This window comes from Staphylococcus agnetis (genome assembly GCF_011466855.1).
GTDB classification, from domain to species: domain Bacteria; phylum Bacillota; class Bacilli; order Staphylococcales; family Staphylococcaceae; genus Staphylococcus; species Staphylococcus agnetis.
The window spans coordinates 1,614,804-1,845,489 of the sequence record NZ_CP045927.1; the positions used below are offsets into that span (position 1 = coordinate 1,614,804).

241 protein-coding genes, 8 tRNA genes, 6 rRNA genes, 1 pseudogene and 2 riboswitches (2 of these 258 only partly in view) are annotated in these 230,686 nt (G+C 36.3%); of the genes and pseudogenes, 45 read left to right on the forward strand and 211 right to left on the reverse strand.

Annotation, left to right across the window (positions count from 1 at the left end):
• The 8 genes in view from ilvB to ilvA are tightly spaced (at most 34 nt apart) and all read left to right on the forward strand, a layout consistent with a single transcriptional unit that may run on beyond the window.
• Positions 1-359: the end of a biosynthetic-type acetolactate synthase large subunit gene (gene ilvB / locus GJE18_RS08225; protein ID WP_370672142.1), read on the forward strand. It extends 1,375 nt beyond the left edge of the window; the window shows 359 of its 1,734 coding nt (coding positions 1,376-1,734); the start codon falls outside the window, past its left edge; the stop codon is at positions 357-359.
• Positions 356-829 carry an acetolactate synthase small subunit gene (gene ilvN, locus GJE18_RS08230; RefSeq protein ID WP_103345970.1) on the forward strand — a complete coding sequence of 158 codons (474 nt, stop codon included), beginning with the start codon at positions 356-358 and terminating at the stop codon, positions 827-829. Before ilvB ends, ilvN begins: the two co-directional genes overlap by 4 nt.
• A gap of 34 nt (positions 830-863) precedes the next feature.
• Positions 864-1,868: a ketol-acid reductoisomerase gene (ilvC, locus tag GJE18_RS08235; RefSeq protein ID WP_060551505.1), complete on the forward strand. Its 1,005-nt coding sequence runs from the start codon at positions 864-866 to the stop codon at positions 1,866-1,868.
• Positions 1,869-1,895: 27 nt separating this feature from the next.
• Positions 1,896-3,431 (forward strand): 2-isopropylmalate synthase, encoded by a 1,536-nt coding sequence (locus tag GJE18_RS08240; RefSeq protein WP_107368933.1) that lies wholly within the window; start codon positions 1,896-1,898, stop codon positions 3,429-3,431.
• Positions 3,424-4,473, forward strand: coding sequence for a 3-isopropylmalate dehydrogenase (gene leuB, locus GJE18_RS08245; protein WP_165886131.1), 1,050 nt, complete (start codon positions 3,424-3,426; stop codon positions 4,471-4,473). Before GJE18_RS08240 ends, leuB begins: the two co-directional genes overlap by 8 nt.
• Positions 4,474-4,475: 2 nt before the next feature.
• Positions 4,476-5,852 carry a 3-isopropylmalate dehydratase large subunit gene (leuC, locus tag GJE18_RS08250; RefSeq protein ID WP_107368931.1) on the forward strand — a complete coding sequence of 459 codons (1,377 nt, stop codon included), beginning with the start codon at positions 4,476-4,478 and terminating at the stop codon, positions 5,850-5,852.
• The gene (leuD, locus tag GJE18_RS08255; RefSeq protein WP_060552499.1) at positions 5,852-6,430 is read left to right on the forward strand and encodes a 3-isopropylmalate dehydratase small subunit; all 579 of its coding nucleotides are present in this window, start codon (positions 5,852-5,854) and stop codon (positions 6,428-6,430) included. The genes leuC and leuD overlap by 1 nt, the downstream gene beginning before the upstream one ends.
• A gap of 5 nt (positions 6,431-6,435) precedes the next feature.
• On the forward strand, positions 6,436-7,704 hold the full coding sequence (gene ilvA / locus GJE18_RS08260; RefSeq protein WP_060551509.1) for a threonine ammonia-lyase IlvA: 1,269 nt from the start codon (positions 6,436-6,438) through the stop codon (positions 7,702-7,704).
• A 47-nt stretch (positions 7,705-7,751) separates the two neighbouring features.
• On the opposite strand, the gene rrf (GJE18_RS08265) is transcribed toward ilvA, so the two are convergent.
• The 21 genes from rrf (GJE18_RS08265) to GJE18_RS08365 all read right to left on the reverse strand — a co-directional run bounded on the left by rrf (GJE18_RS08265) (position 7,752) and on the right by GJE18_RS08365 (position 28,502).
• Positions 7,752-7,866 (reverse strand): 5S ribosomal RNA (gene rrf / locus GJE18_RS08265).
• Positions 7,867-8,018: 152 nt separating this feature from the next.
• Positions 8,019-10,945 (reverse strand): 23S ribosomal RNA (locus GJE18_RS08270).
• A gap of 381 nt (positions 10,946-11,326) precedes the next feature.
• Positions 11,327-12,878: ribosomal RNA gene (locus GJE18_RS08275) — 16S ribosomal RNA — on the reverse strand.
• The 16S, 23S and 5S rRNA genes sit together here with 2 tRNA genes alongside, the layout of an rRNA operon.
• Before the next feature lie 128 nt (positions 12,879-13,006).
• A tRNA-Gly gene (locus tag GJE18_RS08280) sits at positions 13,007-13,080 on the reverse strand.
• A 21-nt stretch (positions 13,081-13,101) separates the two neighbouring features.
• Positions 13,102-13,184 (reverse strand) — tRNA-Leu (locus tag GJE18_RS08285).
• 323 nt (positions 13,185-13,507) lie between these two features.
• Positions 13,508-13,963 (reverse strand): SprT family protein, encoded by a 456-nt coding sequence (locus tag GJE18_RS08290; protein ID WP_165886132.1) that lies wholly within the window; start codon positions 13,961-13,963, stop codon positions 13,508-13,510.
• Positions 13,953-16,106, reverse strand: coding sequence for a Tex family protein (locus GJE18_RS08295; RefSeq protein ID WP_107376519.1), 2,154 nt, complete (start codon positions 16,104-16,106; stop codon positions 13,953-13,955). The genes GJE18_RS08290 and GJE18_RS08295 overlap by 11 nt, the downstream gene beginning before the upstream one ends.
• A gap of 235 nt (positions 16,107-16,341) precedes the next feature.
• The gene (sigB, locus tag GJE18_RS08300) at positions 16,342-17,112 is read right to left on the reverse strand and encodes an RNA polymerase sigma factor SigB (protein ID WP_060551512.1); all 771 of its coding nucleotides are present in this window, start codon (positions 17,110-17,112) and stop codon (positions 16,342-16,344) included.
• Complete coding sequence (gene rsbW / locus GJE18_RS08305; protein WP_037567547.1) at positions 17,087-17,566, reverse strand: anti-sigma B factor RsbW; 480 nt, start codon at positions 17,564-17,566, stop codon at positions 17,087-17,089. The genes sigB and rsbW overlap by 26 nt, the downstream gene beginning before the upstream one ends.
• A 2-nt stretch (positions 17,567-17,568) precedes the next feature.
• Positions 17,569-17,895: an anti-sigma factor antagonist gene (locus tag GJE18_RS08310; protein ID WP_037567545.1), complete on the reverse strand. Its 327-nt coding sequence runs from the start codon at positions 17,893-17,895 to the stop codon at positions 17,569-17,571.
• Between the two features lie 80 nt (positions 17,896-17,975).
• Positions 17,976-18,980 (reverse strand): SpoIIE family protein phosphatase, encoded by a 1,005-nt coding sequence (locus tag GJE18_RS08315; protein WP_060551513.1) that lies wholly within the window; start codon positions 18,978-18,980, stop codon positions 17,976-17,978.
• A 59-nt stretch (positions 18,981-19,039) separates the two neighbouring features.
• Positions 19,040-19,393 carry a type II toxin-antitoxin system PemK/MazF family toxin gene (locus GJE18_RS08320; protein ID WP_037567539.1) on the reverse strand — a complete coding sequence of 118 codons (354 nt, stop codon included), beginning with the start codon at positions 19,391-19,393 and terminating at the stop codon, positions 19,040-19,042.
• Positions 19,394-19,564 (reverse strand): type II toxin-antitoxin system antitoxin MazE, encoded by a 171-nt coding sequence (mazE, locus tag GJE18_RS08325; RefSeq protein WP_060551514.1) that lies wholly within the window; start codon positions 19,562-19,564, stop codon positions 19,394-19,396.
• An 84-nt stretch (positions 19,565-19,648) separates the two neighbouring features.
• Entirely contained in the window at positions 19,649-20,797 is a 1,149-nt protein-coding gene (alr, locus tag GJE18_RS08330) for an alanine racemase (protein ID WP_165886133.1), read from the reverse strand.
• A 105-nt stretch (positions 20,798-20,902) separates the two neighbouring features.
• Positions 20,903-21,253, reverse strand: coding sequence for a holo-ACP synthase (gene acpS, locus GJE18_RS08335; protein ID WP_060551516.1), 351 nt, complete (start codon positions 21,251-21,253; stop codon positions 20,903-20,905).
• A gap of 71 nt (positions 21,254-21,324) precedes the next feature.
• Entirely contained in the window at positions 21,325-21,831 is a 507-nt protein-coding gene (locus tag GJE18_RS08340) for a PH domain-containing protein (protein ID WP_157951749.1), read from the reverse strand.
• Positions 21,815-23,302 (reverse strand): PH domain-containing protein, encoded by a 1,488-nt coding sequence (locus tag GJE18_RS08345; protein WP_060551518.1) that lies wholly within the window; start codon positions 23,300-23,302, stop codon positions 21,815-21,817. Before GJE18_RS08345 ends, GJE18_RS08340 begins: the two co-directional genes overlap by 17 nt.
• Complete coding sequence (locus tag GJE18_RS08350) at positions 23,295-23,771, reverse strand: PH domain-containing protein (RefSeq protein WP_060551519.1); 477 nt, start codon at positions 23,769-23,771, stop codon at positions 23,295-23,297. Before GJE18_RS08350 ends, GJE18_RS08345 begins: the two co-directional genes overlap by 8 nt.
• Before the next feature lie 483 nt (positions 23,772-24,254).
• On the reverse strand, positions 24,255-25,742 hold the full coding sequence (gene cshA, locus GJE18_RS08355; RefSeq protein WP_060551520.1) for a degradosome RNA helicase CshA: 1,488 nt from the start codon (positions 25,740-25,742) through the stop codon (positions 24,255-24,257).
• A gap of 307 nt (positions 25,743-26,049) precedes the next feature.
• Positions 26,050-27,420 (reverse strand): UDP-N-acetylmuramoyl-tripeptide--D-alanyl-D-alanine ligase, encoded by a 1,371-nt coding sequence (locus GJE18_RS08360; RefSeq protein WP_107368557.1) that lies wholly within the window; start codon positions 27,418-27,420, stop codon positions 26,050-26,052.
• Positions 27,421-27,431: 11 nt separating this feature from the next.
• Positions 27,432-28,502: a D-alanine--D-alanine ligase gene (locus tag GJE18_RS08365; RefSeq protein ID WP_060551522.1), complete on the reverse strand. Its 1,071-nt coding sequence runs from the start codon at positions 28,500-28,502 to the stop codon at positions 27,432-27,434.
• A gap of 164 nt (positions 28,503-28,666) precedes the next feature.
• Between GJE18_RS08365 and GJE18_RS08370 the strand changes: the two genes are divergently transcribed.
• Complete coding sequence (locus tag GJE18_RS08370) at positions 28,667-29,866, forward strand: FtsW/RodA/SpoVE family cell cycle protein (RefSeq protein WP_060551523.1); 1,200 nt, start codon at positions 28,667-28,669, stop codon at positions 29,864-29,866.
• Between the two features lie 154 nt (positions 29,867-30,020).
• Here GJE18_RS08370 and GJE18_RS12190 read toward each other — a convergent pair whose 3' ends face one another.
• The 5 genes from GJE18_RS12190 to csoR all read right to left on the reverse strand — a co-directional run bounded on the left by GJE18_RS12190 (position 30,021) and on the right by csoR (position 33,280).
• Complete coding sequence (locus GJE18_RS12190; RefSeq protein ID WP_086375151.1) at positions 30,021-30,161, reverse strand: Lmo0850 family protein; 141 nt, start codon at positions 30,159-30,161, stop codon at positions 30,021-30,023.
• An 84-nt stretch (positions 30,162-30,245) separates the two neighbouring features.
• Positions 30,246-32,426: a heavy metal translocating P-type ATPase gene (locus GJE18_RS08375; RefSeq protein ID WP_168429053.1), complete on the reverse strand. Its 2,181-nt coding sequence runs from the start codon at positions 32,424-32,426 to the stop codon at positions 30,246-30,248.
• Positions 32,427-32,550: 124 nt separating this feature from the next.
• Positions 32,551-32,754: a heavy-metal-associated domain-containing protein gene (locus GJE18_RS08380; protein WP_107368555.1), complete on the reverse strand. Its 204-nt coding sequence runs from the start codon at positions 32,752-32,754 to the stop codon at positions 32,551-32,553.
• A complete protein-coding gene (gene csoZ, locus GJE18_RS08385) occupies positions 32,747-32,980 on the reverse strand; it encodes a putative copper chaperone CsoZ (RefSeq protein WP_060551526.1) in 234 nt (77 codons plus the stop codon). The genes GJE18_RS08380 and csoZ overlap by 8 nt, the downstream gene beginning before the upstream one ends.
• A gap of 12 nt (positions 32,981-32,992) precedes the next feature.
• On the reverse strand, positions 32,993-33,280 hold the full coding sequence (csoR, locus tag GJE18_RS08390) for a copper-sensing transcriptional repressor CsoR (RefSeq protein WP_107368554.1): 288 nt from the start codon (positions 33,278-33,280) through the stop codon (positions 32,993-32,995).
• A gap of 135 nt (positions 33,281-33,415) precedes the next feature.
• On the opposite strand from csoR, the gene cls reads away from it, so the two are divergent.
• Both cls and GJE18_RS08400 read left to right on the forward strand, forming a co-directional pair.
• On the forward strand, positions 33,416-34,906 hold the full coding sequence (gene cls, locus GJE18_RS08395) for a cardiolipin synthase (protein WP_198648141.1): 1,491 nt from the start codon (positions 33,416-33,418) through the stop codon (positions 34,904-34,906).
• Between the two features lie 12 nt (positions 34,907-34,918).
• A complete protein-coding gene (locus GJE18_RS08400) occupies positions 34,919-35,551 on the forward strand; it encodes an HD domain-containing protein (RefSeq protein ID WP_060551528.1) in 633 nt (210 codons plus the stop codon).
• 47 nt (positions 35,552-35,598) lie between these two features.
• Here the strand turns inward: GJE18_RS08400 and yidC are convergent, their stop codons facing one another.
• The 7 genes from yidC to GJE18_RS08435 form a co-directional block, all read right to left on the reverse strand.
• Complete coding sequence (yidC, locus tag GJE18_RS08405) at positions 35,599-36,465, reverse strand: membrane protein insertase YidC (protein ID WP_060551529.1); 867 nt, start codon at positions 36,463-36,465, stop codon at positions 35,599-35,601.
• A gap of 88 nt (positions 36,466-36,553) precedes the next feature.
• The gene (gene thiE, locus GJE18_RS08410; protein WP_060551530.1) at positions 36,554-37,192 is read right to left on the reverse strand and encodes a thiamine phosphate synthase; all 639 of its coding nucleotides are present in this window, start codon (positions 37,190-37,192) and stop codon (positions 36,554-36,556) included.
• A complete protein-coding gene (thiM, locus tag GJE18_RS08415; protein ID WP_060551531.1) occupies positions 37,189-37,986 on the reverse strand; it encodes a hydroxyethylthiazole kinase in 798 nt (265 codons plus the stop codon). The genes thiE and thiM overlap by 4 nt, the downstream gene beginning before the upstream one ends.
• Before the next feature lies 1 nt (position 37,987).
• Positions 37,988-38,794, reverse strand: a complete 807-nt coding sequence (thiD, locus tag GJE18_RS08420) for a bifunctional hydroxymethylpyrimidine kinase/phosphomethylpyrimidine kinase (protein ID WP_107368553.1) — start codon at positions 38,792-38,794, stop codon at positions 37,988-37,990.
• Entirely contained in the window at positions 38,787-39,476 is a 690-nt protein-coding gene (gene tenA, locus GJE18_RS08425) for a thiaminase II (RefSeq protein ID WP_060551533.1), read from the reverse strand. Before tenA ends, thiD begins: the two co-directional genes overlap by 8 nt.
• A 65-nt stretch (positions 39,477-39,541) precedes the next feature.
• Positions 39,542-39,641, reverse strand: a riboswitch (TPP riboswitch).
• A gap of 84 nt (positions 39,642-39,725) precedes the next feature.
• On the reverse strand, positions 39,726-40,469 hold the full coding sequence (locus GJE18_RS08430; protein ID WP_107376517.1) for a LysM peptidoglycan-binding domain-containing protein: 744 nt from the start codon (positions 40,467-40,469) through the stop codon (positions 39,726-39,728).
• 613 nt (positions 40,470-41,082) lie between these two features.
• Positions 41,083-41,469, reverse strand: coding sequence for a single-stranded DNA-binding protein (locus GJE18_RS08435; protein ID WP_060551535.1), 387 nt, complete (start codon positions 41,467-41,469; stop codon positions 41,083-41,085).
• 165 nt (positions 41,470-41,634) lie between these two features.
• On the opposite strand from GJE18_RS08435, the gene GJE18_RS08440 reads away from it, so the two are divergent.
• Complete coding sequence (locus tag GJE18_RS08440; RefSeq protein ID WP_060551536.1) at positions 41,635-42,075, forward strand: YwpF-like family protein; 441 nt, start codon at positions 41,635-41,637, stop codon at positions 42,073-42,075.
• A 231-nt stretch (positions 42,076-42,306) separates the two neighbouring features.
• On the opposite strand, the gene fabZ is transcribed toward GJE18_RS08440, so the two are convergent.
• From fabZ to fdaB, 27 genes are all read right to left on the reverse strand, one after another.
• A complete protein-coding gene (fabZ, locus tag GJE18_RS08445) occupies positions 42,307-42,747 on the reverse strand; it encodes a 3-hydroxyacyl-ACP dehydratase FabZ (protein WP_060551537.1) in 441 nt (146 codons plus the stop codon).
• 189 nt (positions 42,748-42,936) lie between these two features.
• Positions 42,937-44,208: a UDP-N-acetylglucosamine 1-carboxyvinyltransferase gene (gene murA, locus GJE18_RS08455; protein ID WP_165804949.1), complete on the reverse strand. Its 1,272-nt coding sequence runs from the start codon at positions 44,206-44,208 to the stop codon at positions 42,937-42,939.
• 82 nt (positions 44,209-44,290) lie between these two features.
• Entirely contained in the window at positions 44,291-44,524 is a 234-nt protein-coding gene (locus GJE18_RS08460; RefSeq protein ID WP_037567490.1) for a DUF1146 family protein, read from the reverse strand.
• Between the two features lie 250 nt (positions 44,525-44,774).
• Positions 44,775-45,179, reverse strand: a complete 405-nt coding sequence (locus GJE18_RS08465) for a F0F1 ATP synthase subunit epsilon (RefSeq protein ID WP_037567489.1) — start codon at positions 45,177-45,179, stop codon at positions 44,775-44,777.
• A gap of 21 nt (positions 45,180-45,200) precedes the next feature.
• Positions 45,201-46,613, reverse strand: coding sequence for a F0F1 ATP synthase subunit beta (atpD, locus tag GJE18_RS08470; RefSeq protein ID WP_037567485.1), 1,413 nt, complete (start codon positions 46,611-46,613; stop codon positions 45,201-45,203).
• 24 nt (positions 46,614-46,637) lie between these two features.
• A complete protein-coding gene (gene atpG / locus GJE18_RS08475) occupies positions 46,638-47,504 on the reverse strand; it encodes an ATP synthase F1 subunit gamma (protein WP_037567483.1) in 867 nt (288 codons plus the stop codon).
• A 34-nt stretch (positions 47,505-47,538) separates the two neighbouring features.
• Complete coding sequence (atpA, locus tag GJE18_RS08480) at positions 47,539-49,047, reverse strand: F0F1 ATP synthase subunit alpha (protein WP_060551540.1); 1,509 nt, start codon at positions 49,045-49,047, stop codon at positions 47,539-47,541.
• A gap of 27 nt (positions 49,048-49,074) precedes the next feature.
• A complete protein-coding gene (locus GJE18_RS08485) occupies positions 49,075-49,614 on the reverse strand; it encodes a F0F1 ATP synthase subunit delta (RefSeq protein ID WP_107368550.1) in 540 nt (179 codons plus the stop codon).
• Positions 49,614-50,120: a F0F1 ATP synthase subunit B gene (locus GJE18_RS08490; protein ID WP_037567555.1), complete on the reverse strand. Its 507-nt coding sequence runs from the start codon at positions 50,118-50,120 to the stop codon at positions 49,614-49,616. Before GJE18_RS08490 ends, GJE18_RS08485 begins: the two co-directional genes overlap by 1 nt.
• 309 nt (positions 50,121-50,429) lie before the next feature.
• Positions 50,430-50,642: a F0F1 ATP synthase subunit C gene (gene atpE / locus GJE18_RS08495; RefSeq protein ID WP_037567480.1), complete on the reverse strand. Its 213-nt coding sequence runs from the start codon at positions 50,640-50,642 to the stop codon at positions 50,430-50,432.
• 39 nt (positions 50,643-50,681) lie between these two features.
• A complete protein-coding gene (gene atpB / locus GJE18_RS08500) occupies positions 50,682-51,401 on the reverse strand; it encodes a F0F1 ATP synthase subunit A (protein WP_037567478.1) in 720 nt (239 codons plus the stop codon).
• Positions 51,402-51,419: 18 nt separating this feature from the next.
• Positions 51,420-51,833, reverse strand: coding sequence for an ATP synthase subunit I (locus GJE18_RS08505; protein WP_306418269.1), 414 nt, complete (start codon positions 51,831-51,833; stop codon positions 51,420-51,422).
• Positions 51,834-51,943: 110 nt separating this feature from the next.
• A complete protein-coding gene (wecB, locus tag GJE18_RS08510; RefSeq protein ID WP_107368549.1) occupies positions 51,944-53,083 on the reverse strand; it encodes a non-hydrolyzing UDP-N-acetylglucosamine 2-epimerase in 1,140 nt (379 codons plus the stop codon).
• A gap of 26 nt (positions 53,084-53,109) precedes the next feature.
• On the reverse strand, positions 53,110-53,739 hold the full coding sequence (upp, locus tag GJE18_RS08515; protein WP_037567472.1) for a uracil phosphoribosyltransferase: 630 nt from the start codon (positions 53,737-53,739) through the stop codon (positions 53,110-53,112).
• Positions 53,740-53,761: 22 nt separating this feature from the next.
• Entirely contained in the window at positions 53,762-55,003 is a 1,242-nt protein-coding gene (gene glyA / locus GJE18_RS08520) for a serine hydroxymethyltransferase (protein WP_060551543.1), read from the reverse strand.
• A gap of 22 nt (positions 55,004-55,025) precedes the next feature.
• A complete protein-coding gene (locus tag GJE18_RS08525) occupies positions 55,026-55,553 on the reverse strand; it encodes a TIGR01440 family protein (RefSeq protein ID WP_060551544.1) in 528 nt (175 codons plus the stop codon).
• Positions 55,554-55,679: 126 nt separating this feature from the next.
• On the reverse strand, positions 55,680-56,099 hold the full coding sequence (locus tag GJE18_RS08530) for a low molecular weight protein arginine phosphatase (protein ID WP_060551545.1): 420 nt from the start codon (positions 56,097-56,099) through the stop codon (positions 55,680-55,682).
• Positions 56,096-57,148, reverse strand: coding sequence for an L-threonylcarbamoyladenylate synthase (locus tag GJE18_RS08535; protein ID WP_060551546.1), 1,053 nt, complete (start codon positions 57,146-57,148; stop codon positions 56,096-56,098). The genes GJE18_RS08530 and GJE18_RS08535 overlap by 4 nt, the downstream gene beginning before the upstream one ends.
• Before the next feature lie 83 nt (positions 57,149-57,231).
• Positions 57,232-58,074, reverse strand: coding sequence for a peptide chain release factor N(5)-glutamine methyltransferase (gene prmC, locus GJE18_RS08540; RefSeq protein WP_165886134.1), 843 nt, complete (start codon positions 58,072-58,074; stop codon positions 57,232-57,234).
• Positions 58,064-59,140, reverse strand: a complete 1,077-nt coding sequence (gene prfA / locus GJE18_RS08545) for a peptide chain release factor 1 (RefSeq protein WP_037567462.1) — start codon at positions 59,138-59,140, stop codon at positions 58,064-58,066. Before prfA ends, prmC begins: the two co-directional genes overlap by 11 nt.
• Positions 59,140-59,742 carry a thymidine kinase gene (locus GJE18_RS08550; protein WP_037567460.1) on the reverse strand — a complete coding sequence of 201 codons (603 nt, stop codon included), beginning with the start codon at positions 59,740-59,742 and terminating at the stop codon, positions 59,140-59,142. Before GJE18_RS08550 ends, prfA begins: the two co-directional genes overlap by 1 nt.
• Positions 59,743-59,914: 172 nt before the next feature.
• Positions 59,915-60,169 (reverse strand): type B 50S ribosomal protein L31, encoded by a 255-nt coding sequence (locus GJE18_RS08555; protein ID WP_037567459.1) that lies wholly within the window; start codon positions 60,167-60,169, stop codon positions 59,915-59,917.
• A 121-nt stretch (positions 60,170-60,290) separates the two neighbouring features.
• Positions 60,291-61,607, reverse strand: a complete 1,317-nt coding sequence (gene rho, locus GJE18_RS08560) for a transcription termination factor Rho (RefSeq protein WP_037567457.1) — start codon at positions 61,605-61,607, stop codon at positions 60,291-60,293.
• Positions 61,608-61,785: 178 nt separating this feature from the next.
• On the reverse strand, positions 61,786-63,213 hold the full coding sequence (locus GJE18_RS08565) for an aldehyde dehydrogenase family protein (protein ID WP_107368547.1): 1,428 nt from the start codon (positions 63,211-63,213) through the stop codon (positions 61,786-61,788).
• Between the two features lie 183 nt (positions 63,214-63,396).
• Positions 63,397-63,723, reverse strand: coding sequence for a winged helix-turn-helix transcriptional regulator (locus GJE18_RS08570; protein WP_037567454.1), 327 nt, complete (start codon positions 63,721-63,723; stop codon positions 63,397-63,399).
• A gap of 45 nt (positions 63,724-63,768) precedes the next feature.
• Positions 63,769-65,034, reverse strand: coding sequence for a UDP-N-acetylglucosamine 1-carboxyvinyltransferase (locus GJE18_RS08575; protein WP_060551549.1), 1,266 nt, complete (start codon positions 65,032-65,034; stop codon positions 63,769-63,771).
• Positions 65,035-65,359: 325 nt separating this feature from the next.
• Positions 65,360-66,232, reverse strand: coding sequence for a class IIb fructose-bisphosphate aldolase FdaB (gene fdaB / locus GJE18_RS08580; RefSeq protein ID WP_037567452.1), 873 nt, complete (start codon positions 66,230-66,232; stop codon positions 65,360-65,362).
• A 215-nt stretch (positions 66,233-66,447) separates the two neighbouring features.
• Between fdaB and GJE18_RS08585 the strand changes: the two genes are divergently transcribed.
• The gene (locus GJE18_RS08585; protein WP_060551550.1) at positions 66,448-66,969 is read left to right on the forward strand and encodes a DUF2529 family protein; all 522 of its coding nucleotides are present in this window, start codon (positions 66,448-66,450) and stop codon (positions 66,967-66,969) included.
• 188 nt (positions 66,970-67,157) lie between these two features.
• Here GJE18_RS08585 and GJE18_RS08590 read toward each other — a convergent pair whose 3' ends face one another.
• The 3 genes and pseudogenes from GJE18_RS08590 to GJE18_RS08600 form a co-directional block, all read right to left on the reverse strand.
• Positions 67,158-68,765: a CTP synthase gene (locus GJE18_RS08590; protein ID WP_060551551.1), complete on the reverse strand. Its 1,608-nt coding sequence runs from the start codon at positions 68,763-68,765 to the stop codon at positions 67,158-67,160.
• A gap of 348 nt (positions 68,766-69,113) precedes the next feature.
• Positions 69,114-69,644 carry a DNA-directed RNA polymerase subunit delta gene (gene rpoE / locus GJE18_RS08595; protein ID WP_060551552.1) on the reverse strand — a complete coding sequence of 177 codons (531 nt, stop codon included), beginning with the start codon at positions 69,642-69,644 and terminating at the stop codon, positions 69,114-69,116.
• Positions 69,645-69,799: 155 nt separating this feature from the next.
• Positions 69,800-70,659, reverse strand: a pseudogene (locus GJE18_RS08600) (GNAT family N-acetyltransferase).
• A gap of 88 nt (positions 70,660-70,747) precedes the next feature.
• Between GJE18_RS08600 and GJE18_RS08605 the strand changes: the two are divergent.
• Positions 70,748-72,346: a BCCT family transporter gene (locus tag GJE18_RS08605; RefSeq protein WP_060551554.1), complete on the forward strand. Its 1,599-nt coding sequence runs from the start codon at positions 70,748-70,750 to the stop codon at positions 72,344-72,346.
• Between the two features lie 111 nt (positions 72,347-72,457).
• Here the strand turns inward: GJE18_RS08605 and GJE18_RS08610 are convergent, their stop codons facing one another.
• Complete coding sequence (locus GJE18_RS08610) at positions 72,458-72,826, reverse strand: VOC family protein (protein ID WP_060551555.1); 369 nt, start codon at positions 72,824-72,826, stop codon at positions 72,458-72,460.
• Positions 72,827-72,933: 107 nt separating this feature from the next.
• On the opposite strand from GJE18_RS08610, the gene coaW reads away from it, so the two are divergent.
• Positions 72,934-73,731, forward strand: coding sequence for a type II pantothenate kinase (gene coaW, locus GJE18_RS08615; protein WP_037567442.1), 798 nt, complete (start codon positions 72,934-72,936; stop codon positions 73,729-73,731).
• A gap of 81 nt (positions 73,732-73,812) precedes the next feature.
• Here coaW and GJE18_RS08620 read toward each other — a convergent pair whose 3' ends face one another.
• The 3 genes from GJE18_RS08620 to GJE18_RS08630 form a co-directional block, all read right to left on the reverse strand.
• A complete protein-coding gene (locus GJE18_RS08620) occupies positions 73,813-74,484 on the reverse strand; it encodes a DUF2750 domain-containing protein (protein ID WP_107368868.1) in 672 nt (223 codons plus the stop codon).
• Positions 74,485-74,639: 155 nt separating this feature from the next.
• A complete protein-coding gene (ldmS, locus tag GJE18_RS08625) occupies positions 74,640-75,821 on the reverse strand; it encodes an L-aspartate--L-methionine ligase LdmS (protein ID WP_107368867.1) in 1,182 nt (393 codons plus the stop codon).
• Positions 75,822-77,006, reverse strand: a complete 1,185-nt coding sequence (locus GJE18_RS08630; RefSeq protein WP_186434654.1) for a M20 family metallopeptidase — start codon at positions 77,004-77,006, stop codon at positions 75,822-75,824.
• A 91-nt stretch (positions 77,007-77,097) separates the two neighbouring features.
• A riboswitch (SAM riboswitch) is annotated at positions 77,098-77,208 on the reverse strand.
• Positions 77,209-77,437: 229 nt separating this feature from the next.
• Here GJE18_RS08630 and GJE18_RS08635 point away from each other — a divergent pair.
• The gene (locus tag GJE18_RS08635) at positions 77,438-77,908 is read left to right on the forward strand and encodes an S-ribosylhomocysteine lyase (protein ID WP_060551558.1); all 471 of its coding nucleotides are present in this window, start codon (positions 77,438-77,440) and stop codon (positions 77,906-77,908) included.
• A gap of 384 nt (positions 77,909-78,292) precedes the next feature.
• Here the strand turns inward: GJE18_RS08635 and GJE18_RS08640 are convergent, their stop codons facing one another.
• Both GJE18_RS08640 and GJE18_RS08645 read right to left on the reverse strand, forming a co-directional pair.
• Positions 78,293-78,646 carry a DoxX family protein gene (locus GJE18_RS08640; RefSeq protein WP_105989152.1) on the reverse strand — a complete coding sequence of 118 codons (354 nt, stop codon included), beginning with the start codon at positions 78,644-78,646 and terminating at the stop codon, positions 78,293-78,295.
• 9 nt (positions 78,647-78,655) lie between these two features.
• Positions 78,656-79,957 (reverse strand): pyrimidine-nucleoside phosphorylase, encoded by a 1,302-nt coding sequence (locus GJE18_RS08645; protein WP_037568064.1) that lies wholly within the window; start codon positions 79,955-79,957, stop codon positions 78,656-78,658.
• 205 nt (positions 79,958-80,162) lie between these two features.
• Here GJE18_RS08645 and deoD point away from each other — a divergent pair, with 205 nt between their 5' ends.
• Positions 80,163-80,873: a purine-nucleoside phosphorylase gene (gene deoD, locus GJE18_RS08650; RefSeq protein ID WP_107368865.1), complete on the forward strand. Its 711-nt coding sequence runs from the start codon at positions 80,163-80,165 to the stop codon at positions 80,871-80,873.
• A 127-nt stretch (positions 80,874-81,000) separates the two neighbouring features.
• Here deoD and GJE18_RS08655 read toward each other — a convergent pair whose 3' ends face one another.
• The 6 genes from GJE18_RS08655 to GJE18_RS08680 all read right to left on the reverse strand — a co-directional run bounded on the left by GJE18_RS08655 (position 81,001) and on the right by GJE18_RS08680 (position 86,796).
• Positions 81,001-81,426, reverse strand: a complete 426-nt coding sequence (locus GJE18_RS08655; RefSeq protein ID WP_060551560.1) for a thiol-disulfide oxidoreductase DCC family protein — start codon at positions 81,424-81,426, stop codon at positions 81,001-81,003.
• Positions 81,427-81,538: 112 nt separating this feature from the next.
• Positions 81,539-82,966, reverse strand: a complete 1,428-nt coding sequence (nhaC, locus tag GJE18_RS08660) for a Na+/H+ antiporter NhaC (protein WP_103345577.1) — start codon at positions 82,964-82,966, stop codon at positions 81,539-81,541.
• A gap of 355 nt (positions 82,967-83,321) precedes the next feature.
• Positions 83,322-84,692, reverse strand: coding sequence for an EVE domain-containing protein (locus GJE18_RS08665; RefSeq protein ID WP_060551562.1), 1,371 nt, complete (start codon positions 84,690-84,692; stop codon positions 83,322-83,324).
• A 44-nt stretch (positions 84,693-84,736) separates the two neighbouring features.
• Positions 84,737-84,979, reverse strand: a complete 243-nt coding sequence (locus GJE18_RS08670) for a hypothetical protein (RefSeq protein WP_107368864.1) — start codon at positions 84,977-84,979, stop codon at positions 84,737-84,739.
• Positions 84,980-84,994: 15 nt separating this feature from the next.
• Positions 84,995-85,933 (reverse strand): mannose-6-phosphate isomerase, class I, encoded by a 939-nt coding sequence (gene manA / locus GJE18_RS08675; protein ID WP_103345578.1) that lies wholly within the window; start codon positions 85,931-85,933, stop codon positions 84,995-84,997.
• Between the two features lie 164 nt (positions 85,934-86,097).
• Complete coding sequence (locus tag GJE18_RS08680) at positions 86,098-86,796, reverse strand: FadR/GntR family transcriptional regulator (protein ID WP_060551565.1); 699 nt, start codon at positions 86,794-86,796, stop codon at positions 86,098-86,100.
• Positions 86,797-87,013: 217 nt separating this feature from the next.
• On the opposite strand from GJE18_RS08680, the gene GJE18_RS08685 reads away from it, so the two are divergent.
• Positions 87,014-87,901: a hypothetical protein gene (locus GJE18_RS08685; protein WP_060551566.1), complete on the forward strand. Its 888-nt coding sequence runs from the start codon at positions 87,014-87,016 to the stop codon at positions 87,899-87,901.
• Positions 87,902-87,976: 75 nt separating this feature from the next.
• Here GJE18_RS08685 and GJE18_RS08690 read toward each other — a convergent pair whose 3' ends face one another.
• The 23 genes from GJE18_RS08690 to GJE18_RS08800 all read right to left on the reverse strand — a co-directional run bounded on the left by GJE18_RS08690 (position 87,977) and on the right by GJE18_RS08800 (position 110,385).
• Positions 87,977-88,828, reverse strand: a complete 852-nt coding sequence (locus GJE18_RS08690; RefSeq protein ID WP_107368862.1) for a Cof-type HAD-IIB family hydrolase — start codon at positions 88,826-88,828, stop codon at positions 87,977-87,979.
• A 79-nt stretch (positions 88,829-88,907) separates the two neighbouring features.
• Positions 88,908-89,687 carry an ABC transporter ATP-binding protein gene (locus GJE18_RS08695; protein ID WP_107368861.1) on the reverse strand — a complete coding sequence of 260 codons (780 nt, stop codon included), beginning with the start codon at positions 89,685-89,687 and terminating at the stop codon, positions 88,908-88,910.
• 104 nt (positions 89,688-89,791) lie between these two features.
• Entirely contained in the window at positions 89,792-91,594 is a 1,803-nt protein-coding gene (glmS, locus tag GJE18_RS08700) for a glutamine--fructose-6-phosphate transaminase (isomerizing) (protein WP_060551569.1), read from the reverse strand.
• Positions 91,595-92,128: 534 nt separating this feature from the next.
• A complete protein-coding gene (gene glmM / locus GJE18_RS08705) occupies positions 92,129-93,478 on the reverse strand; it encodes a phosphoglucosamine mutase (RefSeq protein WP_060551570.1) in 1,350 nt (449 codons plus the stop codon).
• A 26-nt stretch (positions 93,479-93,504) separates the two neighbouring features.
• Positions 93,505-94,437: a CdaR family protein gene (locus GJE18_RS08710; protein ID WP_037568039.1), complete on the reverse strand. Its 933-nt coding sequence runs from the start codon at positions 94,435-94,437 to the stop codon at positions 93,505-93,507.
• The gene (gene cdaA, locus GJE18_RS08715; protein ID WP_037568037.1) at positions 94,438-95,244 is read right to left on the reverse strand and encodes a diadenylate cyclase CdaA; all 807 of its coding nucleotides are present in this window, start codon (positions 95,242-95,244) and stop codon (positions 94,438-94,440) included. It abuts the gene before it with no gap.
• Between the two features lie 163 nt (positions 95,245-95,407).
• Positions 95,408-96,313: an arginase gene (gene rocF, locus GJE18_RS08720; protein WP_107365881.1), complete on the reverse strand. Its 906-nt coding sequence runs from the start codon at positions 96,311-96,313 to the stop codon at positions 95,408-95,410.
• Positions 96,314-96,709: 396 nt separating this feature from the next.
• Positions 96,710-96,782: transfer RNA gene (locus tag GJE18_RS08725), tRNA-Lys, on the reverse strand.
• 3 nt (positions 96,783-96,785) lie between these two features.
• Positions 96,786-96,860 (reverse strand) — tRNA-Gln (locus tag GJE18_RS08730).
• A 4-nt stretch (positions 96,861-96,864) separates the two neighbouring features.
• A tRNA-Tyr gene (locus GJE18_RS08735) sits at positions 96,865-96,948 on the reverse strand.
• 19 nt (positions 96,949-96,967) lie between these two features.
• A tRNA-Val gene (locus GJE18_RS08740) sits at positions 96,968-97,043 on the reverse strand.
• Between the two features lie 9 nt (positions 97,044-97,052).
• Positions 97,053-97,124: transfer RNA gene (locus tag GJE18_RS08745), tRNA-Glu, on the reverse strand.
• 1 nt (position 97,125) lies between these two features.
• A tRNA-Asn gene (locus tag GJE18_RS08750) sits at positions 97,126-97,200 on the reverse strand.
• Between the two features lie 10 nt (positions 97,201-97,210).
• Positions 97,211-97,325 (reverse strand): 5S ribosomal RNA (gene rrf / locus GJE18_RS08755).
• Between the two features lie 152 nt (positions 97,326-97,477).
• A 23S ribosomal RNA gene (locus tag GJE18_RS08760) occupies positions 97,478-100,404 on the reverse strand.
• A 381-nt stretch (positions 100,405-100,785) separates the two neighbouring features.
• Positions 100,786-102,337 (reverse strand): 16S ribosomal RNA (locus GJE18_RS08765).
• Between the two features lie 524 nt (positions 102,338-102,861).
• Entirely contained in the window at positions 102,862-103,926 is a 1,065-nt protein-coding gene (locus tag GJE18_RS08770; RefSeq protein ID WP_060551572.1) for an Mrp/NBP35 family ATP-binding protein, read from the reverse strand.
• A gap of 102 nt (positions 103,927-104,028) precedes the next feature.
• Positions 104,029-105,459, reverse strand: a complete 1,431-nt coding sequence (locus GJE18_RS08775; protein ID WP_107376439.1) for an MDR family MFS transporter — start codon at positions 105,457-105,459, stop codon at positions 104,029-104,031.
• Positions 105,460-105,802: 343 nt separating this feature from the next.
• Positions 105,803-106,270, reverse strand: a complete 468-nt coding sequence (locus tag GJE18_RS08780) for a SepA family multidrug efflux transporter (protein WP_037567211.1) — start codon at positions 106,268-106,270, stop codon at positions 105,803-105,805.
• 44 nt (positions 106,271-106,314) lie between these two features.
• Complete coding sequence (gene sdrM, locus GJE18_RS08785) at positions 106,315-107,634, reverse strand: multidrug efflux MFS transporter SdrM (protein ID WP_165886135.1); 1,320 nt, start codon at positions 107,632-107,634, stop codon at positions 106,315-106,317.
• A 310-nt stretch (positions 107,635-107,944) separates the two neighbouring features.
• Positions 107,945-108,622 (reverse strand): PAQR family membrane homeostasis protein TrhA, encoded by a 678-nt coding sequence (gene trhA, locus GJE18_RS08790; protein ID WP_060552501.1) that lies wholly within the window; start codon positions 108,620-108,622, stop codon positions 107,945-107,947.
• Between the two features lie 19 nt (positions 108,623-108,641).
• On the reverse strand, positions 108,642-109,832 hold the full coding sequence (locus GJE18_RS08795) for a UTP--glucose-1-phosphate uridylyltransferase (protein ID WP_107368897.1): 1,191 nt from the start codon (positions 109,830-109,832) through the stop codon (positions 108,642-108,644).
• Between the two features lie 49 nt (positions 109,833-109,881).
• Complete coding sequence (locus GJE18_RS08800) at positions 109,882-110,385, reverse strand: metal-dependent hydrolase (RefSeq protein WP_107376438.1); 504 nt, start codon at positions 110,383-110,385, stop codon at positions 109,882-109,884.
• A gap of 187 nt (positions 110,386-110,572) precedes the next feature.
• Here GJE18_RS08800 and GJE18_RS08805 point away from each other — a divergent pair, with 187 nt between their 5' ends.
• Positions 110,573-110,833, forward strand: coding sequence for a SunI/YnzG family protein (locus GJE18_RS08805; protein WP_037567200.1), 261 nt, complete (start codon positions 110,573-110,575; stop codon positions 110,831-110,833).
• 142 nt (positions 110,834-110,975) lie between these two features.
• On the opposite strand, the gene GJE18_RS08810 is transcribed toward GJE18_RS08805, so the two are convergent.
• The 6 genes from GJE18_RS08810 to GJE18_RS08835 all read right to left on the reverse strand — a co-directional run bounded on the left by GJE18_RS08810 (position 110,976) and on the right by GJE18_RS08835 (position 118,076).
• Positions 110,976-111,938, reverse strand: a complete 963-nt coding sequence (locus GJE18_RS08810) for a FecCD family ABC transporter permease (RefSeq protein WP_060551578.1) — start codon at positions 111,936-111,938, stop codon at positions 110,976-110,978.
• Positions 111,935-112,960, reverse strand: coding sequence for a FecCD family ABC transporter permease (locus tag GJE18_RS08815; protein ID WP_107368895.1), 1,026 nt, complete (start codon positions 112,958-112,960; stop codon positions 111,935-111,937). Before GJE18_RS08815 ends, GJE18_RS08810 begins: the two co-directional genes overlap by 4 nt.
• 54 nt (positions 112,961-113,014) lie before the next feature.
• Positions 113,015-114,001 carry an ABC transporter substrate-binding protein gene (locus GJE18_RS08820; RefSeq protein ID WP_037567192.1) on the reverse strand — a complete coding sequence of 329 codons (987 nt, stop codon included), beginning with the start codon at positions 113,999-114,001 and terminating at the stop codon, positions 113,015-113,017.
• Between the two features lie 69 nt (positions 114,002-114,070).
• Complete coding sequence (locus GJE18_RS08825) at positions 114,071-115,141, reverse strand: alanine racemase (protein WP_107368894.1); 1,071 nt, start codon at positions 115,139-115,141, stop codon at positions 114,071-114,073.
• A 3-nt stretch (positions 115,142-115,144) separates the two neighbouring features.
• Positions 115,145-116,908, reverse strand: a complete 1,764-nt coding sequence (locus tag GJE18_RS08830; RefSeq protein ID WP_107376437.1) for an IucA/IucC family protein — start codon at positions 116,906-116,908, stop codon at positions 115,145-115,147.
• Positions 116,895-118,076 carry an MFS transporter gene (locus GJE18_RS08835; protein ID WP_060551581.1) on the reverse strand — a complete coding sequence of 394 codons (1,182 nt, stop codon included), beginning with the start codon at positions 118,074-118,076 and terminating at the stop codon, positions 116,895-116,897. The genes GJE18_RS08830 and GJE18_RS08835 overlap by 14 nt, the downstream gene beginning before the upstream one ends.
• Before the next feature lie 101 nt (positions 118,077-118,177).
• Between GJE18_RS08835 and GJE18_RS08840 the strand changes: the two genes are divergently transcribed.
• The gene (locus tag GJE18_RS08840; protein ID WP_107368892.1) at positions 118,178-120,124 is read left to right on the forward strand and encodes an IucA/IucC family protein; all 1,947 of its coding nucleotides are present in this window, start codon (positions 118,178-118,180) and stop codon (positions 120,122-120,124) included.
• Between the two features lie 237 nt (positions 120,125-120,361).
• On the forward strand, positions 120,362-121,510 hold the full coding sequence (locus GJE18_RS08845) for an MFS transporter (protein ID WP_060551583.1): 1,149 nt from the start codon (positions 120,362-120,364) through the stop codon (positions 121,508-121,510).
• A 168-nt stretch (positions 121,511-121,678) separates the two neighbouring features.
• Here GJE18_RS08845 and GJE18_RS08850 read toward each other — a convergent pair whose 3' ends face one another.
• From GJE18_RS08850 to GJE18_RS08915, 14 genes are all read right to left on the reverse strand, one after another.
• Positions 121,679-123,205, reverse strand: coding sequence for a BCCT family transporter (locus GJE18_RS08850; RefSeq protein ID WP_107370843.1), 1,527 nt, complete (start codon positions 123,203-123,205; stop codon positions 121,679-121,681).
• A 71-nt stretch (positions 123,206-123,276) separates the two neighbouring features.
• Positions 123,277-124,284: a zinc-binding alcohol dehydrogenase family protein gene (locus tag GJE18_RS08855; RefSeq protein ID WP_060551585.1), complete on the reverse strand. Its 1,008-nt coding sequence runs from the start codon at positions 124,282-124,284 to the stop codon at positions 123,277-123,279.
• A gap of 167 nt (positions 124,285-124,451) precedes the next feature.
• Complete coding sequence (lacG, locus tag GJE18_RS08860; protein ID WP_037567175.1) at positions 124,452-125,855, reverse strand: 6-phospho-beta-galactosidase; 1,404 nt, start codon at positions 125,853-125,855, stop codon at positions 124,452-124,454.
• A 15-nt stretch (positions 125,856-125,870) separates the two neighbouring features.
• Entirely contained in the window at positions 125,871-127,598 is a 1,728-nt protein-coding gene (locus GJE18_RS08865; protein ID WP_107368889.1) for a lactose-specific PTS transporter subunit EIIC, read from the reverse strand.
• Positions 127,599-127,603: 5 nt separating this feature from the next.
• Positions 127,604-127,918 carry a PTS lactose/cellobiose transporter subunit IIA gene (locus GJE18_RS08870; RefSeq protein ID WP_037567172.1) on the reverse strand — a complete coding sequence of 105 codons (315 nt, stop codon included), beginning with the start codon at positions 127,916-127,918 and terminating at the stop codon, positions 127,604-127,606.
• 39 nt (positions 127,919-127,957) lie between these two features.
• Positions 127,958-128,923, reverse strand: coding sequence for a tagatose-bisphosphate aldolase (gene lacD / locus GJE18_RS08875; protein WP_107368888.1), 966 nt, complete (start codon positions 128,921-128,923; stop codon positions 127,958-127,960).
• A 106-nt stretch (positions 128,924-129,029) separates the two neighbouring features.
• Entirely contained in the window at positions 129,030-129,545 is a 516-nt protein-coding gene (gene lacB, locus GJE18_RS08880) for a galactose-6-phosphate isomerase subunit LacB (protein WP_037567168.1), read from the reverse strand.
• A 15-nt stretch (positions 129,546-129,560) separates the two neighbouring features.
• The gene (lacA, locus tag GJE18_RS08885) at positions 129,561-129,989 is read right to left on the reverse strand and encodes a galactose-6-phosphate isomerase subunit LacA (protein WP_037567165.1); all 429 of its coding nucleotides are present in this window, start codon (positions 129,987-129,989) and stop codon (positions 129,561-129,563) included.
• 272 nt (positions 129,990-130,261) lie between these two features.
• On the reverse strand, positions 130,262-131,014 hold the full coding sequence (locus tag GJE18_RS08890) for a DeoR/GlpR family DNA-binding transcription regulator (RefSeq protein WP_107368286.1): 753 nt from the start codon (positions 131,012-131,014) through the stop codon (positions 130,262-130,264).
• A gap of 181 nt (positions 131,015-131,195) precedes the next feature.
• Complete coding sequence (locus tag GJE18_RS08895) at positions 131,196-131,774, reverse strand: STM3941 family protein (protein WP_107368285.1); 579 nt, start codon at positions 131,772-131,774, stop codon at positions 131,196-131,198.
• A gap of 164 nt (positions 131,775-131,938) precedes the next feature.
• Positions 131,939-132,742, reverse strand: coding sequence for an HAD-IIB family hydrolase (locus tag GJE18_RS08900; protein WP_107368284.1), 804 nt, complete (start codon positions 132,740-132,742; stop codon positions 131,939-131,941).
• A 107-nt stretch (positions 132,743-132,849) separates the two neighbouring features.
• Positions 132,850-133,476, reverse strand: coding sequence for a lysophospholipid acyltransferase family protein (locus GJE18_RS08905; RefSeq protein WP_060551591.1), 627 nt, complete (start codon positions 133,474-133,476; stop codon positions 132,850-132,852).
• Positions 133,477-133,493: 17 nt separating this feature from the next.
• Positions 133,494-134,432 (reverse strand): phosphatidate cytidylyltransferase, encoded by a 939-nt coding sequence (locus tag GJE18_RS08910; RefSeq protein ID WP_051879734.1) that lies wholly within the window; start codon positions 134,430-134,432, stop codon positions 133,494-133,496.
• Positions 134,419-135,036 carry a CDP-alcohol phosphatidyltransferase family protein gene (locus GJE18_RS08915; protein ID WP_168429082.1) on the reverse strand — a complete coding sequence of 206 codons (618 nt, stop codon included), beginning with the start codon at positions 135,034-135,036 and terminating at the stop codon, positions 134,419-134,421. Before GJE18_RS08915 ends, GJE18_RS08910 begins: the two co-directional genes overlap by 14 nt.
• Before the next feature lie 115 nt (positions 135,037-135,151).
• Between GJE18_RS08915 and GJE18_RS08920 the strand changes: the two genes are divergently transcribed.
• Positions 135,152-135,688 carry a hypothetical protein gene (locus tag GJE18_RS08920; protein WP_107368283.1) on the forward strand — a complete coding sequence of 179 codons (537 nt, stop codon included), beginning with the start codon at positions 135,152-135,154 and terminating at the stop codon, positions 135,686-135,688.
• Between the two features lie 155 nt (positions 135,689-135,843).
• Positions 135,844-136,605 (forward strand): class I SAM-dependent methyltransferase, encoded by a 762-nt coding sequence (locus GJE18_RS08925; RefSeq protein ID WP_060551593.1) that lies wholly within the window; start codon positions 135,844-135,846, stop codon positions 136,603-136,605.
• A 70-nt stretch (positions 136,606-136,675) separates the two neighbouring features.
• On the opposite strand, the gene GJE18_RS08930 is transcribed toward GJE18_RS08925, so the two are convergent.
• The 39 genes from GJE18_RS08930 to GJE18_RS09120 form a co-directional block, all read right to left on the reverse strand.
• Positions 136,676-137,404 carry a MerR family transcriptional regulator gene (locus tag GJE18_RS08930; RefSeq protein ID WP_107368282.1) on the reverse strand — a complete coding sequence of 243 codons (729 nt, stop codon included), beginning with the start codon at positions 137,402-137,404 and terminating at the stop codon, positions 136,676-136,678.
• The gene (locus GJE18_RS08935) at positions 137,383-138,288 is read right to left on the reverse strand and encodes a DUF2268 domain-containing putative Zn-dependent protease (protein ID WP_107368281.1); all 906 of its coding nucleotides are present in this window, start codon (positions 138,286-138,288) and stop codon (positions 137,383-137,385) included. Before GJE18_RS08935 ends, GJE18_RS08930 begins: the two co-directional genes overlap by 22 nt.
• A gap of 157 nt (positions 138,289-138,445) precedes the next feature.
• On the reverse strand, positions 138,446-138,838 hold the full coding sequence (rpsI, locus tag GJE18_RS08940) for a 30S ribosomal protein S9 (RefSeq protein ID WP_037542446.1): 393 nt from the start codon (positions 138,836-138,838) through the stop codon (positions 138,446-138,448).
• Between the two features lie 19 nt (positions 138,839-138,857).
• Positions 138,858-139,295: a 50S ribosomal protein L13 gene (gene rplM, locus GJE18_RS08945; RefSeq protein ID WP_037567156.1), complete on the reverse strand. Its 438-nt coding sequence runs from the start codon at positions 139,293-139,295 to the stop codon at positions 138,858-138,860.
• A 188-nt stretch (positions 139,296-139,483) separates the two neighbouring features.
• Entirely contained in the window at positions 139,484-140,314 is an 831-nt protein-coding gene (gene truA / locus GJE18_RS08950; protein ID WP_060551596.1) for a tRNA pseudouridine(38-40) synthase TruA, read from the reverse strand.
• Between the two features lie 14 nt (positions 140,315-140,328).
• On the reverse strand, positions 140,329-141,132 hold the full coding sequence (locus tag GJE18_RS08955; protein ID WP_107368280.1) for an energy-coupling factor transporter transmembrane component T family protein: 804 nt from the start codon (positions 141,130-141,132) through the stop codon (positions 140,329-140,331).
• Positions 141,122-141,988 (reverse strand): energy-coupling factor transporter ATPase, encoded by an 867-nt coding sequence (locus GJE18_RS08960; protein ID WP_082624737.1) that lies wholly within the window; start codon positions 141,986-141,988, stop codon positions 141,122-141,124. The genes GJE18_RS08955 and GJE18_RS08960 overlap by 11 nt, the downstream gene beginning before the upstream one ends.
• A complete protein-coding gene (locus tag GJE18_RS08965; RefSeq protein ID WP_107368279.1) occupies positions 141,985-142,788 on the reverse strand; it encodes an energy-coupling factor transporter ATPase in 804 nt (267 codons plus the stop codon). The genes GJE18_RS08960 and GJE18_RS08965 overlap by 4 nt, the downstream gene beginning before the upstream one ends.
• Before the next feature lie 392 nt (positions 142,789-143,180).
• On the reverse strand, positions 143,181-143,549 hold the full coding sequence (gene rplQ / locus GJE18_RS08970; RefSeq protein WP_037567144.1) for a 50S ribosomal protein L17: 369 nt from the start codon (positions 143,547-143,549) through the stop codon (positions 143,181-143,183).
• Positions 143,550-143,565: 16 nt separating this feature from the next.
• Positions 143,566-144,510 (reverse strand): DNA-directed RNA polymerase subunit alpha, encoded by a 945-nt coding sequence (locus GJE18_RS08975; protein ID WP_037567143.1) that lies wholly within the window; start codon positions 144,508-144,510, stop codon positions 143,566-143,568.
• Between the two features lie 83 nt (positions 144,511-144,593).
• Complete coding sequence (gene rpsK, locus GJE18_RS08980; protein WP_014613235.1) at positions 144,594-144,983, reverse strand: 30S ribosomal protein S11; 390 nt, start codon at positions 144,981-144,983, stop codon at positions 144,594-144,596.
• A gap of 24 nt (positions 144,984-145,007) precedes the next feature.
• Positions 145,008-145,373 carry a 30S ribosomal protein S13 gene (gene rpsM / locus GJE18_RS08985; protein WP_037567140.1) on the reverse strand — a complete coding sequence of 122 codons (366 nt, stop codon included), beginning with the start codon at positions 145,371-145,373 and terminating at the stop codon, positions 145,008-145,010.
• A 22-nt stretch (positions 145,374-145,395) separates the two neighbouring features.
• A complete protein-coding gene (rpmJ, locus tag GJE18_RS08990) occupies positions 145,396-145,509 on the reverse strand; it encodes a 50S ribosomal protein L36 (RefSeq protein ID WP_002509257.1) in 114 nt (37 codons plus the stop codon).
• 32 nt (positions 145,510-145,541) lie between these two features.
• Positions 145,542-145,760, reverse strand: coding sequence for a translation initiation factor IF-1 (infA, locus tag GJE18_RS08995; RefSeq protein ID WP_001118443.1), 219 nt, complete (start codon positions 145,758-145,760; stop codon positions 145,542-145,544).
• Positions 145,761-145,927: 167 nt separating this feature from the next.
• A complete protein-coding gene (locus tag GJE18_RS09000) occupies positions 145,928-146,578 on the reverse strand; it encodes an adenylate kinase (RefSeq protein WP_060551600.1) in 651 nt (216 codons plus the stop codon).
• A gap of 17 nt (positions 146,579-146,595) precedes the next feature.
• Complete coding sequence (secY, locus tag GJE18_RS09005; RefSeq protein WP_037567132.1) at positions 146,596-147,888, reverse strand: preprotein translocase subunit SecY; 1,293 nt, start codon at positions 147,886-147,888, stop codon at positions 146,596-146,598.
• The gene (gene rplO / locus GJE18_RS09010) at positions 147,888-148,328 is read right to left on the reverse strand and encodes a 50S ribosomal protein L15 (RefSeq protein ID WP_037567130.1); all 441 of its coding nucleotides are present in this window, start codon (positions 148,326-148,328) and stop codon (positions 147,888-147,890) included. Before rplO ends, secY begins: the two co-directional genes overlap by 1 nt.
• Before the next feature lie 16 nt (positions 148,329-148,344).
• Entirely contained in the window at positions 148,345-148,524 is a 180-nt protein-coding gene (rpmD, locus tag GJE18_RS09015; RefSeq protein ID WP_060551601.1) for a 50S ribosomal protein L30, read from the reverse strand.
• Positions 148,525-148,541: 17 nt separating this feature from the next.
• Positions 148,542-149,042: a 30S ribosomal protein S5 gene (gene rpsE / locus GJE18_RS09020; RefSeq protein ID WP_037567127.1), complete on the reverse strand. Its 501-nt coding sequence runs from the start codon at positions 149,040-149,042 to the stop codon at positions 148,542-148,544.
• 21 nt (positions 149,043-149,063) lie between these two features.
• Complete coding sequence (gene rplR / locus GJE18_RS09025; protein ID WP_037567125.1) at positions 149,064-149,423, reverse strand: 50S ribosomal protein L18; 360 nt, start codon at positions 149,421-149,423, stop codon at positions 149,064-149,066.
• 30 nt (positions 149,424-149,453) lie between these two features.
• On the reverse strand, positions 149,454-149,990 hold the full coding sequence (gene rplF, locus GJE18_RS09030; protein ID WP_037567123.1) for a 50S ribosomal protein L6: 537 nt from the start codon (positions 149,988-149,990) through the stop codon (positions 149,454-149,456).
• Between the two features lie 29 nt (positions 149,991-150,019).
• Entirely contained in the window at positions 150,020-150,418 is a 399-nt protein-coding gene (rpsH, locus tag GJE18_RS09035) for a 30S ribosomal protein S8 (RefSeq protein ID WP_014613226.1), read from the reverse strand.
• 31 nt (positions 150,419-150,449) lie between these two features.
• Positions 150,450-150,635, reverse strand: a complete 186-nt coding sequence (locus tag GJE18_RS09040) for a type Z 30S ribosomal protein S14 (RefSeq protein WP_037567121.1) — start codon at positions 150,633-150,635, stop codon at positions 150,450-150,452.
• Positions 150,636-150,656: 21 nt separating this feature from the next.
• Positions 150,657-151,196 carry a 50S ribosomal protein L5 gene (gene rplE, locus GJE18_RS09045; protein ID WP_037567119.1) on the reverse strand — a complete coding sequence of 180 codons (540 nt, stop codon included), beginning with the start codon at positions 151,194-151,196 and terminating at the stop codon, positions 150,657-150,659.
• A 24-nt stretch (positions 151,197-151,220) separates the two neighbouring features.
• On the reverse strand, positions 151,221-151,538 hold the full coding sequence (rplX, locus tag GJE18_RS09050) for a 50S ribosomal protein L24 (RefSeq protein WP_037567116.1): 318 nt from the start codon (positions 151,536-151,538) through the stop codon (positions 151,221-151,223).
• A gap of 38 nt (positions 151,539-151,576) precedes the next feature.
• The gene (rplN, locus tag GJE18_RS09055; protein ID WP_014613222.1) at positions 151,577-151,945 is read right to left on the reverse strand and encodes a 50S ribosomal protein L14; all 369 of its coding nucleotides are present in this window, start codon (positions 151,943-151,945) and stop codon (positions 151,577-151,579) included.
• 30 nt (positions 151,946-151,975) lie between these two features.
• Positions 151,976-152,239, reverse strand: coding sequence for a 30S ribosomal protein S17 (rpsQ, locus tag GJE18_RS09060; protein ID WP_037567114.1), 264 nt, complete (start codon positions 152,237-152,239; stop codon positions 151,976-151,978).
• A 24-nt stretch (positions 152,240-152,263) separates the two neighbouring features.
• Positions 152,264-152,473, reverse strand: coding sequence for a 50S ribosomal protein L29 (rpmC, locus tag GJE18_RS09065; RefSeq protein WP_014613220.1), 210 nt, complete (start codon positions 152,471-152,473; stop codon positions 152,264-152,266).
• Positions 152,463-152,897, reverse strand: coding sequence for a 50S ribosomal protein L16 (gene rplP, locus GJE18_RS09070; RefSeq protein ID WP_037567112.1), 435 nt, complete (start codon positions 152,895-152,897; stop codon positions 152,463-152,465). The genes rpmC and rplP overlap by 11 nt, the downstream gene beginning before the upstream one ends.
• A gap of 2 nt (positions 152,898-152,899) precedes the next feature.
• Positions 152,900-153,553: a 30S ribosomal protein S3 gene (rpsC, locus tag GJE18_RS09075; protein ID WP_037567110.1), complete on the reverse strand. Its 654-nt coding sequence runs from the start codon at positions 153,551-153,553 to the stop codon at positions 152,900-152,902.
• 22 nt (positions 153,554-153,575) lie between these two features.
• Positions 153,576-153,929, reverse strand: a complete 354-nt coding sequence (rplV, locus tag GJE18_RS09080; protein WP_016426354.1) for a 50S ribosomal protein L22 — start codon at positions 153,927-153,929, stop codon at positions 153,576-153,578.
• Between the two features lie 32 nt (positions 153,930-153,961).
• Positions 153,962-154,240 (reverse strand): 30S ribosomal protein S19, encoded by a 279-nt coding sequence (gene rpsS / locus GJE18_RS09085; RefSeq protein WP_014613216.1) that lies wholly within the window; start codon positions 154,238-154,240, stop codon positions 153,962-153,964.
• Between the two features lie 64 nt (positions 154,241-154,304).
• The gene (rplB, locus tag GJE18_RS09090) at positions 154,305-155,138 is read right to left on the reverse strand and encodes a 50S ribosomal protein L2 (protein ID WP_037567105.1); all 834 of its coding nucleotides are present in this window, start codon (positions 155,136-155,138) and stop codon (positions 154,305-154,307) included.
• Between the two features lie 29 nt (positions 155,139-155,167).
• On the reverse strand, positions 155,168-155,443 hold the full coding sequence (gene rplW / locus GJE18_RS09095) for a 50S ribosomal protein L23 (RefSeq protein ID WP_037567103.1): 276 nt from the start codon (positions 155,441-155,443) through the stop codon (positions 155,168-155,170).
• Positions 155,443-156,066: a 50S ribosomal protein L4 gene (gene rplD / locus GJE18_RS09100; RefSeq protein WP_037567101.1), complete on the reverse strand. Its 624-nt coding sequence runs from the start codon at positions 156,064-156,066 to the stop codon at positions 155,443-155,445. Before rplD ends, rplW begins: the two co-directional genes overlap by 1 nt.
• A 26-nt stretch (positions 156,067-156,092) precedes the next feature.
• Positions 156,093-156,752 (reverse strand): 50S ribosomal protein L3, encoded by a 660-nt coding sequence (gene rplC / locus GJE18_RS09105; RefSeq protein ID WP_039644449.1) that lies wholly within the window; start codon positions 156,750-156,752, stop codon positions 156,093-156,095.
• A 27-nt stretch (positions 156,753-156,779) separates the two neighbouring features.
• On the reverse strand, positions 156,780-157,088 hold the full coding sequence (rpsJ, locus tag GJE18_RS09110) for a 30S ribosomal protein S10 (protein WP_001118667.1): 309 nt from the start codon (positions 157,086-157,088) through the stop codon (positions 156,780-156,782).
• A gap of 456 nt (positions 157,089-157,544) precedes the next feature.
• Positions 157,545-158,879 carry an NCS2 family permease gene (locus GJE18_RS09115; RefSeq protein WP_107376436.1) on the reverse strand — a complete coding sequence of 445 codons (1,335 nt, stop codon included), beginning with the start codon at positions 158,877-158,879 and terminating at the stop codon, positions 157,545-157,547.
• Between the two features lie 113 nt (positions 158,880-158,992).
• On the reverse strand, positions 158,993-161,125 hold the full coding sequence (locus GJE18_RS09120; RefSeq protein WP_107368275.1) for a DNA topoisomerase III: 2,133 nt from the start codon (positions 161,123-161,125) through the stop codon (positions 158,993-158,995).
• Positions 161,126-161,246: 121 nt separating this feature from the next.
• Here GJE18_RS09120 and GJE18_RS09125 point away from each other — a divergent pair, with 121 nt between their 5' ends.
• On the forward strand, positions 161,247-162,107 hold the full coding sequence (locus GJE18_RS09125; RefSeq protein ID WP_105995505.1) for a GNAT family N-acetyltransferase: 861 nt from the start codon (positions 161,247-161,249) through the stop codon (positions 162,105-162,107).
• A gap of 114 nt (positions 162,108-162,221) precedes the next feature.
• Here the strand turns inward: GJE18_RS09125 and GJE18_RS09130 are convergent, their stop codons facing one another.
• Positions 162,222-163,139: an AEC family transporter gene (locus GJE18_RS09130; RefSeq protein WP_060551606.1), complete on the reverse strand. Its 918-nt coding sequence runs from the start codon at positions 163,137-163,139 to the stop codon at positions 162,222-162,224.
• Between the two features lie 124 nt (positions 163,140-163,263).
• Between GJE18_RS09130 and GJE18_RS09135 the strand changes: the two genes are divergently transcribed.
• Entirely contained in the window at positions 163,264-163,464 is a 201-nt protein-coding gene (locus GJE18_RS09135; protein ID WP_060551607.1) for an SE1832 family protein, read from the forward strand.
• 19 nt (positions 163,465-163,483) lie between these two features.
• Positions 163,484-163,801 (forward strand): membrane stabilizing protein MspA, encoded by a 318-nt coding sequence (gene mspA / locus GJE18_RS09140; protein ID WP_060551608.1) that lies wholly within the window; start codon positions 163,484-163,486, stop codon positions 163,799-163,801.
• A gap of 112 nt (positions 163,802-163,913) precedes the next feature.
• On the opposite strand, the gene GJE18_RS09145 is transcribed toward mspA, so the two are convergent.
• The 3 genes from GJE18_RS09145 to GJE18_RS09155 all read right to left on the reverse strand — a co-directional run bounded on the left by GJE18_RS09145 (position 163,914) and on the right by GJE18_RS09155 (position 169,827).
• Positions 163,914-165,068 carry an aminotransferase class I/II-fold pyridoxal phosphate-dependent enzyme gene (locus tag GJE18_RS09145; RefSeq protein WP_060551609.1) on the reverse strand — a complete coding sequence of 385 codons (1,155 nt, stop codon included), beginning with the start codon at positions 165,066-165,068 and terminating at the stop codon, positions 163,914-163,916.
• 196 nt (positions 165,069-165,264) lie between these two features.
• Positions 165,265-168,426, reverse strand: coding sequence for an efflux RND transporter permease subunit (locus GJE18_RS09150; RefSeq protein WP_165886136.1), 3,162 nt, complete (start codon positions 168,424-168,426; stop codon positions 165,265-165,267).
• A gap of 150 nt (positions 168,427-168,576) precedes the next feature.
• Complete coding sequence (locus tag GJE18_RS09155; RefSeq protein WP_103345593.1) at positions 168,577-169,827, reverse strand: lipid II:glycine glycyltransferase FemX; 1,251 nt, start codon at positions 169,825-169,827, stop codon at positions 168,577-168,579.
• 117 nt (positions 169,828-169,944) lie between these two features.
• On the opposite strand from GJE18_RS09155, the gene GJE18_RS09160 reads away from it, so the two are divergent.
• Positions 169,945-170,199, forward strand: coding sequence for a hypothetical protein (locus GJE18_RS09160; protein ID WP_060551612.1), 255 nt, complete (start codon positions 169,945-169,947; stop codon positions 170,197-170,199).
• On the opposite strand, the gene GJE18_RS09165 is transcribed toward GJE18_RS09160, so the two are convergent.
• Positions 170,196-170,957 (reverse strand): VOC family protein, encoded by a 762-nt coding sequence (locus tag GJE18_RS09165; protein ID WP_165886137.1) that lies wholly within the window; start codon positions 170,955-170,957, stop codon positions 170,196-170,198. The genes GJE18_RS09160 and GJE18_RS09165 overlap by 4 nt on opposite strands.
• A 170-nt stretch (positions 170,958-171,127) precedes the next feature.
• On the opposite strand from GJE18_RS09165, the gene GJE18_RS09170 reads away from it, so the two are divergent.
• Together GJE18_RS09170 and GJE18_RS09175 are read left to right on the forward strand one after the other, a co-directional pair.
• Positions 171,128-171,577 carry a MarR family winged helix-turn-helix transcriptional regulator gene (locus tag GJE18_RS09170; protein WP_060551614.1) on the forward strand — a complete coding sequence of 150 codons (450 nt, stop codon included), beginning with the start codon at positions 171,128-171,130 and terminating at the stop codon, positions 171,575-171,577.
• 315 nt (positions 171,578-171,892) lie between these two features.
• Positions 171,893-173,734, forward strand: coding sequence for an endonuclease/exonuclease/phosphatase family protein (locus GJE18_RS09175; protein ID WP_107368272.1), 1,842 nt, complete (start codon positions 171,893-171,895; stop codon positions 173,732-173,734).
• A 170-nt stretch (positions 173,735-173,904) separates the two neighbouring features.
• On the opposite strand, the gene moaA is transcribed toward GJE18_RS09175, so the two are convergent.
• The 6 genes from moaA to GJE18_RS09205 are packed head-to-tail and all read right to left on the reverse strand — an operon-like array spanning position 173,905 to position 177,982.
• Complete coding sequence (moaA, locus tag GJE18_RS09180; RefSeq protein WP_060551616.1) at positions 173,905-174,927, reverse strand: GTP 3',8-cyclase MoaA; 1,023 nt, start codon at positions 174,925-174,927, stop codon at positions 173,905-173,907.
• A 20-nt stretch (positions 174,928-174,947) separates the two neighbouring features.
• On the reverse strand, positions 174,948-175,550 hold the full coding sequence (mobA, locus tag GJE18_RS09185; protein ID WP_060551617.1) for a molybdenum cofactor guanylyltransferase MobA: 603 nt from the start codon (positions 175,548-175,550) through the stop codon (positions 174,948-174,950).
• A gap of 9 nt (positions 175,551-175,559) precedes the next feature.
• Positions 175,560-175,793: a molybdopterin converting factor subunit 1 gene (gene moaD, locus GJE18_RS09190; RefSeq protein ID WP_037567072.1), complete on the reverse strand. Its 234-nt coding sequence runs from the start codon at positions 175,791-175,793 to the stop codon at positions 175,560-175,562.
• Positions 175,790-176,245 carry a molybdenum cofactor biosynthesis protein MoaE gene (locus GJE18_RS09195; protein WP_060551618.1) on the reverse strand — a complete coding sequence of 152 codons (456 nt, stop codon included), beginning with the start codon at positions 176,243-176,245 and terminating at the stop codon, positions 175,790-175,792. The genes moaD and GJE18_RS09195 overlap by 4 nt, the downstream gene beginning before the upstream one ends.
• 1 nt (position 176,246) lies before the next feature.
• Positions 176,247-176,726, reverse strand: a complete 480-nt coding sequence (gene mobB, locus GJE18_RS09200; RefSeq protein ID WP_060551619.1) for a molybdopterin-guanine dinucleotide biosynthesis protein B — start codon at positions 176,724-176,726, stop codon at positions 176,247-176,249.
• Positions 176,723-177,982, reverse strand: a complete 1,260-nt coding sequence (locus GJE18_RS09205; protein WP_060551620.1) for a molybdopterin molybdotransferase MoeA — start codon at positions 177,980-177,982, stop codon at positions 176,723-176,725. The genes mobB and GJE18_RS09205 overlap by 4 nt, the downstream gene beginning before the upstream one ends.
• 67 nt (positions 177,983-178,049) lie before the next feature.
• Here GJE18_RS09205 and moaC point away from each other — a divergent pair, with 67 nt between their 5' ends.
• Positions 178,050-178,538, forward strand: a complete 489-nt coding sequence (gene moaC, locus GJE18_RS09210) for a cyclic pyranopterin monophosphate synthase MoaC (RefSeq protein ID WP_107368271.1) — start codon at positions 178,050-178,052, stop codon at positions 178,536-178,538.
• A 91-nt stretch (positions 178,539-178,629) separates the two neighbouring features.
• Here the strand turns inward: moaC and GJE18_RS09215 are convergent, their stop codons facing one another.
• From GJE18_RS09215 to modA, 5 genes are all read right to left on the reverse strand, one after another.
• The gene (locus GJE18_RS09215; protein ID WP_103345601.1) at positions 178,630-179,130 is read right to left on the reverse strand and encodes a MogA/MoaB family molybdenum cofactor biosynthesis protein; all 501 of its coding nucleotides are present in this window, start codon (positions 179,128-179,130) and stop codon (positions 178,630-178,632) included.
• 11 nt (positions 179,131-179,141) lie between these two features.
• Positions 179,142-180,146 (reverse strand): ThiF family adenylyltransferase, encoded by a 1,005-nt coding sequence (locus GJE18_RS09220; RefSeq protein ID WP_060551623.1) that lies wholly within the window; start codon positions 180,144-180,146, stop codon positions 179,142-179,144.
• Between the two features lie 267 nt (positions 180,147-180,413).
• Positions 180,414-181,028, reverse strand: a complete 615-nt coding sequence (locus GJE18_RS09225) for an ATP-binding cassette domain-containing protein (protein WP_060551624.1) — start codon at positions 181,026-181,028, stop codon at positions 180,414-180,416.
• Positions 181,029-181,700: a molybdate ABC transporter permease subunit gene (gene modB, locus GJE18_RS09230; protein WP_060551625.1), complete on the reverse strand. Its 672-nt coding sequence runs from the start codon at positions 181,698-181,700 to the stop codon at positions 181,029-181,031.
• Positions 181,701-181,711: 11 nt separating this feature from the next.
• Entirely contained in the window at positions 181,712-182,464 is a 753-nt protein-coding gene (modA, locus tag GJE18_RS09235; RefSeq protein ID WP_107368270.1) for a molybdate ABC transporter substrate-binding protein, read from the reverse strand.
• A gap of 179 nt (positions 182,465-182,643) precedes the next feature.
• On the opposite strand from modA, the gene fdhD reads away from it, so the two are divergent.
• Positions 182,644-183,441 (forward strand): formate dehydrogenase accessory sulfurtransferase FdhD, encoded by a 798-nt coding sequence (gene fdhD / locus GJE18_RS09240; protein ID WP_060551627.1) that lies wholly within the window; start codon positions 182,644-182,646, stop codon positions 183,439-183,441.
• Between the two features lie 121 nt (positions 183,442-183,562).
• Here fdhD and GJE18_RS09245 read toward each other — a convergent pair whose 3' ends face one another.
• From GJE18_RS09245 to GJE18_RS09260, 4 genes are all read right to left on the reverse strand, one after another.
• Positions 183,563-184,318, reverse strand: a complete 756-nt coding sequence (locus tag GJE18_RS09245; RefSeq protein ID WP_060551628.1) for a GNAT family N-acetyltransferase — start codon at positions 184,316-184,318, stop codon at positions 183,563-183,565.
• A gap of 22 nt (positions 184,319-184,340) precedes the next feature.
• On the reverse strand, positions 184,341-184,904 hold the full coding sequence (locus GJE18_RS09250; protein WP_275087462.1) for a biotin transporter BioY: 564 nt from the start codon (positions 184,902-184,904) through the stop codon (positions 184,341-184,343).
• A 121-nt stretch (positions 184,905-185,025) separates the two neighbouring features.
• A complete protein-coding gene (locus GJE18_RS09255) occupies positions 185,026-185,886 on the reverse strand; it encodes an ROK family protein (protein WP_060551629.1) in 861 nt (286 codons plus the stop codon).
• Positions 185,867-186,532, reverse strand: a complete 666-nt coding sequence (locus tag GJE18_RS09260; RefSeq protein ID WP_060551630.1) for a FadR/GntR family transcriptional regulator — start codon at positions 186,530-186,532, stop codon at positions 185,867-185,869. Before GJE18_RS09260 ends, GJE18_RS09255 begins: the two co-directional genes overlap by 20 nt.
• A gap of 150 nt (positions 186,533-186,682) precedes the next feature.
• On the opposite strand from GJE18_RS09260, the gene GJE18_RS09265 reads away from it, so the two are divergent.
• Positions 186,683-187,564, forward strand: a complete 882-nt coding sequence (locus GJE18_RS09265) for an N-acetylneuraminate lyase (RefSeq protein WP_107368269.1) — start codon at positions 186,683-186,685, stop codon at positions 187,562-187,564.
• A 69-nt stretch (positions 187,565-187,633) separates the two neighbouring features.
• Positions 187,634-189,148: a sodium:solute symporter family protein gene (locus GJE18_RS09270; RefSeq protein WP_085622637.1), complete on the forward strand. Its 1,515-nt coding sequence runs from the start codon at positions 187,634-187,636 to the stop codon at positions 189,146-189,148.
• Between the two features lie 203 nt (positions 189,149-189,351).
• Here the strand turns inward: GJE18_RS09270 and GJE18_RS09275 are convergent, their stop codons facing one another.
• The 14 genes from GJE18_RS09275 to GJE18_RS09335 form a co-directional block, all read right to left on the reverse strand.
• Positions 189,352-190,269 carry an ABC transporter substrate-binding protein gene (locus GJE18_RS09275; protein WP_060551633.1) on the reverse strand — a complete coding sequence of 306 codons (918 nt, stop codon included), beginning with the start codon at positions 190,267-190,269 and terminating at the stop codon, positions 189,352-189,354.
• A gap of 283 nt (positions 190,270-190,552) precedes the next feature.
• Positions 190,553-190,945: a YbaN family protein gene (locus GJE18_RS09280; protein ID WP_107368268.1), complete on the reverse strand. Its 393-nt coding sequence runs from the start codon at positions 190,943-190,945 to the stop codon at positions 190,553-190,555.
• Between the two features lie 484 nt (positions 190,946-191,429).
• Positions 191,430-191,846, reverse strand: a complete 417-nt coding sequence (locus GJE18_RS09285) for a hypothetical protein (RefSeq protein ID WP_107368267.1) — start codon at positions 191,844-191,846, stop codon at positions 191,430-191,432.
• A 195-nt stretch (positions 191,847-192,041) separates the two neighbouring features.
• Complete coding sequence (locus GJE18_RS09290) at positions 192,042-192,389, reverse strand: hypothetical protein (RefSeq protein WP_107376434.1); 348 nt, start codon at positions 192,387-192,389, stop codon at positions 192,042-192,044.
• Between the two features lie 188 nt (positions 192,390-192,577).
• Positions 192,578-193,870, reverse strand: coding sequence for an NCS2 family permease (locus GJE18_RS09295; RefSeq protein WP_240928867.1), 1,293 nt, complete (start codon positions 193,868-193,870; stop codon positions 192,578-192,580).
• The gene (locus GJE18_RS09300; protein ID WP_165805033.1) at positions 193,860-195,050 is read right to left on the reverse strand and encodes a cytochrome P450; all 1,191 of its coding nucleotides are present in this window, start codon (positions 195,048-195,050) and stop codon (positions 193,860-193,862) included. Before GJE18_RS09300 ends, GJE18_RS09295 begins: the two co-directional genes overlap by 11 nt.
• Positions 195,051-195,215: 165 nt before the next feature.
• Positions 195,216-195,812, reverse strand: coding sequence for an HAD hydrolase family protein (locus tag GJE18_RS09305; RefSeq protein ID WP_240928868.1), 597 nt, complete (start codon positions 195,810-195,812; stop codon positions 195,216-195,218).
• Between the two features lie 429 nt (positions 195,813-196,241).
• On the reverse strand, positions 196,242-196,748 hold the full coding sequence (locus GJE18_RS12200) for an SH3 domain-containing protein (protein WP_240928869.1): 507 nt from the start codon (positions 196,746-196,748) through the stop codon (positions 196,242-196,244).
• A 30-nt stretch (positions 196,749-196,778) separates the two neighbouring features.
• Complete coding sequence (locus GJE18_RS12205; protein WP_240928870.1) at positions 196,779-197,255, reverse strand: N-acetylmuramoyl-L-alanine amidase; 477 nt, start codon at positions 197,253-197,255, stop codon at positions 196,779-196,781.
• Positions 197,212-197,586 carry a peptidase G2 autoproteolytic cleavage domain-containing protein gene (locus tag GJE18_RS09315; protein WP_107368264.1) on the reverse strand — a complete coding sequence of 125 codons (375 nt, stop codon included), beginning with the start codon at positions 197,584-197,586 and terminating at the stop codon, positions 197,212-197,214. The genes GJE18_RS12205 and GJE18_RS09315 overlap by 44 nt, the downstream gene beginning before the upstream one ends.
• A gap of 161 nt (positions 197,587-197,747) precedes the next feature.
• Positions 197,748-198,095 (reverse strand): transcriptional regulator, SarA/Rot family, encoded by a 348-nt coding sequence (locus GJE18_RS09320; RefSeq protein WP_107368263.1) that lies wholly within the window; start codon positions 198,093-198,095, stop codon positions 197,748-197,750.
• A 264-nt stretch (positions 198,096-198,359) separates the two neighbouring features.
• Complete coding sequence (locus GJE18_RS09325) at positions 198,360-198,713, reverse strand: DoxX family protein (RefSeq protein ID WP_085622639.1); 354 nt, start codon at positions 198,711-198,713, stop codon at positions 198,360-198,362.
• 24 nt (positions 198,714-198,737) lie between these two features.
• Positions 198,738-199,787 carry an LLM class flavin-dependent oxidoreductase gene (locus GJE18_RS09330; RefSeq protein WP_107368262.1) on the reverse strand — a complete coding sequence of 350 codons (1,050 nt, stop codon included), beginning with the start codon at positions 199,785-199,787 and terminating at the stop codon, positions 198,738-198,740.
• Positions 199,788-200,190: 403 nt separating this feature from the next.
• Entirely contained in the window at positions 200,191-200,514 is a 324-nt protein-coding gene (locus GJE18_RS09335; RefSeq protein ID WP_060551646.1) for a PH domain-containing protein, read from the reverse strand.
• Positions 200,515-200,975: 461 nt separating this feature from the next.
• Here GJE18_RS09335 and GJE18_RS09340 point away from each other — a divergent pair, with 461 nt between their 5' ends.
• Positions 200,976-201,704, forward strand: coding sequence for a CHAP domain-containing protein (locus tag GJE18_RS09340; protein WP_085622641.1), 729 nt, complete (start codon positions 200,976-200,978; stop codon positions 201,702-201,704).
• A 42-nt stretch (positions 201,705-201,746) separates the two neighbouring features.
• On the opposite strand, the gene GJE18_RS09345 is transcribed toward GJE18_RS09340, so the two are convergent.
• The 3 genes from GJE18_RS09345 to GJE18_RS09355 all read right to left on the reverse strand — a co-directional run bounded on the left by GJE18_RS09345 (position 201,747) and on the right by GJE18_RS09355 (position 204,833).
• The gene (locus GJE18_RS09345; RefSeq protein WP_060551648.1) at positions 201,747-202,220 is read right to left on the reverse strand and encodes a hypothetical protein; all 474 of its coding nucleotides are present in this window, start codon (positions 202,218-202,220) and stop codon (positions 201,747-201,749) included.
• 106 nt (positions 202,221-202,326) lie between these two features.
• Positions 202,327-203,736 carry a Na+/H+ antiporter NhaC gene (gene nhaC, locus GJE18_RS09350; protein WP_107368261.1) on the reverse strand — a complete coding sequence of 470 codons (1,410 nt, stop codon included), beginning with the start codon at positions 203,734-203,736 and terminating at the stop codon, positions 202,327-202,329.
• A 20-nt stretch (positions 203,737-203,756) separates the two neighbouring features.
• Complete coding sequence (locus GJE18_RS09355; protein ID WP_085622643.1) at positions 203,757-204,833, reverse strand: NAD/NADP-dependent octopine/nopaline dehydrogenase family protein; 1,077 nt, start codon at positions 204,831-204,833, stop codon at positions 203,757-203,759.
• A 195-nt stretch (positions 204,834-205,028) separates the two neighbouring features.
• Between GJE18_RS09355 and GJE18_RS09360 the strand changes: the two genes are divergently transcribed.
• The 3 genes from GJE18_RS09360 (at position 205,029) to GJE18_RS09370 (ending at position 207,511) form a co-directional block, all read left to right on the forward strand.
• Positions 205,029-205,409: a DUF4870 domain-containing protein gene (locus GJE18_RS09360; RefSeq protein ID WP_037566664.1), complete on the forward strand. Its 381-nt coding sequence runs from the start codon at positions 205,029-205,031 to the stop codon at positions 205,407-205,409.
• A gap of 410 nt (positions 205,410-205,819) precedes the next feature.
• Entirely contained in the window at positions 205,820-206,389 is a 570-nt protein-coding gene (locus GJE18_RS09365) for a CHAP domain-containing protein (RefSeq protein WP_037566663.1), read from the forward strand.
• 165 nt (positions 206,390-206,554) lie between these two features.
• Positions 206,555-207,511 (forward strand): NAD(P)-dependent oxidoreductase, encoded by a 957-nt coding sequence (locus tag GJE18_RS09370; RefSeq protein ID WP_060551651.1) that lies wholly within the window; start codon positions 206,555-206,557, stop codon positions 207,509-207,511.
• 61 nt (positions 207,512-207,572) lie between these two features.
• On the opposite strand, the gene GJE18_RS09375 is transcribed toward GJE18_RS09370, so the two are convergent.
• The 8 genes from GJE18_RS09375 to GJE18_RS09410 form a co-directional block, all read right to left on the reverse strand.
• Complete coding sequence (locus GJE18_RS09375) at positions 207,573-208,697, reverse strand: FAD-dependent monooxygenase (protein WP_060551652.1); 1,125 nt, start codon at positions 208,695-208,697, stop codon at positions 207,573-207,575.
• A gap of 58 nt (positions 208,698-208,755) precedes the next feature.
• The gene (locus tag GJE18_RS09380; RefSeq protein WP_060551653.1) at positions 208,756-209,538 is read right to left on the reverse strand and encodes an N-acetylglucosaminidase; all 783 of its coding nucleotides are present in this window, start codon (positions 209,536-209,538) and stop codon (positions 208,756-208,758) included.
• Between the two features lie 30 nt (positions 209,539-209,568).
• Positions 209,569-209,811: a hypothetical protein gene (locus GJE18_RS09385; protein WP_060551654.1), complete on the reverse strand. Its 243-nt coding sequence runs from the start codon at positions 209,809-209,811 to the stop codon at positions 209,569-209,571.
• A gap of 273 nt (positions 209,812-210,084) precedes the next feature.
• A complete protein-coding gene (locus GJE18_RS09390; protein ID WP_037566657.1) occupies positions 210,085-210,549 on the reverse strand; it encodes a helical membrane plugin domain-containing protein in 465 nt (154 codons plus the stop codon).
• Positions 210,549-213,485 (reverse strand): formate dehydrogenase subunit alpha, encoded by a 2,937-nt coding sequence (fdhF, locus tag GJE18_RS09395; RefSeq protein ID WP_060551655.1) that lies wholly within the window; start codon positions 213,483-213,485, stop codon positions 210,549-210,551. Before fdhF ends, GJE18_RS09390 begins: the two co-directional genes overlap by 1 nt.
• A 176-nt stretch (positions 213,486-213,661) precedes the next feature.
• Positions 213,662-214,303 carry a pyroglutamyl-peptidase I gene (gene pcp / locus GJE18_RS09400; protein ID WP_060551656.1) on the reverse strand — a complete coding sequence of 214 codons (642 nt, stop codon included), beginning with the start codon at positions 214,301-214,303 and terminating at the stop codon, positions 213,662-213,664.
• Positions 214,304-214,395: 92 nt separating this feature from the next.
• Complete coding sequence (locus GJE18_RS09405; RefSeq protein ID WP_060551657.1) at positions 214,396-215,349, reverse strand: LCP family glycopolymer transferase; 954 nt, start codon at positions 215,347-215,349, stop codon at positions 214,396-214,398.
• Between the two features lie 108 nt (positions 215,350-215,457).
• Entirely contained in the window at positions 215,458-216,249 is a 792-nt protein-coding gene (locus GJE18_RS09410) for an inositol monophosphatase family protein (RefSeq protein ID WP_060551658.1), read from the reverse strand.
• A 483-nt stretch (positions 216,250-216,732) separates the two neighbouring features.
• Between GJE18_RS09410 and GJE18_RS09415 the strand changes: the two genes are divergently transcribed.
• Complete coding sequence (locus GJE18_RS09415; protein ID WP_060551659.1) at positions 216,733-217,428, forward strand: helix-turn-helix transcriptional regulator; 696 nt, start codon at positions 216,733-216,735, stop codon at positions 217,426-217,428.
• A gap of 222 nt (positions 217,429-217,650) precedes the next feature.
• On the opposite strand, the gene GJE18_RS09420 is transcribed toward GJE18_RS09415, so the two are convergent.
• Positions 217,651-218,382, reverse strand: a complete 732-nt coding sequence (locus GJE18_RS09420) for a CPBP family intramembrane glutamic endopeptidase (protein WP_060551660.1) — start codon at positions 218,380-218,382, stop codon at positions 217,651-217,653.
• A 513-nt stretch (positions 218,383-218,895) separates the two neighbouring features.
• On the opposite strand from GJE18_RS09420, the gene GJE18_RS09425 reads away from it, so the two are divergent.
• Genes GJE18_RS09425 through GJE18_RS09435 form a run of 3 tightly spaced genes read left to right on the forward strand, consistent with a single transcriptional unit; the run spans position 218,896 to position 222,261 of the window.
• Positions 218,896-219,942 carry a MupG family TIM beta-alpha barrel fold protein gene (locus GJE18_RS09425; protein ID WP_107368259.1) on the forward strand — a complete coding sequence of 349 codons (1,047 nt, stop codon included), beginning with the start codon at positions 218,896-218,898 and terminating at the stop codon, positions 219,940-219,942.
• Positions 219,942-220,838 (forward strand): N-acetylmuramic acid 6-phosphate etherase, encoded by an 897-nt coding sequence (gene murQ / locus GJE18_RS09430; RefSeq protein WP_165886138.1) that lies wholly within the window; start codon positions 219,942-219,944, stop codon positions 220,836-220,838. Before GJE18_RS09425 ends, murQ begins: the two co-directional genes overlap by 1 nt.
• 13 nt (positions 220,839-220,851) lie before the next feature.
• On the forward strand, positions 220,852-222,261 hold the full coding sequence (locus GJE18_RS09435) for a PTS transporter subunit EIIC (RefSeq protein WP_085622649.1): 1,410 nt from the start codon (positions 220,852-220,854) through the stop codon (positions 222,259-222,261).
• Between the two features lie 93 nt (positions 222,262-222,354).
• Here the strand turns inward: GJE18_RS09435 and GJE18_RS09440 are convergent, their stop codons facing one another.
• On the reverse strand, positions 222,355-223,746 hold the full coding sequence (locus tag GJE18_RS09440) for an amino acid permease (RefSeq protein WP_107368258.1): 1,392 nt from the start codon (positions 223,744-223,746) through the stop codon (positions 222,355-222,357).
• A 329-nt stretch (positions 223,747-224,075) separates the two neighbouring features.
• Between GJE18_RS09440 and GJE18_RS09445 the strand changes: the two genes are divergently transcribed.
• The 3 genes from GJE18_RS09445 to GJE18_RS09455 are packed head-to-tail and all read left to right on the forward strand — an operon-like array spanning position 224,076 to position 225,483.
• A complete protein-coding gene (locus tag GJE18_RS09445; protein ID WP_060551665.1) occupies positions 224,076-224,906 on the forward strand; it encodes a formate/nitrite transporter family protein in 831 nt (276 codons plus the stop codon).
• Between the two features lie 53 nt (positions 224,907-224,959).
• The gene (locus GJE18_RS09450; RefSeq protein WP_060551666.1) at positions 224,960-225,298 is read left to right on the forward strand and encodes a hypothetical protein; all 339 of its coding nucleotides are present in this window, start codon (positions 224,960-224,962) and stop codon (positions 225,296-225,298) included.
• A 2-nt stretch (positions 225,299-225,300) separates the two neighbouring features.
• Positions 225,301-225,483, forward strand: coding sequence for a hypothetical protein (locus tag GJE18_RS09455; protein WP_060551667.1), 183 nt, complete (start codon positions 225,301-225,303; stop codon positions 225,481-225,483).
• A gap of 52 nt (positions 225,484-225,535) precedes the next feature.
• Here the strand turns inward: GJE18_RS09455 and GJE18_RS09460 are convergent, their stop codons facing one another.
• The 5 genes from GJE18_RS09460 to GJE18_RS09480 form a co-directional block, all read right to left on the reverse strand.
• The gene (locus tag GJE18_RS09460; RefSeq protein WP_165886139.1) at positions 225,536-225,727 is read right to left on the reverse strand and encodes a hypothetical protein; all 192 of its coding nucleotides are present in this window, start codon (positions 225,725-225,727) and stop codon (positions 225,536-225,538) included.
• Entirely contained in the window at positions 225,724-226,368 is a 645-nt protein-coding gene (locus GJE18_RS09465; RefSeq protein WP_060551669.1) for an HAD-IA family hydrolase, read from the reverse strand. The genes GJE18_RS09460 and GJE18_RS09465 overlap by 4 nt, the downstream gene beginning before the upstream one ends.
• A 65-nt stretch (positions 226,369-226,433) precedes the next feature.
• Entirely contained in the window at positions 226,434-227,261 is an 828-nt protein-coding gene (locus GJE18_RS09470; RefSeq protein ID WP_240928871.1) for a VOC family protein, read from the reverse strand.
• A 62-nt stretch (positions 227,262-227,323) separates the two neighbouring features.
• A complete protein-coding gene (locus GJE18_RS09475; RefSeq protein ID WP_060551671.1) occupies positions 227,324-227,593 on the reverse strand; it encodes a hypothetical protein in 270 nt (89 codons plus the stop codon).
• A 322-nt stretch (positions 227,594-227,915) separates the two neighbouring features.
• Complete coding sequence (locus GJE18_RS09480; RefSeq protein ID WP_060551672.1) at positions 227,916-228,878, reverse strand: bile acid:sodium symporter family protein; 963 nt, start codon at positions 228,876-228,878, stop codon at positions 227,916-227,918.
• Positions 228,879-229,058: 180 nt separating this feature from the next.
• On the opposite strand from GJE18_RS09480, the gene GJE18_RS09485 reads away from it, so the two are divergent.
• Complete coding sequence (locus GJE18_RS09485) at positions 229,059-229,589, forward strand: hypothetical protein (RefSeq protein ID WP_085622651.1); 531 nt, start codon at positions 229,059-229,061, stop codon at positions 229,587-229,589.
• A gap of 157 nt (positions 229,590-229,746) precedes the next feature.
• On the opposite strand, the gene GJE18_RS09490 is transcribed toward GJE18_RS09485, so the two are convergent.
• Together GJE18_RS09490 and GJE18_RS09495 are read right to left on the reverse strand one after the other, a co-directional pair.
• Positions 229,747-230,256, reverse strand: a complete 510-nt coding sequence (locus GJE18_RS09490) for an SRPBCC family protein (RefSeq protein ID WP_060551674.1) — start codon at positions 230,254-230,256, stop codon at positions 229,747-229,749.
• A 258-nt stretch (positions 230,257-230,514) separates the two neighbouring features.
• Positions 230,515-230,686, reverse strand: partial view of a Na+/H+ antiporter NhaC family protein gene (locus GJE18_RS09495; protein WP_060551675.1) — the final stretch only. The gene runs 1,127 nt beyond the window's last position; 172 of the gene's 1,299 nt are visible here — the last part of the coding sequence; the start codon falls outside the window, past its right edge; the stop codon is at positions 230,515-230,517.

Below are 230,686 nucleotides of genomic sequence, written 5' to 3' on the forward strand. Positions count from 1 at the left end.
GCGGTTTTCAAATGACCAATCAAGAACTTGCACTTCTTAAAGCGTATCAATTGAACATTAAAGTTGTACTTATAAATAACGGTACCTTAGGAATGGTGAGACAATGGCAAGATAAATTTTTCAAACAACGTTTTTCACACTCTGTATTTAATGAGCAACCTGATTTTATTAAATTAGTTGAAGCTTATGGTATAAAGACGTTTTTAATCGATGACCCTCTCCAATTAGAGCAAACCCTCGAAGCCGCATTTCGCTATGATGGTCCTGCTTTTATTGAAGTGAGAATCTCACCTGCAGAACCTGTATTACCGATGGTTCCTAGTGGTAAAGCGAATCATGAAATGGAGGGATTGTTATGAGACGCACTTTTAAATTAAAAGTATTCGATAAGGCAGGCACATTAAATCGACTTACAAGTATTTTTGTACGTCGACAATTCAATATCGTCAATATTGCTGCAAGCCCTACGCGTGAAGAAGGATTAACTGAAATAACATTTGTAGCAGAAGTGCCTAATGAACAAGTTACACGGACAATCATTCAACAATTAAAAAAACAAATCAACATTTTAACTGTTGAAGACATCACGGATACCAATACATTTAATCGTGAATTGCTCTTAGTGAAATTGAAAGCACCCTCAAATATCTCAAAAATCAATGCGTTAATAGCCCCTTATGATGCGCTAGTTACTATTTTAAAAGAAGATAACGAGCACATTTATTTACAAGTGGCAGGACCACAATATACGTTAGACCATCTTTTAGAAGATCTATCATCATTAGAAATTAAGCAAGTTTCTCGCTCAGGAACTGCTGGCATTGTATGAAAAAACAACTTATATATTTTTAGGAGGAAAAGTTATGACAAAAGTTTATTATGATCAAGATGTAGAAAACGATGCGTTAAAAGGTAAAAAAATTGCAGTCATTGGGTATGGTTCTCAGGGTCATGCACATGCTCAAAATTTAAAAGATAATGGCTATGAAGTTGTGATTGGTATTCGTCCGGGTCGCTCTTTTGAGCAAGCAAAAGAAGATGGTTTTGATGTTTTAACCGTAAGTGAAGCCTCACAACAAGCTGATGTTGTAATGGTTTTATTACCAGATGAAATTCAAGGTACGGTTTATGATAATGAAATCAAACCAAACTTAGAACCCAATAACGCACTTGCGTTTGCACATGGTTTTAACATTCACTTTAACGTCATTGAACCACCTGAATTCGTTGATGTCTTTTTAGTTGCACCTAAAGGACCTGGCCACCTCGTTAGACGTACCTTTACAGAAGGTTCTGCTGTTCCGGCATTATTTGCAGTACATCAAAATGCCTCTGGAAACGCACGTGATATTGCTTTAAGTTACGCCAAAGGGATTGGTGCTACACGTGCAGGCGTATTAGAAACAACATATAAGGAAGAAACTGAAACGGATCTATTTGGGGAGCAAGCCGTCTTATGCGGAGGTGTAACACGCTTAATTCAAAGTGGATTTGAAGTCTTAACAGAAGCTGGTTACCAACCTGAAATTGCTTATTTTGAAGTCTTACATGAAATGAAACTCATCGTTGATTTACTTTATGAAGGCGGCCTCGAAAATATGCGATATTCTATTTCAAATACAGCAGAATTTGGTGACTATGTTTCAGGTCCACGTGTCATTACTGATGAAACAAAAAATAACATGAAGGCTGTACTAGAAGACATTCAAACAGGTGCCTTCAGCCAACAATTTATTAATGATAATCAAAATGGTTTTGAGCATTTCAAACAAATGCGACAAGCACAAAAGGACCATCCTATTACACAAGTTGGTCAAGATTTACGTAAAATGATGCCCTTCATCAAAGCCAAACAAATTCAAAAGTAATTGATTCATTTAAAGGAGCTGTTCATGATGGCTAGTCATATTCAACTATTTGATACCACACTTAGAGACGGAGAACAAACACCTGGTGTAAGTTTTTCATTCGATGAACGTTTAGCAATCGCAAAACAACTTGAAAACTGGGGTGTTGATGTAATCGAAGCAGGCTTTCCCGCTTCAAGTCAAGGGAGCTTTGATTCAGTTAAAGCAATCGCACAGACTTTAAAAAAGACAACGGTAACGGGCTTAGCACGATGTAAAAAGTCTGATATTGATGCGGTATATGAAGCTACGAAAGATGCTGTAAAACCATCTATTCACGTGTTTATTGCTACAAGTCCAATTCATTTGGAATCAAAACTGAATATGACTGAAAGTGAAGTGCTGGCTTCTATCAAAGCGCATGTGACGTACGCATCATCATTATTTGATGTTGTTCAATTTTCACCAGAAGACGCAACACGTACACCCCTACCCTTCTTAATTCAAAGTGTACAAACAGCTGTAGATGCAGGTGCAACAATTATCAATATACCTGATACAGTTGGCTATAGTTACCCAACGGAATATGGTGCCATATTTAAAACACTACTTCAAACAATTAAATCGGACTCTGAAATCATTTATAGCGCACATTGTCATGATGATCTCGGGCTAGCTGTCGCCAATAGTATGGCTGCGATTGAAAATGGTGCAACCCGAATTGAAGGAACTTTAAATGGTATTGGAGAACGTGCTGGTAATACTGCACTTGAAGAAGTTGCGCTCGGCCTATATGTCCGTCAAGATCACTATGGCATAGAAACTCGTGTTCAGCTTAATCAAACGAAAGCAACATCTGAGTTGATCGCACGTTATGCCGGGATTGCTGTACCTCGAAATAAAGCCATTGTAGGTAAAAATGCTTTCAGTCATGAATCTGGTATACACCAAGATGGCTTTCTTAAAAATCCTGAAACGTATGAAATCATGACACCACAACTCGTGGGTATTCAACAAACTGAATTACCACTTGGCAAATTGTCAGGAAAACATGCTTTCCAAGAGAAGCTTAAACAAATGGGTTATGAAATAGGATCTGAAGAACAAAAAGTACTATTTAAAGCATTTAAAAATATTGCCGATAAGAAAAAGCAAGTGACAGACCGGGATATTCATGCCCTAATTCAAGGTACAACACATGAGTTACATGCTTACTATCAACTAGAAACGTTACAATTACAGTTTGTATCAAATGGATTACAAAGTGCCGTCGTCGTGATTAAAGACAAGGATGGCCATACCTACCAAGACTCCAGTATTGGCACAGGTTCAATAGTTTCAATATATAATGCGGTAGATCGTATATTTAAAATTCAACCTGAGTTATGTGATTACCGTATTGAAGCAGTTACTGAAGGCTCTGATGCCCAAGCTGAAGTACGTGTTTCGATTCGTCTAAATGATACTACTTTTGATGGCGTTGGATTTGATCACGATATTATCTATGCATCCTGTAAAGCCTATGTTGAAGCTTGTTCAAAAGCGATGGCTGCAGTTTCAAGTGAGGTGGATGTGCATGTGTAAGCAAATTGTTGTATTAGCTGGAGATGGTATCGGGCCTGAGATTATGTCAGGCACCTTAGAAGTACTGCAATTACTATCTCATCAATTTCAGTTTGACTATGAATTAGAAGAACATCTTATGGGCGGGTGTGCTATCGATCAATATGGTTCACACCTCCCTGAACATACGCTCTCTGCTTGTAAACGTGCAGATGCGATATTGTTGGGAGCTATAGGTGGACCAAAATGGCAAAACGCGTCAGTTCGACCAGAACAAGGTTTATTGAAATTGCGTCAATCACTCAGATTATATGCAAATATTCGACCTACAAAAGTATTACCTTCCATGGTTAAATTATCACCATTAAAAGAAGAATTTGTTTCCAATACAGATTTTATTATTGTTCGGGAACTCACAGGTGGAATCTATTTTGGAGAGCCTAGAGTACTCAATGCGGAGTCAGCTATCGATACACTTGTATATACAAAATCTGAAATTGAACAAATCGCACATGTTGCCTTTCAACTAGCACAACAACGTCGTCAACGTGTGACGTCAGTCGATAAAGAAAATGTCCTCGCAAGCAGTAAATTATGGCGACAAACATTAATTGAAGTTGCTCGTTTTTATCCTGATGTCACGCTAGAGCACCTACTTGTGGATGCGTGTAGTATGAAACTTATCCAAAATCCGCTACATTTTGATATTATCGTCACTGAAAATTTATTCGGTGATGTCTTAAGCGACGAGGCTTCGATGTTACCAGGTTCTTTAGGGTTATCCCCTTCATCGAGTAAAGGACATAGTGGCATCAATCTATACGAACCCATTCATGGATCTGCTCCAGATATAGCCGGTCAAAATTCAGCAAATCCATTTGGGATGTTATTATCGCTAGCAATGTGTTTACAAGAAACCTTTCAAGCTCCAAAAGCCGCAGCATTAATTGAAAAGAGCATTGCACATTTAATAACTGAGAATATCACAACTGCAGATTTGGGCGGTCATTACAAAACCACCGATATTATTGAAAATATTAAGGCATATATAAAGGAGGCGTAATTATGGGGCAAACATTATTTGATAAAATTTGGCATCAACATGTCATTACAGGTGAAGTTGGTAAACCTCAGTTACTTTATATTGATTTACATCTTATTCATGAAGTAACGTCACCTCAAGCATTTGAAGGTTTACGTATACAAAAGAGACCTTTACGCCGTCCTGATTTAACCTTTGCAACATTAGATCACAATGTACCAACATCAGATATTTTCAACATTAAAGACAGCGTAGCTCTGAATCAGATACAAGCACTGCAACAAAACTGTAAAGATTTCAATGTCACATTGTTTGATATGGGATCAGATGAACAAGGTATTGTACATATGGTCGGCCCTGAACTTGGACTTACACAACCTGGTAAAACGATTGTTTGTGGTGATTCACATACTGCTACACATGGAGCATTTGGTGCAATTGCTTTTGGTATTGGTACAAGTGAAGTAGAACATGTATTTGCAACACAAACGTTATGGCAAATTAAACCTAAAAATTTAAAAATCGAAGTGACAGGTACATTGCCTAAAGGGGTTTATGCGAAAGACATTATACTCTTTTTAATTCAACAACACGGCGTAGATTTTGGAACGGGCTATGCACTAGAGTTTACAGGTGATACTATCTCATCCCTTTCAATGGAAAGTAGAATGACATTATGTAACATGGCAATCGAAGCTGGTGCCAAATATGGCATCATACAACCGGATGCAACAACGTTTGAATATTTAAAAGGACGCCAGTATGTCCAAGACTTTAATCAAAAAGTAATGGATTGGCAATTATTATCGAGTGATACGGATGCAACTTTTGATAAAGTCATTCACTTAGATGTATCACAATTAGAACCTCAAGTCACTTGGGGTACGAACCCAGAAATGGGCGTGAGTGTTTCAGAACCATTTCCCGAAAGTAAATCCGTCAATGATGCGCGTGCGTATCGATACATGGGGCTTAAACCGGGTCAACGTGCTAAAGATATCCCATTAGGTTATGTATTTTTAGGTTCATGTACGAATGCTCGTCTATCTGATTTAATTGAAGCCAGTCGATTTATCAAAGGTCAAAAAGTGCATCCAAACATTAACGCAATTGTCGTTCCAGGGTCACGGCGCGTTAAAAAAGAAGCCGAGTCATTGGGGCTAGATCGTATTTTTATTGAAGCAGGTTTTGAGTGGAGAGAACCAGGTTGCAGCATGTGTTTAGGTATGAATCCTGACCAAGTGCCAGAAGGTGTCCATTGTGCCTCAACAAGTAACCGTAATTTCGAAGGTAGACAAGGTAAAGGTGCACGGACACATCTTGTATCCCCTGCAATGGCCGCTGTAGCAGCCATTCATGGTCATTTCATTGATGTTAGAAAGGTGGCTGAGACATTATGATGGAAATTAAACCCTTCACGACGTATAAAGGTAAAGTTGTGCCATTATTCCATGACAATATTGACACGGATCAAATTATTCCTAAAGTACACCTTAAACGCATATCGAAAAGCGGCTTCGGGCCCTTTCTATTTGATGAATGGCGGTATTTAAAAAATGGCGAAGCCAACCCGGATTTCATTTTAAATCAAGCACCCTACCGTGGTGCAACTATTTTAATTACGGGTGATAATTTTGGTTGTGGTTCTAGTCGTGAACATGCGGCTTGGGCACTAAAAGATTATGGCTTTCAAGTCATTATTGCAAAAAGCTTCAGTGATATTTTCTATATGAACTGTACTAAAAATGCTATACTACCGATACGCCTAGATGACGAAGCCAGACATCAACTCGTAGAAGCAAAAGAAATAGTGATTGACTTGCCTCGTCAACTTATTCAAGCTAATGGCAACACATTTACGTTCGACATTGAAGAAACGTGGAAGCATAAATTTATCAATGGATTAGATGACATTGCTATCACATTATCGTATGAAAGTGAAATAAAAGCCTATGAACGAGCTAAATTAAAGGAGTGAACAGAATGACTGTCACAACACCAACTTTAAATGTAAAAGAGATTGATGAAGCACATTTACGATTACGAGATACCGTAAAAACAACACCCCTTGAATATGACCATTATTTATCATTAAATTATCAATGTCATGTTTATTTAAAACGTGAAGATTTACAATGGGTGCGATCATTTAAATTACGTGGTGCATACAATGCAATTTCAGTATTATCTTCAAAACAAAAGTCACAAGGTATTACATGTGCCAGTGCTGGAAATCACGCTCAAGGTGTGGCATACACTGCACGTCAACTGAATTTAAATGCAGTAATTTTCATGCCAGTGACAACACCGAATCAAAAAATCAATCAAGTTAAATTTTTTGGAGATACCAATGTTGAAATTAAATTAATTGGGGATACCTTCGATGATTGTTTAAAAGAAGCTTTATCCTACACCGAAAAACACCAAATGACGTTTATTGATCCTTTTGACAATATTGACACCATTGCAGGACAAGGTACTGTGGCAAAAGAAATCTTAACACAAGCTACAGACGCAGACATACATTTCGATTACGTGTTTGGTGCAATCGGTGGTGGTGGTTTAATGTCTGGTGTTTCTTCTTATTTTAAAGCACACTCCCCTCATACGTCTTGCATTGGAGTTGAACCCCTTGGTGCAAGTAGTATGTATCAATCTATTTCACAAAATCGTATTGTGAGTTTAGAAAATATCGATAAATTTGTAGATGGTGCTTCTGTAGCTAAAGTTGGGCAATTTACTTTTAACATTTGTAAACATACCATTGATGATTATGTACAAGTAGATGAAGGAGCGGTATGTTCCACTATATTAGATATGTATTCGAAACAAGCCATTGTTGCTGAACCAGCTGGTGCACTGAGTGTCAGCGCATTAGATCATTATCAATCAGAGATTAAAGGGAAAACGGTTGTATGTATCATTAGCGGTGGTAATAATGACATTAATCGCATGAAAGAAATTGAAGAACGTGCATTACTGTACGAAGAAATGAAACACTATTTTATTTTGAATTTCCCACAACGTCCGGGTGCACTAAAACAATTTGTAAATGATGTTTTAGGCCCTGATGATGATATCACGAAATTTGAATATCTTAAAAAGGCATCACAAAATACGGGAACGGTTATAATTGGAATCCAATTAAAATATCACAAAGACTTAAATACACTGAAACAACGTATCCATCAGTTTGATCCAAAAAATATTTATATTAATGAAAATAAAATGCTTTATTCACTGCTGATTTAAATTACATACAAAAAACCCCAAGTACGATTTGTACTTGGGGTTCGTTTGCTTGGCAACGTCCTACTCTCGCGGAACGTAAGTCCGACTACCATCGGCGCTAAAGAGCTTAACTTCTGTGTTCGGCATGGGAACAGGTGTGGCCTCTTTGCTATTGTCACCAAACAATGTTTTACTTCGTGACAAACGTTTTCACTTCGTAAAATACGGTGTGGCAAACGTTCGTATTCGAACATGTCACTTCGTAAAATGAATGATTATACATTCAAAACTAGATAGTAAGTATTGGTTTCACAAGCATCACCTTATGAACTAAATTGATTAAGTCTTCGATCGATTAGTATTCGTCAGCTCCACGTATCGCTACGCTTCCACCTCGAACCTATTAACCTCATCATCTTTGAGGGATCTTATAACCGAAGTTGGGAAATCTCATCTTGAGGGGGGCTTCATGCTTAGATGCTTTCAGCACTTATCCCGTCCATACATAGCTACCCAGCTATGCCGTTGGCACGACAACTGGTACACCAGAGGTATGTCCATCCCGGTCCTCTCGTACTAAGGACAGCTCCTCTCAAATTTCCTACGCCCACGACGGATAGGGACCGAACTGTCTCACGACGTTCTGAACCCAGCTCGCGTACCGCTTTAATGGGCGAACAGCCCAACCCTTGGGACCGACTACAGCCCCAGGATGCGATGAGCCGACATCGAGGTGCCAAACCTCCCCGTCGATGTGAACTCTTGGGGGAGATAAGCCTGTTATCCCCGGGGTAGCTTTTATCCGTTGAGCGATGGCCCTTCCATGCGGAACCACCGGATCACTAAGTCCGTCTTTCGACCCTGCTCGACTTGTAGGTCTCGCAGTCAAGCTCCCTTATGCCTTTACACTCTATGAATGATTTCCAACCATTCTGAGGGAACCTTTGAGCGCCTCCGTTACTCTTTAGGAGGCGACCGCCCCAGTCAAACTGCCCGCCTGACACTGTCTCCCAACTCGATAAGAGTTGCGGGTTAGAAATCCAATACAATTAGGGTAGTATCCCACCAATGCCTCCACGTAAGCTAGCGCTCACGCTTCTAAGGCTCCTACCTATCCTGTACAAACTGTACCGAATTTCAATATCAGGCTACAGTAAAGCTCCACGGGGTCTTTCCGTCCTGTCGCGGGTAACCGGCATCTTCACCGGTACTATGATTTCACCGAGTCTCTCGTTGAGACAGTGCCCAAATCGTTACGCCTTTCGTGCGGGTCGGAACTTACCCGACAAGGAATTTCGCTACCTTAGGACCGTTATAGTTACGGCCGCCGTTTACTGGGGCTTCGATTCGTAGCTTCGCTAATGCTAACCACTCCTCTTAACCTTCCAGCACCGGGCAGGCGTCAGCCCCTATACGTCACCTTACGGTTTAGCAGAGACCTGTGTTTTTGATAAACAGTCGCTTGGGCCTATTCACTGCGGCTCTTCGAAGCGTGAACCTCAAAGAGCACCCCTTCTCCCGAAGTTACGGGGTCATTTTGCCGAGTTCCTTAACGAGAGTTCGCTCGCTCACCTTAGAATTCTCATCTTGACTACCTGTGTCGGTTTGCGGTACGGGCACCAATCTTCTAGCTAGAGGCTTTTCTTGGCAGTGTGAAATCAACGACTCGAAGAAAACATGTTTCTTCTCCCCATCACAGCTTGACCTTAATGAGTGCCGGATTTGCCTAACACTCAGTCTCACTGCTTAGACGTGCACTCCAACAGCACGCTTCGCCTATCCTACTGCGTCCCCCCATCGCTTAAAACGAATCATGGTGGTACAGGAATATCAACCTGTTATCCATCGCCTACGCCTGTCGGCCTCAGCTTAGGACCCGACTAACCCAGAGCGGACGAGCCTTCCTCTGGAAACCTTAGTCAATCGGTGGACGGGATTCTCACCCGTCTTTCGCTACTCACACCGGCATTCTCACTTCTAAGCGCTCCACATGTCCTTGCGATCATGCTTCAACGCCCTTAGAACGCTCTCCTACCATTGTCCTAAAGGACAATCCACAGCTTCGGTAATATGTTTAGCCCCGGTACATTTTCGGCGCAGTGTCACTCGACTAGTGAGCTATTACGCACTCTTTAAATGATGGCTGCTTCTAAGCCAACATCCTAGTTGTCTGGGCAACGCCACATCCTTTTCCACTTAACATATATTTTGGGACCTTAGCTGGTGGTCTGGGCTGTTTCCCTTTCGAACACGGACCTTATCACCCATGTTCTGACTCCCAAGTTAAATTATTTGGCATTCGGAGTTTGTCTGAATTCGGTAACCCGAGAGGGGCCCCTCGTCCAAACAGTGCTCTACCTCCAATAATCATCACTTGAGGCTAGCCCTAAAGCTATTTCGGAGAGAACCAGCTATCTCCAAGTTCGATTGGAATTTCTCCGCTACCCTCAGTTCATCCGCTCACTTTTCAACGTAAGTCGGTTCGGTCCTCCATTCAGTGTTACCTGAACTTCAACCTGACCAAGGGTAGATCACCTGGTTTCGGGTCTACGACCAAATACTCATTCGCCCTATTCAGACTCGCTTTCGCTACGGCTCCACATTTTCTGCTTAACCTTGCATCAGATCGTAACTCGCCGGTTCATTCTACAAAAGGCACGCCATCACCCATTAACGGGCTCTGACTACTTGTAAGCACACGGTTTCAAGTTCTCTTTCACTCCCCTTCCGGGGTACTTTTCACCTTTCCCTCACGGTACTGGTTCACTATCGGTCACTAGAGAGTATTTAGCCTTGGGAGATGGTCCTCCCAGATTCCGACGGAATTTCACGTGCTCCGCCGTACTCAGGATCCACTCAGGAGGGTATACGTTTTCGACTACAGGATTATTACCTTCTATGATTAACCTTTCCAGGTTATTCGTCTAACGTATTCCTTTGTAACTCCGTACAGAGTGTCCTACAACCCCAACAAGCAAGCTTGTTGGTTTGGGCTCTTCCCGTTTCGCTCGCCGCTACTCAGGGAATCGATTTTTCTTTCTCTTCCTCCGGGTACTAAGATGTTTCAGTTCTCCGGGTCTACCTTCTCACATGCTATGTATTCACATGCGGATAACACGACATAACTCGTGCTGGGTTCCCCCATTCGGAAATCTCTGGATCACAGCTTACTTACAGCTCCCCAAAGCATATCGTCGTTAGTAACGTCCTTCATCGGCTTCTAGTGCCAAGGCATCCACCGTGCGCCCTTAATAACTTAATCTAAACGTGTTGATAAGCGTTCGCATTCTGCTTCATCACGGCACAAATCGCTCAGTTACTTACAAAAGTAAGCGCCTTCGCTCTTGTTTGTGATTCATAGACTGACAAACGCTTTCAATTCACGTTTATCGTATCTATAACATATGCACTACTTACCATCCACCAGTTATTAATTATTGTGAGTCGTCTGTCGACGACTAGCGATAATTTTTTGTTTCAAGCTTTTCGCTTGTCACTCGGTTTTGCTTGGTAAAATCTATACTTACTTATCTAGTTTTCAATGTACAATGTTGAATCCTCAAAAATGAGCATTCAAAACTGAATACAATATGTCTCCGTTATTCCTTATCGCCTTAGGCGATATTCCGTATATTATCCTTAGAAAGGAGGTGATCCAGCCGCACCTTCCGATACGGCTACCTTGTTACGACTTCACCCCAATCATTTGTCCCACCTTCGACGGCTAGCTCCAAAATGGTTACTCCACCGGCTTCGGGTGTTACAAACTCTCGTGGTGTGACGGGCGGTGTGTACAAGACCCGGGAACGTATTCACCGTAGCATGCTGATCTACGATTACTAGCGATTCCAGCTTCATGTAGTCGAGTTGCAGACTACAATCCGAACTGAGAACAACTTTATGGGATTTGCTTGACCTCGCGGTTTCGCTGCCCTTTGTATTGTCCATTGTAGCACGTGTGTAGCCCAAATCATAAGGGGCATGATGATTTGACGTCATCCCCACCTTCCTCCGGTTTGTCACCGGCAGTCAACTTAGAGTGCCCAACTTAATGATGGCAACTAAGCTTAAGGGTTGCGCTCGTTGCGGGACTTAACCCAACATCTCACGACACGAGCTGACGACAACCATGCACCACCTGTCATTTTGTCCTCCGAAGAGGAAAACTCTATCTCTAGAGCGGTCAAAAGATGTCAAGATTTGGTAAGGTTCTTCGCGTTGCTTCGAATTAAACCACATGCTCCACCGCTTGTGCGGGTCCCCGTCAATTCCTTTGAGTTTCAGTCTTGCGACCGTACTCCCCAGGCGGAGTGCTTAATGCGTTAGCTGCAGCACTAAGGGGCGGAAACCCCCTAACACTTAGCACTCATCGTTTACGGCGTGGACTACCAGGGTATCTAATCCTGTTTGATCCCCACGCTTTCGCACCTCAGCGTCAGTTACAGACCAGAAAGCCGCCTTCGCCACTGGTGTTCCTCCATATCTCTGCGCATTTCACCGCTACACATGGAATTCCACTTTCCTCTTCTGCACTCAAGTTTTCCAGTTTCCAATGACCCTCCACGGTTGAGCCGTGGGCTTTCACATCAGACTTAAAAAACCGCCTACGCGCGCTTTACGCCCAATAATTCCGGATAACGCTTGCCACCTACGTATTACCGCGGCTGCTGGCACGTAGTTAGCCGTGGCTTTCTGGTTAGGTACCGTCAAGATGTGCACAGTTACTTACACATATGTTCTTCCCTAACAACAGAGCTTTACGATCCGAAGACCTTCATCACTCACGCGGCGTTGCTCCGTCAGGCTTTCGCCCATTGCGGAAGATTCCCTACTGCTGCCTCCCGTAGGAGTCTGGACCGTGTCTCAGTTCCAGTGTGGCCGATCACCCTCTCAGGTCGGCTACGTATCGTCGCCTTGGTAAGCCGTTACCTTACCAACTAGCTAATACGGCGCGGGTCCATCTATAAGTGACAGCAAGACCGTCTTTCACTGTTGAACCATGCGGTTCAACATGTTATCCGGCATTAGCCCCGGTTTCCCGGAGTTATTCCAGTCTTATAGGTAGGTTACCCACGTGTTACTCACCCGTCCGCCGCTAACGTCAAAGGAGCAAGCTCCTCGTCAGTTCGCTCGACTTGCATGTATTAGGCACGCCGCCAGCGTTCATCCTGAGCCAGGATCAAACTCTCCATAAAAGAAGTAAGCTTGATATAGCTCGTTGATTGGTTAAGCCAATCACTCTTGAAAGTACATTACGTACTCAAAATTATTGGAATTAACGTTGACATATTGTCATTCAGTTTTCAATGTTCATAATAATTAATGGAGCGGGTGATGGGAATCGAACCCACAACATCAGCTTGGAAGGCTGAGGTTTTGCCATTAAACTACACCCGCAAGTGTTATATTCGATGTTGATGCGGCCGAGAGGATTTGAACCTCCACGGGAATACTCCCACTAGGCCCTCAACCTAGCGCGTCTGCCGTTCCGCCACGACCGCTCGGTAAAAATCATTGATTTTTTCGACAAGATTTATTGTACTATCCTCATTAACTAAAGTCAACACTTTTTTAACAAAAGATTAATATTTGTAAAACGTCTTTAACTTTAATTTGGCAACATATTAAATCATAACTTATTTACCTCATGAAGTCAACAATCATTTTCACATAAGTGCGTCATAATTACTGTGACGACTTTTATTATTATACGTATCAAAATATGCAAAGTCAATAACCTTTATTTCTTAAAAAAAGGATAAAAATTCCTTTCAAACGGAATCTTTACCCTTTTCTATGAAAGATAAGATACTTACTAATCAAATTATGATAAATACGACGTTATTTTCAACCCACCGCCACAACGTCCACATCTCATCTTTCTGGTGTTTACTTTTCGGATTCTCAAAAATTTTTGATGACACTTTGTACACATGTATTCATAATTCGCACGTTCACGGTACGTTTCTGTAGGTATACAGAATCGAGGGGCATGAACCATTTGACTTAATTTTTTAAAATCTGAATCTCTATGTTGATATCCTTTTCCATCTAGATGAAGAAAATAATGACACAATTCATGTTTTATAATCGCATCAATCGCTGCCTCTCCAAAATGTTCGTACTGTTTCGGGTTTATCTCTATATCGTGTGACTTTAATAAATATCGTCCTCCAGTTGTTCGTAGGCGGTGATTAAAATAAATCCGATGTATAAATGGACGTTCAAAATAGGTTAGCGCGATAGATTCAGCTCGTGATTGTAAAGTCTCATTGTCCATTAGGATCAATCATTGTGAGTGCGACTTTTCCTTTATCAACATCAATGCGCTCTACCCATACTTCAACAATATCGCCTACACTGACAATATCCATAGGATGTTTCACAAAACGTTTCGCCAATTTAGAAATATGCACCAAACCATCTTGTTTCACACCAATATCTACAAAAGCACCAAAATCTACGACGTTTCTTACAGTACCATTTAATTTCATACCTTTTGTTAAATCTTCAATGGATAATACATCTGATTTAAGTTGAGGCGTTTCATATTCATCACGTGGATCTCGGTTCGGTGCCATAAGCGCTTGAACTATATCCTCCAGAGTTGGCACACCAATATTTAACTTTTCTGCACAAGCTTCTATATTTAAGTTTTCAAAGGTTTGTTGATGTTGCTTACTGCCTAATTCTGCAACATCAATATTGAGTTCATCTAATAATTGATATGTTACAGCGTAACTTTCTGGATGGATGGGTGTGTTATCTAATGGCTCTTCTCCATCTACAATTCTTAAAAATCCGATACTTTGCTCAAAGGTTTTTTGACCTAATCGTTTCACTTTATTGATTTCTTTATGATGTGTAATCTTACCGTTTTCTTCTCTATATTGAATAATGTTATTTGCTATTGGTTTTGACAATCCCGCAACATGTTGCAATAAAGTACTTGAAGCAGTATTAACATTGACACCTACTTGGTTTACAGCCGTTTCAACAACAAAATCGAGCGCTTCACCTAATTGTTTTTGATTCACATCATGTTGATATTGTCCCACCCCTATTGATTTAGGGTCTATTTTAACAAGCTCACTTAATGGATCTTGTACACGGCGACCAATTGACACTGCACTACGTTCTTCTACTTGAAAATCTGGGAACTCTTGTCTTGCTATATCAGACGCAGAATAGACTGATGCACCCGCTTCATTCACGATAATATATTGAACTTTCAAACCGTGCGTTTGTATCATATTTGCTACGAATTGTTCTGTTTCTCGACTCGCTGTGCCATTACCTATTGCAATCAAATCAATATCGTACGTGTTAATGATATTTAAAAATATGCGTTCTGCATCTTTCATTTTGGAAACTGGTGGGTGTGGATACATGACAGATTTTGCTACAAATGAGCCCATAGAATTAATAACTGCCAGTTTACAACCTGTCCTATAGGCAGGATCAATACCTAAAATTTGTTTTTGTTTTAATGGTGGTTGTAATAACAATTGTTTGAGATTTTTACTAAACACTTCTATCGCACTATCTTCTGCTCGTTTTGTAAGGTCCGTACGTATTTCACGTTCTATAGATGGAAAAATCAAGCGTTTCATCGCATCTTCTATTGCATTTTTAACGATATGTGATAATGGGTTATCCCCCATAATTTCAGAATGCTTAATATGATCAATAATCAGTGATTGATCCACATCAATTTTAATAGCTAATATTTTCTCTTTTTCACCGCGATTCATAGCTAAAATTCGGTGATTGGCTAAACGTTTTAAAGGCTCAGAATAATTATAATACATTGCAAAAATTTCATTTTCATCTACAGCATTTTTCTTTTTTGTAGCTGTTATTACACCATGTTGCTGTGTTTCATTAAGTATACGCTGTCGATATTGTGGATGGTCTGCAATACGTTCTGCAATGATATCTTGTGCGCCTAAAATTGCCGCTTCAATTGTAGGCACTTCCTCATTGATAAATTGTTTTGCTCGTATATCAATGCTTTCCGTTTCATTTTGCGCATCAATCCATTTTGCTAAAGGCGCCAATCCTTTTCTTTTCGCTTCTGTTGCTCTTGTTTTCTTTTTTTGTTTATATGGTCGGTATAAATCTTCAACACGTTGAAGCTTCGTTTGCTTCAAAATGTCTTGTTTCAAAGTTTCTGTTAATAAGCCTTGTTGCTCAATACTATGTATAACTTCATCTTTACGTTTTTGAAGGTTTTGCAGATAGTTAAATTCATCTGCAATTTTTTTAATTTCAACTTCATCTAAGCCATCAGTCATTTCTTTTCGATAACGTGCGATAAATGGTACAGTGTTTTTATCTTCTAAAAGTTTTAAAACTGCTTCGATTTGTTTGATAGAGAATTGATACTCATTATGTATTGCTTGGACTAATGCATTTGCCAAGATGTTCACCACTTTCTTTATAATTACATTCTTATTTTAACATTGATATTTAAAGTTTGATAATGATGTCGTTATCACATAAAATAGCTGAGACCTATAAAGTCTCAGCTATTTTAGTATGAACTTATAAAAAAACCGCGGTAACACTTTTAATGTGTTTCATAGTGTGACCCACGGATATTGATATATATATATAATGACATATTTCTATTAAACGTTCTTAACCGCATCACTTTTACTTTCTTGCTGCTTCTTGTAATTTTTTTATCGCTGTGCGTTGTAAACGAGAGACATGCATTTGGCTTAATCCAATACGCTCACCCGTTTCTTTTTGACTTAAACCGTCAATAAACGTACATTGAATAATTTCACGTTCTCGGTCTGAAAGTATCGGAATGATACGCTCTAAAATCATGCGTTTTTCAGTCAAGTCATAATTATCATCTTGGCTTCCCATAATGTCTAACAACGTTACAGTTGAACCATCTTTATCCGCTTCAATCGAATGGTCGACACTTAATGCGTTATAACTTTGTCCCATTTCCATAGCTTCTAAAACCTCTTCTTCTGTCACTTCTAAGCGTGCTGCGATTTCTGAAATGGAAGGTGAGCGTTCAAGCTCATTCGTAAGTTCATCGCTGACTTTTTTAATTCTAGGACCAATTTCTTTAATGCGACGTGGAACGTGCACACTCCATGTTTTGTCACGTAAATATCTTTTAATTTCACCAATCACTGTTGGAACTAAAAATGCTTCAAATTTACGATCAAAAGAAAGATCAAATCGATTGATAGCACCTATCAGTCCCACCATACCAACTTGTACTAGATCTTCATGATGTGATTGTCCTTTAGAATATTTATATGCTAAAGATTCGATGAGTTTTTCATAATGCATGACAAGCTTTTCTTGTGCAACTTCATCTTGATGCTCTTGGTGTTGCTTAATCCAGTCGTTGATTTGTTCAGGTGAAACAAAATTAGCTGATTTCGACTCTTTCGTCATTGTTTCGCACCTGCTCTTTTTTTATATACTTGATCATACTAATTGTTACACCAGTTTCTTTATCTACTGTAACTTCATCCATTAACGACTCAATTAAGAACAACCCTAAGCCACCTTCACGTAAGAAATCAATATTCTCATTCTCTTTGTATGGGCCTAGTTGTTGTTTCGTCTCTTGATAATTGAAACTTTCTCCTTGATCCGAAACGATAATTTTAATATGGGTATCACATTTTTCAAAACCGATGTTAATATAACCTTTTTCTTTTTTATCTTTATATGCATGTTTTACAGCATTCGTAACGGCTTCACTTACAGCGATTTTAGCATCTTCAATATCATCGTATGATGCACCCGCTTGAGTAAATACGCCAGACAATGTCAATCGTATTAAACTTACATATTCTGCTGATGCTGGAAGTCTCATTTCAATAAAATCATTTTTTTGTGACATAGTTATTCGACCTCCGTCCCTTCATTCACATGCATTAAATCATTTAACCCTGTTATTTCAAATAATCTTTTAATTCGGTCATTTACACCTAGTATATATAATTCCTTGTTATTTTGATTTAAAGACTTTAATGTGCCTACAAAGAGACCTAAACCTGTTGAATCCATATAAGATAGGTTTTCTAAATTTACATGAATGTCATGCGTACCTGCTTGTCTAATTGGTACTAAAACTTTCTCTAGTTCAGGTACAGTAGCAACATCCAATTCTCCACTGACTGCGATGTCATAATAGTGTTCATGTTTTTGCGATTCTATATTAAGGTTCATTATTATTTACACTCCTACAAATATACTCTACTACGGGATTTTACCCACTTCTATGTTGCTTTAATCTAAATTTATAGAAATTAATTGACTCTTTTAATAATTAATATTGTTAGGTCGTCGCGTTTACCTTCTTTATGTAGACGTAACAACTTTTCGTATAATAATTGCACAATGTCTTGAGGATGTAATTCTTTATAGCCTTTTATGAATTCAAGCAGTTTATTTTTATTTATAAAATCTCCATCTTCATGACGTATTTCGGTAACACCATCAGTAAAAATGATAATGAGATCGTTAATATTGATTTTAATTTCTTTTTGATCGTATCTTATGTGAGGGCTCACACCTAAAATCCGGCCCCTCACATCAATTTCTTCAAATTCATTTTCTTCTGCTCGGAAAATGTACCCTGGCTCGTGTCCAGCTGAACTGCAATATAAAATATGATTCATTTCTTCATATAAGCCATAAAACATCGTAATGAACATATTTTGGTTAACGTTTTTCTCGACAACTCGGTTCAACCGCTTCAAACCATCATTAGGTAATTGCGAATGCCCATAAGAATCCATACCAAACTTAATCATACTCATGGCTAATGCAGCAGGAATACCTTTACCAATGACGTCTGCTACAGCAAAACTCATCGTGCCATCTTTATGATCTATTAAATTGAAATAGTCACCACTTACACGTTGTGCAGCAACAGATATAACACCGATTTGAATGCTATCAAATTGAGGAATTTCTGTTTTTAACATTGTTTGTTGAAGTCGAGATGCAACGTCTAACTCTTTATCATGAATTTCCATTCGGTCAATTAAATCTTTATAATCTGTGTAATTAAAACCAAAACTAGATATTACTTTTTCTAGTACATCCATACTATCTACAAGTTGGCCATGGGAAAGTTGATGTTCTTCTGCATATTTCTTATGCATTCGAACGATATCTTCTGGTGTGACACCTTTTCCAGTAATATGGTCCGCATAACTCCGCGCCGTTTGAAGTGTCTGGCTTTTATTTTTATCTTTTATAAATGCATCTACTAAATCAAAGTAGCGCACTTCATTTTGATGCGTCAAATGGACTTCCCCCCTTTTGTAACATGGTAAAAGGCTTTAGGAAATACAAATCCTAAAGCCTATTTATGTTGGTTCATGTGCAATCCTAGACTAATTCCAAGTGCAGCGTTCACTTCTTTCATCTTTTTATCTGAAAGATATGTCAACTTTTCTTTAAGTCTCTTTTTATCGACAGTTCTTATTTGTTCTAATAAGATAACTGAATCTTTATCGAGCTTATATTTATGTTTTTCAATTTCAACATGTGTTGGAATTTTTGCTTTATTAATGCGTCCAGTAATTGCAGCTACTATAACCGTTGGACTATACTTATTGCCAGTATCATTTTGAATGATAACGACAGGTCTGACTCCCCCTTGTTCCGACCCTTGAACTGGCGATAAATCTGCTAAATAAACGTCGCCACGTTTCATTTAGTCATCCTTATTGTTAGATAATAAGTGTGTTTCGTTACAGTCACAAGCTTCACACTCGACTGAGTATGCTTCAGTTGCTAGGGAGAGATTTAAATCCGCCATCTGAACATACCCTTCTTTTAATGATTGTTCTAAGCTTTTACCTCTTATTTGATAGAATGCTGACATAAGTAGGACCTCCATATCAATAAAACAGATATAATTTTCCTTGATTCCATTTTATGATATCAAAAATCCTATATAATAACCATACTATTTTAATAATTCGTTGGATATTTCACACAATTGTTGTGTTTTGTATATTCTTGCAACGCGTCTACTCAAATTGCATAAAACTTCATAATTTATAGTATTTTGTTGTGTCGCTAATGCTTCGACTGATTGAGGAGAATGTGCTATAGGCTCTATTAACGTTACAATATCTCCTGGTTGTGTCGTTTCGGGTACATGAATCGCCGTTTGATCCATACTTACACGCCCTACTACTTTACATTGATGTCCATTGACCTTTACATCACTGCCTTGCATACTACGTATATAGCCATCTGCATACCCTACAGGTAACAAGGCAATTGTCATCGCTTTTTCAGCTGTATACGTTTCACCATATCCAATGTTTTCACCAGGTTCTAACGTTTTCACTTGCGTTATCGCCGAGGTCCATTGCAAAGATGGCCTTAATTTAGCAGTCACTTTTTCCTCAATAAATGATGAAGGATAATAGCCATATAGTGCAATGCCTGGACGAAATGCGTTACAAATTGATGGATCAAATCTTAAAGCGCCAGCTGAATTTTGAATGTGTACATAAGGGGGTTGTTGTGTACTTTCGACGAGTGTTTTAAATCGTTCATATTGTAATTTAGATGTATCATTATCAACGTCGGCAGATGAAAAATGTGAGAACACGCCTTCGAATTTTAAATTAGGGTGTTGTTCAATGAGTTGTATTACCTCATGATATGTCTCTGCATCTTTAATGCCTAAACGATTCATACCTGTATCAAGTTTAATATGCATCCATACATTTTTTTTAGCCTCTTCGTCTATATGTGCAATCGCTCGTTCAAGCCATTCTTTCGATGGAACGCCTATGGCTACACGATGTTGAATTGCTTTATTAATAGCATGTGGCGGTACACTTGATAAAATTAAAATCTTCTCTTTGATACCATGCATTCTTAATTCAATTGCTTCATCTAAAGTGGCAACACAGAAAAACTCCGCACCTAAATCACGTAAATGTGTCGCGATTTGGATACTACCCAAGCCGTATGCATTTGCTTTTACAACTGGCATTATCAATTTATTTGGTTGCAATTTTACTAATGCATGGTAATTATCTGTTATCGCATCTAAATCAATGGTTAATTCCGTTGAACGAAAATATTTATCTGACACAATTGTCACCTTCCTAAAATCAATCTCTCTTAACAAATATGAGCAGAGACATCTAAAACACATCTATATTAGATGATTTTAATCTTTTACTCTGCTCTAAAGCACTTATTGTTCTATAATGACTTGGCTCACTGCATAATGTTCTGTATGTGAAATAGACACATGAACGGTGAAATCTTTATATGCGATTGTGGGTTTACCATTTTGATCATTTTCACAGTGAATATCTTTAAATGCTATGTTTTCGCCAAGACCTGTTCCTAAGGCTTTACTCATTGCTTCTTTACATGCAAATCGTCCAGCAAGAAATTCAAGCTGGCGTTTTTCAAGTTTAAAACTATTAAATCGCTCTAATTCTTTAGCTGATAAAATGCGCTCTGGAAAACGTGCTTGTCGTTTCAACACTTCTTTTAAACGGTTGATTTCCACTAAATCGATACCGATACCATAAATCATTAGTTTCCCTCATTTTCTCAAATATCTTTTTTATTTTCATTGGACTTAAGAATGACTACGACATTCAATCATTATTCATCTGACGTGTTAGCCTCTAATCTTTGATGCAATGCACCACTCTCATCAATCATACCATGTTGTCTAATGAAAGCATTTAATTTTTGCGCTTCATCTTTATGAATTAATTTTACTGAAACTAAACCTCCTGCAGTATGCATTAATATATTAGCAAGATGATAACGTCTCATAATCCATCCTTCTTCAATTTCTACATTTTGAATGCGATATAAAGGGACATGGGTTTGTTTAATAAAAAATAAGCCTTTTTGTATAAATATTCTATGTTCATCATATTGATATTTAAAAATTGCATATCGATAACGTGGCGCCACGAAGATAAAGTACAATGCTAATAATATGACGAGGACAATACTAACAATCATCATGGTTTTAAATGATGGCCACTTTAAAAAGTATGCGCTCAACATGTAACCCGTAGCAAAACTGAGACAGATGCACGTATACAGTATGCCTCTAATCTTTAATACACGTAAGCCTTGCTTATGCATTGTTTTCATCACGACCACCTCCATTGGTATACCACTTTCGATAACGTGCAACTGTGTTGACATCATGAAAACGTAATCCAATCTTCTCATTTGTATTTCCTTTTGCTACTAAAAATGCAAAATGACTTAGGTTTGCTTTTTGCATCAATGGATGCGCACTTTGACGATAACCAATGACTTTGTCGCGTTTAAAATATGAGGTGCGATAACCAAATAACGTTACTTGTTTTAATGACATTTGGGACTCATTTATAGCAACGCCCGACTGGTGGATAGCCACATAACTATGAAAGATTGTGTAGCCAATAATCAACAGCGTTGGTAGCCAAATCCATGGGCTATAGTAAAAATGCCCTAATGTGGCACATCCAATGAGCATGACACTTATAATCCAAAAGCGACGATGAAACCCACGCCACGGTAAGCCGGTTGTAATTGGATTAAATTGAAGGTGTGGTGTGATGTCTGCAATGATATGTTGTGCTAAACGACGTTCAATAAATGGTAAAATCATCACTTTACCATTTGAATGTTCATCTTCTTTAACTGCGTGATCGCTCGTAATAATATACGCATAAGACGTATAGCCAAACAACGTTCTCATGAAAGAACGGTCTTCAACAACGGCCTGAATTCTAGTAATAGGTATTGTCATTCGGCGTATATTGAGTAATCCAAATTTCATATGCAAGTAGTCACCATGTCGATGTAGCGTAAATCCATAATATTTTATCATCGTGATGATGACACCAATGATATAACTGACGACCAATATAATGCTTAAAATAATTATAGTAGCATACACTTGATGGTTAAATACATGATTTACACTTCCAAATAGCCAATTCCAATCAATATTGTTTTGGAATGTACCAATAATCGGTCCTACCGTAGCTAGCGTCACTAAAATTGCACCACTTGTCATAGCCATAAACAACAAATTTTTAGTTGATAATGTAAAGAGTACCTCGGCTTCATAATGCGCGTTTGATACTGTATTCTCCAGATACTCTTGTTGTGAGGTTTGATGTAAATGACCTTTTACTTTTTCAACTTCTTCACGAATACGCTCACTTTGTAACTGAGTAATGGTATCCAATTCAATACTGTCACTAGGCGTTTTAAGTTGTAAATTGACACCACCAAAAATACGGTTAATGATAGATTGATTCGCATCGATGGATTGAATGCGTTTGATATGTAATTCTTTACGTTCGAGGTTAAACACACCCGTTGTAACAATAAAGTAATCATCCTCTATCCAATAGCGCGTTTTATATACACGTACGATGTTGATACAAAAACTAATTAAGAAGACAATAAAAAAGATACCTGGGACAACATAACTCCAAATATCATACCACTTAAAGCTATCAAGTTGAAAAAAGATGAAAATAATAAACACGAAAATATTTTGTTTGATAGCCTCAATTAACCCTGTGATATATGAAATGGGATGTAATTTTTGTGGATTATACATCATCCTCACCCCTTTCTAAAACAGTCATACAGTGTATTGCGATATCATTCGCTTGAGTCTCTAATAAATAAGGTAAAGCGATTTCATGTCCTGCAGTCGTTATTTTTAATTTTTTTAATTTATAATATGTAGCTAATGGATTGGTCACATTTTCTATATATTGAATCCGTTCAATTTTAATTGCTTGGTAGTGTTGAAACCAAACATTTTTACGAATTTCAACGACCTTAGTGTGAATGCGGTATGTATAAAAATGATAGGAAACAATCGGATAAACAGTACGCATGATGATATTTAATACGAGACATATCACGAGTACATACGTCCATACGATATGCCAAGCAAATAGGTGAGCGCAATACAACAGAACGGATAAAACACAAATCTCAACTAGCAATTGAAGGACGTTGCTTGTGATACTATAAGAAAGTGTAGCTTTGGATGGTTTTAACATCGATCCTTTCAACATACATATCTCCTTTACCAAATATTATTATGATTATAGCATACATTAAAATTGTATCGAATATATCATAGAATTTAATATCAATCTCACATCGTCATTATCATCGCGATATCATTAAACTTAAACAAAAACGGCTGAGACATAAATCATTAAACCTATGATTGTCCCTAACGCCTCGCTTTTCTAGACGCCTTACTTCAACTAGGGAGCAAAAATCTCTTAGATTTTGCTCTCAAAATGGATTTTCGGTTGCGGCTAAATGCCTCAGAAGTCTCGGCTAAGGAATCAATCACAATTCATCATAGTGTCCATCACTAAGACTAAATTAATTTATATAGATAAATAATAGCCAGCAAAGTTCATGTACAAAATGAATTTTGCTGGCTTATTTTAATTAACAGGTCTGCTTTGTCTCAGCCCTTCTTTATGTTAAATCATGCTCTTTTATCCATTGAGATGGTTCTAGCAAAGAAACGATCTCACACACTATTTTTGATGATCTGCGAATGTGCGTCCCTTTTTCACTTTAGATTCACGTTTTTCTTTGTGATTGTTACCTTTTTTACTGAAACCTGATTTGTTGCCACGTCTTGACTTCGCATGACGTTTGCCACTACCGCCTTTACGATTACCTTTTGGTTGACGGTTTTTACGTGCAAGAGGCTTTTCAAAGGTAAGTTGTACTTCAACTTCATCATTTGACTCCACTAGTTCTTGTAATAGTGCTGTCACTAAATCAGAGTGATCGTACACTTCAAGTAATTGTTGCGCGATACTTTCAACACGTGGTTCTTTCGTTGCAGCCATCCAATTCTCAACTTTTGATTTAATTTCTTCTTCACGTGCACGTAACACTTCTTTACGGTGTGGTGGACGTAATGCACGCATTTGACGACGGTTCGCTTGTTCGATTTGACGAATGTAATCCATTTCGATTGGATTTACAAATGTTACCGCCATACCTTGTTTTCCTGCACGTCCTGTACGACCAATACGGTGTGTGTAACTTTCAGTATCTTGAGGAATATCAAAGTTATAGACATGGCTTACACCAGAAATATCTAGTCCACGTGCGGCAACATCTGTTGCAACAAGGATATCGATTTGATCATTTTTAAATTTTTTCAAAACTTCTAATCGTTTTGCTTGCGTAATATCCCCATGTAAACCTTCTGCTTTATATCCCTTCGATAAAAGCGCACTTGTTAATTCATCAACGCGACGCTTTGTACGGCCAAAAACGATAGCAAGTTCTGGTTGATGCACATCTAAGAAGTTTGTGAAAGTGTCAAATTTTTCTAGTTCTTTCACAATTGTATAAAACTCATCAATTTGAGGATCAGATAATTCATTGTTCATGGTTTTAATGATTTGCGGTGATTTCATGAACTTCTGAACAAGTTCTTGAATTGCTCTAGGCATTGTTGCTGAGAACAACATTGTTTGACGATTCTCGGCTGGTAATTTATCCATTATGTAGCGCATATCATCAATAAAGCCCATGTTCATCATTTCGTCTGCTTCATCTAAAATTAACGTTTCTACATCTTGTGTTTTAAGCGTACGACGATTTAAATGATCAATCACACGTCCAGGTGTACCTACGACAATTTGAGGCCCACGCTTTAATGATTTAATTTGTCGATCGATCGGCATGCCACCAAATACCGTTACAACTTGTACTTTTTGCCCACGGCTAAATTCACGTAATTGTTCTGCTACTTGCATTGCAAGTTCACGTGTCGGTGCTAAAATCAGAGCGCGCACACCTTCTTGGCCCACTACTTTCTCTATTAATGGGATACCAAATGCACCTGTTTTACCTGTTCCTGTTTGTGCTTGGCCCAAAATATCTAAATTTTTAAGAGCAGATGGAATGCTATCCTTTTGTATCGGTGTAGGTTCCGTAAATCCCATCGACTCTAATGTTTCAGCTGTACGTTCTGAAACACCTAAGCTTGTAAAATTTTGCAAAGTCATTCTCCTTTTTTGGAATGTTTATTCTCATAATTTATCTCAATAATGATTTTTCCAACTTCTCCATATTAACACCTGTAAACCAAATGCGCAATAAACCAATCTTAACTCATATCGCTTAGATGCGTATTTATTTCACTTTAAAAATACTAACTGCAAGCCTCATCATTTCTTCATTACTGTCGTTGATGTTTTCTATCAATTGCCTTTTTGCACACGATTATAGACATATTCAAAGTACGATATAAAAAACATGACATCTATAGTCATTTAAGACGTTATGATGTCATGTTTTGTTTAATTTTTATTTTGCATCAATAGTGATTAAACCATCGACGACTTCTTCCAATTTCATACCACGCGATCCTTTAACCAATACTTTATCCTGTGAATTTAATATCGATTTAACGTATTTAATCATTTGCGATTTATCACTAAAATGTATGGCTTCTTGTACGTGACGCTTCCCTTTTTCGTGAATATCGCGCGCCGCTTCTCCATACGTATAGAGCATGTCGATATTTTTGTCTTCTAAGTAATGTCCAACACTCATGTGGAGTGCTTTTGATTGTTCACCTAGTTCAAGTACATCGCCAAAAATTAAAACTTTACGTCCATTCATTTGACTTAACGTATCAATTGCAGCTTTCATACTTGTAGGACTTGCATTATAAGCATCGTTAATAACGGTAGCACCATTAGGCGCTTCAAATTTTTGCATGCGCATACCTGTGAGTTTTAAATCATTCAATTGAGTTTGAATTGTTTGATGATCTACGCCGAGTAATGACGCAATCGTGATTGCGATGGCTGCATTACGCATATTATGCGCTCCAATAATTGGTAATTGATAGTCGACCTCATTATTGATTGAAAACGAAATGCCATGCTCGTCATGAGATAAAATTTTACAACGCATTTGATTATCCCGATTTAACCCGACACTCATGCATTGTGCCTCATTTAAAGTCTCAATATGTGGCTTTAGTAAAGGCTCATCGCCATCATAAATTAATTTACCATGAGGTTTCATTCCAGAAACGATTTCAAATTTAGCTTTGGCAATACCCTCTCTAGAGCCTAAATCTTGCATATGAGATTCACCGATGTTTGTGATAACAGCAAAATCAGGTTGAGCGATATGAGACAATAACTCTATTTCATGAAAGCCTGACATACCCATTTCTAAAATAGACACTTCTGTATCGTTATCTAACTCTAAAATGGTTAAAGGTAAGCCAATTTCATTATTATAATTACCTATCGTTTTTTTTACACGATAATTTGCTTTCAATGTATGCTCAATCATATCTTTCGTTGTTGTTTTACCATTTGACCCTGTTACAGCAATAACTGTAGGGTTTACGGCTAGGATATAGGCTTTTGCCAATTGCTGTAGTGCGTCTAAAGCATCTTTAACAAAAATGACAGGACCATTTTGAGGCACCTCAATCTCACTGTCTGATTGGAAGAATGTTGCACCTGCCCCTTTATTCAATGCTTGTTCACAATATTGGTGACCATCTACATTTTCGCCCTTGAATGGTATGAAAAGTTGGCCTTGTTGGACGTTACGCGAATCAATAGTCACACCTTTAATCGTATGCGTTAAATATTGTTCATCGATTTCACAATCAATCCACGTTTTGAGTTGTTGTAAGCTTATGTCAATCATCGTGTCACCTTCTAATCAATTTTGTGCTTATTTTTTTGTTTATCTTGGTGACGTTCTTTCGCTAATGTAATCAGTTTTGTAATTAATTCTGGATAAGAAACGCCCATATTTTCCCATAATTTCGGATACATACTATACGCAGTGAATCCAGGCATTGCATTGGTTTCATTAATATAAATTTGATCATCCTCTGTAACGAAGAAATCTGCGCGGAGAATACCTGAACAATCTGTTGCTTTAAACGCTTCAACTGCCATATTACGTAATGTCATTTGTACTTCCTCATCTAAATCAGCAGGAATAGACAGTTGTACTTTACCATCTTTATATTTCGACTTGTAATCATAGAACGCGACATCTTTTATGACTTCTCCTGGCCATGTCGTTTCAGGGTAATCATTACCAAGTACAGCAACTTCAATTTCTCTTGCATTAACGCCTTGTTCAATAACAAGTTTACGGTCAAAAAGAAATGCTTCTTCAATCCCTTGGATTAACTCTGCTTCATTTGAACATTTACTAATCCCTACACTTGATCCTAAATTCGCAGGTTTTACAAATACTGGAAATTCTAATTTATCCTGTACCAGTTTCAAAATGTTATGTTGGTATTTTTCATATTCGCTACGTAAAAAACTCACATATGGCAGCTGTGGTAAACCACGTTGTGCAAATAATTGTTTCATTACAAGTTTATCCATTGAACTTGAAGCTGCAAGCACCCCATTACCAACATATGGCAAGTCGAGCACTTCAAATAATCCCTGAATCGTACCATCTTCTCCATTCGGGCCATGTAATAACGGAAAAACAACATCATAGCGTCCACCTAGACTACTACGTGTTAACATTGAAGAAATTTCACCCTCAAGTGAAGCATCTAAATGTAGTCCGTTAATGTCAGTAATTTCATTAGTAATATTCTCTTTCTTTCTCCAAATACCTTCATTTGTAATGTAAATAATGTCAATTTGATACTGCTCTTTATCAATTGCATTTAAAACATTTTGTGCTGTTAAAATAGACACATCATGTTCGGCACTTTTTCCGCCGTATATAATACATAAAGCTTCTTTTGACATAAGTCCGCCTCCAAATCGTATTCTAAACTCAATATTACCATGAGAAAGATCAGAAATGCATGTATTTTCAAATGAATCACAACTCTTGTTAGCAAATTAATGCGAAGTTCTGTACAATCGTTATATAATTATTACATGATATTCTTTTCGTAAAGGAGATAACTATGGCTTCCTCACGTCAACAAACTCAAAAATCTTTACGACATCGCTTAGATTGGAAACTTATCACACTCATTTTAGTGCTGTGTTTGATTAGTGTTATGACTATTCAATCTGCTATGGGTGGCGGACAATATAGTATGGATTTTGGCATCAGACAAATTTTTTATTACATATTAGGGGGTATACTTGCATTTTTGATAATGATTGTCTCCCCTAAAAAAATCCGAAAATATACCTTCATTATCTATTCTATATTTATCTTTTTATTGATAGGATTAATTCTTTTACCTGAAACATCGATAACACCTATTATCAACGGTGCCAAAAGTTGGTATCGCTTTGGCCCTATCAGTATTCAACCATCTGAGTTCATGAAAATTGTATTGATTCTTGCAATTTCCAAAGTCGTCGCTCAACATAATCGTTTTACGTTTAACAGATCCCTTGAAACAGACATGATTCTTATACTGAAAATTATGGGTGTCACGTTTATTCCACTACTTTTAATATTGCTACAAAACGATCTAGGTACAACACTTGTAGTCATGGCGATAATCGCTGGTATCGTAGTAGTGAGTGGTATTTCTTGGAAAATACTTGCGCCCTTATTCGGTGTCGTCATTGTATTTGGTGGAAGCCTTATTCTTTCTATATTATATAAACCGAGTTTAATCGAAAATATTGCTGGTATTAAAACCTATCAGTTAGGACGCATTAACTCTTGGCTAGATCCATACACATATAGTTCTGGAGATGGTTTTCACCTCACAGAATCTATGAAAGCAATTGGATCCGGACAATTAATAGGTAAAGGATTCAACCAAGGTGAAGTATATATTCCAGAGAACCATACAGATTTTATATTCTCTGTTATTGGTGAAGAGTTTGGTTTCATAGGTGCTGTCGTATTACTTGTGATTTATTTATTGTTATTAATGCATCTTTTAAAAAGCGCATCTCAAACTACAGACTTATTTAATAAATCATTCATCGTAGGGTATGTGAGTTTATTACTTTTTCATATCGTTCAAAATATCGGAATGACGATACAACTCTTGCCGATTACAGGTATTCCATTACCATTCATCAGTTATGGAGGAAGTGCTTTATGGAGTTTAATGGCGGGTGTAGGTGTACTTCTCAGCATGCGTTATCACGCACCGAAAAAATACAATGCGCCTACTGACAAAACACCTTTATAATCACCTTTAACATTTTAATCAGAACATAAAAACAGACTAGGATAGTACATCCTAGTCTGTTTTTTTAACGCATTTAAACAAAATTGTGATATGATTCTCGCTATATCCGTGATCTACACCAAGATAATCACAATGATTTAATGTCGTGCTTTGACTACTTTAGTTTCTCAGTTGCAGGTTTTGCATTGGGAAGTGATCGCATAATATCCAATCGTGATTTTGTTTTTTTAACTTTAACCCCAATTGATGATAACATATGGACCACATTTTGAATTCTTTCATTCTGTTTTGCCATATTATCACCCCGCATATGTCTAACTTCTCTTACATCATACCCTACTTTATTACATATGACTACAATAAATTGAAATTTTTTAATTTATTTTTGAATACGTTTTAAACGTAATGCGTTTAATACGACTGAGACAGAACTAAAAGCCATCGCAGTTCCTGCAACCCAAGGCGCTAGAAATCCTGCGGCTGCAATAGGAATGCCAATGATATTATAACAAAAAGCAAAAAATAAATTTTGTTTAATATTCTTAATAGTTAATTCACTTAATTTTAATACTTCAGGTATTTGTGAAATGTGGTTGTATACTAACGCAACATCTGATGATTCAATCGCGATGTCTGTTCCTGATCCCATCGCAATACCAATATCACTTTGAATTAATGATGGGGCATCATTAATTCCATCTCCAACCATCATCACTTTATGATTGTCTTCTTGCAATGTTTCGATGATTTTTGCTTTTTCGTTAGGTTTTACATTTGCAAAAGTACGTTGAATACCTAATTCTCTTGCAATGGCCTCAACTGTCATTTGACTATCGCCGCTTAGCATAACCACTTCATAATGTTGACGTAATTGGCGTATCGTCTCTTTTACTTTTGGTTTAGGTTCATCTCTTAAAGCAATCATCATTGCCAATTTTTGTTTAATTTGTACACCGATGACCGTTGCACCTTTACTTTCTAACTGATGTTGTTGTTGCTTCATGTCCTCTGTCAATGTTATTTCTGATGCAATAAAAGATAGTGATCCTATACGAATTGAACTGCCATCTATCATTCCAGAAATACCATTTCCAATATGCGTTTCATAATTTTTTATTGCTACATTTTTGGCATCTTTAAAGTGCGAAACAAGTGCATGAGACAGAGGATGTTCAGATTGAGATTCTAAACTTTTAATATAATCATCGATATGTGGCACACGTTCAAATTCAATAGTGTCTACAACTTCAGGAGCGCCCTTTGTAAGGGTTCCGGTTTTATCGAAAACAATTGTATCAATTTGACGTGTTTGTTCTAAACTTTCTGCTGATTTAAATAAAATACCTGATTCAGCAGCACGCCCAGATCCAACCATAATGGATGTAGGTGTCGCTAAACCTAATGCACAAGGACAAGCAATGACAATCACCGCGATAAAAATTTCAAGTGATCGCGTAAAATCAAATGAAGTTAAAATGAAAAACCATAACAGAAACGCAAATAGCGCGATGCCCACTACTGTTGGAACAAAAATGTTAGATATTTTATCTGCTAAACGTTGGATTTGAGGTTTTTTCGTTTGTGCCTCTTCAACAACTTTAATAATTTGATTGAGTACTAAATCATCTCCAACATGTGTCACTCTCGCTTTGATAAAGTTGGCCTGATTTAATGTACTTCCAATAATAGAATCACCTATCGTTTTATCTACAGGTATGCTTTCACCAGTAATCATAGATTCATTAATTGACGTGGAGCCTTCAATGATTTCTGCATCTAGCGGTATATAGGTACCACTTTTAATATGAATAATATCTCCGACTTGTATTTGGTCAATAGATAAATTGACAACTTCCCCATGTTTTTCAACCAATGCATCTTTCACTTGCAATGCAGCTAGTTTTTTTATTGCATCACTTGCATGTCCTTTGGCTCTCTTTTCAAAATATTTTCCAAGGAGAATGAGTGTAATGAGGACCGCACTCGTCTCAAAGTAAAGCGGTACATGCCCTGGATGACCTTGGTGTAAAATCATCATGTAAAAACTATAAAAATAAGCTGCTGATGTACCCATTGCCACCAAAACATCCATATTTGCGCTTTTATTTTTTAAAGCTCGCCATGCACCGAAATAAAATTGACCACCTAATATAAATTGAATGGGCGTAGCCAATGCAAGTTGAAATAAAGGATGCATCAACAATTCTGGCACAGGTATAAAGTCTAGGAATGTAAAATGTGCAAACATTGTGTATAACAGAGGTAAAGCTAACAACGCTGACAACAGAAATTTATTTCGTTGTTTTTTTAATTCTTGATGTTCCCGTTTTGAAATGTGATTATCTTTTTCAATTTCATGTGCTTCAAATCCTATATTTGAAATTTTTTCAAAGATTGCTGCTCTATCAATTTGTTTAGGGTTATATTTAACTGTCGCTTTCTCCATAACAAGGTTAACTGTTGCTTCTTCAATAGCCGCTTCTCGATTCAGTACACGTTCTATGCGTGTCGCACACGCAGCACAATGCATCCCTGAAATTTGATATGTTTCTTCTTTCATTATGACAACCTCCTATACCTATATAGGGTATATGAATCCTTAAAATGATAGAGGGCAGACCAATCATTTGCCTACCCCCTTCTAAATAGGAACTGAATTCATTTCAGTACATTCAACATAAATTTTATTTCACTTCATAACCTGCATCATAAATACGTTGTTTCACATCATGAAGCGCACCATCATCAGTAAGTTCCACTTCCACTTGATTCTCGTCTGGTGATGCAATGACAGACAATACTTCTTTGTTACCTTTAACTGCATCCTCAACAGCCGCCTTACAATGATTACATGTCATACCTTCAACATTAATAGTGTGTTTATCCATGTTCTCTCTCTCCTTTTTTCGTTCGTAATACTTTAAAACCTGAGTCATAAATCTCTTTTTCTAACGTATTCAAATTAATAGGCGTTTCATATCGAAGTGTGATGCACTTTAAATCACTATCGATACTTACTTCTTTAACCCCAATCATTTCATTCAAACGTTGTACAAGATGTGTTTGATATTGCTCATTTCTTAAATCTTCTACATACACACGATCGACTTGCATAGTATCCTCCAACTAGTCTTTCATTAATTTTTGAAATGTGACAAGCAACTCTTCCATTGCTTCTTCTTCATGGCCATCCTCAATTTTCTTTGTAATACAGCCTTTCATGTGATAGTCAAGCAACCTCGTCGCAACGCTATTCAAAGCTGAACGTGTCGCTCTAATTTGAGTCAAGACATCATCACAATAAACATCTTCATCAATCATGCGATTAATTGCACGAACTTGTCCTTCAATACGATTCAATCGTGAAGTTAAGTTCTTTTTAATCTCATCAGAATGATGTGCGTGTTCATTCATAGGCAGCACCTCCATGCTTACTTTCAAAACTATTATATACCCCTATGCGGTATATGTCAAATGCGTAAATTTTCCGTGATTTCATGAATAAATGATATAATTATTTAAAATCATACATCCAAAGGAGGGTTAAAAATGGAGGATTTAAACAATGCATACGTCATAGATGGCAGTATGGTATTTACCTATATATTTATCGCTTTATTCCTATTAAATATTTCTTTTGTTTTCACAATTATTTTTATGGAACGTCGAAGCGCAGGCTCAATATGGGCTTGGATTTTAGTCTTATCTTTATTTCCTATTTTAGGGTTCATACTCTATTTACTATTTGGACGTCAAATTCAGCGTAAATCCATTTTTAAAGTGTCAGAAAAAGACCAAAAAGGATTAACTCAGCTTGTCAATCAACAACTCAAAGCTTTAAAAAATGATCATTTTGATCCTGAAAACCCACATGTAAAAAAATACAAATCAATGATACGTGGGTTGCTTTATAACAATGCTGCCTTTTACACGAATCAAAATAAAATTGATGTGCTGCTCGATGGAGAACAAAAATTCAACCAACTTAAAGAAGATATACGCAATGCAAAATCGTATATACATATACAATATTACATCTTTCGTAAAGATGCTTTAGGTAAGAGCATTATTGATTTACTTGAAGAGAAGTTGGAAGAAGGTTTAGAAGTCAAAATGCTATATGATGATATTGGCTCGAAAGGCTTATCTTTAAGAGATTTGAAGTCATTTAAGAAAAAAGGTGGTCTAGTTGAAGCTTTCTTCCCTTCTAAATTACCAGTTATTAATTTTCGTATGAACAATCGAAATCATCGAAAAATCGTTGTTATAGATGGCAAAATAGGTTATGTTGGTGGATTTAATGTTGGGAATGAGTATTTGGGTTTATCAAAAAAATTTGGTAATTGGAGAGATACCCATTTAAGAATTGAAGGTGAAGCTGTACACGCCTTACAATTGCGTTTTATTTTAGATTGGAATTCTCAATCATCGCGTCATGATATTGAACATCATGAAAAATACTTTCCAAAAGTACACCTCCAAAATAATGACAACATAGGTGTTCAAATTGCATCTAGTGGACCGGATGAATTTTGGGAGCAGATTAAATATGGATACTTAAAAATGATAAATATGGCAAAAAAAGATATATACATTCAAACACCCTATTTTGTCCCTGACCAATCGTTTATAGATGCGTTACAAATCGCCGCTTTAGGTGGCGTGAACGTACATTTAATGATACCGAACAAACCCGATCATCCGTTTGTATATTGGGCGACTTATAAGAATGCTGCTTCATTATTAGAGGTCGGTGCGAAAGTTTATCTGTATGAAGATGGTTTCTTACATGCAAAAACATTAACCATCGATGATGAAATCACAAGTGTGGGTACGACCAATATGGATAATCGCAGTTTCGTCTTAAATTTTGAAGTGAATGCATTTGTATATAACGAAAGTGTCGCAACACAATTACGGGAGAGTTTTGAGCAAGATTTAAAAAAATGTTCTGTACTTACCCCAGAGCGGTATGCACAACGTAGTCTTGTTATAAAATTTAAAGAGTCAATCAGTCAATTACTTTCACCAATTTTATAAGGAGGATTACCTATGACGGCAAAGCAATGTGAACAAGCCTATCATTATATGGTTCACATACACGGTCAAGATACGACTGGTCATGATATTGCGCATGTACGACGTGTCGTTTCACTTGCAAAATGTATAGCTCATGATTATGACAATATCAATCATTTTGTTATTGAAATGGCAGCACTACTTCATGACACAGTTGATGATAAATTACCACATTCTGAAGCGTGTTCGACACTTTCGTCATTTTTAAAACAAATAGGTGTTTCACCTGAAGATCAACAACATATTATGTATATTATCAATCACATGAGTTTTCGCAAATCCAGAGAAGGTCATTCCTTAAAAACGTTAGAAGCTCAGATTGTTCAAGATGCCGATCGTCTAGATGCCATTGGTGCTATTGGGATAGCCCGTACGTTTCAATTTGCTGGGCATTTCAATGAACCGATGTGGACCGATGAAATCCCGCATTCAGATTTATCACGCATTGATTTAACTACCATTCAACCTTCTGCAATCAAACATTTCTATGAAAAATTATTGAAACTTAAAGATTTAATGAATACGCCTAAAGGTAAAGAAATAGCACTTGAACGACATAAATTTTTAGAATTGTTTTTAAAACAATTCTTTGATGAATGGGTCTAAAAAAATAACCATCTCACCGTAAAAGGTAAGATGGTTATTTTTTGTAATTATTTTTTCTTCTTTTTAGATACGACTTGCGTATTTTTACCTGTTTTCTTATTCGCTTTTTTTTCTTCTTCGAATTTGCGAATCATCGGTGCAACTTCTTCTAACGCTTTTTTACCGTAAATCTTGTTTGCAACGTATGTTTGTACCACTAGGAATGCCGCAGAAACAGACCAATATAAGCCCAATGCTGCTGCAGAACTAAATGAGATCCAAACAATCATTATTGGTGAGATAATCATCATCATGATTGCCATTTGACGTTGCTCTGGTGGCATATGCATACTTGAAACATAGGCTTGAATGAAGTATAACACACCGGCAATAATCGTAATCCAAATATCAGGTTTATCCAATTGGAACCATAAGAAGTCAGAGAATTTAGTAATACCGCCACCTGAAGGATATTTTAAAACAAAGAATAAAGCCATGACAATCGGCATTTGCAAAATAAGTGGAAGACATCCTAACATACTTGCAACTGGGTTCATGTCATATTTTTTATATACTTTCGATACTTCTTGTTGAGCAGCAATTCTATCTTCTGCTGTGCGTGCACGTTTCATTTTTTCTTGCGCAGCAGTCATCTCTGGTTTTGCTATTTTCATTTTTTCACGCATCATGTGCATGTTTTTATAGTTTGATAACATGAATGGGAGTAATACGATACGTACTACAAGAACGATAATAACGATGGCTAAACCATAGTTATTATTTAAATGATCACCTAGCCAATGGATAAGTTGATCCATTGGGGAAACAAACGTGTTGTAAAAGAAGCCAGTACGATTTTCAGGCTTGCTATAATCACATCCAGCTAATAACAGAACGACCCCTAATAGTGTCGCCAATAGCGCTTTGTTCTTCATTTTTCCACCTCTAAAGATATATTCACATAAATGATATTTTATCACACATCTGAGTTGTGTGGAAACATAAACAAAAATAAAAATGATTTTAGTTGAAATACTGTAAATATCGTGACACAGTATTTTCAATATTTGCGCTATGTGTGATGGACGAAATCGTAGCAATGCCATCTGCACCATTCTTTTTCAATGATGCAACGTTTTCTTCGGTTATGCCACCAATGGCGACGATTGGTATCGATTCATCATAATTACGCATACGACGAATCATTTCTACGCCTCCAGGTTGTTTGGCATCTCTCTTGGTTGACGTTTGATATACGGGGCCGACACCTATATAATCAACGTGCGTTAAATCAGATTGATCATACTCTTGAAAATTACTGATACTTAATCCAATAATTTTATTATGACTTTTACTAATAAAGGATTCAATTTTGGCATCATCTTGGCCTACATGAATACCATCAGCACCAATTTTTAAAGCTAGTTCTACATCATCGTTAACTATAAACGGTACATGATACGCATTACAAAGTTTCATTAAAGCAATTGCTTCTTGTTCCTTATCCTCCCCTTTTAAAGATGAAGGTCCTTTTTCTCGAAATTGAAACATTGTAATCCCCGCTTCAAGCGCTACCTTTAGTTTCTCTTGTAAAGTCCCTTTTTTTACATCTTGCGTACCAGCTATAAAATAAACACGTAATTGTTCCCTTTCAAACTTCATGTTTCTTTCACTTCTCTCTTTTTAATTTCCTGGTGATAGGATGCATCATCTACTTGATTTAAAGCATTAATAAATGACACTAAGAATGTTCCTGGTAAATCTGCCCCTAAACTTAGCTCTGCATGTTCAGCCGCTATGTTATATATTGAGACTGCTTCAATTAAAGCTTCAATATTAGGATGTTTTTGACGTAATAAAAATGATGCAACTATGGCACCTAATAAACACCCTGCGCCAGTGATTTTAGTTAATAAAGGTGAACCGTTAGTGAGTTCAATGATTTGATGGTCTTGCACAATGACATCATTTTTTCCAGTAACGATAATGGCTGCATTGTATTTTTCATACGCTTTTAAAGCAATCTGAACATGATCTATATTTGCAGCGCTATCCGTCCCCTTCATCGTCGTTTCCGCGTCAACTAATGTAAGTATTTCTGAGGCATTACCTTTAATCACATCGACATCAACTTGATTTAAAAATTGTTGGCAGTAGTCTTTACGAAATTGTGAGGCACCCACAGCAACAGGATCAAACACTATAGGAACCCCTAAATCATTCGCTTGTTTTGCTATTTCTAACATATCAGCCCCAGTTTGACGTGTCAGCGTTCCAATGTTGATTAATAATCCTTCTGTGACTTTAAAAAAATCTTTTGCTTCTTCAGGTGCCTCACTCATTGCAGGACTTGCACCTATAGATAGTAAGCCATTAGCCGTAAAATTTTTAACAACATCATTCGTATAACAGACGATGAGTGGGTTTGTCTCTCTCACTTTGGATAAATAACTCAATTTAATCCCAACCTTTCTCCCGTTGATAAGCAAAATGATTTACAGGGCCTCTTCCTTTACCTATTTCTGGTGTATATTGAATGGCTTTAGAAATAAAATTTTTCGCTTTAGCTACTGCATCAATTATGGAGTTACCTTTAGCTAATTCTGCCGTTATCACAGCTGAAAATGTGCACCCAGTTCCATGCGTGTGTCGTGTAGGGAAACGTTCACTTGTAAATTGTGTTACCCCATCTTTAGTCACGAGATAATCTGTAGCATTACCCTTTAAATGCCCCCCTTTTAAAACGACACCTTTAGCACCAATATCTTTAATAAAAAACTGGCCAGCTTTAAACAAAGCCGTTTCCGTATCTAACGTCATTTGCGTTATTTCTTCGGCTTCAGGTATGTTGGGTGTGGCAACATCTGCTAATGGTAAAAGTGTTGATTTTAAATCTCGACGGACCTGTTCAGACATTAAGGCATCGCCACTTTTTGCCACCATCACAGGATCTATGACGTATGGTATCGTACTTTTTTTAACATACGATGCTATTAACGCCATCATTTCAGGTGTTGGAATCATACCTGTTTTCATCGCATGTGGTGGCGCGTCCATAAAAATACTCTCGAGTTGTTCTTCAAGCCACGACGTATCTAAGTTGTGTATATGTTGTACACCTAAGGAATTTTGAGCAACAATACTCGTGATTGCTGCCATGCCATAAACCCCACATGCATGAAATGATTTTAAATCAGCCATGACGCCTGCGCCCCCTGATGGATCCGTGCCAGCGATGGTTAACGCAATATTCAGCTTATTCATATGTCTCTCCTCCAAATGCCCAATGTTCTTGTGTATATGCCATATTAAAGAAATTACGTTCATGGACAGTACTTTCTAAAAAATTTCTCTTTAATTGTTGTTGTGCGTTATTTGATGTATTCTCTGCACAATGATTTAACCAATGATCAATATGATTCATTAAATCATCCATACCTTTTGCATAAAATTCAAACCACGCTTTAAGTGGATGGTTAGAGGAAAAATGATGTTCACGCATCGCGCGTTGACCAATTTGTTGGTAAACATATGGGCATGGTGCCATTGCAGCAATTGTATATGCGACATCATCAAAATGATATGCATTAAAATACATATGTTTAATATAATGATCTGCTGTTGGATACCATTCGCCTTCTTGAATAATTTCATTATATGATAAATTTACATAATCTGCGAGAATATGATGTGCGTCAACTTCACCTGACGATGCAAAAATAATTTGTTCTGTAAGAAATTGAATCTCTTCTTTTGAATCTACCTTAGGTATTAACAAAGCATAAATTTTAGCAAACTCAAATAAATAGCGTGCGTCTGCCTTTAGATAATGTTGAATTGCATTTTTAGAGATATCACCCTTTAACATACCTTGAATAAAGCCATCATGGTAAATCGCATCAATAATAGGTTGTGCCTCTTGCTTTAGATTTTCAGAAAATGACATAATAATCTCCTTTCTCAATAAAAAAAGACTACTAAAAATAGTAGCCTAGTCATTATTAAAAGGATTTAATGCCTACGCTACTTCCCTACGTTAGTGTTAACTATATCAGGTTCAAAGGGTCCGAATGTAATTCATCTCAGCCATATGGCTCCCCTAGTAGTCTTTGTATTATTTAATAACAACGTAACAAAACACTTTACAAATAGCAATAAAAAAAGCACCGACATATGTCGATGCGTTTGATGTTGTTTACCACCATCCGTTAGCTAAACGGAATTGAATTGCACGGTCTACAGAACCATAGCGTGAATTTGCATAATTAATCATACCTTGCGTTTGAGTAGCTACACTACCTGTACCCCAAGCTTCTTTCGTTTGACCTAATCCTCTGTAACCATAAGGGCTTACAATGTTAGGGTTACCACCTGATTCTGGCATAACGATAGAATTCCACATCGCTGCTGTACCACCAGCATTAATAAATTGTTGATATACAGATCCTGAACCGGCTGTAGTTCTTGGTGCTTGATAGCTAGAAGTTGTTTGTGTTTGAACATTTGAATATGAAGACGCTGAATATTGTGCTACAGGTGCAGCGTACGTTTCATAAGATTGTGTTGATGTGTATTGAGTAGGAGCTGTATAGTAAGCAGCTGCATTGTATGATGACGTGTTATATGTAGTCGTATGATATGCAGTTGGTAAAATAAAATCTTGTGTCGCATGGTAACCATGTGCTGCAGCCGCATCTTCAGTCACGTATAATTTCTCTCCTGCAATAATTAAATCAGACTCTAAGTTATTCCATGTTTTTAATTGTTCTACAGTAACATCATATTTTTTTGCAATTTTATTTAAAGTGTCACCCCATTGAATCACATGGACACCTTCATGAATTTGTAATTGATCTTGATTTGCTGCTTCAGCATTAGTAGCAAATTGTGCTGCCGCTAATAAACCTACTGTTGATGTTGCTAAAAGTAATTTTTTCATTTAGTAATCCTCCAGTAATTGGTATAAAAATTTGTTATGTTCACAAATAATATAGCACCAGTCTTTTTCAATCACATGACAAAAATATTAAATTAACGCCCATTTATATTACAAAACCATTACAATTAGGTTGTTGCATGTAACGATTCAACTCATAAATGATTACAAAAAATAAAATTCTCATTAAATAAATCCGGTTAATCACTTAAATGGCAAACAGTTACTTAAGATGTAATGATATAGAAATAAGATCAAGATCAACATCGTATTTATATCTTAAAAGCCTCCAATACTTATAATCATAAATATTGGAGACTTGATAGGGTTAGTTCACAGTGGCAACACATTTAAAATATTGAGTAATAAATATACGTTGTTTTGAAAAAGTAAATATATGAAATAACATAAACGAGGGGTTATCATCTGTGACTTATATACGAATAATTCATATACGTCAACTTGATATAACAGTGATTGTAAGGATGTAGCTCTGTTGAGAAAATATCTTATTGGATACATTGGGTGGAAGATAAAAACTAAATTTAATTGGAGTTATTATAAGTTAGATAAAATAAATATGGAGTGTGTGATTGGATTTCAGACAAATTGAATATTAATCATTGGACAAATTTGAATTTAGGGATGGTTTTAATAACGGATGAGATGAAAGGTTCTGAATGTGTGCAATCACCAATTCTGTAGTGTACCGCCATTCGCCTTCTTTTTCGTATCTCCTTGATTGGATATGTCCGTTGAGAGCGATGAGATCTTCATGTTGGTAAAAATCATGAATCGATTGAGCGATAGCACCAAAAGCTTTACAATTTAGAAAATCATAAATTGGCTTATCTTGCTTACTTTTGTAATCACGTTCAATTTTAATTGTAAAAGTAACAAATGGAGTATCATGCGTATCATAATAATTAGGAGATTTTATAATGATACCGATTGCTTGAAACTGGTTGATCGTTGTCACCTCCTCTCTTGATGTATATAGCATACGCGTTGCACCGAATCTAAGGCAAGCCTAATAATATTAAATTTATACCTGTTACACCCTTAATTTTTATAAAGATTTTGGAATTTCCATAAAGAATTAAGTTATAATAAACTATAAATGAACATATTTCGTAAAGTTGAAAAAAGTTTTGAGGGGGTTGCATCAATGAAGACATTTAAAGCAGTACGCTTTCAAATTGTTACGGAAAATGGCACAGTGACAGAATACGAATTAAAAGACGGCGTGATAATAAATAAAGAAAACAGTGGTACGGGATGGTTATTAGAAGTGGTTATCTCTGATATTCACCTTGAAGAAATGGAAGCTTATATGGCATCAGAAACATTATTAGATATTAGAGTTGTCATTACGAGACCATCAAATGATCCAGCCTTATTCGATGCAACGATTAAACATATTACCCCACTTAAAGATACCATTTCAATTGTATTTGAATGTCATATTTACACATTACGTCAAGTTTATGCTGAAAATTTATTAGAACAACTCGTTGGTGAAGGCCTTGAAGGTGAAGCGCTCATTAAAACGTTTAACCGAATGATGCAATCCAAACCAAGACTTAAAGATGAACGCCAAGAAGATTAAAGAAGACATTATCCATTTGCAATATCCTATATAGCCACGCATGATTGAATTTCATGTGTGGCTTTTAATTAATGCTCATTTGATGTACATGATATTCTAGACTTGTTGTTTTTTACTCTTATTAAATTTTTAATACTAATGACTTTTACGATTTAACATCATTATTATCTTAATTTTAGAAAAAACTATAAAAAAGCGGAACTGTAGTCCACACAGTCTCCGCTTTACAAATTATTGAGGGTCTTGTAATGCAAACGTTAATTCACATTGACAAGCCACTTGCCCATTTACGGTAGCCTTAGCTGTCCCTTTACCGATTGGCCCTTTAATTTTCGTAATTTCTACTTCTAATTTTAGAGTATCTCCTGGCACCACTTGTTTTTTAAAGCGACATTTATCGATACCTGCAAATAAAGCTAATTTACCTTTATTCTCTTCACTATTTAACATAGCTACAGCACCAGTTTGTGCAAGTGCCTCTGTAATCAATACGCCTGGCATCACAGCATAATTCGGAAAATGACCTTGGAAAAAAGGTTCATTACCGGAAACCTGCTTAATTCCTACACAACGTTGACCTGGCTCATACTCAACCACTTTATCAATAAGCAAAAATGGCTGACGATGTGGAATAATTTGTTTGATTTCATTGTAGTCGAAAATAGTTTCCATTATGAATTGCCTCCAATTAACGCTCGAAAATTTTCCCAAAAATGAGGATTAAGCGCATTCAATATATTATCTTGATTTATTAAAAATCCTATCATTAATCCAATAAAAAATAAAACAACTGCAATTAAAATAAATAAGGTAAGCTGAATACTTACAGATTTTTGGATATTGATCCAAACTGATGACAAGTTATTTTTTCGCATTGATACGTTGAATATCTGCGCCCAAAGCTTTTAATTTACCATGGAAATTAACATAGCCACGATCTAAATGGTTGAGTTCTGTTACAGTTGTTTCACCTTCCGCAACTAATCCAGCTAATATTAACGCAGCAGCAGCTCTTAAATCTGTTGCTTTTACTTGTGCCCCTTGAAGTTCACTTTTCCCTTCAATTTTTGCACTGCGACCTTCTACTGAAATTTGAGCGTTCATACGTTTAAATTCACCCACGTGCATAAAACGGTTTTCGAATACTGTTTCTGTGATCACTTTATGCCCTTCAGCAGTCAATAATAAAGCCATCATTTGTGATTGCATATCAGTTGGAAATCCTGGATGTGGTAATGTTTTAATGTCTACTGGATTAAGCTGTTCAGGCGCTGTCACACGAATACCATCCTCTTGATATTCAAGATTGACACCCATTTCTTCTAGCTTATAAACTAAGCTTGTCATATGCTCTTGTATGGCACCCTTAACAAATATGTCTCCACGCGTAATTGCCGCAGCAATCATAAACGTACCTGCTTCAATTCGGTCAGGAATAATAGCATGTTGAACCCCGGTTAGTGCATCTACACCATTAATAATAATGGTGTCCGTACCAGCACCTTTGACATCGCCACCCATTTCATTTATGTAGTTGGCTAAATCTACAATTTCAGGCTCTCTAGCGACATTCTCAATAACCGTACGCCCTTGAGCTAAAGATGCAGCCATCACAATGTTTTGCGTTGCTCCAACACTTGGAAAATCTAGGTGAATATCACTTCCGATTAATCCATGTGGACATTCAGCATAAATATAACCAGCCTCTTGATGAATTTCAGCACCTAATGCTTCAAATCCTTTGAGGTGTTGTTCAATCGGTCTAGAACCGATAGCACAACCACCAGGCAATGCTACTTTAGCTTTACCAAGACGTGCTAATAATGGTCCCATCACTAAAATGCTTGCTCGCATTTTGCTTACATATTCATATGGTGCTTCTTCTTTTAATTCTTTCGAAGCATCGACAGTAACTGATTGTTTCTTTTCATTATATTTTACTTTCGCATTGAGCACATTTATGACATTGTTAATCGTTTCAACATCACTTAAAGCAGGCACATTGATAAGCTCACTTTTACCTTTACTCGCTAATAACGATGCTGTAATAATAGGTAAAACTGCATTTTTAGCTCCTTCAACTTGAACTTCCCCTTTTAGGGTATTGCCGCCTTTTACAATAATTTTATCCATGTTATTTACATCCTCCACTATTTACACACTTACATAATTAATTATAAACTTCTTGCAATACGCTTAAACTTATCTCATTCATTTATTTGATTAAATATTGAATTTGAGTTGAAAATTGTAATAAATCAATTATAAAGTTACTCATACTCGTCCCTAGTAAAATTGCGATAAATATGAGGGCAACTTGAACTTGTTTTGGGTAACCTTTTTTAAACAATTGGTCTAACCGTAGCGCATTGATGCTCCAATACGCAATACATATACAGATGACATGTAGTATGAGATGTACAATTGCAAATTGTCCTAAATATTCCATTTTAAGATGCTACCCCTTTAAAGTTAATCTTATTCAATTTTACATGATTTACGTATGAATTCCCAATGTAATCCTTCCAATATATGGTTTCAACTTCCCTCTTTTTTAAGATTCGCATAGATAATATCATACGACTTTTCCAAAGATTTGTATATACAATTAATCAAAATAACATGATATTTGTTTATAAATGGACAGTATGTAAATATGTTAAAACCCACTAGTACATACCAGTGGGTTTTATAATAAATTATTTAAATTTAGCAACTTCGATACGATTTTCTGCACGTTTTAACGCACGTTCTGCACGTTTTAGGTCTGTATCTTCTTTATCTCCATCAAGATAAAACGTTGCACGTTGTTTTGCTGATTTCGCACGCTCTAAGTCTATATCTTCAGCTGATTCAGCTGATTGTACAAGGATATTAACTTTTTCTTGACGTATTTCTGCAAAACCTTCAGTTACAGCTATATAGTCGGATTGACCATTGCACTTAACTTTAATATGTCCAATGCGTAATGGCGCAACCGTCGGAATGTGACCATGCATCACACCCATTTCGCCTGCTGTTGTTTGTAAGACAACAATTTCCACATTGTCTTGTTTATAAACAGAACCATTAGGAGTGACGATATCTAAGGTTAATGTATTCATTATCCAAGCCTCCTAATCGTATTAAACTTCAACACCCATGTCTTTTGCTTTTGCAAGCACATCATCAATACCACCAACAAGACGGAATGCATCTTCAGGAATGTGGTCATATTTACCATCTAAAATTGCTTTAAAGTCTTGAACCGTATTTTTAACTGGTACATAAGATCCTTTTTGACCTGTAAATTGTTCCGCTACGTGGAAGTTTTGAGATAAGAAGAATTGAATTCGACGCGCGCGTTCAACCGTTTTCTTATCTTCATCAGAAAGTTCATCCATACCTAGAATTGCGATAATGTCTTGTAATTCACGGTATTTTTGTAATGTAGATTGAACTTGACGTGCTACTTCATAGTGCTCTTGACCGACAATTGTTGGCTCTAATGCGCGTGATGTAGAAGCTAATGGGTCAACCGCTGGATAGATACCCATTTCACTTAATTTACGCTCTAAGTTCGTTGTTGCATCTAAGTGCGCAAACGCTGTTGCTGGAGCTGGGTCAGTATAGTCATCGGCTGGTACGAATACCGCTTGAATTGATGTAACTGAACCTTTATTCGTTGACGTGATACGTTCTTGTAATTGACCCATTTCTGTAGCTAATGTTGGTTGGTAACCAACGGCAGATGGCATACGTCCAAGAAGTGCTGATACCTCAGAACCTGCTTGTGTAAAACGGAAAATGTTGTCAATGAAAAGTAATACGTCTTGACCTTGCTCATCACGGAAATATTCAGCCATTGTCAATCCAGAAAGTGCAACACGCATACGTGCACCAGGTGGTTCATTCATTTGACCGAATACCATCGCTGTTTTCGCAATTACGCCACTATCTTTCATTTCATAATATAAATCGTTACCTTCACGTGTACGTTCACCTACACCGGCAAATACAGAAATACCACCGTGTTCTTGCGCGATGTTATTGATTAATTCTTGAATTAATACTGTTTTACCTACACCGGCACCACCGAATAATCCGATTTTACCACCTTTAATATAAGGTGCAAGTAAATCTACTACTTTAATACCTGTTTCTAAAATTTCAACTTCAGTTGATAATTCGTCAAATTGAGGCGCTTGACGGTGAATTGGATCACGACGCACAGAGGCATCGATTTCTGGATCAAGGTCAATTTTATCTCCTAATACGTTGAATACACGTCCTAAAGTCGCGTCACCAACTGGAACACTAATCGGTGCACCAGTGTCTTTAACTTCAGCACCACGTTGAACTCCATCTGTTGAGTCCATCGCAATAGAACGGACAACATCGTCACCTAAATGTAACGCTACTTCTAAAGTAAGTTGTTCTGTCTTACCATCTCTCGTCACATCAATAACTAGTGCGTTGTTAATGTTTGGAATTTCATTATGGTCAAAACGCACGTCAATGACTGGCCCCATGACCTGAGTTACACGGCCTAATCCCATGTTAGTTCCTCCTTATTATTAAACTTATTCTAATGCTGCTGCGCCACCAACAATCTCAGTGATTTGTTGTGTAATCGCTGCTTGTCGCGCACGGTTGTATTGTAATGATAAATCGTCAATTAAATCTGTTGCGTTGTCTGTAGCATTCTTCATCGCATTCATACGAGACGCATGTTCACTTGCTTTGGCATCTAAAATCGTTCCATAAATTAAACTTTCAATATATTGCGGTAACAGCACTTTTAATATTGATTCTTTATCTGGCTCAAATTCGTAAGATGACATTGCACCATGTCCTAAAGAAGAATCTTCTGGTGATAATGGCAACAGTTTTTTACTTTTTGGTGTGTTTTCAATCACACTGACATAATGGCTATAATAGACGTTTAATTCATCAATTTCCTCTTCACTGTATAAATCAACGGCACGTGTCGCAATGGATTGAATTGCTTTGAAAGAAGGTTGATCTGGAATATCAGTGAGTCCATTCTCAACCGTATAACCGCGATTCTCTAAAAATGAAATACCAATTTTACCAAGTACAATTAAACGATATTCGTCTTTACTGTTATGACGTTTCTCGATATCACGAATCATTTTCTTCAGTACATTAGCACTATATGCACCTGCTAATCCACTATCACTTGTAATGACCATATATCCTACACGCTTAACTTCACGCTGATTTAACATAGGATGGTTGGTTGTTGCATTTGAACCAGCTATAGCTGTGATTGCATCTTCCATTTTTTCCATGTACGGTCGGAATTGTTTCGTGTTACGTTCTGCCTTACGAAGCTTAGAGTTAGAAACCATGTTCATCGCACTTGTGATTTGTTTCATCTTTTTAGTTGATTTTATTCGTGAATCTATTTCTTTTAAAGAAGCCACTATCTCACCACCTTATCTCATCATATATTTGACATTATTCGGATTTTTTAAAGCTTTGTTTAAAAGCATTAATTGCTTTTTCAAATTTCTCATCTGCAGGTAAGCCACCTGTTTCACGAATTTCTGTGAAAATGTCATTCGCATTACCTTTTGTCCATTCGATAATTTCAGCTTCAAAACGTGTAATGTCTTCTACTGGAATATCATCTAAGTAACCTCGAGTTAATGCGTAAATGATTAAAACTTGGTGTTCAACAGGAAGCGGTTTGTTTTGGTCTTGTTTTAATACTTCAACCGTACGCTTACCTCTTTCAAGTTTTTTTGCAGTTGCTTCATCTAGATCAGAACCAAACTGTGCGAATGACTCAAGCTCACGATAAGATGCTAAGTCTAGACGTAATGTACCTGCTACTTTTTTCATTGCTTTGATTTGTGCTGAGCCCCCAACACGTGATACTGAAAGACCCGCATTAATCGCTGGACGCACACCTGAGAAGAACAAGTCTGATTGTAAGAAGATTTGTCCATCAGTAATTGAGATAACGTTTGTTGGTACGTATGCAGAAATGTCACCTGCTTGTGTTTCAACGAATGGTAAAGCAGTAATAGAACCGCCACCTAAATCGTCATTTAATTTAGCAGCACGCTCTAATAAACGGCTATGTAGGTAGAATACATCACCTGGGTAAGCTTCACGACCTGGCGGACGACGTAATAATAATGATAATTCACGGTAAGCAGCGGCTTGTTTCGTTAAATCATCATATACTACTAATACGTGTTTGCCATTAAACATAAACTCTTCTGCCATAGAAACACCCGCGTATGGCGCGATATATAACATTGGTGATGGTTGAGCTGCAGAAGCTGAAACAACAATTGTATAATCTAATGCGCCTGCTTGACGTAACTTCTCAACTGAAGCACGTACTGTAGACTCTTTTTGACCAATTGCGACATAAACGCAAATCATATCTTGATCTTTTTGGTTTAGAATTGTATCAATTGCTACAGTTGTTTTACCCGTTTGACGGTCTCCGATAATTAACTCACGTTGACCACGACCGATTGGAACTAATGCGTCGATGGCTTTAATTCCAGTTTGTAATGGCTCATCAACTGATTTACGAGCCATAACGCCTGTCGCTTTTTTCTCGATAGGGCGTGTTTTAGTCGTATTTAATGGACCTTGTCCATCGATAGGTTGGCCGAGTGGGTTAACAACACGACCGATTAATTCTTCACCTACAGGCACTTCCATAATACGCCCTGTACGTTTAACTTCAGCACCTTCAGTAATATCATCGTAAGGTCCTAAAATAACAACACCTACGTTTGTTTCTTCTAAGTTTTGTGCTAATCCAAGAACGCCGTTATGGAATTCTAATAATTCGCCAGCCATAACATCGTTAAGTCCATGAACCAATGCGATACCGTCACCAATTTGGATAACTGTCCCTACATCAGTTACAGACATTTCAGACTCATAATTCTCAATTTGAGAGCGAAGTAATGCACTAATTTCCTCAGCTTTTATGGCCATCTATGTCACTCCTCTTTCATTTCGTATTTAATGTGCGCTACTGAATCTTCTAGCTAATTGTTCGAGATCATTTTGTACACTTCCATCGTATACTTTTGTACCGATTTTAACTTTAACACCGCCGATGAGTGATGTATCTACTGAAGTATGCACTTTTAGATCTTTTAAACCTGTACGTTTTACTAACGCTTCTTTTATATGTTCTACTTCTGCATCAGATAATGGGCGTGCAGAAACGAGATATGCATCATCTAACCCATGAAATTCATTATAATGATTTTCAAATGCCTTAAACACATCACCTAATAATGATAAGTTACGATGGCTTGCCATAACCTTTAATGTGTTCATTAAGTATGGATGTACGCCATTAAATACATTTGAAACTAATGTTTGTCTTTCATCTAAAGTGAATTTAGGTTCTAAATCAATGAAATGTAATCTTGAACTTTCACTTTGAATACTTGTATTAATCTCAGTGAAATCTTTATAAATCTCTGAAAGCACTTCAGCCTTAATAGCAACGTCAAAAAGGGCTTGGGCATATTTTTGAGCAACTTGCGCCATTATTTATCCCCTACCTCTTTAATGTACTTGTCAATAAGGTCTTTTTGATCTTGCTCAGAAATTTCTTTACGTAACACTTTAGAAGCAATTAACACAGAAAGTTCAGAGACTTGACTATTAATTTCAGCTAATGCACGTTCTTTTTCACTCTTGATTTCACTTTGAGCCGTTTCGATCATACCATTCGCACGTTGGTTCGCTTCATGAAGAATTTCTTCTTGTTGGCGTTGCGCTTGTACTTTAGCTTCTTCAAGCATTTTATGTACTTGATCTTGTGTTTCTTTTAACGTTTTTCTATTTTCTTCTTCTAGACGTTGCGCATTCATTTTTGCACGTTCTGCATCATCAATATCTTGATTGATTGAATGCTCACGATCGTCCATAACCTTTTTAAGTGGGCCCCATGCAAACTTTTTAAGTAGGAAAAGTAAGATGACGAACGTAAAAATCGTTACAAGAATGTCACCAATATTTACACCACCGGCACTAGCTGCAAAGGTTAACATGTTGGTTGTCAATTTGCTGTACACTCCTTTCAATCATTTCATCCATAAATTACAAAACTACCACATCACGATTGTAAATGTGTTCTATCCATCGTATAAAGATGAATGTTAAACAATTTGTAATTCAATAATATGCAAGCCTCACCTTGCACTTACGTATCACTATATTGCTTTATCGAATAAGGTTTACCACCATTTAAATAACAAATGAGATTTATAAACCATAAAATTTAGGGCGGGGAATAATAATATGATTTAACCCCGCTCAGGAAACCTTAATGATTATGAAAATGAAATCCATTCAATAGATTAGCTGAATAATACGATGAATGTAATAACTACACCAATGATTGGAAGTGCCTCAACTAAACCGATACCGATGAACATGATTGACATTAATTGTGTACGTGCCTCTGGTTGACGTGCTACACCTTCTACTGTTCTTGAAACGATTAAACCGTTACCAATACCTGCACCAAGTGCTGATAAACCAATTGCGATTGCTGCTGCGATTAAACTCATTATATAAATCCTCCTAATTTGTTAAGTTATAGTTTTATTTTAATGGTTATCTGCCACTTTGTGTGACATATATACCATTGTTAACATGATAAAGATATAAGCCTGGATTGCACCTACGAAGATTGAGAAACCTTGCCATACAATTAAGCCTGGAATACCGATAATCCAACCAAATGCGCTAAACGTCACTCCTGCAAGTAATCCTAATAAAATCTCACCTGCAAAAATGTTACCGTAAAGACGAAGTCCTAATGTTAATGTAGAAGCAAATTCTTCAAATACATTAATAATAACTAATGCTGGATATGGTTGGACATAGTTATGAAGGTAAGCTTTTGTACCTCGCATTTTAACACCGTAGTAATGTGTAAGAATGACCATCATCGTAGCAAGTGTTAAAGTAACATGAGGGTCTGCTGTTGGTGATTTCCACCATAAATAGTGGTTTGCCAACAATTGAAATGGTAGACCTAGCATATTCGCTACAAAAATAAATAAAATTAATGTAACTGCTAAGAAGTGAAAGTGTCCTCCCTTAGACCATGCCATGTTACTTTCAATGATGCCTCGAACAAAATCGAATACCCATTCGATAAAGTTTTGTGCACCTTTAGGTCTTTTCTGAAGATTTCGTGTACATAAGACTGCAATCGTAAACACGATAATTGCTGTGATGATTAACATCATTACCGTCGATAAGTTAAAGTTAATATCTAATCCTAGAAAATGCCAAGTTACTATTGGACTTTTATGACCCATCTAAAATTTCACCTCTTTTCAATTAGAGTTACGTGTGTCCTTCTTAATCAAAGGACGAAAAATCATAAAAACATATGAAACCATTAGCCCTACAAGCACACCGATGATATGTATCTGTTCTTGAAACGCAACCCAAGTTGCACAAGCGAGAATTGCTATGAAATAACGCCAATTTCCACCTGTTGAAATGGACCCTACTCGTGTTTGTTTCGCACGATGCAAGTAATATTCAAAGATGATTGTATTAAACGTTGAAGCAAGTAAGCCCACCATTAATCCAAGAACAAAAGCGTGGTGTACCCAAAAATAAAGCATAATGAGGCCTACCCAGAGGCAAATGTAATATGTCAAAAACGGCTGTGTACAATTATAAAAACGTACCATAATGAACCTCTTTTCCACTTTTAGGAACATATATGAAAGCCGTTCCATGCATACAACTTTCATAATAATATAGGGGCAAAAGCGTGTCAATTATGCATTTAACAGGACTGACATCTATAAATCGAGTTGTCACAAAATTGACACATTTGATTTTACCTCTATGCTTCAGGTTGGAATGGTTCCGGCTTAGAATCCGATAAACCAAAATAGTATTGAATATGGTCACAAATTCTTTTAGATGCGCGACCGTCACCATAAGGGTTTTGAGCAATGCTCATTTTTTTATAGAGCGCTTCATCAGTTAATAGTGCTTTCGTATATTGATAAACATCTTCCTCATGAGTCCCAGCTAATTTTAATGTGCCAGCTTCAACACCTTCAGGACGTTCTGTCGTATCCCTTAAGACTAATACAGGCTTTCCTAACGAAGGAGCTTCTTCTTGAACACCACCAGAATCCGTTAAAATCAAGTGAGATTGATGTGCAAAATTATGAAAATCAACAACCTCAAGCGGCTCAATCAGTTCAATACGATCATGATTGCTAAGATGCTTGTATGCAATATCTCTCACTTTAGGGTTTTTATGCATAGGATAGACGATAACCGCATCTTCAATATCTTCAACGATTCGTCTTGCCGCTTTGAATATATTTTCCATCGGCTCTCCAATATTTTCTCGACGATGAGATGTTAATAATATAATGCGTTTATCTTGATGACGTTGGATTATGTCTGATTCATACTGTTCGTTAATTGTGGTATGCATTGCATCAATCGCTGTATTACCTGTAACGACTACAGATTTCGGATCTTTATTTTCGTTTAATAAATTCATCTCCGCTTGATGCGTCGGAGCAAAATGTAGATCTGCCATGATACCTGTCATTTGTCGGTTCATTTCTTCAGGAAATGGCGAATATTTTTGCCAAGTTCTTAATCCCGCTTCGACATGACCTATACTGATTTCGTTATAAAAGGCAGCTAAACTACCTGCAAACGTCGTTGTCGTATCACCGTGTACTAAAATCATATCAGGCTTCACTTCTTTAATAACGCCTTCAAGCCCCGTTAAAACGCGTGAAGTTACTTCAGACAAGGTTTGTCCAGGTTTCATCACATTTAAATCGTAATCAGGTTCAATATTAAATGTTTGTAAAACAGAATCTAACATTTCACGGTGCTGTGCCGTTACAACTACAATAGGTTCTAAATGAGGCTCTTGTTTAAGTTGTAGTACTAGCGGTGCCATTTTTATTGCTTCTGGACGCGTTCCAAAAATCGTCATAATCCTTTTCATTGAATAAGCGCTCCTTAATTAAAACATTATTTTGTACCGAATAATCGATCACCAGCATCCCCTAAACCAGGAATGATATAAGCATTTTCATCTAACTTTTCATCAAGTGCAGCTATGAAAATATCAACATCTTCATGCGCTTCTTGAAGTTTTTGTACACCCTCAGGTGCTGCGATTAGACACATAAAACGAATGTGTTTCGCACCACGTTTTTTCAACGAATTAATTGCTTCTATCGCTGATGCGCCAGTGGCAAGCATCGGATCCACAACAATAATTTCACGTTCTTCGATATCTTGTGGTAACTTCACAAAATACTCAACCGCTTCTAATGTTTCTGGATCTCGGTATAAACCTACATGTCCAATTCTAGCTGCAGGAACAAGGTTTAAAATCCCTTGAGTCATACCTAACCCAGCACGAAGAATCGGTACAAACGCTAATTTTTTACCAGATAAACGTTTGGCTTTCGCTTTAGTCACTGGTGTTTCAATTTCAACTTCTTGTAATTCTAAATTACGTGTAACTTCATACGCCATCAGCATTCCGACTTCGTCTACAAGTTCACGAAATGCTTTTGTGCCTGTGTTAACATCGCGAATAAAACTCAGTTTGTGTTGAATTAAAGGATGATCAAATACATGTACTTTACCCATTGGTTTTTTGCCTCCAATATTTTTATTTATTGTATAATGGGAATTTTTCAGTCAATGCACTAACGCGTTTCTTAGCGTTTTCTAATACTTGACTGTCTTTGTGATTTTTTAGCACATCGCTAATAATGTGAGCGACTTCTTCAAATGCAGCCTCATCAAAACCACGTGTTGTAGCAGCAGGCGTTCCTAATCGGATACCGCTCGTTACAAATGGCTTTTCTTGATCAAAAGGAATTGTATTTTTATTACATGTAATACCTACACTATCAAGTGCTTCTTCAGCATCTTTACCTGTAATCCCTACAGATCCTTTCACATCGACTGAAATAAGGTGATTGTCCGTACCACCTGAAACAATTCTGAAGCCATTTTCTTGTAACGTAGATGCTAATGTTTTCGCATTCTTTATCACTTGGGCTTGGTATGTTTTAAATTCAGGTTGCAATGCTTCACCAAATGCAACGGCTTTGGCTGCGATTACATGCTCAAGTGGCCCCCCTTGAATGCCAGGGAAAATAGTTTTGTCTATGTCTTTTTTGTATTGGGCTTTACATAAAATCATACCACCACGAGGACCTCGTAATGTTTTGTGCGTAGTCGTCGTAACAAAATCAGCAAATTCTACTGGATTTTGATGTAAACCTGCCGCAACTAACCCAGCAATATGCGCCATATCTACCATTAATTTTGCATTGACTTCATCTGCAATTTCTTTGAACTTTTTAAAATCAATTTCACGCGAATATGCTGATGCGCCAGCAACGATTAATTTAGGTTTATTTTCTTTAGCAAGGCGACGAATTTCTTCGTAATCGATACGCTCTTCCTCTTTTGTCACTTGGTATTCAACAAAGTTATAAAATTTACCACTAAAGTTAACAGGTGAACCGTGCGTCAAATGACCACCGTGACTTAAGTTCATACCTAAAACAGTATCACCGTGTTCTAAAGCAACAAGGTAAACCGCCATATTCGCTTGTGAACCAGAATGTGGTTGAACATTGACATGTTCAGCATTAAATAATTGTTTCGCTCTATCGATAGCAAGTTGCTCAGTCACATCGACGAACTCACAACCGCCATAATAACGACGATTAGGATAACCTTCTGCATATTTGTTCGTCATAACTGAACCTTGTGCTTCCATGACAGCTTCAGAAACAAAGTTTTCAGACGCAATTAATTCGATGTTGTTGTTTTGACGGTTAAATTCTTTCCTAATGGCATCAGCAACGGCTTTGTCTTGTTTAAAAATAAATGACATAAACGTTTTCCCTCTTTCCCTATTAAAGTTGATATTTCGCACGTTCACCACCAATTTTCTTCGGTCGTGTCGTTGCCACAGTTACAATCGCCTCACCTATTTGACTAATTGAAGTACGCACAGGTACCGCAACATGTTTGAGATGCATGCCGATTAAAGTTTGGCCAATATCAATCCCTTTGTTTGCTGTGATATATTCAACAACCATTGGTTCATTCATGTGACGGTAGGCATATGTAGCAAGTGAACCCCCTGCATGCACATCAGGCACTACGCTTACTTCTTCCATAGTATACGGATCAAAGTTTTTACGTTCTATCGTAAGTGCACGGTTAATGTGTTCACACCCTTGATATGCAAATGAAACACCCGTTTCTTCTGAAATATCGACGAGTGCTTCATATATATCTTTAGCGATGTCTATGGATCCTGTAGTACCTATTTTGTCACCTAATACCTCTGAAGTTGAACAACCAATAACACAGATTTCTCCGTCAACAAAAAATGATTGAGACTTGAGTTCTTCTAATAACTGTTTCAAACCTTTCATGAACAAAACCTCCTAGGACTTATGTATGAACACAAAACGAATTATCCAAAGAACATAGAAACGTGCTATATGCCATATATTATAACGTATTTTCGAATGAACTTATACTGATTATATAACTGATTTTCAATCAAATTGTTCTTTAAGTTTAAAAATATCCCTTTCAAGTTGCTCAAAAAGCATTTGATACATTTCAAGCGGACCTCCAAAGGGATCTGCAATATCCGCAGTTTGATTGATATATGCTTTTAATGTGTAAACATGTTGTTGTGGGCCGTATAATTGTTCGATATGTCTTTGATGTTCTTGTGTCATCGTTAAAATTAAATCCGCTTGCAAATCTTCACGTTGGAATTGCTGGGCATTTGACGGCATTGGATAGTTTTGAGTAAGTAAAACTGTACGTGTATGTGATGCTACTGGTTGCCCTTCTACTGCCATTAAACCACGAGATTCGATGTGATATTGCGGTAACAACTTTGAGGCAATACTTTCTGCCATCGGACTTCTACAAGTGTTACCAGTACACACAAATATAATTCTCATAGAAATTCATCCTTTACCACTTGATGGTTAACAGCTTTCATCATTCTATTGCGCAACGCTTCTGTTTCTTCATTCACGGGATAGCCATATATATATGCATTTGAGACTTCTTTAAGTTCATCTAATTTGTGCAGCGCTGCATATAAATTTCGATTTGCTGTCTTAATATCAAACTCATCTTGACTCAATATAATCACTTTCGCGTCTTTCGGAATATATTGTGATAAGCTCTCTGGCACAATAAATGCCACTTCATCCCATTTATTATAGGCGTCTAGAGGAATATCATTTCCTATATGCTCAATTAATTTAAGGGGCGTATCTGGAGCATAGTGCTTATATTTCATACCAGGTGCTATCGGTTTCTCAGTCATATCAATCACTGTATCATCGATAGAATTAGGTAATATTTCGTTTAACATTTGGCGTGTAATCGTACCTGGACGCGCGATGCGGTAAGGAAAAGATGTACAATCAATCACCGTACTTTCCAAACCTGCATCGCTAGGTGTTGACTGAATAATCCCTTCAACTCTACCATTTAAATCCTCATACGCATGTTCAAACGTTGTCGGAGAAGGTCTCCCACTAATGTTGGCACTTGGTGCAGCAATAGGTATATTGGCTTTCTTTAAAATATACCTTGCTACGGGATGGCTAGGCATTCTCACCGCTACGGAATTCAAACCACCTGTAACACGTTCACATAAAAATCCTTTTTTGAGTGGTAATATAAATGTTATCGGTCCAGGCCAAAATGCTTCCATTAATTTTAATGTTGTTTCGGATATCGATGTCACGAAATCATCTAATTGTTCAGTATCGTAAATATGAATAATGAGTGGGTTGTCTGAGGGACGGCCTTTCGCTTCATAAATACCCTTCACCGTTTCTTCATTTAAGGCATTACCTCCAAGACCATAAACGGTTTCTGTCGGTAAAACTATCCGTTGCCCTTCACGATACATACGAATAATCTCATCGAATTGTGGATACGCATTAAGATTATACGTATACTCTCGAACGTCCCATATTTTAGTGTCTAACACGTAAAAACACCTCTTTCTTACTTTTATTTTACTCCATAATAAAAAGTTATGCACTCTTATCAAATACATAACTTTTTATACATTTATTTTGAAACACGCCATCTAAAACTGATTATACGATCATGACCGTTTATATCAGCAATGACATCGACTTTAAGATGTGGGTACATCGATGTTACTAATTTTTTAATTGCTGGTCCTTGTTGGTACCCTATTTCAAATACAATTGGTGCGCCATCTTTCATTACGCATGGGAGTTGTTTTAAAATCATGCGGTATATATCCAATCCATTATCTGCTGCAAATAGCGCGATATGGGGTTCAAAGTTCAGTGTACTTTCACTCATGACATCTTGTTCTGATTGACATATATAAGGTGGATTAGAGATTAATCCATCTAATAATAGTCCTTTTTCAATCAAAGGTACCAATGTATCACCTAAAACAAATTGAATGTCAGCTTGATTTTTTTCTGCATTATACTTCGCTATATCTAATGCATTTTCAGAAATATCCGTAGCCCAAACATTCAACTGAGGCATTTCTTTTTTTAATGTGATTGCAATGATACCACTACCCGTACCGATGTCTGCAACTTGCCCACTTGACATCATTTCCATTAGCTTCATGACAACCTCTTCAGTTTCAGGTCGCGGTATGAGCACATCTTGTGTTACTTTGAAATCTCGATTAAAAAAGGATGCTTTCTCAACAATATATTGAATCGGTTCTCCTTTTAAAAGTCGCAACAAACCTTGCTTTAATATCTGATGCACTTGGTCAGTCATATCGTCATGTTGATGCATCACATAATCTGTACGCGACCAATCCATCATATCCATAACGAGCCAATCTACTTGTGCAGCTTCATATTCATGTGCCACTAATTGGTTGCGCGCATCTCGAACCCATGTATTAAATTTCACCGTTATTAAGCTCTTTTAATTTTTCAGTTTGTTCATGCATTGTTAAAGCATCAATGACTTCATCGAGTTTACCTTCCATAATTTGGTCTAACTTTTGTAACGTTAAGCCAATTCGATGATCGGTAACACGACTTTGAGGATAATTATACGTTCTAATGCGTTCCGAACGGTCACCTGTACCTACAGCCGACTTACGTTGTGCAGCATATTTTTGCTGTTCTTCTTGAACTTTCATATCGTACAAACGTGCTTTTAACACTTTCATCGCTTTTTCACGGTTTTGAATTTGAGATTTTTCTGATGATGTAGCAATCACACCTGTTGGCAAGTGAGTAATACGAACAGCTGAATCTGTTGTATTCACGTGCTGACCCCCTGCACCACTTGAACGGTACGTATCTATCTTCAAGTCTTCATTACGAATTTCAATCTCAACATCTTCAACCTCAGGCAATACTGCTACTGTTGCCGTTGATGTATGAATACGTCCACCAGATTCAGTTTCAGGAACACGTTGCACACGATGTGCACCATTTTCAAATTTTAATTTACTGTATGCACCTTCACCCGAAACAGAAAAACTAATTTCTTTATATCCACCGTGGTCACTTTCAGTTGCTTCGACTATTTCAGTTTTAAAGCGATTGGCTTCCGCGTATTTTGTATACATTCTAAACAGGTCTCCAGCAAAAATTGCAGCTTCGTCACCACCTGCTGCAGCTCTAACCTCTACAATAACATCTTTGTCATCATTAGGGTCTTTCGGAATTAGTAATAATTTCAGTTCATCTTCAAACTGCGGAATTTGTGGTTTAAGCGTTGCAGCTTCTTCTTTTAACATTTCTATTTCATCCGCATCTGACGTTTCATTTAACATAATTTCAATATCATTTAATTCTTCTTTAACTTGTTTATAATTACGGTAGACTTCTACGGTTTTTTGAAGTTCAGATTGCTCTTTAGAATATTTTCTTAATTTATCAGAGTCACTTACAACCTCTGGATCACTTAGCAACTCATTTAGTTGTTCATATCTTTCTTCAACAATATCTAATTGATCAAACATTACTCATTTTCCTCCTCTTTTGACTCGCTCGGTAGAATTACATGATGCGCACGACAACGTGGTTCATAACTTTCATTAGCACCCACTAATATGATTGGATCATCAACTTTTGCTGGTTTTCCATTGATGAGTCTTTGTGTACGACTTGAAGAAGCGCCACAAACTGCACATACAGCTTGAAGTTTTGTAATATGTTCACTTACGGCTAACATCTCTGGAACGGGATGAAATGGCTCTCCTTTAAAATCCATGTCTAGACCTGCTGTAATGACACGATATCCTCTTTGTGCAAGTGTTTGAGCAATATCTACAACAGTGCGATCAAAAAATTGAATTTCATCAATACCTATGATATCAACCCCTGTTAAATCATGTTGCCAAATCTCGCTTGCTTCAGTGATGTTAATCGCTTCTATCGCATTACCATTATGTGAAACGATTTTTTCTTTATGATAACGGTCATCAATCGTTGGTTTGAAAACTATTACCTTTTGTTTCGCATAAACACCACGTCGTAAACGGCGAATAAGTTCTTCAGATTTACCGCTAAACATACTTCCTGTGATGCATTCAATCCATCCTGAATGATACGCTTCGTACATTTTTTATGCCACCTTTTCCAAAACATAATCGCTTCATTATATCATATTTTAATAACGTTTTTGATGATTTCATTAAAAAAAGCATCCTCTTAAATGAGGATGCTTAAAATAGAAAGAAAGCATATAAAGATTGTTTTCTTTACAGCTTTCCAATAACTCGTTATAACGAAGATTAGTTGTTTGATTTGAGACCGAATTTCTTGTTGAAACGTTCCACACGACCATCTGCAGCAGCAAATTTTTGACGTCCTGTGTAGAATGGGTGAGAGTCAGAAGAAATATCTAAACGGATAACTGGATACTCGTTACCATCTTCCCATTCCATTGTTTCGCTTGAATACTTCGTAGAACCACTTAAAAACTTAAAGTTAGTAGTTGTATCTAAGAAGATTACTTTACGGTATTCTGGATGAATGCCTTGTTTCATTATTTTCAGCTCCTTTGCCCTGAACCATCTGGAACAGAGTTATTTGTGAGTTTTACCCAATACTTGTACATTATAAAGGTTGCCTTTTTAAAAAGCAACCCCACGAAAACATTTCTTTAAATTAAATAATAGGTTTCCCTGTTTTAGTACTTTCAACTGCACTTTTTTTCAACTCTTCAAAAAAGTCTGCATTAGTTTTAGTTTTCTTTAATCGTCGGATAAAACGTTCTGCAAAGTCTGGCGAATTGGAGAACATGTTGCGTAATTGCCATAAACTTTCGAGTTCATTTTTAGGAATCAGTAGTTCTTCTTTACGCGTTGAACTTCTAGAAATATCAATAGCTGGGAAGATTCTACGTTCAGACAAACGACGATCTAAATGTAATTCCATATTCCCTGTCCCTTTGAACTCCTCATAAATCATATCATCCATACGAGAGCCAGTATCAACGAGTGCTGTAGCTAATATTGTAAGGCTCCCACCAGCTTCAATATTACGTGCAGCACCGAAAAACGTTTTAGGTCCATGTAATGAAGCAGGGTCTAAACCGCCTGATAATGTACGACCGCTTGGGGGTACCACTAAATTATACGCACGTGCTAATCGCGTGATTGAATCCATAAGCACAATTACATCTTCACCGATTTCAACGAGACGTTTTGCTCTTTCAAGTAATAACTCTGCAACTTTAACATGATGTTTCGGATGTTCATCAAATGTGGAATGTACAACTTCAGCTTCTTCAACTGAACGCTCAATATCAGTAACTTCCTCAGGTCTTTCACCCACAAGTAAAATAAATAATTTAGCATTAGGTTTGTTTTTTACAATAGCATTTGCGATTTCTTTTAATAAAGAGGTTTTACCTGCTTTAGGTGGTGCAACGATTAAACCACGTTGTCCTAATCCGATTGGTGTTACTAAATCCATAACACGTGTGGAGTATTTGTCGGGGTCTGTTTCTAATTTGATACGTTCTTCAGGATAAAGAGGTGTTAACGCTTGGAAATGTGGTCGTTTTTTGACTTCTTCTGCATTATGGTCATTTACAAAATCAACTTGTAGCAAGCCGTAATACTTCTCGTTTTCTTTAGGTTGTCTGACTTTACCAGTAACTTTATCACCTAATTTGATTTCAAATCGTCTGATTTGTGATGCAGAAATATATATATCTTTTTCACCTTTAGAATAATTAACTGTACGTAGAAAACCGTAACCATCTGGTTGAATATCGTCTAGAATGCCTTCCATATAATAGTTACCGTCTTTTTCCATTTGTGCTTCCATTATGGCAAGAACAAGTTCTTTTTTGTTTAACTTACTATAGTTCGATAGTTTTAAAGATTTGGCTTTTTCGGTCAAAGCTTTAGTCGTGTAGTTTTTGTACAATTCATGAAAAGACTCATATTGAGGTGAGGTTCTTTCCCTAGTCGCCATATTTAACACTCATTTCATAATAAATTCTTTAATCGCATTTTTGATACGATAACATCAATACTATAGCAAATTTTAAAGGTAAATACAAAACATGATATAAATTGAAACATAAATGAACCACGTGATTAAATATCGCTTTTTTAACAATAAGCGTTATTTAACACGTGGTTGTGTTCAATTATTTAAAATAACCTGCAATGGATTTTACTTCTAAAAATTCTTCAATACCATAGTCGCCCCATTCACGTCCAATACCAGATTGTTTGTAACCTCCAAATGGTAAGTCTGGTGTGCGACCAGCTTCATTAATCTCAACTGTACCCGCTTCAATCGCGCGCGCTACTTTTTTCAATGTATCTTTATCTTGACCGTATACATAACCTGCTAAGCCATACTTTGTATCATTGGCAATGCGAATAGCATCATCAATATCTGTGTACGTGATGACCGACATAACTGGTCCAAAAATTTCTTCCTGAGCAATGGTCATTTTATTATCTACGTCAGAGAAAATTGTGGGTTTCGCAAAATAACCTTGGTTTAAGCCATCAGGATGACCTGTGCCGCCGAAGTAAAGTTGTGCCCCTTCATCTATACCTTTTTGGATATAATCTTGAACTTGATCATATTGTTTTTTGTTAATAATTGGTCCCATATCCGTGTCTTTATTTTGGGGATCTCCAACCTTAACATTCGCCATGTGCATTTTAGCTTTTTCTAAGAAATCTGCTTTCATGGATTCAGGGATAAGCGTTCGTGTACCAGCCGTACACACTTGTCCTGTATTATTAACCACTTTATTAACAGCGGCCTGTGCAGCACCATCAACATCAGCATCATCTAAAATGATATATGGTGATTTACCACCTAATTCTAATGACACTTTTTTGAAGTCTTTACTAGCCTTTTCCATAATTTTTGAGCCTGTGCCGCCAGAACCTGTAAAGGACATCATGCGCACATCAGGGTGTTCGCTCAACGGATTACCTACACCTTCACCATCTCCATTGACGAGATTGAAGACACCTTTAGGTACACCTGCAACTTCGAAAATTTCAGCTAAAATAATAGCAGCAAAAGGTGTTTCTTCAGAAGGTTTTAAAACAACTGGTGCACCAGCAGCAAAGGCGGCTGCTAATTTTAATGACGTTTGGTTTGTCGGGAAATTCCATGGTGTAATTAAACCAGCAACACCAATCGCTTCTTTAACCACTAAATGATCGCCACGTTGTTCTTCAAATTGAAAATCATCTAAAGCATCATATGCAGCTTGAAAATGATTCAATCCCATTTGGTAATGTACCTTTTCAGATTTTGTCACCGGTGCACCTAATTCAAGTGTCATTGCTTCAATTAAATCGTCTTTACGTTTTTTATATTCATCTACAATACGCCCTAATAATGCTTGACGTTCTTTTACTGGTGTGTGTCTAAACTCTATATATACATCATGCGCAGCTTGTACCGCTTGTTTGACATCTGTTTCATCCCCTTTGGCAATACGGCCAAAAACTTCTTCAGTTGCAGGATTTATCACATCAATCGTCTCACCACTGTGACTGTCTACCCATTCACCGTTTATATATTGTTTCGTTTGGTTTCTCATACTATGACACTCCTTTTCCGAACGTTTCGTCCTATATCCAGTATTTCCAAAAAAGGACTTAGTTAAACTATACGCCTTGCGTACTTCTCTTGCATGAATTTTGCTTAAACATAAAAAGCCAAATAGACAAGCAAGTGCTCGTCCTATTTGGCTGTTAAACATTTATAAATGAAACAAGTAAGCTTAACCTTGATCTTCTAATGTCACATGATGATGCGCCCAGTCTTCTAAAGGTTTTAATGCTTGCGCTAAATCAATCCCTTTTTGCGTCAAATGATAACACACTGATGGAGGGGTTTCTGAAATAACATGCTTTGTAATCAATCCACGATCTGCTAGTTCTGTAAGTTTTATCGATAACGCACGATTCGTGATGGGTTGTAAATCTTTTTTCAATTGAGAAAAGTGTGCTTTATGTTCCGGACAAGTGGATAAATAATGTAAAATAAGTCCATTCCAACTGCGCCCTAAAATTTTAAATGTTTCTTGTAAATATGGACAAACTTCCATGGCTCTCACCTCTTAACATTACTTGCAAGTCCAATATTTTATAGATTAAGCATCAACGGATTCTGTCCAAATATCAGCACCAAGTTTTTTTAATGTATTGACGATATCTGTATATCCTCTATAAATATGTTTGACATTATAAATTGTCGTTTCGCCTTCAGCAATTAATCCTGCGACAATTAAACAAGCGCCTGCACGTAAATCACTGGCATAGACTTCTGCCCCTGTAAGGTGTGACGGTTTAATTGTTGCTGTACCAAGGTCAGCGTCAATCGCTCCATTCATTTTTTGCAATTCTGGCACGTGTTTAAAGCGTTCAGGATAAATGGTTTCTTTTACGAAGCTTGGCCCTTCAGCTAAGAAAAGTAATGGCGTAATGGGCTGTTGTAAATCTGTGGCAAACCCTGGGTAAACTAATGTTTTAATATCAACACTATGATATGGGTGCGCACGTTGTACTACCATGAAGTCATCGCCGACATCAATGTTAACCCCTAGTTCTTTTAACTTTACTGTGAGTGGTTCCACGTGTTTTGGAATAATGTTATCAATGACAACCTGTTCACCACTCGCTGCAGCAATACACATATACGTTCCAGCTTCAATGCGGTCAGGGATTATGCTATGACGACTTCCATGTAAATGCGGTACACCTACAATTTTAATTGAACTCGTCCCTGCCCCTGTGACTCTTGCTCCCATACTATTTAAAAAGTTTGCAACATCAACAACTTCTGGTTCTTTGGCAGCATTTTCAATGATTGTTTGACCTTCAGCACGAGAGGCTGCAAGCATGATATTTATCGTCGCACCTACACTGACGATGTCTAAATAAATATTAGCACCAACAAGACGATCTGCTTCGATTTTCATTGAGGTCGCACTTGATTCATCAATTTTAGCACCTAGAGCTTTAAAGCCTTTAATATGTTGATCAATCGGTCTAGGCCCTAATGGACATCCCCCAGGAAGCCCAATAACACATTTTTTGAAGCGGCCAAGTAATGCACCCATCATATAATATGATGCACGTAAAGACTCTACTTTATTATTAGGTAGAGCAGCGTTTTGTATTTCAGTAGGATCTACATGTAACGTAGTATCATCCAACTCTGCTTTAATGTTAAGATCCTCAAGTAAACTCACTAATGTTTCCACATCTGAAATTTTAGGCAAACCATCTAATGTGACAGGTTCTTCAGCTAATATCGTAGCAGGAATGATTGCCACAGAGCTATTTTTAGCACCGCTTATTTCTACCTTCCCTTTAAGCGTTTGGCCACCTTTAATTTTAATAACTTCTTGCGCCATGTGATTGAACTCCTTTTCCATTGCTCAATTTCTCCATAAAATATCATAATATAGGCATTATAATGTAAAATTTTTCAAAATGCAAAATAGGTCTCATCGTTGTAAACACTTTAATTCGTCTTAAAAATATTGGTATTAATTCTAATTTTACCACTGAATGACAAATGATTACATACGTTTATTGAAAAAGTAGCAACTTTAAAAAATAGTGATATACATACGATTTAGCAACATTATAAAAAAGACCATTTTTACCTTTATACCCTATAAAAAAGCTGAGACACCTTATGCGTCTCAGCTTTTTTAATTTATATCTATTTAATCATTAACCTTTAATGTTATCAGCTTTGTTAGAAGTACCAAATTCTCTAATTTTACCAATTACAGTTTCTTTGATTGCTTCACGAGCTGGTCCTAAATATTTACGTGGATCGTAAACTTCTTTATCCGCATCTAAAACTTCACGCACACGTTTCGCTGAAGCAATTTGGTTTTCAGTATTAACGTTGATTTTTGCAGTACCGAATGAAATTGCTTTTTTGATATCATCTGTAGGAATACCAGTTCCACCATGTAATACAAGTGGAAGGCCTGTTGATGCACCAATTTCTTCCATTTCTTTAAATCCTAAGTTTGGTAAACCTTTGTAAGGACCATGAACAGAACCAAGTGCAGGCGCCAACGTATCAATACCTGTATCTTTTACTAAATTTTGACATTCGATTGGGTCAGCATAGATTACGCCGTCAGCTACAACGTCATCTTCTTGACCACCAACTGTACCTAATTCAGCTTCTACTGATACGCCACGAGCATGTGCGTATTCAACAACTTTTGAAGTCACTTTAACGTTATCTTCGTATGGTTCGTGTGATGCATCGATCATTACAGATGTGAATCCAGCATCAATCGCCTCTTTACATTTATCGAAACTTGAACCATGGTCTAAGTGAATCGCTACAGGAATTGTAATATTGTAGTCATGCATTAACCCTTCTACCATTTTAACTACAGTATAAAAACCACCCATATAGCGTGCGGCACCTTCTGATACACCTAAAATTACAGGTGCATTCTCTTCTTGAGAAGCTTGTAAGATTGCTTGTGTGAATTCTAAGTTATTGAGGTTGTATTGACCTACCGCATAACCATTTTCTTTTGCGTCGATTAACATTTCTTTCATTGAAACTAAAGGCATGAAAGTTCCTCCTTGAGTGCGTAACGCACATAAATTTATATTCATATTATAGCAAAATTGTGCACAAAATGCATAAATAATCGTGATAAAATGGGATTATTTCACCATTTCGTCAATGAAAGCGCCACCATTTGAAACCTAAAATATTTTGTTGATATTCTTTAAATTCTTAATTAAAATTAAACCCAATGATTTAAGAAAATGGAGGCGATTAAATGTCAAAAATGTTAGCTACACAATTAACAGGCATTTTTAATCGATTGAATGAACAGGAGTTAGACATTCAAATGGCCGCGCAATGTCTCATTCAAGCTATAGGTGGTGAAGGTCATGTGTACGTTAAAGGTTATGATGATCTCAAATGGTTTGAGCATTATGTATTATCAAGCGAAGAAAAGTTAGCATCAAGTTTAGCGTTAGATGACGTACCATCGTTTTCAGACTTAGACACTACCGACCGAATTTTTTTATTTAGCCCTTATGTCACTGATGCACTCATAAATGATTTAGAACGCTTACTGGACTACCAACATGAAGTCGTATTGGTTACAAACCCTTCTAAGTCATATGACATACCTGAACATTTGATACATTTTATTAATCTATCAACGCCACGTGCCATTGTTATGACAGAAGATTATGATAAAGTGGTGACGCCGCACAACATTGCGATTAACTTTGTCTATTATGAAATCTACATTCAAATGATCGAGATGATACGTGACTTAGATTTATAATTTATAACCATCCTATAAGCAAAAGCTAACTTTATTAAAGAGACATATGATGAGTCATATTAATTAGCGATAAAAGAATAAAACACTTTCGTTCCATTCACATTAAGAGGAATTTTAACGAAAGTGTTTTTATTATCGTTTTCTACACAAAGTATTAGTCAAAATAGCATACGTATTGTGTCGACATATTATTTTGATTGATATTGAATCGCAGCTTCGATAAATGATTTAAAAATCGGTTGCGGACGATTTGGACGTGATAAAAATTCTGGGTGGAATTGACACGCTAAGAAAAATGGGTGGTTCTCTATTTCAACCATTTCTACTAGGCGACCATCTGGGCTTGTTCCCGAGAAAATCATACCCGCTGCTTCTAATTTTTCACGGTATTCATTATTAAATTCATAACGATGACGATGGCGTTCTTGAATCTCCTTTTCTCCATAAATACGTTCAGCTAGTGTTCCCTCTTTAATTGTACATGGATATAAACCTAAACGTAACGTTCCACCTAAATCTTCTATATCTTTTTGTTCAGGTAATAAGTCAATCACAGGATATGGAGTATTAGGATCTAATTCAGCTGAATGCGCATCCGTTAAGCCTACAACGTGACGTGCATATTCAACAGTTGCTAATTGCATGCCTAAACAAATACCAAAGAATGGGATGTGATGTTCACGCGCGTATTTAATTGCAGAAATTTTACCTTCACTCGCACGGAAACCAAACCCACCTGGCACTAAAATACCATCAACATCGTGGAAGTAACTTTCAGCATTTTCATCTGTCACTTCACTTGAATCAATCCATCTAATCTCGATATCTTTCATAAATGGGTATCCTGCATGTTTTAAAGCTTCTGCAACTGATAAATAAGCGTCTTGTAGTGCCACGTATTTACCAACCAATGCAATCGTGACTTTACCTTCTAAATTATTCACAACATTGATTAAATGATTCCATTCATCTAATTGTGTTTCGTATTGCGCTTTTAATCCTAAACGATTAATTACAATGTCATCCATATCTTGACGGCTCAATTGTAAAGGAATTTCATATAATGATTCCGCATCACGGCATTCAATGACACTTTTCTTATCAATATCACAGAATAAGGCAATTTTATCTTTTAATTCTTGACTCATTTCATATTCACTACGTACGACAATTAAATCTGGTTGAATACCTAAACCACGTAGCTCTTTAACACTATGTTGTGTTGGTTTCGTTTTCATTTCACCAGCAGCTTTAATATAAGGTAGTAACGTACAATGTACGTACATTACATTTTCACGACCTAAATCACTTCGAATTTGACGGATTGCTTCAATAAACGGTAAAGATTCGATGTCACCCGTAGTTCCACCAATTTCGGTGATGACAACGTCAGCATTCGTACTTTCGCCTGCTAGAAGTAATCTAGATTTAATTTCATTTGTAATGTGTGGAATGACTTGAACAGTTCCACCAAGATAATCTCCACGACGCTCTTTCTTTAAAACATGTGAATACACTTTTCCTGCTGTCACGTTTGAATACTTGTTTAAATTAATATCGATAAAACGCTCATAATGACCTAGATCTAAATCCGTTTCTGCACCATCATCAGTTACAAAAACTTCTCCATGTTGATACGGACTCATTGTCCCTGGATCTACATTTAAATATGGATCAAATTTTTGAATCGTTACAGATAATCCACGATCTTTCAAAAGACGCCCAAGTGAAGCGGCAGTGATTCCTTTACCTAATGATGATACAACGCCACCAGTCACAAAAATAAATTTTGTCATGTGTATTTCCTCCTCATTTCATATCAGATGCATTTACTAAGGGGTAAATCCATTTCAAACAGTAAACATGTTATTACATTGATTTATAAAATAAAAAAGTCCCCTCTCACAATCATTTCATGTAAGGGGGGAACGAATGAACGTCATTTATATTATTACGTAATTACGTACGTATTTATCTCTATTGACGTATGCGTTTTTTCATTGTCCTATTTAAAGGAGCCCGAATAAAATTCTATCATGTTGTCATAAAAAGTCAATAAACTTTATGTTAAATTTACATTATCCATTGATACGAATAAAGTGGAACAATGGTCGTTTCATTAACGAACATATTTTTAAAATGAATTACTCTTCTTCTTCTAAAAGATCTTCTTCATCATCGTATGCATCATCTAAATCTTCTTCATCGTCTTCAACGACTAAATCAGATTCTTCGATTTCATCTTCTACACGCTCATCTTCAGGGTCGTTAAGTTCTTCTTGGTCATCTGTCACACTAGGGATATTGTCATCACCGTCATTGTCATCTTCACCAAGCAATTTCAAGTTCTTATCTTCTTCATCATCTTCATCAAGAATTTCAAACTTTTGAATCGTTGGTGCAATCTTTTCTTCTATATCATCAACGGAATACCAATCGCGTAATCCCCAAACGTTGTCACCGACACTTAAAAATCGACCATCAGTGTTTAAGTCTGTATAAAATTGAACGACGCGATTTTCAATTTGATCGTCTTCATAATGACCAATTTGCTTAAATTCATCAATAATATCATAAAGATTCATTGTTTCATTTTTTTCAGTTAAAAGCGTATATGCCATATCAATAAACGCTTTTTCATCAACCATTTCTTGTGTGTAATCTTGTAATTTCATTGGCACATCTTCCTTTCAAAGATTCACGTTACTCCTACATTTTAAAGACATCTCGTCTTCTTATATAACATACTATAACAAACATTGATTATAAATGAGTCTTGAATATAACGCAATGTTTAGCAATAGTTTTTTTTGAAATGCAACCAATTTATTTAGTAGTTAATATATTTTTCAAACATTGTATAATTTTCAGTGACGATTGCTTCTACAAAATTACTTTTTTGAAACAATGGTTTGAGTTTGTTACTTGCACCAAATAACATCACTTCAATGACATCAATATTGTCATATTTTTGGCGTACATACGTAGACAATTGTCGTAATGCGTTTTGAGCAATACCTGATTCACGATGCTCATCTTCTACGAGGACAGCTCTAATAATCAATCGAGATTGAAATTGTTCAATAGCTAAAAAGCCTACTTTTTCTTGATTAAGATTTAAATCAATAATGTCTACTGGCCCTAAATCAGATTGGTCACTGCGACTTAATTTTAATGAGGATACATATTTAGAACTTAAATCTAAATAATAAAGTCGTTCCTTTCCAATCGGTCCCTCCTCTTTTGTTGCCGTGTGCATAAAACCTGCACGCTCATAGACATTCCATGCTGCTTCGTTTTCTGCATCAACGACAAGGTATAAATGTCCGAAATCAGGAAAAACACTTTGAACATATTCTGGAAGATTCATCATGATTTTAGTACCATAGCCATGACCTTGAAACTGTTCATTAATAGATAACGAACGAATATAAACAACTTCTTCAGGGGTATCATAACCTTCATGTTGATAATGTTGATGTAGGACAAAAAACCAACAACATCCCCATCGTTGTTCAAGACAACGTTTGCCTTTCGATTAGGATCATTCAGTGCATCATCCAGTACTTCTTCGGGTAAGGAAGAATAGATGCGTTGACGTTCATTGAGTTTAAATTTATAAAGTGCATCACGGTATTGCTCTTCATACAAATGTATAGTAATATCATCAAAGCGTTTACTTTTTATCATTATGAAAATTCATTCCTTTATTAATTATGATTTTCGCATGTATAACTATACACTATTTTCTGATTTTTCAAACTCGAAAGGGGATATTATGAAAAAACCTAAACCTTCGCTAACAAAAAAGAAAAAGAATCGAAATTTCGTCTATATCGTCTCTTTTTCTATTATCTTATTATTTACTTTACTAGCTGCCTTATTTCCAAAAGGCTTTGGATTTTATGCACAAAATACATATAATGCAATTGCTTTAAATTTTGGCTGGCTCTTTTTAATTATCGTCTTTGTTTTAGACTTGTTTTTAATTTTTCTCGCCCTCTCTCGTTATGGTCGATTTAAACTCGGTCATGATGATGAAGAACCTGAATTTTCATTTATATCATGGATTGGCATGCTGTTTTCAGCGGGCTTAGGTGTTGGTATCGTATTCTGGGGTGTAGCTGAACCACTTACCCATTATCTACATTCTCCATTTTCCAGCACTAAAGGACAAACAGCTGAATCGGCTCGTTTGGCTATGGGATACACTTTTTTCCACTGGGGTATTTCACAATGGTCTATTTTTGCGATGAGCGGCTTAATTGTTGCCTATTTTCAATTTAGAAAGCAACGTGACGGCCTAATCTCTACTGCTATGGAACCCGTTTTTGGTGAAACATACAAACGCCCATATCGAAACATTATTGATATTTTAGCAATTATTGCTACTGTCATGGGTATCGCAACTTCAATAGGTCTCGGTATTTTACAAATTGCCGGGGGCTTAAATCATGTGTTCCATGTGCCAAATACGAATGTGACATTAATCATTATTACTTTAATTATGACCTGCATCTTTTTAGGGTCAGCGTTGTCAGGATTGAATCGTGGTGTAAAATGGTTGAGTAATTTAAACATTATTATCGGTGCAATATTACTCGTATTCATTTTTATCGTCGGAGATTTACGCTTTATCGTTGAAACTTTCACTGTTTCTATAGGCGACTATATTTCTCACTTCGTACAATATAGTTTACGTATGGATCCATACACTGGTGATAATTCATGGATTCAAAAGTGGACGGTTTTCTATTGGGCTTGGGTCATTTCATGGTCACCATTTATTGGTGGTTTTGTTGCACGCGTATCTAGAGGTAGAACCATACGTGAATTTGTCGTAGGTGTGTTAATCATTCCACCAATGATTTCATTCACATGGATTGCTGGATTTGGAGGCACTGCAATTAATTATGCGCTTCATAAAAAAGATGGCATCGAAAATGTCGTTGATAAGGATTATACGGTAGCTTTGTTTGAGTTGTTAAGCAAATTTCCTTTATATGAAGTCACGAGTGCCTTAGCCATTATCCTTATCTTTACGTTTATTGTTACGAGCGCAGATTCAACGACACATATTGTCTCTGGAATGGCAACGGGTGGCGTTGAAAATCCTAAACGTAAACATAAAATGGTTTGGGGCATACTTATTGGTGCTATTTCTGTAGCATTAACTGTCGCAGGTGGTTTAACAAGTTTACAAACAGCATCAGTGGTTACTGGGCTCCCATTTTCCATAATTTTATTACTTATGATTTTTGCACTTATGAACGCCTTAAGACGTGAACACACGAAACATTTCCAAATGACACATATAGATGACGAGAAAGACTTTTCTCGAACAATTGAAGAACGAGAAAGAGATAACGAAATGTAAATCATTTATCAATTGTAACTTGAAAAATGATATGTTGGATAAAAAATGGCCTTCAAAGTTCATTAGAAATGAATTTTGAAGGCTTTTTTCAATTTCAAGAATAAATAATGTTTATTCTTGAACAAAACAATTCATCAACCAGTTCACACCATATCGATCTTTAACTTGCCCATGAATAGCATTAAAGAAGGTTTTATTTAACGGCATGTGTGGGTTCCCCTGTACACTTAAAGCGTCGAAAATACGTTGTTGCGTACCTGGGTGATCGAACGTGAGTAAAATTTGATTGCCGTCATTTTGCACGGGTTTACCATACGTGTCTGATAAATGGATAACGACATCTTCTTGAATTTTTAATTCCGCGTGTAACACTTTACCTTGATGTTCATTTAAAATGATCTTTTCCCCACCAAACGTGTCATGATAAAAATGTAAAGCGTCATTTACATTTTCAACTAAAATATATGGACTTAACTTCATAAACGAATCCCCCTAGACATTTTAAAAATTATAATTAAAACTTGTATTTTTGTGATTATCATATAGTATATAGTGGTGATAAACAATAATTTTGAGGTGAACAAGCGATGCGAATCGGAATTGACGCAGGTGGTACGCTAATTAAAATTGTAGTTGAAAATGGTGGTCAGCGTACGTACGAAACACGTCTCACTACGGATATAGAAAACGTAGCAAATTGGTTAAATGAACAAACATGTTCCAATATTTGTATAACAGGTGGCAATGCGAAAGCACTCAATGATTTACTCCATTGTGATGCTAAACAATTTATTGAATTCGATGCTGCTGATAAAGGTGTTGAGCTTCTTTTAAAAGAACAAGGTATTGCATTAGAACGCTATATTTTTACTAATGTTGGAACAGGGACATCTATTCATTTAGCCGATGCACAAGGTCAACAACGTGTAGGTGGTATTGGTACCGGTGGCGGTATGATACGCGGATTAGGTTACTTATTAACTGAAATCAAAGATTACACACAACTCACAGACCTAGCACAAAAAGGAAATCGCGACATCATAGATTTGAAAGTGAAACATATTTATAAAAATGATACCCCACCTATTTCTGGTGAACTGACTGCGGCGAATTTTGGACATGTTTTATTAAATTTAGACAAAACATTTACGCCTGCTGATAAATTAGCTTCACTAATTGGTGTTGTAGGTGAAAGTGTTACCACCGTATCCATTCATGTCGCGAGAGAGCATGGAGCGCATGATGTTGTTTATATTGGTTCATCTTTCCATAATAATCCATTACTCCAAAAAGTAGTCACGGATTATACGATATTACGTGGTTTTACACCTCACTATTTAAATAATGGCGCATTTTCAGGCGCACTCGGTACATTATATTTATAATGAAACGTATATTAATAGCCTTCAAAATTCAATAAAAATGAATTTTGAAGGCTAAACTTTTAGATATGTTATCTCACTTTATTAAAATGTTAATTCATTCGCTAATTTTTGTGCACTTACAATGGTACCAACGACGCCTGGTTTTAAGTCTATTGCAACGTAACGATTGTCATCACGCAATTCGTCTAACCATTCTGAAAACACTTCACCTTCAACGTAAATAAGTTCAAGTGTTTCGAAGTCTTCTTCAGCAACACGCTTCGCTCGCTGGCTTAAACTCCAAACAGGCATGAAATGAGATTGTTCAAAATTATCATTTTCATCACTTACGACCATAAATTGCTTAGTACCTTTACGTGTAAGACCATATACAGTGTCGGTTTTAGAAACATCTTCAACAAATTCTCGAATGCGTAAGCGATCAATATCAGTCATAATATCATTAAAAGCCGATAAAATTTTAATTTCATGACCTTCTGCATCAATCGTCACATTCACAACCGCTTCATCCTCTTCATCAAACATATCGTCAAGTTCATAAGTTGTAAAACGATCGATATCCATCGCCTTAATTTTATCAAATTCAACATTTAGATTTTCGAGATATGCTTTTGCCAAACTTTCCCTCGTCCAAAAGCAAAATAATTGTTTCCCATTATGCAAATGCTTCACAATTTTTTTATCTTTTACTGCGATAAAAAATTGCTCATTTGTCAGAATATCTTTGTAAAAACGTTCATTTTTATACGACATCTTTTTCTCCCTCTCTAAATGAGCTCTTTACGTTGAATATAAACTACTGTCTACATTTCGTCAATGTGACAAAAATAGAAACCATCGCGTATTTTCATATCAGATAACATATACGCTAACAATTTTAGTTCGTTACAAAAACACGCTACTATTGATTATTTTAAACCTGCTTCTATAAGAAAGGCTTGCTCAAGTGCCTCGATTTGTTCAAGACTGTTCGCATGCCAAATGCCTGCAAATCGAGAACTGACATTACGCGTTTTATAATAATCACCATCATAATAAGATAATGGATAAAGGACGCCTTGTCGAACATATTTTTCAATCGCTTGAAAAAACGTTTGTCTGTCGGCTTTAGACACATAGCTATAAAATTTATGATGTTTGCCAGTTAATAAATGATCGAGTAATAACATACTTGTTGAACCATTTTGTCTAAAATTCAAATCAATCGCATAAATGTCCTCTTCTTTATCAACAAGTAAATCAAACCCCGCAACACCTATAAATCCTTTATCTCCACCAATTTTCATAATTTCAAATCCTGCATCAATGACTGCTTGAGGTACATGTATAGCATTAGTATTACCATTATAAAATCCATAAGCATTCGTTAACTGTTTGGCTGCCCCTAGGTAAACAATACCTTTATCAGGGTGTACGGCATATTGCACACAGTAATTTTCTTTAGCTTCCACACATTGTTCAATAATGATAGTTTGTGTGGCTTCTTTCGCATTGTCAATACGTGCTACTGCTTCATCTAAATCTGATTGATTATAACATATCATCACGCCATACCCACCTGCAGTAGGTAAATCATCTCCAGGTTTTAAAACAAGAGGTAGTGTCCAATGTTCTAAAGCATGATGAAGCATCTCAATATCTACCACCTCTCTTTTAGGTAGATATTTACCTTCTGTCCATTCAGGAATCCTTGCCTTAGTATTTAAATCAACAAACATCTGCTTATTCATCGCATAGCGTGTACGGTGTATTAAATCTTCACCATGCACATACTGTGTATAAATGCGCTTTTGATCTTGTTCAGTAAGTTGTTTTAATAACTGTTCATAACTTTCTTTATCTTTGAATGTATAAATATTGTTCGGTATCGTTTGATTCACATAATTAAACAAAATTTGTAATTTATCAGTAACACTGGCCTCATGTACAATGACTGGCATATCAGCAATCAATAATTCTCGTCCTGTTAAAAAATTCGATTGATGCTCGTCTGGTTCTAACCATGGATTAGAAATATAAGATGGACGTGATGTATATACGATATCATCAGCGTATAAGTCTCCCAATTTTAAACGTAGATGGTCAGTCATTTATAATTTCTCCCTTAATAATTGATGTTCCTTTTGAATTGTGGCTAACAAATCATAATCTTGAAGTATACTTGCTCCCATTAATGCAATAATTTTCGCACCTTTAATTAACGCCTTATCTCCCATAGGGCTTGCTGCTGCTTCTCTAAATCGATGTGTGTGACCAACTAAGCTACGCGGTCCTATTTTAATATGTGGATGAATCGTAGGCACTACATGGCTCACATTACCTGTATCAGTCGAACCATAACCAAAATCATCATGACTGACTTCTTCCCCTAATTCTGTTGCATAACGTTCAAATAAAGCATCAAGTTGTGGTGATTTGATAAATTCGTTTACCCCATTTTGAATCGGTCCAAACTCATAATTACAACCTGTTTGAATGGCTGCGCCTTTTGCAATTTGATGCACGCGTTCTGTTAATATATCGAGAGATTTCCTCGTCGTTGCACGTGTATAAAAACGTGCATGTGTATAATCAGGAATGATATTCGCCGCTTTACCACCGTCTAAAATGACGCCATGGACACGTTCTGATTTATGAATGTGTTGTCTTAATTGTGCTATACCATTAAAAAAGCTGAGCATTGCATCTAAAGCATTCTTAGCATCTTCTGCATTTTCAGATGCATGTGCACTCTTGCCATAGAACTGGATATCTAATACATCTACAGCAAGCGTATGAATCGTCGGATACGTGTCGTTTCCTGGATGAATCATCAGCGCAATATCCACATCATCAAAAATCCCCTCTTTGACGTAAGATGCTTTTGCGCTACCGTTTTCGCCACCTTCTTCAGCCGGACACCCAAAAACAATGACACTGCCTCCTAGTTCATCAATCACTTGTTTGAGCGCGATACCTGCAAGTACACTAGCGGTCCCTATAATATTATGTCCACACGCATGACCTAATCCCGGCAAGGCATCATACTCTGCCAAAAACCCTATCGTTGGTCCCGGCTCTTTTGCCTCATAGGATGCGATAAAGCCTGTTGAGTGGCCTGCAATATCCTTTTCAATATTAAAACCGTGCGTTGATAATTGGTCTATTAAAAGACGCGACGCAAATAATTCCTCATTCCCTAATTCTGGTCGATCATGTATTTGGTGACTCATATCTAAATAATGTAAGCGATGATTGTCTATATAATCTAAAATGCGCTGTCTTACTGATACCAAAGTAATTTCTCCCTTCAAAAACAAAAAGTTATCATACGTGATGTAAGTCTATTAATAGACGCACATCAAACGTTGATAACCATTTGTATGTCATTTATCTATCAATAGTCAAATGCTATTGTTGGATTTAGCACCTTTATCGTTACTCGATGAGGTTGCAGGGCTTCGTAGGGCCAATTCCCTCCACCACTCTTGATAAATTGTTATTTAATTAGTACTCATTTTATCGGAAATCGACTGATTTGTCATGCTATTTTTATTATTTACACAATTTCTCACTGTTATGTCACATACCCAATTAAGGCATCATTCTCATCGTCATCCCCCTTTATAAATAGGTTCGGTCTCATTCCTTCATTCAATGAAAAGGCATCCCCCTTTGATACAATGAAAGTTATGTTAAAATGAAAATAATAAAGGAGGATGTCAATATGCCAAAAATGAACGTAGAAAGTTTTAATTTAGATCACACAAAAGTAGTTGCACCATATGTACGCCTTGCAGGTAAAATGCAAGGGGAAAATGGAGATGACATTTACAAGTATGATATTCGTTTCAAACAGCCAAATAAAGAACATATGGACATGCCAGGTTTACACAGTCTCGAACATTTAATGGCTGAAAATATTCGTAATCATTCAGACAAAGTCGTAGATTTAAGTCCAATGGGATGCCAAACAGGTTTTTATGTGTCATTTATTAACCATAAAGATTACGATGATGTATTAAATATTATTGAAAACACGATTCATGACGTTTTAAATGCTAATGAGGTCCCAGCGTGTAATGAAGTACAATGTGGTTGGGCAGCTAGCCATTCTCTTGAAGGAGCAAAAACTATTGCGCAAGCATTTTTAGATAAGCGTCATCAATGGCATGATGTATTTGGAGAAGGTAAATAATCTTATATTGATTTCACTTGTCACTTTCTTTTAAAGCCTATTTAATGATTAAGGTGCGGTGCATGGAGAATAGACAAGCATCTCCCTTAGCGAAAATTCATTAAATCATATAAATAAGGGTTGAAACATCACAATCCTGTATAACAAAACAGGCAACAAAATTCATGCATACATGAGAACTTCGTTGCCTGTTATTCATTTATGTTTCTTAATTTAATCTATAAGAGCAAAAGTAAGAGAATGATAACATTACTTTGATTGCTTACTTAACCGAGACTGCTGAGGCATCAATCTGAAACCAAACATCCATTATGAAGTAAGACACCTAGAAAAGCAAAGTGTTGAAACAATTAAATGTGAAATACTTGAGTTTCATCCACTTAATTATAAATGACGTATCCATTTCATTAACTGAAACTGTAACGGGATACGAAGATATAATAACGATTTTGGCAATTGGAGGCCTTCTATTTTGTCGATATGTCGAGCCATATAAATATTTGCGGGTAGTACAGCCCATAAAAAAGCAATCATGATATGTTTAAATACATAACTCGGACGACGTATGAATAAGCCAATTCCAAAAACGATTTCGCACACACCAGTAATGAGGACCGCCGCTTTACGGAATGGTAAATAATGGGGTACAATTTTGCGAAATGTCGTTTCACGCGCAAAGTGTAAAATCCCTATGAACACAAATAAAATGCCAAATACAACGCGTTGAAATCGCTTCATAATCAATCACTACTCCGTAATTACTTTATAAATCAATTTTGGCGTTTCTGCAGAATCAGAAATTGTAATATTGTCATATAATTTTTGTTTAACCGCTTCAACATCTTCTTGATTAGCATGAATTGTGAGTAAAGATTCTCCCTCTTCAACTTTATCACCAATTTTTTTATGAAGTACCAGTCCGACAGCTAAATCAATGTCATCTTCTTTAGTTTGACGCCCTGCACCTAACATCATTGATGCTATACCAATTTCATTTGCTACCATTTCAGAAACAACACCTGACGTTTTCGCTGGTAATTCAAATGTATATTGCGCTGTTGGCAATTTTGATGGATCATCTACAACAGAGGCATCTCCACCCTGATTACTTAAGAACGTTTTGAATTTTTCAATCGCAGCACCGTTATCAATCACTTCTTGTAATTTTACGCGCGCTTCTTCTAAAGTTTCAGCTTTTTTAGCTAACACGACCATTTGTGCACCTAATGTAAGTACGAGTTCTGTTAAATCTTCAGGACCTTCTCCTTTAAGTGTATCAATGGCTTCTTTAAGTTCTAGGGCATTCCCAATGCCCAAACCTAATGGTTGGTTCATATCTGAAATAATCGCCATCGTTTGACGACCTACTTGATTTCCAATTTTAACCATTGCATGGGCGAGCGCTTCGGCATCTTCTACCGTTTGCATAAACGCACCGTTACCTGTTTTAACATCAAGTACAATCGCATCTGCACCCGCAGCAATTTTTTTACTCATTATGGATGACGCTATTAACGGAATAGAGTTGACAGTTCCAGTTACATCACGCAATGCATAAATCTTTTTATCCGCTGGTGTTAAATTACCTGTTTGGCCAATAACAGCAATTTTAGCTTCATTTACAAGTTTGATAAATTCAGCTTCAGATATTTCAACGTGGAAACCCTCAACAGCTTCTAATTTGTCAATTGTACCACCAGTATGACCTAACCCACGACCACTCATCTTCGCTACAGGAATGTCTAAAGCAGCAACAAGTGGTGCCAATACAAGTGTCGTTGTATCACCGACACCACCTGTAGAATGTTTATCAACTTTAACACCTTCAATATCAGATAAATCAATTTGATCTCCTGATTCTACCATTGCCATCGTTAATGCGGCGCGTTCTTCATCTGTCATATCTTGGAAATAAATTGCCATTGCTAAACTCGACATTTGATAATCCGGAATTTCCCCTTTTGTGTAACCGTCAATAATAAACTTAATTTCCTCAGACGTTAAGGCATGTCCATCACGTTTTTTAGAAATCATATCCACCATTCTCATGGTAAATCCCTCTTCTCTTTATTATGATATATTCCATATTTATTATACACGATATATTCCATTCTATAAATTAAAGACATGCCAATTTAAAGAAGAAAACATTGACTGTCACGGGTCTGACAAACATTGCAATCATCGACATTTAGGCTGCAATCTGTTATGTTTAATAGGATAAAATTAATAAAAATAAAAGGAGTTGCTTTCAATGACTAAAGGCACACCACATATTCAACCTAATGGTAAAAAAATAGCCAAAACTGTTTTAATGCCAGGTGATCCACTACGTGCGAAATTTATAGCTGAAAATTTCTTAGAAAATGTTGAGCAATTTAACGACGTACGTAACATGTTTGGTTACACAGGAACTTATAAAGGTAAAGAAGTATCGGTTATGGGTTCTGGTATGGGTATTCCAAGTATTGGTATTTATTCTTATGAACTCTACAATTTCTTTGATGTTGATACAATTATTCGTATTGGTTCATGTGGCGCAATGCAAGAACACGTAAACCTATATGACATTATTATCGGTCAAGGGGCTTCAACAAATTCTAATTATGTAGATCAGTTCCAGTTCCCTGGTAACTTTGCCCCACTTGCTGACTTTGATTTAATTGTTAAAGCGAAAGAAGTGGCAGATAAAATTGGTGCTACGACACATGTAGGTAACATTTTATCTTCTGATACATTCTATAATGCGAATGAAAACTTCAATCAAAAATGGATTGACATGGGTATTTTAGGTGTCGAAATGGAATCAGCTGGCTTATATTTAAATGCCATTAAAGCAGGTAAAAAAGCACTTGGTATTTTCACTGTTAGTGACCACCTATTAAGAGATGAAGCCACTACTGCAGAAGAACGCCAAAATTCATTTACACAAATGATGGAAGTTGCATTAGAAATCGCAGAATAATTAAAAACTAAAGCGTATACATGAAAAAGCCTTCAAAATTCATTTTCAAATGAACTTTGAAGGCTATTATTTTTATCCTTATACGTTTAGCATTCAACTTATTATACACGCGCGGTGCTTTTACATTTTAATTTGAATGCTTGGCTAGCCCTTTCACATCGACATATTGTTCACCAATAAAATAGCTTCTTTCAGACTCACGAACTTTAGCCCAAGTCGTTCGCCACATATGGTTACGATTTTCAGCGAATAGATGGTAACCGAAATTACGAATTGGCTTTGGAATCAGCCAAACGCTCAGGGCTAACCATTTAAATTGTTTTAATTGATAAATAAGTTTGATAATTGCTGTAGATTGAAAATACAAGGATGATCCTTCTTGTAAAATCACACTATTATAGCTTAACACTTCTGGATGCACTTGTTGTAGCTGTTCACCAGCCTCGCTTTTTAATGGCACAAATTGATAATTTCTCGGTAAACCATGTCGAATTAACCAAATGACATAATTGTAACAATAAATACAACGATCATCATAATATACGATAGGCACTTGTATCCCCCCTCAATGGACTATTTATATATTTAATTGTAAAGTCATTGAATCAGTTTTAAAAACAAAACGCCTCTATGTATATTAATCTTAAGCTTACGTTAAGTTATATTTATGCTAGCGATTCTTGCTGTTTAAAATAGGCTTGTTCATCTTTAGATAATTTAATAATTTTAAAGCCAATAAATCCATATAGAATCGAAATGATTGGAACGATAAAATTTAATATAGCAAATGGTGCATACTCAACAACAGACACACTTAACGTTGAAGCGATAAAGACGCCACACGTATTCCAAGGAACAAAAACAGATGTGAGTGTCCCACCGTCTTCTAGTGCACGCGAAAGATTTTTAGGGTGTAATCCTTTATCGATAAATGTGGAAACATACATGCGTGACGGAACGATAATTGAGATGTATTGTTCTGAACATGTAAGGTTTGTGCCAAAACAAGAAACAATTACCGAAGCGATCAATGACCCCGTGTTTTTAGCGACTTTTAAAATTACGCTAATTAAAGCTTTTAACATACCTGAGTACTCTAATAAACCACCAAATGTCATGGCGACAAGTGTTAATGATATCGTATAGAACATGGATTCTAAACCACCACGGTTGAATAACTCATCAATTGTTTTGTTGCCTGAATCGATTTCATAACCAGTTTGTAATGCTGTAACCGCAGTCACCATAGAATCACCTTGTACAAAAATTTGTACAAAAAAACCTAGAATGATACCGACTACAATCGCAGGTAATGCCGGCACTTTTAAAGCAACAATAATAATGACTATTAGTGGCACTACAAGCAACCAAGGTGAAATAATAAATGCATTGTCTATCGCATTCATAATATTATCAATGCGACCTTGATTTAAATGATCACTTCCATACATTTGTCCCAAAATAAAAAACACGATAAGACTAATGATTAAGCCAGGTATTGTCGTATAAAACATATGGCGAATGTGTTCAAATAAGTCGACATTAGTAAGTCCAGATGCTAAATTTGTTGTATCTGAAAGAGGGCTCATTTTATCACCAAAATACGCACCAGAAATCACTGCACCCGCAACCATGCCTGGTGATAAACCCATACTAATCCCTATTCCCATTGATGCAACACCTACAGTAGCCATAGTAGACCAACTACTACCAATAGCTAATGCCACAATGCCACAAATAATACACACGACAGATAAAAAGTATGTAGGTGATATTAATTTTAAACCGTAATAAATCATCGCAGCGACAATACCACTACCGATCCACGCTCCAATGATAAGTCCTACTAACATGATAATAACAACTGCTGGAAGCGCGTGACGAATCCCCTTATACATCATCTCTTCGACTTCTTCCCATTTATAACCGTGACACATCGTAATAATAATCGCTACACATGTGCCGATTAGCAATGGAATATGTGGGGCTTGTTCTAGCTTAACCACCGTATATAACATCGCCCCAATCATTGCTACGAGCGTTAATAACGCAAACCAGACGTTAATCGGCCTTTTTTGAGTTTCCTTATTCATTTAAATCCCTCTCCCCTATGTTGATGTTATCTGAAAATTGAAAACGTTTACGCATATCATACTATTTTCTGTGAAGCGCTTCAAGGCGTTTAAGTATAAAAATTCAAATCATAATGATTACAGATACTTATAGGTTTCCCTTTAATATTAAAAAAGAATTAAATTGAACGTAAGGACATAAGGTAGGTTTATACATGCACTTTCGTCTCAAAGCGCTATACATCACCGCCTAATTTGTATAAAAAAGCTTCAAAATTCATTACAACATGAACTTTGAAGCTATCACTTAGGTGTGAAACACCGTATATATATTAGTTAGCCAGTCACTTTAAAATTGCTTTCCTATTCTTAACGATTATGTGGAGTGTTTCACTTGAATAATGCGTGCATATTTTAAAAATTGCTCAGAATAATGTTCTTTGACCTCTTGTGGCGTTAAATATGTCACACCGACAATATGCCAGTTCGGATTAAAGTAGTAATAAGAGTCTTTATTTAAACTCCATTTAACCATACTTCCATCTCTATGATATCTTGGTAATGTCATTTCATAACCTTCTAAAACGTTAATAAACATTTGGAAGATGTCCGGATCAATACGTTCAAATTGATCAATTACAAGATAATGACGGTCCGATTTAGGCATTAATTCCGTAATAAATCCTTCACGATAATACATTGCCCCTGTCTCGTTAGGTAAATAACGACCGTATAACATTTCTTCTGAAAAGTCAGGATGACCTGTTGTCATCACAGGTGTCGCATTTGCTTTTTCAACTAATGACTGCGCAGCCTTTAACCCTTCTGCTTTGTCGTTAGCTAATAAAAGTATAAATGGTTTAATGTCATCACTCGTACCTTCATTTGTCATTTGACCTACTGTTTCGAACTGACCTTTCATACCACCATTTTTACTCATTTCCATAATGGCTTCAAATTGGGTCGGTGTCAGTCCGGCAATCGCTTGTTTCGCATTCTCTTGAAGAAAATATAAGTTCTTCAGCTTAGGATGTTTATTTAAAGTTGTTAAACTTACAGGTTGAATATCTTCAATATATCGAATCTCAATAGCCGTACTATTTGTACGTCCAGCTTCAGGCGGACGTGTATGAATGTGATGAGAAACTTCTGCACGACCAATGACGGATTGATTACTATAACGATTATAAATGACAATCTGGTCTCCAACTTCTAGTTGCGTGTAATTATGATAGCCATTACGTTTAATACCGTTAACATTATGTGTATAAATCACATAAGTCTCATCAGGTTCAAAAGATGTCGTTTCAGCCATATAGAAGTAGCGTGGAATACTGACATCCCCTGTACCAAGACCTTTAATTAATTCAAATTCATCATATGAAATCTTATTAAATAAAGTTTCTTTCATATTACTAATTCGAAATTCTAATGTTTCACTTCGTTTTAAATACTCCGTAGTCAATGGTTTAAATGTCTCATTAAACTTGAATTGAACATGAATTTTATTTTGCGCACCTGTGATAACATTCGTAATTTCACCCCATCCAAGTAAACCTGCATCCGTTTGTACTTGATAAAATATGACTTTGTCACCGACTTTGGCTTGTTTAAACGCACGATACCCTTGAGATGGGTTAAATTGCGCGCCTGATTCAAATACAGCGGTTTGACCTACTAATGGTTCGTGATGATTCCAACGATTATATCCACAATTTAGCCAAAAATAATTCGTTTCTGCTGTCATGGTGATCGTGTTCTCCTCCATTTATTTTTTTACGTTCATCATTTTTAATGTAATGACTGTATTAACGTCACAATTCCGACGATGACAGGAAATACATTCACCATTATGCCACCTAATTTGAGCATGCCACTCATTTCAGGATTAGGCAGTGTCCATAGTGTCGCGATAATGTCGATTAATCCTATAATGACTGGAAATATATACGATGGAAATAATGGCACATTAAAAAATATTGTTGCACCCGAAATGAATCCACATATTAAAGCAATGTACAATCCTATTTTCATTTAAGTTGCACCACCTTATACATAGCTAATCATAAGTGTCAACTGTCCTTCAAATACATTATCCAAATCCTCAGCTGTTAAAATAAAATGATTGCCTTTTTCTATAGGATAAATTTCACCATCAGTGATGAGATCCCCTTGACCGTCTAACACTGACACTAAAACAAACTCACGTGGTTTCATATAGTTTAAGGTTCCATCAATTTCCCATTTCACAACTGTAAAGAAATGATTTTGTACAAATGTTGTACGTTTGTGCGTCTCGATGACCTCGACCGTTGGTAAAACGTTGGGACTGTCGTCACCATATCGAATAACAGCCTTACTCTTTTCAATATGAAGCGGTCTTAACTGCCCTTGATGATCACGTCGATCATAATCATAAATACGGTATGTTGTATCTGAAGATTGTTGCGTCTCCAATATCATAATACCTTCACCAATACCGTGCACCGTTCCTGCTGGTACAAAAAAGAAATCACCCGTTTGTACTGGGACACGTTTAAATAGATCGTTAAAGCGTCGCGCATCAAGCAACATTTCTAATTCCTCTTTAGTTTGCGCATGCGTCCCATAAATGATTTCAGCACCTGGTTTTGCATCTAAAATATACCAACATTCCGTTTTACCATACTCGCCATTTTCGTTTTCATATGCGAATGTATCATCTGGATGCACTTGCACGGATAGTTTTTGAGTGGCATCTAATATTTTAGTTAATAACGGGAACTTTTTTGTAGGAAATTCACCAAACAATTTTGGTTGCTCAGCCCAAACATCATCTAATGTCATCCCTTTAAATGGTCCATTTAAAATTTCATTTGCACCATGAGGATGTGCAGAAATTCCCCACACTTCACCTATATGATCGCTAGGTAATTCATAACCAAATTGTGTTAAGTTTGTGCCTCCCCAAAGACGTTCTTGGAAAACAGGTTTTAATATTAAAGGCATGGGGATACCACCTCGCATTCTTATATGTAATTTTCTATGTATCTTCCATTAATAACAAGCTTAGTTATAAAGTGATTGTATCACAATTAAAAACAGCGTGCCTATGTATCTCACAGAAAATGAATCTCTCACTTTTTCTCCTTAGCACACTGTTATTATTTTTGTTATTCAACGATAAAATTTTCAACTAATGTTTGACGTACTTCTTGTAAATGATCAATCATTTTTTGTGCTGCTAACGTTTCATTCTGCTGTGTAATCGCTTCAAAGATAGCGGTATGTTCATTAAAGAGTTTTTCCATGCGCTTTTGACGACTATACAGATATATATGACGTGTCCCCTTCATCGTTTGTTGAATTTTATCAGCAATATTATTCAAAAGTTCATATAAATATTGGTTATCAGATGCACGTGCGATTGCAAGATGAAATTTTAAATCCGCAACTTCTCCTGACGTATCATTCTTAATTGCACGTGCCATTTCACTTAAAGCATCTTGCATTTCTTTTAAATCAGCATCTGTTCGGCGTAGTGAAGCTAAACTCGCAGTTTTAACTTCAACGGCTTCACGTAGCTCTAAAATATCTTTAACGCGCTTTTGCGTCAATGTTTGATTACTAAAATCAAATAACAACGGATGTTTTTGTTTCACAAACGTGCCATACCCATGTTTGATTTCAATAAGACCAATCATTCTTAATGCATTGAGCGCTTCTCTCATAGACGCATTACTGACACCATATGTTTTTGAGAGTGCTTGAATCGAAGGAAGGCGTTCACCTTCTTGTAACTTTCCTTCGTCAATTTGTTCAATTAAGTCATTTGCTATTTGCTCGTAAATCTTTTGGCTTGAAATCTTCATCCCCCATCTCACCTCATGTTTATTTTAACAAATTACAAGCTTTCACGCTCATGAAATTATATGCTACCTTGGGATGGAATGATGTTCATATTTATTAAAAAAAGATATCCACATGGAAAAAATTAGTTTACAATAAAAATAAACTATACATACCGTATTGATTTTCAAAATCAATATATTTTGATATTGTGTAAAGTATTGAAAGGAGTGCTATACGTTGTTTACATTCACAAAAAAATTCTGGCACAATTCTAAATCTCAAAGAGGAACACTTTTATTAGCTAATTTTGTAAACTTTATTATACTTGCATTAATTGCATCTTTGATAGTGGTCCCATTTTTAGTTTTATTGCAAAGCTTCTATATGTCCGCAATGATGGGTCAAATAGATATTAATAGTATCATTTTTCTTGTTATCGCATTCATAGTACTTGGAAGCTTACTCTTCATCTTTTTAATGTATCCACTTTTAACTGGGTCAATCCGTACCTTTTACAACGTTTTACAATCAGAAAAACGCCTTAAAATCACGGATATTTTTAAAACATTCACTGGTGGAAGATGGTTAAAAGCTGTTATAATAGGAGTTTTTGTACTTTTAACCATTTTCCTAATTATTGTGGCAAATGGTTTATTTGAACAGTTGTTAAATATAATCACTGAAAAGATTATATCTACACTTGATATATCTGACCCTAATTTTACGTTAATTATGATTGTTAAATTAATTATTTCACTTCTTTTAAGTATTGTACCTTTGTTTGGATTTATCTTCATCATTAATATGACGACTGCTTTTGTTGAAGACCCTCAACGCAAAATTGGTGAAATTATTAAATTAGGTTGGAAGACTATTTTTAATAAGCAAAAGACATTTCTTAAATTCTTTATCGGAATTATAATCATTAATTTACTGGTATTACTTTTATCTATCCCTACACAAATCTTACAACGCTTTTTAATTGAACAATTATCATATGACATGATTCAATTCGTAAAAGGCGTTATTTCAATCATTTTTGCTTTAATACGCTTCATATTCTACTTTGTCATTGCAGGTACTGCAGTCCAATATTTTATGAATTTTGGTAAAAAAGAAGCATAAACTAAATGTAACAGCCTTCAATATTCAGATCATATGAATATTGAAGGCTTATTTAATGATGATTCGTCTATTCAATTATAATAAATATTTTTCTAGAAACAATGCGGCGCCATCCTCATTGTTATCAAATTCTGTTTCATATTGTGTCAGGGATTTAATGTGAGGTTTCGCATTCTTCATTGCTACGGTATAAGCTCCCACTTCAAACATTGTACGATCATTATCACTATCTCCCATTACCAACGTATACCCAATGTCGATATTGTAATGCTCACACATTTCTTTAATTCCCGTACCCTTATTAATGCCATATTTCATCGTCTCAACATTATTATGTGTCGAATTCGATACTTCTATTTTAAGCCTATCTTGTTGTTGATACATTTCGTTTCTAAACGCTTCAATCGTTTGAAGCTCGGGATGAAAAAGATAAATTTTCGAGTATGCTAATCCTTGTGGTATCTCATGCCTCCATGTTAACTTGCCTTTTATGGCTTCATGACGTGACAACCATTCACTTTCCGCAACTTGCTGTGGCTTATCACCTTGAACCATGTTTAACATCCAAGTCTGATCTTCAGTAAGCGCAAAACGTGGTTCATTAAATGGAAACACTTCATAATAAATTCCAGCTTTCTTAGCGACATCTACAATAGATTTAACTGCCGCTTCACTCAAATCATGTTCAAATAACACTTTGTCATTGATATGTCCAAGTGTGCCATTAGATGAAATAATACCATCAAATTTTAAGCCTTCAGGTATTAACATATGAATTTCTTCATACGCACGACCCGTGGCTAGAAACACACGATACCCCGCTACCCGAAGTTTTGAAATCACGTCAGCAGTAGTTTTACTAGCACGATTATTTTCATGTAAAAGTGTGCCATCCATGTCTAAAAATATAGCTTTAACCTTTTTCATACATACTTTCCTTTCAATCCGATGTTATCTATATTGTGTCATGTTTAGTAAAACGAATCAATGTTATCAATCCAAAACATTATAAACGTACAATTTGATAACGTTGGTGGTGATGATATACTTTGACAGGCATATTGAATAGTTTTGAAAGGTGATGGCCATTTATGACGTCATCAATGTCACCTTTAGCATGGATTTCACCCTCTTTTAACAATAACGCATGTGAAATATTTGAAGAAATTTCTTCAATAAAATGTGTGACATAAATCATTGCTGTTTCTGGATAATGGTAAAACATACGCTTTAATGTATCTATAAATTGTTCACGCCCAACAAAATCAAGCCCATTTGTAGGTTCATCTAACACTAAAACTTTGGGCTGGTTAATGATTGCACGCGCCAACAACACACGTTGTTGTTCACCTGAGGAAAGTTTCCCAAGTGGTTGTGTTTCAAATTCTGAAATATTAAGTTGTTCTAAGAGACGTTTCGCTATAGTCATTTGATCTTGAGTTGGTGTAAAGTATAAACCTATTGTTTGTGGTATACCACTAAGTACCACATCCCGTACGAGCTCATTAGGGTCAAATTTTGCCGAAAGTTCACAAGAAATATAGCCCATTTGTGTTCTAATCTCATGTGCCGAATAACCATCTTCACCTGGCTGATGTCCGAAAAGGTTGACATTCCCACCCGATGCAAATTCATACGCGTTAATAATGTTAAGCAATGTTGTTTTACCTGCACCATTCAGTCCATAAACGAGCCAATGCTCACCACGATTCACTTGCCAGTCAATGTGTTTTAAAATCTCTCGACCTTCTATTTTTTTCGAAACTTGATTTAATGAAATTAACATTGGCATCACACCTTATTTAACATATTACACTCATCGTACCAAAATCCATGGCATTTTGCATATAAAAAAGACGGCTGAACGCCGTCTTCATGGGTTAAATCGTATTATTCAACTGTAACTGATTTTGCTAAATTACGTGGTTTATCCACATCTAAATCACGGTGTAATGCCGCATAATAAGAAATAAGTTGTAACGTTACAACAGATACTAACGGTGTAAGTAAGTCATGTACACGAGGGATGACATACGTATCCCCTTCTTTTTCAAGGCCTTCCATTGAAATAATACATGGATGTGCACCACGTGCTACAACCTCTTTTACATTACCACGAATAGATAGGTTAACACCTTCTTGCGTAGCTAATGCGATAACTGGTGTACCATCTTCAATTAACGCAATCGTTCCATGTTTTAATTCCCCACCTGCAAATCCTTCTGCTTGAATGTAAGAAATTTCTTTTAATTTTAATGCACCTTCAAGACTTACATTGTAGTCAACTGTACGACCAATGAAGAATGCATTGCGCGTTGTTTCTAAGAAATCTGTCGCAATTTGCTCCATTTTAGGTGCGTCATCTACGATAGTTTCAATAGCTGTAGTCACTTTCGCTAGTTCGCGTAATAAATCAATATCCGCTTCACGACCATGTTCTTTCGCAACAACTTGAGAAAGAATAGATAATACAGCGATTTGAGCCGTATACGCTTTTGTTGAGGCAACCGCAATCTCTGGACCAGCATGTAATAATAACGTGTGGTCAGCTTCGCGAGATAATGTTGAACCTGCAACATTCGTAATCGTTAATGATTTATACCCAAGTTTCGTCGTTTCTACTAAAACTGCGCGACTATCTGCTGTTTCTCCAGATTGTGAGATATAAATAAATAATGGATTCTCTGATAGTAAAGGCATATTATAAACAAATTCTGATGAAACATGAACTTCTGTAGGTACGCCTGCCCATTTTTCAATAAACTCTTTACCTACTAAACCTGCGTGATAACTTGTACCAGCCGCAATAATATAAATTCTGTCCGCAGCTTGGACATCTTTAATGATTTTCGGGTCAATTTTCAAGTTACCTTGCTCATCTTGATACTCTTGGATAATACGACGCATTACAGCTGGTTGCTCATGAATTTCTTTCAACATGTAATGGCTGTATACACCTTTTTCAGCATCTGAGGCATCAATTTCAGCAGTATAGCTCTCACGTTCGATTTTATTACCTTCTAAATCTTTAATTAAAACATGATTACGTTGTACAAGTACGATTTCTTGGTCTTTTAATTCCTTATATTCACTAGTAACTTGAATCATCGCCAATGCGTCTGAAGCAATGACATTAAAATCATTACCTATACCAACAAGTAAAGGTGATTTGTTTTTAGCCACATAAATTGTATCAGCATCTTCACTATCTAATAAGCCCAGTGCGTATGATCCGTGTAATAAACTAATTACTTTCGTAAATGCATCTTCAGTTGATAAACCTTCATTAGAAAAATGCTCAACAAGCTGAACAATGACTTCAGTATCTGTATCTGATTTTAAATCAACATTGGGAATGTATTGTTGTTTTAACTCTTCATAATTCTCAATAACACCATTATGAACAAGTGTAAAACGTTCACTTGAAGACTGGTGTGGGTGTGAATTTTCATAGCTAGGCACACCGTGTGTCGCCCAACGTGTATGACCAATACCTGTTGCCCCGTCACCAGCTTTTTCAGCTTCTTTACGTAATTCTGCGATACGACCTTGTGCTTTCGTTACCGTCACACCTTCGCTATCACGTGTTGCGATACCTGCTGAGTCGTAACCACGATATTCTAATTTTTCAAGTCCTCGTAATAAAATTTCTTTCGCATTTTGCGATCCAATATAACCTACAATTCCGCACATAATTATTTTCCTCCACATTGAAATAACGGTGCTTAGACATATCAATGGTTAAGGTCATCATTCTGCTTTAATGATGAGACTTAATCATTGAATAAAAGCATCGTTTTTCTATTACTATTTTTAAAGCATGTAATTGGCGATCTTATTAACTTTGTCCGAAAAGTCACCTTTTCGATTTAATTAATAAGCTAACGAATGAGCCACATCCGGGATAGCATCCGCCGAACTAATTCGATCACTATCCTCCTCGTCTACAAGTCAGTCATTAACCGCAATTACCTTCTGTTATTAAGATATTGCGTTTCGTTAAATCATTAACTTGTGCTGGCGCTTTTATTGTTGTACCCTCTATCCTCCTTCCTAAACAATATAACTTATTTTACACTTTAATCTTGATGCAATGCAAATAATTGTTGGTCTACTTTTAAAATTCCTTTAAGAAATAATTAAGTGTCAATCCTAATAAATGATTTGGTAAATAAATGTACATTTTAAATAAAACCAGTGAACAAGGTCATGTTCACTGGTTTTATGTTATAATCCCATTTTCGCTTCAACCACATCGGCAATCGTCTTAGCAAAACGTTCGGCATCTTCATCTGTTTTAGCTTCAACCATTACGCGAACAAGCGGTTCTGTACCAGAAGGACGCACTAAAATACGACCTTCACCATTCATTTCACTTTCAACCTCTTGCATGACTGCTTTAACATCGGCATTTTGCTCAACACCATGTTTATCAGAAACACGCACGTTGACGAGTGATTGTGGATATTTTTTCATTTGTGCTGCAAGTTCACTTAAAGATTTACCTGAACGTTTCACAACTGCAGCTAATTGTATCCCTGTTAAAAGACCGTCACCAGTCGTGTTGTAATCCATCATTACGATATGACCAGACTGTTCTCCGCCTAGATTATAATTACCACGACGCATTTCCTCAACAACGTAACGGTCGCCAACTTTTGTCTTATTAGAGGCAATGCCTTCATTTTCTAAAGCTTTGTAAAAGCCTAAGTTACTCATTACTGTAGAAACAATCATGTTATCATTTAATTCATGATTTTTGGCCATTTCTTGACCAATTATAAACATGATTTGATCACCGTCAACAATGTTACCATATTCATCAACCGCAATTAAACGGTCCCCATCACCATCAAATGCTAAACCAAAGTCTGCTTCAGTCTCACGCACTTTTTCAGCTAAAGCTTCAGGATGTGTGGAACCTACACCATCGTTAATATTATAGCCATCTGGGTTACAACCCATCGTAACAGTGTCTGCTTCTAAATCACCAAATAGAAATGGTGCTAATGAAGCCGTAGAACCATGTGCACCATCGAGTGCAATCTTAAGACCTTCTAGGTTCACATCTACAGTAGACTTTAAATAGCTTAAATACTTTTGTGCTCCTTCAAAATAATCTGAAGTATGCACGATTTGATTCCCTGTAGGTCTTGGTAAATCAGGGTGATCTTGATCTAAAAGTGATTCTATTTCATTTTCTTGATCATCCGATAATTTAAATCCGTCGGAGCCAAAAAATTTAATCCCATTATCTGCAACTGGATTATGAGATGCAGAAATCATAACACCTAATTCTGCTCCCATTTCTCTTGTTAAATAGGCTACACCTGGTGTCGAAATGACACCTAAGCGCATAACTTCAGCGCCTATTGATACGAGACCTGCAATTAATGCATTTTCAAGCATTTCGCCTGATACACGTGTATCTTTACCTACAAGTACACGTGGATGGTCTTTATGTTGATTATGCGCTAAAACATAACCTCCATATCGTCCTAATTTAAATGCAAGTTCTGGAGTTAACTCTTGGTTGGCAACACCTCTTACACCGTCTGTACCAAAGTATTTACCCATATTTCATTTCTCCTTTTATCTCATCGTTAATTTACTTTAATATTCGCTTCCACCGTAGAAGGTTTTGCATGTGTTACACCAGGTGGTAAGTCTAGTTTAACTTCCCTATTTGTCGTTTCTGAAACACCATTAACGTCCACATGTGCAGTGATATCTTCAATGTCTTCGAGGTCTTTACGATTGCCATATATTTCTATGGTATCTTTATTGAGACTCACATCAGAAATCGTTGTACCGTCTTGTGGATTTCCTTTTCGTATAACTTTAACTTTTACTTTTTTATGATAGGGTTCCACATCGACCGTCAAATCTACTGAAGAAGGCACAATCTGAACATCTAATTTATTCATATTTTTATCAAATACAGCTACTTTTGCTTGAGCAGTTGTTTTTTCGGAGATGCCATTATCATTGGTGTAACTTGCTTTTGCAAAAGCGATTCTATCAAGTTGTTCTTTACCACCCACAACTTTAACAGTTCTAGGTGACACCGATTCATCTTTAATTTTATAATTCGGATCCACAGCATATGGACTTGTGTTAGGTTCAACTGTGATCATTCTACTTTCTTTCTTTTCAATTGAAAGCGATGCTTCTTTCGGATAGACACGATAATTGATATCTTTATCTAAACCGCGCACTTGAAAGTCAACCGAATGTTCACCTGGACTCGCATCTGAAACATCTAATGTCACTTTATAATCCTCAATTTTTTGGGCTTGCAAAATTTTAGACTGTGGCCCACTCAATTCAACATCTACACTGTCCGGAGCCCCTGATACGTATAAATTTTTATTATTATTAATGACTTCAACAGGTACATTTTTTATCGTTTTATTACCATCATTCGAAATACGATCTGTACTAAAAGATTCACCAAACACATTATTCACAGAAAGAAAAAGCAATAGCGCGAGGATAAATGCAAAAAAACGTAGTCCCCATTTAGATTCAAACATTTAATTCACGCCCTTCTTCGTAAAATGTGATCCAAACCAATGTTCAGTTAAAAGTTCCTCAAAAGCTTCAATAGAGATATCTTTACGTAATTTCCCATCAAATGTGACAGAGATTGATCCTGTTTCTTCAGATACGATTACTGTAAAAGCATCTGAAACTTCAGAAATACCTACCGCAGCACGATGTCTAGTTCCTAAACTTTTCGCAATTTTAGGGCTATCTGATAAAGGTAAATAACTTGCTGCTGTCGCAATTTTATCTCCTTGAATAATCATCGCACCATCATGTAACGGTGTATTAGGAATAAACACGTTAATCAATAACTCTTGTGAAATATCTGAGTGCATCGGAATACCTGTTTCTATGTAATCTTGTAATCCGGTCTCTTTTTCAAAAACAATTAAAGCGCCAATACGTCGTTTTGCCATGTATTGAACAGATTTAGAAACTGATTCAACAAGCTTAGGCACTTCTACTGAAGATGTCATCGCATAACGTTTGAACAAACTCCCTCTTCCAAGTTGTTCTAACGCACGTCTAATCTCAGGTTGAAAAATAACAATAATTGCAAGGAACCCCCATTGCATGACTAAATCAAATAGTCTTGAAGTCGTCGTTAACTGTAAATATTCACTGATACCTTTACCTACTAATATAAATAAAATTCCCTTTAACAACTGAATTGCTTTCGTTCCTTTAAAAACAGTGATAAGTAGATAAATGACATACCATACAATTAATAAATCTAGAATACCAGTGATGACCTCAAGCGTACTTAAGTTTTGAAAGAGGTTAGAAATTTGCATAGCATCTCCTCCGGTAATCTATTCCCATATCCCATATTATACCAAGCAAACTAGCCACTGTCATATACCAATATTATGTTCCATCAAATTTCTATATAAAAATCATGAGGGGTTAACCTTGTTAGCTTAACCCCTCATGATTCCAATTCACCTTTTTATATGTCTATAGCAAACTCTCTCCAAAGAACGAGCCTAATAAAGCGACGGCTTGTTCTGCCGTTTTATTACCTACATCTAGTAAAGGATTTACTTCGACAAGATCCATTGAAGTAATAAGACCTGATTTTTGTAGTTGTTCTAGTGCAAAGTGACTTTCTCTATACGTAAGACCGCCTAACACTTTTGTCCCAGTACCTGGCGTTTCCTCTGGGTCTAATGCATCAACATCTAAAGATAAATGCACGCCATCAGTACGATCTTTTAAATAATCAATCGTTTCACTAATGACCTTTTTGATTCCCATTTCATCAACTTCTGCCATCGTGTACGTTTTAATTTGATGTTTCTTAATATACTCACGTTCGCCAAAGTCTAAATCACGCATTCCAATTAATACAATATTTTCAGGTTTTACTTTAGGTGCAAATCCTCCAAGTTGTACTAATGCCTCTTCTCCTTCTCCTGCTAATACACGAAGTGGCATACCATGGACATTACCAGAAGGTGACTCCTCAGGAAGGTTTAAATCACCATGTGCATCATACCAAATAATACCTAATTCTTTATAATGTTCACTGACTCCAGAAATTGAACCAATTGCTAATGAATGGTCGCCACCGAGAATAACTGGAAAATGATTATTTTCAATACTCTCAGAGACTTTATTCTTTAGAGTTTCTGAGAACGTCAAGATCTCATCATAATTTTGTAAACCCTGTTGTTTTGAATGAAACTTCTCTAAGTCTACTTGTGGTGTATCAACATTACCGCTATCAATAACAGTATGACCAATACGTTTTAACCGCGCAACGGCACCTGCATATCGAATTGCATCAGGACCGAAATTGACACCTAGTTTTTTTTGACCAAAAGTCGTAGGTGCACCAATAATTTCTATCGTTTTATTCATACGTATGACCCCTTCGAATTATTGATTGTATCACATCATCCCCTATGTCGATGCATACAACCTTATGCTCATCATAAAGCTTCATATATGCTTAATCAAGCGCCAGTATAGGAATTATAAGGTCCTTCTATTTATTGATATTAAGTAAAATGAATGATTATCGATACATTTACTTAACATACTATGATTTATGCATAAAAATACGTCTTTTTATACATATCACTTTTTTATTAAATAATAAATAATAGTAGTTATCATGATTGGAGTTCGTGCACAATGCACTCACTATAGTAGATTGCAGTTGACTACATTAAAAAACGGTCAGCGAGACTCATCACTAACCGTTAAAACAATATAGAATAAAAAAAGACCTTATCCAAAGATAAGGTCAGTAAGTGAGCCATAGAGGATTCGAACCTCTGACCCTCTGATTAAAAGTCAGATGCTCTACCAACTGAGCTAATGGCTCTTATGGCTGGGCTAGCTGGATTCGAACCAGCGAGTGACGGAGTCAAAGTCCGTTGCCTTACCGCTTGGCTATAGCCCATTAATGGTGGAGGGGGGCAGATTCGAACTGCCGAACCCGAAGGAGCGGATTTACAGTCCGCCGCGTTTAGCCACTTCGCTACCCCTCCAGATATGCTTTTCATAAAATGGTGGAGAATGACGGGTTCGAACCGCCGACCCTCTGCTTGTAAGGCAGATGCTCTCCCAGCTGAGCTAATTCTCCATCTATGAATGACCCCTACGGGACTCGAACCCGTGTTACCGCCGTGAAAGGGCGGTGTCTTAACCGCTTGACCAAGGGGCCATGGCTCCACAGGTAGGACTCGAACCTACGACCGATCGGTTAACAGCCGATAGCTCTACCACTGAGCTACTGTGGATTAATCTTATGCTTGGCAACGTCCTACTCTCGCGGAACGTAAGTCCGACTACCATCGGCGCTAAAGAGCTTAACTTCTGTGTTCGGCATGGGAACAGGTGTGGCCTCTTTGCTATTGTCACCAAACAATGTTTTACTTCGTGACAAACGTTTTCACTTCGTAAAATACGGTGTGGCAAACGTTCGTATTCGAACATGTCACTTCGTAAAATGAATGATTATACATTCAAAACTAGATAGTAAGTATTGGTTTCACAAGCATCACCTTATGAACTAAATTGATTAAGTCTTCGATCGATTAGTATTCGTCAGCTCCACGTATCGCTACGCTTCCACCTCGAACCTATTAACCTCATCATCTTTGAGGGATCTTATAACCGAAGTTGGGAAATCTCATCTTGAGGGGGGCTTCATGCTTAGATGCTTTCAGCACTTATCCCGTCCATACATAGCTACCCAGCTATGCCGTTGGCACGACAACTGGTACACCAGAGGTATGTCCATCCCGGTCCTCTCGTACTAAGGACAGCTCCTCTCAAATTTCCTACGCCCACGACGGATAGGGACCGAACTGTCTCACGACGTTCTGAACCCAGCTCGCGTACCGCTTTAATGGGCGAACAGCCCAACCCTTGGGACCGACTACAGCCCCAGGATGCGATGAGCCGACATCGAGGTGCCAAACCTCCCCGTCGATGTGAACTCTTGGGGGAGATAAGCCTGTTATCCCCGGGGTAGCTTTTATCCGTTGAGCGATGGCCCTTCCATGCGGAACCACCGGATCACTAAGTCCGTCTTTCGACCCTGCTCGACTTGTAGGTCTCGCAGTCAAGCTCCCTTATGCCTTTACACTCTATGAATGATTTCCAACCATTCTGAGGGAACCTTTGAGCGCCTCCGTTACTCTTTAGGAGGCGACCGCCCCAGTCAAACTGCCCGCCTGACACTGTCTCCCAACTCGATAAGAGTTGCGGGTTAGAAATCCAATACAATTAGGGTAGTATCCCACCAATGCCTCCACGTAAGCTAGCGCTCACGCTTCTAAGGCTCCTACCTATCCTGTACAAACTGTACCGAATTTCAATATCAGGCTACAGTAAAGCTCCACGGGGTCTTTCCGTCCTGTCGCGGGTAACCGGCATCTTCACCGGTACTATGATTTCACCGAGTCTCTCGTTGAGACAGTGCCCAAATCGTTACGCCTTTCGTGCGGGTCGGAACTTACCCGACAAGGAATTTCGCTACCTTAGGACCGTTATAGTTACGGCCGCCGTTTACTGGGGCTTCGATTCGTAGCTTCGCTAATGCTAACCACTCCTCTTAACCTTCCAGCACCGGGCAGGCGTCAGCCCCTATACGTCACCTTACGGTTTAGCAGAGACCTGTGTTTTTGATAAACAGTCGCTTGGGCCTATTCACTGCGGCTCTTCGAAGCGTGAACCTCAAAGAGCACCCCTTCTCCCGAAGTTACGGGGTCATTTTGCCGAGTTCCTTAACGAGAGTTCGCTCGCTCACCTTAGAATTCTCATCTTGACTACCTGTGTCGGTTTGCGGTACGGGCACCAATCTTCTAGCTAGAGGCTTTTCTTGGCAGTGTGAAATCAACGACTCGAAGAAAACATGTTTCTTCTCCCCATCACAGCTTGACCTTAATGAGTGCCGGATTTGCCTAACACTCAGTCTCACTGCTTAGACGTGCACTCCAACAGCACGCTTCGCCTATCCTACTGCGTCCCCCCATCGCTTAAAACGAATCATGGTGGTACAGGAATATCAACCTGTTATCCATCGCCTACGCCTGTCGGCCTCAGCTTAGGACCCGACTAACCCAGAGCGGACGAGCCTTCCTCTGGAAACCTTAGTCAATCGGTGGACGGGATTCTCACCCGTCTTTCGCTACTCACACCGGCATTCTCACTTCTAAGCGCTCCACATGTCCTTGCGATCATGCTTCAACGCCCTTAGAACGCTCTCCTACCATTGTCCTAAAGGACAATCCACAGCTTCGGTAATATGTTTAGCCCCGGTACATTTTCGGCGCAGTGTCACTCGACTAGTGAGCTATTACGCACTCTTTAAATGATGGCTGCTTCTAAGCCAACATCCTAGTTGTCTGGGCAACGCCACATCCTTTTCCACTTAACATATATTTTGGGACCTTAGCTGGTGGTCTGGGCTGTTTCCCTTTCGAACACGGACCTTATCACCCATGTTCTGACTCCCAAGTTAAATTATTTGGCATTCGGAGTTTGTCTGAATTCGGTAACCCGAGAGGGGCCCCTCGTCCAAACAGTGCTCTACCTCCAATAATCATCACTTGAGGCTAGCCCTAAAGCTATTTCGGAGAGAACCAGCTATCTCCAAGTTCGATTGGAATTTCTCCGCTACCCTCAGTTCATCCGCTCACTTTTCAACGTAAGTCGGTTCGGTCCTCCATTCAGTGTTACCTGAACTTCAACCTGACCAAGGGTAGATCACCTGGTTTCGGGTCTACGACCAAATACTCATTCGCCCTATTCAGACTCGCTTTCGCTACGGCTCCACATTTTCTGCTTAACCTTGCATCAGATCGTAACTCGCCGGTTCATTCTACAAAAGGCACGCCATCACCCATTAACGGGCTCTGACTACTTGTAAGCACACGGTTTCAAGTTCTCTTTCACTCCCCTTCCGGGGTACTTTTCACCTTTCCCTCACGGTACTGGTTCACTATCGGTCACTAGAGAGTATTTAGCCTTGGGAGATGGTCCTCCCAGATTCCGACGGAATTTCACGTGCTCCGCCGTACTCAGGATCCACTCAGGAGGGTATACGTTTTCGACTACAGGATTATTACCTTCTATGATTAACCTTTCCAGGTTATTCGTCTAACGTATTCCTTTGTAACTCCGTACAGAGTGTCCTACAACCCCAACAAGCAAGCTTGTTGGTTTGGGCTCTTCCCGTTTCGCTCGCCGCTACTCAGGGAATCGATTTTTCTTTCTCTTCCTCCGGGTACTAAGATGTTTCAGTTCTCCGGGTCTACCTTCTCACATGCTATGTATTCACATGCGGATAACACGACATAACTCGTGCTGGGTTCCCCCATTCGGAAATCTCTGGATCACAGCTTACTTACAGCTCCCCAAAGCATATCGTCGTTAGTAACGTCCTTCATCGGCTTCTAGTGCCAAGGCATCCACCGTGCGCCCTTAATAACTTAATCTAAACGTGTTGATAAGCGTTCGCATTCTGCTTCATCACGGCACAAATCGCTCAGTTACTTACAAAAGTAAGCGCCTTCGCTCTTGTTTGTGATTCATAGACTGACAAACGCTTTCAATTCACGTTTATCGTATCTATAACATATGCACTACTTACCATCCACCAGTTATTAATTATTGTGAGTCGTCTGTCGACGACTAGCGATAATTTTTTGTTTCAAGCTTTTCGCTTGTCACTCGGTTTTGCTTGGTAAAATCTATACTTACTTATCTAGTTTTCAATGTACAATGTTGAATCCTCAAAAATGAGCATTCAAAACTGAATACAATATGTCTCCGTTATTCCTTATCGCCTTAGGCGATATTCCGTATATTATCCTTAGAAAGGAGGTGATCCAGCCGCACCTTCCGATACGGCTACCTTGTTACGACTTCACCCCAATCATTTGTCCCACCTTCGACGGCTAGCTCCAAAATGGTTACTCCACCGGCTTCGGGTGTTACAAACTCTCGTGGTGTGACGGGCGGTGTGTACAAGACCCGGGAACGTATTCACCGTAGCATGCTGATCTACGATTACTAGCGATTCCAGCTTCATGTAGTCGAGTTGCAGACTACAATCCGAACTGAGAACAACTTTATGGGATTTGCTTGACCTCGCGGTTTCGCTGCCCTTTGTATTGTCCATTGTAGCACGTGTGTAGCCCAAATCATAAGGGGCATGATGATTTGACGTCATCCCCACCTTCCTCCGGTTTGTCACCGGCAGTCAACTTAGAGTGCCCAACTTAATGATGGCAACTAAGCTTAAGGGTTGCGCTCGTTGCGGGACTTAACCCAACATCTCACGACACGAGCTGACGACAACCATGCACCACCTGTCATTTTGTCCTCCGAAGAGGAAAACTCTATCTCTAGAGCGGTCAAAAGATGTCAAGATTTGGTAAGGTTCTTCGCGTTGCTTCGAATTAAACCACATGCTCCACCGCTTGTGCGGGTCCCCGTCAATTCCTTTGAGTTTCAGTCTTGCGACCGTACTCCCCAGGCGGAGTGCTTAATGCGTTAGCTGCAGCACTAAGGGGCGGAAACCCCCTAACACTTAGCACTCATCGTTTACGGCGTGGACTACCAGGGTATCTAATCCTGTTTGATCCCCACGCTTTCGCACCTCAGCGTCAGTTACAGACCAGAAAGCCGCCTTCGCCACTGGTGTTCCTCCATATCTCTGCGCATTTCACCGCTACACATGGAATTCCACTTTCCTCTTCTGCACTCAAGTTTTCCAGTTTCCAATGACCCTCCACGGTTGAGCCGTGGGCTTTCACATCAGACTTAAAAAACCGCCTACGCGCGCTTTACGCCCAATAATTCCGGATAACGCTTGCCACCTACGTATTACCGCGGCTGCTGGCACGTAGTTAGCCGTGGCTTTCTGGTTAGGTACCGTCAAGATGTGCACAGTTACTTACACATATGTTCTTCCCTAACAACAGAGCTTTACGATCCGAAGACCTTCATCACTCACGCGGCGTTGCTCCGTCAGGCTTTCGCCCATTGCGGAAGATTCCCTACTGCTGCCTCCCGTAGGAGTCTGGACCGTGTCTCAGTTCCAGTGTGGCCGATCACCCTCTCAGGTCGGCTACGTATCGTCGCCTTGGTAAGCCGTTACCTTACCAACTAGCTAATACGGCGCGGGTCCATCTATAAGTGACAGCAAGACCGTCTTTCACTGTTGAACCATGCGGTTCAACATGTTATCCGGCATTAGCCCCGGTTTCCCGGAGTTATTCCAGTCTTATAGGTAGGTTACCCACGTGTTACTCACCCGTCCGCCGCTAACGTCAAAGGAGCAAGCTCCTCGTCAGTTCGCTCGACTTGCATGTATTAGGCACGCCGCCAGCGTTCATCCTGAGCCAGGATCAAACTCTCCATAAAAGAAGTAAGCTTGATATAGCTCGTTGATTGGTTAAGCCAATCACTCTTGAAAGTACATTACGTACTCAAAATTATTGGAATTAACGTTGACATATTGTCATTCAGTTTTCAATGTTCATTCAAGTCTCGAATATCTTATCACAGCTTAATGTTCTTTACAAGTTATTTACAAGACTTTTATAATTTTAAAACATTTCTTTTTCGATTTCAATGGTAACTTTTACACTATTGAAATATTATTTTCGAAATGTTTCTGTCGTTTTCAGCGACTTTTTAATAATAGCAACTTCAGCAATCAAAGTCAACAACTATTTTTAACTTTTTTTAGTTAATTTCGATTGTAAGCAGTTGTCGTGCTCACAAGAACTTATTCTATCAGGTTGTAATAAAAAGACAAGGTTTTTCTTTACACTTATTCTATGCTATTTACACGTATATTAACTTTAACCCACAAAAAAAGAGTAGATTGAAGAAACCATAAAGGTTCTAACCTACTCTTTGTATGAATCAAATAGTCATAAAGATCATTTTTTCGTTTTTTCGATAATTTTTTGCGCCATATTAAGATAAATTTGACCCAATTCATCTTCTGGTTGATATACTGATGGAGAAAAATCAGCAGGTTTCCATGACGGCTGTGCTAAAGGCAATTGTCCTAACAAATCTGTTTGTAGTTCATCAGCTAATTTTTGACCGCCACCTTGACCAAAAATGTATTCTTTATTCCCCGTTTCTTTACTTTGGAAATATGACATATTTTCAATTACACCTAAAATACTATGATCTGTATGTTTCGCCATAGCACCTGCTCTTGCTGCTACAAATGCAGCAGTTGGGTGTGGTGTCGTAACGATAATTTCTTTACTGGACGGTAACATCGTATGTACATCAAGCGCGACATCTCCTGTACCAGGCGGTAAATCAAGGATTAAATAATCGAGCTCTCCCCATTTAACGTCCGTAAAAAAGTTTGTCAGCATTTTACCTAACATAGGACCACGCCAAATCACCGGGGCATTTTCTTCGACGAAAAACGCCATTGAAATGACTTTAACACCGTGGCGCTCCACAGGGACAACCGATTTCCCTTCAATATTAGGTTTCGTATCTATGCCCATCATATCAGGAACACTAAACCCATAAATATCAGCATCAATGAGTCCCACACGTTTTCCAGCACGTGCTAGCGCAACTGCTAAGTTTACGGATACTGTAGATTTGCCAACACCACCTTTACCTGATGCAATAGCGATAAACTCTAAATCATTGCCTTGTGCTAGAAATTCCTCAATAGTTTGTTGCTTTGTTTCATTTGAATCTTGAAACTTTTGAGCTTTTTCTTCAGGTAAGGCTTCAAAACGAATTCCTACTGTTTTAGCACCGTTTTCTTTTAACTTCTCAACTATTGCCATTTGTAAGTCGAGCTGTTGTTGCCCCCCTAGTTGTGCCATCGCTATTTTAACACTCACATGTTCCTTCTCTTCTTTAATAGAGACTTCTAACAAACCTTCCGTCTCTTTTAAAGGTACGTTAACTGAAGGGTCAATCACTTCACCTACGATAGTTTTAACTTGCTCTTGTGTTAACACATCCGCCATCTCCTTTAGTACACATTTTAAATATATTTTAACAAAGATATCATTTCAAAATAAGGTATATGCATCATTTTTGTTCACTATTGTAAAATTAGGTTACACAGCATTTTTCTTCACTTTATTACGATCATGTATAAACAAGCTAATTATCAATCCAATGAATACCATCAATGAAGCAACAAAAAATGCCGCATCAACACCAAACGCCATTGCCTCTCTATGAACCATCGTTTTCGCAATTGTGTTATCTGGTATATACCATGATGTTCCGATAGCCATAACGGTAACCATAATGGCTGTACCCATCGAACCTGAAATTGTTCGTAATGCATTCATTATAGCTGTACCATGAGACACCATGTCATTATCAAGTGCATTGATACCAGCAGTATTTAGAGGCATCATTATAAATGAAATAGATATTAAACGAATTGTAAATACAATAATGATATACGTATAAGAGGTATGCGCTGTAATTTGACTGAACATGAATGTCGTAATCAATAACAATGTAAATCCAGGAATGATAAGTATTCGCGCGCCTACTTTATCATATATTTTTCCAGTAACAACAGACATTAAGCCGTTGATAATCGCTCCAGGTAAAACGACTAATCCTGACAAAAAGGCTGATAGTTCAAGTACGTTTTGTATATAAATCGGTACTAAGAGTGCTGGACCTACCATGGATGTAAAAGCAATCATGGAAGCAATTGACGTTAATGCAAACGTACGGTTTTTAAAAGCTTCTAACCGTAAAATTGGGTTTGTGATTGTCAATTGTCTTTTTATAAACGCGCCGATAATAATCATACTTACAACTAAACTCATAATAACGATAGGATGTTGGAAACTGATTGTACCAGCAATACTAAAAGCATACAACATTAAGCCAAACCCTAATGTCGATAACATTACTGAAGGTTTATCCAACTTTACAGATTTCGTTGTACTAAAATTATGCATATATTTAAAACCAAAAATATAACCAATTACTGCTACAACTACAACAACATATAAAGGTACACGCCATGAAAAATGGTCTACAAGTACACCTGATAAGGTTGGACCTATTGCAGGAGCAAATTGAATCACTAAACCAGATAGCCCCATTGCAAATCCTCGTTGATTTTTAGGAAATAGTGTAAACATAGTAAATTGGCTTAAAGGCATTATTATGCCAGCTCCCATTGCCTGAATGACTCTTGCTGTCATTAATATCGCAAAATTAGGTGCTAGTGCAGCAATGATAGAACCTAAAAGGAAAATTCCCATCGCAATAATATAAAGTGTTCGTGTCTGTATACGATCCATAAAATAGGCTGTTAAGGGAATCATTATGCCGTTCACTAACATAAAACCTGTAACAAGCCATTGCGATGTGCTTTCGTTAATATTTAATCCCTTCATAATATCTGGTAGAGCTGTATTTAAAAGTGTTTGGTTAAGTATCGCAGTAAACGCACTAATTAACATAACTGCTACGATGATATTACGCGCTTCCTTCCCAATTTGATTAGATGTCATTCTTGTAACCTCATTTCCCCTAGCCCGGTATCCCTGACTGACTATAGTTTTTCAATATAACACTTCATATGACGCCATTGTTTGATGTTTCAGTGCACTTTTCCCAGAAATGATGAATAACTATATATCAATTACTTTCTAAGTAATCCATCATCCTTCAACATTAGTAATGTTTATTTGACTTTTTTCATACATTAACTTAAATGTTAAAATGTTCATATTCAATTTTATTTTACACTTCTCATTTGAAGCACTCAAAATGTTTGTTTGAGATAATAAAAAAGCTATAAATGACATCGCTTAATATAAAACTAAGCTGCCACTTATAGCTTCTTATCTCTTACTATTTGCGGTTATGATATAAATTTTCTGAGTCAGGATAAAAAATTTCTTTACACATATAAAGAAATGCAAAAATAATCATCAATACCCAGTAATCTATATGAATATGGGAAAAATGCACATGTACGATGAAATAAAATAAGAAAACAATAATTGTATAAGTAATGAGATGAAATGTCATACCTTGTAAATAAGGGTTAGGATAAAGTTTCTTTTTCAATATATCCATCACATACTCAATACAATAGATGAGAAAATAACCTAATAATATATAACTACCATAATAAAAAAGGTTGTCGTAAAATCCTTCATTGAATGTAAATTTTGCTAAATGTAAAAAGATCAATATTCGACTGAGTCCAAATAGACCAAATGCAAGTAATGTTAAAAATATTCCACCTGAAATGATAAAAATCATCATAATTACTAGTAACGTAAGGATATTGATTAAATTAAATTTTTTCTTCAAATTCTATCCTCCTCACATTACGTAATGAATCGTTTACGTTAAACTTATATCGTCTTGTGTTGTTGCCATATCACCCATAAAACGCTGAGCAATAGCATAGCTAATGCCATAACGTGTTGTATAGGAACATTTAAAAATGCCACGGACATACTATACACAGTTCCCATTATTGCAGAACCCATCGCATTACCTAAATTACGATTCAGTGTAAATAAAGACATCATTTTTTTCATTTGTCCTTGTGATACACCCTCTTGGACTAATACGCTATCTTTAGTGAATGCACTCCCGAATCCCATACCTGCAAAAAATACTGTGATTGCAATGAGTATGGGGTGGTTTACATTCAAACTCACACTTAAACTTGCTAAAAATAAAAAGATTAATAATGTCACATAAAACGTCTTGATAGATACATATTGCTCAATGTAGTCTAATGTAAAATTGATTAAAAGCCATCCTACTGATAAAGGAAATATGATTAATCCACTCTGTAAAGGAGAGTAATGAAATTCATCCTGTAGATATGATGGAATAAAGACATTAAATCCTATTAATATGGCTGCTATCATTATATCGGTTATAAATGCAAGCCGAATTTTAGGTGTGAATTCTTTTATAGATATAAAGGCATGCGGTTTCTTTTTATAATAATGTATTAACCCAATGCTAAAGAAAATGAGTAGTAACAACGCACCAACATACAACAAATTCATTTGATATGTCATAACCGTCCACATTAGACATCCTATAAATATATAAAAGAGTAATATGCCTCTATAATCAACGACATGTTTTTCGGTCGTTTCTGCCTCTAAGCGATAACTGATGATGACTAATATAAATGCGATCGCTCCAATGGGAACATTTATAAAAAAGAGCCAGTGCCAAGTTGTCCATTCTAAGATAAATCCACCTATAAAGGGACCGATAATACTCGAAATCCCCCACACACTTCCTACTATACCCATTACTTTGTATCTAAAAGGTATAGCAAAAGCTAACTTTGGTACAATTTGGGCGAGTGACATATTGATACCTGCGCCAATACCTTGTATAAAACGCGACAACAATAATATGTCAAAAGTGTGACTAAAACCAGCCAATAGACTACCACCGATAAATAAACTTAAACCCAACAATGTAATCACACGAATTTCAATCCGAGACATGAGTTCGCTAATAAGTGGAATGGCCACTACAATACCTATAAAATACACAGTAAAAACAAAGGCGATAGAAACATCTGGACGTAAATCATGACGCATAGTTGGCAAAGCAATGGAAACAATAGTCGTTTCAATGGCTGACATAAACATGATTAATACTAATGACATAATCACATTGAACTGTTTCATTTTCATAATGTATCCACCTTCCATACCACTTCATTTATTACTATAAGATAAAAAGCATCGTAATAAAAACGAATCACTCTAATTTTATAGAGAGATTCGTCTATCATTAATTATGATTTTTAAAATAATGCCTCACTGCTATCATGATAGCAATAACAACAACTGCAAATATGAGCGATATTACACCTAATATTGGCGAACTCTGCATTGCCCCCTCGCCAAATAAGTAATAAAAAGCAAAATATATTTGAAATAGTAATAACAGGGTTAACCCCATCATAATGGATGTGTACTTTGAAAACATGTTACATCCCACCTACATAAAATAAACAATTCCGATAAAATGAAATATGGACGCTATTAAAATAAAAATATGCCATATCATATGAAAATACGGTCTGTTTTTTTGAGCATAAAACCATGCACCAATGGTATAAGCAAGTCCACCTAATACTATAAACAATAAAAATATCCAAGCTTGCTCTTTAAGTATGATTGGAAAATAGATAACACCAACCCAACCCATAAACAAATAGATAAACAAACTTAATTTGGGGTTAACGTGCGTAGATAACGCTTTATACAAAATGCCCCATATCGTTATCCCCCATAGTAAAATCATTACTGTCCAACCTAACCATCCACCGACAAGCACTAATGATATAGGCGTATAACTTCCTGAAATAGCGACATATATCATACTATGATCAATGATTCGTAAAACATACTTATGTGATGATGCTTGTTGCATCGTATGATACACCGTAGATGACATAAACATTAAAAAGAGACTTATTACGAAGACAGATACACTGATTGACATCGTTACGCCTGTAGAAATATAACTATGAACGGCTGCATATGGCAGTGCAATGAGCATTAATAATGCCGCAAATCCATGTGATACTGCATTACCGACTTCCTCTCCAAAAGAGAGTGGATTCATTTCTTTAAACGCATTTAATTTATTTTTTGCAACTTTAGTGGGCTTCATTTGCGACATTATATCACCCCTATTCAATAATGTTTAATCGTATTAAATCATTTGTAGCTGTTTCAACACTATCTTTACCTTCTTTATTTTTTAAAGGGCTAAATTCCTCGTCACGTAAAACTTGTAACGTGATAAAAGATTGCGCATATTTAAAAATATCAAAATAAAACAGTTCAAACTTTAACGTCGGTCGTTTCACAATACCAAAATCCTCATCAAGTTGTTCTAGTTGCTTAATAGCTAAATGATATGGCAATGGTTCGTCGACAACACGGTTTATAAAATCCGTTTTAAAAGCGTGAATACCAATATTCGCATTTTCAAAACGATCAGCCACTTCTGGGTCAAGCTCAGAGTATTCTAATACTGCATCTTGGCCATCTTGGCTGACAAGACGACCAACACTTTCACCCGGTTTAGGTTGTATTGATTTAGATGTTACATCTTTGTCGTAGTATGCTGTAAATCCAGCAAATATTGGATCTAATACACGTACAAGTACGTTATCAATATTATTTACAAAAATAAAACGATTCCCACGTTCAGTCATTTGGTCTAAATATCCCGCGCGTTTTAGTGCTTTAAAAACACCACCATTTCCATTTGGTGTTTCCATAATTTGAGCCTCATGATTAAGAATCAATCGTCCTTCTTCATTTAAAGCTACAATGGTATCTTGTTTATAAAAATAAACGTGTGATGGGTCGTATCCAAAATAGTCATTTGTTTCAAAAAATTGACGTGTTTCTACATCATTAATGTCGCTTGTCATAATATACCAGTCAACATGTGTACCTGTAAGCTCATGTAAACGTATTAATTGACGTGCTTGTAATTCAAAAAGACTCGTTCCTTTGATTTTAAATGAGCCTTTAGGCCCTTTATATCCAAGACGCGTCCCTTGACCACCCGCCATTAATAACACAGCAAATTGATGATTGCGAATAGCTTCTAACCCTTTTTGTTCATACTTATGACGTAATGCGTCATCGAAATCATTTTTTCGTACATAGTCAACTTCTTGAATCGCAGATACATCACTAATTGTTTGACGTTGTACATAGACATCATGATACAATTTTTGAATCTCAGCGAGGTCAAGTGCATTAAGGCGTTCTTCAAGTCTATCTTTTTCGTTTTGGCTCATCATCTTCTCATATTCTAATAAATGCTGTTGATGATATTTTTCCAATTTACTTTTTTCAAGCATAATTATACGCTCCTTTAATTCATAAATTCTTTTCAACGTACATTTCTATTTAAATCCAAGTCATCAATACGCGTTTAATCGGTGTTTCGAATAATATGTATACAGTTAATAGCGTAAATGTTGAAGCTAAAGATAAATCCACTAAGCCTCCCGTTCTAAAATGTATCGGAAAGCGCACACGTATTGGTAATGGAAATAATAAACGTACACCTCTAGGGGTTAACATATCTAATATTACATGTGAAAGCATACCACAAATAATGCTAATCATATAGTAAAGCGGTGTTTCAATTAGTGTTAATAGATAATAGCTGAGAATAATGAATAACAACGAATGCGTAAATGTACGATGGCCAAACAAATGTTTGACGATAAAGCTCAAAATTTTTAATCGTTGACCTATTTTACTCCTCGTATGACAAATATCAGGAAATATACTAGCAATACCAGCTATAACAATGGCTGTCACAGATTCAAACAGATCAAGTTCAAAATGTGTAGCTACCATAGCTCCAATGAGTAAGCCCGCAGAGGAATGCGTTTTTCCAGTCATTTCTAACTCCTTTATCTCTACATTTTTCAATGACTTAGTATACCATATCTTCAATCAAAACACGAACATATTTTCGTATTTCAATTAGTATGTCACATTTGTAAAATGTATAACACATTTCTCTTGCAATTCTTTAAGAAATCGGTTACACTATAGTCATCAATTAGGAAAAGGATGTGTCAGTCAAATGGCTATGACAGTTAAGAAAAACGACAAAGAAGTACAAATCCAATGGAGAGTTGCAGATATCCGTATTCCAAACGACCAAATCAAAAACGTGACTGAGGATCAAGATATTCACGCATTCCCTAGCACTGAAGAAAAAACAGTTTCTCGTATTGGATCTACATTTGGCAAAACGAACCGTGTAATCATTGATACGGATGACCATCAATACATTATTTATACGCACAACGACAAAAAAGTTTATAACGAAGTAACTAAATAAATATAAACGTTAACAATTCGTTGACATCAAAAAAGCAATCCGAAATGGATTGCTTTTTTGATACCCAATTCTATGACATATAAAAGAGAGAAGCTCAGATCAACCAAAAAAATGCCGTCAATACTTGACGACATTTTTATTTTTATATTTTTCGTAATACGTATAAGAAATATGGCGCACCTATAATAGCAATTAATACCCCCACTGGAATATCAATTGGTGGTGCGATTGCTCTCGCAAGACCATCCGAGAAGACCATCAATAGGCCGCCTATTAAACCTGACATTAAAACAATATGAAGATGTTTATGTCCAACTATACTCCGTGCGATATGTGGTGCGATTAATCCTAAAAAGCTCAAACCACCGACCACGGATATTGAAGCGCCTGCGAGCATTACTGCTGTAATAAGTAATATCATTTTTGTACGGTTTACATGAGTGCCCAAACTTGTTGCTACATCTTCTCCTAAATCTAATAAATCTAATTTCCTGCAATACATTAAAATAATAGGGACTGCAACAATAATCCACGGCAGAATCACCAAGACATGATCAAATGTTCTTCCAAATAAGCTACCCGTTAACCATACGAGCGCAATATTTGCCTCCATAGGGTTTCGAATTAATAAATACTGGACAATCGCCATCGCAATAGCGCCTATTGCCATACCTATAAGCGCGAGTTGCGAACCTTTCACACCCTTATAGCTAATTAATAACGATAATATAATACTTATAGCAACAGCACCTACAAATGAAGCAAATGGTAATACGTACAACGGTGCTTTAGGAAACAAAATAATAACGATGACTGCCGCAAGACTGGCACCTTTTGTTATCCCTATAACATCTGGCGAAGCTAAAGGGTTTCGAATCACGCCTTGAATGACTGCACCAGAAATCGCTAATGCCGCCCCTACAACAATGCCTAAAATCATGCGTGGAATACGGTATTCAGTTAAAATGAAGTTTTCACCCGTCCACATTTCTTTTAAAGCTTGATTAGGAGCAATCCATACAGCCCCTGCACTTAGGCTTAAAATAGAAACTATGATTAATAGAAATACAATAATGAGATAGCGCTTGGATAACTTTAATTTCATCGTGCTTTCACTCCTCTCATTGTAATCCATAAGAAATACAATGCGCCTATAAATGAAGTCACAATTCCTACTGGAGATTCAAATGGAAAAGCGATCAAACGACTCACCACATCAGAAATTAAAAGTAAATTAGCGCCGATAATCATAGATAACAAGATTATTAAAAAATAATTTCGATTCAAATAATACTTCACGATATGTGGCACAATAAGACCCACAAAACCAATTGGTCCGGCAATAGATACACAAGCACCGGCTAGAACGACGACAATGAGTCCGGCTATGGCACGTACACGTTGTGTATTTTGACCGAGTCCCTTCGCAAGTTCATCACCTAATTCTAAAATAGCGAGTTGTCTTCCTAAAAATAATGCCATGACTAACCCCGTCATAATCCAAGGTAGAATATGAATGATATCCGGCCATTTAATCGTATGTAATGCACCAACCAACCAAAACATGACGGTTGTTGTCGCATCTTCATTTAATAATATAATTCCTTGCGTTAAACTCGTAAAAAATAAATGTATTGTCATACCAGCGAGTGCAAGTTTAACAGGTGTCATCCCTCTCGTTGTTCCAGCTAATAGGTAAACGGTTAAGCCACCAATAAATGCACCGACAAATGCATAAATCACTGTATATTGTGCCAATGATGGCAATAACACTGTAATCAAAACAACGACAAATGAGGCACCAGCATTTACGCCAAATATTTGCGGTGAGGCAAGGGGATTTCGTGTAATAGATTGCATTAACACCCCTGCCACTGCAAGTGCTGCACCAATAAGTATTGCTGCTAACATCCTTGGCATGCGTACGTTATGTATTAAGAAAGTATCTTTCGTATCTTTTAGTTGAAACATATAGTCCAACATCGATTGAAACGAGATTTTAGATGCACCGATTGCAAGATTAAGATATATTGCAATAATAAGAAAACAGACGCTCACAATAAATGTGAGCGTTGTGCGTTTTCCATGGTGATATTCTTTAAAGTTTGAATGTGACAGCTTAGACATTAGAAATCACCTTTTTTATAAAAATTACATGTTACAAACGTATTTATAATACGTTTATTTTTGTTCTTTTTTCGAAATTTCAGCGAGTTCTTTCGCAATTTCTTCAGAAGAAATCAAACCACGGAACTTCGCCCAAGTTTGTCTATCTACGATGTGTACACGATTGTTTTTAACAGCTTTAACGTCTTTCCAAACTGGATCTTTTTTCATTTTAGCATAGTGAGGATCTTTGTCGCCATTAACCATGATGAACATACGTTCAGGGTTCACTTCTGCAAGTTGTTCTGAGTTCATATTTAAATATGGTGCGTTTAAATACTCAGGTAATTGATCTTCAACCTCTTTCGTTAGCGCTTCTTTAAACCCTAATTCATATAAAAATTGACCTACATAGGATTTATCTGAATGCGCTAAAAATCCAGATTGTGAAATAACAGCTGGTAAAACTTTTAAGTCTTTGTTCATTGTAATTTCTTTTTTATATTTTTCAATTGTTTGTTTATGTTCTTCTAAGCGCTTATCCGCTTCTTTTTCTTTAGATAATGCTTTAGCTATCGTTTTGAATGCTTCGATATTATCTTTATAATCTGCATCTAAACTAGGTAACATAATTGTTGGTGCAATTTTACTTAATTGCTCATAATTCCCTTTATGACGGTTAGCATCAGCAATAATTAAATCTGGTTTTAACTCACTAATAACTTCTAAGTTAGGTTGTTTTCGTGCGCCAACTGATTTATAGTCGCCCACTTTATCTTTAATCGGTGCGATAATATTTCCTTTTTTACCATCATCTGCAATACCTACAGGTTTAACTCCTAGTGAAACGAGCGCATCAACAAATGAATATTCAAGCGCTACAACACGTTTAGGCTCACCCTTAACCGTTGTAGTTCCTCCTTCATGCTTTATTTCAACGCCTTTACCATCACTAGTACTCTTATTGTCTGAGTTACCTGAATCACTCACGTTACCACATGCAGCAAGAGTGATGATGAATGCTACCAATGTGAATAAACATAATGCTTTTTTAATGTTCACAATGACATTCTCCTTTTCTTATGTAATTCGCCTTACCTCATACATTTTAATTGATAATGATTCTCAATGTCAATATCTATTCAAAATTTTATTTTCTTTTGTACTGTTCAAATTTTCTAACATTAAGTCGATGCCAGTATCATTGAGATAACGTTTGGAGAGATGTGGTGCATGCATACTATGTGCAAGCGCAGCATATCCTAATTTAAACGTCATTACATCACCAATTTGATAGCCATGTGTTTCATCTAAATCTATTAATAATAAATCACTTGTACTTCCTACAATTTTCACTTTCGAATCCACCGGTGTTATTTCTGTTACAACTGTATCTAAATTTCCAAAATCTACAAGTGCTTGCATGTAAGGTTGATGTGTGGATAAATTCAATCGCGGTTTAATTTCAATAATGTGACCTACAAGCTCAATCGCATCATCATATAAAAATGGAAGTCGTTGGTTATGCGCTGTTTCATATCCTCTGAATAATGCTTCACCTATACGTAATTCATTAATAGGACCTAAATCATGATACATTGCTAACGTTAACATACTCGAATTACCACCAGAGATTGTTGTAAAAATAAAACCTGTTTCTTGTTCAACACTATTTAAAAAGTGTTCAATATAACTGATATCTTCCTCCGTTGGTGGCATAGCTCGATAACACATAAAATTAAATGCTAACCCTTTCAAAAATACATGATCCATGCGCATTACTTCATTAATGTAGTCCACCGCTTCATAAGTCAATAGACCTTCTCTACCATCTTTCCAATCTACCATTAGTAAAATTTGATGGCGCTTATTTTGTTTTTTCGCTTCTAAGTTAATACGACGAATGACATTAATATCAGTTTGAATACTCATTGATGTTTGTGACACAAGTGTCGATATTTCAGATGGCATAGCCCCCTTAATCATGACGTAATTCAATGTTCCATAATGTTCAGAAATAATGTTCAGTCGTGATTCTGCTATGCACTGAAAAGGTAACGTTTCAAATAGTTTTGCGATTTGCGAATCACCTGCGACACATTTAAGTACCGGTACCATATTAATACCGCGTTCATCAAGCATACGCTTTAATAATAGAGCGTTATATTTAATTTTACTGAGATGAATATTGATATGCGCCACAATTTACACCTCTTTTCGTATTGGATTTTGGAGTTCGATTTGCATATACGATTTTACCCTTTGATGCATACGCATTGTAAGCAATGCTTTAACAGTCACTGTTTGACCAAATAAAATTTCTCTCAAGACACTTGCATGCGATAAATGATCCTTTATCGCTGTATCTACCTCGTCGCGAACGATGGCATAAAGACATGGTTCTGCAATATGATGTGTATGATTAAAATGATCTATTAAGGTCCCCAATTGATTTTGGATTACAGCATGTTGGAATTTGGCTACCACCGCTTCGATATCCTCAGCAATTAAACTTTGGTTAGAAATTTCTAGTTCTGGCACTTCTTTTTGCAATGTTGGAAGATCAATCCTAGAGCCACCTAAATCCCTCACATTAAAGGAAAATTCACGGGTTTGTTGATTAATTTGTAAAACCGTATTTTGCTGGTGGGCTTCAAGTGCAATGCCATAAGTTTGGATATAAGCAATTAACGGTGGTATTAACGCATGTGTATAGTCTTTAATGAAACGTACGATAGTTGCCTCATTAATATCGTCATATAAAAATTCAATTAAGCTGTCAACGGTGATTTGTTCGTCTACTGGATTTTCTTGAGTGAGTGCAGCAGTCACTATTTGTAATACATTTTGATTCGCGGTTGCTGGAGATTGACGTACAATCATTCCGAATTGACGTGCAGTATCTGGCTCCTCTTTTACATAAGCACCATAAGGCTCTAAAGCAACCTGTAGAGTTGGATATATATTTAAAAGCCTTTGTAATTGATAACTAAGCTTTGGCCCATCTACAGTTGTTACAGTGGACACTGTACGTACCGCACTTGTTGCTTGTACATTAATAGGCAACTTAATATGATAAGGTTTTTGTTCTAGTGCCATTGTTCTAAATGAGAGTGTTGCTTTAGATGGCACACTGTATGGCGTTGGTATAATGCGTAACATCTGAATTCTATGGGCAAATTGTGTTGTAATCACATTGTCATATTGCCATGGATGCACTAACATAATTCGATAATCATTTAATTGACATCCTAATGGTTCTAAAAATTGCTTGAGTCGCCCGTTAAATTCAGGTAATACGTGTGCACCAATAAAACGGTCATTACCGTCCATAGCAGTAATTTCAAGTTCATCTTGATGCACGAGGACGATACGTAAAAATATCGTTTTCATAAATTCAGGTGCATAATCACGAATTTCAGCTTCGTTTAATGGAAGTTTGGTTTTAGAAAGCGGATGTGAAGGATGCCCCTCCCAAACCATGCCTTCAGTATATGCTAAACTCGTCCAATCGTTATTCCCTTGCATATGGCTCAGCCATGATATAAAGTTAATTTTTTCAGGTAAACGTGTGATTTTTAATGAATGTTGCATAGCGATTTTACGTTGTTCCAATTGATCATAAGTTAAAGATAATCCTAACCGACTATGTTTTAATTCTTCTATGAGTTGATCATGAAATGGAATATTAAAGTGTGTTTCCAAATGTGAGATGAGTGCTTCTAAACTATCAAGCTGTTCATTAGATTGACCCATCTGATACGTTATCGGACCGTTTAAATGTATTTGAAAAAATGCACTATGTGTTTGACATTTAACATGCAACACATGTTGGTGAAATTGTATTTCTACCGATGTGGGGTGAATCTGAACGTGCGCATCATTAGGAAATAGTGACTCTTTCATACAGGCTAGTAACACCCGATATTGTATATTTCTATCCGCACGTTGATCATTAGTGAGTTTCATTTCTCAATGGACCTCCAATATATTTTTGATTGACTACATACCCCAAAATAGCGATGCTCATTGTGGTGATCCCCATAATTAAAAATGTAGGTGTAATACCGATCCAATCCGTGATTAAACTCAATAGCATTGCGCCTAATGGTATCATTCCGCGATCTATCATAATCACACTTAAAATTTTCCCCCGATGTTCCGGTTCAATATCATTTTGGAAAAAGACTCTGTTTGAAGTACGGGCCAATTGACCAAACATACCTACAAAAAAGATGACAATGAACAAAGTCATTACGTTAGCTTTAAACAGGCTCAATAACCCAATTCCAAATCCTATCGAACTAAAAAAATATAGATGATTATTTTTAGTATAATCGATAATATGAGGAAGTACTAATGTTGCAATCACACCACCGATTGCACTGATTGTCATCGCCGTACCAAAAACAGATGCATTATTTGGAAAATGCGCATCTGTTAAAATAGGTAACATTGTTGTATAGGAATAACCTGTAGCCATTATAACGAGTGAAGTTAAAAAAATGTTTCTACCTTGTATATGTATTTTTAAATACTGCTTGGCAACGGTGAAAGAAAGACCTCTAACTCGTTTTAGTTGTGTCGCTTTAAAATAAAGCGGTAAACTGAGTAACAGTGATATTCCATACACTACAGCTTGTAACAAGAAGGCATATGCACTGCCATATAACGCAATAATAAAACCTGAAATAGCTGGTCCAATAGAACGACATATGTTGAGTATAAAAGCATTGTATGATACAGCTTTAGACACGGGTAACTTTGTCGATAAATCTGGTAATACAGCTTGTCTTACTGGCGTTTCCAATGCACTTAAAGAGCCACGCAAAAAGGCATAGCTAAATAATACGAACATCGGTACATTTCCTATAGAAAACACTAAAACGGTTAAGGTGGTTGTCACAACACATGAACTTGCGACACTCCATTTTATGAGGTTACATCTACAATACCGGTCGGCTAAGCCCCCTGCCCATAAACTTAATAAAAAAATGGGAATTAAACGGAAGAAATTGAGTAAAGCCAAATCCATCGCATTATGGTTCATTTGAAACGCATACCAATTTAATGCAATCTGACCAATCCAATTTCCTAAAAAGAGTAAAAAAGTGCTAGAAAAATACCATTTAGCCAAAATACTCACCTTTCTTCAATTGATAACGATTCTCAATTCCGATATTATGGATTATACGAATCCTCTATGCATTTGTAAAACAAAAAGAATGAGGTGCACAAATGAATTCCGAAAGTAAAGTAAGTTATAAACAACTAGAATTTTCACGCGAAGAAAAAGAAAGTTACGCATATTTACGAAAGCACTCTACAGAATGGGCTGAATTGTTTTTACAACACCTTTTAGCCGGGCGTGATAAAGTAACGGCACGTTTGATGGGATCTCTTTATAGAGAGAATCTTGTTGGAGGCTATGAAAATAGTCATATTTTGTCTGCAAATCATTTAGAAAATACCCCTTTCAATAATAATGATGTGTTAAAGATTCATTTCCCTTCTCAAAATATATCGATTTGTGCTGAAGTGACGGGTCAACACGCTTTCAATCGTATTGATGTGACTGGCCCATTTTATTGGTTGCAAGATCATTCATATCATCGCGTGTTACACCCAAATGAATTGTTAAATGTTGTATTAAGAGAAGACCCTTCTTTAAACGGCGAACACAGTCAACAATTCAAAGACGATTTAGAAAATAGTGCAACACATATGGCACTCGCATTAAGTTATCAATCTTTTAAATTCAAAGATGTCACCTCTTCATTGTTAACTTATATTCAAAAACAACCTGATGCGTATTTGGCATCTGAGCAATCCGTAATCGAAGGTCACCCTATTCACCCAGGCGCCAAACTTCGTAAAGGTATGACTACTGAAGAAACTATCAAGTATACTTCTGAATACAACCATGAAATCCCTTTACAATTCGTATTAATACACGAATCATTGACGCGTAAACAAAGTATTGTAGGTCCATATCAAGAAGCTATTTTTCAAATGTTTTCAAATTTAAAAGAAACGATTCAAGCTCAAGTGGCTTCATCAATAAACATTGATGACTACGATGTGATGATTATTCATCCATGGCAATATCAACAGATTATAAACAAAGACTATTCACAAGAATTAATGACGCATCTTATCATACCAATTTCCTATGATGCGCCTTATTTTGCAGGATTATCCTTTAGAACATTAATGCCAAAGCATCCTAAAATAACACCACATATTAAACTATCGACAAATGTCCATATAACAGGTGAGATACGAACGTTATCTGAACAAACGACTCATAATGGCCCATTGATGACCCATATTTTGCGCACCATAGAATCAGAGGATAAATGGTTTACACAATTAAATACACAATCTGTTCCAGAGTGGGCAGGTATTCATTTTTATAAACCATCAGATGCCCCTAGCATACAGGAACAGCGTAGCGAACAACTCGGAACACTCTACCGTGAAAACATTTATCGCTACGTTAATAATGATGAAATACCATTAATCCCTTCAAGTTTCGTAGCCACACTTCCAAATGAAAGAACACCACTATTGATGGCGCTCATTTCACGTTATCAACATCATCATCACTTAGATCAACGGGAAAGTGTGCTTCAATGGTTTAAAAGTTATGCTGCGTCATTGATTGATTATGTTGTCCCACTACTTGTAAAGTATGGTATCGCCCTCGAGGCACACTTACAAAATACGGTTGCTGTGGTAAACAAAGACAGCGGCGCATTAACCCAAATGCTGATTCGGGATTTTGAAGGCTTACGTATCGATGAAAAACAGTTGAATGCTTCAGGATTTCCAACACACCATTTTCACGAAAAATCACGTATTCTTACGGATAGTCAAACTACTGTATTTAACAAAGCGTTTTATTCAACCGTTCAAAATCATTTGGGTGAACTGGTTGGATGCATTGCAAAATACGTTGACGATTCATCAATCGAACTTGATTTATGGCATATCGTACGCGAACGCATTCAAGATGTATTTAAAGTATTGAAATCAAATGAAAGCAATTTCGCCCGTATACAGGAGATTGAAAACGTATTTTTCAAAGCGCAAATTGACTATAAATGCGTCACGACGATGCGACTCTTAGATGAAGCCCATGCCTATACGTATATTCAAGTTGATAATCCACTAAAAATGTAAAAAGCACTTGTTGTTGCTCATTTTCAAAGTCCCTACGTCATCACAACCGTAACTTAACTGCCAGTGAGGTTACTATTATGTATTGCATAAGCTTTCAAAGTTCATGTCAAAATGGAGTTTGAAAGCTTATTTATTTATGGCATGCATCATGGAGCACTTTTTGATATTCAGTGGTTCCGTATTTTAGTAAAGTATATTAAAATTGAGCACAGAGACTAAAAAAGGAGACATGTTAAAATGACAGTCATGCGTACCATTACTTTTATGCTGAGCATTTTCATTGTAGGAATGGTTGAGCTGGTCGTTGCAGGAATTTTAAGCTTAATGAGTCATGACCTCCATATTTCAGAAGCATGGATTGGTCAACTCGTCACGATTTATGCCTTTACTTTTGCACTTACAGGTCCAATATTAGTGAAGCTTACTGAACGCTTTTCACCTAAAACGGTTTTACTTTCAACAATACTTGCTTTTATTATTGGTAATCTTATCATTGCGCTTTCTCCAAATTTCACTATGATTGTCATTGGTCGAATTATCTCATCTGCTGCTGCAGCATTAATTGTCGTTAAAATTTTAGCGATTACAGTTATTTTAGCGAAACCCCAACATCGTGGACGCATGCTCGGGCTTGTGTATACAGGGTTTAGCGGCGCAAATGTTTTTGGCGTACCATTAGGTACACTCATTGGAGATTGGATAGGATGGCGTTATACTTTTGGACTGATTATTGTGGTAGCAATTATTGCTGGCATCATGTTACTATGCTTTTTGCCACATCGTATTCAAACACAATTTGAAACAAAAGAAGATTATCGTATGCGCATTAAGCGACCATCAGAAGTGGTTAAATTATTATCTATTACTTTTATTTTCCTCACTGCGAATTCAGTAGCCTACATCTACATTAATCCACTTATTTTATCAGGAGGGCATACGATTCAATTCGTCTCATTAGCCCTACTCGTCATTGGTATAGCTGGCGTAGTGGGAACGTCTGTAGGAGGATATTTTACAGACATTCTATCTTATAAAAAATGGTTATTAATAAGCGGTACTATTTTTACTATAATGATGTTTTTATTAAACCAATTGTGGAGTTATACAATAATTTTACTTATTGCACTCTTTATATGGCATATCATTCAATGGAGTACAAATCCTGCAGTACAATCAGGTCTGATTGAACAAGTTGAAGGTGATCATAGTCAAATTATGAGTTGGAATATGTCATCCTTAAATGCAGGTATAGGGTTTGGCGCTTTACTTGGCGGTATAGTGGTTGCGCATATTAACCTTTTTGCAACAATATACGTTGCGATGGCTATCGGGATCATTGGCCTTATAGTTATTATTCTATTAAAAAAACCAGCCCCTAAACGCTAATCATCGACTTTGTTCAGTGATAAGGTGTCATGATTTTATGTTTTATATATTACAAAGCCTTCAACGTTACTATTGAAAAACGTTGAAGGCCTTTTTTAAATCTAGACGTCGCGTTTAAGTTTTAAATGGAAATCCACGCTACTTTAATTACCATTACATGAGCATCATTTAATGTTTCCCACGCGTATTCTGATGTGTGTGTAAGTGCGTTTTGGGGTGTTCTTTTGACAGTGCTTTAAATAATGACCAAACCATAAATATAATAACAACTGAGAAAGGTAATGCAGCTATAATAAGCATGTTTTGAATGGCTTGTGTTCCACCAGTAATAATCATAATTATAGCAAATAACGCAAGCATGATTCCCCATGCCACTTTGATATAAGCAGCCGGATGATTATCTCCTTTCGTACTCAACATTCCAAGCACATAATTTGCAGAATCGGCCGATGTAATGAAGAAAATAAAGATCACAACAAGTGTTAAAAGACTTAATATAAATCCAAGTGGAAAATGTTGATACATCGCAAATGTTGCAGTTTCTGTCGCCTCTTTCGCTAAATTTGCCACCCCACGTTGTTGCTGATCGATAGCTGACGCACCAAACACTGCAAAAAAGATAAAACATACGAGTGAAGGTACAAACAATACACCAATAATAAATTCTTTAATGGTACGACCACGTGACACTCTTGCTATAAAAATACCGACAAATGGCGCCCATGATATCCACCATGCCCAATAGAAAATCGTCCAATTATTGACCCAAGTGCGTTGCGTTTCATTATTTAAAGGTAATCGCAAACTCATATCAAAGAAATGCGCAATATAATTACCAATTCCATTTGAAAAAGTATTTAATATATACAAAGTTGGACCTAAAATAAACACAAGAACCAATACTATAAAAGCAAGAATCATATTGAAATTACTCAAATATTTTATCCCTTTACTAATACCTGTCCAACTGGACCAAGTAAAGACAAAAGCCGAAAACAGAATGATAAAAAATTGTGCTGTAAACGAAGGTTTTATATCGAACATGTAATTTAAACCTTGGTTAATTTGTAAAGCACCGAAACCAAGTGTTGCAGCCACACCTGTTACCGTTGCAATAATTGCTAAAATGTCAAGTAACCCCCCTAAAGGTCCTGACATCAATTTTCCACCAAATAACGGGCGTAATGTAGCACTTACAAGCCCTGGATAGCCTTTATGAAAGTTAAAATAGGCAATAACGAGCGCTACGATGCCGTAAACACCCCACGCATGAATACCCCAATGAAAAAACGCAAATTGAATTGCATCATCAATAGCCTGATTAGAGCCTGTATGAGCGATTGGACTTTTTGTATATGCATGACTGAGAGGTTCTGCAGTCGTCCAAAATACAAGTCCCATGCCCATGCCTGCACTAAACAACATCGCAAACCAAGACTTAAGAGAAAATTCCGGCGCTTCACCCTCTTTGCCTAAAATAATTGAGCTGTGTCTTGAAAATAATAAATACACACATACAAATAAAATCGCGAGCACAAGTAACAAATAGTACCATGCGAAATGAGTCGCAATAAATGATGTGATATTTTGAGTGGATTTTTCTACATGTTTTGGGAAAAGAGCACCCAGCAATACAAAGAGTGCACATAAGAAGAGTGATACCCAAAAGACGAGACTCACTTTAAACTTTTTCATTATGCATAGCCACCTTATACCTTTTGTATGCCCTTTCCCTTTTCAATCTAATATAATCTCTATTTTTTTATTTAAATCACTTTAATGACAAGCTTTCCTATAAACTGCTGTTGTTCCATTGCTTGATGTGCCTCAAAAAGCGTATCCGTCGTTAATCCCTCTAAAGTTTTAGTGCGGGTAGAGTGATACTGTTGGGTTTGAATCTTTTGAGCAACGTCTTTCAAATAGATTTGATATTGTGCCACATCAAAGTTGTGTATTGCTCTTGCAAACATAAATTCATGAGAAAACGTTATACTCTTTTGCTTCAATAAATTCAAATCTTGATGGTTATTAAATGCTACAATTGTTGCTATATGGCCTCTTGGCTTAACGATATCAATCATTTGCGTGTAATATGCATCTGTGTCATATGTACAAAATATATAGTCTGGTGATGGTAGCTTAAGCTTATCCCATTCAGACTTTAAATCCATTTTATGATTTAAAACTGCATCTGCCCCTTGTTGAAGGGACCATGCTTTTGTTTCATCTCGACCAGCAGTAGTTACAACTGTTAAGCCATACGCTTTTGCAATTTGTGTCGCAATGCTTCCAACGCCACCTGCACCATTAATAATTAATATTGTTTTGTTTTGGTTTTCATGTACATTTTTAGAAATTTTAAATACATCAAAAAATGTTTCATAAGCAGTGATGGCTGTGAGAGGGAGTGCGGCCGCATCTTCAAAAGATAACTGTTTAGGCATATGAGCAATATAATCTGTATGAATCGTCTGATATGTTTGATTAGAGCCTGGTCGTTGATTCGATCCAGAATAAAAGACAGCGTCACCCACTTTAAAATCAAAGACAGACGTGCCAACTTCAACGATTTCCCCTGCCGCATCGTAACCTAAAATACGAAAATCTGTATGCATAGGTGATTGTCTGACCTTTGTATCTACTGGATTGACACCAATTGCATGCACTTTCACACGTACCTCGTGTGGTTGTAACGCTGTCGGTGCTAACTCTATTTCTTCAAACAAATTTCCATCTGATAAATCAAATGGTTGTTTACTTACTATAGCTTTCATAAATGTTACCTCCTCATCAATGTTCAACTTTTGGGATACAAATCAAATAAGCACACTTAAATTAAAATCACTATAGCACTTCCCTATGCGGACTTCAAATGTATGTTAAATATCGCTATATAAACAATGAGACTTAACACGTGTAAACGTCTTAAGTCTCATAAGCTTTATTCTATGATTTGTGTTTCAGCGAGCTGTTTATACCAATACGCGCTTTTTTTCGGATAACGTTGTTGTGTTTCAAAATCTACGTAAAATAAACCATAACGTTTTTCATAGCCATTTGACCATGAGAACACATCCATAAGTGACCAAATGAAATAACCTTTTACATTAGCACCATCTTGAATCGCATCTGCGATAACTTCCAAGTGTTGTTTCACATAATCTATACGTGCATCATCTTCAACAGTATCGTTTTTGAACTCATCTTTATATCCTAAACCATTTTCTGTCACATATATTTTTTTATAGTTTGGATAATCTTTTTTCACACGCATAATTTGATCGTATAACCCTTGAGGATAAATCATCCAATCCCAATCTGTTCGCGGTACATCAATATCAAATTCACGTTGACCTACCCCTTTTAATTGGTATTTTGAAGCGCCTTTTTCGCCTTTACCATTATGCGTGATTTCACATTCGCCTTCATAGCCACGCATCCAATCACTCATGTAGTAGTTAATGCCTAAAAAGTCATTTAAGTCTTTCGCTGCATCAAGTACTTCAAAATCTTCATCACGTAAATCCAATTGGCCGCCGTTCACATTTAATATATGCTGAACGCCTTCCATAGTTTTGTCTGAATATTTACCTAAGTACGTGGCATCCAAAATGAATTTATTATGAATAATGTCTTCAAGTTCCGCAGCACGTACATCTTCAGGATTATTTTTATCAAATGGATATTTAGTTGGTAGCGCATGGACAACGCCAATTTCACCTTTATATCCTTGCTCTTTATATAATTTAACAGCTTTCGCATGTGCAACCATCATATTATGGTGCGATTGAAACACTTTTTCGAAATCATATTGAATACCTGGTGGGAATTTTCCTACTAAGTATTGACCATCTCCAATTGGCCCAATTTCATTGAAAGTTGTCCAATAGTTAACTTCTTCAAATTCTTTAAAACAAAATTCAGCATAGTTAACAAAATGCTCGATATTTTGTCTGTTTAAAAAATCACCGTCAGAGTGGAGGGTTTCAGGCGTATCAAAATGATGTAGCGTAACAAAAGGCTCTACACCACGTTTTAAACATTCTTTAAAAAGATTATGATAAAATGCCACACCTTTTGTATTAACTTCACCATATCCTGTCGGGAAAATACGCGACCACGCGATGGAAATTCTAATCCCATTGACACCAAATTTTTCACTTAATTCTAAATCGACAGGATAGCGATTATAAAAATCACTCGCGGGTTCAGCAGTATACCAATAATTCTCTTCTAAATACGTATCCCATGCGACACGTCCTTTTCCATCAGTTTGCGTAGCACCCTCAGCTTGGTACGCTGCAGTTGCACCACCAAAGATAAAATCTTTTGGTAATTTTTTCATGTTTTAAGACTCCTTTTATTTAAATTGGTCTTTCACAAATTGCAATGCGCCTTCACCATCACGCGTGAGTTTGATATATTCAGCACCTTGCGTTTTTGCTAACTTAATTCCTAAACGGTCTGTATCTTGTTTAATATCTTCATAGTTTGATGCGACTTGAGGCGCTAAAATAACTAGATCATATTCTTTCATGATGTCCATATGTGCACCGTAACTTCCAGCCGCAGCTGTAACAGGTTTATGATGTTCTGCAGCTGCTTGATTTAAAGCATTTGCAAGTAATCCACTTGTACCGCCACCTGCACATAAAACAAGTACATTCGTTTGTTCTGTAATACCATGATTATCTGTTGTAGTTGATTGTGTTGTTTCTTGTGTTGTAGTACCTACTGATGACGCAATGACAGCGTCTGCTTTTTTCGTATCGAAATTATCAGATACTTTTGAACGTAATTCATCTGAGCCATCGACACCTTTAAGCTCATCTTCTAAAATCTGTTTGTCATATACTTTAAAGAATGGATAGTAAATTAAAACATCGACGACAATTAATGTGACTGCAAGTACGAAAGCCCACACTTCAAAACCTGTACCCATTACAAGTCCAAGTGGACCTGGCGTCGTCCAAGGTAATACCACACTAAAACTGTTCATACCGAGTACGTCAACGAAGAATTTAAAGATCCATACGTTAACAATCGGAGCAGTAATAAACGGAATAAAGAATACTGGGTTTAAAACGATTGGTGCTCCAAACAGGATAGGTTCGTTTACACCAAAGAATGTTGGAACAACAGATGCACGTCCAATCGCTTTATTACGTTTCGACTTAGATAACCACATAAAGATAAAAGGTACGACAAGTGTTGCACCTGTACCACCCATCGTTACGATAAACATTTGTGTACCAGGTGTTAAAATCTTATCAGCATGTTCGCCTGCTTGTAATAACTTAAAGTTCGTTTCGATATTGGCATAAGTAATGGCAGCAATCGCAGGTTCTACGATCGATGGTCCATGAATACCTACAAACCAGAATAACGCGAAAGCACCAAAAATGATTGTAATACCTAAATAACCATCGGCTGCCGTAAATAAAGGTTCAAAGAATTTTACAATCGCTTCAGCGACATTTGTATTAATTACAGCACGTGATAATAAATCTAAACCATATAAGGCTAAAATTACTAAAGTAAATGGAATTAAATCTTTAAATACTTGAGAAATGTTAGGTGGAACTTCTTTAGGCATTTTAATTGTGACATTGTTTTTCACACAGATGTTATAAATAATTACTGTGACAAATGCTGCTAAGAAAGCCGTTAAAAGCCCTTTTGTTCCCATAAATGCATTGGCAAAGCCACCTTCTTCAAGTGGGTTAGCTGCTAAAAATAAGAAACCACAAATTGCTGCAAGCATTGTTGAGATAAAGTTAATTTGATTCGTACTTTCTAGACGACGATTGTACGCATCTGTCAATGCTTTGGCAGTTGTTCCTGCGACAAGTAAACCAACAATACCCATTGTGTAGCCATAAGGTTTCATAATTGCTGCTTCAATATGTTTTGGCCATGTGAAACCAAATATATTAGGAACATACGCGATAAGTAAAAAGATACTCGAGAATAAGATAACAGGCATTGCGGAAATAAACCCATCACGAATCGCTCTTAAATAAATATTACGTGAGAGCTTTTCAAAAAACGGTTTTCCCTTTTCGATAAATCCAATTAACTTGTTCATTTTAATTAACTCCCTCTTTTGTATAATTCAATGATGTGCTTTAACATATCTTTAAGTAAAAGTGTTGTCATTAAATGGTCTTGACCATGCATCATTGTTACACTGTACGCAATGTCGTCACCTTTCGCTTCTTTTTGTAATAAAGATGTTTGTGCTTTATGCGCATCAACAATACATTGATTTCCCTCTTCAATTAATTGTTCTGCTTTAGCGTAATCTCCTGCTTGCGCAACGTTTAACGCCTCTAAATATTTAGAACGTGCGTCTCCTGCATAAGCAACGATTTCAAAACCTAACATCGTAACTTCTTCTCTATTCATGGTAAACCCCTCCAACAATTAATGAATTTTATCTACTGATTATTTTTTATATGATACAGCTGTTTCTTTTAAAACTTTATTCAATTCATTGATATTGTGATAACCTTCAGTACGTAACCATTCACGTGCTGCTACCTCACCTTTTTCGATGTACGCTTGAACAGAACCAGCCCATGTTGCACGTCCACATAATACACCGTTAAATTGTGCACCTGCATTTGCAGCAAAACGTAATGTTTCTTGGAATAATTGTGCTGAAACACCTGCACTTAAATAGATATATGGTAAGTGTGTGGCTTCATCTTGTTGTTTAAAATAAGCTGCCGCTTCTTCTTGAGTGTAAACAACTTCACCTTCACCGAAACCTTCAACAAAATTCATATCAACTGGTACTTCTACTTTTAATACGTCCACACCAAAGCGTTCTTTTGAAAAGACGCGCATTGCTTCGATAACTTTTCTAGGTTTCACTTTTGCATACTCAGGTCCTTTATTATCAGCAATTGTGTCATCGTAAGCTAAAATTTCTAAGAAAAATGGAATATCCTCCGCTTTACATTCCGAGCCAATACGCTCGATATATGCTTCTTTTTGATTATTAATCGCCGCTTCATCATCCACATCATAATAAAGTAAAAACTTAACGGCTTGTGCACCCGCTTCTTTAATTCGTTTTGCTGACCAGTCAACGAGGCAATCTGGAAGACGACCTTTTGCGTTCACGTCATAACCCGTTTTTTCATAAGCAAGTAATAGGCCAGCTTCAGGATGACGTACTTGTGTTGCTGGTAGACCATATTCAGGATCTAATAAAATAGAAGATGCATATTGTGTGAGTTCTTCAGAAACAAGTTTTTTAAGTTTCTCCATATCTTCAACACTTGGTTCACCTGTTTGATATTTCGCCATCATTCGTTTTAATGCGCCACGTTGATCAAAAGCAAGTGCTGAAATAATGCCATCTTCATTACTTACTTGTTCTAAAAAAGTTTGTTTTGTGCTCATGTCTTACACCTCATATTAAATGTTAGTTTAAAACGGTTTATTGAAAAGCATTTTTCAAAATATACCGCTCTTATTTATCTGAATTTTCAAAAATTAGAATTTGCAATTAATCGTGATATTCGCCTCTGTCCCATTTCTCTAAAAATTCATCAAAGAAATGATCATCTTTTTGAGCTTGATTAATAGATTCAACTTTAGCAATTTTATCGATTAACTTTTTGTTCTCTTCTGTCGGTTTATATTCTGCATTAATAAATGCTTCAACAATGTCACATAGTAATAATTCACCGATAATTTTACCGCCAAAGCCAATGACATTCGCATTTAATTGTTCTTTCGCATATAAAGCCGAAGACATATCTCTTACAAGTGCTGAACGCACACCTGGCACTTTATTAACAGCGTTATTAATGCCAACACCTGTCCCACAAATACATACACCGAGGTCAGCGTCACCACTAGTAACAGCCTCTCCCACTTTCTTTCCAAATATCGGATAGTGTGTACGTGTAAAATCATATGTGCCACAATCAATCACTTCATGACCGAGTGACTTTAAGAATTGGGACACTTCCATTTTTGTATCTGTAACAATATGGTCGCAACCAATTGCAATTTTCATATTTAAATCCTCCTATTAACACATTTTATTTAACATGTCGACACGAATTTGATGACGACCTCCGTCATATTTTCCTTCAACAAAACCTTTGACAATGTTGATAGCCAATTTTTCTCCAACAAGAGCTGAGCCCATTGTAATCATTTTTGAATTATTATGACTACGCGTCATATATGCTGATCGCTCATCAGAAACTTCTGCAGCAATCATACCTTTAATTTTCGTAGCTACCATAAAACTGCCAGCTCCAAATTCATCAATCACAATACCTAAATTGCTATCGTCTTTTTGAACCTCTTTTGCAACCGCTACAGTTACATCGACAAAGTCAGACGTACTTTCTTCTGTTACATCTAACACATCGTATTGGTTGTCTTTTAAATACGTTTTAATATGGTCTTTTAATGCTAAACCAAATTGATCAGCACCAATAATCACTTTCACACTTATCATCCTTCCTATGATATTGCTGTTGTTGAAACAAACATTGAAATAAGCGCTTTCATCTCTTTATGTTTAAATTATAAACGTAATTAAACATATTTACAACATTATTTGTTCACTTTTTGTTTGTTGGTGTTTGATTGTTCTAATTTAGACAAAAAAAGAGACAAAGTTTCAACAACTTTATCTCTCTACTTAAAAATATTTTACCCTTATATTTAGTTTTGTTCAACATTAATATGCATCTTTATTGTTTTTGTCACAATTTGTCATTATATGACTTCGATGTAGTGTTTCACCATTTGTTGTTGTTCTTCAGTTAGACCATTGGTTACCATCGCAGTTAATTCGGACAATTCACAAAAAGACACAAAATCTTCTTTCCCTACTTTAGAATCATCCACTAATACATATTTTTCATTGGCATGCGAAATTGCTAATTTTTGCGTATACGCTTCCTCATAAGACGACGTCATGACATCATTACCTTTAATGCCATTAGCACTAAAAAATATTTTAGAAAAACGCATCTTTTCTAGCAATGTGTTTGCCATTTCACCTACAAATGATTCGGTAATTTCTCGTTGTGTGCCTCCAATTAAATACACGTTAAAATGTTCGGAACGTTTTCGGAACAAAATGTGAAAAACAGGCAAACAATTCGTGACCACAGACAATCGTTTATTTTTGATTTCATTTGCTAACATTTCTACAGTAGTGCCTGGACCTAAAAAGATATGGTTGCCGTCTTCAATCAGCTCAGCTGCTTTTTTAGCAATCATCTTTTTCTCTTCAATTTGTTTGGTATGCTTTTCATTATGAGACATTTCCTTATATTGAAAAGCCGCATTACTACGTGCCCCGCCATGTATTTTTGTCAAGACGCCTTGCTCTTCTAATTCGATTAAATCGCGACGTACAGTCATGTCAGAAACATTTAAGTCATCAACGATATCTTGAATACGTATCGTCCCTTTTTCATGAACACGTCTTGCAATTTCATCTAATCGCTCATATTTATTCACACTGCTCACAACCTTTTTATTTATCATCACGCACTTTGAAACTTTTTAAATAACATCTTTTATGATTATGTTCAATTTACTACAAAACCATATGAAAATAAACAAAAGTGATTTGTTGTAACGTTGAATTCAACAAAAACAAACAAAAGGTAAGACACTACGGTGTCCTACCTTTGATTGCTTATAATTCGTCAATTGTTTTCATTGTTTGAACAGGCGTATCTGATTCAACTTGAATTTGCCCATATTGTTGTTGGTACTGCTGCATTAAATGGAATAGGTCGTCAGTCTTCATTCCTTTAGCATTATTAGTATCGATAAGAATACCTGCATAACCCATCTTCGCATTGCTTTTCGCAAACATATTCCCAATCGCTGACCGTGCATTGTCTGCAATTTCAGGATGATGGAGTAACACTTGCACATAACGTTTACCGCCGAATTCTTTAATGTTAATTTCTTTCACTTCTTTCCAAGGAATTAACGTATCATTGGTCGACATTGCAGATGAATATTCATAAAATCCATGTTCATCTAAAATCGCAAAACCTGTTTTATTTAATAATGATTTCGTAAAAAACCAAATTCCTAAAGCAAAAAAGAGTGCACATAAAATCATGATAATTTTTAGAAATGTACTTGATGCACCTAGCCCTACAAGTAACAAAATCAATACCATAATAATGCTTAAACTCAAAAACAACATTTGCTTTCCTTTGGCTTTTTCAATGCGAACCACTTTAGATTCTCCATGATTCATTAAGATGTCTCCCCTCTATGTATCAATTAAAAATTTGAATTGTTTCACATTAGATTATACAGAATTATTCTCATTTTGCACTAATATTTTTAAATTTCTTAAAACGAAAAACAATTATTAATTGGTAAATTTATACACAATTAAACATTCAATCGCTATTATAACTATGTTTGATTTATAAAATCCTTAATATGATAAATGAGGCCTTTATAATAAGCGTGCTTTGTGACTTCAAATTCTGAAGTCATCGATGGATCGGTACTATTGCACATTACAAATCGATTGTGTAAAAATCTTAAAAATTCCCTATCATTCCCACTATCCCCAAAACCTAAGACTTGTGATTTGGGTATATCATGAAGTGAGATTAAAAATTGTGCCGCATATTTCTTACCCGCTTGCTGTGGTAAAAAATCTACATCGTATGCATTCTCAGGGTCTCCCGCACGAGGATTACAGCGGTTATACTTCACTACATAACGTTGATCACTTGCCATTGAGATTAAGTCATTTAATATACGCTGATCTTCCGCTTCGTCTCCTTGCATTTTAAAATAGTAATTATAATGCGTATCGTAAGGTTGAAACTCTTTTTGAGGCTGAAATGAAACATGGTATTTATGAGAAATCGTCGATATTAATTGTTGAATTTCAGATAATTCGAACGTACCGTCTAAAACTTGCTTTTGATACGTTTCATTAATTACGTAGCTTTTGCCATTCCATGTATAAAGTTTAGAACTTAAATCTGTCGCAATATAATGCGGTTTAAAAGTCATACCTGTTTTTGTCATTTTTGAAAGCACACTTGCTAAAGCACTTCCAGTTAAAATCGCCACGATAACCTTTTCTTTTGATAATTGTGTTAATAACTCTTCCAAATCTTTCATATCTTCAATATCACTAGAAGTTGGTTGATGTTTATAATATGTTTCATCGAAGTCAAATAACAATAATTTTCGAGTCATAGTACCCTCCACTTTTTCATAATCATAGCTTGCAATTATTGACGCATTTTCCAAAATAATAAATTATCAATCGTCACCTGTAATTACGTTGCACTTTTTCATTTTGACTACCACTCTTTAAAATTACCTTCGTCTCTAAGTTGATTTAATCGGGTTGTAACTTCATCCATAAATGCTTTTCGATTTAAATCACATTTGAATGTTTCTCCAATAAAAATATCTACAAAGAACGGCACTAGTATAAAACTGTCTTTGGGTAGTGCCTTTCCTAATCCATGCATAAAGATGGGTTGAATGGGTACATCTGGACGCTCACGCATTAAATAATAAATGCCAGACTTATATTTGGATAACTTTTCAGGTTCTCCGCGTGATCCTTCTGGATAGAGAATGATGATGCCATTTTGATCTAATTCATCTAAAATGGGTTGAAACATGCCTGTAAAATCACGGGTCATTTTTCGTTCAATCGGAATAATATTCATCACCTTCGTTGAAAACCATTTTAAAAATGCATTTTTCATAAAATAGTCCCCTGCTGCAACCGGCCGTACATGTTTGAAACTGTTCCCTCTAAATAAACTCATCAAAACTAACGTATCTAAATGACTATTATGATTTGCGATTACCACAAGCGGACCTTGTTTTTTTAAACGCTCGTAATTTCGTATATTAAGTCCTAATACGATAAAAACGATAGGACGTACGATCAGTGTAAATAATACATTTCTCATCTCCTACGCCCCCTTTCTTAAAAATAAAAGAACCTTGTAAAATGGAAAAACAGTGGTGCAGTATACGTTAAAGAATCCACACGGTCTAAAACACCGCCATGACCAGGAATCGCTTGAGATGTATCTTTAATATTTAAATCACGTTTTAATGCTGAGATATTCACATCACCTATAAACCCACTTATGCTTATATATACACCTGCCACAAGCATTCCGAGTAGCGAAAATGGTGTCAATAACGGTCCTAAAATCGTCGCAAGTATTGTTGTTAAAATGACGCCACCAATAAATCCTGCCCATGTTTTATTCGGACTGACTTTAGGAATAATTTTACGCTTCCCAAATAATTTACCAGAGATATATTGAAATACGTCATTCGCTTGCGTCAAAATGACTAAAAATAATACTAGACTTGCCCCAGAAACGGTACTATCCAAACCTGGTAATACGATAAGATATGCCAAATGACTTAGACCAAATACAAAGAACATAATCCCCCATTGTATCGTGGCCATAGAATGTAAAAAGCCTTTTGTTTCACCAACTATAAGTGCTTGAATCGGTATTAACAAGAAGATATATACAGGAATAAAAATGATGAAAAAGCCATACAATCCATTATAAATTAGAATAAATTGCACAGGTATCGTTAAATAAGCCCATAAATAGACCAGTCTGTGACTGCGATTCGTTGGAATCAAAGAAAAATATTCTTTTAATGCGATAAAACATAAAAACGCCATAAAGACTAATGATACGGTTTTATGTATTACTAATGCTAACGAGAAGATGATACACATCACCCACCAAGACTTAATACGCATCCATATATTTTGGGTGACGTCACTTGGGTTTTTTCTAAGTAAAATTTGACTAATGATGGTAGAAATTACGAGTACCACAAAAAGGCCAATAAGTACAATCATCATTTCATAAGAAAGTTTATTGAGGTTCATATGTTGCTCCTTTCAATCCATTTGATACACGTTTATAGATATTCACTAAAATGAGTAACGTTGCGATATATAAGATGATGTGCATCAACGGTAGTACAGGAACATTGACTGCGATTAAAAATGATAATAGGCCAATTAAAAAGGCACGATCACTTTTCCCCATCGGTCCATCATATCGTCTCTTAGACCCAATCACTTGAACTAAACTGCCTGCCATTTCACTAATCACCGCAAATCCAATAAACATTATCACAGATATCCCTTTATCATGCACAATCAAAACAAAGGGTAAAAATAAAGCTAAATCACTGACGACATCCCCTAACTCATTGAGCAACATACCAAGATTAGATTTCATATGATATTTCGATGCCATAACGCCATCCACCGCATTCAACGCCATTCTGACGAACATTACGATTGGTACTAACAGATAAATCCAACGCTGTTCATTTAAAGCCGCTATGAGTCCTCCAGTTAAAATAGAGAGTATTAAGGCACTCAACGTGACTTGATTCGGTGTGATGCCTTTTTTTCTCAAAGTATCAACAATAGGCATCAATAATTGTTGAAATTTTGGTTTTAACTCATAAATACTAATCATCAAAGCACCTCATATAAAAAATATTGTATTCTATGCAATTATACACTTATTCAATTACATTGACAAAAACGTTTTATGCTAAAATAGTCTTATTAAATAATTTGAGGTGAACATTTTGGCGTTATTAGCGATACTTTGGGGATTTTCAGAAGCAACACTCTTTTTTATAATTCCAGATGTTTTATTAACATTTGTTGCAATCATATATCAACGTAAACGTGTCGTTGTAAAAGTCGTAATGAGCGCGTTATTAGGTGCATTAATTGGCGGAGCTTGCATATATTTTGCATCACTCCATAATGACAAAATAACCTTAAATATGTTGCTGAATGTGCCTTCTGTTCAAACATATATGGTAGATCATGTCATCACTACAATGAATGATAACCCAGCATATGCTTTAATCACTGGTCCTTTATTCGGGGTGCCTTATAAATTATTCGCCTTTATCGCACCACAGCATTTAAATATTATTACATTCTTACTAATTTCAATTCCTGCGAGACTCGTTCGATTTATCATTGTTACAAGTCTTGCATATGTTTTATCACATTATGTATTTAAATGGCTTCAATATCGATACAAAATCATGATTTGGCTTATCGTATGGGTCATCGTTTATGCGATTTACTTTGGCATTCATGGTTTTTAATGAAAAAAGCATCTCTTTATCATACGAGAGATGCTTTTTAATATGTGTAAATTGATACGTGACGGTTATGTGTCAAATGTACGATGAAACGCCATGAAGTATAAATATGTGATACTATAAATGATAATCATTATCATTTATAAGGAGTGTAACGCATGAAGCAAGAGGCTGGCCATACGTTTTTAGCAAAATTAGGTAAAACGCGACTGCGACCAGGTGGTAAAAAAGCCACAGATTGGTTAATTAAACAAGGTCAATTTTCAAAAAATAAACGTGTGTTAGAAGTGGCTTGTAATATGTGTACAACATCCATTTATCTCGCTCAGACATATGGTTGTCAGATCGATGCGATTGATTTAAATAAAAAAGCATTGATGCATGGACAACAAAATGTAAAGAATGCAGGTTTAGAAAATTTGATTCATACACAACAAGCAAACGCCTTGAGCTTACCGTTTGAGGATCAATCTTTTGACATCGTGTTAAATGAAGCAATGCTGACCATGTTACCTTTAGTTGCCAAGACTCAAGCTTTAAAGGAATATTACCGTGTCCTTAAACCAGGCGGCGTACTACTCACACATGATATTGCGATTATGAATGAACATCAAGCAGAGACTATACGCCGTGATTTATCAGAAGCGATTAATGTTAAAGTGACACCATTACCTAAATCCGAATGGCTAGAACTTTACCATAGCGCGCAATTCCAATCGATAGCTGCACATCAAGGACCGATGACGCTAATGACACCTAAAGGTATGATTTACGATGAAGGTTTTAAAAACACAGTTAAAATCATAAAAAATGCATTAAAAAATGAAAATCGGCCTATGTTCAAACACATGTTTACAACCTTTAAGAAACATAAAAATGATTTGAACTATATCGTCTTTTGTGCACGAAAAACAAGCTAAATGATTATTTAAATGCGAAAAAGCACTTCTCAAATCATCTTGAGAAGTGTTTTTATATTGCTTTGAAGTATCACCATTCATTCAAATGGTAGCTTACGGCCTCAGATATAAAGCGAGTGATGTCTAATGTGCCAAATTTTTTAAAATAATTGTGAAAGCGTACATCATGATAATATGTATTTGCGATACCACACAATACTTCATCATCAAAATTAGCCAAGGAGTTCATATAATTTTTCCATTTAATTACCACATCACGAACACATTCATTTTCTATAGGTTGATGAATAACATATTTAAATTCTTCAAAAATAGCATCTAAATCATTTTTAATTTGTGTTTCCGAAAAAATATCATGTGTATTTCTAGTTGAAAATGTTTGATATACATTACTATTACCATATTTGATCTGTGCTTCTTTTTGATATTGATGTGTTACATGCTCATTCACTTCCTCAATCTCAATTATCGGCACGCCATTCACATATTGATGGATAGCACGCTTAGTTTGTTGTAATTTTTTAATTTTATCATCTAATACATTTAATTGAGCTCTCATAGACGTGATGAGATGGTCCTCATTTGCTTCTAATAACTTAGCAATAGCTTTAATATTAAAATCCAACGCTTTTAATAATAATATTTTTTGAAGTTTTACTAAATCTTGTTGCGAATAAATGCGATAATTTCGAGAATCTTTTTTAGGCGACAGTAACCCTATTTCATCATAATAATGTAACGTTCTTTTAGTGATACCTGTAATGTCTATCACATCTTTTATACTGTATTGGTAATCCAAAAATCATACACCTCTCTTAATATATCATCCGCACTTTTAATTGTTGCCTTTTCAATCGTACATTCTGTTTTTTCTAAGTAATATTTTATTAAATAATACCCACATGTATATCCAGCCGCATGTGGTAATCCTACAGGTTGGCCACCATATGATGTCGTAATCTCATCGCCGTAGAGATAAGGCATGGCTTCAAAACTATTAGAGATATGGAGGTGTTGTTCTATTATTGATTTTATCTTTTCCTGTTGTTCGCTCCAATTAATTGTCGTAACCCATGGTCCAAGATAATCCTTACCATACAGTTTCTCAACAAAATTTTCAGCTAATCCCTCTGCTACAATTAATTCTGCAAGCGAACCACCATCCCATCGAATATATTGATACCTAAAATTATGGTTCATTTCATGTGCAATAGCACTTTTGACGCGGTCTAATGTATACTCATTTGGTACTAAGGAGATATACACGTATCCAGGGACGCCACCATCGCCCCCGTAATTTTGATTCAAATACATCGACGGTTTCTCTTTATCCCCTAGTAACACTGTAAACGTATATTGATTAATCCGTGATAGGATACCTTTTAACTCAAACTGACTGATCGCATGTGTTAAAGCTTGCTGACAATCATTCCAGAATACATCATCAAACAATGCGACTTCCTTCATATGATTTGTATTAAATGCTTGTGGAGATACATGTGTAGCATTTAATAGTGACAATGCATCAAAATGCTCACTATCATATGGTATATTTTGTATTTCAAACTTTTCTTTGTAAAACTTAAGCAAATGATCTTTGAAATATTGTTTTTTATGTTTGTAATCTTGATCAAGTAATCCCTGATACACGTTATTAGATTTAATGATATGAATATTGTACATTGTTATCCCTCCAAAACCTACGATAAAGGATAACGTAACGTGATATGCAATAGGTATGTGTGCATTTTTTAAAATTAATTTTATCGAATGAGATGTATTAAAACAAAAAAACACTTCTCGACAAGTTTCGAGAAGTGTTTTTGATATAAAAACGATATTAACGTTTTGAGAATTGTGGTGAACGACGTGCTTTTTTAAGACCTGGTTTTTTACGTTCTTTCATACGTGGGTCACGAGTAAGTAATCCAGCGCGTTTTAAAGAACCTCTGTACTCAGGATCTGCTTCTAATAATGCACGTGCGATACCATGACGGATAGCTTGTGCTTGTCCAGTGAAACCGCCACCGTGTACGTTAACTAATACATCGTAGTTACCTTTAGTTTCAGTAACGTCAAATGGTTGGTTTAAGTCTAAGATTAATGATTCGAATGGTAAGTACTCACGTACGTCACGGTCGTTAACTTTAATGTTACCTTCACCTGGTACTAAACGTACACGTGCTACTGAGTTTTTACGACGGCCTGTGCCTCTATATTCAACTTGTGCCAATGTCATTTCCTCCTTCTAATTAACCACGTAACTCGTAGTTTTCTGGTTGTTGTGCAGCGTGTGGGTGTTCAGCGCCACGATAAACGAATAATTTTTTACCTTGTTTTTCACCTAAACGTGAACTTGGTAACATCCCTTTAATTGAGTTTTCTAATAAACGTTCTGGGTTTGTACGTCTTAACTCACCAGCAGTGATTGATTTTAAACCACCTGGGTGATTTGAGTGTCTGTAATAGATTTTGTCTGTTTCTTTGTTACCAGTGAATTGGATTTTTTCAGCGTTGATAATGATTACGTAATCACCTGTGTCAACGTGTGGTGTATAAGTTACTTTATTTTTACCGCGTAAGATAGATGCTACTTCTGATGATAAACGACCTAATGTTTGGCCTTCAGCATCAACAACATACCATTTGCGCTCAATGTTTGATTCATTTGCCATAAATGTTTGACGCATTTTAAATGTCCTCCTAGTGAATAAATGTTTCTAAGCGTGATTTCAACCAGATTTCGTACACAACCGTGAACGAAATATTTATTCCGTTAACTGTTGATCTGTCCTGCTTCTATATCTTGTAACACAATAAGTTTCCGGGGCTTATCGTGGGGTGATATAAAACAATACCGTTAACTATGATATAATTTTTACCCGTTATTGTCAATGTGTTTCAAAGAATTTTGTAATGATTTTTTCTTATGAATTCTAATATCAGGGCCGAATTTTGTGATTAATTCATCCTCCGCTAAATAGATGCGTTCTAAATATAGACCTTCAGCTGGCGCAGTATGAGGAACAAGGTTACGATCCTGCGCTTTTAAAAGTGAAGTCACCTCATGTGCTTGGCGTTTTCCCTTTCCAACTTCGATTAAAAAGGCCATAATGACCCGCACCATATTATATAAAAATCCTGATCCTGATATGACAAAATCTAGACCTTCATTGGTTGCGACTACGTAACTTTCATAAATGGTGCGTTCTTTACTTTCGACTTCCGTTTTTTGAGAACAAAACGTAGTAAAATTATGCGTTCCAATAAAGTGTTCCGCTGCTTGATTCATGTCATCAATATTTAAGCGGTCAGGGATATGTGTTTTTAAGTGTGCTTGAAATGGATCTTTGTGTACACTTTGATAGATTTTATATCGATATGTTTTACCGACACAATCGTAACGACAATGAAAGTCATTGCTTATCATAGTGACTTCATGCACATAGATATCTTCAGGTAAGGCACGATTCATCGCATATTGCCATTGTGTGGGCTCAATTGATAATTCTGTGTCAAAATGAAAGTACTGTTCAAATGCGTGCACACCTCGGTCTGTACGACTTGATGGATGTATGCGAACATCATGCTTATGCATTCGTTTTAAAATTTTTTCAAAATACCCTTGTACGGTACGCCCTTGATTTTGTATTTGAAACCCTAAAAACTGGCTTCCTTGATAACTTATTTTTACAAGTACCCGTTGCATGCCTGACAACCTTTCTATAAATATGTTCGAATCCAATACACTACCGCCCCTATTGGAATGATCATTAACAGTGTGATGGTATCTCTCATGTGCCATTCTAAATAGCGAAAACTTGTCCGTTCAAGAGTGGCATCATAGCCTCTCACTTCCATCGCAATTGCTAAATCTTCTGCACGCTTAAAGGCGGATATAAATAAAGGTATGAGCAATGGAATAAAAGCCTTAATTCTATGAAGTAAACCTCCAGAATTAAAATCAGAACCTCGAGATTTTTGAGACATCATGATTTTATCTAATTCTTCCATTAATGTGGGGATAAATCGTAATGCAATCGACATCATCATACTTAAAGCCGCGACTGGTATTTTAAAATATTTTAATGGTTTAAATAGCCGTTCAAACGCATCTGTGAGCTCTAGTGGACTTGTCGTTAACGTTAAAATCGTTGACGTAATCATAATAAAAGTTAAGCGTAATACGATTAAAGCCCCTTCATTAAGCCCTTGACTATCGATAGATATAAATCCCCACTCAAAAAGACGTGTTCCCCCTTTAGTGACGAACATGTGCATCACAAAGGTAAAACCCACAAAAATAAAAATGGGCGTCAGTCCCTTAAATAAAAATAATAACGGCAAACGTGCTAATTTTATACCAATCAGTATTAAGCATGCCAACCATAAATAGGCAATCCAATGGTGGCTAAAAAAGATGATGATAATAAATAGAAATACAAAAATAAATTTAGCTCTTGGGTCTAAACGGTGAATAATAGAATCTAATGGCAGATAACGACCGATAATCAATTTATCTTTCACGTCGCCCACCCCACTTTTTATATAAATCAACGAAGGCGTCTTCAGTCAGCGCAATCCCATCAAATGGAACACCTGATTGTCGTTCCAAATCTCTTTGTAAACGTAGTACATCTGGTAAATTTAGATGTAAGGAATGCACCAATGCTTCTTGTTTGAAAAACGTCGCTGTGTCGTATGAACCAACGATATGTCCATGTTTCATCACTTTCACTTCATGTGCATATTGTGCAACATCGTTCATTTCATGCGTTACAAGAATGACGGTTTTGCCTTCTTGCTCGTTTAAATGCTGAATCAGTGTCATCACCTGTTGCTTACTTCTTGGATCTAACCCAGCAGTCGGTTCATCTAATACTAAAATATCGGGGTTACTTGCTAAAATGGCAGTTAAAGCAACTTTACGCTTTTGACCACCTGACAGTAAAAAAGGAGACTGTTCTAATAAGTGATCAGGTTGTTCACCCATCATACGTAGATATGTTCTACCTTTATTCAGTGCTTCAGTCGTATCCTGATTGAAATTACGTGGGCCAAAAACGATTTCTTTTTGAACCGTTTCTTCAAATAACTGAGATTCTGGAAATTGAAATACCATTCCAATACGTCGACGTATAGACTTAAATGCACGATCTTTCGTTTTACGGTCAACTTTTAAATCAAAAACTTGCAGTTTGCCTCGCGATGGTTTTAATAAACCATTTAAATGTTGTATAAGCGTGGATTTACCAGAACCTGTTTTTCCAATCACCGCATAAAACTTTCCTTCTTCAAAAGTAGTGGTCACAAGGTTCAATGCTTGATATGCATAAGGGGTGTGTTGTTGGTAGGTATAAGAAACCTCATTAAACTGAATCATAATAATCTCTCCACTAATGCATCATAAGTTAATAAATGCGTGTCTAGTTTTAATTTTTGTGCCAGTCGCGTTTCAAAAGGCAAATCAAGTCCTAAATCTTTTAGACGTTTCGCCTCGTTAAAAATTGTATGTACATCTCCTTGTAGTGCGACTTGTCCTTGATTCATCACAATCACTTTATCTGAATCAACGACTTCACTTAAATCATGGGTTATTGATAAAACCGTCACACCCCATTCACGGTTCATCTTTTTCATCATTTTAAGCATTTCTGCTTTTCCTTCAGGATCTAGCATTGAGGTTGCTTCATCTAAAATGATTAATTTAGGATTTAGCGCGAGTACACCTGCAATCGCAACACGTTGTTTTTGACCACCTGAAAGCGCAGTAGGCTCATGATTTTGTTTATCATACATGTCTACATTTTTTAACACTTGCGGGACAATTTGCTGCATATCTTCATAAGGTGTACAGCGATTTTCTAGTCCAAATGCAACATCATACTTCACCGTAGAACCCACAAATTGATTTTCCGGATTTTGAAAAACGACGCCAATCTGTTGTCGAAATGCGACTTGTTCTTGCGCTTTGATATATTCGCCATTCATACAGATGTCACCTTCGAACTCTGTTTCAATGCCCGTTATTAATTTCGTTAACGTTGATTTACCAGATCCATTATGCCCTACGATTGACACCCATTCTCCTGATGAGATAGTGAAAGTGATATTTTTTAATGTCATCGTGTCGGCAGTATCATATTTAAATGAAACATTTTCAAACGCAATGATCGGTTGCATAATTTATCCTCACTTTTTTAACTTCTTCCCTATTTTACCGAATAAACCCTTTTATGTATACTCACCGAATCGATGAATCCCCGTGTATCCATATATTTAACTTTTATCAATAAATATATATTCAACAAAAAAAGGGCAACTCCACATGGTGGAACGCCCGTAGTCAAAAAGACGAAATGCCTGTCGCTTTTCATCATTTCATGTTTTCATCCGACTGCAATATAATTGTGTCAAATGTGACTGACAAGAAAAAAGCGCGCACCCCATCTAAATTGAGTTCACGCTTTGTCGTCAATATTTAGTTAGATGGGGCACTTTGAGCTAGACAATATTTGTATGTGGCAAACATTATCGTTGCACTCATATGCTTTAAATGTAGTAGTGTGTATTTATTAAACTAATTCGATAATTACTGTTAACGCACCGTCACCTTTACGAGGTGCAACTTTAACAATACGAGTGTATCCGCCTTGACGCTCTTGGTAACGTTCAGCGATTTCACCAAATAATTTTTGTAATGCAGTTTGTGTCGTTTCATCTTCGTTTAAGATTTCCACGTTACGTAATGTTTTAGCAGCGTTACGACGAGAAGCTAAGTCACCTTTTTTACCTAAAGTGATCAATTTTTCAACGACGCTACGAAGTTCTTTCGCACGTGCTTCTGTAGTTTCAATACGCTCATTAACGATAAGTGAAGTTGCTAAGTCACGTAACATTGCTTTACGTTGATCTGAAGTACGACCTAATTTTCTGTAACCCATGAGTTAACCTCCTTTATCAATCTTCTTTTCTTAGACCTAAACCTAAGTCTTCTAATTTGTATTTAACTTCTTCAAGAGACTTGCGACCTAAGTTACGCACTTTCATCATATCAGCCTCTGATTTGTCAGCGAGTTCTTGTACTGAGTTAATACCAGCACGTTTAAGACAGTTATAAGAACGTACAGATAAGTCTAATTCTTCAATAGACATCTCTAATACTTTTTCTTTTTGATCTTCTTCTTTTTCAATCATGATTTCAGCATTTTGAGCTTCATCAGTTAAACCAACAAAGATGTTTAAATGCTCAGTCATAATTTTAGCAGCTAATGATACAGCCTCTTGAGGTGTGATTGAACCATCAGTCCACACGTCTAAAGTTAACTTATCAAAGTCAGAGCTTTGACCGACACGTGTATTTTCAACAGTATAATTCACACGTTCAACTGGTGAATATAATGAATCTACTGGGATTACACCGATTGGTAAATCACTAGAGTTGTTTTGATCAGCTAGTGCATATCCGCGACCTTTGTTCGCAACTAAACGCATTTTGAAATGACCACCTTTAGATACAGTGGCAATTTTAAGGTCAGGATTTAAGATTTCAACATCACTGTCGTGTGTGATATCTTTAGCAGTGACTTCGCCTTCTTCTTTTATATCGATTTCTAATGTTTTTTCTTCTTCAGAGTAAATATTAAGCGCTAGCTTTTTAATATTCATGATAATTGTAGAAACATCTTCTACAACGTTATCAATCGCTGAGAATTCGTGTAAAACGCCTTCGATTTCGATATATTTCACAGCCGCACCTGGTAATGATGATAGTAGGATACGACGTAAGGAGTTTCCTAGTGTAGTACCGTAACCACGCTCAAGTGGTTCAACAACAAACTTACCGAATTTAGCATCATCACTAACTTCAATTGTTTCAATTCTAGGTTTCTCGATTTCTATCATTTACATATCCTCCTTAAGTACGTCGACTTGCATAAACTATAAATTTTTAGTGTTAAGTGAATAGTGACAAAACAAAAATTTAATTATACGCGACGACGTTTTGGTGGACGGCAACCATTATGTGGAACTGGAGTAACGTCTTTAATCGCTGTTACTTCTAAACCTGCTGATTGTAATGCACGGATCGCTGATTCACGACCTGGACCAGGGCCTTTTACAGTTACTTCAACTGATTTTAAACCGTGTTCCATTGCAGCTTTTGAAGCTGTTTCTGATGCCATTTGCGCTGCGAATGGTGTTGATTTCTTAGAACCTTTGAAACCTAATGCACCTGCAGATGACCAAGATAAAGCATTTCCGAATTCATCTGTAATAGTTACGATTGTATTATTGAATGTAGAACGGATGTGAGCAACACCGTTTTCGATATTCTTTTTCACTCTACGTTTACGTGATACTTGTTTACGTGCCATAGATTAATTTGCCTCCTTTACCTATTATTTTTTCTTGTTAGCTACAGTTTTAACTGGGCCTTTACGCGTACGCGCATTGTTTTTAGTTTTTTGACCATTTACTGGTAATCCACGACGGTGACGGATACCACGGTATGATGAAATTTCCATTAAACGTTTGATGTTTAAGTTTACTTCACGACGTAAGTCACCTTCAACTTTGTAGCCATCTACAACTTCACGGATGCGGCCTAATTCGTCATCAGTTAAATCTTTAACACGAGTGTCTTCTGAAACGTTTGCTTCAGATAAGATTTCTTTAGCTGAAGTTTTACCGATACCGTAAATATAAGTTAATGAAATTACTACGCGTTTATCACGTGGGATATCAATTCCTGCAATACGTGCCATATTATTTACACCTCTCTTTTAATTAACCTTGTTTTTGTTTGTGTTTAGGGTTTTCACAAATTACCATTACTTTACCTTTACGTTTAATGACTTTACATTTTTCGCAAATTGGTTTTACTGATGGTCTTACTTTCATTTTTTATACCTCCTTCAATGATGGAGTGACAATTATTTATAACGATATGTGATTCTTCCGCGTGTTAAGTCATACGGAGACATTTCTACTGTTACTTTATCGCCTGGTAAAATACGAATATAGTTCATGCGAATCTTTCCACTTACGTGAGCTAAGATTTCGTGACCATTTTCTAATTCTACTTTAAACATTGCGTTAGGTAAAGTGTCTAATACCGTACCTTCAAGTTCGATAACATCTTGTTTTGCCATGAATTAACGCCTCCTTTTCAGTTGTAAGGATCTTAATATATCAACGAGATAATAGTTGGCTTGGTTTACATTGTCAAAGCGTATCGTTATAAGACTTGTCACGAATATTTGATTACAGTTTCAAAGTTAACGACGTGTAAAGTCAAACACTTTAAACCAAGTCGTTATTATTTTAATGATTCTAAAATAGTGATGACGTCTTCTGTAACTTCATTAATATTTTTAGAACCGTCAATATTTTTAAGAACGCCTTTTTGGCTATAGAAATCTAAAATCGGTTTAGATTGTTTAATGTTCACATCTAAACGATTTGCAACTGTTTCAGGGTTGTCGTCTTCACGTTGGTAAAGTTTACCACCTTCAAGATCACATGTACCTTCAACCTTTGGAGGATTGAAAACAAGATGATACGTTGTGCCACAGATTTCACAAATACGACGTCCAGTAAGACGATTCATAAGTTCTTCTTCAGGCACATCAATGTTAACAACTGCATCGATTTCTCTTCCAAGGTCTTCTAAAATCGAGTTTAAAGCTTCAGCTTGTTCGATTGTACGAGGAAATCCGTCAAGTAAGAAACCTTTCTTAGCATCGTCTTCAGAGATACGTTCTTTTACAATGCCTACTGTAACTTCGTCTGGTACTAGTTCCCCACGATCCATAAACGATTTAGCTTCTTTACCGAGTTCGGTTTCATCTTTAATCGCTTTTCTGAACATATCCCCTGTTGAAATATGTGGAATTGGGTACTTTTTAATAATTTCACTCGCTTGAGTTCCTTTACCAGCACCAGGTAATCCCATTAAGATAATATTCATAAATGCCCTCCTATGAATTATCGTCTACCAAAGCCTTTATATTCTTTTTCATTGACTTGAGCTTCTAAACCTTTCATCGTTTCAATGGCAACACCAATAACGATAAGTAAGCTTGTCCCACCAAGTTGAATGGCTTGCGGTAAGTTCATAAACTTCGTAGCAATAATCGGAAGAATCGAAATTGCTGCTAAGAAAATTGAACCTGCAAACGTTAAACGATATAAAACTTTAGTAATATATTTTTTCGTTTGTTCGCCAGGACGAATCCCAGGAACGTAGCTACCTTGCTTTTTCAGATTTTCTGCCATTTTTTCTGGGTTAACTTGTACAAACGCATAGAAATATGTGAATGCAATAATAAGTACTACATACACGACCATTCCCATATTGTTTGATGGGTCAGCATAATTACCTATTTTTTGAGCCCAATCTGCTTTAGGGAAGAACAACGTTAATGTTCTAGGTAATAAGAAGAATGCCATTGCAAAGATGACAGGAATTACCCCTGCAGAGTTTACTTTTAATGGTAAATATGTTGCCTGTGAACCAAGACGCATATTTGATTGTTTTTTTGCATATTGAATTGGAATTTTACGAATCGCTTGTAAAACGAATACAGCACCTACTGTTAGTAAAATCATACCAACAATAAGACCTATCACTTTCAACCAAGCTAACGTTACATCGTCTTGTCCAACGAATTCTTGTTGATAGAATTGCATTAATGCGGACGGCAATGTAGATAAAATACCTGCAAAAATGATAATAGAAATACCATTACCAACACCATATTGCGTAATTTGTTCACCTAACCACATTAAGAATGCAGTACCTGTTGTAAGAACAACTGCAATTAATAGATATGACCATACGCTTTGAGTTTGGACGAGCGATCCACCGAGATATGAATTAAATTGATAAGACATACCGATAGATTGAATAAATGCAAGCACGATTGTAAAATAACGTGTTAAGTTATTTAACTTTTTGCGGCCAACTTCACCTTGTTTTGCCCATTCTGTAAACTTAGGTACAATATCCATCTGTAATAATTGCATTACAATGGAAGCAGTAATGTAAGGCATAATCCCCATTGCGAAAATGGAAAAGTTCTTCAAGGCTCCGCCACCAAATGTATTTAACAGATCAGTGACGCCTTGAGAACCTTGTTGATTATCAAATGCTGCTGGATTAACTCCAGGTGCTGGAATATACGTACCAATTTTGAAAATCACTAACATTGCAAGTGTAAAGAAAATCTTGTTACGAACTTCTTTGGTTTTAAAGAAATTCACAAGCGTGTGAAACATTAGATCACCTCGTGAGCTCCGCCCTTCGCTTCAATAGCATCTTTAGCAGAAGCTGAGAATTTGTGTGCTTTAACAGTCAATTTCTTTTCTAATGAACCATTACCTAATACTTTAATGCCAGATTTTTCACTTTTAACTACGCCTGATTCGATTAATAATTCAGGTGTAACCTCAGTACCATCTTCGAATTTGTTAAGTTGGTCTAAGTTAACAATAGCATATTCTTTACGGTTGATGTTAGTGAAACCACGTTTTGGAATACGACGGAATAAAGGTAATTGACCACCTTCAAAACCTGGTCTAACGCCACCACCTGAACGTGCTTTTTGACCTTTTTGACCACGACCACTTGTTTTACCGTTACCAGTAGCCGCACCACGACCTACACGGTTACGTACTTTACGTGAACCTTCTGATGGTTTTAACTCATGTAATTTCATTTCGGCACCTCCTTAATTATTTTTCTTCTACTGTTACTAAGTGACTTACTTTATTGATTTGTCCACGAATCGCATCGTTATCTTCAACAACAACAGTTGAGTTAAGTTTTTTCAAACCTAAAGCTTGAACTGTTTTACGTTGAGTTTCTGGACGTCCGATAACGCTTCGAGTGAGGGTAATTTGAATTTTAGCCATTTTAAATGTTTCCCTCCTTAATTATATAATTCTTCTACTGATTTACCACGTAAACGGGCAACATCTTCAGCATTTTTTAAGTTTTGTAAACCGTCTACAGTTGCGCGCACCATGTTAATAGGTGTGTTAGAACCTAATGATTTACTTAAGATATCTGTGATACCTGCAAGTTCTAATACGGCACGAACTGGACCACCGGCGATAACCCCTGTACCAGGAGCAGCTGGTTTCATGAATACACTACCTGAACCATAGCGTCCAGTGATTGTGTGTGGTGTTGTACCTTCAACACGTGGAACTGTGATAAGATTTTTCTTCGCAGCCTCAACAGCTTTTTTAATTGCTTCAGGTACCTCTTGTGCTTTACCAGTACCGAAACCAACGCGACCATTTTTGTCACCTACAACTACAAGTGCTGTGAAACGGAAACGACGTCCACCTTTAACAACTTTTGCAACACGGTTAATCGTAACAACGCGTTCTTCAAATTCTTTAACTTCTTCTTCTCTACGAGCCATTTAAATTGTCCCTCCTTTAAATTAAAATTGAAGTCCATTTTCGCGAGCTGCATCTGCTAACGCTTTAACACGTCCGTGGAATAAGTATCCTCCACGATCGAATACAACTGCTTCGATTCCTTTTTCGCTTGCTTTTTTAGCGATTGATTCACCGACTTTAGTTGCCATTTCAACTTTAGTCACTGAAGTGTCGATATCGCTATCTTTAGTAGAAGCTTGAGCTAACGTTACACCTTTAACGTCATCAATGATTTGTGCATAAATGTGTTTGTTTGAACGGTATACGTTTAGACGTGGCTTTTCGCTAGTACCTGACAATTTCGTACGAACACGTGCATGTCTTTTTAAACGTACTTTGTTTTTATCAATTTTGCTGATCATGTCAATACTCCTTTCTATAGAGTTTATTTATTATTTACCAGTTTTACCTTCTTTACGGCGTACGTATTCACCTTGGTAACGGATACCTTTACCTTTATAAGGCTCTGGTGGACGTACATCGCGAATTTTAGATGCTGTAGCACCAACTAATTCTTTGTCGATACCTTCAACTTTTACAGTTGTATTTTTCTCTACTGAGAAAGTAATACCTTCAGCAGCTTCGATTTCAACTGGATGAGAATAACCTACGTTTAATACAAGTTTAGAACCTTGTACTTGAGCACGGTAACCAACACCGATAAGTTCAAGTCCTTTAACGTATCCTTGAGATACACCTTGTACCATATTATTAATTAACGCACGAGTTGTACCATGAATTGTTCTATGTTCTTTAGAATCTGATGGTCTAACAACTTCAAGTGTGTTTTCTTCTTGTTTGTAAGTCATTTCTTCGTTAAGTGTTTGTGATAATTCACCTTTAGGTCCTTTAACAGTAACTTTGTTACCTTCGATTGTTACAGTAACGTCACTTGGGATCTCGATAATTTTTTTACCAACACGGCTCATGCTGTGGCACCTCCTTATTTATTTAATGATTACCAAATGTAAGCTAATACTTCGCCACCAACATTACGTTTTCTAGCTTCTTTATCAGTGATAACACCTTCTGAAGTAGATACTAATGCGATACCTAAACCGTTTAATACTTTAGGTACTTCGTTCGCTTTAGCGTATACACGTAAACCTGGTTTAGAAATACGTTTTAATCCTGTAATAACACGTTCGTTATTTGAACCATATTTTAAGAATAAACGGATTACACCTTGTTTATCATCTTCAATATATTCTACATTTTTAATGAAACCTTCATTTTTAAGGATTTCAGCAATTTCTTTTTTAATGTTTGATGCAGGTAATTCTAATTTTTCGTGACGCACCATGTTTGCGTTTCTCACACGAGTTAACATATCTGCAATTGGATCTGACAATGTCATAGTTTGTTGCCTCCTTTCAAGAGTTAAATTTTTACCAGCTAGCTTTACGTACGCCAGGAATTTGACCTTTATAAGCTAATTCACGGAAACAAATACGGCAAAGTTTAAATTTACGATATACAGAATGTGGACGTCCACATTGTTCACAACGCGTATATTCACGGACTTGGAACTTTTGTTTCTTTTGTTGCTTAGCAACCATTGATTTTTTAGCCACTTAATTAGCCTCCTTTAGAGATTATTTTTGAAATGGCATACCGAATTGTGTTAACAATTCACGAGCTTCCTCGTCAGTGTTAGCAGTAGTTACGATAACGATATCCATTCCTCGAACTTTTGATACTTTATCATAATCGATCTCAGGGAAAATTAACTGTTCTTTAACACCTAAAGTGTAGTTACCGCGACCATCAAATGCGTTTTTAGAAACACCACGAAAGTCACGTACACGTGGTAATGATACAGAAATTAATTTGTCTAAGAATTCATACATTCTTTCACCACGTAATGTTACTTTAGCACCAATTGGCATACCTTCACGTAAACGGAATGTCGCAACTGATTTTTTAGCTTTAGTGATTAAAGGTTTTTGACCAGTGATTGCTGTTAATTCCTCAACTGCTGTATCTAATACTTTTGAGTTTTGAACTGCATCACCAACACCCATGTTGACTACGATTTTATCGATTTTTGGTACTTCCATTACTGAGCTATAGTTGAATTTTTTAACTAAGTTCTCACTAACTTCAGAGTTGAATTTTTCTTTTAAACGGTTCAAAGTGGATCCTCCTTTCAACTTTTATTATTTATTAGACTTGATTTCTTCGCCTGATTTTTTAGCGATTCTTACTTTTTTACCATCAACAAATTTGTAGCCTACACGTGTAGGTTTGTTTGTTTTAGGGTCTAATAATTGTACGTTAGAAACATGAATAGCTGCTTCAGTTTCTAAGATTCCACCTTCAGGATTGATTTGAGTTGGTTTTTGGTGTTTTTTAACTACGTTTACACCTTCCACAACGACGCGGTCTTTTTTAGGTTCAGTTGCTACAACTTTACCTGTTTTACCTTTGTCTTTACCTGCGATAACGATTACGTTGTCACCTTTTTTGATATGCATGTGGGCACCTCCTTGAATTGTGATTTAGATTTTATAAATTATAGTACTTCTGGTGCAAGAGAAACAATTTTCATAAAGTTTCCTTCACGTAATTCACGCGCTACTGGACCGAAGATACGAGTACCACGTGGTCCTTTGTCGTCACGAATGATAACACATGCATTTTCATCAAATTTGATGTAAGAACCGTCTTTACGACGTACGCCTGATTTAGTACGTACAACAACAGCTTTAACAACATCGCCTTTCTTAACAACGCCTCCTGGTGTAGCATTTTTAACAGTTGCTACGATGACGTCACCGATGTTAGCTGTTTTACGGCCAGATCCACCTAATACTTTGATTGTAAGTACTTCACGAGCACCAGAGTTGTCTGCTACTTTTAAGCGTGTTTCTTGTTGGATCATGATTAAACCTCCCTTATCTTTAAATAGTCATTAAATAATTACTGATTCTTCGACAATTTCTACTAAACGGAAACGTTTTGTCGCTGATAAAGGACGAGTTTCTTGAATTTTAACGATATCTCCTAGTTTAGCTGAATTGTTTTCGTCATGTGTTTTATACTTCTTAGAATATTTAACACGTTTACCATATAGTTTGTGCGTTTTGTATGTTTCAACTAAAACAGTCACTGTTTTGTCCATTTTGTCTGAAACGACTTTACCAACGTAAACTTTACGATCATTTCTTTCGCTCACTTTAGTAACCTCCTCTTTCAACTATTATTGGTTAGCTTTTCCTTGTTCTAATTCTCTTTCACGCGCAACAGTTTTAAGACGTGCAATTGTTTTTCTAACAGTTTTAATACGTGCAGTCTCTTCTAATTGACCTGTAGCTAATTGAAAGCGTAGGTTAAAAAGCTCTTCTTTCGATGATTTGATTTGTTCTTCGATTTCAGAAGTGGTTAAGTCTCTAATTTCCTTAGCTTTCATTTGTTTCACCACCCAATTCTTCACGTTTTACAAACTTCGTTTTAACTGGAAGTTTGTGGCTCGCTAAACGTAATGCTTCACGCGCAACTTCTTCAGATACGCCTGCAACTTCAAATAAGATACGACCTGGTTTTACAACTGCGATCCAGCCTTCTACCGCACCTTTACCAGCACCCATACGTACTTCTAAAGGTTTTTTAGTATATGGTGTATGAGGGAAGATTTTAATCCAAACTTTCCCGCCACGTTTCATGTAACGTGTCATAGCGATACGAGCTGATTCGATTTGACGAGAAGTGATCCAAGATGTTGTTGTTGCTTGTAAACCAAATTCGCCAAATGTTACGTAGTTACCGCCTTTAGAACGACCTTTAGTGTCAGGACGATGTTGACGACGATATTTTACACGCTTTGGTAGTAACATAATTATTTTCCTCCTTCACTATTTTTCTTAGTAGGAAGAACTTCACCACGATAGATCCATACTTTAACACCTAACTTACCGTAAGTTGTGTCAGCTTCAGCATGTGCGTAATCAATGTCAGCACGTAATGTATGAAGTGGTACAGTTCCTTCTGAATATTGTTCAGCACGCGCGATGTCAGCGCCACCTAAACGACCTGATACTTGTGTTTTGATACCTTTAGCACCAAGTTTCATTGCTCTTCCGATAGCTTGTTTTTGTACACGACGGAATGATGCACGGTTTTCTAATTGACGTGCAATGTTCTCAGCTACTAAACGTGCATCTAAATCAACTTTCTTGATTTCAACCACGTTGATGTGTACTTTTTTGTCAGTTAATTGGTTTAACTTGTTACGAAGTTTCTCGATTTCTGAACCGCCTTTACCAATTACCATACCTGGTTTACCAGTGTGGATTGCGATATTGATACGGTTAGCAGCACGTTCGATCTCTACGTGAGATACTGATGCATCTTTTAATGCAGTATCGATAAATTTACGAATTTTTAAGTCTTCGTGTAATAATGATGCGAAATCTTTTTCAGCAAACCATTTTGCTTCCCAGTCGCGAATGACACCAACACGAAGTCCGATTGGATTAATTTTTTGACCCACGGTGTTCCCTCCTTAGTATTTATTAAGCTTCTTGTGCTTCTTCTTTACCGTCACTTACTACGATAGTAATGTGGCTTGTTCTTTTATTAATTGCGCTTGCACGTCCTTGAGCACGTGGACGGAAACGTTTTAAAGTTGGTCCTTCGTTAGCGTATGCTTCCTTAACAACTAATTCGTCAGTGTTCATACCGTAGTTGTGCTCAGCATTAGCTAAAGCGGACATTAATAATTTTTCTACAACTGGAGAAGAAGCTTTGTTAGTTAATTTTAAAATAGCTACTGCTTCTCTTACGTCTTTTCCTCTAATTAGATCTAATACTAATCTAACTTTACGAGGTGCGATTCTGATCGTTCTAGCAACCGCTTTTGCTTCCATTCGTATTTCCTCCTCTACTTACTATTGAGTGATTATCTTCTTGTTTTCTTGTCGTCTGCAGCGTGTCCTTTGAATGTACGTGTTGGTGCAAATTCACCTAATTTGTGACCAACCATATCTTCAGTTACGTATACAGGTACGTGTTTGCGGCCATCATATACTGCAAATGTGTGTCCAATGAAGTTTGGGAAAATTGTTGAACGACGTGACCATGTTTTGATTACTTGTTTCTTTTCGCTGTCGCCTTGAGCTTCAACTTTTTTCATTAAATGATCATCGACGAAAGGTCCCTTTTTAATACTACGAGCCATAGTGGCGCCTCCTTTCTTATTGTGTGCGTGCAGCTAAGAAGCCGCACACCCAAATAAGCTATTTTTATTTTTTCTTACGTCTACGTACGATAAGTTTGTCTGAATGTTTCTTACCACGACGTGTTTTCTTACCAAGCGTTGGTTTACCCCATGGTGACATTGGAGATGGACGTCCGATTGGCGCACGGCCTTCACCACCACCGTGTGGGTGATCGTTAGGGTTCATTACAGAACCACGAACTGTAGGTCTTTTACCTAACCATCTAGATTTACCAGCTTTACCTACGTTAACAAGTTCGTGTTGTAAGTTACCAACTTGACCGATTGTTGCACGACAAGTTGAAAGAATCATACGTACTTCACCAGAACGAAGTCTTACAAGTACATATTTACCTTCTTTACCTAATACTTGAGCGCTTGCACCAGCTGAACGTGCGATTTGACCGCCACGACCTGGTTTTAATTCGATATTATGAATAACTGTACCTACAGGAATGTCTTTTAATTGAAGTGCGTTACCCACTTTAATGTCAGCTTCAGAACCACTTTCAATCATTTGACCTACTTGTAAACCTTTAGGTGCGATGATGTAACGTTTTTCACCATCTGCGTATACGATTAATGCAATGTTTGCTGATCTGTTTGGATCATATTGAATAGAATCAACTTTACCTGGGATTCCATCTTTATTACGTTTAAAATCAATCACACGGTATTGACGTTTATGTCCGCCACCATGATGACGTACAGTCAATTTACCTTGGTTGTTACGACCCGCTTTTTTCGGTAGCGGTTGTAATAATGACTTTTCTGGTTTCGTTTCAGTGATTTCAGCGAAATCTAAAGTAGTCATATTACGACGACCATTTGTAATTGGCTTATAATGTTTTAATGCCATTGTCGCTTACCTCCTTATTGGTATATTTTTTAGTTGAATAAGTCGATTTGACCTTCTTTTAAAGTTACGATAGCTTTACGGCGTTTGTTTGTATAGCCTTGGTAACGGCCCATACGTTTCTTTTTAGGTTTGTAGTTAATGATGTTAACATTCGCTACTTTTACATCGAAGATTTCTTCAACAGCAATTTTAACTTGCGTTTTGTTGGCACGTACATCTACATCGAAAGTGTATTTGTCCTCAGCCATTGCTTCAGATGATTTTTCAGTGATTACGGGGCGCTTTAGAATGTCTCTAGCTTCCATTATCCGAGCACCTCCTCAACTTTTTTAGCTGCTTCTTCAGTGATTAAAACACTGTCAGCATGTGTTAAATCTAATACGTTTAATCCTTCAGGTGTAGTGATTTGAACACCAGGGATGTTACGTGCAGATAATTCAACGTTTACATCTTCTCCAAGAGTTACAACTAAAACTTTCTTAGGTAATTCTAAGTTTGTTAATGTTGTTTTGAAATCTTTTGTCTTTGGAGCGTCTAAGTTGAAGTTATCAACAATTTTAAGTCCATTTTCTTGAACTTTGTAAGATAATGCAGAGCGTAATGCTAAACGACGCATTTTCTTAGGCATTTTGTAGCCGTAGCTTCTTGGTGTTGGACCGAATACTACGCCACCACCACGCCATTGTGGTGCACGGATTGTACCTTGACGCGCACGTCCAGTACCTTTTTGTCTCCATGGTTTACGTCCACCGCCACGAACTGCTGAACGATTTTTAACAGCGTGTGTTCCTTGGCGTAATGAAGCGCGTTGTAAGTTAATCGCTTCGAATAATACTTCGTTGTTAGGTTCGATTGCGAATACTGCATCGCTAAGTTCAACTGAACCAGCTTTAGATCCGTCAACTTTTAATACATCATAATTTGCCATTATGCATTTCCTCCTTTCGCTACTTATTATTGGTTAGCTTTAACAGCTGTTTGGATTTGAACAAAACCTTTTTTAGGGCCAGGTACGTTACCTTTAACTAAAATGACGTTGTTTTCCGTATCAACTGCAACAACTTCTAAGTTTTGAACAGTGACAGTATTACCGCCCATACGGCCTGGTAATTTTTGTCCTTTAAATACGCGTGACGCATCTGACGCCATACCGATTGAACCTGGTGCTCTGTGGAAATGAGAACCGTGTGACATAGGTCCACGTGATTGGTTGTGACGCTTGATCGCACCTTGGAAACCTTTACCTTTTGAAGTTCCTGTTACGTCAATGATGTCGCCTGCTACAAATGTATCAACTGAGACTTCTTGACCTACTTCGTATTCATCAACATTAATGTTTCTGAATTCACGAATGAAGCGCTTAGGTGCAACGCCAGCTTTTTTAGCATGACCTTCAGCTGGTTTGTTTGCGTATTTGTTTGATTTGCTATCTTTTTTATAAGCAAGTTTGTCATCGAAACCGATTTGTACTGCGTTGTAACCATCGATTTCTTCAGTTTTCTTTTGTAATACTACGTTTCCTTTTGCTTCTACAACTGTTACAGGAATTAAGTCTCCGTTTTCACCGAATACTTGAGTCATTCCAATTTTTCTTCCTAAGATTCCTTTGGTCATCGAAAGTCCACCTCCTAAAATTTTCTATTATAATTTAATTTCGATGTCTACACCTGATGGTAAGTTTAAGCCCATTAAAGCATCAACTGTTTTGGGTGTAGGGTTCACAATGTCGATTAAACGTTTGTGTGTACGTTGTTCGAATTGTTCACGAGAATCTTTGTACTTATGCACCGCACGGATGATTGTGTACACTGATTTTTCTGTTGGTAATGGGATTGGTCCTGATACGTCTGCACCAGAACGTTTCGCAGTTTCAACAATTTTTTCAGCTGATTGATCAATTACACGGTGATCATAAGCTTTTAATCTGATTCTGATTTTTTGTTTTGCCATAATTTACCCTCCTTATTCGTCTTCATTAGTGATAAGACTTCTCCACGAAAACTATCTCACACAACGCCATGGCAAAGCGGCCGGGTGTGTCAGTAACCTTTCGCTTCATCGCATTAAAAAGTCCAACATTAGACATTTTACACGAAATGTTTGAGTACTTCAACCATTTTATGTAAAATCTTTTGTCTAATTCACATACCCCATTATTTTACTCTAAATAAGAGGCTACATCAACACTTTTTTATGAATTTCTTTAATCTTTTTATATCATTTAAATGCGTTTCAAACACTTTATGTATGTACAATTGGTTGAAGATACATTTTGATTAAAATGTGTTTAATCAGTTCAATCATCTATCTTAATGTATGTTTCTTAATAATTTTAAAAAACAGCCTCCCCTACGTGTATAAAAAAACTGTCACTGAATATTATTGTTCAATGACAGTTTCAATATTTTAACCATGTACAAATACGAAATATAAAATAAATATAACAAGTAAAGCATACATAATTGGATGTACTTCTCTATGGCGCTTTGTCAAGACCATCGTTATTGGATAAAAGATAAAGCCACATGCGATACCTGTAGCAATAGAATATGATAAAGGCATCATAATGATGGTTACAAATGCTGGTACTGCTACTTCAAAGTTTTTCCAACTGATAGAGGCAAGGTTTGATGCCATAAGCACACCGACAACGACAAGTGCTGGTGTTGTAACAGCCGGTGTCACAACTGCCATTAATGGACTAAAGAATAGTGCTAATAAGAAACATATTCCCGTAACGATACTTGCAAATCCCGTACGTGCACCTACCGCTACACCTGACGTTGATTCAATGTACGATGTTGTTGTTGTCGTACCAAATACCGCACCCACCATTGTTGCTAATGAATCTGAAAACAGTGCACGACCTGCGCGTGGTAAACGATTGTTTTTCATAAATCCAGCTTGAGAAGCTACAGCAACGATAGTCCCTGCTGTATCAAAGAAATCAATAAATAAGAACGTTAAAATAACAATTAAAAACTGTACTGTAAAGAGTTGTGCTGGGTCTTGAAAAGCTTCAAATGCTGCACCAAATGTTGGTGCGATGCTTGGTACTTTACCAATGACACCAGATGGTGGAGCGATTTGTTGCGTGATAAGCCCCGCTATTGCTGTTATCACCATACCAATAAAAATTGCACCAGGAACTTTTTTAGCATAGAGCACAATTGTAATCACGATACCAAATACAGCGAGTAAGACATGTGGTTCCGTCAATTTACCTAATGTTACTAACGTTGCATCTTGGTTCGTAATAATACCTGAACTTTGTAAGCCTACAAAAGTAATAAATAAACCTATACCTGAAGATACAGCCATTTTCATTTCAAATGGAATGGCATTAATAATGTTTTCACGTAGACCCGTTGCGGTTAAAATTGCAAATATAAACCCTGAAAATAACACACCTGTCAAACCTGTTTGCCAAGGGATGCCCATTGTTAATACAACTGTAAATGCAAAAAAGGCATTTAATCCCATACCAGGGGCGAGGGCTATCGGATACCTAGCGATGATACCCATGAATAAACACCCTACAAATGCAGCAAGGGCCGTAGCAACAAAAATCGCACCTTGATCCATTTTTTGGTCAGCTGGTACACCATCAACTCCAGCCAAGCTTAACACTTGTGGATTGACTGCTAAAATATAAGCCATTGATAAAAATGTTGTTAATCCACCTAAAATCTCTCGTTTGAAATTAGTTTGATGTTCATCAAAACGGAAGTATCGCTTCACTTTAATTAGCTCCTTTAATCAAAATACTTACATATTTTAATATGTTTCCTTAGCGATTTCAATACAAATTCCGAACTTTATAATTAGAAAAATGCTTTAAGTTCGATTTTTAGCTACAATTTCAATCCTTTTAAAGCGTCTTTAAACGGATTGTTATCTAATTCATCATCTTTCATATATTTTTTCATATCTCGATGCGATACTTTATCTTTTCCTTTAGACTTTAAACGTTGATTCATTTGCGCTTGTGTCTCTGTATGGCCACATACACAACGGTATGTTGCTTGTCCTCCTGTACCAAATTTAGTCAGCCTTTTTTTACATTTTGGACAACGTGCTTTCGTTTGGGTTTTGACGTCTTTCTTTGTTTTACATGATGGGTCTTGACACACAAGCATTGAGCCATTTTTTGTTTTTACTTTTAACATAAACTTACCGCATGTTGGACATTCCGCTGATGTTAAGTTATCATGCTTATATTTTTGATCACTTTCTTTTATCGTTTGAATGACACGGATTGTAAATTGTTTCATTTCATCGATAAATTGTTGACGTTGATATGTGCCCTTTTCTATCTTCAATAATTTATCTTCCCATTCTGCGGTAAGTAGCGGCGATGTTAATTCTTGTGGTGCTAATGATAAAATTTGGGCACCTTTTGATGTCACTTTTAACTTTCCATCTTGGCTCTCAATCGCATTCATCTTAAATAATTTTTCGATGATGTCTGCTCTTGTCGCAACGGTACCTATGCCACCAGTTGCTTTTAATGTTTCAGCAGAATGCTTGTCATTTAAATTAAAAAATTGGTCAGGACGTTCCATTGCTTTAAGGAGCGTTCCTTCATTAAAGTATGCGGGTGGTGTCGTTTGATGTGACTGCACATTCACATTTGACACTTTCACATGTTCTCCTTGATGAAACGGTATCTTTACTTGCGTCGTAGGTGCATCATGGTGTAATGCTTTAAAACCGAGTTGTTTCGTTTCAATGCTTTTATATAAAAACGAAGCGTGTTCCATTTCCCCTAGTATTTGACGTTCACTATAAATATAAGGATCTGATAAAACTTCAAGAAATCGTTGTACCACAAGTAAATATATTCTTTTTTCGTTTGCACCTAAATCATCCATGTATGGACGGACTTCTGTCGGTATAATGGCGTGGTGGTCTGATACTTTTTGATTGTTAATACATGAGAGTCTATACGTAAACTGCTTTTTCATCAGTGTTTGCGCATAGGTTTTATATTCCGTACCCATAACCGCTTGAAGACGTTCTTTAAGTGTCCCAACCATATCTGTCGTTAAATAATTCGAATCAGTACGTGGATACGTCAATACTTTATGGCGCTCATACAGACTTTGTAAGGCATTCAGTGTCTGTTTCGCACTTATTTTGTAACGTTGATAGGCTGCTTGTTGAAGATCCGTCAAATTAAATAAGCGACCTGGATATGATTTTTTCTCTTTATCTTTAATTGTTTTTATCACCATGCTTTGATGTTTGAGTTTCTCGCCAAATTGCTCTAATTTTTGCAGATCATACTCACGCTGTGTTTGAACAAGTTTAAATGGCACATCATTCACTTTAACTTCCATTGTATAGTAAGTTTCAGGTTTGAAATTTTTAATCTCTTCTTGACGTTGTTGAATTAATTTTATTGTCGGTGTTTGAACTCGACCCAGAGATAGCTGAGCATCATAGCGTGTTGTCAAAGCTCGCGTCGCATTAATACCAACAATCCAATCCGCTTCACTACGCGCTAACGCCGCTTGATATAAAGGATAATAGTGTTTTGCATCTTTTAAATTGCGAAAGCCTTGTTGAATCGCTTTTGTCGTTACAGAACTTATCCATAATCGTTTTAACGGTTTTTTAACACGAACTTTATCTAGAATCAAGCGCGCTACCAATTCACCTTCTCTACCTGCATCGGTAGCAATAATAATTTCCTTCACGTCATCTCTTTTTAATAAATGCTGAACGGTATTAAACTGCTTACGTGTTTTTCCAATTACGACCGTTTTCATATGTTTTGGAATAATCGGTAAGGCTTCTAAACGCCATTGTTGATAAGTTTTATCATATTGTTCTGGTGTCGCATTTGTGACTAAATGCCCTAATGCCCATGTAATAATATAATGTTGATTTTCGATATATCCATTTTTTTCATTAGAAACATTTAACGCCTTTGCGATATCTCTACCGACTGAAGGTTTTTCTGCTAATACTAAAGATTTCATCATTTTACTCCTGTTTAAACTTTATAATATTGTTATTGTACCATGCCTCTAATGTGGATACTTCCATTTCATCATAAAACAACTTATAATTAGCTTAAAGAAACTATTAAGGAGGGGCACTATGAAGGTCAGTCAAGTCACTTCCGTTGATCGTATTTCAAACTTTATTAAGGAAAATATATCAACTTCACAGTCTTATACAAATAAAATTCCTGTTCATTATCATACAGCATATGATATGTATCTCAACGAGGCATTGAATACGACGGGTATTTTTATACTTGAAGAAAATGACGACATACAAATGGCGCTCATGTGTATACCATATCTTGAAAATCGTTTTAAAGTCATTGGACCTATTACCAAAAAAGACTATATCCCTACTGGAGACGCCTTTGAAAAACTATTTAGAGAAGCGACACAACATAACGCGCCACACGCGACCTATTATTTTTCCTACGCTGCTGAAAATGAACACATTAAAGCCTATATGAAAACGATTGGTGCATCCTATACATTTACAGATTACCATCTTTCTACACAGACAGACTTGGGAGAAACTGAAAACATTCATCATATCATCGATTATAAATCAGCTTACTTCAAATATTTCAAAAAACTACATGAAGACACATTTTCTCACAATGCAATGCGTGCTGAAGAAATTACGGAAACTTTAGATGACAATCACCGCCTTATGTTATATATGGCTGAAGGATTACTTAAAGGGTATCTATATTTAATTCTTAACAAAGACCAAGGTCATGCAGAAATTCGTTATTTTTCATCACATACCCACTATCGTCTTAAAGGGATCGCTTTTGATCTCATTCAACACGCGATTCACATCGCACTGTCTCAAGAAGGCATCGATAACGTATATTTCAAAATACGTAGTAAAAATCATCGATTAGTTGAACGTTTTCATGAATTTGGGTTTGAAATGACATCTGAATATCGTAAGTTTAAGCTTGTAAAGTAAACTTTGGTCTTTATTAAGGCATAATCCCATGCGTCTTAATTTAAAGATGATGGAAAACGCCTTCAGCGTAAAAGAATACGTTGAAGGCGTTTATTTTATATTAGGATAAACCACTTAAGGTACTGCAAGAAAGAAATGTTGATACATATATAGAATCCCTATACTAATCACTACAGTCATGTTACTCGCCATGGCAATCATCGGCAATGTGCGATACTGAAACTGTACAGCATAAGATAGTGTGGCTACCCCAACAGGTAATAACCAAATCAATATCAATGTTGTTTTAATCATGTCATCAGAAACTGGTAAAAAGAAATAGACGAGACTCCCAAACAAGAGCCCTAAACCATAATGTATACCTACATATTTAAACGTCAATGGTAGATAACGACGTTCAATTTTAAAATCTAATAATACACCTAATAACATCATCGATAATGGTAAATTGGCTTTTCCAAGCAAGTCAAAGAAATCGATGATAATGGGTGGAAATTCAATTGTTAACAAACAAAGAGAAATCATCACGCTATAAGTCATTAATGGGATAGAACTTAAACATTTTAAAACGATTGTCTTAATGTTTAATGTACTTTCCGCATTTTTGAAATATCCTGCGATGATATATGTAACACCAAACATGAGAATGGCACCACCGATATCAGCCATACCAAAATACAGTAAACCATATTTCGGCCACATTTGTTCTACAAGTGGATATGCAAATATCCCAATATTTAAAGAAGCCATCAGCATCGCCACAGTACCTCTTACTTCATTGTTATATTTAATAAACAATATGATGACTATCAATTTAGTTATAATGCCGTACAATATCATCAAAATGGGCAACAAGGATAGTGAAGGTGTTAACGTGGCACCATTTAAATTTACAATAACGACTGCGGGTAATGTAACGTTCAGAACAATTGTCGTCATCACTTTTGCTTCCGACCCCTTAACATATCCAATACGTTTCAAAATATATCCTAGTGCTATGAGTAATAAAATCATTATAAAACGCTCTGTCACACCATCCCCCTCTTTCGTTAATTATTGATATAATTTAAATGAATCAATACATCATTTATCATATTCATTTCATTATCCTTATTGATGCATGTTATAATGTTGAAGACAAAAGGAGGCTAGTTTTATGAATTTAGAAGCCCAACTACAAGAACTCAAATTAGATTATGTTCGATTACAAGGTGATTTAGAAAAACGTGAATCTATGGGACAACATATTGACCCTTTAATCAAGCAAATGGAATCTATTGAACATAAAATTTCTGAAGTACGGTTGAAAATGGAACAAGACCGTTCCCCACAATCACATCAATCGTCTCATCAATAGATTTAGAAAGGACAAACCAATGCTCATATACTTCCTTTTATTGCCGATATTATATTTAGTTATCAGTTACATTAGCATATTTAAAATGCAAGTAAAGTTAGCAACAATTTTACGTCTCTTAATGGGACTCATTTTAATAATTGTCATTGCAACTTCATTAATTTATTACACATGGATGACATGGTGGGTGTTTGTCGTGTTACTCTTATTAGTTGCTAACGTAGAGACAACTGCATTCAAACACGGAAAAAATGATAAAAAAGGCGTAGACATATTAAATATGATGACCGTACTCATAGTTGTTATTTATGTCATTTTAGCAATTGTACTTTTATAAATGACGCTTCATATTTAACGTCCCTTTAATATTCACCTTAAAAGTTGTGATTGAGGTATCAACTTTTAAGGTTTTTTCTATATCTTCTCCACTTTATACTCATTTATCATGTTCAAGAATGGTAGCATTCAGCAATAGATGTCAGTCGACGCAGTGCTTCTTTTAACTGTACTTCATCAATTGCAAAGGACACACGCACATAACCTTCCCCTTGTATGCCAAACGGATGACCCGGCGCTACTAAAATAGAACACTTTTTTAATAAATATGCTACAAATTGATCACTCGTAAACCCTGGAGGGCATGGCAACCACAAGAATATGCCACCTTTAATTGGCTCAAAAGGAATTTTCGCGACCGTTAGTGCTTCCTCTATAATATCTCTTCGCTTTTTAAACGTTTGTGCTTGAAGACGCAACACATCGTCACATTCATTTAACGCAACGGTGCATGCATCTTGTAACGCCCCATACATACCCGCTTGTGTATGTGTATGATATTTTTTCAATTGACGTATCATATCTTCATTTCCTACTGCAAAACCTACACGATACCCCGACATGTTATAGCCCTTTGAAAATGAAAACACTTCAATCGCACGTGTTTTCGCACCTTTTGCTGCAAGAATACTAGGATTGGCTGCATCAAAACCAAAAGCCTGATAAGCAAAATCATGGACAATCATCGTCTCTGTACCTTCAAAATGATTTATTGTCTCTTGAAAGAATTCGGGTGTCGCAACAGAGCCAGTAGGGTTATTCGGATAAGTTAAATACACTAACTTAGCTTGAGAGGTGTCTAACTTATCCCATTGCGGAAGATACCCATGTTCTGGATACAATTTCATCGCATGTGGCTGACCATGAGCAAGTAAGACACCCGCTTCATAATCTGTATAACCTGGATCTGGTAATAATACCTCGTCCCCTGGCTCAATAACACAAGTAGGTAGCGCCACCAAACCATTTTTTGTACCATAAAATAAACACACTTCCGTTTCAGGATCTAACGACACATTAAAATGACGTTGATAAAAACGGACGATAGCTTGTTTAAATGTACTTTTACCTTGAAATGCCAAATATTTTTGATTCTCTGGTACCCGAATGGCATCTGTGAGTGCATCTAAAATACGTTCAGGCGTATTGGCGTCCGGAATACCTACTGCCAAATTGATCAAAGGCAAAGGTCCATGTTCCACCGCTTTCCCCATCGTTTTTCCAAAGTAACTTTCTGGAATACGCTTTAAAATTGATGTTTCTTTCATAAGATGTCCCCCTTTGAATATCATGTTAAATGGCGTAATGATACATAAAAGGGAAGAACATGACCTCTTAAGGATGCACGCTTCCCTTTTATGGTTAACGCATAATTTAGGCTGAAACAAGTGATAGACTATATGGCAATACTACAATATAGTAGTCAACGTATTTCTAATAGCCTACCAAAATCATAAGAATTCGTCAATTTGCCTTTTTACGCGTAAATTTATTTTTTAAAGTAAAAAAGATTTCGTATATCACTGGGACTACGATTAACGTTAATAATGTTGAAGATAATAGTCCTCCAATGACTGTGGCAGCTAACCCTTTAGAAATTAATACTGAGCTATTTTGTCCAAAAAGTAACGGCACTAATGCGCCAATCGTTGCAATTGCAGTCATTAATATAGGTCTAATACGCGTTCCACCCGCTTCTATTAATGCTGCTTGCATTGGCATGCCTGACTTTTCATTATTGATGACACGATCAATCAATACAATTGCATTCGTGACAACGATCCCGATTAACATCAGTAAACCAATCATACTAGGCACCGAAAGGGTTTCTCCTGTCGCTATTAACGCAATCACCACACCAATAACGGTATATGGTAATGAAAATAAAATTGTAAACGGCGCAAGTCCACCTTTAAACGTTAGCACTAATACTAAATAAACAATAATGATTGCTGCACCCATCGCAAGTAACAATTGAGAAAATGCTTCAGTGATATCATCATTGGTGCCACCAACTTGAGTTTTAACATTGTGCGGTGTGTCCATTTTTGAAAGTTTTTGAGAGACTTCTTGTGTTATTGTTCCGACATCTTTACCAGAAAAATTCGCAGTAATCGTACTCGTGTAATCCCCTTTTTCTTTCACAAGTGCATTTGGCGTCGTCGTTTGGTGTAATTGCGCAATGTCACTCAATTTAAGATTTGGATTCTGAGGTGACGGTATCGGTGTATTTTCGAGTTTTTTCTGCGTCCATTGCGTCTCTTTGTTTTGCTTAACAACCACATCATATGTTTGACGGTCAGCTTTAATTTTTGAAATGGTCATATCTGGTATATTTTGATTCAGTAATAGTGCAAGCTGTCCTGCTGTAATACCATTTTCGCTTGCACGTTGTTGATCTATCTTCACTTCATATTGCGCATAAGTTTCGGTTAAATCTGATTTCACATTTGTTAAACCTTTCACTTGAGCCATGCGTTGCTCAACCTTTTTTACAGTACCTTTTATCGCTTCTGTAGATGGGCCTGTAACCTGAACTTCGAGCTGATTGGAGCCTGTTCCTGTACTCATATCAAGATTTTGCCAATCTCCTGCATGATGATATGAGGCAATATGTTTTAATACTCGCTCTGGTTCTGTTTTGAAATTCGGTGTATCACTATCATATTCGACCATTAATGCGGTACTGTTCGTACTTCCTGTAGGGTCAGCCGGAGAAGGGCCACCCACTGAGTACTGTACATTTCTCACATGTGGTTTATGATTCAAATACTTTTGAACTTGTTCAGCATTTTTTAATACATCGTCTTTGGTTTCACCTGGTTTTGGCTTATAGGTTAATGCCATAAATTTATCTTCACCAGTAGAAATAAAGCTCGTACCGATTTTCATACTACCGAGCACCACACTACCGATTAATAGCAGAGTACTTAAAATAATAACAATCCACTTATGATTCAGGCTCCATGATAAAACACGACGATATCCCTGTCCTAACTTTCCAAGATGATGTTTCGGTTGCTTTCTTAAACCATTTTTAAAAAATACTGATCCTAGCACAGGTACGATTGTGATAGATACAAGTAATGACGCAAGTAAACTGAATGTTACCGCATACGCAAATGGTCTAAACATTTCACCTACTGAACCTGTTACAAAGGCGAGTGGTAAAAAGACCACGATGGTCACTATCGTTGATGACATAATCGGGATAAATACTTCTTTCGTCGCTTGAATGATTAATGGGTCACCTGTGAGCTTTTCATCCTTTTTCGCTAATCGTCTATAGATATTCTCAATGACAACAATTGCATCATCAATCACTCGGCCGACTGCCACAGTTAAAGCACCTAACGTTAAAATATTTAATGAAACATCCATAAGCTTTAATGCAACCATTGCGATCAGAATAGACAATGGAATCGATACGACAGAGATGGCAGTCATCTTGATATTTCTTAAAAATAGCAATATCACTATAATTGCAACGATGGCACCTAACAATGCTTTTTCAATCATCGTCGATAGCGCATCTTTAATTGGCTTTGCAGTATCCATGATCTTGACTGTTTTAAGGTTGTCCTGTGTTTTAACAAAGTCTTTAATCGTTTGATCCACTTCATTCGCTACAGCTACTGTATTGGCATCTTGAGCTTTAACAATTTGGACGTCCACAGCATCTTTTCCATTTGTTTTTGATATAGATTTGCGTTCATCTTGAAGTTTTATAGTCGCAAGTGATTTTAATGGTACCGTCTCCTGTGGTGATGAATTGTTCCCGCCTTGGGATGCAACCATAGGAGGGGAATTTGTCCCATTCTCGCTTTGCCCTTGATTTTTATTATCAGATTGCCCCATAGATGAAGGCGGTTGCGATGCAATTGCCAATGGTATTTCTAGATTTTCAAGCGCATCCATTGATGTAAATTGACCATCTATGACTACTGATTTTTCAGTATTGCCAAATTGAAATAATCCTAAAGGCGTTTCTTTCGAAGCATTTTTAATATAGTCGGAAACTTGTTGCTGGTTTAATCCGACTTCTTGGAGTTTTTGATCATTAAACGTTATTGTAGCTTGACGTGATGTCTGACCATTTACCGTCGCTCGTTGCACACCTTTAATTTCTTGTAATTTAGGAATCAACTCATCCTCTACAGCCTTTGTCGTTGCTTTTACATCATTATGTTGATTTATAAATGAATACGCGACAACAGGAAATGCATACATTGAATTCCGCTTAATCTCAGGGTCTTTCACACCATCAGGTAAAGACATTTTTTGAAGCGTTTTTTGTAATTCTTGCTCTGCTTTATCTAAATCAGTTTGATCATCAAATTTGACAGTGATCAACGATGCGTTAGATAAAGATTCTGTTTTTACACTTGTTACATCCGCCATTCCCCTAATTTCTTCATCTATAGGATTACTGACTTCTTTCATCACCGTCTCAGGTGTAGCACCTGGCATTGTGGTTGTAATTGTCATCATAGGTGGTTCAGTATCTGGCAACAATTCTAATTTCATTTTGAAACTAGAATACACCCCGCCCAAAATAACGAGTAATACCATTAACATAATTGCAAATTGATTTGATAGTGAAAAATCTATCAACTTTTTAATCACTTACATCGCCCCTTTATTCCTCTAAATGCTTTATTTACCTATCTATATACTCAAAACGTGATGATTTATGTGCACTGAATCACAACACTATATATAAAAAACGATGAAGTATGTTTCATTTGAGGTCACTTCATCGCTTTATCTATCTACTTATGAATTTTTCAACTTACGTATGATTTTGATTTTTAATTGTGTTAATTGCGGTTTAAACTGTTCTACTGCTTTATATACAATCGGGTTTAACACAAAATCGAATTCACCTATTTTTTCGCTTAAATAAGTACCCCAAGCTTTTTTAAACGTCCATAAGCCATAATGACTTGAATCTTTATCTGGATTATTATCTGTTCCGCCAAAATCATATGTTTTAGCACCTTTTTCACGCGCATATTGCATCATCTTAAATTGCATATGATGATTTGGTAAGAAATCACGATGATCATTAGATGACGCGCCATATAAGTAATAAGATTTATGACCACAGAACATTAAAAGGGCACCAGATAAATATCGCCCTTCAGGATGTGTTCGCTCCAGATTTTCTAAATCCTGAATTAAACTATCCGTTTTTTGTTGTTTATTTTTCAAATCATTGATTTTATTCAATGTTTTTTTATCTTGTTTTTTGGCTTTCAATCTTGCTTCTTCTTTATCTTGTTCTTGACGTTCTGCACGTAGTTCTTCTAAAACAGGTTTCGGTTCAAGTTTTACTAAAAACAATTCTGCATCACCATCTTCATGTAACGCATCGTAAATTGTTTCAAAGTAAGAGACATCTCGCGTTAAAAAGCCATCACGTGCACCCGTTTCTTTCATCAAATCCGCAAAAATCTTTAAATCTTCACGGCCCTTACGTTCTACTTTTGTTCCACGTTTTAAAGCTAAGCGCACTTTAGAACGATTACGGTTGTCGAAGCTTTTAATTAAAGCATCGTCCGTTTGATCTAATGGTGTAATCATAGTCATACGTGGCTGTATATAATCTTTAGAAAGACCATCTTTAAAACCTTTATGCTTAAACCCTAAAGACTTAAGACTGTTTACAACTGAATGTCCCTCGTCTACCTCTACATCTGGATCAATTTTAATTGTATATGCCTTTTCAGCTTTAGCGAGTTTGATGGCTTCAGCTAACAATGTTTTCACAGCTAATGTTTCTGAATAATCCACGACAAAACCGCGAGAAGCGTAACATAGTGTGAAAGGTGTACGTGGTATTTTTTTGAAAAGAAGTTGAGCGACGCCTTTGATATCTCCATTTTCACCTACTGCGATGCGTTTTGCATACCATCCTGTTAATTTTTTTGTTTCACCCCACTTTGTGAGTTGAAGCAAATCACCATTTGGATGATTTTTCACAAATGCATCATGTTCTTGATCCGTGATATTGATTAATTTCATATCTACTGACTCCTTTAAATCTGCTTTGCCCATATTTATTTTAACCTAAGCGGTATATCCATTTCTTATATTCATAAAAGGATATGCTATACTTAAATTGAAAATGGAGGCCTTCACATGAGAAATATTGTTTTAATTATTTTAACACTCATTCAACTTATTGTATTCATGATTTCAATGATTTATATGATTAAAATAGATTTCTTGAGTTTGCGTATTATGCTAGTAGCTTTAACGACTGTATTAGCTATTTTCTTTATTTTATTGCATGAATCGAAGTGGCAATTATATATAGCATGCATCGCACTCATTTTAGCATTGATTCATATAGGTTGGTTAATTCGAACGATTTATCTTGTCATCTACGCTTAATTTGGAATAAATTGATAATTTGCGCCATGCGTGCGTATTAAAACAGGTGCCTCTATCGTTGTATCTGTGATATATACCGTATCTATCACATCTTGCCGGCCTTCAGTAATTTTAAATTTTACTTTTTTAGCTGGACTGTATAAAACCGTATGTTTATCAGTTTCTTCAATGGTTTCCATATCAAACCACCGTTTCCAATTATAAACCATTGTTTGACGTTGGTGCGTTTTAAACTCTACCATATCAATGTTCAAATGAGATTGAAATACATCTTTTAAGTCTTCGTAGCGACTTTCATCATCTTGGTTCCATTGAATGAAAAAGGGCATCATCATATCATACGCATGGTCGTTAACATAGAGTAATTTCCATTCTATAAGATGGCCTTTTTTATTATATCGCGTCATTTTTACAGGACCAACCGTTTGCAACCCACGTTCTTGAAACTGTGTTTTTAATAGGTGAATATCTTTTGTACGAAAACAAATTTTTTTAAACCCTTGTTTGTAACCATTCTTCATAACAGCAGTTGCAAAAGACAATTTTCCCTCTTGTGTTTTAGATTGATGCTTTATTTTACCTTTATCAAAAACATCTATCAGTTCTATGTACGATAGGTCGATTTGGACTAAACGGTTAAATGTCCCTAACTTTTCATGTTGCCCGCCTTTGTGAATTTTTAGAAATTCTTCCGGAAATTCAAAATGATTGAGCCCTTTTACATAATGAATAATATGATCCAGTTCGATATCGACCATATGTGCTCCTCCTCAATTACGTCTTACTTTCTATTTTATCAAAGTTTTACCATAATAGCTCTTACGTATACCCTCATTTACCATTACCTTAAATCTTAATTAGTATCAAAAGCGCTTTCCAATATGCATGATATAATACGATTAACGTTAATACTGAAAGGAAGTTATCTATGAAACCTTCATTACTTTTTGACAGTTTCACTAAACTTTACCGTCCTTATATAAAAATGGTTCAACCTATAATGACCGACTATGACTTACATCCTGCGCAATGGTTGATTCTTAAAGATATCGCAGTCAACGTTGATACAACACTTGTACAAATTTCAAAACGTCGGTCCATTGAAAAACCAACCACACGTAAAATTTTAAAAGCACTTGAAGCACGTGAATGGATTGTTGCACGAACTGGGGAAGATCGTAGAGAAAAATTACTTCAACTCTCTCCTAAAGGACAGGACGTTTATGAACACATGACCTCTAAAATCGCGACGCTACAACAACAACACCTTGAAGCGTTAAATATTTCAGAAGAAGAATATTATCGGACAGTTGAGATACTCGATCAACTATACGATTCAATGATTTCTCATATCAAAACACAACATACATCATTTTAATATGCATGCTTGAAATCCTAATGTGGCTTGCGTACAGTACTCAATATAGCGTGCTAACGACAATCTATGGCGCGATACATTATATCTATCGCACACGCTATTATGCGCAACGAGTATTTGATTTCTACATCAATACCCGTTATGTCGTCTTATTATGTGAATAAACCATTGTATTTATGATAAGCGACGCTCAAGAACCCTGTGCTTAAAACCCTAATTTTAAAATGATTTTACCCTTTTTTTACATGTTTTTAATCTAAATAAATATTGATACTGATATACTTAAATAAATTAATAAATTGTTAGGAGTGTTATTTGGTGAAGAAATTATTTGTTTCCTGTCTTTCTATTGGTTTAATAAGTTCTACAATCGCTTTAACACCTATTGATGCGCACACATCAACGAAACTTCAAATTCACGATATCCAAGGCGATACATATGTATCAAAATATGCAAATCAGCATGTAGATGGCGTTGAAGGAATTGTCACATTTCAATATACGCTTAACGGACAGCATTACTTTCATTTACAAACGCCTGACCATTTAGCGGACAATAACCCAAACACGTCTGAAGGTATTATAGTTTTTGCGGGTAAAGAAAAACCTCGTGTCAAAGTTGGAGATGCTGTTGAAGTCTCGGGCCTTGTATCTGAATATCCCATTGAAGGGTATAAAGAAAAACAAAAAACGGACCAACCTTTAACTGAAATCGATGCAAGATATAGTAAACAAGGTAAAATCAAAGTGATTCGTAACAATCAACCTTTACCAAAACCTATAAAAATTAAACGAGTACCATCTAAAATAGCTTCTACAGATGGACGCTTTAATCCGAAAAAATATGCATTAGACTATTGGGAATCACTAGAAGGTATGCGCGTTCAAGTAGATAATGTTCGCAGCGTCGGACCGCAAGAGCATGGAGATATTTTTACTGTAAATGATAATGTACGTAAAGAAACCATCCATGATGGCATCTTATTAAAAGAACGTAGTGCCAATGGGCAACGCATTCCTTTTAAAGTACATGGCCCTTTACAACAAACACGTAACTTTGATGTGTCAACAGGTGATCAATTCAAAGGACCATTGATTGGATATGTCAACTATGGCTATCAAAATTACAAGATTAATATTGATTATGATACTATGAAAAAAGCGCATGTCAAAGGTCCCGCACAGCCACAAGGCACATCATTAACGCCTTCAAAGGATAAATTGACGATGGCATCTTATAATCTTGAAAACTTTTCTAACAATCCCAACTCAACGACGGATGATAAAGCACAAAAGTTAGCGCATGGTATTGTCAGTCATATGAAAAATCCTGATATTGTTGGGGTAACCGAAGTACAAGATAATGACGGTCCTGGTGTTGGAGGTCCTGAAGCAAATGAATCCTACCAACGCTTAATTGATGCCATTAAAGCAGATGGTGGTCCAACGTATGCTTTTAAAAGTATAGATCCAGAAATGAACCAAGACGGAGGTCAACCTAATGCAAACATACGTGTCGGTTTTCTTTATCGTCCCGATCGCGTCTCTTTCAACAAGAATATTAAGCCTGGAGATGCCAAAACGAGCGTGAGCTATAGAGACGGACATTTATCACATAATCCTGGTCGCATAGCACCATCGAATCCGGCATTTAATAATTCTAGAAAACCACTTGCAGCTGAATTTACATTTAAAGGTAAACAAATTATTGCAATTGTAAATCATTGGAATTCTAAAAATGGAGATGATCCATTATTTGGTAAAAAACAACCTGCTGAGCGCCGTAGCGAAATACAACGTGTGCAAATGGCTAAAGCTGTAGGAGAATTTGTACAACACGTCCAATCTCAAAATCCGAAAGCCAACATCATCTCTGTAGGAGACTATAACGATTTCCAATGGTCGCAAGCGCTTAAAACATTCGAACAATATCAAATGGTGAATCTCGTGAACAGCGTACCCTCAACATCACGTTATTCTTATAATTACCAAGGAAATGCGCAGACGCTAGACCATGTTTTTGTATCTAAGCATTTAAAATCACGTTCTAAATTAGACATGATACATGTCAACAGTGATTTTACTGATATGTCAGGTCGTGCCAGTGATCACGATCCATTGTTAGCACAAATTGATTTTTCCAAAAATAAACGCTAAGATGATTAAGTCTATCCAAGGTATCGTTCTATCAAGGCATGATTGCCGCATTATTTAGGAGCTTACCTTTATTCATATCAATGCACTTATGCCTCACAAATTATCATTAAAAAAGAGCAATGAACACATTGGAAATAAAGTGTACTCATTGCTCTTTTGTATTATAGTGATTAACCACCAATATAATTCATATTGATTTTTTTCTTCCGTCGATTTTCTACTGTTTGCGCTGTTCGTTCATCTGAGTAACGGTCGTCGCGCAAGTGCCAAAGCTGTTTCACTTTAGCTTCAATTTCATCGTCATCAAGACCACTACGTAACAGTTTTCGAATATCATAACCTTCAACCGAACTAAAGAGGCAACCGTAAAATTTTCCATCTGATGACAGTCTCGCTCTCGTACAAGTCGAACAAAATGAATCTGATACACTTGTAATCAAACCAAACTGAGATGTCGCACCTTTATGTCTATAATATTTCGCCACCTCACCATAATATTTAGGTTGAACTGGTTCAATATCAAAATGCGTTTCTATCATTTTTAACATCTCGTCTTTTGTAATTACTTTAGAAAAGTCCCATCCATTATCATTACCTACATCCATAAATTCGATGAAACGTATTGTAACGCGTTTATCTTTAAAATAGTCTAACATTGGGATGATTTGGTCGTCATTAACCCCTTTTTGAACGACCACATTCACCTTGACTTGAAATCCTATAGAAACAGCATAATCAATTTGTTCTAAAACGGTACGTGCTTTAATATTACGATTATTGATTGATTGAAAAATAGCATCATCAATTGCATCTAAACTCACATTGATCCTTCTTAGACCAGCATCATACAATTTTTGACCATGTTTTTTTAATAATAAGCCATTTGTCGTCAATCCAATGTCTTCAATACCATCAATGCGCGTCAATAATCGAATCAAATGATCTAAATCACGACGTAATAAAGGTTCCCCACCCGTAATGCGTACTTTTTTAACACCTAGGTAGGCATAAATTTGCGTAATTCGCGCAATTTCTTCAAATGTTAAAAGTTGATCTTTAGGTAAAAATACATAGTCATCCCCAAAAATTTCTTTAGGCATACAATAATCACATCTGAAATTACATCGATCTGTTACGGAAATGCGCAAATCACGGATAGGACGTCCTAATTTATCTAAAATTTGATCGGTCATTATTGCGCCTCCCCTCTCGTTTATCGATTGATTTCTGTTTTTAATGCTAAAAGGTCTTCTTGATAATTAATATTCCGATACCAATACGATGGTGCCTGAACTTTCGTCACATCTAACCAATCTGTAGAAACAGCTTGATATACACGACGCATACTAAAATCTTCCCCATGTAACGCCGCTTCTATTTCAGGCAATATGGCCTTATGATAAAACGCGATCGTTGGTATTGGATGGCCATCGGCTTTGAATCCTGCAACCACTAATTGAGATTCAATCAAATTAGAAATTAAAAATTGGTACAATTGGCTAATGGCTTTATCCGTAATCATCGGTGTATCGACGGACACCACAAAATATAAATCTTCATCTGTTTGAGACATGACTGAATATAAACCACTTAGCGGCCCTTTACTTTTGTGTTGCGGTACATCTGTAATAACCGTAAACGTGTCAAATTGCGGTGCTAACGTGTCATTTGAACTAATAATGATTTCATTAAACATATTGGTCGACACGAGTGTGTGGTATATTTTATCAATAAATGTTTGATTGTCTATTTTTGCAAATGCTTTAGGTGTACCGAAGCGCGTGGATTCGCCTCCAGCTAAAATAATGGCTTTCATTGGAATAGCTTAACCTCCACTTACTGGTGGTATCAATGCCACCACATCATTCGGCTTAATCACTTCATCTGCTTGAACGAATTCTTCGTTCACAGCAACTTGAAATTTCTTTCCTTGAATTACAGGATACGTTTGATATAAGTGAGATTTTAATGCTTCAACCGTTACTTCATAATCAAAATGAAAATGATCTTCTGACCGGTCTAACAATTCTTTAATTTCAGCAAAATATAATATTTTCACGATTGGCCTCCTTGGTTGATTGCGTCATCATGATAGCCTCGCTGATGCCCTTGCCACTCAGCACCATCTTCCCATATTTCTTTCTTCCATATCGGAACAACTTCTTTAATGCGTTCAATCGCATACTCATTTGCGCGATAGGCATCTTTTCGGTGTGGCGAAGATACGCTAATTACAACAGCGATATCTTTTATATTTAATGCGCCAATACGGTGTGCAATGGCTGTAATCGTTCCAGGCCATCGTTCTTGAATTTCATCACCAATTTGCGCTAGTTTTTTCTCTGCCATCGGTACGTAGGCTTCGTATTCAAGGTGCTCTGTACGAATGCCTTTAGTCCATTCACGAACATGACCTGTAAACACAACAACTGCACCTTGATTTTCATTTAACGTCCATTCCCGATACTGTTCAGGATGGAGGGGTTCTGATGTCACTTCGAATTGTTTCAAGTTAATCATCCTTTGCTTCTGATAACCATGTTTGTAACACTGCATCAACATGACTATAATCGATGTCAGTCTCTAATCGTTGAATACGATATTTAACGTTTGATAATTGTGTCAATGCATGTAACTCAGCTTCATTACGATATAAAATGATTTTATCATAAGGCGCGTGCTTATAACCTTCAATTAAAATGATACTGTTCTTTATCGTAACACAGTCTTTTATTAAAGTCTCTAAGGCGATTCCCTCATTTTTTTGTATTGTCTCAATAAAATCATGACCTTGTACAATACTTTGATCTGCACCCGCCATAAAATGTTTCATATGATCGACATTGTTAGTGGGTAATGTAATTTCCTCACCTTCATGACCATGGTGTTTAATCGTAACTACGGGGTAACCTTGTGCTTTGAAAAAACGTACGGCATGTGCGACAAGTGTGGTTTTCCCACTGTTTTTATAGCCTACAACTTGTAATATCATACGTATAAATCCTGCTGATAATAATCCGTTGCTGTTAACAAGGCCTCTACACGTTGTCCTGTTATATATCCGCGTGTACCGCTTGGCAATACCATTATCGCATTGCTATGCGCAATAGCTACAACAGCACCTGATTTATTAAATCCTGATGGCTTCACAGTCGCTTCTTTTCCATTTAATGTTGCCGTTGCACGTACAAAACGCGTAAATGGATTAGGTTTTTTAAAATCTTCCATTAATGTAGCATTTACCATTGCTGGGTAGTAATGCGTCGCACCCATCATCCGATATATTGAAGGTTTCACAAACAGCTCAAAACCTGTATAACATGCCGAGGGATTACCTGAAAGTCCAAATAAATACGTGTCTTCCGTCACCGCTACCGTCGTCACACTACCAGGACGCATGGCAACTTTATTAAAGAGTACGGTCGCATTTAGCGCACGATAAATATCTGGAAGATAGTCAAAATCACCGACGGATACACCACCAGTAGTAATCACAATGTCATGTTTTTGCACCGCTTGACGCACCGCATCTAAGCTACTTTCAAAATCATCTTGTTGAATTTTATAGACATATGACGAGATATTTTCTGCTCTTAATAATGCATGTATCATAGGACCATTAGAATTACGTATTTTACCAGGTTCAAGTTCATCTTCCACATCTAACAATTCACTGCCTGTCGCAATGATGGCAACCGAGGGTTTCGTAAATACGGGTACATGTCGGTATCCAAAAGTTGCTAAAACAGCAATGCCCCCTGCATTAATACGTTGTCCTTGTTTCAGTACAATATCACCTGTCGTCGTTTCTTCACCTTTTAAAGCAACATTCTCATGGGGTGTAAAAGGTTTCCGTAACGTAAAGCCTTCATCAGTTTGTACCGTTTGTTCTAGCATCACAACCGCATCTGCACCTTGTGGCATTTCAGCTCCAGTCATAATGCGCACAGCTTCTCCTTCACCTAATGTTGCTTCAGAGATTGATCCTGCACCGATATGATCAATCACTTTAAAAGCAATACGATTTGTGCCACTTGCACCAACAGTATCTTGACTTCTTATCGCAAAGCCATCATAGGGTGATTTATTAAACCTCGGAATGTCGTATGTGGCTACAATATCTTCAGCGAGGATATATCCATCTGCTTCATATAAATCAACTCTTGTTTTAGGTAGACGTATCTGTTCTTTTACACAACGCTGTATCGCTTCGATAACAGGAATTGGTTGTCTTTTTTCAAGTGTCATAATGTACACTCCTAACATTTATTGTATTTCATGCTATACTATCCTTGATTTAATAAGGAGGTATAACATGACGGAATTTACGCATATTAATACACAAGGCAATGCAAAAATGGTGGATGTTTCCCACAAAGATATAACGAAACGTACTGCCATTGCGCATTCAAGCATTCAAGTCAATGATACAATTTATAATCAAATCATTAACAATACAGCTAAAAAAGGGAATGTGTTAAATACAGCTCAAATCGCAGGTATTATGGCTGCAAAGAACACTGCTACAATCATTCCTATGTGTCATCCCCTTCCACTTACAGGTATAGATATCCAATATGAATGGCGTCAGGAGGACACACACTTTACACTTCATATTACTAGCAGAGTTTCTACTACTGGTAAAACGGGTGTAGAAATGGAAGCATTAACAGCAGCCTCTATTACAGCTTTAACCATTTATGATATGTGTAAAGCCGTTGATAAAGGGATGATTATCGGAGAGACATACCTTATTGAAAAAACAGGTGGCAAATCCGATTTTAATCGTTCATCCTCACAATAGCACACTGTATAATGACATAAAGACAATGCGTTGGGACGTCAAATCTACCTGCTATCATCCGATTTTCGTCCCACTTATTGTCTTATAGATACTACTTATTCAATTCGTGAACAAGATGATTGAGTTCTGGCATAATTAATTTTCGCATGCCTAATGTCACCGCACCTGTAGAACCAGGTAAGCAAAACACCAATTGTGACCCTACAGAACCACCTATAGCACGTGATAACAAAGCCCTACTTCCTACATCTTCTGCATAACTTAAATATCTGAATAACTCTCCAAAGCCTTCGATTTCTTTTTGTAATAACGGTTTAACAGCTTCAATGGTGCAATCTCGTTGTGCAATTCCTGTGCCACCAGTTGTAATAATCACTTCAACACCGTCATTTAACCATGTTGTTACTTGTGATTGGATTGCAGATTGGTCATCTTTTACAATTTTGTAGCAATCTTCCGAAATGTGCGTGTTCAGTTCATTGAGCAATTGTATTACTAATTTGCCACCTTTGTCCGTCTCTTGCGTTCTTGTATCTGAAACGGTTAACACCGCACATGAAATATCTCTACCTATGTTCACATTTGTATGCATTGTCTGTCTCCTTATCCGAATAGTTGATTGATGATTGTATACGCCTTATCCGTTTCTTTTATGCCGTGAATTAACAGACGACCACTTTGAAACGCAATCATGCGATGATGTTGAAATTCAAATTGCACCATATAACCATTACTTTTATATGCGATATGACGCTGTTCCAGAAATTCAATTAATGTCTTGATATCTAATTCAGGGTGTTGGTACTGAACTGTATCACGACCACACAGGGACGCAATATGAGATTGTTGTTGCTCCAAATATGGGTACGTTGGATGTTGCCCACATGTGGGACAGTCGTCACGTTGTAATTTACTAAAACCAAACGTGTGATGTGTCCCTTCCCAAATGTCACCATATGTCAACTTAGGTTTAAAGGGTGTTTCAGTTAAAATTTTCAAAGCATCTTTAAGTTGAAAACTTGTCGTCATGGTTACAGCTGGTTGAATCACACCCACCGTATCACATGTTAAATTCATTGACGGTATTTGAGGCACTAAGCATTGGAAACATGGTGTTTTTCCCGGAATAAATGGGGCCTCTACATATGTACTACGAACGACGCCGCCATAAATCCAAGGAATTTGATGCTTGAATGCTACATCATTAATTACCATTCTAGTCTCGAAGTTATCTGTCGCATCCATAATGAGATCGACACCATCAATAAGCGCATTTAACGTGTATACATCTGCATGATCAATGACTGCTTCAATTAAAACATCTGAACGAATCGCTTTTAATACGCGTTCAGCAGCGACCACTTTAGGTATCGCATGATGCGCGTCTTCCTCAGTAAACAACGTTTGACGTTGTAAATTAGATGCTTCAATGTAATCGCGATCAATGATGCGTAGTTGTTTTACACCTGCCCGAACTAACCCTTCAGCAAGATGCGTACCTAACGCACCCATTCCGACGATTAAAACAGTCTTCGAATTTATTTTATGTTGTCCCTCTGTTCCAATTTCTTGGAATAACATTTGTCTTGAATAACGATTTTGCATCATATTATGTACCTTTCTAACATCATCTATGTTATCTATTATAAAGTTAAGTTGAATCGGTCTCAAAGAAATGACTTTATAATCAAGTTTTCTCTATTTAATACTAATGTATATGATAAATAAAATAAATTCATCCCGTAAAAGCACGCTTTTTAAGGAGTAAAATCCCTATATGATGCTAAATAGAACAAGTGGCTCCAACATAAAATAAAAGCCCTCAAAATTCGATACTCTGAATTTTGAAGGCAATTGAAGTCATATATAGATGTTTTATTTTGACACAGAGATTTTAATGACATGATTCGCCAATTGGGCTGCTTCGTATTTGGAATGGGTTACAAAGATAATCGGAATGCCCCACAAATGATATATTTGCTTGATGAGCGCAATACTTTCTTCTTTAGTCTCATCATCCAAACTTGATAAAGGTTCATCTAAGAGCAAAAGGTCTGGCTTTTGACTGAGCGCTCTCGCTAAAGCAATACGTTGCTTTTCGCCCCCAGAACATTGATGCGGATATGCATCCAATAAATGATCAATTTTCAGTGATTGGCAAAGCGTCTGAACGTGAGAGGCATCAGGATGCATAAAATTAATATTTTCAAGCGCCGTCATATGTGGGAACAATTGATAATCTTGAAATAAATACCCGATATTTCTTTGTTGCGGCGCAAGGTTTACATTGTTCTGCGTATCAAGAATCGTATGTTGACCGAGTATAATACATCCCTCTTCTGGCGTACGTAAGCCTGCAATCATATTCAATAATGTTGTTTTTCCTACTCCTGATACCCCTTCAAGAGCGTAGATTTGCGGATAAGATGTATCAATATTGAGTTGAATCATATGGTCATTAATATGATGTTTGAGTTGAATACGTAACATCTAATCCCTCTCTTTATATGCATCTTTATTTAACAAATTCATAGTACCGATAATCGTAATTGAAAATGCGACCAATACGACAACCCATAACCATGCTTGACTTTCGCGACCTTGTTGTACCAAAAAGTATATTTCTAAAGGTAATGTATTTGTCCGACCTGGAATATAACCAGCCACCATTAACGTTGCACCAAATTCACCTATCGCACGTGCAAAGGCCAACATTGCTCCTGAAATGAGTGCGCGTTTTGAAAGTGGTAATATTAACTTCAAAAATATTTTTGATTCAGAAGCGCCCATTGTACGCGCTGCATTCAACATTTGGGTATCGATAGTGCGAAAACCTTGGACTGCATGTTGATACATTAGAGGAAAGCTCACAATTATCGAAGCGATCGTAGCGCCTACAAGAGAAAACACAATTTGTATCCCTAAATTGTCTGTAAGTAAATGCCCAATGGGGCCCTCTACTGAAAAAACAATTAATAATAAGAAACCGAGTACAGTTGGCGGTAAAATAATGGGTAAAAATATGAAACTTTCAATTAAACGTGTCCAAATATTTTGCTTATTATATAACAATTTTGCCAATGTTATACTTAAAAACACAACAACGATCGTACTGATGCATGCAATGCGTAACGAAATCCATAATGGCGTTAAATCAGCCATAATATCACCTATTATTCAAAATGGTATTGCTTTAAAATTGATTTTGCTTCTTTAGATTTCATAAAAGTAACCCATGCTTTACTTAAATCGCGGTCAGAAATACGCCCCATCTCATAAGTAATCGGTTGATTGATTGGTGTCACTTTTACTTTCTCAACGTTTATATCCTGTGTATTGCCAGCATATAAATCGGTTTGGTATACGAAGCCATAATTCGCATTCCCTTTATCTACATAGTTTAGCACTTCACGCACATCTTTTGTATAGACCACATGTGGCTCGACTTTATCCCACAGTCCGTGTTTATCTAAATACATTTTGGCATATTTTCCTGCGGGAACAGAGGCCACTTCACCCATCGCAACATGGTCATCACGCTTTAATTGGTCTAGTGGTGGCGTCTTTTTTCCGCGTCCTTTTATTAAAATTAATTGGTTATGTGCATAATCATATGTATCTTTAATTTTGCCTTTTTGATGTAAGACCTTTACATCTTTTGTATTCGCAGACATAAAAACATCAACCGGTGCCCCTTTTTCGATTTGTTGTCTTAAAGCACCAGACCCACCATAATTGAAATCAATGTTAACATTTGGGTGTTCTTTTTTAAACGCTTTTTCGAGCTCTTTCGTGACATCTGTTAAACTTGCAGCAGCAGAAATCGTTAAATGTGCCTTCTCATGATTATTTTGCGATTGATCACGACATCCCGATAAAAGCACACCGAGACTGATGATTAAACATAAGCATACAACCCTTTTCATTTATAACAATCCTCTCCGCGTATGAACTTATCAGTATATATTATCCATGAAACAATGCTGAATTGCACGTTAAAACGTATATCATTCGACATCTTAAAACATGTGAATTCGGCCTAATTGGTTTAATATTTTTATATTTAAGCGTAAAATAAATACAAATGTGTAAAGGGGGCACAGGGGTGAATCAAGATATACATTACAACCAAAAAATCATCAGATATGAACACGGTCAACTCCACGAAACATATGATGATTATGTGACGGAGTTCCCATTAACAATTATGATTAATGGTGAAGAGTTTGCTACAGTTATTTGTAGTCCAACACACTTAAATGAGCTCATTTTAGGATTTTTAGCATCTGAAGGTGTGATTTTAAAACGTCAAGAGTTAAAACAAATAGATATTGATGAGAGTAAAGGTTTTGTACATGTTGAACTCACCTATAATGTACATGACCGTATTCAACTTTCAAATAAAAGATTGGTCGCATCTTGTTGTGGCAAAAGTCGCGAGTTCTATTTTCAAAATGATGCGGCTATAGCCAAAACATCGATGTCAAAAATTCAGTTACATCCTGAACAAGTTTTAACAATGATGCACCGTCTTCAAGACGAAAGTGAGACATTTCAAGCTACTGGTGGATTACATAATGCCGCCATTAGTGATGGAGATGCGTTTTATATTCATCGTCAAGATATCGGGAGACATAATGCGTTAGACAAATTGTATGGATACTGTATCGAAAATGAAATTTCTGTTAGAGATAAAATATTAATTTTTAGTGGGCGCATCTCATCAGAAATCTTAATTAAAGCAGCTAAAATTGGCGTAGGCATGATTATTTCAAAATCAGCACCAACGACCCTTGCTATTCAACTTGCTAATGATTTAAATATTACTGCCATAGGCTTTGTGCGTAATCAACATTTTAATATTTATAGTCATGCCCATCGCATCACTCATCCCAAAAGTTAAACACACATCCATCAAACATGATTCAACATTGACGTGAACACCATATAAAACACCCTCAAAATAGTTCACAAATTCGTGAATTTTGAGGGTGTCTCCCATTTATAATCTATAAAATTTTAGTTTAGGCATGCTCTAATAGTGCACTATAGCGAAAATGCATGTATGTGTAACCTTGTTTAATATACATATCTTTTACAGTATCTTCAGCATCAGCAACTAAAATAACCGAACGTTGGCCTGCACGTTTTCCAATTTCGGCTTGGATACGTTTACCATAACCTTGCTTTTGATATTCAGGTTTTACTGCGAAACCGTCTAATTCAAGTGTAGTTTCACCTTCGATTAAGTTTAATATCGCGACAGGCATTTCATTCTCATAGGCCACATAATAGTCTAAGCCACCTTCTCCATGGCTAACCTGTTCTCGAATATAATTGCACGCTTCATTCACATAAATTGTACCATAAGGTGTACTTAATTCACTGAAGATTTCAAGGTAATCATTAATACGATGTGAATTGACTTTAACTAAATGTAGCGTCTCTTCTGAAAGTGCTTCTAAAGCAACTCCATCTATTGCATACATTTCAACACACCCTAATTCGAAACCTTCTGTTCTTAATAGACGTAGCATTTCTGTTGATAATGCCATATCAGCTGGAAATTCAAAATAAAGGTGTGTTGATGAAGTTTGCATATGTTGCTGCCGTTGTATGACCATATCATGTTTAAATGTTAATGTATCCGGCATTATATGATATCGCCATTTGTTCCCATCAAATTTATGAGGATGTTGAGGTGTAAGAAAACGCGTATACCGTGAATAACTTTCAATAACTTGAGCATCTGTATAAATCGTTTCCATCGATATAGGCATCCCTATCATCCCCTTTATGTTTTTATAGATGTGTTTGTTTTAAAACACGTGCAGTTACTGGATTTTTAAGAAGCGCTATTGCAAAAAATGATGCAATCACCGCTTTGATCAAATCTCCTGGTACAAACACTAACGAGGTATAAAGCGCTTTAGACACAGGTATATGTGTGATAAAGCCCATCACGATAGCGCCAACAAAGTCTAATAATACTACACCAATAATGAAAATAATGAAAAATACTTTAAGTACATTGAGCTTCTCAAATTGACGGTCTCTCACCCAACCAATTAAGAATGCGACAACTGGATACATGAATAAAAAACCTGCGCTCGGGCCCATAAAGACACCAATGCCACCACGTCCACCTGATAATAATGGTGCTCCACAAGCGACAAGTATTAAAAATACGATAACACTTAACGTCCCATATTTACGCCCTAATAATATACCAGCTAAAAAGATACCAATATTTTGGAGTACAATAGGTACTGGTATAAACGGCAATTGAATAGGCGTGACAAACCCCATGACAGCAATTATTGCCGTCATTAAGGCAGTATAAACGAGTAATCGAGTATGATTCACTTTACTTCCTCCCTAAAGACATTAAAGATGTCACAAAACATATGACTTTCTTTAAATAGTCATCATAAAAATATAACCATTGCCGTATTATACATGATTGTAAACATTTTTTCTAGAGTGTTTACAATTTTGAAACCGCACCTATTAGTGCAGCATCATTGTGTAGTTGTGCAGTTTCAATTTTAGCATGACCATAATGAGGAGGTAAAAACGATTGAACGTGTGGTTCAATGTATTTTAGCAAGTCACGTTGTTGTTTAGAAATACCCCCACCAATGATGATATGCGCCGGATCGTACATGATTTGTACTTCAGCAATACCTCGAGCTACTTCACGTCCCCATGTATGCAGAAGTTTTTGACTTGCTTCATAGTGGTGTGCATCTTCAAACAATTGAATAACATTATCATGACCGTAGTTTTGAACTACCATCAGTTTTTTCAGCGCGCGGGTCGATGCACGGTCTTCATAGTTTGTTTTTGTTTCAAAATCATAAAGGAGATTACCAATTTCATTCGCACGGTGTCGTGCACCTACCATTAAACCGTTTGGTTCTTGGAAATAACTTCCACCAATCCCTGTGCCTAATGTTAAACAAAATACGCTTGCAAGTGATTGTTTACGGTAACTTAATTCGCCTAACAAAGCGGCGTCTACATCGTTATAAACATTCACATGTGATGCGCATCGACGTAACGCTTGTTTAAAATGCGTTCCTGAATAGTTTAAAATATTATCGTTTGCATAAACGATTGTGCCTTCCGCTTGATTTACCGCACCTGCTGTCGAAATACCAATCCGTACCTCTTTAAGATGGAACGTGTGCATATATGTCTTTACACGTCGCAATATTTCGTTTAAAATCGCGTCATTTTCATTTACTGGCGTAGGCAACTTTTGATAGCCTTTCAAATTAAATTCAGAGTCAACGATGGCAGATTTTAAAAATGTTCCCCCAATGTCAAATGCAATTTTCGTCATAAAATTGAGCACCTCGCAATAAATGTTGAGTTAATAATGCTTTTGCTTTTGTGAACTGTTTGGCTTTTAAAGCGTCAAAAATCGCTTGATGATCATCAATACTCAATTGATTGTCTATCATTGATGATTTAATGGGTGTTTGATAAAAATAGGCATGAACAACAGCGCTCATTTGTTTAAACAATGGTACATTGACCGCTTCTAATATACTTTGATGAAATGCTTTATCATCTGCAATACTAAACGAAGATGCGTCATTTACAAGTACGCGTTCAATGGCCTCTAAAGACGTTTCATCGCGTTCGATCACATCAATTGCAGCAAGTTCAAAGGTTAATCGCAACATCATTAAATCTTTTAAATTCCCACGATTTACTTGAAAGCTAAATAAAAACCCTTCTATTAAGGGTGTAATATCTTGTGCCTTTACAAGCGTACCTTTCCCTTGAACACTTTCAGTCACGCCGGTGTTTTCTAAATAACTTAAGGCCTCTCGAACCACCGAGCGACTCACTTGATATACTTCGGCTAATTTACGTTCAGTAGGTAATTTATCTCCGACCTTAAGTTGTTCTTTTAAAATATAGTCTTTAATATTTTTTACCATTTTTTCTTTTAAGCTTTGACGACCGTTCATGCCTTCCATCTCTAAGCACTTCCCCTTTCATAACGATTCAAGTTTATCATACATTGTCATATTACTATAAAATGATATATTGACCTCGTAAATGATAGCGCTTACAATATAAGTATAAATTGGTCTGACCAATATTTCAATAGCTATAGGAGGATAACAATGAAAGACGACTTAAAAGGTTTATACGCTGCACTATTAGTGCCTTTTGATGAACAAGGTAACATTATCGAGAGTGGATTGCGTGAGGTGGTTAGAAACGCGATAGATACACATCAACTTGACGGTTTATATGTTAATGGTAGTTCAGGTGAAAATTTCTTAATGAATACAGAGCAAAAGAAGGATGTATTTCGGATTGTTAAAGATGAAGCACAAAATGATGTTCGCTTAATTGCCCAAGTCGGTTCATTAGATTTAAATGAGGCAATTGCATTAGGTCAATATGCAACAGAACTCGGTTACGATGCATTATCTGCAGTTACACCGTTTTACTATCCATTTACTTTTGAAGAAATACGAGATTATTACTTTAAAATTATCGAAGCAACTCAAAATGACATGATTATTTATGCGATTCCAGGATTAACAGGCGTCAATATTACAATCGAACAGTTTGACACGCTGTTTAAAAATGAGCGTATTATTGGTGTGAAATATACAGCGCCAGACTTTTTCTTACTTGAGCGCTTACGTCATGCTTTTCCAGATAAACTCATTTTTTCAGGGTTCGATGAAATGCTTGTTCAAGCGGCAATTTCAGGCGTTGATGGTGCAATCGGGTCAACTTATAACATTAATGGTGTCCGTGCACAAGCCATTTTTAAAGCAGCACAATCTGGAAATGTAGAAAAAGCTTATCAATTACAACGTGAGTCAAATGACATTATCGAACAGGTTTTAAAGATGGGATTATATCCAACTTTAAAAGCCATTTTAAAAGAAAAAGGCATCGAAACAGGCTATCCTAAAGCACCTTTTCATCCTTTTAATGAAGCACTTAGACCACAATTAGAAACACTCGTTCGAACGTATCACTTATAACTTTTGGCACTTTGAAACACGTTTAGCGTATTTACCGCATTCATCATGAATGAGAGAGGGGTTATGATTATGAATACAATTGGGTTTGGTTTTTGGAATTGGGTTGCATTGATATTATATTTATTGCTCATGCTTATGATTGGCGCCTATTTTACACGTCGTGCTGGAAAAGATACTGAAAGTTTTTTCACTGCGAGCGGTCGCTTGCCCTCTTGGGTAGTGGGCTTTTCAATTTACGCAACAACTTTAAGTGCAATTACATTTATGTCCACACCTGAAAAGTCTTTTCTCACAGACTGGTCTTATATCGCTGGAAATATAGCGATAGTAGCAATTATCCCGTTATTAATATACTTTTATATTCCATTTTTCAAAAAGTTACATGTCACTTCAGCATATGAATATTTAGAGGCGCGTTTCAATCCAGCAGTGCGTGTCATTGGTTCATTATTATTTGTGCTATTTCACTTAGGACGTATTGCAATTGTGATTTATTTACCAACACTTGCAATCACTGCTGTTTCCGACATTAACCCATATGTTGTAGCTTGCCTAGTAGGTATTTTATGTATTATTTATACATTTCTTGGTGGATTTGAAGGTGTGGTTTGGAGTGATTTTATCCAAGGGGTGATATTACTTGGCGGTGCTATTGTTATTATTGTCATGGCAATTAGTCAAGTCGATGGTGGTTTCTCCACAGTTGCACACGATGCCATTCAAAATAAAAAACTGATCAGTGCAGATAATTGGAAACTCAGTGCTGCTGCAGCTGCGATTCCGATTATATTTATAGGAAGTGTATTTAATAACTTACAGCAATATACTGCAAGTCAAGACGTTGTTCAACGTTATCAGGCTTCAGAATCGATGAAAGAAACGTCTCAATCCATTTGGACAAATGGTATCTTAGCATTAATCTCTGCACCCATATTTTTTGGAATGGGTACCGCACTCTATGCATTTTATGAACATCAAACAGCACTACCTAAAGATTTTAATACCTCATCAATTGTTCCGTATTTCATATTGACACAAATGCCTCCATTTGTAGGCGGATTATTGATTGCTGCGATATTTGCAGCTGCACAATCGACAATATCATCAAGCTTAAATTCAATTTCAGCTTGTCTGTCAATTGACATTAAGCAACGTTTCTTTGGCAAACAACTTGAAAAAGCTGAAGTACGTTTTGCGAGAATAACTACCATCGTGGTTGGTTTGATAAGCTTAATGGCTTCACTGTATTTAATTGCTTCAAATTCTAGTGACATGTGGGATTTATTTCTACTCATTACAGGATTATTTGGTGTACCGCTCGCTGGTATATTTGCTGTCGGCATTTTTACAAAACGTACCCATGGCATTGGCGTGATAGTAGGTCTCATTGTAGCAGTTATTGTAAGTTACTTCCTCCAAGGTGTCGGTGGAGCTGGATCACCATTCTATACATCAATCATTGCGTTCTTTATCGCTTTTGGAACAGCGTATCTATCTAGCTTGATCATTCCACATGCCAAAAAAGATATTACAGGACTTACAATTTATGAAAAACATAAAACGAGTACGTATATTAGAAAATAAATCACTATCATCCATGTATATGTTAAAAACATTTCAAGCTTTACATTCAGAATGAGCACGTGCTTTTTAAAAAGTTAAGCCTTCAAAATTCATGTTGAGATGAACTTTGAAGGCTTTATCAATTGTTTTATGTCAACTTAGCAATCACTTAAATGCGTCATATTTGAATTGAATATACAGGGTGAAATGCTAATATGCAATGTCTAATTCTTTAGAAATTTTTCTTTTAAATCTTTACGAATCACATCTAGAGAATAAGGGTCATTGTACCAGTAAATACTTGAATCCACATCAAATACATGCTTTGCTTTGACCGCTTTTAAATTAGACCACATTGCAGTATGGGTAAATTCTGGTTGTGCCGCTTTTGGTGCTTTCGCTTTAACGATATAATCACCCGCATATGTTTCAATTTCTTCTTTAGAAATTTCTTTCCAACCTTCTTTTTGAGTTGCTTTTTCTAATTCTGTCGGCATTTTTAAACCAAATGCTTGGTAGATGACCTCACTACCGCGTCCCCAGTTTTTACCATAAGCATAAATTTTCTTCTCAAAATCTTCGATGATTGAAACAGTCGCATCTTTTCCAATGGCTTTTTTAATCTCCGTACCATCTTGTTTTGTCTGTTTCACCCAATTTTCTTTCCATTCTGCTACTTCTTTTTCTTTATTCATAATTTGACCTAGAAGTTCTTGTTGTTCTAGATAATTGTACATACCATAATTGATAGCTAAAGTAGGCGCAATTTTTTCAAGTTTTTTTGTATTTTTATCCGTGTTATATGTAACAATTAAATCAGGTTTTAATGATGCCACTTTTTCTACATCGTCATTGCCAACTTTATCAATATCTTTAAAATGTTTCTTCAAAATTGGACTTTGATCTACTTGATTAGATACACCAACTATATTGGCATCTAAATATTTTAAACCACCAGCATACGTAGGAGCTAGTACGACGATACGTTTAGGTGTTTGCGGTATTTTAACATTTTGTTTGCCCTCTGCTGTCTTTAGCGCTAACGTCTTAACATCCGATTGCGCAGATTTTTCCTCTTTATTTTGACCACAAGCAGCTAATAGTAAAATCATAGCTACTAATGGAATGAACCATTTTTGCATGTTTTGTTCCTCCAATTGATAATGATTATCATTATTATATACACTTTGGTTTGTTAAAGCAATACCTTTAATATCATCAAAGATTTTAAAAATACAATTTTATGAACAATTATTAAATCGCAAACAGTCAAAGCGCCGTTTTGAGCTCATTTCATCTTCATATGTATTTTTTAGGTGATCACTTAGTTTTGCAGGTCAAGCACAAAAAACGTCCCCAAAATGAATGACTTTCCATTTTGAGAACGTAATCGTAATACATGTATTAATCATTAACTCTTGTAAGTTAACTGTCAAAATTGCTTTTCTTTTGATGATTTTTTGGCAACGTGCGCACCCATGTTAATAATACAATGGTTTGAATGATGACCATAATGACAAGTCCCACTCTAATCAATGCAATATCAACAGCCCAAATTGAAAACCCTACAACAATATACAAGCTAATAAGCAATTGGATTTTCTTCTTCATAGTATAGCCGCGATACAATTTAAAATCTTCAACATAGGCTTGATATACTTTCGTTTGAACAAGCCAATCATGAAACCTCTCTGAACTTTTAGCAAAACATATAACTGCTACAAGTAAAAATGGCGTTGTGGGTAACAAAGGTAACACTGCGCCAGCAAAACCAAGTAACGTAAAAATGACGCCAATAGCTATTAATACATAGCGCATGATGCTCGTCTCCCTCTTTCGTATTCCGTTTCATTATAAATAGGGTTTTCTTTTCTTTCAATGACTACACTTCATAAGCCATTATATTTTAATGAATTTGTAGTGCACGAAGCCCAATGTCTGCAATTTGATGATACGCCATATCTTCCATTGGTAATATATATGTGGTATCAGTTAATTCTATAGTTTCAAAAACGTCTTTATAAAGGGATTTTTAAAAACTAATATCGTCAATTTCTTAGAAATTAACATAAAACGGTATCAAAAGTGGCATCAGTGATACCAGAAAAGCCACCTATTTATTTAGGTGAACTTTTAAATATTTCTATTAATATTTTAGTGAATTTATTTTCAACTACTTCGTTAGCTAGTGCTTTCTTCTCTCCTTTTGCCAATCCTCCTATTTTCATAGCTAATTCTATATTACTGCTCCCTATTTCTTTTTCATTTTCCGTTGTTATATCACCTATCTTTCTCCATGATGCTAAATCTTTTTTCCATCATTATTTCTGAATTCTTGAGCTGTGTTTGTTTGTATTTCTATTTTTTTCACTATATTCTGTATGATATCCATTATATCTTTTACTGATTTTTGATTATACTCGAGTTGATGTATATAAAAAACAAGCGAGTGTTGGGCTTTATTTAACTCCATCATTTGTTTAGAAATTTCATCTTCACTAATTTTATACAACGAATAATCTACTAAATCTTTAGGGTAATCTAAGTTTAACCCCACAAACTTTTTTAAACTTTCATCTACATTCATTATCCATTTGTTTTGTTCTTCTAATTTAATTTTAACTAATAATTCTTTATTTTTGATTTTTGTATTAGCTATATAAGTAATACAAGCAGCTATCACACTTGACGATAAAACCCAACTGACTATTTCTGACATATGATCATTCCGTTCTTCAAATCAGCATAACCCACTTACTCATTTAAGTAGAATTTTGCGTATTCGTATATGTAAATAAAAAATAATCACTCAATAATTAACTGAGTGATTATGAAAATCTGACTTAATACCTTCTTCTGTTAATTGAAGGTGAATTACATAGCCATATCCCTATGATTAATACAATTGCAGTCATTAAATAACTAAAGGCACTTGTATTAAAAAAACGGTAAGTATAATCATAATTATTGATAAAAAAACCACTATAATAGAAGCGACTTTAGAAGTGAACCATTCATTCAATTTAAAAGCAATTACTATAGTCACAATAAAAACTAAAATTGAAAGTAAATATACAACTGCGACCCATAGTCCATCAACAAAACCGATTAAAAATTTTTCAGAAAGAAATGCAGGATGACGTGGATGGGTTTCCATATAATTTGCATCCATGTTTAACCCTATAAGTAAGATAGCGATACCAATAACAAAAAATATTATAGAAAAAGCAGAACCACTTAATTCTTCTTTTAACCTTTCCATAAAACCCCTTTTTTCTATAGTTATCATTTTACATTTTAACACAATTTTTGAAAATAAATTAATTTTTGAAAATAGAAATTAACAAAAACAGTGTCAAAAATGGTGTTAATGCTACCATACAAACCGCCTATTCTAAGCTGCCCCCTGTCAAGTAGACACTAAAAAACAAAAATGTATTTTGGTTATCTTCATATTTGTGATATAAGAGTAGCTATTATTAATGAAATACATAACTTAAAATAAATAATATTGTAATAACTATCAATGGTATATTTAATTTTTTTTATATTCCCACAAACTAAATTTATTACTACATAGGAAACAAAGCCAAAACCCATCCCAGTTGCAATATCAAATGTTAAAGGTATCATAATTATTGTTATATAACATGGTATATAATCGGTCATGTCGTTAAACTCAATATTTTGTATATTCATTAGCATCAAACCACCGATTATAATTAATATCGGTGATAATGCTATACTTGGTATTGATATAATCAGTGGTAAGAATAATAACGAAACCAAGAACATTATTCCTACAAATACTGAACTTCGGCCATCTTTAGAACCTGAGTGAATTGATGTTGCGCTTTCCACAGCTACAACAGTTGAACTTATACCTAATAGACTAGAAATTATATTACTTGCCCCTACAGATTTAAAGCTTCTTGCAAATTTTTTGGTATTTGAAATTCCAAATCCATTAATTGTACCCAAATTCTGGAATACTATTAATATAGTCAATGAGAATACAAGTGACCAAAAAGATAAATCACCAATTTTATCAAATGAGAAACTTAAAGCTGTATTATTATTTGATAATGCTTCGAATTTTATAATAGAGTAATCGCTACTAAATGATGCAATTTTTGATATAAATGCTATAATGGAGCCTAATATAATAGTAATTAAAAACGATAGAGGCACCTTTAAAGCAAACAAGACAAGTGCTAGTAGCAAAATAAGTAAAGAAATAGTCGTATTAATGTTCCACTCTCCAAGAGAAATAAGTGTTTGATTACTTGAAACGATAATGTTACTGTTTTGTAATCCTACAAAAGCCATAAACAAGCCTATACCTATTGTTATCCCATCTTTTAAAACCTTAGGTATAGCACTATTTAAAAGTTTAGCAAAAGGAGTTAAGCTAATAATCATGAAAATCAAACCAGATACAAGTACGACAGCTAATCCCTCATGATAATTAAATCCATGAGATTTTACTATTGTAAATGTAAAAAAGATTGTTTCTCCTACTCCGGGAATTATTATTAAAGGAACTTTTGCATACAGTCCAATTATTACGCAGCTAACTGCGCAAACAATTGTCGTAGCTATTATCGTCCAATTTAACGGCATACCAGCCTCTTGTAATAACACTGAATTTACTATTATTATATAACTACATGTAAAAAACGTAATAATGGCAGCGAATAGTTCTGTTTTAAATTTATTTGCTCTGTTAATATTATTTAACATATATTTCCTCAGTAACTATATTCAAATCAATTATTGATTTGAATCCATAGCTAGTTTCACTAGAATAATCATTTACCTGCCATTTGTATTGATCATCCATTTGTTTGAATATTTCGATAAATTTTTCCAATGATAACAAAGTGATTTGGGCACCTAAGCAATAATGCATTCCATGACCGAAAGAAAAATTATTTTTATTTGAATATTCACAATTTTCAGTTTTATAATTTTTCTCAAATTCATCTATATTATTACTTACATAAAGAACCACCATTAGTCTATCACCACTATTAATTTTATTACCTTCAATATATGTGTGGTTTACACATTCTCTAGCACAATAAGAAAACGGTGGTTCTATACGTATGCTTTCGTTTACTAAGTCCTTATCAGCCATTTCAAATCCAGCTTTTTCTTTAATGTGTATGTAATAAAAAATCAAATTTGATAGACTAGATTGAAAAGGTTCATGTCCATCTATAACCATGTTAATTAATGCTATAATAAATTCACTCTCTACAGATATATTTTGAAGCATCAGGTTAAATAGCCCATCCTCATTGTAGTTTTTATCATCAATAATTTTATTTATATAACTGGTAGTTTTCAATATAGATTCAACAGTTGGTTCTATATCTGTTTCAGTTGGATTTGGATTCCATAGAAAATTTACTGCTTCAGTTGACACCTTTAGAATATTTTGATAATCACTTATAGATAAGCCAAATATTTTTGAAAGAACTAAATTACTATAAGGCTTTACAATATCACTAATAGCATTAAATTCTTCTTTATTAATAACAGACAAAATCTCATTTGTAGCTTCTTCACTGATTTCTTGTATTTTCTTTCTAATTTTACTAACTGGTTTTTGTATTTTCTTTCTTAGAGACTTATGATCGTCTCCTTCCATATACATTAACCAATTAGAATAAAAATCTTTTAAAATCAATTTTTGTTCGTATGAAGCATCAAGTTTATCAATAAATTGCCTCTTTCTATTGGCTGTAAAATCAGAACTATTAAGTACTATTTTTGCTGTTTGGTTATTCACTATAACCCAAGAATTTAATGATTCTTCCCATATAATCGAATTATTAAATCCCTCGGTTTTATTAAATAAAACTTTTTTAACAATTTCTCTGCTGCTAGACATTTCATTTTTTAAATTCTGTGACAAGTAAATACACTATCCTATTTAAAGATATCTTAATGTATTTTCTACTGATTGGGAATCACTTGAAACTATATTAACGTTACCAATTGGTAAATCTTTATCTTCAGATGTAATATAATAAGCCTCTTCTGCATTTTTAAGTAATTCAAAATCATTAATGTCATTACCTTAAGCAACATACGGCTGGTTGCTAATTATCTTGTGTAACGTAGTAAATTTATTTATATCTTTAGCTGTTATGTCAATATTGTTATCGCTTTCATGATAACTAATAGACAATGATTTTTCATAACTTTCAAATGATTTTCTTATCTCATTATATAAATTTTTAGGTACATCTATTAATATAATTTTAATCGGTTTCTTTATCTCACTCAGTTCAACGTTTTTTGCAAGATTATCTGGATCAAGTTGTTTGTATATTTTATTCTCAATACTTACTTTTGCTGAATAATCAAATGATCCATCGATTATATAATTTAAATTATAGTCATTTATCAAACTTTTAATAAATTCATATTCCTCAAAAGGTATATATTCTATCACCTCAACCTGATCATCTATGGAAATTATAGAACCATTTCCACCAATTAGAATTTTGTTCTCAAAATTATGAACAATTGGCAACAAATCCCTTATTGGTCTCGCCGAAGCAAATATTACTTGGTGCTCTTTACTCAAACATTTTATAGCTTCTTGCAAATTAGGTTCAATGTTTTGTCCGTTAAAACATATCGTTCCGTCTACATCAAATACGTAAATCACATACCTTCCTCCTTTCTAACAATAAAAATATTAACATATAAACAAACTTTTAATCAATATTTTCGGTAAAAGTACGTTTAATAAACAATTTTCTAGTAAAATTTGTAGCAATATTCACTTTTTTTCATTAATACTAGATTTCATATAGTTTCATCTAAGAAACAGTATAAGTTAATAAGTAAGCATGCATTTAATAATTAGATAAATCCCCTCGCCAGCTATAACATAATTTGGTAAGAGGACTAAATAAAATATGAATTTTATTACTATTTTTATAACTAACACTAAAGAATAAAAAAACATTCCGAAGAGTGAGCGTACAATATTATAAGTTGTTTCGCGCAAATAAATTTCAACTTTTTTTGGCAGCGATTACAATACAAAAATTAAAAAAAGCGCAGAAGCGCCCAGGAATAATTATTGGTATATTTAACTAAACGTTCCCCATGGATTACCTACACGACTTCCATTACTATTTGAATAACCGATTGGCATATAAACACGTGCGCCACTGTTTACCGTCCACGCAATCCAAATGTAACCGTCAAAGTCATAAACTTCGTCATAGTTAACTGATTGACCTGCATATGTCATACCTGCAATTTCCCATCCAGTCCACGGACCATTATAGCGTGTATAAATATCAGTAGATGCTGTGAATGTCGCTTTTTCTGGTTTCCATAAAATACCGTGGACATTCATTCTCCATCCACTATCGACTTTTTCGCCTTTAACAGTGTTGAAATCTTCTTTATCTTTGTCCGTTGGAATTGTGTTACGATCTGGTACACCTTTACTAGCTGGTGAACCTGCTTTTAATGCTGGATTATTATAATATTTTTTAATTTCTTGAATAAAGTAATCCTTCAATTGGTTCACAATAGATTGAGGTGCAGCACCTTGTTTAACTGGGTCAAATCCTGTATGAATCGCCATACTACGGTGTGGACAACCTGTTGGAACAAACTAACAATGCAGTTTCACGGTCTCTCTGTTTACCGGTAACCCATAATAAAGTAAGTATGCTGCTGCTTTTTTAAATGATGCTTGTTCATTTGCCATAAAGTCTTTATTGCTGGCACTCATTGATTCATCTACTTCATAACCTATAAATGCATTGTTACCGTATGCATTAGCCACATGCCAGCCAACACTATAGGTATCAATTGCACGCCATACTGTATTTCTATCAATATAGTAATGCGCAATACCTGCTTCATATCTAGCTTCTGACGCATTCTTTAAATTATTATAATCTTGTTTGGCTGTTAAACTACTTGATGTGTTATGAATGACTACGCCTTTCACATCACCTGAACAATTAGGCATTTTATAATTAATTGTTTGATTAATCGTTTCAATCTTAGTTGCTTTAGTTGTCACACCTTTATCTGCATCTTCATATGGCGGACGAATAACACGCGTAACCTTTTTCAGTATCAAATGGTGTAGTGATTTCTAACACACGATAGAAACCATTGTTATTATCTTTAGTGCTAATCCCTTTATCAGGAATAATATAGTCGTTTAACCCTACCGTGTTATCAATTCGATTGAATACTTGGCCTACAAGTCCAACCACATTCCATTCCGGACGTTCACTGCATGATAGATATTCTTCTTCATCAATTTCTTTAAAGTCTGAATTAGGTATTGGCACTTCAACTTCCTCTTCATACCAATTACCTTCGTCATCGTGCCACTCTTTTTTCACTATCTGTGTTTGTGTTACGCCGAACTCATCTTTTAAATACTTATCTTTGTGATGGAACATTTGGTCACTGGAACCTCTCCGGAACCATACGCATAGCGCATGGTTTAATTTTATTTAACAAAAATAAGCGAGATAGAAATGCGCCCATTTCTTCATCTCGCTTGTGAATTTAGTCGTTTTGACACTATTAATGTTGTGTAAACATTAACGATGGTATTGATTTAAAATTTAGATTCGATCTCTTCAAATAATTGATCAATCTTTGCATACTGTTCCTTAGAAATTTCAATAATAACAGTACGTTCATCTTGTTCATTTCTCTTTTTAGATAAATACCCATTTTCTTTTAGTTTTTGAAGCGCTTTTGTAATATAGTACGGTTTAAACTTTGATACTGTGATGATATCTTTGACATTATATGCAGGCAACCTTTTTTCATGTACATGTACAAGAATAAAGAGCTCTTCATATGTCAATGCATATTGCTGCTTAATATTGCTGGAGATTTCTTTAGTTGTGCGTGAAACGGCAATAAACTCTTTCATGTTTTTAATTGGAAACTTCTTCATTTAATCACCTCAGTAGTTGCTATCCAAGATGCATACATAACTTTCTGTGTTTCTAAAAACTATATTTACTTAGAAATTTAATTTCTTAATAATTGTATTCTAAACCTTTACCGCGCTTTTTTCAATTACTTCTTGAAAATATATTCGATTTTTTTCAAAACGCTTGCTTTTTATGCCTCCCACACAGGCATAAAAAATAGGAACTATAACAGCATAATGTCATAGTCCCAAATAACAAAAACAATTTATTATTAAAATTTTTAATTAGTTTTTGCTTACTAATGTGTCAGCTAGACTCAAACCTGCCATAGAAACTAAATCAATTGCGTGTTGCGCGCCTTCTTTACCGTGACCAGCTTGAAAATGTTTTTGAATCGCTACACCCAATACCACAATTGTGATTAATGATCCAAGTTGTGATAAACGTTTACTAAAAATACTTAATCCAAATAATACTGCAGCTGCTGTTTCAGCCGCTCCGACAACGCGCACGAGGTCTGGTGATAAATTAAAAGATTCAAATGCGTCTCTTAACCCTTGGTCATTTTTTAATTTTGGTTTTGCAGCGTTCACTAATTCTTTTGCTACTTTTAAATTTGCAACATATCTTAAAATCATAAATCAATCTCTCCTTATCATTAGTTATTTATCTTTAAAATACGCATCCACTATAGGTTTTACTTTTTCTCCAAATAAACGTATTGATTTTAATGTACGTTCATGTGGAATTGATCCTATTGGTAAATGTAACATAAATCGAGTTAATCCTAACGCCTCTACAGTATCAATAATTTTTTGTGCAACCGTTTCTGGACTTCCAACGTACATAGCCCCGTTTGGTCCTATTTCACGTTGGAAGTGTTCATACGTAAAGGGTGGCCAACCACGTTCTTTAGCGATGATATTGTGGTGTGCTTCAGTAGCTGGCATATACTGTGCTTGAGCTTCTTCATCCGTATCAGCAACATATCCCCACGAATGTGATGCAATTTGTAATGTTTCTGGTTCATATCCATGGGATTCTGCCATCGCTTTATACATTGCTACATTTCTTGCAAAACGTTTAGGATTACCACCTATGATAGCATACGTAATGGGTAATCCAAGTGAACCGGCTTTTAATGAAGATTCTGGTGTTCCCCCAGTAGCCAACCATATCGGTAATGCTTTATCAGCACGTGGATACACACCTAACCCATCAATATTGGGTCTTAAACTCCCTTCCCAACGAACGATTTCATGTTGATTAATTTCCATTAATAATTGTATTTTTTCATCAAACAGTTGTTCATAGTCATTCAAATTATATCCAAATAATGGAAATGATTCGATAAATGAACCACGTCCTGCCATAATTTCTGCTCGACCGTTTGATAGCGCATCAACTGTTGAAAATTGTTGATATACGCGAACAGGATCATCAGAGGATAACACCGTTACCGCTGAAGACAATTTAATATGTTTCGTTGTTGATGCTGCAGCAGCCAATACCGTTGCTGGACTTGATACAGCATAATCAGGACGGTGGTGTTCCCCAAGACCATATACATCTAACCCTACTTCATCAGCCAATTGGATTTCTTCAACAATGTTACGAATCCTTTCTGCATTGGTAATTGCAGGATAAACATTATCTTCTGTATAAATGTCATGGTTGTCTGCAAAAGAAGTTAACCCTAATTCTACTTTCATTGATCTCTCACCTCGACTTCGGTATAAATTTTATATTTGAATTATAACGCCATAAAATAGGTGAGTCAATCATTTTATCTCGAATTAGAAATATTTTTCGATTTTTTGTTTTATAGTGATGCGCATGCCGTATTTACATCTATTCAAAGCGCCCTAAAATGTCATAGTCTAAGCATAAAACCTTATATTTCAAATAAAAACCTTCAAAATTCATACAAAAATGAACCTTGAAGGTGATTAGAGATACTATAACATTCATCTATAAATGAGGTTGCAGTTTGATAGCTGCTTGAAATAAAACTTTAAATACAATGTTTTAATATTGGTAGATGGAACAGTTTAATTTGAACTGTCCTTAAAAGCAAGTTGCGATGGTACTTTTTATAAAATGCTTTTAGACACATCATTTAATGTATTGTTGTACATAATCGATAAATGGTTGGACGTCTGCCGTTTGAATGTCTTTCATCGCTACTTTACCTACTTCAAACCCAAACAACAAGACACCATTTTCATATGAAAGACTTGAAATATCTTCATACGGAATATTTCGGTAGTAGAACTGACCATTCATGTCTACATTCATAATAAGTCGCTCATTTGTCGCAATATATGCCCCTTCATACTCTCTTTGACCCTGTATTTCATATTCAATCGTACCTAGTACAGCTGGTCCCGCTGTCTCAGTTGGAAATAAATCTTCAGGATTCACACGGTCAAGAATCATCACAATCCGCCCCTTTAAAATAGTCTTAACCTCATTATAACAAGTGCTGTTTTAAATTACTTGTAATGTGATTAATGTTCAAATGCTAAAAATTTAACATCCATCAAATTTGTCTAAATATAAATTTAAGCCTTATAAATGATTTCCTAAATGTGCTTTAGAATGTCATTCATATTACAAAACGTTAACATCAATTTTCTAATTAATCTAAATATTGATTTCTCTTAACGTAAAATACGATGGCATCAACTTTGTCTTCTCCTTTTTATAATGTACCGATGATAAAAAATTTTCTCAAAAATTACAAAGTGTTAACACAGCACACAAATACATTTTTTTCTGTTAGAGTATTACTCGTTGTAAAAATGAATTACACGACTTACACGTATAAAATGTTAGTTACTCAAGCATATGGTCTTAATTGATAATATATAGAATTCTTTTTAGGAGGACTTTTTCAAATGAAAAAATTAATCGCTACAACTTCAATCGCTACTGCAGGTGTAGCTGCAATTACTTTAGCACACGGACATGACGCAGATGCTGCGGAATATAATGGTGGTTATAACCCTAATGACCCAACTTCATATAGCTATAGCTACACAATTGACCAAAACAATAACTACCACTTTACTTGGCAAGGTAACTGGTCTCCAGCACAATTTAACGGCGGAAATGGTTCAAGCTATTACTACACAACTCAAAATAATTATAATTACACATCAACTTCAAACTATCGCTACAACACTACTGCTTCTAATTATAATTACTCTGCACCAACGACTTCAGCTCCAAAAACAACAACGTCTAATCAGTCATACACAACTTCATCAACATCTGCTTCACGCACAGTTTCTAAAGGTACATCAGGATCCAACTTATACACTGCCGGTCAATGTACGTACTATGTTTTTGATCGTGTAGGTGGTACGATTGGTTCAACATGGGGTAATGCGAATAACTGGGCAAGTGCAGCTGCAGCAGCAGGTTACACAGTTAATCATACACCTAAAGCTGGTGCGATTTTACAAACAACTTCAGGTCCATTTGGTCATGTTGCTTACGTTGAATCAGTAAACAGCAACGGTACCATCACAGTTTCTGAAATGAATTATGGACAAGGTCCTGGCGTTGTAACATCACGTACGATTTCAGCAGCTGAAGCAGCAAGTTACAATTACATTCATTAATTTAAAAAAGAGGTTTCCGTCATTAACGGAGAACCTCTTTTTTTAAAACCAATATGCTATAGTGACCCAATATCCAAATGCGAATAAATATAATAATGGAAAGTTTTCCATTTGTTTCGATTTTATTTGTCTTCTCACGACATCTACACCGACACCAACAAGTAATGCCGTCAGAATCAATCGTACAGTCAACATCATCGAAACATTTTCAACGTCATGGTTTGAGAACGTTAATAATACCAATATTATCGACAATACAGCAATAATTACTGTATAAACCATTGTATCAATAGACTTACGCAAGTGAGAGTACACCCATGCCACAATAAAGCCAAATACTGTAATTAGGATTAATTCATGGACTTTAAACACAAAAGTATGGGTTTCAGCTCTATAAAGTACAATCGCTACAAAATACAAGATAAAGCTGAAAACCCAAGAAATGATAGAAGGACTTTTTACAACATGTAAGTCTTTTTTGATAAATTGGTGTATCCCAAACCATAATAGTATCATCGCTACAAGACCTATTAAGTAAAATATGGAATCACCTCATTTACAGTTATAATATAACCGTTATTCAAATTTTTAAACATAGATGAACCTTAAAATCTTAAAAATATCAATTTAAAACACGCTGTTCACTCTGTTGTTTTTTTATGCTTATTCCTGTAAAACCATAACATAATGCAATGACAATACATAAATAGCATGGCACCGCCCAAACAAAAAACTCCCCGACGTGAACACCTAATTGTTGTGTGTAATAGACACCTGATGTTCCCCAAGGTATAAGAGGCAACACCATTGTTCCTGAATCTTCGAGTGTTCGAGATAAATTCACACGGTCATATCCCATTTTGTTATACATATCCATAAGTAATACGCCGACCATAATAATGGCGACTGAAGCAACACCAGCAGCTAGTACCATCATTAAGGTACCTAAAACTGTCACTAATATTAATGAACCACGCGTATTGATTTGTTTAGAGATGAGTGCAAGTAATACATCTAAACAACCTGCCTTTTCAACGATACCTGCAAATGCATACCCACAAAATATCGTGACAATAATTTGTGTCATACTCATAATGCCACCTTGTTCAATCAAAGTTAATGCATTTTTAGATAATCCATCAACATTTGTGGTTAACATGTCAGGCGTAAATCCTGTGAATGTTGCTATCAATCCATCTTGAAATTTAAAACCATGGTTGAAAGTACCGACAATAATCGCTGAGGCGCTAGAGATTAACATTGCTGGTACTGTGGCCATTTTAAAGATTAAACAAACCACAATCACAACAATAGGTATCCAAACAATGATGTTGATGTGATACATCGCATCAATATCAGATAAAATCTTTTGAATATTTTTAGTGTTCGCATTGTGTGCTAAACCTATAGAAGCGATATGCCAAACTATCATTCCTATGATTGACGCAGGTATCGTCGTCCATATCATATGTTTAATGTGACTAAAGATATTCACACGTGTGACCAGCGAAGCAAGGTTCGTCGTATCTGATAATGGCGACATTTTATCTCCAAATACTGCACCTGATATAATAGCGCCCGCTGCCATACCCGCAGGAATATCCATTTGCAAAGCAATAGCGATTAATGCGATACCTGCTGTAGAGGCAGAACCCCATGCAGTACCCGTAGCAACTGAGCACACTGCCGAAATTAAAAATGCCGACACTAAAAAGTATTGAGGACTTAAAAATTTCAATCCATAATAAATTAAACCAGGCACGGTCCCTGAATACATCCATGTCCCCACAATAATACCTACAGCTAAAATGATAAATAGCGCTGGCATTGCTGTAGTTAATCTATGTACGATACCTTCCTCTAAATCTTGCCATTTTAGCCCGACACGCCATGCGATAAATGCAGCATAAGCTGAAGCCAAAATAAGCAACGGTTGGACTGGAATTTTAAAAACGATAAATCCAACACATACAATGATCATCATAACGATAATCGTTGAAATAGCTTCTAGAAATGACGGTTTGCGTGTCATACACCCTTCCCCCCTCTACATTAGTATGATGTTAAACCGACGTTTTCACGGCCTAAATCTTCTATAGTGAGACCTTCTTTATAGAAATCACGTTCTAAAATCGTTGAAGCAATCACGATTATCGCATCTATATTTGGTGTAGGTACACCAATTTCACGACCTAAACTTGACCATAAAACAAGCCCATAAGCAATATCTTCTGTTAAATAACGATTATTCACTTGATGGGGACCACGAATTTGTGAAAATACTGGACTATCATTAAATAAATTTTTAAGCGGTTTATCCTCGTCTTCACGCTCGAGATAGCCCCTTTCGATGCGTCCTTCTTTTGCTGTTTCAAGCTCAAATCCTAATTTACGCCCTAACGTTAAACGTTCCAGTTCTACCGCATGCAATAATCTAACAGTATGTTTTGTAATCCCTTCCTTATAAAGTGCAAAGTCACCACTATAATCTATACGCCCTACATTTAGAAGTGTAGGTCCTGGGTGCACCTCTGGATTTCCATTTTCAAGATTTGTTCTCCATAGGCTTTCTTCTTTAACAATATATGGATATAGCGACTCAATTTTCTTAAAGGTCTCACTTAAATCAGCCTCATTAAATGTTGAAAAATAAACTTTACGTACATTTAAAGATAAATTGACAATTGCTTCATCAAAGTCCACACGCGTACCATATGTAAGCGTATTTGCTTCTGCAAAAATTGGACGCACATCATTTTTTAACTCTTTCAATACTTTTATAAAACGTGCAGATCCCATTGCCGCAGCCATATTAAAGAAGATGACTTGTCCTTCATGAATGTGCGAAGCCATGAGTTCAGCATAATATTCTATAAATGAAGAAGGAATAATTAGCATAATCACTTCGGCATCTTCTAAAACGTACGACATATCATCACTGATATTTGTAAATGGGACAAATGATTCTTGTCCTTCTTCATTAAATTCAAAGCCACCTTTAGCTTTTGCTTGATCAAATTTATGGATACTTTGATTTCTACAATATAAACGTACATCGTGACCCTTATTTGTCATTTGAACTGCAGCTGTAACTGCACCATTACCAGATCCTACGATAGCAATTTTCATAATACACTCTCCCCACTTAAAGTTATAATTATGTCTCATAAGCATGTTAACAAAGCTAACGATAAAATGAAATCAATAACTTAAATGCTTTAAAACCTTTTAAACACTGTATCTTTACATTTTCAATAAATGAATTATATTACAACTTATGTTACGCTATAAATAATAAACTGACCCAAAATAGGAGGTTATAAAATGAGTCAATATAACGAAGATACGACGCACGCACCACCAGTTTCTAGTACATCCTCTTTACCCAATGACGATGAAAAATTAATGGCAGTTCTTATTTATGTTACATCTATTTTTGCACCCATTATAGGACCCCTTTTAATTTGGTTAATCAAACGTGACAATTCAAAATTCATTGATGTTGCGGGTAAAAACTATTTCAATTTTGAAATCTCATATACAATATGGGCAGTAATTGGAACTATACTCATATTTGTTCTTATTGGATTTCTCATTGTTCCTATCGTTGCATTGCTTTACTTGATTTTTAAAATTGTCGCAATTGTCAAAGCTTATAATGGAGAAGATTATTTACCGCCACTTTCAATACCATTTTTCAAATAATCAAACCTTTTAATTGTTACAAAAAATATTACAAAATGTGGTGTCGAATAGAACATATTGGTCATTTTATTTTTAAAAATAATCCCCATACGTAGGTGTGGGGATTTTTTATATTGATTAAATATGGTCTGTAAAGTAAGCGTTGCTCCCCTTTTACTATTTTTCATACCCATTCTTTTTTAAATTTACGCCCCTATTTTTTCTGTTGTCACATCATTACAAAAAGTATAGTCACTTTTTACATTTGATTACAAAATCTTAACATTCCACACAAAAGGCTTATTTTCTGATAAAGTGTGTCTTGTCGTTAAATAAAGCGATTAGAAATCATAAATGCGTGTCTTCACGCTTGTAAGTCTTTAAGCAAATAAGGAATCTATTATAAAAAAATTTTTGGGAGGATTTTTATTATGTTAAAGAAAATCGCTACAGTAACTACATTAACAGCGGGAGTAGGTGCAGCAGCAGTAGGTTTAAACCATCAAGATGCTGATGCGGCTGAAGGTAGCTATAATTATTCATGGAGTTACAACTACAATACAAATGGTGGAACGACTAACTACGATTACACATCAAACAATTCTACATCATATACAAACGGTACGAACACATCTACAACGTCAACATCTACACAATCAACTGGTACAGCTTCAGCAGGTAATTTATACACAGCTGGTCAATGTACTTGGTATGTTTACGACAAAGTAGGTGGCTCAATCGGTTCAACATGGGGCAACGCAAACAACTGGGCAAGCGCAGCGGCTGCAGCTGGCTACACTGTAAATCACACACCTGAAGCTGGTGCTATTTTACAATCATCTGAAGGACCATTCGGTCATGTGGCATACGTTGAATCTGTAAATGAAGATGGTTCAATCACTGTTTCAGAAATGAACTACAATGGTGGACCTTTCAACGTAAGTGAACGTACAATCTCTGCTGGCGAAGTAGGTTCATATAACTTTATTCACGTAAAATAATCAATATCTAATCATAGGAATGATTTAAGTGCAATTAAATCCATTCTAACTCAAAAGAAAGTATGAGACTCCCCTCTCATACTTTCTTTTTTTAGTTTCAATAGTCTTACCTTGTCACTAAGAAAACGTTTACTTTATACTGAAAGAGAGAGGTGGGAAATTAATATGAAAAAAATTTTTGTTGCTGGTCCGATACCTAAAGCCGGATTAGCGTTATTAGAATCACACTTTGACGTACACATGTATGAAGGTAAAGGTATTATTAGTAAAGATGAATTAAAACGAGGGGTTGAAGATGCATTTGGACTCGTAAGTCTATTATCAACTCAAGTAGATAAAGACGTTATCGATCATGCAAAGCAATTAGAATTTATTGCAAATTATGGCGCTGGTTTCAATAATGTCGATATCGATTATGCAAAATCAAAAGGTATCGGAGTGTCGAATACGCCTAAAGCATCTACTAACGCAACGGCTGAACTCACAATAGGTATTTTACTTGCGGTAGCACGTCGCATTCCTGAAGGAGATCAATTAATGCGTCACGAAGGTTTTGATGGGTGGGCCCCATTATTTTTCCGCGGTCGTGAAGTATCTGGCAAAACCATAGGTATTATTGGACTAGGAGAAATAGGAAGTGCCGTAGGGCGTCGTGCCAAAGGCTTTGATATGAATATTTTATATACTGGTCCAAATCGCAAAGAAGAAAAAGAGCAAGCGTTAGATGCAACGTATGTAGATTTAAATACGTTACTTAAAGAATCAGATTTTGTAGTCATTAACGCTGCTTACAATCCATCAATGGAACATATGATTGATGAAGAACAGCTCAATTTAATGAAACCAACTGCATACTTAATCAATGCCTCACGTGGCCCCATAGTCCATGAACAGGCGTTACTTGAAGCATTACAAAATAACATCATTGAAGGTGCAGCACTTGATGTTTATGAATTTGAACCGCAAATTACTGAAGGGTTAAAGTCACTTAATAACGTCGTGATTACACCACATATCGGTAATGCAACCTTTGAAGCTCGTGATATGATGGCTGAAATCGTTGCAACAAATTTAATAAAAAAAGCTCAAGGTGAAACACCTGATTTCATCGTAAATCCTTAAACAAAAACGCGTATAAGCCCTATATTGAAGGTCGCTTATACGCATTTTTTCATATACTCTATTATTCACTTTTAGCTTTATTTAAAAACTTCATTTGCCTCATCACTAAACCGTCTGGCAATATACATAGCATTTTATTACGTATAGCGATAGCCATTTTGCTATCTTTTTGAGCCATAATCCCAATTTTTCTAGATTTACGGGTCACTTTCGCAGTATGTTTTACACGTAAGTGATCATATCGTTTTAATGCTTCTGGAAGTGCATATTGAGATAACACATTACTCAACACAATCGCATCTTCCATCGCTTGACCAGCACCCTGTCCCATATTAGGTGTCGTCGCGTGTGCTGCATCTCCAAGCAAGACGATGCGTTGATGATACACAAATGTTTTAAGCGGTTTTAAATCATAGATGTCATGATGCAATATTTCTGTTTCAGGCTGCTTATCAAGAATCATACGTACTTTTTGAGGGAAATGATTAAAGTACGCTTGTAAGTATGGCTTATTAAAGTGTAAATAGTTGGGATCCTTCTCTTTCGCATTGATTGTAGCAAACCAATAGGCTTTACCATTCAGTAATGGGACAATCCCAAAACGTCCTTTTTTCCCCCAATACTCTTCAGCAATATGTCCTAGAGTATCCATGTCCTCAACTACACCTCGAAAACACGTATAACCTTGATAGCGCACTTTAGATTCAGGAGCAACAGATTGACGCACATGAGAATGAATGCCATCAGCCGCCACAACGAGATCAAACTGTTCTGATTCTTTTGTAGCAAAAGTTAAAGTTACCCCATGATCAGTAGCATTAACTCCTGTCACTTCACAATTAAAATGAATAACGTGTTGATCCACATAAGTGGCAATAATATCCACTAATGACTGACGTAATAACGTGACATTTGTCGCTGATTTAGGAAAATCAACTTGACTCAGTGTACGGTCTTGTTCATCACTGATACGCATGGATTGCAAAATTTGCCCTTCATTTTTAATACCTTTGGCAAGATCATGTTTTCCCAATTTTGTTAAAACATTATCTCCAATGCCTATACCTGCGCCAACTTCTGCTGTTGTTGCGTTTTTTTCAAAAATACGTACCTCATGTTTTTGTTCACGTAAGAGTGCTGCAAGTGTTAAACCACCAATGCCCGCACCAACGATACCAATTTTCATTCTTTTCACCTCTTAAAAGCCTTTCATCACTTAAATGGTTAAAAACGTTTAACTTTATTTATCCGTTTTTATAAAAATCACGTCGTATATGGTCTTTTTTTATCCCATATTGATCGTAATAATGTTGCATTTGTTCTGCAATTTTAGACGGCCATGCAATATCACTCGCATATTGATTTGTTCCTGGATTTTGTGGATTCCACTTCATTTGATACAGTGTAATCTGACCATTTTTAAAGTATTGGTTACGCACAAAATGCGCACCGCCTTTGATTGCTTTTTCAGGAGACGTCCACTTTTCACGTACAGCATAACTTTTCCCTGTAGCTACTGCATCGCTATCAAACGCACCGATGCCAAAAAAATTGTAATATCGTTTCCCTTTATGCTTGATGCCATTAGCAAGTTCTGACTGCCCCTCACCTGTCTCAATTAAGGCATGACTGACGAGATAAATTACGTTCACGTCCGTTTCTTGTTGTGCCGCTAAAAAGGCATCTCCTTGATTTTCTAAAATCCCTTTTCCTTTCAACATACGATTCACTTCATCTTTTGAAAGGTGAACAGGTTCAGAAATATCCATATATTTTAAATCATGATCACGAAATTCCACACGCATGGCATCTTTGACTTCACTTTGACTTGCTTCAACAAATTGATTTTGATGTGCTACAGTATGCAAGACGCCTTGTGCAGTTTGACGTTGCACCGCTTCATCAAATGTCATTGTTTTATCGTTAGTAAACCAATGCGTTTCATTAATAAAAAGTAATATCATAAAAACTGTTAAAATCACAATTACCAGCATCTTTGAAGGATGCTTTTTAATCCAAGATTTCATAAAAGACTCCCCTAAAGTTTATAAAATCATTTAAATCATTTTAAATAGCACGGCAACCACCACAATGAGCACGATAACATAAGCAATGTTGATCGCATTGCGCACCCAATTTTTCCCTTTAAACATGCGATTAAAGATAAAAAGGCTTAATCCTAGTGATAATAAAAAGAACACGATTGCAACGATAGTATGTATAAAAAAGAGTGATATTAAGCCGAGTACTAATAACACATTCGATAAAATTGCTAACTTTTTTATTGTTTTAATATCCATAAATTCCCTCCTTATTAATACTTATCATTTTATCATGAATGCAATCACTCTGCTTTTAATCCTTTAGAAAAACCGTCACATTTCATTCAGTTCCATTGCGATAATCCATTTTCACATCTATGTATATTTATTGGAAATCGTCCTTTTACATTAATATCACAAACATAACAATCATTTCTATAATAATGAATAAAAGCCCTCAAAGTTCATTTTTAAATGGACTTTGAAGGCTCATTGATAAAGGTCAAGACGTTGAGTAAAGTTAACTTATGCTTATCTTGACATTCCTTTTAGTATGTTTAAAAAGTATGTGAGGCTTTGATTCATGTCGTCATCTCTTAGAATACCCATTAAACCAGCTATAGATGTACGTTGATTGCCACTTGCTTGATGGGCAACACGCAATCCTTTATTTAATTTGTTCATGAGAATTTTTAAATCATCCGGATTTAAATCTCCTAATAAAAATGCCATTTGACCGATGTTATGAATTGCACCAGCATATTGGTCTTTATTAAGTTCAGTGACGACTTTTTCAGTGATAACGCCACGTTGTTTGATTGCACCTGTTAAAGCATCTAATATTTTAGCTTCATCTAATGCTTCCACGAGTTTAATCGCTTTTAAAATACTCTCACTATTTTCAGCAATGGCATCTGTCACTTTCGTGACTTGTTCTGCTTTGATTTCCGCTTCTGATTTTTCAATGCGTTTAATTTTAGAGATTCTTTCAGCCATTATTTCATCACCTGATCCCCTGGAAAGATGTAATCTGGTCTTTCCCATTTTTTCTCTACAGCAACACTGTACTGTGGATGACGCTTTTGATTACGGAAGTTCGTCGGATTAAGTGGTGATTTACCACGCTTACTGAGTACTTCCATTCGGCAACAAGTCGATTTATACGCCGGTGTGTGTGTTTCTGGATCTGTTACACTACTTGTTAAATAGTTAATCGCAATCTCATTGCTATCATTAAGCGGCAAATAAATCTGTTTACCTTTTACACGGTCCGTAATGTGTACATGCCCCGTTGCTTCACCTGTTTCTGACGTTAATTTAACAGCCGCACCTTCATGGATATTGCGTTCTTGAGCAAGTTCTGGTGAAATTTCGATAAATGCTGTTGGCATTTTGTATTTTAGACCAGGCACTTTATACGTCATATTTCCTTCATGGAAATGCTCGAGGACACGCCCATTATTAACATGTAAATCATACGTTTCATTCGTCTTGTAGAAGTTATCAAATTCTAATGGGAAGAATTTTGCTTTACCATTATCAAAGTTAAAACGCTCTGTAAATAACAATGGTGAATCTGTGCCGTCTGCCGCTACAGGCCATTGTAAGCTGTTGTATCCTTCTAAGCGTTCATATTTCACACCAGCAAACATCGGTGTTAAGCTTGATGCTTCATCCATAATTTCAGATGGATGTGAATAGTTCCAATCAAATCCAAGTTCTTTAGCAATAAGTTGCGTAATTTGCCAGTCCGGTTTTGAATCACCGAGTGGTTCTAAAACTTGATATAAACGTTGGAAACGACGCTCTGTATTTGTAAATGTACCATCTTTTTCAAGAGAAGGACTTGCTGGTAATATTACATCCGCATATTCCGCTGTGAAAGTTAAAAATTCATCTTGAACGACGAGAAAATCAACTTTTTCTAATGCCGCTTGCACATAATTAATGTTTGAGTCGACGATACCCGTATCTTCACCCAGTATAAATAAACTGTGAACATCGCCAGCATGGATATGGTCCATCATTTGATGGTTATCATAACCCGGTTCACTTGGTAAAGTGACACCCCAAGCTTTTTCATAACGTGCACGTACTTCGTCATCAGCTACACCTTGATAACCTGGAAATTTATCTGGCATACTTCCAAAATCAGAACAGCCTTGAACATTGTTGTGACCACGCAATGGATAAGAACCCGCGCCTGGTTTCATATAATTACCTGTAGCAAGTAACATATTTGAAATTGCAGTACTCGTATCAGAACCTGTTTCTTGTTGCGTTACACCCATCGCCCAACATACGACAACAGAATTAACACTTACAATTTCTTTAGCTAAGTGAATCAAACGTTCTTTTGGAATACCTGTCGTCTCCTCAGCAAATTCCATCGTATACGGCTCTAAAGATTCATAATACGCATCTGCATGATCAACCCATTTTTCAATAAATGCTTTGTCATGCCAATCATTATCAATAATGTATTTTGTCACAGCTGATAACCAAACTAAGTCTGTACCTGGATGTGGTTGATAAAATTCATCTGCACGTTCAGCCATTTCATGTTTACGGATATCAAAAACATGTAATTTTTGACCAAATAGTTTGTGCGAACGTTTAATACGTGATGCGATAACTGGATGCGCTTCGGCTGTATTGGTACCAATCGTAATGACCATTTCAGCATTGCCGATATCATCTATAGATCCAGAATCTCCACCATGCCCTACAGTACGGAATAATCCTTTCGTCGCAGGCGCTTGGCAATAACGTGAACAGTTATCAATATTGTTTGTCCCAAATACTTGACGTGCAAGTTTTTGCATGAGATAGGATTCTTCATTCGTTGCTTTAGAAGACGAAATGAATGATAGCGCTTTCGAACCATGTTGTGTTTTAATGTCTTGCATGCGTTTAGCAACGTATGGAATCGCTTCGTCCCATTCCACTTCTTCAAAGTGATCACCACGACGAATTAAAGGTTTTGTTAAGCGCTCTTCGGAATTCACGTAATCCCAACCGAATTTCCCCTTCACACAAGAAGATATTTTATTCGCTGGTGAATCGTGAGATGGTTGAACTTTTAATATTTCTCGATCCTTTGTCCAAACTTCAAAACTACAACCTACACCACAATATGTACATACTGTTTTTGTCTTCTTAATACGTTCTTCACGCATTGCTGCTTCCGAATCAGATACTGCAAATAAAGGTCCGTAGCCTGTTTCAGCTTTCTTCGTTAAATCAATCATCGATGCTAATGAACCTGGCTCAATATCTGTCATATAACCCGCTTTACCTACCATGTTATTTTCCATCATGGCATTACATGGACATACCGTTGCACATTGTCCGCAACCAACACATGATGATTCATTGATGGAAACGTCATTATCCCAAATCACTCGTGGTTGTTCACGTTCCCAGTCAATCGTTAATGTTTCGTTAACTTGAACGTCTTGACATACTTCTACACAACGTCCACATAATATACATTGATTAGGGTCGTAACGGTAGAATGGCCCAAAATCTACTTCATAAGGTTTCGGCTTATATTCATACGTCTGATGTTCAAGACCCCATTCGTCCATCGTATTATGAATTTCACAGTTGCCGTTATTATAATCACACACTGTACAATACAGTTGATGCTTTTCTAAAATACGATCTAACGCTTCTTTTTGTGAAGCTTGTACATTTTGACCTTGAGTATTCACGACCATTGAACGATCAATCGTAGTCCCACATGCACGTTCGATTTTGCCGTCGATTTCAACCGCGCACGTATCACATGTTTGTATCGGACCTAGTGATTCATTGTAACAAATGGAAGGTACAAATGTTTGTTGTTCTTTAATGAACGCAAGTAAGTTTTTACCTGGTTCTACAAGATAATCTTTACCATCTAATGTAACGATAAGATGTTCTTGCATAGTATCCCCCCTATAAAAACATTTTATATGCCTAAGATGCCCCCACATACTTAGTCACTTCTATTTTAAACTGTTTATGTCCAAATGTTAACCATTTACCATAATTTTAGCTAATGTTCACTATTCTAAAAAAATAAAATATTAATCATCTAGCTTTTTTAAATACGTAAACAGCGCTAACTTATCGTCCCTAATGCTTCATGACTATCCGTTTTCTCATCAATCACAACACGAATGGCTATTTCAATCCCTTTAACCAAAGTATCTAGCGAGAGAGAAGGCGTACTATCATCTTTATCAATTTGTTCATGTGCGTATGGAAGATGAATAAATCCTGTTCGTACGTTTGGATACGTTGTATATGCTAGGTGTGCTAAAGCATACATAAAGTGATTGCAAACATAAGTGCCTGCACTGTTTGAAAGTGCGCTAGGGACGCTAGCTTCTCGCATTGCTTGAACCATTCTTTTAACAGGTAATTGTGAAAAATAAGCTGGAGGACCGTCTTTTAGGATGGGACGATCGATCGGTTGATACCCTTGATTATCAGGAATGACAGCATCATCGATATTAATTGCCACGCGTTCTGGTGTAATACACTTTCTACCACCCGCTTGCCCTAAACCAATGACCACATCACACGCGTTTCTCTCTAAATAGTGTCTCACTTTTTCCACACACAGATGAAAAGCTGTAGGCAATATAAGAACAGCTATTGAGTGTCCATTAATTGTCGGTGGTATTCGAGAAGCTACCATTGCTGACGGATTTGTTTCAGCCCCATGAAACGGCTCAAAAGCTGTGATGAGAATGTTCATAAAACTCACTCCTTTATCAATAATGACGATGGGTTATGACACTTTTTATCATATACTAAAAAACTCCGCCCACTATGGACGAAGTTTTCAAATTATATACCTAAATTATCTCGATAACTTTGAATGACTTCTTGTTTACTGTTTTCATCTGGAATAAAGTAATATAAGCCATCTTCTCCAGTCGTATCAGACCCTTTTAATTGGTGTTTAACGACATTATTATTACCTTCTTTGTAATTACTTCTGAATGTATTCAACTCACCTAAGGTCATATCTGTTGTGACATTTTTTCCGAGTTGATCCATTAAAGCGTTAAAATTTGTGATAGAGGATACACTTGTTAATTTATTCGCTAAACCTTGAAGCACAAGTTGTTGACGTTCTTGACGACCAAAGTCGCCACCAGCGCCTGACTCTTTACGACTTCTAATAAACGCCATTGCTTGATCACCGTCTAAGTGCACTTTTTGACCTTGGTTGTATTGTTGACCGTGTACGTTGAATGTGGCATTACTTACTACATCAATACCGCCTACCGTATCAATCGTATCTTTCAAGCCATCCATGTCTACTGTAGCATAGTGGTCAATTGGCACATTCATTAATTTTTCAAGTGATTTCACTGCCATATCTGGACCACCATATGCATACGCATGATTAATTTTCTCAGTTGTACCACGACCGACGATTTCTGCACGTGTATCCCTAGGAATACTAATGACTTCTGATGTCTTCTTATCTGGATTAATCGAAACTAACATAATCGTATCACTACGTTGACCATCGTGTTGTTGTTGACGTTTCGCATCAGAGTCAATTCCAAAAAGCGCAATCGAAATAGGTTCCCCTTTATTCATATCCACTTGACCAGACCGTAATGCTGAGTGTTCTCGTTTCAAAGGGTTATGAATCGCGTCACCTGTAACAAATATTTTAAACGCTAAATATGCGACAGCTATGATTGTTAAAATGAATAAGATTCCAATAATCCATAGTAAAGCTCTAACAATTGGATTTTTTCGTTTTTTTGATCGTTGGTAGTTCAAAGCGTTCCCACTCCATTCATTAAATTTGTTAACGCACTATCTTTAATCGTATATTAAACGTATCATATCCTAAATCGTAAATGTTTCAATCAGTCCTAAGACGCACTACTATTTATGATACCCACCATTAGATAAAAGTATATTTAAAACTTCATCGTGACATCCTGGATTACTTATAATAAAAGGACCTCCACGAACAAAATCAATGGCTTTATTATTAAAATCTGTCATTTTTAACCCTAATTCTGAAGCAAATAAGAATTGCGCTGCAATGTCCCAAGGTTTAGCATTTGTATGTATATGTGCACCAAACTGTCCAGTACAGACGCGAATAGAGTCTAAACCACATGCTCCTATGAGTCGGTAAGCAAACGAGGCATCTAATAAATCATGCATCGTTGCATCATTTAACACTTTATTATTAAATGAGACAATCAATTCACTTAAAGGTTGTGCTTGAACCTGTTCTAGTCGTTTATGATTCACAAAAGCACCTTCACCTTTTTTGGCATGATATAATGTTTGTCTTGGAAAATCATAGATATATGATAATGTAGGTGTTCCATCTACAAATAACGCCAAAATGATACAAAAGTCATTTTGTTGTTTGACTAAATTCGCAGTACCATCAATCGGATCCATCACCCATGTATAACCCTGCTTTAAATCTGTAGTGTCATGATGACTTTCTTCTCCATATAACTTATGATCTGGATATAAGTCTTTTATTAACCCTTCAAAATTAGATTCTAACGTTTGATCCACGTTTGTTACGAGGTCAAAACGATTCTTTTTCGTATCAGTCTGCATTTGTTTGATAAGTGAAGGAATGAGCAAATTTAACCCACGAAACCACGTCTTCACTTCATTATCAATGTCATTGATATCATATTGAGCCATCAAATTGATTCCCTCCTTCCACGGATTGCTTTTATTATACCCTCTATCGTAATTCAATACCAACCGTTATTAATATATTAATAAAATCAATTATATAAGTAATAAGTTCACGTAATTATCCGAACAAAAAAACCGATTGGATAAACCAACCGGCATAGAAAGGAAAGTAAGTAATAAATATTGAAGATGTTTAACTAGCCATAAGTACAACTTATCATGTCAAACTTTACTATCATAAGATAGTTTACCCCTCGTTTGATGATGCTGTACCATCCCCTAGTAGCTAATTCATACTATAGCATAATTTTTTAAATAATGTAAGCGTTTTCTTACAATTTATTGAATTTTTTTATGGGTGGCTCTTGTTTAATTTATGTTCCTTGATTTCAATACGTTATGTGCGTATAAACCTTATTAATAAGTGTTCTATCATTTATGTGGTAAACTATTTATAAGATATAACACGATGCGGAGGTGTGGAGTGTGAATAAAGAAACGCGTCAGTCAAAAATAATTCAACTCATTCAAAAACAAAATCAAATATCTGCAGTCGAATTAGCTCGTAAACTTCAAGTTTCTAAAAGAACCATTCTTCGTGATATCCAAGAATTAGAAGCAAAAGGTGTTCAAATCTTAGCACATGCTGGTAAAAATGGTGGCTATAAAATTCAATCTCGTCCTCAAAATATTAAGCTTGATCTTACAGATGACGAAGTGATGGCCCTATATTTAATTTTGAATGAGCGCATACATCAAACGTCATTACCTTTTAAAAATGAAATACATCAACTCATTCAAAAATTAAAGCGGCAACCCAACACCGCGCTTCGCCGTCAATTAAAAGAATTGGACCAATATATTGTCTTTGAAGATGATACACACACGACACTCCCACCACTTTTTAAAAACATATTAATTTATTGTCATGAGCGCAAAGTTATGGGATTGTACTTTCATCCCTCAGTACAACAACGTCAACAATTTGCAAATGTCGTCTTTATCGGATTACTTTGTAAAAATGCGGAATGGAAAGCGATCATCTATCATATCGGTGGAGATTATACTGAAATCATCGATATATCTTCAATTGATGACATTGATTACAGTTTCCATAAATCTATTCAAACGAATGATATTACGATTGCAAATTACCGTGATTATTTACAACATAATGCGTAAGCCAAAATATGGATCAGCCAACAAAGTTCATTTATAAATGCGTTTTGTTGGCTGTTTTAATTTATAGGATTGTTAACCCATCCCCTTATATGAAATAGAAGACACATTCTTAACGTCTATCAATCTTACATAGATTTAATGGAGCACTCACAGACGCTTTCACTTGAAATGAGTAATAAAATTGCGCTCTAACTGTAGCTTCATTTTTCAAAATATGACATATCAATTTAGCATATTGATACAATATGCTATAAAATTATTAAGGATATGAAAGGAGATGGCCACCCCTAAATTACGTCCACTCTTTATGTAAAGAAAAACTAAGGGAATGGCAATGATTAAATAATCAATAATTTCAATCCAATTCGATATTTCGATTAAATGCATCGCAGAAAACAGCACTATAGAAACGATGCTCATCACAATAAAATTAAGCTTCTTACCTAATTCACCGATTAAAATATGCCTAAAAAATATTTCTTCAACAATAGGCCCGGCAAATACAATTAATAGAAAGTTATATAATGTAAGCTCAGGTATGGATAACAATTGGTTAATCACTTGTTCATTTTGAGTTGTTTCTGTCGTGTATATATTTGGAAATAGGTCTTTCACCCAACCATAAGCCCAAGCCACTCCAAAAGTAACTATATAAGCGCAAATGATCCATAGCCAATAACGTTTCAACCCATTCCACCACTGTCGCATCCACGTTTTGAATAAGTCGATGTTAAGGCACAAAAAGGCAGTAATGATTAGGATATAGGTGAACAATTGCGTAAGAACGTTAATTTCATCTATTCCAATGAGCGTAAAGTTTTCTATAAGAAGTGCTTCTTCAAAAATTGCCTTAGTAAAAACGATATAAATTATAGTACCGATAAATGTGACTATGATGATTGGCACCAGACTAAAATCACGCCATCTGATATCTCGCCAACGATATTTCTCCATACATACCTCCCAAATTCTAAAATTTTATATCAATATGGTCATAATAAATACCAATATGTTATAATCCTATATAAAATTTGAAAGGAAAACAACTATGCATCAACACAATGTTCCAAAATACTCCGAAGCTATTATATTTTTAAATGACTGTCATAAAATGGCACTTTCTTTTCAACTGCTCTACAGAGAAAAGCCTGAAGATGCACATGACCTCTTGCATACGTTACACGCTACTTTAACAACAGCCTACAAACATTTACCCCCTCCACAGTCGACTTCATCTCCTTCGTATGACTATGCAACATTTTACCAATGTATTCACCATTTATATCACAACCCCTTAACACGTATCGATATAGGAAATCAAATGTGTGTGACACAAAATTATATAGATCACATCTTACACACAAAATCGCACCTCCAAACCTAAAAATTAAAAATGTAAGCGCTTTAATCTCTTTTCATATATAATTAATTTAACACTATCTCTTTTACAATGAAGGAGGTTTAACGATGTTAGGATTTTCTGTTTATCTTGCTACACCGCTGAACGAAAACAATATATCACAAATGATAGCGCTTGGTTATGATACCGTGTTTACCTCTCTCCAAATACCCGAAGAATTACATATCGCAGCACAATTTGAAGCGCTATTATCACAATTATCTCATCATGATATCACACTCATTATAGACACGAATGAATCGAATATTACATCACAGCTTTTTTCGCAACTCGCTAAATATCCCTCAATAGAATACGTCATTCGTATTGACGAAGGGACTTCCCTTTCATTAGTGAACGCCATTATACAACACGCACATAAATGTTGTATCAATGCAAGTACGGTTTCTGAGCACTTTTTAAATATCATAAGCTCACATCCACGAATTCAACCTCATCTCATCTATTTGCACAACTATTATCCACGACCTGACACCGGATTGAGTCGCTCATTTTTACAAGAACAAAATATACGCATACGCCATTATCATACTGACGCTCAAATATATGCTTTTATTCCAGGGGAGACATATCGTGCACCCCTCTATAAAGGTTTACCGACTTTAGAATGTACTAGACATTGTCATCCTTGTCTTGCCGCACTCACATTAAAGTCTTTAAATATTGATGGCATCATTATAGGTGATCTATCTGTATCTACAAGAACTGCACAACGTTTAGTTCAAATGATTCAACATAATCATTTTATTTTACCGTGTCACCTTGTTAATGGTGTAGATGACGCATTAATTTTAAAAACTCATCAATCTAGACCTGATTGCGCGGCACATGTCATTCGTTCCCAATTTTCTCGCCAACATGTGGACGCATCTATCCCACCTTTCAACATTGAACCTAGAGCTAAAGGCACCATCACGATTGATAATGAACGCAATGGCCGTTATATGGGGGAACTCCAAATTACAAAAATCAATTTAAAACCGCATCCGCATGTTAATGTTGTAGGCACGCTTACTAAAGAAGGTTTACCTTATTTAAATTATTTCGACGCGTCAACTACATTTACATTTGTTTTAGCGGAGGAGGATGAGTGATGAACCAAAAAATAACAGAACAAAGTAATCCAAAATCATTACATTTAGATGAAATGTCTACAATTGACATACTCCAATTCATGAATGAAGAGGATCAAAGGTTAACTACAATTATCGGTCAACATTTACATGAAATCGAACGTGTCATCGCATTGACGACGAAAGTTTACCAAAATGGGGGGAAGGTCATCTATATAGGTGTGGGTACGAGTGGACGTCTAGGTGTTCTCGATGCAGCTGAATTAATCCCAACATTTAATGCAGACCCCAACCGTTATTTCGGATTAATAGCAGGCGGATTCGAAGCAATGACACGTGCGATTGAAGGTGCTGAAGATTCAAAAACACAGGGTGCTCAAGATTTAAAAAATGTAAACTTAACTTCTCAAGACGTTGTTATTGGTATAGCTGCGAGCGGTAGTACACCTTATGTATTAGGCGCATTAACTTATGCACAAAATATCCAATGTCATACAGTTGCATTAAGTTGTAATCATAACACGCCTATTAGCAAGCATGCTGACATCCCTATTGAGATAGCAGTTGGTCCAGAAATCGTAACAGGCTCTACGCGATTAAAAGCGGGATCCGTTCAAAAAATGATTTTAAATATGATTTCAACTATAACAATGGTTCGCGTTGGAAAAGTTTATAACAATTTAATGATTGATGTTCAAGCAACGAATGATAAACTCATCGATCGTGCGCTTCATATGATTCAAATGATTACTGGTTTAGATACTCTTGAAAGTAAAGCATTATATGAGGCGGCTCATCATCAGGTCAAAACTGCGATTGTTATGCATTTTAAAGAGATGCGTTTTGACGACGCAGAACACTGCCTTAAACTTCATCATGGCGTCGTGAAGGATGTATTGAAATCAAAAAACTTGTAAGGGGATGTGTCATATGCAAAAAGAAAAAGTACTTGCTGAACAATTGATATTACATGTCGGAGGCGTGGACAACATTCGCTCTATCATCCACTGCATGACGCGCATTCGATTAGATATTCGGGATAGTGATAAAGTAGATAAAGTTGCGATTAAAGCCACTGAAGGCGTGCTTGGCATCGTTGAGGATGAAAGATTGCAAATTGTTGTTGGCCCTGGTGTCGTCAATAAAGTTGCAAGTCATATGGCTAACATGACAGGTGTAAAACTTGGAGAAGAGATTCCTCAGGGTAACGCTCAATCGCTTGAAGCACATACGAAAGCTAAATACCAGTCCAAACCTAACCTGTTTAAACGCATTGCCAAAACCATTGCTAATATTTTTATTCCTTTAATTCCCGCTTTTGTCGGCGCCGGATTAATAGGTGGCATTGCAGCAATTCTCAATAATTTACTAAGTGCAGGTACAATTGAAGCAACATGGATTAAACAATTAGCACTCGTTTTCGATATTATTAAAAATGGAATGCTCGCTTATTTAGCAATCTTTACAGGATTTAATGCCGCTCGAGAGTTCAATGCTACACCAGGATTAGGAGGCGTCATTGGTGGTACGACGTTGCTAACAGGTATGTCTCCCGAGAACCCATTGCCTAACATCTTTACAGGCGAAGGGTTATTAGCTGGTCAAGGCGGTATCATTGGGGTCATTCTAGCTGTATGGGTTTTAAGTCTCATCGAACGACAATTACACAAAATTGTCCCTAATGCTGTAGATATCATCGTAACACCAACCCTTACATTACTCATTGTAGGTCTGTTAACCATTTTCATTTTGATGCCTATCGCAGGTTGGATTTCAGATGGTCTTGTAGGCGTTGTGAATGGCGTCATTAATCATGGCGGAATATTTAGCGGTTTCATTATTGGCACTTTTTTCTTACCGCTTGTGATGTTTGGCTTACATCATATATTTACACCCATTCATATTGAAATGATTAATCAATCTGGTGCCACATACCTTTTACCGATTGCAGCAATGGCAGGTGCTGGACAAGTGGGTGCATGTTTAGCATTGTGGTGTAAAAGTAAACGCAACCCTTTACTGAGAGATGTATTAAAAGGTGCATTACCTGTAGGGTTCTTAGGGATAGGAGAACCCCTTATTTACGGGGTCACTTTACCACTTGTAAGACCGTTCTTCACTGCTTGTATTGCTGGTGGTATTGGAGGTGCCGTTATAAGCGGCATTGGTCATATTGGGGCAAGTGCAATTGGTCCTAGCGGGCTTTCTCTCTTACCACTCATTACACACAACATGTTTTTAGGCTATTTAGCAGGTTTACTTGCTGCTTATGTGAGTGGATTTATACTTACATTTTTATTTGGTTCACCTAAACCACTTATCGATCAATTTGGTAAATAATAAAATACAAAAGACCCTCAAAATTTGTTATACAACTTAATTTTGAGGGTCTCTTGTATTGACATTAAACGTTTCAAATCAAACGTTAACGTATTATAGTTTAAATTCCTCTTTACTTAATTTATGGTAACCTCTCATAAAGAAGAAGAGCGCCATAAATCCTAAAAATACAAATCCAATAATGACAGAAACACGTGTTTCAGCATTGATGACCATTCCAATTAAAACGAGCATAAAAAATGCAATCGTTAAGTAGTTAGAAAACGGAGCAAATGGCATTTTGAAAGGATGATCTTGAATTTTTTCAGGATATTTTCTTCTGAATTGAATATGACTGAATAAAATCATAAACCATGGAATCATACCTGGTAAAATTGAGGCACTATATACATAAACGAATATATTCTCTGCACCATCAATGATTAAAGGTAAAACAATATTTAAAATAACGCCAATGAAAATACCAATTGACACAGCAATAACCGTATAGAAAGGTACCCCATTTTTCATAACACGTGTAAAGATTTTTGGTAAGTGACCATGTTGCGCTAACGTATATATCATACGACTTGAGCTGAAAATACCCGCATTACAACCTGACATTGCTGCTGTAATCACGACAAAGTTAATTAAACCAGCTGCAATCGTAATACCAACTTTAGAGAAAGTTGCGACAAATGGACTACCAAGATCTTGAAGATGATTCCAAGGATAAACTGTAACGATAACAAAAATGGCACCAATATAGAATATTAATATACGCCAAATGACTCCATTCACTGCACGTTTAATGTTCTTTTGAGGGTCTTTTGTTTCCCCAGCAGTAATCCCTATTAATTCAACACCTTGATAAGAACCAATGACAATTGATAATGCAAAGAAGAATCCCATGATTCCATTTGGTAAAAAGCCACCATGTGCCCATAAATTGCTTAAACCAATTGGATTCCCTCCATTACCTAATCCAAAGAATATTAAACCGAAACCGGCAATAATCATTAAAATAATTGTGACAATTTTGATTGTAGCAAACCAGAATTCAAATTCTCCAAATGCTTTTACAGATACTGCATTAGCTGCAGCAAGTAAAATAACAACGATAACACCTGGTATCCATGTGGGTAACTCGGGCCACCAAAAATTCATATATTCACCGACCGCTATAACTTCAGACATCCCAACTACAATCCATTGGAATATATTTGCCCATGATGTAACATAGCCTGCAACAGGATGTATGTAATCCGTGGCATAGTTTGCAAATGATCCTGTTGTCGGATATAAGTAAACCATTTCACCCATCGCACGCATTACTAAAAATAGAAAAATTCCGGCAATTAAGTATGCGAAAATAACAGCAGGTCCTGTCCATTTAATTGTGCTCGATGCCCCCATGAATAGGCCTACACCGATTGTACCGCCAAGTGCGATCATCTGGATTTGTCTCGAACTTAGCCCTCTGTGTAACTCTTGATTATCTTTCATGATAACTCCCCATCTCCTTAATATTATAAGGGTTTTCTAATTTTCCGTCATGACGCTATTATACTACAATTTCAAAAACTGAAAAGTGTATTTTTTAAAATTTTGTAAGTGCTTTCATAAAATATATTGCATTTTTCACCTAAAAACAATTGTGCTAGGCGACCAACCTTTGTCCCTTTAAAGTGTTATGAAAACGCTTTTATAAAATATTATTCACTTGCACAACATCATAACCTAAAGCAATTGCTAAAAATTATTTGTGATTATATTCACAAATATAGTTGCACCCTTTATAATGTAGAAGTATATCTTATAAAGGAGTGCATGTCATGGAGGATCGAAATATTAAATGGGATAAAATTTTTTATGGACGAACATGGATTGCGAATATTATAGATACCATTCAAACGAAAGACATTTTAGAAAGTTTTTATTTTAAACGGTATTTACTACGTGCAATGATGGCTGGTTTCATCATTAGCATTATTAGTGTATTTGTATTAATGGTAAAAACGACGTTTGCGCCTGACTTAGGCCCCGGCATTGTAAGTATGATTAGTGCGATAACATTTAGTTTTGCACTCGTATTGATACTGTTCACCAATTCTGAACTACTCACGAGTAACTTTATGTATTTTACTGTAGGTTTATATTATAGACTCATAAAACCTTACCGCGTCGGTCATATCTTTATGTTATGTTTTATTGGCAATGTGGTAGGTGCGTTTGTGCTATTCAGTTTAATGCGCGCAAGTGATGTGATGACACCAGAGATGGTCACTTTACTCGACAAAATTATAGCGACAAAAATTCATGATTATACATTTCATAATATTTTGGTACGTGCTATTTTCGCTAACTTTTTTATAAATATTACCTTAGTCATTGCGATGCAAATAGATGATATATTAGCTAAAATGTTTGTAATGATGTTCGGAGTTACGATTTTTGCATTTATGGGCTATGAGCATGTCATTTATAATGCCTGTCTCTTTGCTGCTGGTGTCCTTTATAATATCGAGCATATGGCATTATGGCCAATTGCAAAAAATATCATCGCCGCATTTATTGGTAATTACATTGGTGGCGGACTCATTATCGGGTTATTTTATGCCTATTTAAATGATCATGGTCAATTTAAAGCACATCGTTTTAAATAAATTGCGGTCACTCTATGTTATAATGAACAAAAAATCCAATGAAGGAGTTCATTATGGAAAAAAGTCGCTTCGTACGCGGTGCGATAACCGCCATCTTAATAGGTATCATATTTTATATCGTAAATATGATTCAAAATCAGAGTGACGTCGGTAGCTTGCTGTTACGTACACTATTATTTATATGTATTTTTTATATTCTATATATAGTACTTTTTAGCATCTTAAATTCGGATCAACGTAAACGTCAATATGGCCCTCCGCTAATCATTTGTTTAATTTTAGGCCTATTAATAGGAAATATGATTCAGTTTCCACTTGCTGGCTTTGCTATTGGCTTGCTACTTGCATTACTTATTGGCTATTTCATTGGATGGTTTAAAAGGAGAAATTGATGATGTCCACACAAACAATTGGCATTTTAATCATTGTCATACTTTTACTCAGTTTTATTCCGAATATATATATGTTATATAAAAGTAAACAACAACATACACCATCGACACGCTATGCATTAATGGTTGGTGTAGATGCAATCTTACTTGTACTTGTAATCACTGCACTTGTTCTTTTAACTTAAATATATGAAAGCCTTCAAAAATCGTAATATCTACGACTTTTGAAGGCTATTTTTATATTTTCCCTTGTAATAAGAAGTAATATGCTAATGTTGCACCTATGGCATATAGAATTAGCCCTATCAAACATGAAGTGACGTGCACTTGCATTGGTATATGACGTTGAAATTTAGAGGCGAGCACTAAGTTCCCAAAAACAATGATAAGTGGCGCAACAATAAAGAATAAAATCATTTCAACACTCATTTTAAGCCACCTTGAAAATAACGTTCTATAATTTTTGATAAGTGAATATCTTTATCCAATAACGTGATTTGGGAAAAATCACTCACTTCTGTCATAGGATTGGTATTCACGATGACATCTAAACCAGCTGTAGCTGCCGCTGTTGCCCCATTAACCGAATCTTCAATCGCTAAACAATATGTCGGACTAAAATTCAACGCTTGCACAGCGCTTAAATACAACTCCGGATCAGGCTTCACATCTGATACATCTTCTCTTCCTTTTATCACACTGATATACGGTTGGATACCCAGTTCTTCTACTAAAGGTTCAATATCAGCACGTGCACTGCTTGTAGCAATGGCCATTGGAATGTGTCGTGCGTGAAGCTGTTCCATTAACGTTTGAATCCCCGGTCTCAGTGGTAGTTGACCTGCATGACTATGATGCGCTTTATAAATCTCTCTAACTTTTTGCTCACCAAAAACATCAATTAAATGTTGATGTAAAGCAAGCGCGCGTCCCCCGATATTTGCTCTATAAAAGTCCAATGTTACCGGTGACGCGTTAGCTTCAATTAAATGTGTATTGATCACTTCATAAAGATGTTGTTCTGTATCTATAATCGTACCATCAAAATCAAAAATGACTGCTCGATACATGTTGTGCCTCCTTGAAAACCATTTACATTCAGTGTAGCAAATCTCAACCTATGATTCACGTCTCACTAAAATCCAGGCTCTACTGTCGCAAATTCATAAGTGATAAAATTTTGTCTATAATACAACGATTCAAACCATTGTCGATTGATTACACCTGAATGTTGATAAGGTAAGTGGTCATGTATGTCCAATATCGTAGGCATATCCGCTTTTTTTATTGCAAAGGCGTAATGATGCACATACCCTTTTCCAGGTCTCACTTGAGGACCATCTTGTTGTATTAATACAATATCACTATAAAACCCTTTCTCATTGAGTGTATAAACAGTCTCTTCAAAACCTTCACGTTTACGATACCCTAAATGTTCCGTGAGATAATGAGCTGTTGATGCGATATCTTCCACGTGTATTTCGATTGGCCCCATACCCAAAATCGTTTCAGCCGTAGTCGAAGTTTCTTCATTAGTTATATGCCAATGCGCCGGTAACTTGTAACCTTCATTTGCTATCATGACGAAAGATAGCGTTTCTGGATCATCGAAATAAAGCGCATCTTGATGTAAATATATTCCACGTTGTGTTGATATACCATGTTTTTCTAATTTAACCTCAAATAAATCTAACATGTTACGATCCTGTACTAAGAGTCCTATACGCGCAATCATATTCGTGCCTTTATACACTGTTCCAGCTAATGGAATTTCAAAAAAAGTTAATAACGTTCCTGGATCACCGCTAGCATTACCATAAAAAATATGCGGCATGGTTTCATTATCTTGATTAACGGTTTCTTTAATTAAATCGAGTCCTAATACGTCTAAATAAAACGCTTTGTTACGTGTGATATTTTTTGTGTACATGGATATATGATGGTGACCTATAATTTTAGACAAACGACTCACTCCTTTCATCTTCAACCATAGTATACTTTTTATATCCTTTTCACGCTATGATTTTACATTAACATCACGAAACATACGAGTCCTATCAAAATAATTGAACAAGGAAATGCAATGGTTTGAAACAAGCGAATTTTACGCATCGATAACTGAGATTTAAGCAAGCATGTTTCAATCAAAAAATTAAATAACGTAATAACAAACGTTAATACGATTAATAACGCAACGCCATTATCATATTGGTTCACAAATCCTACTGAAAGCATCATCATCGTAATGAAAAGCGTGAAGGTAATAAAATAGTTTTGTAATATTTTAGTCACCATATTCTCAAACCCTTTCACGTTTTAATAAAATTTACTATTAATTTAAAAATATTTTCGCACAACCTAATTCAAATGTAAAGAAGCCCGAAATGAACGGTGGTGAAAAACAAATTGTTTTAATTTTTTGTTCTTAACACCTCGCTTTTCTGGAAGCAATCAAAGTCATGTTTTCATTTCTCATACAAACACCCCAATAAAGTTTTCACTTTTTAAGTGTCCACTTTATTGGGGCATATCTTGTTTAGTTGAGTTTTGAGATATACAAAATCGTTATGTCCAAATCCTTTTTAACTCGCAATGCAACTGAAAGCCCATGTGAGTTTTAAACTTTTGTTTGTTTTAAGGGTTTGATGATTTTTTGTTGCTTATCAAAACGTGACGACCAATAACGTGCAAGCGTTGGCCCTGTAATACAATGAACAAAACTAAACACCGCTCCCGGTACTGCTGCTAAAGGATTGAAATGTACCGTAGCTAACGAAGCAGCTAAACTTGAATTTTGCATGCCAACCTCAATAGACAACGTTTTTTTATCTTCATAATTCAATTTAAACAGCGCTGATAACGTATAACCGATCACATACCCTAAAACATTGTGTAAAATAACGACGGCAAAAATGAGTAAACCTGTTTCTACAATTAATGTTTTACTACTTGCAACAACCGTCCCTAAAATCACCGATATCGCTATGACAGAGATTAAAGGTAAAATATCATCTGTTTTCTCAGCAACTTTATAAAAAAGTCTTTGAATAACCAATCCTACGATGATTGGGATCAATACAATTTTAGATACAGATTCAAACATACTCATAAATGAGACATCCATCCATTGATGTGCCATTAAAAACATCAGTGATGGTGTAACAAATGGAGATAATATCGTAGATACAGAAGTGACTGCAACCGATAAAGCGACATTGGCTTTCGCTAAGTAACTGATAACGTTACTTGAAGTTCCACCAGGGCAACATCCAACGAGTAAGACACCAATGGCTACTTCAGGTGGTAACTGAAATAGTTTTACAATGAAATAAGCAAGTAATGGCATAATTGTGTATTGTAACACCACACCAATAATGACAGGTTTAGGGTATTTAAATACAATTTTAAAATCTTCTAATCGAATGGATAACCCCATCCCTAACATGACGATACCTAAAAGATAGGGTATCCATGGTGTAAAAGTAGTAAATGCAGATGGCAAAACAAATCCAATAAAACTTGTTAGCAACATCCATAATAAAAATGTTTTTGAAGCAAATTGTCCAATTTGTCGTAGCATTGTTGTCACCTCGTTATTATTTTAATATTCAGAATATTAACACAATGAATAACGAATGACAACACTATTTATGTAAATAAAATAGGAATGCGAAATGTTTACGTCTTTAGTCCTAATGCTTTTTGAAATTTAGAATGATACAATAGATTTAATAAATCACATTTAAAAAGAGGAAATGTCATGCTTATTGATAAATTAGAAAGCTATACCCTTCATATCTCTGAGTTAAATCGACGCAAACATCGAGCTCAATTAAGTCAATTGTTAAAACATGTGAATCTACCTTCTCCACTTCAACACGAATTTATTAAGACTCAGAAAACGTATGTACTTCGTGTACATATTCAAAAACAGACATTGCCCTATTTGCTGAGCTTTTTAGGATTCCATCACTATGTTATTTATCAAGTGATTCGTTCAAAATTTGAACAAGAATTGATACCTTTTGATCAACTCGCATTGACAGAGCGTCGTTTTGAATTTTACATTGATGGCTTAACAGACCCATTTATTAAAGATAAAGTCATTGATATTCTTCACCATGGTACAACGCTACAATTAAAATATACTATACGTAAAAATATTTTAACTTTAACATCAACACTTGAAGAAGCAGGCACAATGTTAAGTCTATTAGCGTGTCACCATATTGATATCTATCAAGCATACGCGCCGTCACATCCACAATCTCATATTACGCGTATCTCATAAAAGTTTTGAGCTTTAAATTAAATAATATAGACGATTTGCCAATGATGAATCTTTTTAAATACACGATGGTAATCACGATCAAGCATTGACTTTAAAATTTTTAAAACCTGCAAAATTCATTCTCCAGAATTTTGCAGGTTTTATGTTGAACTCGAGGCTACTGCCCTGATTCATTGAGTGTTTGTTCTTCAATATACCGCTGCATCGTATCAAACATATTTTCAAAACCGTGTACAGTACTATCATGATATTCTTTCTTTTTTTGTTTATATTCAAGTTGCGTTAAACGTCTTTCTTTAGGCACTTCACTTTTGTAGAAAAATGTCATTTGTGTAATGCCCGGACTGCGTTCTTCGAAGTACACATTGATATCATCTTGTTGATCACTGAAATCAGGCATTTGAATCGTTAAACAAAGGTGTTCTCCTGGAATTAATGTTTGATAAGTACCTTCTACACGTATTTTTTTACCTTGGCGTTGGTCAATAATTAAATAGTGACCCCCTTCTGTCACATCACTTTCGATTGTTTTATTCGATCTTGATGTAGTCATAAACCAGTGACGCAACATTTCAGGATCTGTCCAAGCTTGATAAGCAAACTCAGGTGAAGTTTTTAATAATCGAACTATTTTAACTTCGACCCGTTCATTATGCGTATTATTCATGGCGATTCTCCTCACTTTAAAACCTTTTTCTCTATCATTAAACATCCTATTTATGATTCATTACCATATCTTACTAAAATGTGTAAGCATCATAGTATTATAAACATTGTATCGTGCTTAAAAGTCTCCCATCTAGAGATTGAGTGACACTATCTTCTCATCTAATAGAAGGTGTACCATTATCACTGCACTATGAACTGTTATCGTTGCAATCTCACTATATTCCTTCATTATACCCTTTAGCCATTTATATACATACTATTTGCTTTTAAGTCTTGGTAAGTTAAAGATGATGGCTACAATCCCACATAAAGCTAACATTACTGGATAAATAGAATATGGGACTAACATCACAGGTGAAATACCCGCAACACCTGCTGCTGCAATCAGCTGTGGGCTATAAGGGATAAAACCTTGCCATGCACTACCA

Excerpts from the sequence above, each read along its gene's own strand:
- GJE18_RS09265 (WP_107368269.1), top strand. The coding sequence starts at position 186,683 with ATGAAAGACGACTTAAAAGGTTTATACGCTGCACTATTAGTGCCTTTT.
- GJE18_RS09375 (WP_060551652.1), bottom strand. The coding sequence starts at position 208,697 with ATGAAAATTGGTATCGTTGGTGCGGGCATTGGTGGTTTAACACTTGCA.
- GJE18_RS09225 (WP_060551624.1), bottom strand. The coding sequence starts at position 181,028 with ATGTTACGTATTCAACTCAAACATCATATTAATGACCATATGATTCAA.
- GJE18_RS08840 (WP_107368892.1), top strand. The coding sequence starts at position 118,178 with ATGAATTCCGAAAGTAAAGTAAGTTATAAACAACTAGAATTTTCACGC.
- rpmJ (WP_002509257.1), bottom strand. The coding sequence starts at position 145,509 with ATGAAAGTAAGACCATCAGTAAAACCAATTTGCGAAAAATGTAAAGTC.
- GJE18_RS09270 (WP_085622637.1), top strand. The coding sequence starts at position 187,634 with ATGAATACAATTGGGTTTGGTTTTTGGAATTGGGTTGCATTGATATTA.
- leuB (WP_165886131.1), top strand. The coding sequence starts at position 3,424 with ATGTGTAAGCAAATTGTTGTATTAGCTGGAGATGGTATCGGGCCTGAG.
- rpsH (WP_014613226.1), bottom strand. The coding sequence starts at position 150,418 with ATGACATTGTCAGATCCAATTGCAGATATGTTAACTCGTGTGAGAAAC.
- rho (WP_037567457.1), bottom strand. The coding sequence starts at position 61,607 with ATGGCGACTAGGGAAAGAACCTCACCTCAATATGAGTCTTTTCATGAA.
- acpS (WP_060551516.1), bottom strand. The coding sequence starts at position 21,253 with ATGATTTATGGTATCGGTATCGATTTAGTGGAAATCAACCGTTTAAAA.
- GJE18_RS09445 (WP_060551665.1), top strand. The coding sequence starts at position 224,076 with ATGGAGGATCGAAATATTAAATGGGATAAAATTTTTTATGGACGAACA.
- glmM (WP_060551570.1), bottom strand. The coding sequence starts at position 93,478 with ATGGGTAAATACTTTGGTACAGACGGTGTAAGAGGTGTTGCCAACCAA.
- glmS (WP_060551569.1), bottom strand. The coding sequence starts at position 91,594 with ATGTGCGGAATTGTAGGTTATATTGGATCGCAAAATGCGAAAGAAATT.
- leuC (WP_107368931.1), top strand. The coding sequence starts at position 4,476 with ATGGGGCAAACATTATTTGATAAAATTTGGCATCAACATGTCATTACA.
- sigB (WP_060551512.1), bottom strand. The coding sequence starts at position 17,112 with ATGACGAAAGAGTCGAAATCAGCTAATTTTGTTTCACCTGAACAAATC.
- GJE18_RS08320 (WP_037567539.1), bottom strand. The coding sequence starts at position 19,393 with ATGAAACGTGGCGACGTTTATTTAGCAGATTTATCGCCAGTTCAAGGG.
- lacD (WP_107368888.1), bottom strand. The coding sequence starts at position 128,923 with ATGAGCACAAAACAAACTTTTTTAGAACAAGTAAGTAATGAAGATGGC.
- cls (WP_198648141.1), top strand. The coding sequence starts at position 33,416 with ATGGAGGATTTAAACAATGCATACGTCATAGATGGCAGTATGGTATTT.
- GJE18_RS09475 (WP_060551671.1), bottom strand. The coding sequence starts at position 227,593 with ATGGTGACTAAAATATTACAAAACTATTTTATTACCTTCACGCTTTTC.
- GJE18_RS08800 (WP_107376438.1), bottom strand. The coding sequence starts at position 110,385 with ATGACTGGAAAAACGCATTCCTCTGCGGGCTTACTCATTGGAGCTATG.
- GJE18_RS09425 (WP_107368259.1), top strand. The coding sequence starts at position 218,896 with ATGTTAGGATTTTCTGTTTATCTTGCTACACCGCTGAACGAAAACAAT.
- GJE18_RS09485 (WP_085622651.1), top strand. The coding sequence starts at position 229,059 with ATGCTTATTGATAAATTAGAAAGCTATACCCTTCATATCTCTGAGTTA.
- GJE18_RS08485 (WP_107368550.1), bottom strand. The coding sequence starts at position 49,614 with ATGGCGCAAGTTGCTCAAAAATATGCCCAAGCCCTTTTTGACGTTGCT.
- GJE18_RS09260 (WP_060551630.1), bottom strand. The coding sequence starts at position 186,532 with ATGGAAGGCATGAACGGTCGTCAAAGCTTAAAAGAAAAAATGGTAAAA.
- GJE18_RS08850 (WP_107370843.1), bottom strand. The coding sequence starts at position 123,205 with ATGAAAAAGTTTAAAGTGAGTCTCGTCTTTTGGGTATCACTCTTCTTA.
- GJE18_RS09160 (WP_060551612.1), top strand. The coding sequence starts at position 169,945 with ATGAGAAATATTGTTTTAATTATTTTAACACTCATTCAACTTATTGTA.
- GJE18_RS08585 (WP_060551550.1), top strand. The coding sequence starts at position 66,448 with ATGTCAAAAATGTTAGCTACACAATTAACAGGCATTTTTAATCGATTG.
- GJE18_RS09220 (WP_060551623.1), bottom strand. The coding sequence starts at position 180,146 with ATGATGCAAAATCGTTATTCAAGACAAATGTTATTCCAAGAAATTGGA.
- GJE18_RS08815 (WP_107368895.1), bottom strand. The coding sequence starts at position 112,960 with ATGTCTAAGCTGTCACATTCAAACTTTAAAGAATATCACCATGGAAAA.
- GJE18_RS08965 (WP_107368279.1), bottom strand. The coding sequence starts at position 142,788 with ATGCAACCGATCATTGCGTTTGAAAATGTTTCATTTAAATATGATACT.
- prfA (WP_037567462.1), bottom strand. The coding sequence starts at position 59,140 with ATGTTTGATCAATTAGATATTGTTGAAGAAAGATATGAACAACTAAAT.
- GJE18_RS08910 (WP_051879734.1), bottom strand. The coding sequence starts at position 134,432 with ATGAACCTCAATAAACTTTCTTATGAAATGATGATTGTACTTATTGGC.
- GJE18_RS08550 (WP_037567460.1), bottom strand. The coding sequence starts at position 59,742 with ATGTACGAAGCGTATCATTCAGGATGGATTGAATGCATCACAGGAAGT.
- mazE (WP_060551514.1), bottom strand. The coding sequence starts at position 19,564 with ATGTCAGCATTCTATCAAATAAGAGGTAAAAGCTTAGAACAATCATTA.
- sdrM (WP_165886135.1), bottom strand. The coding sequence starts at position 107,634 with ATGAAAATGAAACAGTTCAATGTGATTATGTCATTAGTATTAATCATG.
- GJE18_RS09390 (WP_037566657.1), bottom strand. The coding sequence starts at position 210,549 with ATGGCTGAAAGAATCTCTAAAATTAAACGCATTGAAAAATCAGAAGCG.
- atpA (WP_060551540.1), bottom strand. The coding sequence starts at position 49,047 with ATGGCCATAAAAGCTGAGGAAATTAGTGCATTACTTCGCTCTCAAATT.
- ilvC (WP_060551505.1), top strand. The coding sequence starts at position 864 with ATGACAAAAGTTTATTATGATCAAGATGTAGAAAACGATGCGTTAAAA.
- rplD (WP_037567101.1), bottom strand. The coding sequence starts at position 156,066 with ATGGCAAATTATGATGTATTAAAAGTTGACGGATCTAAAGCTGGTTCA.
- GJE18_RS08430 (WP_107376517.1), bottom strand. The coding sequence starts at position 40,469 with ATGAAAAAATTACTTTTAGCAACATCAACAGTAGGTTTATTAGCGGCA.
- GJE18_RS09285 (WP_107368267.1), bottom strand. The coding sequence starts at position 191,846 with ATGTCAGAAATAGTCAGTTGGGTTTTATCGTCAAGTGTGATAGCTGCT.
- GJE18_RS08490 (WP_037567555.1), bottom strand. The coding sequence starts at position 50,120 with ATGTTAACCTTTGCAGCTAGTGCCGGTGGTGTAAATATTGGTGACATT.
- GJE18_RS08635 (WP_060551558.1), top strand. The coding sequence starts at position 77,438 with ATGCCAAAAATGAACGTAGAAAGTTTTAATTTAGATCACACAAAAGTA.
- GJE18_RS08915 (WP_168429082.1), bottom strand. The coding sequence starts at position 135,036 with ATGATTAGTATTTATGAGTTAAAACCAAAATTTCAACAATTATTGATG.
- GJE18_RS08690 (WP_107368862.1), bottom strand. The coding sequence starts at position 88,828 with ATGAAAAAGGTTAAAGCTATATTTTTAGACATGGATGGCACACTTTTA.
- GJE18_RS09365 (WP_037566663.1), top strand. The coding sequence starts at position 205,820 with ATGTTAAAGAAAATCGCTACAGTAACTACATTAACAGCGGGAGTAGGT.
- GJE18_RS09455 (WP_060551667.1), top strand. The coding sequence starts at position 225,301 with ATGTCCACACAAACAATTGGCATTTTAATCATTGTCATACTTTTACTC.
- GJE18_RS09255 (WP_060551629.1), bottom strand. The coding sequence starts at position 185,886 with ATGACGAAAATTGCATTTGACATTGGGGGAACATTTTTAAAATCTGCC.
- mspA (WP_060551608.1), top strand. The coding sequence starts at position 163,484 with ATGCTCATATACTTCCTTTTATTGCCGATATTATATTTAGTTATCAGT.
- GJE18_RS09280 (WP_107368268.1), bottom strand. The coding sequence starts at position 190,945 with ATGCGCTATGTATTAATAGCTATTGGCGTCATTTTTACGTTACTTGGT.
- GJE18_RS09245 (WP_060551628.1), bottom strand. The coding sequence starts at position 184,318 with ATGCCTATATCGATGGAAACGATTTATACAGATGCTCAAGTTATTGAA.
- GJE18_RS08640 (WP_105989152.1), bottom strand. The coding sequence starts at position 78,646 with ATGAAGCGATTTCAACGCGTTGTATTTGGCATTTTATTTGTGTTCATA.
- rplB (WP_037567105.1), bottom strand. The coding sequence starts at position 155,138 with ATGGCATTAAAACATTATAAGCCAATTACAAATGGTCGTCGTAATATG.
- rpsJ (WP_001118667.1), bottom strand. The coding sequence starts at position 157,088 with ATGGCAAAACAAAAAATCAGAATCAGATTAAAAGCTTATGATCACCGT.
- GJE18_RS09335 (WP_060551646.1), bottom strand. The coding sequence starts at position 200,514 with ATGATTCTTGACCGTGTGAATCCTGAAGATTTATTTCCAACTGAGACA.
- GJE18_RS08695 (WP_107368861.1), bottom strand. The coding sequence starts at position 89,687 with ATGTTAATTTCATTAAATCAAGTTTCGAAAAAAATAGAAGGTCGAGAG.
- GJE18_RS08610 (WP_060551555.1), bottom strand. The coding sequence starts at position 72,826 with ATGAAGTTAAGTCCATATATTTTAGTTGAAAATGTAAATGACGCTTTA.
- pcp (WP_060551656.1), bottom strand. The coding sequence starts at position 214,303 with ATGAACATTCTCATCACAGCTTTTGAGCCGTTTCATGGGGCTGAAACA.
- secY (WP_037567132.1), bottom strand. The coding sequence starts at position 147,888 with ATGTTTCACACGCTTGTGAATTTCTTTAAAACCAAAGAAGTTCGTAAC.
- ldmS (WP_107368867.1), bottom strand. The coding sequence starts at position 75,821 with ATGACTGACCATCTACGTTTAAAATTGGGAGACTTATACGCTGATGAT.
- GJE18_RS08565 (WP_107368547.1), bottom strand. The coding sequence starts at position 63,213 with ATGAGAAACCAAACGAAACAATATATAAACGGTGAATGGGTAGACAGT.
- GJE18_RS08960 (WP_082624737.1), bottom strand. The coding sequence starts at position 141,988 with ATGATTCAGTTTAATGAGGTTTCTTATACCTACCAACAACACACCCCT.
- rplP (WP_037567112.1), bottom strand. The coding sequence starts at position 152,897 with ATGTTACTACCAAAGCGTGTAAAATATCGTCGTCAACATCGTCCTGAC.
- GJE18_RS09290 (WP_107376434.1), bottom strand. The coding sequence starts at position 192,389 with ATGGAAAGGTTAAAAGAAGAATTAAGTGGTTCTGCTTTTTCTATAATA.
- infA (WP_001118443.1), bottom strand. The coding sequence starts at position 145,760 with ATGGCAAAACAAGATGTTATCGAACTTGAAGGTACGGTATTAGACACT.
- ilvN (WP_103345970.1), top strand. The coding sequence starts at position 356 with ATGAGACGCACTTTTAAATTAAAAGTATTCGATAAGGCAGGCACATTA.
- nhaC (WP_103345577.1), bottom strand. The coding sequence starts at position 82,966 with ATGAATAAGGAAACTCAAAAAAGGCCGATTAACGTCTGGTTTGCGTTA.
- GJE18_RS08365 (WP_060551522.1), bottom strand. The coding sequence starts at position 28,502 with ATGTCAAAAGAAGCTTTATGTATTATATACGGCGGAAAAAGTGCCGAA.
- lacB (WP_037567168.1), bottom strand. The coding sequence starts at position 129,545 with ATGAAAATTGCAATTGGTTGCGACCATATTGTTACAGATACAAAAATG.
- atpE (WP_037567480.1), bottom strand. The coding sequence starts at position 50,642 with ATGAGTTTAATCGCAGCAGCAATCGCAATTGGTTTATCAGCACTTGGT.
- mobB (WP_060551619.1), bottom strand. The coding sequence starts at position 176,726 with ATGATATTACAAGTTGTAGGCTATAAAAACAGTGGGAAAACCACACTT.
- leuD (WP_060552499.1), top strand. The coding sequence starts at position 5,852 with ATGGAAATTAAACCCTTCACGACGTATAAAGGTAAAGTTGTGCCATTA.
- GJE18_RS08855 (WP_060551585.1), bottom strand. The coding sequence starts at position 124,284 with ATGAAAGCTATAGTAAGTAAACAACCATTTGATTTATCAGATGGAAAT.
- GJE18_RS08555 (WP_037567459.1), bottom strand. The coding sequence starts at position 60,169 with ATGAAACAAGGCATTCATCCAGAATACCGTAAAGTAATCTTCTTAGAT.
- GJE18_RS08830 (WP_107376437.1), bottom strand. The coding sequence starts at position 116,908 with ATGAAACTCACTAATGATCAACGTGCGGATAGAAATATACAATATCGG.
- rpsK (WP_014613235.1), bottom strand. The coding sequence starts at position 144,983 with ATGGCACGTAAACAAGTATCACGTAAACGTAGAGTGAAAAAGAATATC.
- rplN (WP_014613222.1), bottom strand. The coding sequence starts at position 151,945 with ATGATCCAACAAGAAACACGCTTAAAAGTAGCAGACAACTCTGGTGCT.
- truA (WP_060551596.1), bottom strand. The coding sequence starts at position 140,314 with ATGCAACGGGTACTTGTAAAAATAAGTTATCAAGGAAGCCAGTTTTTA.
- coaW (WP_037567442.1), top strand. The coding sequence starts at position 72,934 with ATGCGAATCGGAATTGACGCAGGTGGTACGCTAATTAAAATTGTAGTT.
- thiE (WP_060551530.1), bottom strand. The coding sequence starts at position 37,192 with ATGAAGTTTGAAAGGGAACAATTACGTGTTTATTTTATAGCTGGTACG.
- GJE18_RS08400 (WP_060551528.1), top strand. The coding sequence starts at position 34,919 with ATGACGGCAAAGCAATGTGAACAAGCCTATCATTATATGGTTCACATA.
- GJE18_RS09410 (WP_060551658.1), bottom strand. The coding sequence starts at position 216,249 with ATGGCTCAATATGATATCAATGACATTGATAATGAAGTGAAGACGTGG.
- rpmC (WP_014613220.1), bottom strand. The coding sequence starts at position 152,473 with ATGAAAGCTAAGGAAATTAGAGACTTAACCACTTCTGAAATCGAAGAA.
- rplC (WP_039644449.1), bottom strand. The coding sequence starts at position 156,752 with ATGACCAAAGGAATCTTAGGAAGAAAAATTGGAATGACTCAAGTATTC.
- rplR (WP_037567125.1), bottom strand. The coding sequence starts at position 149,423 with ATGATCAGCAAAATTGATAAAAACAAAGTACGTTTAAAAAGACATGCA.
- GJE18_RS09170 (WP_060551614.1), top strand. The coding sequence starts at position 171,128 with ATGAAACCTTCATTACTTTTTGACAGTTTCACTAAACTTTACCGTCCT.
- upp (WP_037567472.1), bottom strand. The coding sequence starts at position 53,739 with ATGGGTAAAGTACATGTATTTGATCATCCTTTAATTCAACACAAACTG.
- fdaB (WP_037567452.1), bottom strand. The coding sequence starts at position 66,232 with ATGCCTTTAGTTTCAATGAAAGAAATGTTAATCGACGCAAAAGAAAAT.
- GJE18_RS09325 (WP_085622639.1), bottom strand. The coding sequence starts at position 198,713 with ATGATTTTAAGATATGTTGCAAATTTAAAAGTAGCAAAAGAATTAGTG.
- cdaA (WP_037568037.1), bottom strand. The coding sequence starts at position 95,244 with ATGCAAATTTCTAACCTCTTTCAAAACTTAAGTACGCTTGAGGTCATC.
- GJE18_RS09135 (WP_060551607.1), top strand. The coding sequence starts at position 163,264 with ATGAATTTAGAAGCCCAACTACAAGAACTCAAATTAGATTATGTTCGA.
- GJE18_RS09460 (WP_165886139.1), bottom strand. The coding sequence starts at position 225,727 with ATGAGTGTTGAAATGATTTTATTCTTTATTGTTGCGCCACTTATCATT.
- yidC (WP_060551529.1), bottom strand. The coding sequence starts at position 36,465 with ATGAAGAACAAAGCGCTATTGGCGACACTATTAGGGGTCGTTCTGTTA.
- manA (WP_103345578.1), bottom strand. The coding sequence starts at position 85,933 with ATGCCTTTAATATTAAAACCTGTTTTCCAAGAACGTCTTTGGGGAGGC.
- murQ (WP_165886138.1), top strand. The coding sequence starts at position 219,942 with ATGAACCAAAAAATAACAGAACAAAGTAATCCAAAATCATTACATTTA.
- GJE18_RS09360 (WP_037566664.1), top strand. The coding sequence starts at position 205,029 with ATGAGTCAATATAACGAAGATACGACGCACGCACCACCAGTTTCTAGT.
- GJE18_RS08460 (WP_037567490.1), bottom strand. The coding sequence starts at position 44,524 with ATGGAATATTTAGGACAATTTGCAATTGTACATCTCATACTACATGTC.
- trhA (WP_060552501.1), bottom strand. The coding sequence starts at position 108,622 with ATGAAGCCCACTAAAGTTGCAAAAAATAAATTAAATGCGTTTAAAGAA.
- GJE18_RS08340 (WP_157951749.1), bottom strand. The coding sequence starts at position 21,831 with ATGAAAACAATGCATAAGCAAGGCTTACGTGTATTAAAGATTAGAGGC.
- GJE18_RS08805 (WP_037567200.1), top strand. The coding sequence starts at position 110,573 with ATGGCTATGACAGTTAAGAAAAACGACAAAGAAGTACAAATCCAATGG.
- GJE18_RS09000 (WP_060551600.1), bottom strand. The coding sequence starts at position 146,578 with ATGAATATTATCTTAATGGGATTACCTGGTGCTGGTAAAGGAACTCAA.
- GJE18_RS09125 (WP_105995505.1), top strand. The coding sequence starts at position 161,247 with ATGAAGGTCAGTCAAGTCACTTCCGTTGATCGTATTTCAAACTTTATT.
- GJE18_RS08680 (WP_060551565.1), bottom strand. The coding sequence starts at position 86,796 with ATGAAGATTTCAAGCCAAAAGATTTACGAGCAAATAGCAAATGACTTA.
- GJE18_RS08360 (WP_107368557.1), bottom strand. The coding sequence starts at position 27,420 with ATGATTGACATAAGCTTACAACAACTCAAAACGTGGATTGATTGTGAA.
- GJE18_RS08975 (WP_037567143.1), bottom strand. The coding sequence starts at position 144,510 with ATGATAGAAATCGAGAAACCTAGAATTGAAACAATTGAAGTTAGTGAT.
- GJE18_RS12190 (WP_086375151.1), bottom strand. The coding sequence starts at position 30,161 with ATGGCAAAACAGAATGAAAGAATTCAAAATGTGGTCCATATGTTATCA.
- modA (WP_107368270.1), bottom strand. The coding sequence starts at position 182,464 with ATGAAAAGGGTTGTATGCTTATGTTTAATCATCAGTCTCGGTGTGCTT.
- GJE18_RS08440 (WP_060551536.1), top strand. The coding sequence starts at position 41,635 with ATGAAGACATTTAAAGCAGTACGCTTTCAAATTGTTACGGAAAATGGC.
- GJE18_RS08345 (WP_060551518.1), bottom strand. The coding sequence starts at position 23,302 with ATGTATAATCCACAAAAATTACATCCCATTTCATATATCACAGGGTTA.
- GJE18_RS08775 (WP_107376439.1), bottom strand. The coding sequence starts at position 105,459 with ATGACATCTAATCAAATTGGGAAGGAAGCGCGTAATATCATCGTAGCA.
- GJE18_RS09145 (WP_060551609.1), bottom strand. The coding sequence starts at position 165,068 with ATGAAAGAAACATCAATTTTAAAGCGTATTCCAGAAAGTTACTTTGGA.
- GJE18_RS09205 (WP_060551620.1), bottom strand. The coding sequence starts at position 177,982 with ATGACACTTGAAAAAAGACAACCAATTCCTGTTATCGAAGCGATACAG.
- csoZ (WP_060551526.1), bottom strand. The coding sequence starts at position 32,980 with ATGCAAGTCGATCGTGTGTATGTAGAAGATTTAAGAAATGAGCAATAT.
- deoD (WP_107368865.1), top strand. The coding sequence starts at position 80,163 with ATGACTAAAGGCACACCACATATTCAACCTAATGGTAAAAAAATAGCC.
- GJE18_RS08525 (WP_060551544.1), bottom strand. The coding sequence starts at position 55,553 with ATGAAAGGTTTGAAACAGTTATTAGAAGAACTCAAGTCTCAATCATTT.
- rplO (WP_037567130.1), bottom strand. The coding sequence starts at position 148,328 with ATGAAATTACATGAGTTAAAACCATCAGAAGGTTCACGTAAAGTACGT.
- GJE18_RS08795 (WP_107368897.1), bottom strand. The coding sequence starts at position 109,832 with ATGCTTGAAAAAAGTAAATTGGAAAAATATCATCAACAGCATTTATTA.
- rsbW (WP_037567547.1), bottom strand. The coding sequence starts at position 17,566 with ATGTCACAAAAAAATGATTTTATTGAAATGAGACTTCCAGCATCAGCA.
- GJE18_RS08665 (WP_060551562.1), bottom strand. The coding sequence starts at position 84,692 with ATGACAGCAGAAACGAATTATTTTTGGCTAAATTGTGGATATAATCGT.
- GJE18_RS08350 (WP_060551519.1), bottom strand. The coding sequence starts at position 23,771 with ATGTTGAAAGGATCGATGTTAAAACCATCCAAAGCTACACTTTCTTAT.
- glyA (WP_060551543.1), bottom strand. The coding sequence starts at position 55,003 with ATGTCATTTATTTTTAAACAAGACAAAGCCGTTGCTGATGCCATTAGG.
- GJE18_RS08435 (WP_060551535.1), bottom strand. The coding sequence starts at position 41,469 with ATGCTATATACATCAAGAGAGGAGGTGACAACGATCAACCAGTTTCAA.
- thiD (WP_107368553.1), bottom strand. The coding sequence starts at position 38,794 with ATGAATAAGCTGAATATTGCGTTAACCATCGCTGGCACGGATCCATCA.
- GJE18_RS08375 (WP_168429053.1), bottom strand. The coding sequence starts at position 32,426 with ATGAAAGAAGAAACATATCAAATTTCAGGGATGCATTGTGCTGCGTGT.
- GJE18_RS09480 (WP_060551672.1), bottom strand. The coding sequence starts at position 228,878 with ATGCTACGACAAATTGGACAATTTGCTTCAAAAACATTTTTATTATGG.
- moaA (WP_060551616.1), bottom strand. The coding sequence starts at position 174,927 with ATGACCGATCAAATTTTAGATAAATTAGGACGTCCTATCCGTGATTTG.
- GJE18_RS08465 (WP_037567489.1), bottom strand. The coding sequence starts at position 45,179 with ATGAATACATTAACCTTAGATATCGTCACTCCTAATGGTTCTGTTTAT.
- atpB (WP_037567478.1), bottom strand. The coding sequence starts at position 51,401 with ATGGGTCATAAAAGTCCAATAGTAACTTGGCATTTTCTAGGATTAGAT.
- GJE18_RS09315 (WP_107368264.1), bottom strand. The coding sequence starts at position 197,586 with ATGTTCCATCACAAAGATAAGTATTTAAAAGATGAGTTCGGCGTAACA.
- GJE18_RS08935 (WP_107368281.1), bottom strand. The coding sequence starts at position 138,288 with ATGTACAATATTCATATCATTAAATCTAATAACGTGTATCAGGGATTA.
- GJE18_RS09275 (WP_060551633.1), bottom strand. The coding sequence starts at position 190,269 with ATGCAAAAATGGTTCATTCCATTAGTAGCTATGATTTTACTATTAGCT.
- GJE18_RS09320 (WP_107368263.1), bottom strand. The coding sequence starts at position 198,095 with ATGAAGAAGTTTCCAATTAAAAACATGAAAGAGTTTATTGCCGTTTCA.
- GJE18_RS09420 (WP_060551660.1), bottom strand. The coding sequence starts at position 218,382 with ATGGAGAAATATCGTTGGCGAGATATCAGATGGCGTGATTTTAGTCTG.
- moaC (WP_107368271.1), top strand. The coding sequence starts at position 178,050 with ATGACGGAATTTACGCATATTAATACACAAGGCAATGCAAAAATGGTG.
- rpsS (WP_014613216.1), bottom strand. The coding sequence starts at position 154,240 with ATGGCTCGTAGTATTAAAAAGGGACCTTTCGTCGATGATCATTTAATG.
- rocF (WP_107365881.1), bottom strand. The coding sequence starts at position 96,313 with ATGAATAAAACGATAGAAATTATTGGTGCACCTACGACTTTTGGTCAA.
- rpsM (WP_037567140.1), bottom strand. The coding sequence starts at position 145,373 with ATGGCACGTATTGCAGGAATTGATATCCCACGTGATAAACGCGTAGTA.
- GJE18_RS09490 (WP_060551674.1), bottom strand. The coding sequence starts at position 230,256 with ATGAATAATACGCATAATGAACGGGTCGAAGTTAAAATAGTTCGATTA.
- GJE18_RS09120 (WP_107368275.1), bottom strand. The coding sequence starts at position 161,125 with ATGAAATCTTTAGTATTAGCAGAAAAACCTTCAGTCGGTAGAGATATC.
- atpD (WP_037567485.1), bottom strand. The coding sequence starts at position 46,613 with ATGGGATTAGGCCGTGTAACTCAGGTCATGGGGCCAGTCATTGACGTG.
- GJE18_RS08620 (WP_107368868.1), bottom strand. The coding sequence starts at position 74,484 with ATGTCGTATAAAAATGAACGTTTTTACAAAGATATTCTGACAAATGAG.
- rplV (WP_016426354.1), bottom strand. The coding sequence starts at position 153,929 with ATGGAAGCAAAAGCGGTTGCTAGAACGATCAGAATCGCACCTCGTAAA.
- GJE18_RS08530 (WP_060551545.1), bottom strand. The coding sequence starts at position 56,099 with ATGAGAATTATATTTGTGTGTACTGGTAACACTTGTAGAAGTCCGATG.
- rpoE (WP_060551552.1), bottom strand. The coding sequence starts at position 69,644 with ATGAAATTACAAGATTACACACAAGAAATGGTTGATGAAAAAGCGTTT.
- GJE18_RS09295 (WP_240928867.1), bottom strand. The coding sequence starts at position 193,870 with ATGTTAAATAATATTAACAGAGCAAATAAATTTAAAACAGAACTATTC.
- GJE18_RS08865 (WP_107368889.1), bottom strand. The coding sequence starts at position 127,598 with ATGAACAAGTTAATTGGATTTATCGAAAAGGGAAAACCGTTTTTTGAA.
- GJE18_RS09380 (WP_060551653.1), bottom strand. The coding sequence starts at position 209,538 with ATGAAATCTTGGATTAAAAAGCATCCTTCAAAGATGCTGGTAATTGTG.
- lacG (WP_037567175.1), bottom strand. The coding sequence starts at position 125,855 with ATGAAAAAATTACCAAAAGATTTTATCTTTGGTGGTGCAACTGCAGCG.
- csoR (WP_107368554.1), bottom strand. The coding sequence starts at position 33,280 with ATGAATGAACACGCACATCATTCTGATGAGATTAAAAAGAACTTAACT.
- GJE18_RS08645 (WP_037568064.1), bottom strand. The coding sequence starts at position 79,957 with ATGAGAATGGTGGATATGATTTCTAAAAAACGTGATGGACATGCCTTA.
- GJE18_RS08380 (WP_107368555.1), bottom strand. The coding sequence starts at position 32,754 with ATGGATAAACACACTATTAATGTTGAAGGTATGACATGTAATCATTGT.
- GJE18_RS09440 (WP_107368258.1), bottom strand. The coding sequence starts at position 223,746 with ATGAAAGATAATCAAGAGTTACACAGAGGGCTAAGTTCGAGACAAATC.
- GJE18_RS09370 (WP_060551651.1), top strand. The coding sequence starts at position 206,555 with ATGAAAAAAATTTTTGTTGCTGGTCCGATACCTAAAGCCGGATTAGCG.
- rplW (WP_037567103.1), bottom strand. The coding sequence starts at position 155,443 with ATGGAAGCTAGAGACATTCTAAAGCGCCCCGTAATCACTGAAAAATCA.
- GJE18_RS08900 (WP_107368284.1), bottom strand. The coding sequence starts at position 132,742 with ATGACTCGAAAATTATTGTTATTTGACTTCGATGAAACATATTATAAA.
- GJE18_RS08310 (WP_037567545.1), bottom strand. The coding sequence starts at position 17,895 with ATGAACCTTAATATAGAATCGCAAAAACATGAACACTATTATGACATC.
- GJE18_RS08710 (WP_037568039.1), bottom strand. The coding sequence starts at position 94,437 with ATGTTTGAATCTAAATGGGGACTACGTTTTTTTGCATTTATCCTCGCG.
- ilvA (WP_060551509.1), top strand. The coding sequence starts at position 6,436 with ATGACTGTCACAACACCAACTTTAAATGTAAAAGAGATTGATGAAGCA.
- GJE18_RS08905 (WP_060551591.1), bottom strand. The coding sequence starts at position 133,476 with ATGAGAAATGTATTATTTACACTGATCGTACGTCCTATCGTTTTTATC.
- GJE18_RS08575 (WP_060551549.1), bottom strand. The coding sequence starts at position 65,034 with ATGGCGCAAGAAGTTATTAAAATTAAAGGTGGCCAAACGCTTAAAGGG.
- GJE18_RS09215 (WP_103345601.1), bottom strand. The coding sequence starts at position 179,130 with ATGCATACAAATGTGAACATAGGTAGAGATATTTCATGTGCGGTGTTA.
- GJE18_RS09465 (WP_060551669.1), bottom strand. The coding sequence starts at position 226,368 with ATGTATCGAGCAGTCATTTTTGATTTTGATGGTACGATTATAGATACA.
- GJE18_RS09165 (WP_165886137.1), bottom strand. The coding sequence starts at position 170,957 with ATGGTCGATATCGAACTGGATCATATTATTCATTATGTAAAAGGGCTC.
- GJE18_RS08570 (WP_037567454.1), bottom strand. The coding sequence starts at position 63,723 with ATGGAAGTTTGTCCATATTTACAAGAAACATTTAAAATTTTAGGGCGC.
- GJE18_RS08290 (WP_165886132.1), bottom strand. The coding sequence starts at position 13,963 with ATGGACAATGAGACTTTACAATCACGAGCTGAATCTATCGCGCTAACC.
- GJE18_RS08925 (WP_060551593.1), top strand. The coding sequence starts at position 135,844 with ATGAAGCAAGAGGCTGGCCATACGTTTTTAGCAAAATTAGGTAAAACG.
- GJE18_RS09340 (WP_085622641.1), top strand. The coding sequence starts at position 200,976 with ATGAAAAAATTAATCGCTACAACTTCAATCGCTACTGCAGGTGTAGCT.
- rpmD (WP_060551601.1), bottom strand. The coding sequence starts at position 148,524 with ATGGCTAAAATTCAAATTACCCTCACTCGAAGCGTTATCGGACGTCCA.
- GJE18_RS08505 (WP_306418269.1), bottom strand. The coding sequence starts at position 51,833 with ATGGAACGGCTTTCATATATGTTCCTAAAAGTGGAAAAGAGGTTCATT.
- GJE18_RS08845 (WP_060551583.1), top strand. The coding sequence starts at position 120,362 with ATGACAGTCATGCGTACCATTACTTTTATGCTGAGCATTTTCATTGTA.
- modB (WP_060551625.1), bottom strand. The coding sequence starts at position 181,700 with ATGGCTGATTTAACGCCATTATGGATTTCGTTACGCATTGCATGCATC.
- GJE18_RS08810 (WP_060551578.1), bottom strand. The coding sequence starts at position 111,938 with ATGAAATTAAAGTTATCCAAGCGCTATCTCATTATTGTATTTCTATTA.
- murA (WP_165804949.1), bottom strand. The coding sequence starts at position 44,208 with ATGGATAAAATTATTGTAAAAGGCGGCAATACCCTAAAAGGGGAAGTT.
- GJE18_RS08670 (WP_107368864.1), bottom strand. The coding sequence starts at position 84,979 with ATGAAAATAGGATTGTACATTGCTTTAATATGTGGATTCATTTCGGGT.
- mobA (WP_060551617.1), bottom strand. The coding sequence starts at position 175,550 with ATGAAAGCCATTATTTTAGCTGGAGGCGAATCCACGCGCTTCGGTACA.
- GJE18_RS09450 (WP_060551666.1), top strand. The coding sequence starts at position 224,960 with ATGGAAAAAAGTCGCTTCGTACGCGGTGCGATAACCGCCATCTTAATA.
- fabZ (WP_060551537.1), bottom strand. The coding sequence starts at position 42,747 with ATGGAAACTATTTTCGACTACAATGAAATCAAACAAATTATTCCACAT.
- GJE18_RS09345 (WP_060551648.1), bottom strand. The coding sequence starts at position 202,220 with ATGATACTATTATGGTTTGGGATACACCAATTTATCAAAAAAGACTTA.
- fdhF (WP_060551655.1), bottom strand. The coding sequence starts at position 213,485 with ATGCAAGAACATCTTATCGTTACATTAGATGGTAAAGATTATCTTGTA.
- GJE18_RS09355 (WP_085622643.1), bottom strand. The coding sequence starts at position 204,833 with ATGAAAATTGCTATCGTAGGATCTGGTAATGGTGCAGTTACAGCTGCA.
- GJE18_RS08895 (WP_107368285.1), bottom strand. The coding sequence starts at position 131,774 with ATGAATCATGGAGAATCTAAAGTGGTTCGCATTGAAAAAGCCAAAGGA.
- nhaC (WP_107368261.1), bottom strand. The coding sequence starts at position 203,736 with ATGACACGCAAACCGTCATTTCTAGAAGCTATTTCAACGATTATCGTT.
- tenA (WP_060551533.1), bottom strand. The coding sequence starts at position 39,476 with ATGTCATTTTCTGAAAATCTAAAGCAAGAGGCACAACCTATTATTGAT.
- GJE18_RS08605 (WP_060551554.1), top strand. The coding sequence starts at position 70,748 with ATGAAAAAACCTAAACCTTCGCTAACAAAAAAGAAAAAGAATCGAAAT.
- GJE18_RS08370 (WP_060551523.1), top strand. The coding sequence starts at position 28,667 with ATGGCTTCCTCACGTCAACAAACTCAAAAATCTTTACGACATCGCTTA.
- GJE18_RS08240 (WP_107368933.1), top strand. The coding sequence starts at position 1,896 with ATGGCTAGTCATATTCAACTATTTGATACCACACTTAGAGACGGAGAA.
- rplF (WP_037567123.1), bottom strand. The coding sequence starts at position 149,990 with ATGAGCCGTGTTGGTAAAAAAATTATCGAGATCCCAAGTGACGTTACT.
- GJE18_RS09330 (WP_107368262.1), bottom strand. The coding sequence starts at position 199,787 with ATGAAAGTAGAATTAGGGTTAACTTCTTTTGCAGACAACCATGACATT.
- rplX (WP_037567116.1), bottom strand. The coding sequence starts at position 151,538 with ATGCATATCAAAAAAGGTGACAACGTAATCGTTATCGCAGGTAAAGAC.
- rplM (WP_037567156.1), bottom strand. The coding sequence starts at position 139,295 with ATGCGTCAAACATTTATGGCAAATGAATCAAACATTGAGCGCAAATGG.
- GJE18_RS12200 (WP_240928869.1), bottom strand. The coding sequence starts at position 196,748 with ATGGCGATTCATACAGGATTTGACCCAGTTAAACAAGGTGCTGCACCT.
- GJE18_RS08870 (WP_037567172.1), bottom strand. The coding sequence starts at position 127,918 with ATGAATAGAGAAGAAGTTACGATGTTAGGTTTTGAAATCGTTGCTTAT.
- GJE18_RS09435 (WP_085622649.1), top strand. The coding sequence starts at position 220,852 with ATGCAAAAAGAAAAAGTACTTGCTGAACAATTGATATTACATGTCGGA.
- GJE18_RS09155 (WP_103345593.1), bottom strand. The coding sequence starts at position 169,827 with ATGAAATTAATCAATATCACGGATCAAGAACATGATGCATTTGTGAAA.
- rplQ (WP_037567144.1), bottom strand. The coding sequence starts at position 143,549 with ATGGGTTACAGAAAATTAGGTCGTACTTCAGATCAACGTAAAGCAATG.
- GJE18_RS08590 (WP_060551551.1), bottom strand. The coding sequence starts at position 68,765 with ATGACAAAATTTATTTTTGTGACTGGTGGCGTTGTATCATCATTAGGT.
- rpsE (WP_037567127.1), bottom strand. The coding sequence starts at position 149,042 with ATGGCTCGTAGAGAAGAAGAAGTTAAAGAATTTGAAGAACGCGTTGTT.
- wecB (WP_107368549.1), bottom strand. The coding sequence starts at position 53,083 with ATGAAAAGGATTATGACGATTTTTGGAACGCGTCCAGAAGCAATAAAA.
- GJE18_RS09385 (WP_060551654.1), bottom strand. The coding sequence starts at position 209,811 with ATGGATATTAAAACAATAAAAAAGTTAGCAATTTTATCGAATGTGTTA.